The sequence below is a fragment of the Neisseria sp. CP9 genome (genome assembly GCF_047758525.1).
Classification (GTDB): Bacteria; Pseudomonadota; Gammaproteobacteria; order Burkholderiales; family Neisseriaceae; genus Neisseria.
Genome location: NZ_CP180502.1, coordinates 2,470,661 through 2,700,094 on the forward strand (window position 1 = coordinate 2,470,661; position 229,434 = coordinate 2,700,094).

213 protein-coding genes, 6 tRNA genes and 3 pseudogenes (1 of these 222 running past the window's edge) are annotated in these 229,434 nt (G+C 50.8%); 96 read left to right on the forward strand and 126 right to left on the reverse strand.

Translation table 11 applies throughout. The annotated features are described in order from the left end of the window. Positions 1-864, forward strand: partial view of a Z1 domain-containing protein gene (locus tag ACMYUL_RS11935; protein WP_415770756.1) — the end only. 1,026 nt of this gene lie to the left of the window's left edge; the window shows 864 of its 1,890 coding nt (coding positions 1,027-1,890); its start codon lies off the left edge, out of view; it ends in the stop codon at positions 862-864. Between the two features lie 67 nt (positions 865-931). Here ACMYUL_RS11935 and ACMYUL_RS11940 read toward each other — a convergent pair whose 3' ends face one another. The 4 genes from ACMYUL_RS11940 to ACMYUL_RS11955 all read right to left on the reverse strand — a co-directional run bounded on the left by ACMYUL_RS11940 (position 932) and on the right by ACMYUL_RS11955 (position 6,180). Continuing rightward, positions 932-2,434, reverse strand: a complete 1,503-nt coding sequence (locus tag ACMYUL_RS11940) for a S41 family peptidase (protein ID WP_415770758.1) — start codon at positions 2,432-2,434, stop codon at positions 932-934. Between the two features lie 265 nt (positions 2,435-2,699). After that, a complete protein-coding gene (locus tag ACMYUL_RS11945) occupies positions 2,700-4,457 on the reverse strand; it encodes a murein hydrolase activator EnvC family protein (protein ID WP_070514348.1) in 1,758 nt (585 codons plus the stop codon). A gap of 182 nt (positions 4,458-4,639) precedes the next feature. Next, the gene (locus ACMYUL_RS11950) at positions 4,640-5,284 is read right to left on the reverse strand and encodes an alpha/beta hydrolase (protein WP_070514338.1); all 645 of its coding nucleotides are present in this window, start codon (positions 5,282-5,284) and stop codon (positions 4,640-4,642) included. A gap of 104 nt (positions 5,285-5,388) precedes the next feature. Then, positions 5,389-6,180: a polyamine aminopropyltransferase gene (locus ACMYUL_RS11955; protein ID WP_070514339.1), complete on the reverse strand. Its 792-nt coding sequence runs from the start codon at positions 6,178-6,180 to the stop codon at positions 5,389-5,391. Between the two features lie 243 nt (positions 6,181-6,423). On the opposite strand from ACMYUL_RS11955, the gene ACMYUL_RS11960 reads away from it, so the two are divergent. The 4 genes from ACMYUL_RS11960 to panC all read left to right on the forward strand — a co-directional run bounded on the left by ACMYUL_RS11960 (position 6,424) and on the right by panC (position 8,541). Next, positions 6,424-6,499: transfer RNA gene (locus tag ACMYUL_RS11960), tRNA-Thr, on the forward strand. 36 nt (positions 6,500-6,535) lie between these two features. Further along, positions 6,536-6,611 (forward strand) — tRNA-Thr (locus ACMYUL_RS11965). Between the two features lie 133 nt (positions 6,612-6,744). After that, entirely contained in the window at positions 6,745-7,533 is a 789-nt protein-coding gene (panB, locus tag ACMYUL_RS11970; RefSeq protein WP_415770761.1) for a 3-methyl-2-oxobutanoate hydroxymethyltransferase, read from the forward strand. Positions 7,534-7,704: 171 nt separating this feature from the next. Then, positions 7,705-8,541 (forward strand): pantoate--beta-alanine ligase, encoded by an 837-nt coding sequence (panC, locus tag ACMYUL_RS11975; RefSeq protein WP_415770763.1) that lies wholly within the window; start codon positions 7,705-7,707, stop codon positions 8,539-8,541. A 71-nt stretch (positions 8,542-8,612) separates the two neighbouring features. Here panC and ACMYUL_RS11980 read toward each other — a convergent pair whose 3' ends face one another. Further along, positions 8,613-9,344 carry an SIMPL domain-containing protein gene (locus tag ACMYUL_RS11980; protein WP_415770765.1) on the reverse strand — a complete coding sequence of 244 codons (732 nt, stop codon included), beginning with the start codon at positions 9,342-9,344 and terminating at the stop codon, positions 8,613-8,615. A 136-nt stretch (positions 9,345-9,480) separates the two neighbouring features. After that, positions 9,481-10,893 carry a Trk system potassium transporter TrkA gene (gene trkA / locus ACMYUL_RS11985; protein ID WP_342031409.1) on the reverse strand — a complete coding sequence of 471 codons (1,413 nt, stop codon included), beginning with the start codon at positions 10,891-10,893 and terminating at the stop codon, positions 9,481-9,483. A 237-nt stretch (positions 10,894-11,130) separates the two neighbouring features. Here trkA and hisS point away from each other — a divergent pair, with 237 nt between their 5' ends. The 10 genes from hisS (at position 11,131) to xerD (ending at position 19,845) form a co-directional block, all read left to right on the forward strand. Next, positions 11,131-12,426, forward strand: a complete 1,296-nt coding sequence (gene hisS / locus ACMYUL_RS11990; protein ID WP_003762968.1) for a histidine--tRNA ligase — start codon at positions 11,131-11,133, stop codon at positions 12,424-12,426. Next, a complete protein-coding gene (locus tag ACMYUL_RS11995; protein ID WP_415770768.1) occupies positions 12,427-13,056 on the forward strand; it encodes a YfgM family protein in 630 nt (209 codons plus the stop codon). Between the two features lie 687 nt (positions 13,057-13,743). Then, positions 13,744-15,201, forward strand: coding sequence for a ribosome biogenesis GTPase Der (der, locus tag ACMYUL_RS12000; RefSeq protein ID WP_003762980.1), 1,458 nt, complete (start codon positions 13,744-13,746; stop codon positions 15,199-15,201). A 367-nt stretch (positions 15,202-15,568) separates the two neighbouring features. Next, complete coding sequence (hfq, locus tag ACMYUL_RS12005; protein ID WP_003755341.1) at positions 15,569-15,859, forward strand: RNA chaperone Hfq; 291 nt, start codon at positions 15,569-15,571, stop codon at positions 15,857-15,859. Positions 15,860-15,949: 90 nt separating this feature from the next. Then, on the forward strand, positions 15,950-16,519 hold the full coding sequence (locus ACMYUL_RS12010; protein WP_003762869.1) for a class I SAM-dependent methyltransferase: 570 nt from the start codon (positions 15,950-15,952) through the stop codon (positions 16,517-16,519). Between the two features lie 52 nt (positions 16,520-16,571). After that, entirely contained in the window at positions 16,572-16,946 is a 375-nt protein-coding gene (locus tag ACMYUL_RS12015; RefSeq protein ID WP_003762962.1) for a SirB2 family protein, read from the forward strand. Positions 16,947-16,961: 15 nt separating this feature from the next. After that, positions 16,962-17,456 carry a 2-amino-4-hydroxy-6-hydroxymethyldihydropteridine diphosphokinase gene (gene folK, locus ACMYUL_RS12020; protein WP_415770771.1) on the forward strand — a complete coding sequence of 165 codons (495 nt, stop codon included), beginning with the start codon at positions 16,962-16,964 and terminating at the stop codon, positions 17,454-17,456. Between the two features lie 161 nt (positions 17,457-17,617). Next, positions 17,618-18,253 carry a deoxynucleoside kinase gene (locus ACMYUL_RS12025; protein WP_070514483.1) on the forward strand — a complete coding sequence of 212 codons (636 nt, stop codon included), beginning with the start codon at positions 17,618-17,620 and terminating at the stop codon, positions 18,251-18,253. Between the two features lie 109 nt (positions 18,254-18,362). Continuing rightward, positions 18,363-18,800 carry a peroxiredoxin gene (locus ACMYUL_RS12030; RefSeq protein WP_415770773.1) on the forward strand — a complete coding sequence of 146 codons (438 nt, stop codon included), beginning with the start codon at positions 18,363-18,365 and terminating at the stop codon, positions 18,798-18,800. A 169-nt stretch (positions 18,801-18,969) separates the two neighbouring features. Then, on the forward strand, positions 18,970-19,845 hold the full coding sequence (xerD, locus tag ACMYUL_RS12035) for a site-specific tyrosine recombinase XerD (RefSeq protein ID WP_415770775.1): 876 nt from the start codon (positions 18,970-18,972) through the stop codon (positions 19,843-19,845). A 69-nt stretch (positions 19,846-19,914) separates the two neighbouring features. Here the strand turns inward: xerD and clpA are convergent, their stop codons facing one another. Further along, positions 19,915-22,200 (reverse strand): ATP-dependent Clp protease ATP-binding subunit ClpA, encoded by a 2,286-nt coding sequence (clpA, locus tag ACMYUL_RS12040; protein ID WP_415770777.1) that lies wholly within the window; start codon positions 22,198-22,200, stop codon positions 19,915-19,917. Position 22,201: 1 nt separating this feature from the next. Continuing rightward, positions 22,202-22,513: an ATP-dependent Clp protease adapter ClpS gene (clpS, locus tag ACMYUL_RS12045; protein ID WP_003755322.1), complete on the reverse strand. Its 312-nt coding sequence runs from the start codon at positions 22,511-22,513 to the stop codon at positions 22,202-22,204. Positions 22,514-22,825: 312 nt separating this feature from the next. On the opposite strand from clpS, the gene ACMYUL_RS12050 reads away from it, so the two are divergent. Next, positions 22,826-23,029: a cold-shock protein gene (locus tag ACMYUL_RS12050; RefSeq protein ID WP_002217533.1), complete on the forward strand. Its 204-nt coding sequence runs from the start codon at positions 22,826-22,828 to the stop codon at positions 23,027-23,029. Positions 23,030-23,111: 82 nt separating this feature from the next. After that, positions 23,112-23,339 carry a branched-chain amino acid ABC transporter gene (locus ACMYUL_RS12055; protein ID WP_415770781.1) on the forward strand — a complete coding sequence of 76 codons (228 nt, stop codon included), beginning with the start codon at positions 23,112-23,114 and terminating at the stop codon, positions 23,337-23,339. A 212-nt stretch (positions 23,340-23,551) separates the two neighbouring features. Here ACMYUL_RS12055 and ACMYUL_RS12060 read toward each other — a convergent pair whose 3' ends face one another. Together ACMYUL_RS12060 and ACMYUL_RS12065 are read right to left on the reverse strand one after the other, a co-directional pair. After that, positions 23,552-25,777, reverse strand: a complete 2,226-nt coding sequence (locus tag ACMYUL_RS12060; RefSeq protein WP_415770784.1) for a DNA internalization-related competence protein ComEC/Rec2 — start codon at positions 25,775-25,777, stop codon at positions 23,552-23,554. Positions 25,778-25,935: 158 nt separating this feature from the next. Then, positions 25,936-26,844, reverse strand: a complete 909-nt coding sequence (locus ACMYUL_RS12065; RefSeq protein ID WP_415770786.1) for a Dyp-type peroxidase — start codon at positions 26,842-26,844, stop codon at positions 25,936-25,938. Positions 26,845-26,976: 132 nt separating this feature from the next. On the opposite strand from ACMYUL_RS12065, the gene ACMYUL_RS12070 reads away from it, so the two are divergent. From ACMYUL_RS12070 to ACMYUL_RS12080, 3 genes are all read left to right on the forward strand, one after another. Then, the gene (locus tag ACMYUL_RS12070) at positions 26,977-28,062 is read left to right on the forward strand and encodes a metallophosphoesterase (protein ID WP_342031420.1); all 1,086 of its coding nucleotides are present in this window, start codon (positions 26,977-26,979) and stop codon (positions 28,060-28,062) included. A gap of 276 nt (positions 28,063-28,338) precedes the next feature. Beyond that, positions 28,339-28,539: a (2Fe-2S)-binding protein gene (locus ACMYUL_RS12075; RefSeq protein WP_049229952.1), complete on the forward strand. Its 201-nt coding sequence runs from the start codon at positions 28,339-28,341 to the stop codon at positions 28,537-28,539. Between the two features lie 124 nt (positions 28,540-28,663). Further along, positions 28,664-28,918 (forward strand): glutaredoxin family protein, encoded by a 255-nt coding sequence (locus tag ACMYUL_RS12080; protein ID WP_342031421.1) that lies wholly within the window; start codon positions 28,664-28,666, stop codon positions 28,916-28,918. Between the two features lie 107 nt (positions 28,919-29,025). Here the strand turns inward: ACMYUL_RS12080 and ACMYUL_RS12085 are convergent, their stop codons facing one another. Both ACMYUL_RS12085 and ACMYUL_RS12090 read right to left on the reverse strand, forming a co-directional pair. Further along, positions 29,026-29,460: a hypothetical protein gene (locus ACMYUL_RS12085; RefSeq protein WP_415770789.1), complete on the reverse strand. Its 435-nt coding sequence runs from the start codon at positions 29,458-29,460 to the stop codon at positions 29,026-29,028. Then, positions 29,453-30,760 (reverse strand): homoserine dehydrogenase, encoded by a 1,308-nt coding sequence (locus tag ACMYUL_RS12090; RefSeq protein WP_415770791.1) that lies wholly within the window; start codon positions 30,758-30,760, stop codon positions 29,453-29,455. Before ACMYUL_RS12090 ends, ACMYUL_RS12085 begins: the two co-directional genes overlap by 8 nt. A gap of 400 nt (positions 30,761-31,160) precedes the next feature. Between ACMYUL_RS12090 and ACMYUL_RS12095 the strand changes: the two genes are divergently transcribed. Further along, positions 31,161-31,535, forward strand: coding sequence for an Mth938-like domain-containing protein (locus ACMYUL_RS12095; protein ID WP_415770793.1), 375 nt, complete (start codon positions 31,161-31,163; stop codon positions 31,533-31,535). A gap of 230 nt (positions 31,536-31,765) precedes the next feature. On the opposite strand, the gene ACMYUL_RS12100 is transcribed toward ACMYUL_RS12095, so the two are convergent. The 13 genes from ACMYUL_RS12100 to ACMYUL_RS12160 form a co-directional block, all read right to left on the reverse strand. Then, entirely contained in the window at positions 31,766-32,200 is a 435-nt protein-coding gene (locus ACMYUL_RS12100; RefSeq protein ID WP_415770800.1) for a YiiD C-terminal domain-containing protein, read from the reverse strand. A gap of 83 nt (positions 32,201-32,283) precedes the next feature. After that, positions 32,284-32,820, reverse strand: coding sequence for a gamma carbonic anhydrase family protein (locus tag ACMYUL_RS12105; RefSeq protein ID WP_415770801.1), 537 nt, complete (start codon positions 32,818-32,820; stop codon positions 32,284-32,286). A 111-nt stretch (positions 32,821-32,931) separates the two neighbouring features. After that, on the reverse strand, positions 32,932-33,222 hold the full coding sequence (locus ACMYUL_RS12110) for a hypothetical protein (RefSeq protein ID WP_415770803.1): 291 nt from the start codon (positions 33,220-33,222) through the stop codon (positions 32,932-32,934). Positions 33,223-33,297: 75 nt separating this feature from the next. Beyond that, on the reverse strand, positions 33,298-33,813 hold the full coding sequence (locus ACMYUL_RS12115; RefSeq protein ID WP_415770805.1) for a hypothetical protein: 516 nt from the start codon (positions 33,811-33,813) through the stop codon (positions 33,298-33,300). Between the two features lie 147 nt (positions 33,814-33,960). Then, a complete protein-coding gene (locus ACMYUL_RS12120; RefSeq protein ID WP_415770807.1) occupies positions 33,961-34,458 on the reverse strand; it encodes a hypothetical protein in 498 nt (165 codons plus the stop codon). A gap of 148 nt (positions 34,459-34,606) precedes the next feature. Beyond that, a complete protein-coding gene (locus ACMYUL_RS12125; RefSeq protein ID WP_415770809.1) occupies positions 34,607-35,104 on the reverse strand; it encodes a hypothetical protein in 498 nt (165 codons plus the stop codon). Positions 35,105-35,460: 356 nt separating this feature from the next. Next, positions 35,461-36,954, reverse strand: coding sequence for a cardiolipin synthase (gene cls, locus ACMYUL_RS12130; protein ID WP_415770811.1), 1,494 nt, complete (start codon positions 36,952-36,954; stop codon positions 35,461-35,463). Positions 36,955-37,210: 256 nt separating this feature from the next. Beyond that, positions 37,211-37,801, reverse strand: a complete 591-nt coding sequence (locus ACMYUL_RS12135) for a phosphatase PAP2 family protein (RefSeq protein ID WP_415770813.1) — start codon at positions 37,799-37,801, stop codon at positions 37,211-37,213. A gap of 202 nt (positions 37,802-38,003) precedes the next feature. Continuing rightward, positions 38,004-38,799, reverse strand: a protein-coding gene (locus tag ACMYUL_RS12140) for an IS5 family transposase (protein ID WP_415769999.1) whose coding sequence is annotated in 2 segments (ribosomal slippage) — positions 38,004-38,432 and positions 38,434-38,799 — 795 coding nt in all. Because the reading frame shifts where the segments join, the coding sequence is not laid out codon by codon here. A 280-nt stretch (positions 38,800-39,079) separates the two neighbouring features. Beyond that, positions 39,080-40,141 carry a uroporphyrinogen decarboxylase gene (hemE, locus tag ACMYUL_RS12145; protein ID WP_415770815.1) on the reverse strand — a complete coding sequence of 354 codons (1,062 nt, stop codon included), beginning with the start codon at positions 40,139-40,141 and terminating at the stop codon, positions 39,080-39,082. A 119-nt stretch (positions 40,142-40,260) separates the two neighbouring features. Then, a complete protein-coding gene (locus tag ACMYUL_RS12150; protein ID WP_003744308.1) occupies positions 40,261-41,484 on the reverse strand; it encodes a heme biosynthesis protein HemY in 1,224 nt (407 codons plus the stop codon). Continuing rightward, positions 41,481-43,013 (reverse strand): uroporphyrinogen-III C-methyltransferase, encoded by a 1,533-nt coding sequence (locus tag ACMYUL_RS12155; RefSeq protein WP_415770817.1) that lies wholly within the window; start codon positions 43,011-43,013, stop codon positions 41,481-41,483. Before ACMYUL_RS12155 ends, ACMYUL_RS12150 begins: the two co-directional genes overlap by 4 nt. Next, positions 43,000-43,731, reverse strand: coding sequence for a uroporphyrinogen-III synthase (locus tag ACMYUL_RS12160; protein WP_415772962.1), 732 nt, complete (start codon positions 43,729-43,731; stop codon positions 43,000-43,002). The genes ACMYUL_RS12155 and ACMYUL_RS12160 overlap by 14 nt, the downstream gene beginning before the upstream one ends. Before the next feature lie 189 nt (positions 43,732-43,920). On the opposite strand from ACMYUL_RS12160, the gene ACMYUL_RS12165 reads away from it, so the two are divergent. Beyond that, entirely contained in the window at positions 43,921-44,340 is a 420-nt protein-coding gene (locus ACMYUL_RS12165) for a hypothetical protein (RefSeq protein WP_415770819.1), read from the forward strand. Positions 44,341-44,538: 198 nt separating this feature from the next. Here the strand turns inward: ACMYUL_RS12165 and ACMYUL_RS12170 are convergent, their stop codons facing one another. Together ACMYUL_RS12170 and ACMYUL_RS12175 are read right to left on the reverse strand one after the other, a co-directional pair. Continuing rightward, complete coding sequence (locus tag ACMYUL_RS12170) at positions 44,539-45,285, reverse strand: thermonuclease family protein (protein WP_415770821.1); 747 nt, start codon at positions 45,283-45,285, stop codon at positions 44,539-44,541. Between the two features lie 66 nt (positions 45,286-45,351). Further along, on the reverse strand, positions 45,352-46,392 hold the full coding sequence (locus tag ACMYUL_RS12175; protein WP_070513685.1) for a sensor histidine kinase: 1,041 nt from the start codon (positions 46,390-46,392) through the stop codon (positions 45,352-45,354). A 77-nt stretch (positions 46,393-46,469) separates the two neighbouring features. Here ACMYUL_RS12175 and argH point away from each other — a divergent pair, with 77 nt between their 5' ends. Further along, a complete protein-coding gene (argH, locus tag ACMYUL_RS12180) occupies positions 46,470-47,849 on the forward strand; it encodes an argininosuccinate lyase (protein WP_415770823.1) in 1,380 nt (459 codons plus the stop codon). Positions 47,850-47,921: 72 nt separating this feature from the next. Here the strand turns inward: argH and ACMYUL_RS12185 are convergent, their stop codons facing one another. Both ACMYUL_RS12185 and ACMYUL_RS12190 read right to left on the reverse strand, forming a co-directional pair. Further along, complete coding sequence (locus tag ACMYUL_RS12185; protein WP_415770825.1) at positions 47,922-48,818, reverse strand: IS3 family transposase; 897 nt, start codon at positions 48,816-48,818, stop codon at positions 47,922-47,924. Beyond that, complete coding sequence (locus ACMYUL_RS12190; RefSeq protein WP_308862247.1) at positions 48,722-49,072, reverse strand: helix-turn-helix domain-containing protein; 351 nt, start codon at positions 49,070-49,072, stop codon at positions 48,722-48,724. Before ACMYUL_RS12190 ends, ACMYUL_RS12185 begins: the two co-directional genes overlap by 97 nt. Before the next feature lie 105 nt (positions 49,073-49,177). On the opposite strand from ACMYUL_RS12190, the pseudogene ACMYUL_RS12195 reads away from it, so the two are divergent. Further along, positions 49,178-49,775 (forward strand): annotated as a pseudogene (locus ACMYUL_RS12195) (IS30 family transposase); the annotation flags it as partial. On the opposite strand, the gene ACMYUL_RS12200 reads toward ACMYUL_RS12195, so the two are convergent. Together ACMYUL_RS12200 and ACMYUL_RS12205 are read right to left on the reverse strand one after the other, a co-directional pair. Beyond that, entirely contained in the window at positions 49,731-49,997 is a 267-nt protein-coding gene (locus ACMYUL_RS12200) for a hypothetical protein (protein WP_224783336.1), read from the reverse strand. The pseudogene ACMYUL_RS12195 and the gene ACMYUL_RS12200 sit on opposite strands and share 45 nt — an antisense overlap. 64 nt (positions 49,998-50,061) lie before the next feature. Next, positions 50,062-52,215, reverse strand: coding sequence for a TonB-dependent siderophore receptor (locus ACMYUL_RS12205; RefSeq protein ID WP_415770827.1), 2,154 nt, complete (start codon positions 52,213-52,215; stop codon positions 50,062-50,064). A 291-nt stretch (positions 52,216-52,506) separates the two neighbouring features. Between ACMYUL_RS12205 and ACMYUL_RS12210 the strand changes: the two genes are divergently transcribed. Both ACMYUL_RS12210 and ACMYUL_RS12215 read left to right on the forward strand, forming a co-directional pair. Then, complete coding sequence (locus tag ACMYUL_RS12210) at positions 52,507-52,857, forward strand: helix-turn-helix domain-containing protein (RefSeq protein ID WP_415770829.1); 351 nt, start codon at positions 52,507-52,509, stop codon at positions 52,855-52,857. Beyond that, positions 52,761-53,657 carry an IS3 family transposase gene (locus ACMYUL_RS12215; protein ID WP_415770831.1) on the forward strand — a complete coding sequence of 299 codons (897 nt, stop codon included), beginning with the start codon at positions 52,761-52,763 and terminating at the stop codon, positions 53,655-53,657. The genes ACMYUL_RS12210 and ACMYUL_RS12215 overlap by 97 nt, the downstream gene beginning before the upstream one ends. Before the next feature lie 44 nt (positions 53,658-53,701). Here ACMYUL_RS12215 and ACMYUL_RS12220 read toward each other — a convergent pair whose 3' ends face one another. The 6 genes from ACMYUL_RS12220 to ACMYUL_RS12245 all read right to left on the reverse strand — a co-directional run bounded on the left by ACMYUL_RS12220 (position 53,702) and on the right by ACMYUL_RS12245 (position 57,372). Beyond that, positions 53,702-54,001 carry a DUF4336 domain-containing protein gene (locus ACMYUL_RS12220; protein WP_415770833.1) on the reverse strand — a complete coding sequence of 100 codons (300 nt, stop codon included), beginning with the start codon at positions 53,999-54,001 and terminating at the stop codon, positions 53,702-53,704. A 213-nt stretch (positions 54,002-54,214) separates the two neighbouring features. Next, positions 54,215-55,579, reverse strand: coding sequence for a serine hydrolase domain-containing protein (locus ACMYUL_RS12225; RefSeq protein ID WP_415770834.1), 1,365 nt, complete (start codon positions 55,577-55,579; stop codon positions 54,215-54,217). Between the two features lie 43 nt (positions 55,580-55,622). Next, positions 55,623-55,910 (reverse strand): hypothetical protein, encoded by a 288-nt coding sequence (locus ACMYUL_RS12230; protein WP_147611969.1) that lies wholly within the window; start codon positions 55,908-55,910, stop codon positions 55,623-55,625. Beyond that, positions 55,840-56,103: a hypothetical protein gene (locus ACMYUL_RS12235; protein ID WP_415770837.1), complete on the reverse strand. Its 264-nt coding sequence runs from the start codon at positions 56,101-56,103 to the stop codon at positions 55,840-55,842. The genes ACMYUL_RS12230 and ACMYUL_RS12235 overlap by 71 nt, the downstream gene beginning before the upstream one ends. Before the next feature lie 118 nt (positions 56,104-56,221). After that, positions 56,222-57,118: an IS3 family transposase gene (locus ACMYUL_RS12240; RefSeq protein ID WP_415770255.1), complete on the reverse strand. Its 897-nt coding sequence runs from the start codon at positions 57,116-57,118 to the stop codon at positions 56,222-56,224. After that, positions 57,022-57,372, reverse strand: a complete 351-nt coding sequence (locus tag ACMYUL_RS12245; protein WP_415770839.1) for a helix-turn-helix domain-containing protein — start codon at positions 57,370-57,372, stop codon at positions 57,022-57,024. The genes ACMYUL_RS12240 and ACMYUL_RS12245 overlap by 97 nt, the downstream gene beginning before the upstream one ends. 118 nt (positions 57,373-57,490) lie before the next feature. On the opposite strand from ACMYUL_RS12245, the gene ACMYUL_RS12250 reads away from it, so the two are divergent. Next, positions 57,491-57,937: a DUF4375 domain-containing protein gene (locus tag ACMYUL_RS12250; RefSeq protein ID WP_415770841.1), complete on the forward strand. Its 447-nt coding sequence runs from the start codon at positions 57,491-57,493 to the stop codon at positions 57,935-57,937. Between the two features lie 39 nt (positions 57,938-57,976). Here ACMYUL_RS12250 and glnD read toward each other — a convergent pair whose 3' ends face one another. Together glnD and ACMYUL_RS12260 are read right to left on the reverse strand one after the other, a co-directional pair. After that, positions 57,977-60,538, reverse strand: a complete 2,562-nt coding sequence (glnD, locus tag ACMYUL_RS12255) for a [protein-PII] uridylyltransferase (protein WP_415770843.1) — start codon at positions 60,536-60,538, stop codon at positions 57,977-57,979. A gap of 51 nt (positions 60,539-60,589) precedes the next feature. Further along, positions 60,590-60,907, reverse strand: coding sequence for a helix-turn-helix domain-containing protein (locus ACMYUL_RS12260; RefSeq protein WP_415770845.1), 318 nt, complete (start codon positions 60,905-60,907; stop codon positions 60,590-60,592). 407 nt (positions 60,908-61,314) lie between these two features. On the opposite strand from ACMYUL_RS12260, the gene ACMYUL_RS12265 reads away from it, so the two are divergent. The 10 genes from ACMYUL_RS12265 to ACMYUL_RS12310 all read left to right on the forward strand — a co-directional run bounded on the left by ACMYUL_RS12265 (position 61,315) and on the right by ACMYUL_RS12310 (position 68,951). Next, positions 61,315-61,391: transfer RNA gene (locus ACMYUL_RS12265), tRNA-Pro, on the forward strand. 286 nt (positions 61,392-61,677) lie between these two features. Then, the gene (locus ACMYUL_RS12270; protein ID WP_415770847.1) at positions 61,678-63,042 is read left to right on the forward strand and encodes a sodium-dependent transporter; all 1,365 of its coding nucleotides are present in this window, start codon (positions 61,678-61,680) and stop codon (positions 63,040-63,042) included. A gap of 369 nt (positions 63,043-63,411) precedes the next feature. Beyond that, on the forward strand, positions 63,412-65,295 hold the full coding sequence (locus ACMYUL_RS12275) for a tetratricopeptide repeat protein (RefSeq protein WP_415770849.1): 1,884 nt from the start codon (positions 63,412-63,414) through the stop codon (positions 65,293-65,295). Between the two features lie 80 nt (positions 65,296-65,375). After that, positions 65,376-65,966 (forward strand): lipoprotein insertase outer membrane protein LolB, encoded by a 591-nt coding sequence (gene lolB, locus ACMYUL_RS12280; RefSeq protein ID WP_342031224.1) that lies wholly within the window; start codon positions 65,376-65,378, stop codon positions 65,964-65,966. Positions 65,967-65,980: 14 nt separating this feature from the next. Next, on the forward strand, positions 65,981-66,829 hold the full coding sequence (gene ispE / locus ACMYUL_RS12285) for a 4-(cytidine 5'-diphospho)-2-C-methyl-D-erythritol kinase (protein ID WP_415770851.1): 849 nt from the start codon (positions 65,981-65,983) through the stop codon (positions 66,827-66,829). 6 nt (positions 66,830-66,835) lie between these two features. Further along, positions 66,836-66,911, forward strand: a tRNA-Gln gene (locus ACMYUL_RS12290). Between the two features lie 11 nt (positions 66,912-66,922). Next, positions 66,923-66,998: transfer RNA gene (locus ACMYUL_RS12295), tRNA-Gln, on the forward strand. A gap of 11 nt (positions 66,999-67,009) precedes the next feature. Then, positions 67,010-67,085 (forward strand) — tRNA-Gln (locus tag ACMYUL_RS12300). 243 nt (positions 67,086-67,328) lie between these two features. Continuing rightward, positions 67,329-68,312 carry a ribose-phosphate pyrophosphokinase gene (locus tag ACMYUL_RS12305; RefSeq protein WP_045072760.1) on the forward strand — a complete coding sequence of 328 codons (984 nt, stop codon included), beginning with the start codon at positions 67,329-67,331 and terminating at the stop codon, positions 68,310-68,312. 66 nt (positions 68,313-68,378) lie between these two features. Beyond that, complete coding sequence (locus ACMYUL_RS12310; protein ID WP_019270895.1) at positions 68,379-68,951, forward strand: 50S ribosomal protein L25/general stress protein Ctc; 573 nt, start codon at positions 68,379-68,381, stop codon at positions 68,949-68,951. Between the two features lie 131 nt (positions 68,952-69,082). Here ACMYUL_RS12310 and ACMYUL_RS12315 read toward each other — a convergent pair whose 3' ends face one another. Beyond that, a complete protein-coding gene (locus ACMYUL_RS12315) occupies positions 69,083-69,808 on the reverse strand; it encodes a metal ABC transporter ATP-binding protein (RefSeq protein WP_342031221.1) in 726 nt (241 codons plus the stop codon). 454 nt (positions 69,809-70,262) lie between these two features. Beyond that, entirely contained in the window at positions 70,263-70,937 is a 675-nt protein-coding gene (locus ACMYUL_RS12320; RefSeq protein WP_415770854.1) for a phosphoesterase, read from the reverse strand. A gap of 119 nt (positions 70,938-71,056) precedes the next feature. On the opposite strand from ACMYUL_RS12320, the gene ACMYUL_RS12325 reads away from it, so the two are divergent. Next, a complete protein-coding gene (locus tag ACMYUL_RS12325) occupies positions 71,057-71,500 on the forward strand; it encodes an RpiB/LacA/LacB family sugar-phosphate isomerase (protein WP_415770856.1) in 444 nt (147 codons plus the stop codon). A 76-nt stretch (positions 71,501-71,576) separates the two neighbouring features. Here ACMYUL_RS12325 and ACMYUL_RS12330 read toward each other — a convergent pair whose 3' ends face one another. From ACMYUL_RS12330 to ACMYUL_RS12360, 7 genes are all read right to left on the reverse strand, one after another. Beyond that, the gene (locus tag ACMYUL_RS12330) at positions 71,577-71,702 is read right to left on the reverse strand and encodes a hypothetical protein (RefSeq protein WP_415770858.1); all 126 of its coding nucleotides are present in this window, start codon (positions 71,700-71,702) and stop codon (positions 71,577-71,579) included. Between the two features lie 10 nt (positions 71,703-71,712). Then, entirely contained in the window at positions 71,713-72,129 is a 417-nt protein-coding gene (locus ACMYUL_RS12335; protein WP_415770860.1) for a hypothetical protein, read from the reverse strand. A gap of 96 nt (positions 72,130-72,225) precedes the next feature. Continuing rightward, a complete protein-coding gene (locus ACMYUL_RS12340) occupies positions 72,226-73,698 on the reverse strand; it encodes an AAA family ATPase (RefSeq protein WP_415770863.1) in 1,473 nt (490 codons plus the stop codon). Positions 73,699-73,724: 26 nt separating this feature from the next. Further along, positions 73,725-74,303 (reverse strand): hypothetical protein, encoded by a 579-nt coding sequence (locus ACMYUL_RS12345; RefSeq protein ID WP_415772964.1) that lies wholly within the window; start codon positions 74,301-74,303, stop codon positions 73,725-73,727. 72 nt (positions 74,304-74,375) lie between these two features. Next, positions 74,376-75,950, reverse strand: coding sequence for a vWA domain-containing protein (locus ACMYUL_RS12350; protein ID WP_415770865.1), 1,575 nt, complete (start codon positions 75,948-75,950; stop codon positions 74,376-74,378). A 232-nt stretch (positions 75,951-76,182) separates the two neighbouring features. Continuing rightward, entirely contained in the window at positions 76,183-76,596 is a 414-nt protein-coding gene (locus ACMYUL_RS12355; RefSeq protein WP_415770867.1) for a hypothetical protein, read from the reverse strand. Between the two features lie 9 nt (positions 76,597-76,605). Next, complete coding sequence (locus ACMYUL_RS12360; protein ID WP_342031214.1) at positions 76,606-77,076, reverse strand: hypothetical protein; 471 nt, start codon at positions 77,074-77,076, stop codon at positions 76,606-76,608. 895 nt (positions 77,077-77,971) lie between these two features. Between ACMYUL_RS12360 and ACMYUL_RS12365 the strand changes: the two genes are divergently transcribed. The 3 genes from ACMYUL_RS12365 to rtcR all read left to right on the forward strand — a co-directional run bounded on the left by ACMYUL_RS12365 (position 77,972) and on the right by rtcR (position 85,785). Beyond that, on the forward strand, positions 77,972-78,727 hold the full coding sequence (locus ACMYUL_RS12365; RefSeq protein ID WP_415770869.1) for a tRNA(His) guanylyltransferase Thg1 family protein: 756 nt from the start codon (positions 77,972-77,974) through the stop codon (positions 78,725-78,727). Between the two features lie 13 nt (positions 78,728-78,740). Then, on the forward strand, positions 78,741-84,068 hold the full coding sequence (locus ACMYUL_RS12370) for a RecQ family ATP-dependent DNA helicase (protein ID WP_415770871.1): 5,328 nt from the start codon (positions 78,741-78,743) through the stop codon (positions 84,066-84,068). Between the two features lie 88 nt (positions 84,069-84,156). After that, positions 84,157-85,785, forward strand: a complete 1,629-nt coding sequence (gene rtcR / locus ACMYUL_RS12375; protein WP_415770873.1) for an RNA repair transcriptional activator RtcR — start codon at positions 84,157-84,159, stop codon at positions 85,783-85,785. 181 nt (positions 85,786-85,966) lie between these two features. Here the strand turns inward: rtcR and ACMYUL_RS12380 are convergent, their stop codons facing one another. The 5 genes from ACMYUL_RS12380 to ACMYUL_RS12400 all read right to left on the reverse strand — a co-directional run bounded on the left by ACMYUL_RS12380 (position 85,967) and on the right by ACMYUL_RS12400 (position 90,754). Then, positions 85,967-86,422: a hypothetical protein gene (locus ACMYUL_RS12380; RefSeq protein WP_415770875.1), complete on the reverse strand. Its 456-nt coding sequence runs from the start codon at positions 86,420-86,422 to the stop codon at positions 85,967-85,969. Positions 86,423-86,598: 176 nt separating this feature from the next. Further along, a complete protein-coding gene (locus ACMYUL_RS12385) occupies positions 86,599-87,885 on the reverse strand; it encodes a F390 synthetase-related protein (RefSeq protein WP_415770877.1) in 1,287 nt (428 codons plus the stop codon). A gap of 58 nt (positions 87,886-87,943) precedes the next feature. Then, positions 87,944-88,768: an MBL fold metallo-hydrolase gene (locus ACMYUL_RS12390; protein WP_415770879.1), complete on the reverse strand. Its 825-nt coding sequence runs from the start codon at positions 88,766-88,768 to the stop codon at positions 87,944-87,946. Between the two features lie 4 nt (positions 88,769-88,772). After that, entirely contained in the window at positions 88,773-89,753 is a 981-nt protein-coding gene (locus tag ACMYUL_RS12395; RefSeq protein ID WP_415770881.1) for an NAD-dependent epimerase/dehydratase family protein, read from the reverse strand. Next, the gene (locus ACMYUL_RS12400; RefSeq protein ID WP_415770883.1) at positions 89,750-90,754 is read right to left on the reverse strand and encodes a 3-oxoacyl-[acyl-carrier-protein] synthase III C-terminal domain-containing protein; all 1,005 of its coding nucleotides are present in this window, start codon (positions 90,752-90,754) and stop codon (positions 89,750-89,752) included. Before ACMYUL_RS12400 ends, ACMYUL_RS12395 begins: the two co-directional genes overlap by 4 nt. Positions 90,755-90,964: 210 nt before the next feature. Between ACMYUL_RS12400 and ACMYUL_RS12405 the strand changes: the two genes are divergently transcribed. The 7 genes and pseudogenes from ACMYUL_RS12405 to ACMYUL_RS12435 all read left to right on the forward strand — a co-directional run bounded on the left by ACMYUL_RS12405 (position 90,965) and on the right by ACMYUL_RS12435 (position 96,508). Further along, positions 90,965-91,930, forward strand: a complete 966-nt coding sequence (locus ACMYUL_RS12405; RefSeq protein WP_415770885.1) for an IS30 family transposase — start codon at positions 90,965-90,967, stop codon at positions 91,928-91,930. 13 nt (positions 91,931-91,943) lie between these two features. Beyond that, positions 91,944-92,702: pseudogene (locus ACMYUL_RS12410) on the forward strand (RHS repeat domain-containing protein); the annotation flags it as partial. Between the two features lie 450 nt (positions 92,703-93,152). Further along, on the forward strand, positions 93,153-93,515 hold the full coding sequence (locus ACMYUL_RS12415; RefSeq protein WP_415770887.1) for a hypothetical protein: 363 nt from the start codon (positions 93,153-93,155) through the stop codon (positions 93,513-93,515). A 156-nt stretch (positions 93,516-93,671) separates the two neighbouring features. Next, positions 93,672-94,169, forward strand: coding sequence for a hypothetical protein (locus tag ACMYUL_RS12420; RefSeq protein WP_415770889.1), 498 nt, complete (start codon positions 93,672-93,674; stop codon positions 94,167-94,169). Positions 94,170-94,287: 118 nt separating this feature from the next. Beyond that, positions 94,288-95,364 (forward strand): RHS repeat-associated core domain-containing protein, encoded by a 1,077-nt coding sequence (locus ACMYUL_RS12425; RefSeq protein WP_415770891.1) that lies wholly within the window; start codon positions 94,288-94,290, stop codon positions 95,362-95,364. After that, positions 95,358-95,849: a hypothetical protein gene (locus tag ACMYUL_RS12430; RefSeq protein WP_415770893.1), complete on the forward strand. Its 492-nt coding sequence runs from the start codon at positions 95,358-95,360 to the stop codon at positions 95,847-95,849. The genes ACMYUL_RS12425 and ACMYUL_RS12430 overlap by 7 nt, the downstream gene beginning before the upstream one ends. A 155-nt stretch (positions 95,850-96,004) precedes the next feature. Beyond that, positions 96,005-96,508, forward strand: coding sequence for a hypothetical protein (locus ACMYUL_RS12435; RefSeq protein ID WP_415770895.1), 504 nt, complete (start codon positions 96,005-96,007; stop codon positions 96,506-96,508). Here ACMYUL_RS12435 and ACMYUL_RS12440 read toward each other — a convergent pair. The 3 genes from ACMYUL_RS12440 to uvrA all read right to left on the reverse strand — a co-directional run bounded on the left by ACMYUL_RS12440 (position 96,432) and on the right by uvrA (position 102,085). Then, positions 96,432-96,908 (reverse strand): REP-associated tyrosine transposase, encoded by a 477-nt coding sequence (locus ACMYUL_RS12440; RefSeq protein WP_415772966.1) that lies wholly within the window; start codon positions 96,906-96,908, stop codon positions 96,432-96,434. The two genes, ACMYUL_RS12435 and ACMYUL_RS12440, sit on opposite strands and share 77 nt — an antisense overlap. Positions 96,909-97,162: 254 nt before the next feature. Continuing rightward, entirely contained in the window at positions 97,163-99,175 is a 2,013-nt protein-coding gene (locus ACMYUL_RS12445; protein WP_415770897.1) for an AAA-like domain-containing protein, read from the reverse strand. 36 nt (positions 99,176-99,211) lie between these two features. Further along, positions 99,212-102,085: an excinuclease ABC subunit UvrA gene (gene uvrA, locus ACMYUL_RS12450; RefSeq protein ID WP_415770899.1), complete on the reverse strand. Its 2,874-nt coding sequence runs from the start codon at positions 102,083-102,085 to the stop codon at positions 99,212-99,214. Between the two features lie 448 nt (positions 102,086-102,533). On the opposite strand from uvrA, the gene nrdG reads away from it, so the two are divergent. Together nrdG and nrdD are read left to right on the forward strand one after the other, a co-directional pair. Beyond that, a complete protein-coding gene (gene nrdG / locus ACMYUL_RS12455) occupies positions 102,534-103,070 on the forward strand; it encodes an anaerobic ribonucleoside-triphosphate reductase activating protein (protein WP_415770901.1) in 537 nt (178 codons plus the stop codon). Positions 103,071-103,104: 34 nt separating this feature from the next. Further along, positions 103,105-104,886: an anaerobic ribonucleoside-triphosphate reductase gene (gene nrdD, locus ACMYUL_RS12460; protein ID WP_342031198.1), complete on the forward strand. Its 1,782-nt coding sequence runs from the start codon at positions 103,105-103,107 to the stop codon at positions 104,884-104,886. A gap of 161 nt (positions 104,887-105,047) precedes the next feature. On the opposite strand, the gene ACMYUL_RS12465 is transcribed toward nrdD, so the two are convergent. Beyond that, positions 105,048-105,377 carry an NGK_0946 family protein gene (locus ACMYUL_RS12465; protein ID WP_003761187.1) on the reverse strand — a complete coding sequence of 110 codons (330 nt, stop codon included), beginning with the start codon at positions 105,375-105,377 and terminating at the stop codon, positions 105,048-105,050. 58 nt (positions 105,378-105,435) lie between these two features. Continuing rightward, a complete protein-coding gene (locus ACMYUL_RS12470; RefSeq protein ID WP_003761186.1) occupies positions 105,436-105,681 on the reverse strand; it encodes a hypothetical protein in 246 nt (81 codons plus the stop codon). Between the two features lie 515 nt (positions 105,682-106,196). On the opposite strand from ACMYUL_RS12470, the gene glgB reads away from it, so the two are divergent. From glgB to ACMYUL_RS12495, 5 genes are all read left to right on the forward strand, one after another. Continuing rightward, positions 106,197-110,507, forward strand: a complete 4,311-nt coding sequence (glgB, locus tag ACMYUL_RS12475) for a 1,4-alpha-glucan branching protein GlgB (protein ID WP_415770904.1) — start codon at positions 106,197-106,199, stop codon at positions 110,505-110,507. Between the two features lie 709 nt (positions 110,508-111,216). After that, positions 111,217-111,888, forward strand: a complete 672-nt coding sequence (locus tag ACMYUL_RS12480) for a TetR/AcrR family transcriptional regulator (RefSeq protein ID WP_415770906.1) — start codon at positions 111,217-111,219, stop codon at positions 111,886-111,888. Positions 111,889-111,908: 20 nt separating this feature from the next. Next, on the forward strand, positions 111,909-112,964 hold the full coding sequence (locus tag ACMYUL_RS12485) for an HlyD family secretion protein (RefSeq protein WP_204827545.1): 1,056 nt from the start codon (positions 111,909-111,911) through the stop codon (positions 112,962-112,964). A gap of 179 nt (positions 112,965-113,143) precedes the next feature. Then, positions 113,144-115,144 carry a glycogen debranching protein GlgX gene (gene glgX, locus ACMYUL_RS12490; RefSeq protein ID WP_415770908.1) on the forward strand — a complete coding sequence of 667 codons (2,001 nt, stop codon included), beginning with the start codon at positions 113,144-113,146 and terminating at the stop codon, positions 115,142-115,144. A 214-nt stretch (positions 115,145-115,358) separates the two neighbouring features. After that, entirely contained in the window at positions 115,359-117,845 is a 2,487-nt protein-coding gene (locus tag ACMYUL_RS12495) for a glycogen/starch/alpha-glucan phosphorylase (protein WP_415770910.1), read from the forward strand. Positions 117,846-118,098: 253 nt separating this feature from the next. On the opposite strand, the gene greA is transcribed toward ACMYUL_RS12495, so the two are convergent. Beyond that, the gene (gene greA / locus ACMYUL_RS12500) at positions 118,099-118,575 is read right to left on the reverse strand and encodes a transcription elongation factor GreA (RefSeq protein WP_016686342.1); all 477 of its coding nucleotides are present in this window, start codon (positions 118,573-118,575) and stop codon (positions 118,099-118,101) included. Positions 118,576-118,772: 197 nt separating this feature from the next. Beyond that, positions 118,773-121,922 carry a DNA translocase FtsK gene (locus ACMYUL_RS12505; protein WP_415770913.1) on the reverse strand — a complete coding sequence of 1,050 codons (3,150 nt, stop codon included), beginning with the start codon at positions 121,920-121,922 and terminating at the stop codon, positions 118,773-118,775. A 138-nt stretch (positions 121,923-122,060) separates the two neighbouring features. Between ACMYUL_RS12505 and ACMYUL_RS12510 the strand changes: the two genes are divergently transcribed. The 5 genes from ACMYUL_RS12510 (at position 122,061) to ACMYUL_RS12530 (ending at position 126,091) form a co-directional block, all read left to right on the forward strand. Continuing rightward, complete coding sequence (locus ACMYUL_RS12510) at positions 122,061-122,741, forward strand: energy-coupling factor ABC transporter permease (RefSeq protein WP_415770915.1); 681 nt, start codon at positions 122,061-122,063, stop codon at positions 122,739-122,741. Positions 122,742-122,853: 112 nt separating this feature from the next. Next, positions 122,854-123,300, forward strand: a complete 447-nt coding sequence (locus ACMYUL_RS12515; protein ID WP_415770917.1) for a hypothetical protein — start codon at positions 122,854-122,856, stop codon at positions 123,298-123,300. Between the two features lie 58 nt (positions 123,301-123,358). After that, positions 123,359-123,706: a hypothetical protein gene (locus ACMYUL_RS12520; protein ID WP_415770919.1), complete on the forward strand. Its 348-nt coding sequence runs from the start codon at positions 123,359-123,361 to the stop codon at positions 123,704-123,706. Between the two features lie 254 nt (positions 123,707-123,960). Further along, positions 123,961-125,502: an OFA family MFS transporter gene (locus tag ACMYUL_RS12525; RefSeq protein WP_415770921.1), complete on the forward strand. Its 1,542-nt coding sequence runs from the start codon at positions 123,961-123,963 to the stop codon at positions 125,500-125,502. Between the two features lie 388 nt (positions 125,503-125,890). Beyond that, entirely contained in the window at positions 125,891-126,091 is a 201-nt protein-coding gene (locus ACMYUL_RS12530; RefSeq protein WP_003765401.1) for a hypothetical protein, read from the forward strand. A 132-nt stretch (positions 126,092-126,223) separates the two neighbouring features. Here ACMYUL_RS12530 and cah read toward each other — a convergent pair whose 3' ends face one another. From cah to ACMYUL_RS12555, 5 genes are all read right to left on the reverse strand, one after another. Further along, the gene (gene cah / locus ACMYUL_RS12535) at positions 126,224-126,982 is read right to left on the reverse strand and encodes a carbonic anhydrase (protein ID WP_415770924.1); all 759 of its coding nucleotides are present in this window, start codon (positions 126,980-126,982) and stop codon (positions 126,224-126,226) included. A gap of 316 nt (positions 126,983-127,298) precedes the next feature. After that, positions 127,299-128,030, reverse strand: coding sequence for a phosphoadenylyl-sulfate reductase (locus ACMYUL_RS12540; RefSeq protein ID WP_311151769.1), 732 nt, complete (start codon positions 128,028-128,030; stop codon positions 127,299-127,301). Between the two features lie 129 nt (positions 128,031-128,159). After that, the gene (gene dinB / locus ACMYUL_RS12545) at positions 128,160-129,218 is read right to left on the reverse strand and encodes a DNA polymerase IV (protein ID WP_070773734.1); all 1,059 of its coding nucleotides are present in this window, start codon (positions 129,216-129,218) and stop codon (positions 128,160-128,162) included. Positions 129,219-129,361: 143 nt separating this feature from the next. After that, positions 129,362-129,856, reverse strand: coding sequence for a hypothetical protein (locus tag ACMYUL_RS12550; RefSeq protein WP_070514278.1), 495 nt, complete (start codon positions 129,854-129,856; stop codon positions 129,362-129,364). 408 nt (positions 129,857-130,264) lie between these two features. Beyond that, positions 130,265-131,272: an IS5 family transposase gene (locus tag ACMYUL_RS12555; RefSeq protein ID WP_415770927.1), complete on the reverse strand. Its 1,008-nt coding sequence runs from the start codon at positions 131,270-131,272 to the stop codon at positions 130,265-130,267. Between ACMYUL_RS12555 and ACMYUL_RS12560 the strand changes: the two genes are divergently transcribed. From ACMYUL_RS12560 to ubiT, 4 genes are all read left to right on the forward strand, one after another. Next, positions 131,252-131,698, forward strand: coding sequence for a hypothetical protein (locus ACMYUL_RS12560; RefSeq protein WP_415770929.1), 447 nt, complete (start codon positions 131,252-131,254; stop codon positions 131,696-131,698). The two genes, ACMYUL_RS12555 and ACMYUL_RS12560, sit on opposite strands and share 21 nt — an antisense overlap. A 498-nt stretch (positions 131,699-132,196) precedes the next feature. Further along, complete coding sequence (gene ubiU / locus ACMYUL_RS12565; RefSeq protein ID WP_415770931.1) at positions 132,197-133,204, forward strand: ubiquinone anaerobic biosynthesis protein UbiU; 1,008 nt, start codon at positions 132,197-132,199, stop codon at positions 133,202-133,204. A gap of 13 nt (positions 133,205-133,217) precedes the next feature. Then, positions 133,218-134,135 carry a U32 family peptidase gene (locus ACMYUL_RS12570; protein ID WP_070514275.1) on the forward strand — a complete coding sequence of 306 codons (918 nt, stop codon included), beginning with the start codon at positions 133,218-133,220 and terminating at the stop codon, positions 134,133-134,135. Then, entirely contained in the window at positions 134,122-134,562 is a 441-nt protein-coding gene (gene ubiT / locus ACMYUL_RS12575) for a ubiquinone anaerobic biosynthesis accessory factor UbiT (protein ID WP_070514274.1), read from the forward strand. Before ACMYUL_RS12570 ends, ubiT begins: the two co-directional genes overlap by 14 nt. Positions 134,563-134,879: 317 nt before the next feature. Here ubiT and ACMYUL_RS12580 read toward each other — a convergent pair whose 3' ends face one another. The 9 genes from ACMYUL_RS12580 to ACMYUL_RS12620 form a co-directional block, all read right to left on the reverse strand. Continuing rightward, positions 134,880-136,331, reverse strand: a complete 1,452-nt coding sequence (locus tag ACMYUL_RS12580; RefSeq protein ID WP_070514273.1) for an alanine/glycine:cation symporter family protein — start codon at positions 136,329-136,331, stop codon at positions 134,880-134,882. Between the two features lie 24 nt (positions 136,332-136,355). Beyond that, a protein-coding gene (locus tag ACMYUL_RS12585) for an IS630 family transposase (RefSeq protein WP_415769686.1) occupies positions 136,356-137,203 on the reverse strand; the annotation gives its coding sequence in 2 pieces (ribosomal slippage) (positions 136,356-136,888 and positions 136,888-137,203; 849 coding nt in all). A 134-nt stretch (positions 137,204-137,337) separates the two neighbouring features. Further along, the gene (locus ACMYUL_RS12590; RefSeq protein ID WP_415770934.1) at positions 137,338-138,747 is read right to left on the reverse strand and encodes an aldehyde dehydrogenase; all 1,410 of its coding nucleotides are present in this window, start codon (positions 138,745-138,747) and stop codon (positions 137,338-137,340) included. A 72-nt stretch (positions 138,748-138,819) separates the two neighbouring features. Further along, the gene (dapA, locus tag ACMYUL_RS12595; protein WP_016686763.1) at positions 138,820-139,683 is read right to left on the reverse strand and encodes a 4-hydroxy-tetrahydrodipicolinate synthase; all 864 of its coding nucleotides are present in this window, start codon (positions 139,681-139,683) and stop codon (positions 138,820-138,822) included. An 82-nt stretch (positions 139,684-139,765) separates the two neighbouring features. Then, entirely contained in the window at positions 139,766-141,013 is a 1,248-nt protein-coding gene (locus tag ACMYUL_RS12600) for an NAD(P)/FAD-dependent oxidoreductase (RefSeq protein WP_070514271.1), read from the reverse strand. Beyond that, a complete protein-coding gene (locus ACMYUL_RS12605; protein WP_070514270.1) occupies positions 141,010-141,975 on the reverse strand; it encodes a proline racemase family protein in 966 nt (321 codons plus the stop codon). Before ACMYUL_RS12605 ends, ACMYUL_RS12600 begins: the two co-directional genes overlap by 4 nt. A gap of 169 nt (positions 141,976-142,144) precedes the next feature. Next, the gene (locus tag ACMYUL_RS12610; protein ID WP_070514269.1) at positions 142,145-142,897 is read right to left on the reverse strand and encodes an AraC family transcriptional regulator; all 753 of its coding nucleotides are present in this window, start codon (positions 142,895-142,897) and stop codon (positions 142,145-142,147) included. Positions 142,898-143,046: 149 nt separating this feature from the next. Then, complete coding sequence (locus ACMYUL_RS12615) at positions 143,047-143,292, reverse strand: hypothetical protein (RefSeq protein ID WP_246830440.1); 246 nt, start codon at positions 143,290-143,292, stop codon at positions 143,047-143,049. Positions 143,293-143,308: 16 nt separating this feature from the next. Then, positions 143,309-145,021: a proline--tRNA ligase gene (locus ACMYUL_RS12620; protein ID WP_070514268.1), complete on the reverse strand. Its 1,713-nt coding sequence runs from the start codon at positions 145,019-145,021 to the stop codon at positions 143,309-143,311. A 449-nt stretch (positions 145,022-145,470) separates the two neighbouring features. On the opposite strand from ACMYUL_RS12620, the gene fghA reads away from it, so the two are divergent. Continuing rightward, positions 145,471-146,319 carry an S-formylglutathione hydrolase gene (gene fghA, locus ACMYUL_RS12625; protein WP_415770938.1) on the forward strand — a complete coding sequence of 283 codons (849 nt, stop codon included), beginning with the start codon at positions 145,471-145,473 and terminating at the stop codon, positions 146,317-146,319. 224 nt (positions 146,320-146,543) lie between these two features. On the opposite strand, the gene ACMYUL_RS12630 is transcribed toward fghA, so the two are convergent. The 9 genes from ACMYUL_RS12630 to ACMYUL_RS12670 all read right to left on the reverse strand — a co-directional run bounded on the left by ACMYUL_RS12630 (position 146,544) and on the right by ACMYUL_RS12670 (position 152,255). Further along, positions 146,544-147,383 carry a DUF4198 domain-containing protein gene (locus ACMYUL_RS12630; protein WP_415770940.1) on the reverse strand — a complete coding sequence of 280 codons (840 nt, stop codon included), beginning with the start codon at positions 147,381-147,383 and terminating at the stop codon, positions 146,544-146,546. 220 nt (positions 147,384-147,603) lie between these two features. Next, on the reverse strand, positions 147,604-148,155 hold the full coding sequence (locus ACMYUL_RS12635; protein ID WP_342032357.1) for a hypothetical protein: 552 nt from the start codon (positions 148,153-148,155) through the stop codon (positions 147,604-147,606). A 216-nt stretch (positions 148,156-148,371) separates the two neighbouring features. After that, positions 148,372-149,214, reverse strand: a complete 843-nt coding sequence (gene kdsA, locus ACMYUL_RS12640) for a 3-deoxy-8-phosphooctulonate synthase (protein WP_415770943.1) — start codon at positions 149,212-149,214, stop codon at positions 148,372-148,374. 87 nt (positions 149,215-149,301) lie between these two features. Further along, on the reverse strand, positions 149,302-149,685 hold the full coding sequence (gene panD, locus ACMYUL_RS12645) for an aspartate 1-decarboxylase (RefSeq protein ID WP_003767516.1): 384 nt from the start codon (positions 149,683-149,685) through the stop codon (positions 149,302-149,304). Positions 149,686-149,922: 237 nt separating this feature from the next. Beyond that, positions 149,923-150,243 (reverse strand): divalent-cation tolerance protein CutA, encoded by a 321-nt coding sequence (gene cutA / locus ACMYUL_RS12650; RefSeq protein WP_070514264.1) that lies wholly within the window; start codon positions 150,241-150,243, stop codon positions 149,923-149,925. Positions 150,244-150,253: 10 nt separating this feature from the next. Next, a complete protein-coding gene (locus ACMYUL_RS12655; RefSeq protein WP_070514263.1) occupies positions 150,254-150,553 on the reverse strand; it encodes a TonB family protein in 300 nt (99 codons plus the stop codon). 246 nt (positions 150,554-150,799) lie between these two features. After that, complete coding sequence (locus ACMYUL_RS12660) at positions 150,800-151,468, reverse strand: HAD family hydrolase (RefSeq protein WP_070514262.1); 669 nt, start codon at positions 151,466-151,468, stop codon at positions 150,800-150,802. Next, positions 151,465-152,133, reverse strand: coding sequence for a DnaA regulatory inactivator Hda (hda, locus tag ACMYUL_RS12665; protein ID WP_003763115.1), 669 nt, complete (start codon positions 152,131-152,133; stop codon positions 151,465-151,467). The genes ACMYUL_RS12660 and hda overlap by 4 nt, the downstream gene beginning before the upstream one ends. Beyond that, the gene (locus tag ACMYUL_RS12670; RefSeq protein WP_016687171.1) at positions 152,130-152,255 is read right to left on the reverse strand and encodes a hypothetical protein; all 126 of its coding nucleotides are present in this window, start codon (positions 152,253-152,255) and stop codon (positions 152,130-152,132) included. The genes hda and ACMYUL_RS12670 overlap by 4 nt, the downstream gene beginning before the upstream one ends. Positions 152,256-152,311: 56 nt before the next feature. Here ACMYUL_RS12670 and ACMYUL_RS12675 point away from each other — a divergent pair, with 56 nt between their 5' ends. Beyond that, the gene (locus tag ACMYUL_RS12675) at positions 152,312-152,950 is read left to right on the forward strand and encodes a DedA family protein (protein ID WP_070514261.1); all 639 of its coding nucleotides are present in this window, start codon (positions 152,312-152,314) and stop codon (positions 152,948-152,950) included. Positions 152,951-153,176: 226 nt separating this feature from the next. Here ACMYUL_RS12675 and ACMYUL_RS12680 read toward each other — a convergent pair whose 3' ends face one another. Both ACMYUL_RS12680 and ACMYUL_RS12685 read right to left on the reverse strand, forming a co-directional pair. Next, positions 153,177-153,596 carry a YidB family protein gene (locus ACMYUL_RS12680; RefSeq protein ID WP_070514260.1) on the reverse strand — a complete coding sequence of 140 codons (420 nt, stop codon included), beginning with the start codon at positions 153,594-153,596 and terminating at the stop codon, positions 153,177-153,179. 175 nt (positions 153,597-153,771) lie between these two features. Continuing rightward, on the reverse strand, positions 153,772-154,929 hold the full coding sequence (locus ACMYUL_RS12685) for a sugar transporter (protein WP_070514259.1): 1,158 nt from the start codon (positions 154,927-154,929) through the stop codon (positions 153,772-153,774). A gap of 136 nt (positions 154,930-155,065) precedes the next feature. On the opposite strand from ACMYUL_RS12685, the gene ACMYUL_RS12690 reads away from it, so the two are divergent. The 6 genes from ACMYUL_RS12690 (at position 155,066) to ACMYUL_RS12715 (ending at position 160,326) form a co-directional block, all read left to right on the forward strand. Continuing rightward, the gene (locus ACMYUL_RS12690; RefSeq protein WP_070514258.1) at positions 155,066-155,443 is read left to right on the forward strand and encodes a hypothetical protein; all 378 of its coding nucleotides are present in this window, start codon (positions 155,066-155,068) and stop codon (positions 155,441-155,443) included. A 285-nt stretch (positions 155,444-155,728) separates the two neighbouring features. After that, the gene (gene glyA / locus ACMYUL_RS12695; protein WP_415770948.1) at positions 155,729-156,979 is read left to right on the forward strand and encodes a serine hydroxymethyltransferase; all 1,251 of its coding nucleotides are present in this window, start codon (positions 155,729-155,731) and stop codon (positions 156,977-156,979) included. A gap of 109 nt (positions 156,980-157,088) precedes the next feature. Continuing rightward, complete coding sequence (locus ACMYUL_RS12700) at positions 157,089-157,439, forward strand: helix-turn-helix domain-containing protein (RefSeq protein ID WP_415770950.1); 351 nt, start codon at positions 157,089-157,091, stop codon at positions 157,437-157,439. After that, a complete protein-coding gene (locus ACMYUL_RS12705) occupies positions 157,343-158,239 on the forward strand; it encodes an IS3 family transposase (RefSeq protein ID WP_415770952.1) in 897 nt (298 codons plus the stop codon). Before ACMYUL_RS12700 ends, ACMYUL_RS12705 begins: the two co-directional genes overlap by 97 nt. Before the next feature lie 177 nt (positions 158,240-158,416). Next, positions 158,417-159,631: a pyridoxal phosphate-dependent aminotransferase gene (locus tag ACMYUL_RS12710; protein WP_070513525.1), complete on the forward strand. Its 1,215-nt coding sequence runs from the start codon at positions 158,417-158,419 to the stop codon at positions 159,629-159,631. Positions 159,632-159,645: 14 nt separating this feature from the next. Then, positions 159,646-160,326, forward strand: coding sequence for an SIR2 family NAD-dependent protein deacylase (locus tag ACMYUL_RS12715; protein ID WP_070513527.1), 681 nt, complete (start codon positions 159,646-159,648; stop codon positions 160,324-160,326). Positions 160,327-160,680: 354 nt separating this feature from the next. Here ACMYUL_RS12715 and dapC read toward each other — a convergent pair whose 3' ends face one another. The 5 genes from dapC to ACMYUL_RS12740 all read right to left on the reverse strand — a co-directional run bounded on the left by dapC (position 160,681) and on the right by ACMYUL_RS12740 (position 168,055). After that, positions 160,681-161,868 carry a succinyldiaminopimelate transaminase gene (gene dapC, locus ACMYUL_RS12720; protein WP_415770955.1) on the reverse strand — a complete coding sequence of 396 codons (1,188 nt, stop codon included), beginning with the start codon at positions 161,866-161,868 and terminating at the stop codon, positions 160,681-160,683. Between the two features lie 282 nt (positions 161,869-162,150). Beyond that, positions 162,151-163,320, reverse strand: coding sequence for an NAD(P)H-dependent flavin oxidoreductase (locus ACMYUL_RS12725; protein ID WP_003778674.1), 1,170 nt, complete (start codon positions 163,318-163,320; stop codon positions 162,151-162,153). A 621-nt stretch (positions 163,321-163,941) separates the two neighbouring features. After that, a complete protein-coding gene (locus tag ACMYUL_RS12730; RefSeq protein WP_070513532.1) occupies positions 163,942-164,307 on the reverse strand; it encodes a hypothetical protein in 366 nt (121 codons plus the stop codon). Between the two features lie 432 nt (positions 164,308-164,739). Further along, positions 164,740-166,050 carry a DUF2130 domain-containing protein gene (locus tag ACMYUL_RS12735; protein ID WP_415770957.1) on the reverse strand — a complete coding sequence of 437 codons (1,311 nt, stop codon included), beginning with the start codon at positions 166,048-166,050 and terminating at the stop codon, positions 164,740-164,742. 235 nt (positions 166,051-166,285) lie between these two features. After that, positions 166,286-168,055, reverse strand: coding sequence for an ABC transporter ATP-binding protein/permease (locus ACMYUL_RS12740; RefSeq protein ID WP_415770959.1), 1,770 nt, complete (start codon positions 168,053-168,055; stop codon positions 166,286-166,288). A 250-nt stretch (positions 168,056-168,305) separates the two neighbouring features. On the opposite strand from ACMYUL_RS12740, the gene ACMYUL_RS12745 reads away from it, so the two are divergent. Continuing rightward, positions 168,306-170,528 (forward strand): TonB-dependent receptor, encoded by a 2,223-nt coding sequence (locus ACMYUL_RS12745; RefSeq protein ID WP_342031625.1) that lies wholly within the window; start codon positions 168,306-168,308, stop codon positions 170,526-170,528. A 222-nt stretch (positions 170,529-170,750) separates the two neighbouring features. Here the strand turns inward: ACMYUL_RS12745 and ACMYUL_RS12750 are convergent, their stop codons facing one another. From ACMYUL_RS12750 to ACMYUL_RS12790, 9 genes are all read right to left on the reverse strand, one after another. Beyond that, on the reverse strand, positions 170,751-172,163 hold the full coding sequence (locus ACMYUL_RS12750; protein ID WP_415770961.1) for a tetratricopeptide repeat protein: 1,413 nt from the start codon (positions 172,161-172,163) through the stop codon (positions 170,751-170,753). Between the two features lie 180 nt (positions 172,164-172,343). Next, positions 172,344-173,345 carry a porphobilinogen synthase gene (gene hemB / locus ACMYUL_RS12755; protein ID WP_342031623.1) on the reverse strand — a complete coding sequence of 334 codons (1,002 nt, stop codon included), beginning with the start codon at positions 173,343-173,345 and terminating at the stop codon, positions 172,344-172,346. Positions 173,346-173,496: 151 nt separating this feature from the next. Beyond that, positions 173,497-174,225, reverse strand: a complete 729-nt coding sequence (locus ACMYUL_RS12760) for a hypothetical protein (protein ID WP_070513551.1) — start codon at positions 174,223-174,225, stop codon at positions 173,497-173,499. A 195-nt stretch (positions 174,226-174,420) separates the two neighbouring features. Next, positions 174,421-175,260 carry an NAD-dependent epimerase/dehydratase family protein gene (locus tag ACMYUL_RS12765; protein WP_342031622.1) on the reverse strand — a complete coding sequence of 280 codons (840 nt, stop codon included), beginning with the start codon at positions 175,258-175,260 and terminating at the stop codon, positions 174,421-174,423. A gap of 40 nt (positions 175,261-175,300) precedes the next feature. Beyond that, positions 175,301-175,783, reverse strand: a complete 483-nt coding sequence (locus ACMYUL_RS12770; RefSeq protein ID WP_070513557.1) for a DUF2269 family protein — start codon at positions 175,781-175,783, stop codon at positions 175,301-175,303. Further along, a complete protein-coding gene (locus ACMYUL_RS12775; protein ID WP_342031621.1) occupies positions 175,780-176,169 on the reverse strand; it encodes a DoxX-like family protein in 390 nt (129 codons plus the stop codon). The genes ACMYUL_RS12770 and ACMYUL_RS12775 overlap by 4 nt, the downstream gene beginning before the upstream one ends. A gap of 91 nt (positions 176,170-176,260) precedes the next feature. Further along, positions 176,261-176,620 (reverse strand): hypothetical protein, encoded by a 360-nt coding sequence (locus ACMYUL_RS12780; RefSeq protein ID WP_415770965.1) that lies wholly within the window; start codon positions 176,618-176,620, stop codon positions 176,261-176,263. Between the two features lie 168 nt (positions 176,621-176,788). Then, positions 176,789-177,307, reverse strand: coding sequence for a GbsR/MarR family transcriptional regulator (locus ACMYUL_RS12785; protein ID WP_039409892.1), 519 nt, complete (start codon positions 177,305-177,307; stop codon positions 176,789-176,791). Positions 177,308-177,433: 126 nt separating this feature from the next. After that, a complete protein-coding gene (locus ACMYUL_RS12790) occupies positions 177,434-177,694 on the reverse strand; it encodes a hypothetical protein (RefSeq protein WP_070513569.1) in 261 nt (86 codons plus the stop codon). A 362-nt stretch (positions 177,695-178,056) separates the two neighbouring features. Here ACMYUL_RS12790 and hpnC point away from each other — a divergent pair, with 362 nt between their 5' ends. Then, positions 178,057-178,872, forward strand: a complete 816-nt coding sequence (gene hpnC, locus ACMYUL_RS12795) for a squalene synthase HpnC (RefSeq protein WP_070513571.1) — start codon at positions 178,057-178,059, stop codon at positions 178,870-178,872. A gap of 54 nt (positions 178,873-178,926) precedes the next feature. On the opposite strand, the gene ACMYUL_RS12800 is transcribed toward hpnC, so the two are convergent. The 3 genes from ACMYUL_RS12800 to ACMYUL_RS12810 form a co-directional block, all read right to left on the reverse strand. Next, entirely contained in the window at positions 178,927-179,787 is an 861-nt protein-coding gene (locus ACMYUL_RS12800; RefSeq protein WP_415770968.1) for an EamA family transporter, read from the reverse strand. A 180-nt stretch (positions 179,788-179,967) separates the two neighbouring features. Further along, the gene (locus ACMYUL_RS12805) at positions 179,968-180,432 is read right to left on the reverse strand and encodes a carboxymuconolactone decarboxylase family protein (RefSeq protein ID WP_070513578.1); all 465 of its coding nucleotides are present in this window, start codon (positions 180,430-180,432) and stop codon (positions 179,968-179,970) included. A 138-nt stretch (positions 180,433-180,570) separates the two neighbouring features. After that, positions 180,571-181,236 (reverse strand): NAD(P)H-dependent oxidoreductase, encoded by a 666-nt coding sequence (locus ACMYUL_RS12810; protein ID WP_415770970.1) that lies wholly within the window; start codon positions 181,234-181,236, stop codon positions 180,571-180,573. Between the two features lie 103 nt (positions 181,237-181,339). Here ACMYUL_RS12810 and ACMYUL_RS12815 point away from each other — a divergent pair, with 103 nt between their 5' ends. Then, complete coding sequence (locus tag ACMYUL_RS12815; RefSeq protein ID WP_070513585.1) at positions 181,340-181,834, forward strand: MarR family winged helix-turn-helix transcriptional regulator; 495 nt, start codon at positions 181,340-181,342, stop codon at positions 181,832-181,834. A 69-nt stretch (positions 181,835-181,903) separates the two neighbouring features. Here ACMYUL_RS12815 and ACMYUL_RS12820 read toward each other — a convergent pair whose 3' ends face one another. Together ACMYUL_RS12820 and ACMYUL_RS12825 are read right to left on the reverse strand one after the other, a co-directional pair. Next, positions 181,904-182,695 (reverse strand): tetratricopeptide repeat protein, encoded by a 792-nt coding sequence (locus ACMYUL_RS12820; RefSeq protein WP_415770973.1) that lies wholly within the window; start codon positions 182,693-182,695, stop codon positions 181,904-181,906. Between the two features lie 47 nt (positions 182,696-182,742). Continuing rightward, on the reverse strand, positions 182,743-183,000 hold the full coding sequence (locus tag ACMYUL_RS12825; RefSeq protein ID WP_342031613.1) for a hypothetical protein: 258 nt from the start codon (positions 182,998-183,000) through the stop codon (positions 182,743-182,745). 361 nt (positions 183,001-183,361) lie between these two features. Between ACMYUL_RS12825 and ACMYUL_RS12830 the strand changes: the two genes are divergently transcribed. Next, positions 183,362-184,501: an RNA ligase RtcB family protein gene (locus tag ACMYUL_RS12830; RefSeq protein WP_415770975.1), complete on the forward strand. Its 1,140-nt coding sequence runs from the start codon at positions 183,362-183,364 to the stop codon at positions 184,499-184,501. Positions 184,502-184,503: 2 nt separating this feature from the next. After that, positions 184,504-185,148 carry a peptide chain release factor H gene (prfH, locus tag ACMYUL_RS12835; RefSeq protein WP_415770977.1) on the forward strand — a complete coding sequence of 215 codons (645 nt, stop codon included), beginning with the start codon at positions 184,504-184,506 and terminating at the stop codon, positions 185,146-185,148. Positions 185,149-185,267: 119 nt separating this feature from the next. On the opposite strand, the gene ACMYUL_RS12840 is transcribed toward prfH, so the two are convergent. After that, complete coding sequence (locus ACMYUL_RS12840; protein WP_415772968.1) at positions 185,268-185,468, reverse strand: protein MIGRI; 201 nt, start codon at positions 185,466-185,468, stop codon at positions 185,268-185,270. Positions 185,469-185,625: 157 nt separating this feature from the next. Here ACMYUL_RS12840 and metX point away from each other — a divergent pair, with 157 nt between their 5' ends. The 3 genes from metX (at position 185,626) to ACMYUL_RS12855 (ending at position 188,401) form a co-directional block, all read left to right on the forward strand. Further along, positions 185,626-186,765, forward strand: coding sequence for a homoserine O-succinyltransferase MetX (metX, locus tag ACMYUL_RS12845; RefSeq protein ID WP_415770979.1), 1,140 nt, complete (start codon positions 185,626-185,628; stop codon positions 186,763-186,765). After that, positions 186,762-187,343: a methionine biosynthesis protein MetW gene (metW, locus tag ACMYUL_RS12850; RefSeq protein WP_003743445.1), complete on the forward strand. Its 582-nt coding sequence runs from the start codon at positions 186,762-186,764 to the stop codon at positions 187,341-187,343. The genes metX and metW overlap by 4 nt, the downstream gene beginning before the upstream one ends. A 221-nt stretch (positions 187,344-187,564) precedes the next feature. Next, positions 187,565-188,401, forward strand: a complete 837-nt coding sequence (locus tag ACMYUL_RS12855) for an NMB0938 family lipoprotein (RefSeq protein ID WP_415772970.1) — start codon at positions 187,565-187,567, stop codon at positions 188,399-188,401. A gap of 153 nt (positions 188,402-188,554) precedes the next feature. On the opposite strand, the pseudogene ACMYUL_RS12860 reads toward ACMYUL_RS12855, so the two are convergent. The 5 genes and pseudogenes from ACMYUL_RS12860 to ACMYUL_RS12880 form a co-directional block, all read right to left on the reverse strand. Next, positions 188,555-188,662 (reverse strand): annotated as a pseudogene (locus ACMYUL_RS12860) (IS5/IS1182 family transposase); the annotation flags it as partial. Between the two features lie 21 nt (positions 188,663-188,683). Then, positions 188,684-189,979, reverse strand: a complete 1,296-nt coding sequence (locus ACMYUL_RS12865; protein WP_415770981.1) for an NAD(P)/FAD-dependent oxidoreductase — start codon at positions 189,977-189,979, stop codon at positions 188,684-188,686. A 132-nt stretch (positions 189,980-190,111) separates the two neighbouring features. Beyond that, complete coding sequence (locus ACMYUL_RS12870; protein WP_415770982.1) at positions 190,112-190,999, reverse strand: ABC transporter permease subunit; 888 nt, start codon at positions 190,997-190,999, stop codon at positions 190,112-190,114. Then, positions 190,999-191,964, reverse strand: coding sequence for an ABC transporter permease subunit (locus ACMYUL_RS12875; protein WP_003759903.1), 966 nt, complete (start codon positions 191,962-191,964; stop codon positions 190,999-191,001). Before ACMYUL_RS12875 ends, ACMYUL_RS12870 begins: the two co-directional genes overlap by 1 nt. 15 nt (positions 191,965-191,979) lie before the next feature. Then, positions 191,980-193,104 (reverse strand): ABC transporter ATP-binding protein, encoded by a 1,125-nt coding sequence (locus tag ACMYUL_RS12880; RefSeq protein WP_029609631.1) that lies wholly within the window; start codon positions 193,102-193,104, stop codon positions 191,980-191,982. 546 nt (positions 193,105-193,650) lie between these two features. On the opposite strand from ACMYUL_RS12880, the gene radC reads away from it, so the two are divergent. Next, a complete protein-coding gene (radC, locus tag ACMYUL_RS12885) occupies positions 193,651-194,331 on the forward strand; it encodes a RadC family protein (protein ID WP_070513609.1) in 681 nt (226 codons plus the stop codon). A gap of 330 nt (positions 194,332-194,661) precedes the next feature. Further along, a complete protein-coding gene (gene clpB, locus ACMYUL_RS12890; RefSeq protein WP_415770984.1) occupies positions 194,662-197,235 on the forward strand; it encodes an ATP-dependent chaperone ClpB in 2,574 nt (857 codons plus the stop codon). Between the two features lie 113 nt (positions 197,236-197,348). Here clpB and ACMYUL_RS12895 read toward each other — a convergent pair whose 3' ends face one another. Continuing rightward, positions 197,349-197,654 carry a hypothetical protein gene (locus ACMYUL_RS12895; RefSeq protein WP_415770986.1) on the reverse strand — a complete coding sequence of 102 codons (306 nt, stop codon included), beginning with the start codon at positions 197,652-197,654 and terminating at the stop codon, positions 197,349-197,351. 284 nt (positions 197,655-197,938) lie between these two features. Here ACMYUL_RS12895 and ACMYUL_RS12900 point away from each other — a divergent pair, with 284 nt between their 5' ends. Further along, the gene (locus tag ACMYUL_RS12900; protein ID WP_415772972.1) at positions 197,939-198,067 is read left to right on the forward strand and encodes an IS3 family transposase; all 129 of its coding nucleotides are present in this window, start codon (positions 197,939-197,941) and stop codon (positions 198,065-198,067) included. 80 nt (positions 198,068-198,147) lie between these two features. Here the strand turns inward: ACMYUL_RS12900 and ispG are convergent, their stop codons facing one another. The 9 genes from ispG to cmk form a co-directional block, all read right to left on the reverse strand. After that, positions 198,148-199,413, reverse strand: coding sequence for a flavodoxin-dependent (E)-4-hydroxy-3-methylbut-2-enyl-diphosphate synthase (gene ispG / locus ACMYUL_RS12905; RefSeq protein WP_415770991.1), 1,266 nt, complete (start codon positions 199,411-199,413; stop codon positions 198,148-198,150). A 2-nt stretch (positions 199,414-199,415) separates the two neighbouring features. Next, positions 199,416-200,288, reverse strand: a complete 873-nt coding sequence (locus tag ACMYUL_RS12910; RefSeq protein WP_415770993.1) for a helix-turn-helix domain-containing protein — start codon at positions 200,286-200,288, stop codon at positions 199,416-199,418. Between the two features lie 4 nt (positions 200,289-200,292). Continuing rightward, the gene (gene pilW / locus ACMYUL_RS12915) at positions 200,293-201,048 is read right to left on the reverse strand and encodes a type IV pilus biogenesis/stability protein PilW (protein ID WP_080613938.1); all 756 of its coding nucleotides are present in this window, start codon (positions 201,046-201,048) and stop codon (positions 200,293-200,295) included. 2 nt (positions 201,049-201,050) lie between these two features. Beyond that, positions 201,051-202,145, reverse strand: coding sequence for a 23S rRNA (adenine(2503)-C(2))-methyltransferase RlmN (gene rlmN, locus ACMYUL_RS12920; protein WP_070513622.1), 1,095 nt, complete (start codon positions 202,143-202,145; stop codon positions 201,051-201,053). Between the two features lie 260 nt (positions 202,146-202,405). Then, the gene (ndk, locus tag ACMYUL_RS12925; RefSeq protein WP_003759208.1) at positions 202,406-202,831 is read right to left on the reverse strand and encodes a nucleoside-diphosphate kinase; all 426 of its coding nucleotides are present in this window, start codon (positions 202,829-202,831) and stop codon (positions 202,406-202,408) included. A 118-nt stretch (positions 202,832-202,949) separates the two neighbouring features. Further along, positions 202,950-204,086, reverse strand: a complete 1,137-nt coding sequence (zapE, locus tag ACMYUL_RS12930; protein ID WP_415770997.1) for a cell division protein ZapE — start codon at positions 204,084-204,086, stop codon at positions 202,950-202,952. Positions 204,087-204,391: 305 nt separating this feature from the next. Then, a complete protein-coding gene (locus tag ACMYUL_RS12935) occupies positions 204,392-204,706 on the reverse strand; it encodes an integration host factor subunit beta (RefSeq protein WP_003744632.1) in 315 nt (104 codons plus the stop codon). 10 nt (positions 204,707-204,716) lie between these two features. Beyond that, on the reverse strand, positions 204,717-206,402 hold the full coding sequence (gene rpsA, locus ACMYUL_RS12940) for a 30S ribosomal protein S1 (RefSeq protein WP_415770999.1): 1,686 nt from the start codon (positions 206,400-206,402) through the stop codon (positions 204,717-204,719). 155 nt (positions 206,403-206,557) lie between these two features. Continuing rightward, positions 206,558-207,217, reverse strand: coding sequence for a (d)CMP kinase (cmk, locus tag ACMYUL_RS12945; protein WP_003759198.1), 660 nt, complete (start codon positions 207,215-207,217; stop codon positions 206,558-206,560). Between the two features lie 353 nt (positions 207,218-207,570). On the opposite strand from cmk, the gene ACMYUL_RS12950 reads away from it, so the two are divergent. The 7 genes from ACMYUL_RS12950 to ACMYUL_RS12980 all read left to right on the forward strand — a co-directional run bounded on the left by ACMYUL_RS12950 (position 207,571) and on the right by ACMYUL_RS12980 (position 214,924). After that, the gene (locus ACMYUL_RS12950; RefSeq protein WP_415771002.1) at positions 207,571-208,785 is read left to right on the forward strand and encodes a uracil-xanthine permease family protein; all 1,215 of its coding nucleotides are present in this window, start codon (positions 207,571-207,573) and stop codon (positions 208,783-208,785) included. Positions 208,786-208,970: 185 nt separating this feature from the next. Continuing rightward, positions 208,971-209,558, forward strand: coding sequence for a hypothetical protein (locus ACMYUL_RS12955; protein WP_415771004.1), 588 nt, complete (start codon positions 208,971-208,973; stop codon positions 209,556-209,558). Between the two features lie 128 nt (positions 209,559-209,686). After that, positions 209,687-210,274, forward strand: a complete 588-nt coding sequence (locus tag ACMYUL_RS12960) for a hypothetical protein (protein WP_415771006.1) — start codon at positions 209,687-209,689, stop codon at positions 210,272-210,274. A gap of 208 nt (positions 210,275-210,482) precedes the next feature. Continuing rightward, positions 210,483-211,427 carry a DnaJ C-terminal domain-containing protein gene (locus tag ACMYUL_RS12965; RefSeq protein WP_049229749.1) on the forward strand — a complete coding sequence of 315 codons (945 nt, stop codon included), beginning with the start codon at positions 210,483-210,485 and terminating at the stop codon, positions 211,425-211,427. 11 nt (positions 211,428-211,438) lie between these two features. Continuing rightward, positions 211,439-211,732, forward strand: a complete 294-nt coding sequence (locus ACMYUL_RS12970; protein ID WP_009312947.1) for a chaperone modulator CbpM — start codon at positions 211,439-211,441, stop codon at positions 211,730-211,732. A 71-nt stretch (positions 211,733-211,803) separates the two neighbouring features. Next, positions 211,804-213,561 carry an exodeoxyribonuclease V subunit alpha gene (gene recD, locus ACMYUL_RS12975; RefSeq protein ID WP_415771009.1) on the forward strand — a complete coding sequence of 586 codons (1,758 nt, stop codon included), beginning with the start codon at positions 211,804-211,806 and terminating at the stop codon, positions 213,559-213,561. Positions 213,562-213,805: 244 nt separating this feature from the next. Beyond that, entirely contained in the window at positions 213,806-214,924 is a 1,119-nt protein-coding gene (locus ACMYUL_RS12980) for a hypothetical protein (protein WP_415771011.1), read from the forward strand. 126 nt (positions 214,925-215,050) lie between these two features. Here the strand turns inward: ACMYUL_RS12980 and ACMYUL_RS12985 are convergent, their stop codons facing one another. From ACMYUL_RS12985 to cysT, 5 genes are all read right to left on the reverse strand, one after another. Continuing rightward, positions 215,051-215,674: an SMI1/KNR4 family protein gene (locus tag ACMYUL_RS12985; protein ID WP_415771013.1), complete on the reverse strand. Its 624-nt coding sequence runs from the start codon at positions 215,672-215,674 to the stop codon at positions 215,051-215,053. Positions 215,675-215,908: 234 nt separating this feature from the next. Further along, the gene (locus ACMYUL_RS12990; protein ID WP_415771015.1) at positions 215,909-216,982 is read right to left on the reverse strand and encodes a sulfate/molybdate ABC transporter ATP-binding protein; all 1,074 of its coding nucleotides are present in this window, start codon (positions 216,980-216,982) and stop codon (positions 215,909-215,911) included. Then, positions 216,979-217,839: a sulfate ABC transporter permease subunit CysW gene (cysW, locus tag ACMYUL_RS12995; RefSeq protein ID WP_003743550.1), complete on the reverse strand. Its 861-nt coding sequence runs from the start codon at positions 217,837-217,839 to the stop codon at positions 216,979-216,981. Before cysW ends, ACMYUL_RS12990 begins: the two co-directional genes overlap by 4 nt. Positions 217,840-217,869: 30 nt before the next feature. Further along, positions 217,870-218,717, reverse strand: a protein-coding gene (locus tag ACMYUL_RS13000; protein ID WP_156798183.1) for an IS630 family transposase whose coding sequence is annotated in 2 segments (ribosomal slippage) — positions 217,870-218,402 and positions 218,402-218,717 — 849 coding nt in all. Because the reading frame shifts where the segments join, the coding sequence is not laid out codon by codon here. Positions 218,718-219,010: 293 nt separating this feature from the next. Then, positions 219,011-219,847: a sulfate ABC transporter permease subunit CysT gene (cysT, locus tag ACMYUL_RS13005; RefSeq protein ID WP_415771017.1), complete on the reverse strand. Its 837-nt coding sequence runs from the start codon at positions 219,845-219,847 to the stop codon at positions 219,011-219,013. A 173-nt stretch (positions 219,848-220,020) separates the two neighbouring features. Here cysT and rep point away from each other — a divergent pair, with 173 nt between their 5' ends. The 6 genes from rep to ACMYUL_RS13035 all read left to right on the forward strand — a co-directional run bounded on the left by rep (position 220,021) and on the right by ACMYUL_RS13035 (position 227,807). After that, complete coding sequence (rep, locus tag ACMYUL_RS13010; protein WP_342031599.1) at positions 220,021-222,021, forward strand: DNA helicase Rep; 2,001 nt, start codon at positions 220,021-220,023, stop codon at positions 222,019-222,021. A gap of 456 nt (positions 222,022-222,477) precedes the next feature. Beyond that, positions 222,478-222,891: a hypothetical protein gene (locus ACMYUL_RS13015; protein WP_070514185.1), complete on the forward strand. Its 414-nt coding sequence runs from the start codon at positions 222,478-222,480 to the stop codon at positions 222,889-222,891. Between the two features lie 315 nt (positions 222,892-223,206). Then, complete coding sequence (gene trpE / locus ACMYUL_RS13020) at positions 223,207-224,682, forward strand: anthranilate synthase component I (RefSeq protein ID WP_070514184.1); 1,476 nt, start codon at positions 223,207-223,209, stop codon at positions 224,680-224,682. Positions 224,683-224,744: 62 nt separating this feature from the next. Then, positions 224,745-225,314 carry an RNA 2'-phosphotransferase gene (locus ACMYUL_RS13025; protein ID WP_070514183.1) on the forward strand — a complete coding sequence of 190 codons (570 nt, stop codon included), beginning with the start codon at positions 224,745-224,747 and terminating at the stop codon, positions 225,312-225,314. A gap of 52 nt (positions 225,315-225,366) precedes the next feature. Further along, complete coding sequence (locus tag ACMYUL_RS13030; protein ID WP_070514182.1) at positions 225,367-225,669, forward strand: hypothetical protein; 303 nt, start codon at positions 225,367-225,369, stop codon at positions 225,667-225,669. Positions 225,670-225,899: 230 nt separating this feature from the next. Further along, entirely contained in the window at positions 225,900-227,807 is a 1,908-nt protein-coding gene (locus ACMYUL_RS13035; RefSeq protein WP_415771021.1) for an ATP-binding cassette domain-containing protein, read from the forward strand. Between the two features lie 216 nt (positions 227,808-228,023). On the opposite strand, the gene ACMYUL_RS13040 is transcribed toward ACMYUL_RS13035, so the two are convergent. Next, positions 228,024-229,325 (reverse strand): RHS repeat protein, encoded by a 1,302-nt coding sequence (locus ACMYUL_RS13040; RefSeq protein WP_415771023.1) that lies wholly within the window; start codon positions 229,323-229,325, stop codon positions 228,024-228,026. Positions 229,326-229,434: the final 109 nt, after the last annotated feature.

Here is a 229,434-nt window from a genome sequence, read left to right on the forward strand (position 1 = left end):
ATAACAGAACTTTTAGAAAATAAGCAAATTTATACTCTCGTCGTTAACTCGCAGACAGAATCAGATTTTGATTTAGAAAGAGGCTTTAACATTATTATTGGTGGGAATGTGATTGGACGAGGCTTAACTATTCCGAAACTACAAACGGTTTATTATAGTCGCACTGCCAAAAAACCGAATGCAGATACTTTCTGGCAACATTCGCGTATTTTTGGATATGACCGTGATAAATCATTATTACGGCTTTATATTCCGGCTGATGTCTATCATTTCTTTGTTCAACTCAATCAAGCAAACAATCTGATTATTGAGCAGGCAAAAAATTCAGATGGCAATATTCAGGTTATTTACCCGAAAAGCATCAACCCGACACGAAGAAATGTATTAAAATCTGACAGCATCAATCAAATGGTCGGAGGAGTAAATTACTTCCCACTTCATCCGAATGAAAACAACTTGTTGACTATCAATAACCTTCTTCCCTCTGTTTTGACAAATAAGGTGCAATCTGATTTGTATAAAATAGACATAGAAGAGCTATTCTTGATTTTAGATAAACTTGGTAATTATGTATCTGATGATTGGGACAAGGAAAAATTTATTGCCGGCATAGAAGCATTAAAAACGCAACATCCAGCTTTCAAAATCTATGTTTTGGTTAAAACAGAGCGTAATCTTTCTCGAGCGACAGGCACAATGCTTTCGGAAGACGACCGTAAATTAGGAGAAAAATATCCCGATGATTTATTTCTTACACTTTATCAAGTCGTGGGAAGTAAAGATAAAGGTTGGCAGGGTAAAGATTTTTGGTTACCAAATATAAAGTTACCACATAAGGGATTAGTGTATTGGGGTGTGAAGTAAAATACAAAGGTCGTCTGAAAACTGATATCGTTTTCAGACGACCTTTTTTCAAGGATTCGGACTGAGCTTATTTGCTTTCGTCTTTACCGTCTTTCTTGTCTTTTTTCGGAGCCGGTTTTTTCGCCGCCAAACCTAAAGACTTCTGCCATTCGGCTGGATTTTTCACTAAATCCAAGGCTTTGCGGAGTTGGTCGTCTTTGGCAGGATTAGGAATGCGACGGCTGGAGATGTCTTCGTCTTTATCTTTGTCCTTGCCTTTTTTGGACTTGGCGTTTTCGTCGGCTTTGGCAGCTTCGTTTGAATCAGGCGTGCTGATTTCGTTGCTGCTGTTGACGTCTTCGCCGCCGAGCGGGTTGCCGATGTGTCCGGCGAGGTCGGCTTCGCGGCTTTCAAAAGCGCGGTCTTTGTCTTTGACTTCGACGTCGGGAACGATGCCTTGCGCTTGAATCGAGCGGTCGTTCGGCGTGTAGTACAGCGCGGTGGTCAGTTTGACTGCGCTGCCGTTGGACAGCGGAATCAGGGTTTGAACCGAGCCTTTGCCGAAACTTTGCGTACCGACGACGACGGCGCGTTTGTGGTCTTGCAGCGCGCCTGCGACGATTTCGGAGGCGGAAGCGGAACCTGAGTTAATCAACACGGTCATCGGAATGGTTTTCAACTCGGCGGGCAGATCTGCCAGCGGGTCTCTGCCGCTCGTGCGGATGTAGTCTTCAGGACGGGCTTTCAATACCATGCCCTCTTTGCCGTCGCGTCCTTTGGTGCTGACGACTTTTGCGTCTGCGGGCAGGAAGGCGGCAGAGACGCCGACCGCGCCGTCAAGCAGGCCGCCCGGGTCGTCGCGCAGGTCAAGGATGACGCCTTTGAGCGGTGCGCCTTTGTTTGCCTTAATCAGGGCTTTGGCGGCTTCGTTGATGCCCGCTACGGTGCGCTCTTGGAATTGGGACACGCGGATGTAGCCGTAGTTCGGCTCAAGCAGGTGGTGGCGGACGCTTTTGACTTTAATGATAGCACGGGTCAGGTTGACGACGATAGGTTTGTCCACGTTTTTGCGCGAAAGGGTCAGGGTGATTTTGGTACCCGGTTTGCCGCGCATTTTTTTCACGGCTTCGCTGGTGGTCAGGCCGCGTGTGGAGACGTTGTCGATTTTGGCGATGAAGTCGCCGCTTTTCACGCCTGCACGCTCGGCGGGCGTATCTTCAATCGGGGCGATGACTTTGATGAAGCCGTCTTCCTGACCGATTTCCATACCCAAGCCGCCGAATTCGCCGCTGGTGGATTCTTTCATGTCGGCATAGCCTTTTTTATCCATATACTCGGAATGCGGGTCGAGGTCGGATACCATGCCTTTCATCGCGCCTTCAAAGAGGTCGGCGTCGGATTTGTCTTGATAATAATTGGCTTTGATCTGTCCGTAAACTTCCGCCATGTTGCGTATGGATTGTACGGGCAGGGTTTCGTTGTCTTTTTTGTCTTTTTCGGCGGCAAAGCTTTGAACGCTCAAGCTGAGGGCGACACCGCTGAATGCGCCGAGTGTGTAGAGTGCGACTTTTTTCAAAGTGGATGTTGACATTATAAATAGCTTTCTTTTTGTCTTATTTCATTTCAGACCGTAATGACTGTGAAACGGGATAGGGAAACATTGCTTCAGACGACCTGAATTTACGTCCGCAAAACTGTATGCGATTTACGCTTGATAAACAACAGGGTTAGCGTAAAAAATATCTGCGCGGGTGTAAAAGCTTTTGAATATAGGGTCGTTGGGAGCAGTTGTTAAATTTCAGACGACCCTGTGGTGCGGAAAGAGGTCGTCTGAAAATATAAAACTGGTTTGCAGGTCAGCTTATCCAGGAGAGCGGGTTCATTGCCTGCCCGTTGTAGCGGACTTCCAAATACAGACCTTCCATGCCCGAAGGCAGGGTTCCGCTGATGCCTAGGCGGTTGCCTGCGGCTACGGCATAGCCTTTGGCGACTTCGATTTCGCTCAAGCCTGAATAAATGCTGATATAGCCGTCGCCGTGATCGATGACGATGACTTTGCCGAAACCTTCCAATTCATCGGCGTAGGTAACCGTACCGCCGGCGATGCTGCTGACGGTTGACGGAGTCGTTTGGTAGAACACGCCTTTCCACACTTCACCGTCGCCGCGGTCTTGTCCGAAGAGTCCGGCAAGCGTGCCGCTGACCGGTTTTTTCAGACGACCCTGCATACGGCTGAAGCTGTTGGCATTGCTGATTCTGACGTAGGAAGGCGCGCGGATGTTCATGTCTTCGGCGGTCAGGTTGGACATGGCGGCGCGTTCGTCGGCGGCTTTTTGCGCGGCGGCAGCGCGGTCTTTGCGCGCTTTTTCAGCGGCGGCAAGACGGGCTTCGGCGGCTTTTTTACGCGCTTCGGCTTCCTGGCGGCGTTGCTCGGCTTTGTGTTTGTCCAAGTCTTTCAACAAGTTGTTCAGGCGTTGTTCGTTTTCTTTGTGGTTGATTTTTTTCTGCGCATCTTTTGCCATTTGCGCATTTTGGCGGCGGCTTTCCGCTTGTTCGGCAGTGTTGGTTACACCTTGGCGGCGCAGCGAAGACTGGATGTTGACCTGAAGTTTTTTCAAGTATGCCAGTTCGTTGTTGATTTTCTGCTCTTGCGCTGCCAGCTCTTTTTGCTGCTTCTCAAGGTCTTTGATGACTTGATCGTTAGCGGTGTTGATATAGCGGGTGTAACGCAGGAAGCGGGTTTTCTGACCCGGCTCGGCATTTTTCAGGAATAGGGCAACGGCGTTGGGTTGGCTGTTTTTATAGTTGCCTGAAACAAAACGGGAAATTTGCGCGCGCGTGTTGGAAACCTGAGTTTTCAGGTGGTTCAAATCAGCATTGAGCTTTTGAAACTTGTCCCATGCGTCGCGCTGCTGGCGGTTGATGGCGGACAGGTTGATACGGCTTTGCTGCAACTGTTTCAACGTGGTGTTGACGTGGATGATGAAACCTTCGTTGCGGCTGCGCAGCGATTTTTTGCTTTCCAAATCATTGGCGGCAGCAGTCACTGCGGCTTTGAAGTCGTCTGAATCGGCGACAGCGGTTTTCTTATCGGCTTTGTCCGTTTTTTTCTCGACGGTTTTTCTGTCCTGTTTTGCCGCTGCTTCGTCTTTTTTAGGCAACTCGGCAGCTTCTTTTTTTGCCTTTACATTGTTTTTGGCTGCGGGTTTGTCTGCCACTTTGTCCTTGCCTTTTACAGGTTCGGTTTTTGCGGGAACGGCTTTGCCTGTTTTCTCTTCCGCTTTGACTTCGCCTTTTTTGGTTTTATCAGCTTTATCTTGTTTTTTGGCTTCGTTGCCATTTTTGCGTTCTTTGGCACGCTCGTTTTTCGCCGCTTCGGCAGTTTCCTTTTTGCTTTGGGCTACCGGCTTGTCGTCTGCCTTGTCCCTAGCGTTTTTGGCAGCAGGCTTTGCTTTGTCTTTGGCTGCTTCTTTCTTAGCAGGTTCGACAGCGTCCTTTTTGGCTTTGACGTTTTTTTTGACAGGCGCAGCCTTCTCTTTGGGCGCGTCTTTGGCAGCAAAAGAAGGCGAGGCGAAACCGATGAGCAGGGCGAGTAAAAGAGGTTTGTAACGCATGATTGGGTTCTGGATCGTTAAAATAAAGGCAATAGGCGGAATTATATAGTCAGCGGGGTCGTCTGAAAATATTGTTAAACCAATTAAAACGGCGGTCATGCTGTATCGTTTGTCATGTTTGTTGCAATATTGACAAGCTGTGCAGCAATGTTTGGTCATATATTGTTAATGGAATACCCCGTTTATTTTTGTTGTAAAACCGACGGCACAAATCGGGCGATGGTATCGCGCAGGACGATGAGTTTGCCGTGGAAGAAGTGGGATGAGCCGGCGATGGTGATGACGGGCAAACCTTGCGGCTCCGCCCATGTCCAAGCCTTGCTGATTTCAACAACTTCATCTTCCGCGCCATGAATCATCAGGGTTTTGGTAACGTCCGGGACGGCTGAAGGTTCGGGGCGGTCGGTGTAGTGGTGTACTGCCGCGCCGATGAGCAACAGCAAATCCGGTTCGCGCTCTTGGGCGGCAAAAGTGGCGACATAGCCGCCGAAAGAGAAACCTGCCAATGCGAACAGTTCGGTTTCGGGATGTTGCGCGCGGGCATAGTCGATGACGGCGATGCAGTCTTGCGTTTCGCCGCGTCCGTAATCGTGTGTGCCTTCGCTGTTGCCTACGCCGCGCAGGTTGGGTAGGTAGCAGTGAAAACCGATTTGCGATAAGGCTTTGGCGGCAGTTTGGATGACTTTGTTGGTGTTCGTGCCACCTTGCAGCGGGTTGGGATGGTTGATGACTGCCACGCCGCGTGCGGGCGTTTGCGCGGCAGGTAGGAAAATGGTTTCAAGCAGTCCGACAGGACCGGATATTTGGATGATGTCAGGTTTCAACATGGGTTTTCCTTTATTTTTTGTGTGTGCTGTGAGGGGGATTGATTGCTTTATCAGGTGTTGTCATCGTCCAATCTGTATTTGGGTTTTCAGACGACCTATCCGTCTCACAGATAAAAATGTTTGCCGTTGTTCGGGTTGCTTGCTTTCAAATCGGTCAACATCCGTTTGAAATCCAAGCCGTATTGTTCGCTTAATTTTTCCGCGCGTTTTTTCAGTTTGTCGAGGTTTTGCTCTTTCGGGCTGCTTTGAAACGCCATGACCGCCATATTGCCGTGGCTTTCAGCGGGCATTTCCAACACGCGGCCTTCGAAGACGTTGAGCAGGCGTTCGACGAAGCGTTGGTAGCGTTTGTCGCCGCTCCACCAGTTGGTGACGAATACGCCGTCGGGCGAGAGGGCGTTGCGGCAGTCTTGGAAGAAGGGTTCTTCCACCAGTGCGTCGATGATTTGTTCGCCGTCGAAGCCGTCCACCAAAATCACGTCGGTATTGTGGCGGAACACTTTGATGTATTCCGCGCCGTCCGCCTCGACGATTTCGAAGTTTTCCCCTTCAAAAGGCAGCTCGAACAGGCTGCGGGCGACGGCGATGACCTGCGGGTTGATGTCCACGGCGGTTTGCTTGGTGTCGGGCAGGTGGCTGTCTATCCAGCGCGCGAACGAGCCGCCGCCCAAGCCGATTTGGGTGATGTGTTTCGGCGTTTCTTCGGCAAACAGAAGCCAGCCCATCATTGCGCGGCTGTACGACAAAACCAGTTCGGCGGGATGGTCGAGGTTCATCGAGCTTTGGATGGTGTCGCTGCCCAGATGCAACGAGCGGATGTTGCCTTCTTCGGAAATGCCGACTTCGGGCAGGTCAGACTTGGCGCGGCGCAGGCGGCGGTAGGGGTGTCGTGGCATGGTGTAGGACGGATGGAGGGGAAAGGGGTATATTTTATCAGAGTGTCGTCTGAAATGCTTTTTGTGCTTGTGTTTTTCAGACGACCTTGTGCGGATATGCCTAAGCGGCTTGGTTTATATATGGGGTAATCATTACGCCTGAAATAAATTTCTTTTTAAATCAGATATTTTTTATAAAAATTTACTTTGTTGGCAACAAGCTCTTGCCAAGCGGGGCAGTTAACGGCATAATTCGGCTTCTTTGCCGGTATAGCTCAGTTGGTAGAGCACCTGACTTGTAATCAGGGGGTCCCGAGTTCGACTCTTGGTGCCGGCACCAGTTTATAGCTGAAGGTGCCGCAAGGTATTTCAGTAAGCCGGTATAGCTCAGTTGGTAGAGCACCTGACTTGTAATCAGGGGGTCCCGAGTTCGACTCTTGGTGCCGGCACCAATCAAACAGCCCGATTGTGAAAGCAGTCGGGCTGTTTTGCGTCTGCCGTTCGGGTGGCAGGGCGGCGGGCATTTCACTATAATAGCCCGTTTTAATCTAAAAGGTCGTCTGAAAAAAGGCGGAACACATTCCAATGATTACTGTGAACACACTGCAAAAGATGAAGGCAGAAGGCGAAAAAATCGCCATGCTGACCGCCTATGAATCCAGCTTTGCCGCGTTGATGGAGAATGCCGGCGTCGATGTTTTGCTGGTAGGCGATTCCTTGGGCATGACCGTGCAGGGACGCAAATCCACGCTGCCCGTCAGCCTGCGCGATATGTGTTACCACACCGAAAACGTCGCACGCGGTACGGAAAACGCGATGATTGTCAGCGACTTGCCTTTTGGTGCGTATCAACAGAGTAAAGAACAGGCGTTTGCCGCCGCTGCCGAACTGATGGCGGCAGGCGCACATATGGTCAAACTCGAAGGCGGCGTTTGGATGGCGGAAACCACCGAATTCCTGCAAATGCGCGGCATTCCCGTCTGCGCCCATATCGGCTTGACCCCGCAGTCCGTGTTTGCGTTTGGCGGATATAAAGTGCAGGGGCGGGGCGATAAGGCGGAAGCCTTGTTGGCAGATGCGAAAGCACACGACCAAGCGGGTGCCGCCATCGTATTGATGGAATGCGTACCGGCGGAATTGGCGAAAAAAGTAACCGAAACCGTCTCTTGCCCGACCATCGGAATCGGTGCAGGTGTGGATTGCGACGGACAAGTTTTGGTCATGCACGATATGCTCGGCATTTTCCCGGGTAAAACCGCCAAATTCGTCAAAAACTTCATGCAGGGTAAAGACAGCATTCAAGCCGCCGTTGAAGCCTATGTCCATGAAGTCAAAGCCAAAACCTTCCCCGCGGCGGAACATTCGTTTGCCTGATGCTTATAACTAAAAAAGGTCGTCTGAAAAGGTTTTCATCGTGAAAACCGAATTTCAGACGACCTTTGTTTGTCCGTGTTCCCAGCGTATAATCGGCGCATGATTTTCGGGCTGACAAAACATGGCGGCTGTGTACCGTAATCCCGAAAAAGATAAAGGACATTTTCCATCATGCAAATCATTCATACCATTAAAGAATTACGCGAATGGCGCAAAAACGCAGGCAGCGTTGCCTTTGTTCCGACCATGGGCAATCTGCACGAAGGCCATCTCGCCCTCGTTCGCGAAGCCAAAAAACGCGCCGACAACGTTGTTGTCAGCATTTTCGTCAACCGCCTGCAATTCGGACAGGGCGAAGATTTCGACAAATACCCGCGCACCTTGCAGCAAGACGCCGACAAACTCGCCAACGAAGGCGTAGCCGTCGTGTTCGCGCCCGACGAAAAAGAGCTGTATCCCCATGTCGAGCAACGTTTCAACGTCGAACCGCCCAACCTTCAAAACGAATTGTGCGGCAAATTCCGCCCCGGGCATTTCCGCGGCGTGGCTACCGTCGTCAGCAAACTGTTCAACATCGTCCAACCGAATACCGCCTGTTTCGGCAAAAAAGACTACCAGCAGTTGGCGATTATCAAAGGCTTTGTCGAAGACCTGAATTTCAATATCGACATCGTCCCCGTCGATACCGGCCGCGCCGCCGACGGACTCGCGCTTTCCAGCCGCAACCAATACCTCAGCGAAGCCGAACGCGCCGAAGCCCCGCGTCTGTACCGCGAATTGCAGCGCGTCGCCGCCGAACTCAAAAACGGCAATCTCGATTACGTTGGATTGGAAACGCAAACCGTCCGCCGTCTGACCGAGGCAGGCTGGGTGGTCGATTACGTCGAAATCCGCCATGCCGAAAGCCTCGCCGTCGCACGTACCGGCGACAAAGCCCTCGTCGTCCTCGCCGCCGCCCGACTGGGAACGACGCGTCTGATTGACAACTTGGAAGTCAGCTTGGCTTGATTGTTGGAATGGAAAAAGGTCGTCTGAAAACCAAATGTGTTTTCAGACGACCTTTTTGTTGGGGAAGCGTTTTACATCTGCACTGAGCCGATGACGGTGATGCTGATTTCTTCTGAGCCGGGAGAAGGAGCTTGGATGGTGTTGTTTTCGTCGCTTACCGCACTTCTGGCAACAGCGGATTCAGCACTCATCATTTTGGTACGGGCGAAACCTAAACGGTCGTCGATGGAGCGGTTGCCGATGTGGCCTAAATTGAGTTTGACGATTTTGTAGTTGGAAAAGCCGAGTGTTTTCGCCAAATCTTGCGCGCGGTCTTTAAAGCGCAGGATGGCGGCTTTGCTGACTTGATCGACGGCGGCTTCGCGTTTTTCTTTGGATATGCTGAAGCTGATGTGGTTGAGGGTGGCAGATTGCAGCGTTTCGTCAGTCAGGCGGTTGATTGCGTCAAAGTCTTTGCTTTCGACTTTGAACGAGGCAATTTCTTCCCAGCCTGTTTGGATGCGTTTGCCGTTGTTGTTGTATTCATGGCGCGGATTAGCGCTACGGTTGAGGAATTCGGCTTGGAGTTTGTTGTTTTGTACGGCTTTGTTGAAGTCGTTGAATTTTTTTTGAAACGCTTTGTTAACCGTGGCGCGGTCTTTGCCTTCAGCATTGATGCTGAAGTGGGCGGTCATGGTATCACGGGTTATTTCGAGATTGGCGGATTCGGCAAACTCGACCATGTTGTAATGAAGGGCATCGGTTTCGGCTGCGGCGGGCAGGGCGGTTGCGAGCACGAGGGCGGCAAGAATCGGGCGTAACATGGATTTTCCTTTGGGTATCGGGTGTGGAAACGGATGATATTGGATAATTTGTGTCAGGTCGTCTGAAAGCGCGGCTTCAACGAAGTTGAAAAAGTTCTGACTTTGCTGCAACAGGTTTTCAGACGACCTCTGACGGTTAGCCGAAAAAGCCCATTTTGACTTGGATGAGTTTTTCGAGTTCGGGCAGGACGCGGCGGCGGGAGACGAAGAAGATGATGTGGTCGCCGTCTTGGACAATGGTGTCGGTGTGGTGCCCCATGATGACTTCGCCCGTTTCGGCGCGGACGATGGCGGCGATGTAGCAGTCGCCCGGCCATTTGATGCCGCTGATGCGCCTGCCGACGATGGCGGAGGTGTTTTTGTCGCCGTGGACGACAACTTCAATGGCTTCGGCAGTGCCGCGTCGGAGGGGATGGACGGCAACGATGTCGCCTCGGCGGATGTGGGCGAGGATGGAGCCGATGGTGATGAGGTGCGGCGACACGACGATGTCGATTTTGTTGCCTTCGAGCAAATCGACGTAGCTGGAGCGGTTGACGATGGTGACGACGCGCTTGGCACCGAGGTTTTTCGCCAACAGGCTGGACATGATGTTGTTTTCGTCGTCGTTGGTCAGGGCGCAGAATACGTCGATTTCGTCGATGTATTCTTCGTCCAGCAGCGTTTCGTCGGTGGCGCTGCCTTGCAGGACGAGGGTGTTGTCGAGGTTTTCGGCGAGCCACTCGGCGCGGCGGGGGTTGTGTTCGACGATTTTGATGTCGTATTTGGATTCGAGCTGCTTGGCAAGGCGGTAGCCGATGTTGCCGCCGCCGGCAATCATGATGCGGCGGGTGCGCGCTTCTTTGGGGCGCAGTTCGCGCATGATGATGTTGACGCTGCTGATGTCTGCGGCAAAAAGTACCTCGTCGCCTTCGATGATGACGGTTTGCGGCGTGGGGACGATGAGGCGGTTGTTGCGGTATATGGCGCAGATTTGGCAGTCCGCGCCTTCGGGGAGGTGTTGGTTGATGTCGGCGATTTCGCGGTTGACGAGCAGCCCGCCTTTACGCGCCTGTACGATGACCATGCGGACTTTGTCGCCGGCGAACCTCAATACCTGCAATGCACTGGTGTAGCTGAGCAGCCCAACGAGCTGTTCGGTAACGAGCTGTTCGGGGCTGATGGTTTCAGTGATGTCGAAGACGGTAAGGCTGCCGTTTTCCGTATCGCCGTTTTCGGGGTAGGAGTATTCCAGATATTCACTGGAGCGGACGCGGGCGATGCGGCTGGGGATATTGAAGAGGTCGGCGGCGATTTTACAGGCGACGATGTTGGTTTCGTCGCTGCGGGTCAGGGCGAGCAGGAGGTCGGAATCCGCCGCACCCGCCTGTTCGAGGATGAACGGGGATGCGCCGTTGCCGAGTATGGTTTGGACGTCGAGGCGGCTGCCGATGTGTTGCAGGGCTTTTTCGTCAATGTCGATAACGGTAACGTCGTTGCTGGAAACGGAGGCGAGGTTTTGCGCGACGGTCGAGCCGACCTGTCCGCTGCCGAGGATGAGGATTTTCACGGTTTGGGGTGTGGGTTGGTAAGGATGATGGGATTGTATAGTAAAACAAAATAAAAAGGCTACAATGCCATCCTTGCCTTATTGCGGCTGCTTTGAATCTACGGGGTCGTCTGAAAAATCGCCGCTCCGGTTTTCAGACGACCTTTTTGTCCAAATCCTTCATCGCCGAAACCTCACAACTCCTTAAAAATCAGCTATAATTGCCGACTATTTTGATTCCGGTATCCCTAATTTGAAATGGCACAAAAAATCCAATCCGTCAAAGGCATGAACGACCTTTTGCCCGTCGAACAGAAAGATTTCAAACTGACCGCCGCGTTTTGGCAGGCGTTTGAAGATGTGGTCGGCCGCTGGACGCGTGCTTATGGTTATCAGCAAATCCGTACGCCGATTGTCGAGCAGACGGGTTTGTTTGTCCGCTCCATTGGTGAAGAAACCGATGTGGTCGGCAAGGAAATGTACACGTTTTCCGATTCCAACGATTCTTTGAGCCTGAGCCTGCGCCCGGAGGGTACGGCGTCCTGCCTGCGTGCGGTGGTCGAACACAATTTGTTGTACAACAGCCCGCAAAAGCTGTGGTACATGGGTCCGATGTTCCGCCGCGAGCGTCCGCAAAAAGGACGTTACCGCCAGTTTCATCAAGTCGGCATCGAGGCGTTGGGTTTTGAAGGTCCGGACATCGACGCGGAAATCATCGCCATGTCGGCGGATTTGTGGGACAAACTGGGTATCCGCGATTACCTGACTTTGGAAATCAACAGCTTGGGCAACCGCGAAGAACGTGCGGCGCACCGTGCGGCTTTGGTCGAATATCTGACCCGTTATGAAGACAAATTGGACGAAGACAGCAAACGTCGTCTGAAAACCAATCCGTTGCGCGTTTTGGATTCCAAAAATCCCGATTTACAGGAAATCTGCAATGCCGCGCCGCATCTGACCGATTATCTGGGCGAGGAATCGCGCAATCATTACAGCCGTTTCAAAGCCATGCTGGAAGGCTTGGGCATTCAATACGTTGAAAACCCGCGATTGGTGCGCGGTTTGGATTATTACAACCAAACCGTTTTTGAATGGACGACCGACAAACTCGGCGCGCAGGCGACGGTGTGCGGCGGCGGACGTTACGACGGTTTGATTGAAGAGCTTGGCGGCAAGCCTGCGCCGTCCATCGGTTTTGCGATGGGTATCGAGCGGCTGCTGCTGCTGGTTAGCGAATACGGTTCGCTGGAAGTCAATGCCGCGCCTGACGTGTACGCCATGCATCAGGGCGAGGGTGCGGATTTGCAAGTGATGAAATACGCGCAAGCCTTACGCGCACAAGGTTTCAACGTGATGCAGCATTCCGGCTATCAAAGCCTGAAAGCGCAAATGAAAAAAGCCGACAACAGCGGCGCGCGTTTTGCCCTGATTGTCGCGCAAGACGAATTGGCAAACGGTATGGTTACGCTTAAAGACATGAACGGCGCACACGGTCAGCAAACCGTCGCCGCCGACAATTTAATCCACACTTTACAACAATGGAAGAACGCATAAATGGCAGCCCATCTCGAAGAACAACAAGAATTAGACAATTTTAAATACTTTTGGAAAAGTACCGGCCGATGGCTGTTTGCCCTGCTGATTGCGGCGGCGTTGGGCTATTTGGGCTATACCATGTATAAGAGCCATAAAGCCTCGCAAAGTCAGGAAGCTGCCGAAGTATTGGCGAAAATCGTCGATAAAATGCAGGCAAAAGCCTCGCAAGCCGAAGTGAATGCCGATTTGACCAACCTCCAGCAAAATTATCCGGACTCCATTGCCGCCGCGCAAGCGACGCTGATGGCGGCTGCGACCGAGTATGATGCCCGCCGTTACGATGTGGCGGAAGGTCATCTGAACTTGGTGTTGAAAAACCAAAAAGCCCCGCTGGTTCAAGCATTGGCGGCGCAGCGTTTGGGTATCGTCCTGTTGCAGCAGAAAAAATACGATGCCGCGATTGCAGCCTTGAATACGAAAGTTGAAGCCGATTTCGAGCCGCTGCTTTTGGAAGCGAAAGGCGATGTTTATGCCGCGCAAAACAAAACCAAAGAAGCCGCGCAAAGCTATCAGCAGGCTTTGGAAAAGCTGCCTAAAGAAGCTATTGAACGCGAATTGCTGCAAATGAAGCTGGATTCGCAAAAATAAGGTCGTCTGAAAAATTGAAAGACTATGTGGCTTGTCGGAATCTTTCCGGCAAGCCTTGTCTGTTTTAATTGTGTTCCACTTTATATAGTGGATTAAAATAAAAATGAGACAAGGCGGCAACGCACGCCGTACAGATTGTACATAAGGGCGTTGGCAACGCCGTATCATTGCAATTTTCATCCACTATATTTTCAGACGACCTTTTGTTTGAATATGTATTATGCGGGGACAAGATTCGCCGAACAGGTCGTCTGAAAAGGCAGATTATTTGGCTTTGCGTTTGAGTAGAAAATACATAGGTACGATATAAAAGATCGTGCTAATAATTAATGAGACTATGATTTTGAGTGGTCGGTCTGTTTGATAAACGCCGAACAATAAGCCAATACCGAAATTCATAGGGAGAAAAATGCATAGTGATGTTAAGATGATCTTTTTCATTGCGTAAAATCCATTAACTATGGCCGGATGAAACTCGCCATACCATATTTGTAGTTGATAAACGCAGGCAAGTTCCCCAAGTCGAAGATGGCTGTATGGGACGGAAATTCCAGCTCAAGCCATTGTTGCTGTTGAATCTATTTTCAGACGACCCCTCATCCTTTTTAACCTACCGTGTTTTGAAAAACACCTGCTCGTGTTGCAGGTTCGATTCCGAACCGACACTTGACACAGAAAGACCTCATCATGAAACCCACCATCGCCCTTGTCGGCCGCCCGAACGTCGGCAAATCCACTTTGTTCAACCGCCTGACGCGCACCAAAGACGCGCTTGTGCACGACCTGCCCGGCTTGACCCGCGACCGCCACTACGGACACGGCAAAATCGGCAGCAAACCTTATCTCGTCATTGATACCGGCGGCTTTGAGCCGGTTGTGGACAGCGGCATTTTGCACGAAATGGCGAAGCAGACTTTGCAGGCTGTCGATGAGGCCGACGCCGTCGTGTTTTTGGTGGACGGCCGCACCGGGCTGACTCCGCAAGACAAAATTATTGCCGACCGTCTGCGCCAAAGCCCGCGCCCCGTTTATCTGGCGGTAAACAAAGGCGAGGGCGGCAACAGAGCCGTGCTTGCCGCCGAGTTTTATGAATTGGCATTGGGCGAACCGCACGTTATTTCCGGCGCGCACGGAGACGGCGTGTATTACCTGATTGAAGAAATTTTAGAAAACTTCCCTGAGCCTGAAGCCGAAGAAGCCGATGTAAAACATCCTGTTTTTGCCGTCATCGGTCGTCCGAATGTCGGCAAATCCACACTGGTTAACGCCATTCTCGGCGAAGAGCGTGTGATTGCCTTCGATATGGCAGGTACGACGCGCGACAGCATCCACATCGATTTCGAACGCGAAGGCAAACCGTTTACCATCATCGATACCGCAGGCGTGCGCCGTCGCGGCAAAGTTGACGAGGCGGTGGAAAAGTTCTCCGTCATCAAAGCCATGCAGGCGGTTGAGGCGGCAAACGTTGCCGTTTTGGTATTGGACGCGCAGCAGGACATCGCCGACCAAGATGCCACGATTGCCGGTTTTGCCTTGGAAGCAGGGCGCGCGCTGGTGGTTGCCGTCAATAAATGGGACGGCATCAGCGAAGAGCGCCGCGAGCAGATCAAACGCGACATTTCCCGCAAACTGTATTTCCTCGATTTTGCCAAGTTCCACTTCATTTCCGCATTGAAAGAACGCGGCATCGACGGATTGTTCGACAGCATTCAGGCAGCCTACAACGCCGCCATGATTAAGATGCCGACGCCGAAAATTACCCGCGTCCTGCAAAGCGCCATCGAACGCCAACAGCCGCCGCGCGCAGGTTTGGTGCGCCCGAAAATGCGTTATGCCCACCAAGGCGGTATGAACCCGCCCGTGATTGTGGTACACGGCAATTCGCTGCACGCGATTTCCGACAGCTATACGCGCTACCTGACCCAGACGTTCCGCAAAGCCTTCAATTTGCAAGGTACGCCGCTGCGGATTCAATACAATGTTTCCGAAAACCCGTATGAAAATGCGGAAGACAAACCGAAGAAAAAACCGCTGCGCCGCGTCAGCCTGAGCAACCGCATCGAAAAACGCGAGGGTCGCAAGGAAGAGAAAAACCGTTTTAAAAAGAAAACCAAAGTCAGCGTGAAAAAACAGCACAGCAAATAAATCTGACGGAACAAGGGGCGCGCGAGGTGTGCCTCTTTTAGATTGCAGCCGGGCGAGTAGGGCGGTTGGGGATGAAGCCTTCTTGAAATTGATTGGCTAAGGCTCTGTAATAACAGGATTTTATTTGATGTCGAGGTCGTCTGAAAATCCAAATCTGCCAACCTATGCCTAATTGCAAAAATCGTTCGTATTGAAATGATTTGTATAGCACATTTGGGTAAAAAAATCGTTGAAAAGCCCGTTGTTTGATAGAGGTTTGCATATTCTTACGGAAAAATAGTTGGTAATTTTTCTCGTTCGGGTCTACAATCCGACTCATGTTCGTTTTCAAAACGATTTCAAAATCATAATAATGGAGCTTATGAATATGACAGCTAAAGGACAAATGTTACAAGATCCTTTTTTGAATGCGTTGCGTAAAGAGCACGTTCCGGTTTCGATTTATCTGGTCAACGGTATCAAACTGCAAGGCCAAGTCGAGTCGTTTGACCAATACGTCGTTCTGCTGCGTAATACTTCCGTTACCCAAATGGTTTATAAACACGCGATTTCAACTATCGTTCCTGCCCGTGCCGTGAGCCTGCAACACGAGAACAAACCCCAAGCCGCTGCGGCTGCCCCGGTTCAAGTTGAGACCGTGCAACAACCTGCCGAATAATGTATGTAACGCATTAATCGATTCTGATACCTTACCGCTTGGCCGGTAAGGTATTTTTATTTTCAGACGACCTCTGTACGGTTTCATCTTATGCAGCTCGAAAACATCCTCCCTTTTGCACACACGCTTCTCAAACAAGCCTTAAAACCCGATGCCCGCGCTTTGGACGGCACGGCGGGAAACGGCAACGATACGCTGATGCTGGCGCTGTCGGTCAGCAGTGGCGGGAAAGTGTGGGCGTTTGACGTGCAAGAGCAGGCATTGGCAAACACCCGAATGCGCTTGGAAGAAGCGTGCATGGCGGATAGGGTAGAACTGATATGGGACGGACATGAAAACCTTGCCAACCATATCCGCGAACCGCTAGACGCGGCGGTATTCAATTTCGGCTGGCTGCCTGGCGGCGATAAAAGCTGTACGACAGAAGCGGCAACCAGTATCCGCGCGTTGTCATCCGCCTTATCGCTGCTGAAAACGGGCGGTTTGGCGGTTGCCGTCCTATATCCGGGGCATGAGGCGGGGCTGTATGAAGCGCAGGCAATCGAAGACTGGGCGCTGCAGTTGCCACAGGATGAATTTGCCGTTTTGCGTTATGGCTTTATCAACCGCCGCAACCGCCCGCCGTATTTGTTGGCGTTTGAAAAGTTACGTCAAGAATGAATGTTTGCGGTAGAATAGACGCTTCTTTCAAAAACAATAACGTGCGACCGCTATGCAATATCTGTTTGTAAAATACAGCCATCAGATTTTCGTTACCATCACCATTTTGGTGTTCAATATCCGCTTCTTCCTGCTTTGGCGGCATCCCGATAAACCTTTGGCAGGTATCTGGAAAGCCCTTCCCCATCTCAACGACACCATGCTGCTCTTTACCGGCTTGTGGCTGATGAAGATTACCCACTTTTCGCCCTTCAATTCGCCGTGGCTCGGCAGCAAAATCCTGCTGCTCTTGGTTTACATCGGGCTGGGTATGGTCATGATGCGTTCCCGTCCGCGTTCGCCGAAGTTTTACGCTATTTATGTTTTGTCGATGGCTTGCGTCGGTTGTATCGTCTATCTTGCCAAAACCAAAACGCTGCCGTTTTAAAGAGGTCGTCTGAAAATGCCGCACCCCCATTTTGCCGTCATCGCCTTGGGCAGCAACCTTGCCGAACCCGTCCGCCAAGTCCGCGCCGCATTGTCCGCGCTGGAGGCGCATCCGCAGATTCAAATCGAAAAAACTTCCTCGCTGTACGTAACCGCGCCGGTCGGCTACGACGATCAGCCTGATTTTGTCAACGCCGTTTGTTCCGTCCGCACTTCATTAGACGGCGTTTCGCTACTTGCCGTGTTGAACCGTATCGAAGAGGATTTCGGGCGGGAACGCACGTTCCGAAACGCCCCGCGCACGTTAGACTTGGACATCATCGACTTTGACGGCATTTTCAGCAGCGACCCGCATCTGACCCTGCCGCATCCGCGCGCGCACGAACGCAGCTTTGTGATGAAGCCGCTGGCTGAAATCCTGCCCGATTTTGTTTTGGGCGGACACGGACGGGCGGCGGATTTGGCGGTTGCTTTGGGCGATGAAGGCATACGCCTGTTGGAAGCCGTTTGAGGCAAGGCGGTGAAATATAGTGGATTAACTTTAAACCAGTACGGCGTTGCCTCACCTTTCAGACGACCTTTCAAGAAGGACGGCGGCAGGTTTGGGCAAATTCCGTCGGTCTGATAAAATGCCCCTTTCCAAAATATCAAAACAATATCATTAATCAAACCATGAACTACCGTTATATTGTCGTCGAAGGCTCCATCGGCAGCGGGAAAAACGCATTGAGCCGCCGCCTTGCAGAACATTTCAGCGCGATGTCGCTGGCGGAAAACCCCGAACACAACCCCTTTCTCATGAAGTTTTACGCCAACGCCTCCCATCACGGCTTGGCAACCGAGCTTTTTTTCCTGATGCGCCGCGCCGAAAGCGTGGACATCATCAAAAACGAATACGCACAAGGCGGCATGGTCGTCGCCGATTTTCTGTTGGAAAAGGACCGGATTTTCACGCCGGTCGTTTTGAATGAAGACGAGCAGCAGCTCTTCGCCGATTTGAAACAAAAAATCCTGCCGCAGTATCCCGCGCCCGATTTGGTGATTTACCTGCAAACCGCAGTGGACGGCAACCGCAAACGCCTGCAAAAACGCGGCGACGGCATCATCAATCTTTTCCCCGAAGGCTATTTGGGGCGGATACACGAGGGATACAGCCAGTTTTTCCACCTTTATCAAAATTCCCCACTGCTGACCGTCAATGCCGATGAGTTGGACTTGCAGGGCAATGACGAACATTTCCAACTGTTGCTCAATGCGCTGAACGATTTGCAGGGAACGCGCAATTATCTGAATTTGAGCGAACGCTGACGCAGTGTGCAAGATTATGGTGAAACGCTAAAGCGGTTATGTTGGGGATTCATTTTATTTCCTTGCCCGCTTCTACGTTTCTGTCTTAGGTCGTCTGAAAGGAGATATCATGACCCAATACCGATTCACTTTGCCGTCAAGCAGCGGTAACGACTTCAACTCCGCCGAACATCTGCCGCTGATTGTCTATTTCTACCCCAAAGACAGCACGCCCGGCTGCACCACTGAAGGTCTGGATTTCAACGCCCGTTTGCCGCAATTTAAAGAACTCGGCTATACCGTCGTCGGCATCTCGCGCGACGGCGTGAAATCGCATCAGAATTTCTGCGCCAAACAAGGCTTTAATTTTGAATTGTTGAGCGACAAAGACGAAACCGTGTGCAAAATGTTTGATGTGATCAAGCTGAAAAAGCTGTACGGCAAAGAGTCTTTGGGCATTGAACGCAGCACCTTCGTATTGGACGCAAACGGCGAAATCATCCACGAATGGCGCAAAGTCAAAGTCGCCGGACACGCGCAGGAAGTGTTGGAAACGCTGTCCCGATAAACCGATAATGCAGCAAAAGGTCGTCTGAAAACGAGCTTGGCGGGTTCTGTCCAAGCAGGTTTTCATTTTCAGACGACCTTTTATAATGGACGTCAATCAGGGCAGGGTTGCTAGTCCTGATTCATATTCGATCCACGATACACCATCTTCGGACTGCCCGTAAAACCCCATGACCGACGAACTCATAGACAAACTGCTCGAATCCCTGTGGCTGCAAGACCGTCTCAGCCACAACACCTTGCAAGGCTACCGCCGCGATTTGGAAAAAATCGCCGCGCGTTTGGAAGCGGGCGGGCATAACTGGCTGGATGCCGAAGCTGCCGATTTGGCGGATGTCGTCTATGCGGCGGACGAAAAACACAGCTCGCAGGCGCGCGCCTTGTCCGCCTGCAAACGCCTATACGCCTGGCTGGAAGAAACCGAGCGTCGGACGGACAACCCGACCCGTTTCCTCAAAGCCCCGAAACAGACGCAAAAACTGCCTACACTGATTACCGAAGCGCAAATCGAAAACCTGCTTGCCGCGCCCGATACCGATACGCCGCACGGCCTGCGCGACAAAGCCCTGCTCGAAGTCATGTACGCCACAGGTTTGCGCGTAACCGAAGCCGTCAAGCTCCAACTGGGCGACCTCGACCTCAACCGCGGCTGCATCCGCACCATAGGCAAAGGCGACAAACTGCGCATCGTGCCTATGGGCGAAGAAGCCGTTTACTGGGTCGAACGCTATTGCGCCGAATCGCGTCCGCTGCTGCTCAAAAACAAAATCTGCGATGAAGTCTTCGTCAGCCAAAAACGCAGCGGCATCTCCCGCCAACTCGCATGGATGATTGTCAAAAATTATGCGGACTCCGCCGGCATCACCTCCCTCAGCCCGCACGGCCTTCGCCACGCCTTCGCCACCCACCTCGTCAACCACGGCGTCGATTTGCGCGCCGTACAGCTCATGCTCGGACACGCCAACATCAACACAACCCAAATCTACACCCACGTCGCCAACATCCGCCTAAAAAACATCATTGACGAACACCATTCGCGGAATTAAACGATTCCATTGAAAAAGGTCGTCTGAAAACGGAAATTTCGTTTTCAGACGACCTTTTGCCTTTATGCGTCAAACCGCGGCTGCTTCAGGTTTGGCTTTGTTTTTCTTGAATTTCAACACGGCTTCTTCTTTTGCCGCATCCCAGTCTATCCGCACGAAGCCGCCGTCGGTGAGTTTGCCGAACAGGAGTTCGTCGGCGAGCGGTTTGCGGATTTTTTCCTGAATCAGGCGGTGCATCGGGCGCGCGCCCATTTGCGGGTCAAAACCTTTTTCTGCCAGATATTTGCGCAATGCCGGTGTGAATTCGGCTTCAACTTTTTTGTCGAGGAGCTGGTGTTCGAGCTGGAGCAGGAATTTGTCCACGACTTTGGCGATGATGGGTTCGGATAAGGGCGCAAACGGGATAATCGCGTCCAAGCGGTTGCGGAACTCGGGTGTGAAGAGTTTGTTGATCGCCTGCATTTCGTCGCCGCGTTCGCGCTTGGCGGTAAAGCCGAGACTGGGTCGGCTGAGGCTTTCCGCGCCTGCGTTGGTGGTCATAATCAGGATGACGTTGCGGAAATCGGCACTCTTGCCGTTGTTGTCGGTCAGTTTGCCTGCATCCATGACTTGCAGGAGGACGTTGAAAATGTCGGGGTGGGCTTTTTCGATTTCGTCCAAGAGTAATACGCAGTGCGGATGTTTGTTGGCGGCTTCGGTTAAAAGACCGCCCTGGTCAAAGCCGACATAGCCCGGCGGCGCGCCGATGAGGCGCGATACGGCGTGTGGCTCCATGTATTCGGACATGTCGAAACGTTGCAGCGGTACACCCATCGAGTAGGCAAGCTGTTTGGCGACTTCGGTTTTGCCGACGCCGGTCGGGCCGGAGAAGAGGAAGCAGCCTATGGGTTTGTCGGGCAGGGCGAGGCCGGAACGCGACATTTTGACGGCGGCAACCAGCGCGTCGATGGCGTTTTCCTGACCGTAAACCATGTTTTTCAAATCGCGGCCGAGGAATTGCAGCACTTGTTTGTCGTCGTGCGACACGGTTTTTTCGGGAATCCGCGCGACTTTGGCGATGACGGTTTCGATTTGCGCTTTGCCGATGACTTTTTTCTGTTTGGATTTGGGCAGAATCCGTTGCGCCGCGCCTGCTTCATCCATTACGTCGATGGCTTTGTCGGGCAGGAAACGCTCGTTGATGTAACGCGCGGAGAGTTCGGCGGCGGCTTCGAGTGCGCCTTGCGTGTAGCGCACTTGGTGGAAGCCTTCGAACATCGGTTTCAAGCCGCGCAGGATTTGCACGGTTTCGGCGACGGTGGGTTCGACCACGTCGATTTTTTGAAAGCGGCGGCTTAAGGCGTGGTCTTTGTCAAAAATGGTGCGGTATTCGTCGTAGGTGGTCGCGCCGATGCAGCGCAGCGAGCCTTTCGCCAGCGCGGGTTTGAGCAGGTTGGACGCGTCCATCGTGCCGCCGCTCGTGCTGCCCGCGCCGATAATGGTGTGAATTTCGTCGATGAACAAAATGGCGTGCGGGATTTTTTCGAGCTGTTTCAAGACGGATTTGACCCGCGCTTCAAAGTCGCCGCGGTATTTTGTACCCGCCAAAAGCGAACCCATATCCAGCGCGTACACTTCGGCATCTTTGAGCGCGTCGGGAATGTCGCCGTTGACGATTTGATGCGCCAAGCCTTCCGCCAGCGCGGTTTTGCCAACGCCAGCCTCGCCGACCAAAAGCGGATTGTTTTTGCGGCGGCGGCACAGGATTTGCACCAGCCGTTCCATTTCGTGCTTTCTGCCGATTAAGGGGTCGATGCGGCCGGCTTTGACTTCGGCGTTGAGGTTGACTGTGTAGTCCGACAACGAGCCGCTTTTTAACTCGACGGGGTCGTCTGAATCATTGTCGGGGTCGTCTGAAAAGCTTTTGTGTTCATCATCTTCGGTTGCGCCGTGGGCAATGCAGCGCAAAACTTCAAAACGCGTAACCGATTGCAGCTTGAGGAAATAGACGGCGTGGCTGTCGGTTTCGCTCATCAGCGCCACCAAAACGTCCAAAGGCTCGACCAAGCCTTTGCCTGCGGATTGGGTATGCACCATCGCCCGCTGGATGACGCGTTGGAAGCCGAGTGTGGGCTGGGTTTCGACTGTATCCAAAAGGTGGTCGGGAATCAGGGGGGTATTTTCGGCAACGCTGGCGGCGAGTTGTTCGGACACCACTTTCAAATCCGCGCCGCAGAGCTTGAGGACGTTGGGGACGGAGGCATCTTCTTCGATTAACACCAAAAGCAGATGCTCGAGGCTGATAAATTCATAATGAGCCTTACGCGCCTCGCGGTAAAGCTGCTGCAAAATCTGTTCCAATTCGGGTGAAAGCATATTAAATCTCCTCGACAATACATTGCAGCGGATGCCCTTCGGCTTTTGCCCGCTGCATGACTTGTTGTTGTTTGGTTTGGGCGATGTCCCGTGTGTAAGTGCCGCACAAGCCTTTGCCTTCGTGATGAACCAAGAGCATCACCGCCACCGCCTGCTCCTGTCCGAGCATGAAGATTTCGGTCAGGATTTCGACGACAAATTCCATCGTGGTGTAATCGTCGTTCAGCAAAAATACGCCGTAACGTTTCGGCGGGGCGGTTTTTTGGTCGCTTAAAAGTGTATCGGATTCGTGATGTGTGTTTGGGTTGTTCATAAATATTTTGGCTTTGTGGAAGAGGATTTGTTTTCAGACGACCTTGTGGAGGGTTTGATACCAAATGAATCTATAAATAAAGTGATTATAAGGTTTATTTCGATTTCTGTTGTATTTTGGTCGGTTTCTGCCATTTTCGCATTTTTTCCCTTGTATGGCTTGACGTTTTGGCTTAACAAATGTAAAAAGACGGTTAAGCAGAAGCCGGCACTCGACCAAGTATATAAAGCTAGGGAGAAACGCTGAACGTTTAAGTTTGCTGTATGCCTTATTTTGCTGATTTTGTTAATTTTTAAGTATAGGAAGTTTCTAATGGCAACCGGTATCGTAAAATGGTTTAACGACGCTAAAGGTTTTGGTTTCATCACTCCTGATGAAGGTGGCGAAGATCTGTTCGCTCACTTCTCAGCGATCAACATGGAAGGTTTCAAAACCCTGAAAGAAGGCCAACGCGTGTCTTTCGACGTAACCACCGGCCCTAAAGGCAAACAAGCTGCTAACATTCAGGCTGCTTAATTAAACGTGCGGCTTATGCCGTAGAATAATGGCGGGATTGATTCCCCGCCATTTTTTATTGTCTATGAGAAACGGAATCCATATGGCAGAAGACAAACAAAATGCCGCCTACGAAAACGCCCTGCGGCAGTTGGACGAACTCATCACGCATCTGCGCAGCAGCGGAGAAGTCAGCTGCGCGGTGGCGGAACAAGAAGACCTGATGCTGATACGGCTTGCCGATTTGAAAATTGATTTGAGGCCGAATGATGAAAAGGCGATAGCGGATATCGACCGGTTTTACCGCCGCCATTTGGGCGACGGCAAATAAAATCGGATGATCGCAATCGCGCTAATCAGGTCGTCTGAAAACGCTATTTTGCCATTGCCTGTTTTTTGGGCAGTATTATTTTTCCTTTTAGTATCAAAAAGTAATCCGATATATCCACAACTGGATTCACATAAAGCAAGGATAACTATATTTTTGCTGCATCATGCTTCGGGGTCGTCTGAAAATCCATTTCTTCCATACAGCGAACACATTTACTCAAACGGCTTTTTCTGCCAATAAAACTTATCCTTTTTCAGACGACCTTTAAAAATTTCATCGCCGCCCAGCTCAAATACCAATGCACCCGACAAGTCCGTCCGCAACAAAGTCGCGCCGTGTGCGCGGACGCGGGTTTGCACGGCGGGGGTAGGGTGTTTGTAAGCGTTGGCATAGCCGCTGGAAGCGACGGCGTATTTGGGGGCGACTGTGTTGAGGAAGCCGCCGGATGAAGCCGTATTGCTGCCGTGGTGTCCCAATATCAAAACTTGGCTGTACAGCGAGCTGCCGTAGCGTTCTACCAGTTCTGCTTCGCCCTTCACGCCCAAATCACCCGTAACCAGCAAAGCCTGTCCGTCAGAAACGACGCGCAAGACGCAGCTTCGGTCATTGTCTTCGCCGCCCGGGTTTTCAGACGACCTCAATAACTCGAAATCCACACCGTCCCATTGCCATTGCGCTTCGGCACAAAATTTTGCGTTCGGATAAAACTCAGGCTGCCCCGCCAACGTTTCGCCGATTTCAATATCGGAAACGGCATCCAAACCGCCGTCGTGGTCGCTGTCGTGATGCGACAGAATCAGCTTGTCCAAACGGCGCACGCCCATGGCGTTCAGGCTTGGCACGATACCTGTTTGCGCCGCCTGCGCCGTACCTGTGTCAAACAGCAGGTTGCGGTCGCGCGTCTGTACCCATACCGACAAACCCTGTCCCGCGTCCATCACGGTAATCCGCGCCAACCCGTCGTCCAGTCGTTCGGGGCGGTAAAACACAAATCCAGCCAACACCAAACACGCCCAAGACCGCAGCCCCAGTCCGCGCGGCAACAGCCACAGCAAAGCCGCCGCAAAAGCCAAAACCAAGAGCGGCACAGGCGCGGCGGCTACGGCAAATTCAGGCGATACCTCCGCCAGCCAAACCAAGCCGCGCAAAGTGTATTCCGCCAAACCTGCCGCCGCCCATTGCAAAGGCGCGAACGGCAACACCGACCCCAGCAACGCCAAAGGTGTCAAAACCCAAGAAAACCAAGGAATCATCGCCGCATTGACCAAAGGACTGATGATGGGCAAGGACGCAAAAATATAGCCCAACAATACCACTGACAAAACCGTCGCCGCCCATTGTCCGCGTACAGCCAAACGCCAGCTGCGTTCTTTCAGACGACCTGCCGAAGCCCAAATCAAGGCGGCGACCAAGCCGAACGACAGCCAAGTGCCCACGCCCAAAACCGCCAACGGATCGAGCAGCAACACCACCGCCAAAGCCTGCCACCACGCCGTCCAGCCCGAAGACAGACTGCTGCGCCACCAAGCCCAGGCAAACGCCGCTAACATCAAAACGCTGCGCTGCGTCGGCACGGAAAAGCCCGCCAGCAACGCATAAAACAAAGCTCCTGCCGCTCCGCCCGCCAAAATCCACACGCGCGGTTTAGCCGGTATCCAAGGCAGTCGTCTGAAAATCAGTTTGACCAGCCAACCCACCAACACCGCCACCATCGTAACGTGCAGCCCCGAAATGCTGACCAAGTGCGTCAAGCCCAAAGGTCGGAACGCCTGCCACAACTCGGGCCTCAATGCCGATTGTTCGCCTATGCTCAAAGCCCGCATCAATCCGATACCGTCCGAAAAATCCGGGCTGTCCGCCTCGACAGCCTGCCAACGGCGGCTGACCGCATCGCGCCACACCGCCAAGCCGACACCGCCGCCCTCGCGAACCAAGTTCCTGCCTTTGCCCAGCGTACCCGCGCCATCCAAACCGTTTGCCAACGCCCAAGCCTCGCGGTTCAACCCGCGCAGGTTCACTTCGCCGATAACCGGCTTGAGCCGTGCCGACACCTTCCAGCGGCTGCCCACCGCCCAATCGCGTTTCTGATAATCCGACAGTAATAAATCAAACTGCCGCCCATCCTCCGTCCACGCCTTCGCCGCAAACTGCACCCGCCGCCCGTCACCGCGTGGCATATCCGCGACTTCAACCGTCAACACCGACTCCGAAGCCCCGTTCAGTGGCCATTGCGACGACAAAGCCGCTTCCGTCCGAAACACGCCGTAAGCCGCGCCAAGCAGGACACACAGCATCATTCCCGCCGCTGCAAACCGCCGCGAAGCCGCCAGCAAAACCAATGCCGCCGCCAGCCACACGCCCCAATGCGGTACAAACGGCAAAGCGAACGAAGCGATGATGCCGACTACCCAAAACGGCAATCCATAATATTTCAGCAAAACTGTTTCCCTTTTTATTATTAGTTTTGAAATTAGGTGGGGATAATAATTGAATTTCCTACAAACGTCATGAAAAAGGTCGTCTGAAAACCTGAATTTCAAGTTTTCAGACGACCTTTTATTTTAGGATTTCAATATTTCACATCGGCAACGCCGGTTTACAAATCCTGCAAACGCTCGACCGAAGGGGCGTAGTAATATGCGCCGGAAACGGCGGTGGAAAGATGCTTGAGCAGCAGATCAGTTTTGCCGTCGGCATCGCCGAACATGTGCAAAAGCTGTACTTCGATGTTGTGCAAGGTATGGCAGTAGGCAGTGAACATCAGACCGTGTTCGCCGCTGATTTTGCCGAAGGGCAGGCTGCGGCGCACGATTTTCAGACCCACGCCGTTTTCTTTCAGGTTGACGCGACCCAAGTGCGAATCAGGCAGGCGAACGTCTTTGCTGAATTCTTCGTTGGTTTCTTTGCTGCGGCCGACGCTGGCTTCTTGTTCGGCAACGGGGACGGCATCCCATTTTTTCAGGTCGTGCAGGTATTTTTGCAGCAGGACGTAGCTGCCGCCGGCATCGGGTCGGCCTTCGGGAATAATGGCGACATTGCGGACGTTTTCATCACCTTGCGGGTTTTCAGTGCCATCGACAAAGCCGTCCAGTCCGCGGTCTTCATAAAGGCGCAGGCCGTGTTCCTCGGTGGCGATGCTGATGCTGTCGCCGAACGCGGCAAAGACGGATTGGGCGAGTGCGAAGGCGGCTTTTTGGCGGCAGGCTTGGATGTGGATGTAGATATCGTGTTGGGTTGAGGGTGCAAGACCGTTGCCCATCACGGGGAAGGGCTTGATTTCGCTGCCTTCTTCTGCGTGTCCGAACGCTTTCCATGCGTCGCTGCCGAAGGCGATGGTCATGCCTAAAATATCTTCGGGAAAGTGGGTTTTCAGCTTCGCCAAGGCTTCAAGCGAGCTTCGGCAGGCGGTTTTGATGTCGTCGTAACGGTGGTCGCGGATGTCGGCCTCGATGAATATGCCGGCTTGGGCGTGGTCGGGGATGATGGAAGTTTGCGGGCGGGGCATTGTGTTTCCTTTTCAGTTTATTGAGTTTTTCGGACAATATTATAGCACTTAAGGTTTTCAGACGACCTCGTCTGAAAGGGCCGATATGATAGAATCCGCCGTTTGTGTTCTGATTTTCAACAGGTTCGCTTTATGTTTGGTACGATGTTTTTGATTATGATTCTATTGCTCCAGCTTTTCACGTTCGGGTTGGGGCGTTCGTTGCAATGGCTGTTCGCGCCGGTGGTCGGTAAGGTGGGCAGGCGTTGGCTCATGGGGGTGTCGTATTTCGTGACCAACGGCCTGCTGGCAGGGCTTTTGTTGGAGTTAGGTCATTTTATGTTCCGCATCATGGCGTTTTGGATGGTGTTGCTGCTGTTTGTGATGTATGCGGCATTGGCGACGTTTATCCTGTTTCTTCTGCTGCGCAAATTCGTGGCTAGCCGGTCGCTGTCGCGCAGCCTGCGGTTGTTCGCGCCGTTGTTTGTGTTCGGTTTGGTTGGCTTTGGGCTGTACAACGCCTATACGCCCGTCGTCCGTCATCAGACCGTCGTGATCGATAAGAAAATGGACAAACCGCTGCGCATCGGCGTGGCAAGCGACCTGCACTTGGGAATTTTGTTCGGCGCGCGGCAACTGGATAAGCTGGTGGACATCATGAACCGCGAAAAAGTCGATTTAATCCTGTTGCCGGGCGATTTGATGGACGACAACGTTGATGCCTACCGCAAAGAGAATATGCAGCCGCATCTGGGTCGTCTGAAAGCGCCGCTGGGCGTTTACGCGACTTTGGGCAATCACGATATGTTCGGCGACAGCGCGCGCATCCGCCATGACCTTGAAGCGGCGGGCATTACCGTACTTGGCAACCAAGTGTTGCAACAAGATGCTTTCTTGCTCGTCGGCCGCAATGATGACTTGGATCACGACCGTCCGTCTGTCGCGCAGTTGCTGGAAAACCACAATACCGACCAGCCTGTTTTGCTGATGGATCACCGCCCGACCGAAGTCGAGGCGCACGCCACGCTGCCTATTGATGTTCAAGTTTCCGGCCATGTACACAACGGTCAAATCGCGCCGGCGAACCTGATTGTCCGCACGCTCTACCGCCTTGCCTACGGCTACGAGGAAATCGGCGGAAGACACTTTTTTGTTACGTCCGGCTACGGTTTCTGGGGGATTCCGCTGCGCTTGGGTTCTCAGTCGGAAGTTTGGGTGATTGATGTGAAGGGGAAATAGCGGGTATTGCAAAATGAAAAGATAAAAAATACAGGCTTGCCGTTGCGCAGCCTGTATTTTTTTATTCGCTGTGAAATGTTATGAGGTGCGCGACTTTGCTGTTTTCTAGAATACTCTTGCTAATCTATTAAATAAATCAAAATAAGGAAATTAATAGAAAATTACCAAATAAAACCATTCAAAGCAGTCTTGCAATGCAAACTGTTTTTATTTATATTCACGTTTAAGAATAAAACACACTATCAATACTGAGCGAAAGAAAACACGGAGCACATTATGTTTGTCTGCATTTGCAACGCCATTACCGACCACGACATTAAAGAAACCATCGCAGCCGGTGCCAGTACCATGAGCGATTTACAGGCTCAATTGGGCGTTGCTACCTGTTGCGGCTGCTGCGGCGAATTGGCGGCTTCTTTCCTGAATGCCAACAATGCGCAAACGACCGTTACTGCCGGCATTAATGTGCAATCCTAATCTTATCTAAAGCATTCTTAAAGGTCGTCTGAAACCGAAATCCAAGGTTTCAGACGACCTTTGCATTAATCGCCGCCTTTATCTTACAATCCGTTTTCGTTTATCACACCGCAAAGCATCCGCCATGAAGCTGACCCTGATGTTCCGAGAATATTGCAGTCTCTGTCACAAAATGCGTGAACAGCTCAAGCCGTATCAAGAGGCATTCGGTTTTGAGTTGGAAATCTTCGATGTCGATGAAGACCCTGTTTTAGAAGAACAATATAACGAGCTTGTCCCCGTCTTATTAGATGGGAACAAAGAAATCTGCCATTGGTTTTTGGATGAGGAAAAACTGACGGCTTGGTTGGAAGGGAAAAAACCGATCGTCCGAGCATAGTTTGTTGTTCCATCCTGATTTGAAGTCAATCCCTTATCAATAAAAAAGGTCGTCTGAAAATCCCAAACGGAGTTTTTCAGACGACCTTTGTTATGGTTGAAACCGGATTATTCAGCCTTCAAACCTGCCACACACTGCTTGTCGCGATCTTCAAATGCTTGCGCACCGCCGAGCAGGTCGAGCTGTTCTTGCGGGCTAAGTTTGCCTAATGAACGGATTTGCTCTTCGGAAAGTTTGTCCAAAGGCTTGTCCCACATACAGGTGCAGTAATCGGCGGCGAGTTTGCTGTTGTTTGAATCCAAACCCCTTTCTTTCAAATCGTTTTGCCATTTTTCGGCAAAGGGGATGTTTTTCACGCAAGACTCAAAGATGTTCTGCTTTGCCTGCGGTTTAGACATGGCGCATTGGGAGAGCAGGGCGGTCGCGGCGAGCAACGCCAAAATGACCCACGCCCAAATGCGGATGGTGCGGATTTTGGCTTTTGCTTTTTTACGCGCTGCGGCTTGCTCTTCGGCAGACATTTCGTTTTTCGGCTCAATCATGCAGGCTTTCCATGCGGATCATGGTGATCGGTTTTTCCACGCAGCTTAATGCTTCGATGGCGGCAATGGCGCGTTTGATGTGTTTCTCGACTGTGCTGTGGGTCAGAATCACGATTTCGGCGGTGGTTTGATCGATTACGCCTTTTTGGATTAAGGCTTCAATGGACACGTTTTCTTTTGCCAACAGCGCGGCGATTTGTCCCAGCGTACCCGGTTCGTCTTTGGCTTGGACGCGCAGGTAGTAGCTGCTGGTGATTTCGTCCATAGGCAGGATGGTTTGCGCTTGGACTTGTGCGGGTTGGAACGCCAGATGCGGTACGCGGTGGTCGGTGTTGGCTTCAATCAGGCGTGCGATGTCGATGATGTCGGCGACGACGGCGGAAGCGGTCGGCAATGCGCCGGCACCTGCGCCGTAATATAAGGTTTCGCCGACCATATCGGCGTTGACGCGCACGGCGTTCATCACGCCGTTGACGTTTGCCAAGAGGCGGCTTTCGGGAACCAGGGTCGGGTGGACGCGCAATTCGATGCCTTTGTCGGTTTTGCGGGTGATGCCCAGAAGTTTGATGCGGTAGCCGAGTTCTTCGGCGTATTTGATGTCGCGGCTGTCGAGTTTGCTGATGCCTTCGAGGTAGCAGGCGGAGAAGTTCATCGGCGTACCGAATGCCAGCGCGCTCATGATGGTGATTTTATGGCCTGCGTCGTTGCCTTCGATGTCGAAGGTCGGATCGGCTTCGGCATAGCCCAATGCTTGCGCTTCTTTCAATACGTCGGCAAAAGCGCTGCCTTTTTCGCGCATTTCGGAGAGGATGAAGTTGCTGGTGCCGTTGATGATGCCGGCGATGCTGCGGATGCGGTTGGCTGCGAGGCCTTCGCGCAAGGCTTTGATAATCGGGATGCCGCCCGCTACTGCCGCTTCAAATTGCACCATGACGTTTTTTTCTTCCGCCAGCGGGAAGATTTCGTTGCCGTATTCGGCGAGCAGTTTTTTGTTGGCGGTAACGATGTGTTTGCCGTTTTCAATGGCTTTCAACACCGCATCTTTGGCGATGCCGGTACCGCCGAACAATTCGACGACGACATCAACATCTTCACGCGCGACCAGTTCGAACGGGTCTTTGACGAAGGCTGCGGACGGGCAGATTTGGCGGGCTTTTTCTTCGCTCAAGTCACATACGGCACTGATGCGCACTTCGCGTCCCAAACGGCGGCTGATTTCCGCCGCATTGTCCTGCAACACGGCAGCCGTACCGCCGCCGACCGTACCTAAACCTAAAAGACCGATGTTTACTGGCTTCATTGTGCCTCCTTGTGAGCCGATTCTCTTAAATCAAAAAGTAAAAACAGAAATTCAGAAAGCCCGAAACGTGACGCCGCCGCAGGGGATTGATATAGTGGATTAACTTTAAATCAGGACAAAGCGACGAAGCCGCAGACAGTACAAATAGTACGGAACCGATTCACTTGGTGCTTCAGCACCTTAGAGAATCGTTCTCTTTGAGCTAAGGCGAGGCAACGCCGTACTGGTTTAAAGTTAATCCACTATATAATGCTGATTTTGCAAGGACGGAAGACGCAGGCTAAAGTCGCCCATCCTACCTGAAATTGCCTGATTTTGCACCTTTTTTACGGAACGCAGCGAAAGGGTGCAAAGCCTGTTGGAAACGGATGTATCAAGCCGAGAAAGAAACGGAAGAAAAATGCTGATTGAAGAAAACAAAACCGATGAAACCCTAAGCCTGACCGCTTATCGGGCGGGCGCAATCGAAGCGGGCGGCAAAACCTACACCGCGCCCATCATCTGGCGCAACGGCAAAATCGAAGCAATGAAGGCGCAAACGCCGTCCGAACTGACTGCCGCCGACCTGTTTCAGACGACCTCCGAGTCGGACGGTTTGCCCGAAGTCATCATTATCGGCACAGGAGAGAAGCAGCAGTTCCTCCATCCCAAAATCGCCGCCGAACTTGCCGCACACGGCATCGGGTTGGAATGTATGAACACAGCCTCCGCCTGCCGAACGCTGGTGTTGCTGCAAGGCGAAGGACGCAGCGTTTGGGCTTGGCTTTGGGTATGAACGGGCATACGGTGCATATATAGTGGATTAAATTTAAACCAGTACGGCGTTGCCTCGCCTTAGCTCAAAGAGAACGATTCTCTAAGGTGCTGAAGCACCAAGTGAATCGGTTCCGTACTATCTGTACTGTCTGCGGCTTCGTCGCCTTGTCCTGATTTAAATTTAGTCCACTATAAAATAGGTCGTCTGAAATTTTTCAGACGACCTTTGTCTATGAAACAGCCGATACCTTATCCCAATACGACAAACCGTCCTTCAAAGACGGCAGCCAATTCGTTTTCCGAATAGATTTCGGTTTTTAAGACGATTTTTCCTTTTTTATGGCGCTCGAACATGGTTTTGAGGTTTTGCCATTCTTCAGCCGACGGGCTGCGCGTGATGATGGTCAAATCGCCGCGCGCGGGGCGCAGGTAGCGGGTGCTGCCTTCTTGAATGACGATATTGCCATCCGATTCGGGGCAATGGAGATAGACAGTTGCCCAGCCGCCGACGGTTGCCGCCAACGCGATACTGCCGCCGAAGGCGGTATTTTTATGGTTGCGGTTGGGAGAGTGGGGAGCGAAAAGTACGGTCTGCTCCGCCGTGGTTTCCAAGACGCTTAAGCCGAGCAGGGCGGTCGCAGGGATGTGGGTATGCAGAAAATCTTGCAGGGTTTCTGGGTTCATGTTCGGTATCGGGACGGGTCGTCTGAAAATCAGGAGCAGGCAGCTAAGCTCCGTCAATGATAGCGATAGGGCGCTCAGAGAGCTTATTTGGATTGCTTGTGTTGCCCTGCCAGCCGCACATAATGCGCGGACGAATATTTCAAAAACTCTTTTTCCTTGTCCGTCAGCGGGCGGACTTGTTTGACGGGTGAGCCGATATAAAGATAGCCGCTTTCCAAACGCTTGCGCGGCGGTACCAAGCTGCCCGCGCCTATCATCACGTCGTTTTCGATGACGGTATCGTCCAAAATAGTCGTACCCATGCCGATTAACACGCGGTCGCCGATACGGCAGCCGTGCAGCATGACTTTGTGTCCGACGGTAACGTCTTCGCCGATGACAAGGGGCGAGCCTTCAGGCTTTTCCGCGTTTTTGTGTGAAACGTGTAAAACGCTGCCGTCCTGTACATTGCTGCGCGCGCCGATGCTGATGCTGTTCACATCGCCGCGCAAAACGGCATACGGCCAGACGGATACGTCTTCGGCAAGCGATACTTCGCCGATGATGACCGAAGTTTCATCGATAAGACAGGACTCGTGGACTTGCGGAGTATGGTCTAAGAAGGGGCGGATAGGGTTCATGTGGTTATTTCCTTTGTAAGCAGGGTTTGTTTTAAGAGGTCGTCTGAAACGGATTTCAAGCTTTTCAGACGACCTTTTTAAATGTTGGGTTTTGAGCCGATCTATCCTTAACTAAAACCATCTATTAGCAGGACATTTTTCTTCATATTTGGCTAAATCACTCGATTTTATCTTGTTTAAAGACACTAATTTTCTACATAATTTCTGAAATCTACCGAAAGATTCGAAATCTCCGGCGACAGAGGCATAAAACCATAGATACTGATCAATTTCTTCCAAGGAAGATAGTTTGCAAATATTATCTATTTGATTTTCCATGATTCTATCGGCTATGTCGTATTGTTCATTATCATATAGGTTATCTAACTTAGATTCAAACTCTTCAAAATTATTAAAATTCATTTTGATATTTCTAATTAATTAAACGAAATGATGCCGAAGGAACTGCTTTAATCACCCAAGTTCTAAATAATTCTCTCATCCTTTATTCGTTGGATATTCATTAGAAAAAACAATCATTTTCCCTTCCGGATAATCTCCTTTCCAGCCGCAAGGGAGACCGTTATGTTGGTAAACATATAAGATATCTTTCCAAATCTCCGGTATATAGTTATTGGCATAACAATTCAATAAAATCCTCATATTATCAGGCATTGTTTCCTCCAGTAGGTTTACTACACCCTCTATCGTGAGCTTTTTATCTACCCCATGAAAATCCTTATCTAGGGCTCCCAGGCAATTGGTATTAATTAATTTAGCACCAATCAAGTAGTGCCAATCGAAATCCTCCAAATCCGAAAATTGCTGAGTATCTATAATCTCCTCCCACTCATCCCATTCGCGACCTAACAAATATCTGGCCTCCTCAGGAGAGGTGGTAACGATAAATTTTTCACGATCGCCGTCATAAGGACGGGAAAAGAAACTGTCTGATGACAAAAAATCAACTACGGGTTGCGCTGATTCAAGTATTTGGTTCCAATTCTTTTTCATTGTTGTTTATCTCTTACCTAGTTACGAATAATAGATTTTCCAATCTAAAGGTCGTCTGAAACAGGTTTTCAGCTTTTCAGACGACCTTTTCAAACCCACCCATATACATGAATTAAGATTTCAAACAGGGTACAGTTTTCTCATCATTCATTCGTTGGAAAAAACAATCATTTTCCCTTCCGGATAATCTCCTTTCCAGCCGCAAGGGAAACCGTTATGTTGGAAAACATACAAAATATCTTTCCAAATCTCCGGCACATAATTATTGGCGTAACAATCCAATAAAATACTCATATTATCAGGCATTGTTTCCTCTAGTAAGTTTGCACCCCCTTCTATTGTGAGCTTTTTATCTACCCCATGAAAATTCTTATCTAGGGCGCCCAGGCAATTGGTCTCAATTAATTTATTATCAATTAAGTAGTGCCAATCGAAATCCTCCAAACCCGAGAATTGCTGAGTATCTATAATTTCCTCCCACTCATCCCATTTTTTGCCTAACAGATATCTGGCCTCCTCAGGAGAGGTGGTAACGATAAATTTTTCACGATCGCCGTCATAAGGACGGGAAAAGAAACTGTCTGATGACAAAAAATCAACCACGGGTTGCGCTGATTCAAGTATTTGATTCCAAGTTTTTTTCATTGTTGTTTATTTCTCACCTAGTTACGAATAACAGATTTTCCAATCTAAAGGTCGTCTGAAACAGGTTTCAAGTTTTTTCAGACGACCTTTTCAAACCCACCCATACACATGAATTAAAATTTCAAACGGGGTACAGTTTTCTCATCATTTATTCATTAGAAAAAACGATCATTTTTCCTTCCGGATAATCTCCTTTCCAGCCGCAAGGGAAACCGTTATGCTGGAAAACATACAAAATATCTTTCCAAATCTCCGGCATATAATTATTGGCGTAACAATTCAATAAAATTTTCATATAATAAGGCATTGTTTCTTCAAGAAAGTTTACTACACCCTCTATTGTAAGTTTTTTATCTGCCCCATGTAAATTCTTATCTAGAGCCCCCAGACAATTGGTCTCACTTAATTTACTACGAATAATACGATGCCAATCGAAATCTTCCAAATCCGAGAATTGCTGAGCATCTATAATCTCCCCCCACTCATCCCATTCATCGCCTAACAGATATCTAGCTTCCTCCGGAGAGGTGGTAACGATAAATCTTTCACAATCTCCGTCATAAGGACGGGAAAAGAAACTGTCTGATGACAAAAAATCAACCACGGGTTGCGCTGATTCAAGTATTTGATTCCAAGTTTTTTTCATTGTTGATTGCCTTTTAATTCAAATTTTACAAGCACCAAGCCAGGGAATATTTGTTTACAGGGCGTGGGCGAGATGAAAAATATTCGGTTTATATTATCTATCTGTCTTTGGGCTGACAACTGTTATAGTGGATTAACTTTAAACCAGTACGGCGTTGCCTCGCCTTAGCTCAAAGAGAACGATTCTCTAAGGTGCTGAAGCACCAAGTGAATCGGTTCCGTACTATCTGTACTGTCTGCGGCTTCGTCGCCTTGTCCTGATTTTTGTTAATCCACTATATCCAAACAAAAGGGTCGTCTGAAAAGGTTTCTAAGCTTTTCAGACGACCTTTGGTCTTGTACGAACGGTAAGCCTGCCTATAACAGCGGACTCATCAGGCGGACGGTGTTTTCTATCAGCCCGCGGAATTTGGAGCGTTGCTGCCATGCTTTGACGGTGATGTAGCTGCTGTTTTTGAGGTAGTCGCGTTGGAGGTTGCAGATTTGTTTGGTGATGTCGCGGTCGTAGATGGCGAGGCTGATTTCGAGGTTGAGGAAGAAGCTGCGCATGTCCATGTTGACCGTGCCGAAGAGGGCGTAATCTTCGTCTATGGTCATGGTTTTGGCGTGTAGAAGTCCGCCTTCGAACATGGCGATTTTGACGCCTGCGTCGAGCAGCATGGGGTAGTAGGCGCGGGAGGCGTAGCGTACCATGAAGGAATCGACTTTGGCGGGCAGGATCAGGGTAACTTTGACGCCGCGTTTGGCGGCGACGGTCAATGCCATCAGCAGGGGTTCGTCGGGGACGAAATAGGGGGTGGTGATGGTGATTTGTTTGGTGGCGGCGTAAATTGCACTGATGATGGTTTCGTAAATGACGTGGCTGCCTTGTTCTGGCGCGGAGGGGATGACTTGGGCAACGATGTCGCCCTGCTGCATTTTTTCGGGAAGGATTTCGGGAATGCGCTCTTGTGCCTGCGTCAGGTATTGTTGTACGCCTTCGAGGTTTTCGTCGGTTTCGACGGCGAGGTCGGCAAAGAAGACGGCGGAGAGTTCGAGTACCAGCGGGCCGGTGCAGCGCATCATGACGTCCACCCATTCGCCGACGCCTGAATCTTTTTTGAAGAAGCGGGGATCGACGAGGTTAAAGCTGCCGGTGTAGCCGATTTTGCTGTCGATGACGAGGATTTTGCGGTGGTTGCGCAGGTCGGTGCGGGTGAAGAAGGTACGCCAGACGCCGACGGGCAATGAGGCGTGGACTTCTACGCCGGCTTCGCGCAGGGTTTCTACCCAGCCGCTATCGAAAAAGCGGCTGCTGCCGACGGCGTCGGCGAGGATGGCGCAATCCAAACCTCTGTCGGCGGCGGCGAGAAGTTCGTTTAACAGTTCTTCTATCCTGCCTTCAGGTTCGATGATGTAGAAGGCGAGCATGCAGGAATGGCGAGCGGCGCGGATGTCGGCAAGCATGGTGTCGATGATTTCATCGGTGGTGGACAGCAGCGTCATGGCGTTGTTGCGCGTCGCGCCCAGCCCTGTACCTTTGGCGGCGACTCTGCTGATGCCGTGATAACGGGATTTGACGTTGTCGCCAACGCCGAGGTAAATCTCGGAGAGGTAGCTTTCGGCGAAGCTTTGGTAGAAGCGGTTCATCTCACCCGTACGCTTCGCACGCGCCGTGCCAAGCCGCGGTTCGCCGATAAGCAGGTAGGCGATGGTGCCGAAGACGGGGAAAAGGAAAAGGATAATCAGCCAGGCGAAGGTGGAGCCGATGTTTTTTTGTTTGTACAACACACGCAAGACGCAGCCGAGTGCGGCGCAGGTATGGGCGAAAATGAAGATTTCTGTCCAGGTGATGTCTTTTAGAAAAGTCATGTTCGATAGGTGGTGGAGGGATGGCGGGAGCGGATGTATTTTTAAGTCTGACTGGTTTGAGGCGGTAAGGTTCAAATGATGAGTATATACAAAGGTCGTCTGAAAAACGAGTTGACACCGATAAGCGGGTGTTTTTCGTTTTAGCGAAACTCGCTACGCTCTTTTTCAGACGACCTTTTGAGTTTTGTTTTAGCGAAATTCGCTACGCTCTTTTTCAGACGACCTTTAAGTCTTTTTTTTGTCGGAATTTTGGGTGTTAAACCACTAAAAGATACAGCCAGTAGGCAAAGCCGCCCAATGCCGCGCCTGCGGGCAGGTCAATCAGGTAATGCTGTTTGGTAAAGATGCAGGACAGGGCAATCAATACGGGAAAGAGGAACGCGGCAACGCCCAAAGTCGGCAGCGCGTGCAGGGCGGTCAGCATGGCGACGGAAACGTGCATACTGGGGAAGCAGTTGCTGGCTTGGTCGAACTTTTGAACAAATTGTAAAAACCATTCGGACGGTGTTTTGCCGGTATTGATGCTGCGCCAATGCGGCGGAGTGGAAACGGGAAGCAGCCAGAAGAACAGCATTTGCATAAACAGCAGCATCAGGAAGCTGAACGCCATCATGTTGAAATGGCGGTGGTCGGTGGCGATGATGTTGAGGTAGAGGATGGCGGGGTAGTAAAGAAAGCTGTATATCCACGACCAACGTGGGCGGAAAGGGATTTTTTCGTCTATCGGGGAATTCCAAACAATCTCTTTGCGCAAGGGGTGTCGCTGGGTATAAAAGTAAAACTGATAAGCGCCGATAATCATCACGCCGCTCAATATCAGATTGACGAAATAGTCTTGAAAATTCATGTATGTGTTCCTAGAGGGGCTGTTGACAGCCCCTAAAAAAAGTGGGTTTTATTGAAATTGGAATGCTGGTTTTGAAAGAACGTTATCATACCCACCTTTTGAAATATGTGAAATCAATCTGATTTGATTTTGGTAAATATGCAGTCGATTAAATAGAAAATGTCTGATTTTTACTTTTATAGTAGACCTCTTGCGAAAATATTCATCCCATCGCATTAACCAGTCCTGCAATCAGATTTACCCTTAACCCGAACCGTTTCCGCCTGTTGCGGTAAGGCAGCGACAAGATTTTGAATATCTTCAGTTTCCTGTTGATGTGCTCGATGACGGTTCTGAGTTTGCCTAACCGCCTGTTCGCCTCTTTATCCTGTTTGTTCAGCGGATGATGTTTGGATTTCTTTTTCGGGGTCTGTAATCCGGTTTTAGCCAATCCTTGATAACCCTTATCCGCAATGACTATTTTGTAGGGATAAAGCTCTGCAAGGTGCCTCTTGGCTAAACGCATGTCATGCTGAGCACCCATCCCCGTCCGGATGCTGATGATTTTTTCAGTTTCTCTGCCGTATATGACCTGGATTTTAACCGTGTGCCGCTTTTTCTTGCCGCTGTAATACTGCCGCTGTTTTTTTGGGACGTTCAATCGGGCTTTCGGTAACGTCAATGATGACCGTTTGATCGCCCGGATTCTTGTGTTTTGGCAGGGAAAAGCGTTTGCAACGGATGAGGGCGTCCTCGGTTTTACGGATGGTGCGGCAGACATTACTTTCAGAAAGGCCGTAGATGGCGGCCAATTCGAGTTGGGTATGGTAATGACGCAGATAGCTCAGGGTAAGCAGCAGTTGGTCTGCCAAGCTGAGCGTATGCGGCCTGCCTGACTTGACCTTCCGGCTTTCTGCTTCTGTGGTGACTTTCAGCATTTCGTGAAAAAGGACGGGCGTTACACCTGTGAGCCGTTTGAATTCCCTGTCGCTTCTTTGGATGAGGTTTTCGTATTTCATTTGGGAATTGTAAATCTTCAGGATACTTTCGCAAAAGGTCTAGTGGATTAACTTTAAACCAGTACGGCGTTGCCTCGCCTTAGCTCAAAGAGAACGATTCTCTAAGGTGCTGAAGCACCAAGTGAATCGGTTCCGCACTATTTGTACTGTCTGCGGCTTCGTCGCCTTGTCCTGATTTAAAGTTAATCCACTATAACCCAACGCAAAACAAAAGGTCGTCTGAAAACCAAAACTGCCCAAGCAGCTTGGTTTCAGACGACCTTTTACGTTACGCGCTCAATCAGGCGTGATATTGGCGCGACAGTTCGTGTACGGTATCGACTAAGATTTTTGCGTGTTCGGGGTCGGCGTGTTGGTTGATGCCGTGTCCGAGGTTGAAGACATGACCGCTGCCGTGTCCGAAGTCGGCAAGGATGCGCGCGACTTCGGTGCGGATGGATTCGGGCGTGCCGAAGAGGGCAAACGGGTCGAAGTTACCTTGCAGGGCGACTTGGTTGCCGACGCGGTGGCGTGCTTCGCCGATGTTGCACGTCCAGTCCAAGCCTAATGCGTCTGCGCCGATTTCCGCCATGCCCTCCAGCCACAGCCCGCCGCCTTTGGCAAACACGATGACGGGAACGCGTCTGCCTTCGCTTTCGCGTTTCAATCCGGCAACGATTTGGCGGATGTATTTGAGGCTGAACTCTTTAAACGCCGCGTCGCTCAGGACGCCGCCCCAAGTATCGAAAATCTGCACCGCCTGCGCGCCCGCGTCGATTTGGGCGTTGAGGTAGGCGGTAACGGCTTGGGCGTTGGTGTCGAGGATTTTGTGCAGCAAATCGGGGCGCGAGTACATCATGGTTTTGATGGTCCGGAATTCTTTGCTGCTGCCGCCTTCGACCATGTAGCAGGCGAGCGTGAACGGGCTGCCGGAGAAGCCGATAAGCGGCACGCGACCGTCCAATGCTTTACGGATGGAAGTTACCGCGTCGAAAACGTATTGCAGTTTTTCCATGTCGGGAACTTGTAGCTTGGCGATATCGGCTTCGTGTTGCAAGGCGCGTTCGAATTTCGGGCCTTCGCCTTCGGCAAAATACAGTCCCAAGCCCATTGCGTCGGGGACGGTCAGGATGTCGGAGAACAAAATCGCCGCGTCCAAATCGAAGCGTTCTAAAGGCTGGATGGTGACTTCGGTTGCCAATTCGGTGTTTTTACACAAATCGAGGAAGCTGCCCGCTTTCGCGCGTGTGGCTTTGTATTCGGGCAGATAACGCCCCGCCTGACGCATCATCCAAATCGGCGTGTATTCGACGGGCTGTTTGAGCAGGGCGCGGAGGAAAGTGTTGTTTTTCAAAGAGGTCATGTGGGGCTTTCGGTTTGTTTGTAAAACAGGGAAGGAAAACGGTTTTCAGACGACCTTTGCGGCGGTTTCCGCAATGAAAGGTCGTCTGAAAAGGGGATAGATAAAGATGTTTCTCAAACTCAGCTATGCTGTTCCAACGCGGCGTGGCGCTCTTCTTCGGAGACGGCTTCCAAAACTAACTTCCGCTGTTCCTGAGCTTTTTGCGGCTGTCCGGTTTCGTCGAGTACGCGTGCCAGCATGAGGCGGGCGGCGATGCTCGGTTGTAGGGCAATGCTGGCCTCGAGGTAACTTTGTGCCTTGCCCCACAGGCTGCGGCCGTAGGCAAGCTGTCCGAGGTACATCAAGAGCGGCGCGTCGTCAGGTTTGTCTTTCAGCCAAGAATCGGCAAGGTCGATGGCTTTTTGCTGACCGCGTTCGTTGAAGAAGCGGACGCTTTCGACAAAGGCTTCCAAAAGTTCGGGACGGCGGTTTTGCGGATAGTAGTGGCGTACCCATTTGACGGCTTCGGTGTAGAGTCCGAGACGCTCGTATTTTTCGGCAATGGCGACACACAATTCGTCTGCTTTGAGTGCTTCGGGAATACGCTTCAGGCAGGCTTTCAGACGAGCTGCGTCTGACGCTTCCGCCAACAGGCGGCGGTATGCCCAGCTTTGGTATTGCTCCGCTTCAAAATCGTTAATCGCGCCGGCTTTCATCAGTTTTTCAGATTTCGCCAACACATCTTCCGCATCGCCGTGGTCAAAGGCATAACGCAGTTGCAGGCGGGCGAGGCGGGACAGGTTGGGATGGATGCGCGCGGCGGCGTTCAGATTTTCCAGGGCGGTCGGATAATCGCGGCGGCCGAGCGCGGATTCCGCCAACAACAGATAGCGGGAAAGCTGCTGTTTGTTCGGCAGTTTTTCGATGTCTTTCAGGTAGTGGTCGCGCAGCTCGAAGTTTTCCATTTGGTCGGCAGCGTGCGCACCCAACATCAGCGCAAGATTGCGGTTGTCGCCGGCTTCTTTGTTTTCCAATACTTTGGCGGCTTCTTGCTCGGCTTTTTCAAAGCGGCCTTCGAAAAACGCCAAACCTGCGCTGTTCAAAGCGACGGCTGCCTGACGGCCTTTGCGCGCCGTACCGAAACGCTGCATACGGGCGGGGATGTTCATCAGGCCGACGATGAATTTGATCAGGAAATATAGGGCAACGACAAAAAGGACCAAACCTAAGATAAAGGCGTGCAGGTTGACCCGCATCATGACTTGTCCGACAACGATATAGACATTACCCGTGTAAACACCGGAAGTCAGGACGATACCGACTGCGGCTGCGAATAAAACGACAATCCAGACGACAGCTTTCATGCGCGGCCTCCTTTGGTCTCAACATCGGCGGCAGGACGGCTTTGTTTTTCAGGGGCCGCTTTCTTTTCCGGCTCGGAAATGTTTTGCGGTTTGGCCTCGGAAGGCAGCGCCGGAGCTTCTAAAGGTTTCGCGTCTGTTTGAGCGGCAGGGGCGGGTTTCTGCGCAGGAGCGGGTCTTGCTTTGGCAGGATGGGGAGCCTTCGGAGCCGATGCGGTTTTTGGTGCGGAAGCAGTTTCATTTACCGGCGCGGCGGTTTGAGGAGTGGCAGCTTCAGAAGCGGCGGAGGGCAGAGGCGCGGACGCGGCGGTCGTTACGGGTTCGGGCAGTGCGACCGGAGTGCGCGTGCCGTCTTGATAAGCGCGGACTGCGCTGAGACTGGCTTTCAAACTGTCGTCTGAAATCATGCGCACTTCCAGTGCTTTCAATTCTGACAATTCTTTCAACCATGCCTGCGTCGCGGGTGATTTGCCGTCAAAGTATTGTCTGACCGCGGCTTCGACGTAGTTCAAATCGCTTTGATAAACCTCGCCGTTATGCTGCAACAACGCGGTACGCGCGTCCAAAAGGCGCAGGCGGAGGTTCTCGCGGACGAAATACGCCTGTTCGGGCGACAGCAGCATGGCGTCTTTATTGTCGAGTCGGCGGACTTCAACCAGCCCTTTCAGCGCAACCAAAGATTTGTCCCAAGCATTTTGCCACCAAGAGCCTGAAGATGCGCCGTTGCTTGGTGCCTGCTCGCCCGGCTGCAATACGCCGTCCAACACCAGCGGCAGACCGGAAACAGCGGTTTCCAAGCGGTCGAGACGCAACGCCGTGCCGGAAATATCGACATACGGACGGTTTTTCAATGCCGCCAAATCATGGCTGACGGCTTGTTTGATGGGCAGCAGTTCGGACTGGTCGAAGCGGCTCAGGCGGCTGTCGATGTGTTCCAACACCGCCGCCGCGCCTTGTACGTTTCCTGACAACAGCAGTTGCTGCGAGGCGAGGTTCAACATGGTTTCCGCTTCGTCAACCAACCAGTTGACGCGCCCTTTGGTCAGCTCTTGATAAGCTTTTTGCGTCAACAGGATTTGTTCGCTGTTTGCCATTTGCGCTTTGCTCAAGCGGTCGATTTCGGCTTGGATGGCGGTTTGGCGGTTTAAATGGTCTTTCAGGAGTAAAGCGTTTTCAGATTCGCCCAAGGCAGCTTTATCGAGCTTTTGGTTAAACGAAAGCTCTTGGTTTTTCAAAACGTTCTGCCCTTGTACAAACAAAAAGCCGCTTGCGCCCAAACCCAGCAGCGCCAGCACCAGCGCGCCTACTGCCAGCCCTCTGCCGCCGGATTGTTTGATGATGACGGGGGCGGGTTGGTTTTGGGGAAGATTTTTAGATTCAGACATGTGTGTTCCTGCGTATTCGGAGGTTTTAGGCTGCTTGGCCTTTTTCGGAGCCGCTGTTTCAGACGACTCTGCGTTGCCCTGACTGTCGACGATAATCGGCCGACCGGCTTCGTTTGCTTCGGATGGATTGTCTTCAGACCGGCTCATCGGTTTGCTCCTTAGGAAATGATGAAAGTGCCGCTTTCAGAGAAGCGACGACCCGTATGTGGCGCGCACCCGCCTCGCGAAGCGCGTCGGCTATGCGCGGATGATGGGTGAAGTATAACAAGGATTCGAAGAATCGGGAAAATTGCGGCGGAACCTGCGCAAACAGCCCGCGTACCAGTTCGCCCGAAGTAATAAAGGCGGAATCAATGGATTCTGTATCAAAATCCTGCCAATTCAATTCATTAGGTCGTCTGAAATACACTTCCGCGATTTCCACTGCAAAGCCTTTTTTCTTTAACGACTCTGCCAAAAAATCACGTCCGCCGCGTCCGCGCACAATCAATACGCGCGCGCCCTGAGGCAGCGTACCCCAAACCGGCAGCCGCAATACCGCCTCGCTGTCGTTGCCTTCTTGCGGCACAGAAACATTTTTTGCGCTGCAGCGTTCCAAAGCCCGACCGCTTGCCTGACCGACTGCAACCTGAACTTTCAGGTCGTCTGAAAAATCGACATACGGCGCAGAGGTTTCAACCGCCGTCGGACTGACCCAAAACACCGCATCCGCGTGGGAAAACTGCTCTTTCAAGCCGCGCAACGCCGCTTCGTCAGGCTCGATTTCAACCGGACTCAACACCCGCGCGCGCCACCCTGCCTGAGAACAGGTGCGCACATCATCTCCCGCACGCGCGGACGGACGGACAATCAGCATGACAGGCATTTCAGACGACCTCTTAAATAGGATGGGTAATGGGTTGATGACGTTTAAATCGGTTTGAAAAAGCATATCCAATAGATATAATTCTTTTTGTATTTTTACGGCTGATGCCTGCCAAGTCAATACTGAGTATGGTTTCAATAAAGCATTGGATGGTAGGCTAGGCATGATTCGATTTTAGGAAAACATAATATGAACAAAATAGCGACCATACTTTTCGCTGCATTACTGGTGCCGTCTGTCTCTTTTGCAAGCGGAGACAATGCCGCCAAGATCCGTTTGGTGAAGAAAATTTATCAAGAGGCAAGCCGCGATGATGAATCGGGCGTGAAGATTTTGAACCGATATGCCGATGATTCCTTGAAAAAAGCCATCCGTACCGCTTCTCGGTCGGCGGATTTGTGTATTGAGGCCGATCCGATATGGAGCAGTCAGGACCCTGAAACCGAAGTCAAGGTCAGCGTGTCTGCCTTGTCTAACGGCAAAATTCGTGCCAGCTTCAAACAATGGGGCAGTCCCGTCAAGGTGGATTATTCGGTCAACTGCTCCGGAAATGTCTGTAAAGTGACGGATGTCGATCATCTCAAACGGACTTGGCTGCAATGCCGTTAGTTTGTTGGATTCATTAAAAGGTCGTCTGAAAATATTTTTCAGACGACCTTTGTTTATACTGGGAGCTGTCGAGATTCAATAGTTTCCGTTGCGTTGGAAATCCTCGCAAGGTGTCCAACCTTGTTGCGGTTTCCGCCTTGAATCTTCCGCTTTATGAACAAAAATCCACTTGGAAAATTAAATGTCGAGAGCCCTTGGTTACCAAATCCCAAACCATTGTCCGTCTGATGCTTCACGGCGCTCGTTGTGTCCGCCGTTTTGCCCTTCGCGTTCTTCGCGGCGGAAGTCCCACGGGGCTTGGGGATTTTTACCGCTCCACAAGCCTTTGCGTTTTTGTTTCGCTTGTTTTTGGGCGGCGGCGTAATCGGTGTAGGCGGTTTTGCTTTGTTGTTTTTTGGCGTAGCTGTCGTAATGCCATGCCGCTCCGTCGCGCAGTTGCATGAGGTTCAAATCGGTTGTGCCGACGGAAACCTGCGCGACTTCGCGTTGGTAGCGGTCTGTTTCAAATACGCGCACCTTCACCTTTTTGCCGTCGGCGGCGTCCATCAAGTTGTCCCGCGAACGTGTGCCGTATGCTTGATTGATTTCGGGTGCGTCGATATACGCCATGCGGATTTTGTGTTTCGCGCCGTCTTCGTCGATAACGTGGAGCGTGTCGCCGTCGTGGATTTTGGAGATTTTGCCGCGATAGGTATGGGGAGCGGTGGGATTGCGCTTTTGAGTGTGCGGACGGCTTGGGTGTGCATTATTTTCAGACGCCCCTGTCTTGACGGTTTCCGATAATAATGCGCCGAAGGCTTCCATGCCGAAATGGCTGTTGCCGGTGAGCGCAGAAGCGAATTGCACGCCGGAGCGGATGATTTCGGTATCGTGCGAGCTGTAACCCAATGCGCCCAAGACGGACAAAACCACGGGAAGCCATTTTAAGATTGTTTTGGTTTTCATAAGGTTGACGGTGGTTTGTTTGAGGTCGTCTGAAACTTTTCAGACGACCTTTGGGGAATGGTTGTATTAACCGAACAGTCTGTTCACATCAGACGCTTTTTTGCGGTAAGGCAGGCGGATGTCGACGCGGAAAATGCCGTCGAGTTGGCGGCTTTGGATTTTGGCGTCGTTGTCGTACATCAGCGTCAGGCGTTCTTTAAGGTTGCGCAGCGCCATCGAGTTGCCCTTGTGCGGCTTGGCGTTTTCGCTACTTTCAGGCGGGGTGTATGGGTTTTCGATGCGGATGTAGATGGATGATTTGTTGAGCTTGGTAAACACGGTAATCATGCCGGGGCGGTGGGTCGATTCGACGCCGTGGAAAACCGCGTTTTCCAAAAGGGGTTGGAGCAGGAGGTGCGGCGTTTCCGCGTCATCGGGTGCTTGGTGCTGCCACATAACCTGCACGCGCATATGACCCATGCGGATTTGTTCGATGGCGATGTATTCTTGCGCCCACTCGATTTCCTGTCCTAAAGTACTGCTTTGGCTGCCGTCGCGCAGTTGGGCGCGGAAGAGGTTGGCGAGGTTTTCCAACAGGGTTTCCGCGTCATACGGGCGCAGGCGGATCAGGCTGATGGCGGCATTAAGGCTGTTGAACAGGAAATGCGGGCGGATGCGGGCGGTCAGCGCGCTGAGGCGGGCTTCGGAAACCGAAGGCGCAAGGCCGTTCCGGCGCGAGGCTTCGTAATACATCAGCCCGAGCAGGAAAAGGTTGAACAGGAAAAAATGTTGCGAGAGCGTTCTGCCGTGTGTTTTCAGAATGAAAAAATCGACGATTGCAAATATCGATAAATTTAAAAAGTAGGTAATAATGACGCCGTAGGGCGATGTTTTGATGGCAGGGGTGAAGATATTGACGAAATAGGCTTTAACCAAAATCCCCAGCAATACGGGAAACACCCATTGGGAATGATGGTAAATCTCTGCGGAATAGGGGAGCGAGGAATCGCTGATCAAGGGTAGAAAGAACAGACTGCCCAAGACAATAATCAAAAGGCGCACGACTGTTGCCGAATTGCGCAAGTCCGGGACGGCGAATGTATTGTTGATTTGACGTATAATAGACATAAAATTTCCAACCGTTTTCTTTTAATGCGTTTATACGAGCCTTATTGGCTCTGTTATTTTATCTGAAGGACGAAACCATGAGTAAGGACAAAACCTGGTCGGGCCGTTTTAACGAGCCTGTTTCCGAACTGGTGAAAAAATACACCGGTTCGATCGATTTCGATAAACGGCTTGCCGAGTGGGACATTCAGGGTTCGCTGGCTCACGCGCAAATGCTTGTTCAATCAGGTGTTTTGAGTGAAGAAGATTTGGCGGCGATTCGTCAGGGAATGGCGGAGATTATAGCAGAAATCAAGGACGGTACTATTTCTTGGTCGCTGGATTTGGAAGACGTCCACATGAACATCGAACGCCGCCTGACCGAAAAAATCGGCGATGCCGGCAAACGCCTGCATACCGGCCGCAGCCGCAACGACCAAGTTGCCACCGACATCCGCCTGTGGCTGCGCGACCAGATTACCGTTATTCAAGACCTGATTCGGAGCCTTCAGACGGCCTTGGTCGATTTGGCGGAACAAAACGCCGAAACCGTCATGCCCGGTTTCACCCATCTGCAAGTCGCCCAGCCCGTCAGCTTCGGACACCACATGCTCGCCTACGTCGAAATGCTCGGACGCGATTTCGAACGCATGACCGACTGTCGCAAACGCGTCAACCGTATGCCGCTCGGTGCTGCCGCCCTTGCCGGTACGACTTATCCGATTCAGCGCGAAATCACCGCCGAATTGCTAGGTTTCGAACAAATCTGCCAAAACTCGCTCGATGCCGTATCCGACCGCGATTTTGCCGTCGAGTTCACCGCCGCCGCCTCGCTGATTATGGTTCACCTGAGTCGCTTGTCCGAAGAATTGATTTTGTGGATGAGTCCGCGTTTTGGCTTTATCGACATTGCCGACCGTTTCTGCACAGGTTCGTCTATCATGCCGCAGAAGAAAAATCCCGATGTGCCCGAACTCGTGCGCGGCAAATCCGGCCGTGTCATCGGACACCTTATCGGCCTGATTACCCTGATGAAATCTCAGCCTTTGGCATACAACAAAGACAATCAGGAGGACAAAGAACCGCTGTTTGACACCGCCGATACGCTCATCGACACCCTGCGGATTTACGCAGACATGATGCGCGGCGTGACCGTCAAACCCGACAATATGCGCGCCGCCGTGATGCAGGGCTTCGCCACCGCCACCGATTTGGCGGATTACTTGGTGAAAAAAGGCATGCCTTTCCGCGACAGCCACGAAGTCGTTGCCCAAGCCGTGCGCCACGCCGACCAAGCGGGCGTTGACTTGAGCGAACTGCCAATCGAAGTCCTGCAAGGTTTCAGCAAGCTGATTTCAGACGACGTGTATGGCGTACTGACACCCGAAGGCAGCCTGAACGCGCGCAACCACTTGGGCGGAACCGCGCCGGAGCAAGTGCGCTTTCAAGTGAAACGCTGGCGGGAATTGTTGGCTTAAAGAAAATGAAGTAAGGAGGTCGTCTGAAAACTGAACTGGCCCCCAAATCTTGGACACCCGATAAAAGCCTATTCAGGCGCTCTGTATAAGCTGGGTTCTGTATGCGACAGGACTCAGCTTTTTCAATTTCAAACTGCAATGCTCCCGGTTGTAGTAATCCATATAGTCATCTATCTGTTTCATCAATTCGTCCACCGTCAATTCACCTGCGTTATAGAAACACTCCGTCTTCAACACCGCAAAGAAGCTTTCCATCGGCGCATTGTCCCAGCAGTTCGCCTTTCGCGACATGCTTTGAACCATGGAATGTTGGGCAAGCAATTCCCTATATCCCGCCGTACGGTACAGCACACCTTGGTCGGAATGCAGCATCGTTCCTTCGCCGGTCAGCCGGGGCGCGGCTTTTTCAAGCATTTCCTTCACCATTTCGCTGTTAGCATTGCGGCTCATGGCGTAGGCGACGATCTCGCGGTTGAACAAGTCCAAGATTGGCGAGAGGTACAGTTTGCCGTCGCTCCCTTTGAGTTCGGTCACGTCGGTCAGCCATTTTTCGTTGGGCTTTCGGGCTTTGAACCGGCGTTTGAGGAGGTGTTCCGATATTTCGCCCATGGCGGGATGGCGGTAGGCTTTTTTCGCCCGTATTTTGGCTTTCAGCCCCATCTGTTTCATCAACCGCGCCGCTTTTTTGCGGTTCCAATCCAATGCTGCGGCAATGCGCCTTTGTCCGTAGCGTCCTTTATGCCGTTTGTAGGTTTCGACAAGGAGGGCTTTGTCGGCCTCGTCGGGATCGGGTCGATCTTGGTGATGGTAGTAAAAGCTGCTTTTGGGCAGGTGTGCGATGTGCAGCAGGTATTTGAGCGGGTGTTGCGCCCTCAGTGTTTGGACGGTTTGGCTTTGTCCTTTTCGGTCCGCTTTTGGCTGAGGGCTTTTAACTCCTTTAGGTAGGCGACCTCTGCGCGCATATAGCACAACTCTTCGATAAGTTCTGCCTGTGTTTTTTCTTGGTCGGGTTTGTCGGCGATGAAGGGGTTTTTGCGGTGGTCGGTCATGGTTTTGGATTGGGGATGTTCGAGTGCGCCGATACCGCCTTCTTGATAGGCGCGTATCCATCGTCTCAGGTGGGTTCGTGAGATGCCGTAGTGGTCTGCAGTACGCTGTTGGCTGCGTATATGCAGGTAGTGGAGTACGGCTTGGTATTTGAAGTGTAATGTATATTTGCTCATAAAAAAACTGCACCTTGTGAGTTGGAGGGGATGTGTCCAACTTTTGGGGTGCAGTTCAAGGCCAGTATGCGGTAGCATACGGCCTTTCCTGCAAGAAAGATTGCCATGAGCTACATGCAACTGACCCAAGACGAACGATACCACATCCAATACCTGTCCCGCCACTGCACCATCGCCGAAATCGCCAAACAGCTTAATCGCCACAAAAGCACCATCAGCCGCGAAATCAAACGGCACCGTACCCAAGGGCAGCAATACAGCGCCGAAAAATCACAACGGCAAAGCCGGCTGACCAAACAGCGCCGGCGAAAACCTTACAAGCTCGATTCGCAGCTGATTCAGTACATCGACACCCTTATCCGCCGCAAACTCAGTCCCGAACAAGTATGCGCCTACCTGCATAAACACCACCGGATCACACTCCATCACAGCACCGTTTACCGCTACCTTCGGCCAAGACAAAAGCAACGGCGGCACCTTGTGGCAACACCTCAGAATATGCAGCAAAACCTACCGCAAACGCTACGGCAGCACATAGACCAGAGGCAAAGTGCCCAACCGCGTCGGTATAGAAAACCGACCCGCCGTCGTCGACCAAAAAGCCCGCATCGGCGATTGGGAAGCCGACACCATCGTCGGCAAAGGACAGAAAAGTGCATTATTGACCTTGGTTGGACGCGTTACCCGCTACGCCATCATCTGCAATGAGTTCGGAAACTGCGTGCATCGCAGGGCGACATAAATTCTGGTTATGCGCCAGGATACATTGATAATCGACGCAATAGGTGTGGTAATCCTCGACCTCAATGTTGTAGACAGTGGTGCGGCAGCGGCGGTAATGCCGTTGTCCGAGCAGGTTCTCGTTGTTCGGTACGTCTGCCCAATCCAATGTCGGGCGATTCAGTGATTCGTCAGTTAGAACCATCTCATAGCTGTTGCCTAAATTCGACTCTTTCCAGCCGTAAGCCAGGTTGGTTGGCTGTACCCATTTAAAAGCGGTATTTGAAGCCCAACACTGCGCTGCGCGCTTCGCCGTAGGCGAGGAAGGTGGAAAGCGTACGGTAGCGGGTGTTGAAGACGTTGTTGACGTTTAAGGTGGCTTCGGAGTTTTTGCCGATGCGGTAGGCGGCCATCAGGTCAACCAGGGTGTAAGCTTTCTGGGTGGCAGACTTGCGGGCGCGTTCGAGCGAGGGAGCGTCGTTTTCGTCGGCCAGCGCGCTTTTGTTGATGTTGCTGGTTTTACTCTGCCAGCGCAGGCTGCCGCCGAGGGTGAGACGCTCGTTCAAATCATAGGTGGTGGCGAGTTTAATTTGGTGGCGCGGCAGGTCGGCTTCGTAGGAGTCTTCGCCGCCTTTGCGGTTTTGCACGGTGTAGCCTGCGCTGACGAACCAGTTGTCGTTAATGCGGCCGGCGGCTTCGGTTTCAAAGCCGCGTGTGCGGATGTTGTCTTCGGAAACGTAGTAGTCGCCGCTTTCCACGTATTTGGGCATGCCGTTTTTGCGGGTGTCAAAGAGGGCGGCGGAGACGTTGAGGCGTTGGTCGAAAAATTCGCCTTTGAGGCCGATTTCGATGTTGCGGCCGGTGGTGGGTTTGAGGAAGCGTCCGTCTTGGCCTTTGTCGAACACGGGCTCGAACGAGGTGCCGTAGCTGATGTAGGCGGAGAGGTTTTCGCTCAGGTCGAACACGGCGCCGATGTAGGGGGTGGCTTTGCTGCGGGTTACTTTTTCGTTTGTGCCTGCGACGTGTTCGGCTTTTTGCATGGTGATGCGGCTGTAGCGCGCGCCGCCGATCAGGGCGAGGCGTTCGACGGGGCGGAAGCGAGTGGCGAAGTAGCCGCCGAACTGGCGGGCACGGATGTCGTCGTCGGCGGTATATTCCGCGTCGGGTACGGGGTTGGCCGAGCGCAGGCTGCGGTTGTTTAGAAAGTCGTGCAGGCCGAAGGCGTTGTCGTAACGGGCAAAGCGGCTGGGGGCGCGGTTTTTGGTGTTGAAGCCGCTGATGCCGAACAGGATGTCGTGTTTGCGACCGAGAAGGTTGTATTTGCCGTCCACCGAGGCGACGAAGCTATGGGTGGTGCTTTTTTCGCCGGAATCGGTTTCGAGCAGGTCGATTTGGCGGGTGTCGTGGTCGGTTTTCATCGCCGCGTAGCCCTGCCGGTCGTGTATGGTGTTGCGCGTCCAGTTGTATTCGAGCTTGGTTTTCCAGTCGGGCGAAAAGCGGTGGCGTACTTCGGCGAACACGTTGCGGCTGCTGTATTTGTAGGATGTGCCTTTGGGCGAATTGTTGGCGTGGCGGCTGATTTCGTTTTTCAGCGGGTAGCCTTCGCTGTCGTAGGCGGTGGGCAGGAAGACGGGGGTGTCGGTTTCGCGGCGGTTTTGCAGCTGCGTGCCGACGGAGAGGGTGGTGGCGGGGGCGGCATCCCATTCGGCAACGGCATACAGGCTGCTGTTGCGCATTTTCGCGTCTTCAATCATGTAGCCGCTGCGCTCGTGTCCGGACACAATGCGTCCGCGCAGGCTGCCTTCGGTGTTCAGGCTGCCTGAAACGTCGCCGTTTACGCCCCAACGGCTGTGGTTGCCGATTTCGGTGCCGATTTCGGCTTTGAAGTCTTTGGTGGGACGTTTGCGCACGAGGCTCACTTGTGCGGAGGGATCGCCCGTGCCGCCCAAGAGGGCGGACGCGCCGCGCAACACTTCCACGCGGTCGAGCGCGCGGGTATCCACGCCGCCCCAGCCTGTCCACGAGTCTTTGCTGAAACCGGAGCTGCGGTAGGGCACGCCGTCCATCTGGAAGTTTTTCACTTCCATGCCGCGCGAGTGCAGCCCGGCATAGCGGTCGCTGCCGCCGCTGCCGCTTTTCACGGTGACGCCGTTGGTCTGCTCCATCACTTTGCGCAGGCTGTCGAGTTTCCAGTCTTCCATTTGTTTGGAGGTGGTTACGCTCACGCTCTGCGGCGTTTCGCGCAGGGTCATGCCGATGCCCAAGGGCGCGTAAGTGCCGTCGGTGGAATAACCTTGGTTGAGCGTGGCGGGTTTTGTGCCGGTAACGGTGACCGTATCCAAGGTGGCTTCGTCTTCGGCAAAGGCAAACAGCGGCATCAGCGCCAGCGCGAGCAGAGTGGGACGGCTTTTCGGGTATTTCATAAGGATGTCCTTGGTGGTGGTTAAAGTTGAAAACGATAGCGATTATACTTGTTACGCATTGTTTTTATAAGTTTTGTTTGAATTTGTTTTACAGAAGCACGCAGAGGCCGTCTGAAAGCGAAGCGTCAACGGCGTGAAAACGGCCGAACCCGCAGGCATGCGGTTTCATTTCTTTGAAGCCTTGCTTTCAGACGGCCTCATGACGCAGCCCGAGCGCGCAAAGGCCGTCTGAAACTGAACTGCACCCCAAAAGTTGGACATCCCCTCCAACTCACAAGGTGCAGTTTTTTTATGAGCAAATATACATTACACTTCAAATACCAAGCCGTACTCCACTACCTGCACATACGCAGCCAACAGCGTACCGCAGATCATTACGGCATTTCCCGAACCCACCTGCGACGATGGATACGCGCCTATCAGGAAGGCGGCATCGGCGCACTCGAACATCCCCAATCCAAAACCATGACCGACCACCGCAAAACCCCCTTCATCGCCGACAAACCCGACAACGAAAAAACACAGGCAGAGCTTATCGAAGAGTTGTGCTATATGCGCGCAAAGGTTGCCTACCTAAAGGAGTTAAAAGTCCTCAGCCAAAAGCGGACCGAAAAGGACAAAGCCAAACCGTCCAAACACTGAGGGCGCAACATCCGCTCAAATACCTGCTGCACATCGCAAACCTGCCCAAAAGCAGCTTTTACTACCACCACCAAGACCGCCCCGACCCCGACGCAGCCGACAAAGCCCTTATCGCCGAAATCTACGAACGGCATAAAGGGCGATACGGACAAAGGCGCATTGCCGCAGCATTGGATTGGAACCGCAAAAAAGCAGCGCGGTTGATGAAACAGATGGGGCTGAAAGCCAAAATACGGGCGAAAAAAGCCTACCGCCATCCTGCCATGGGCGAAATATCGGAACACCTCCTCAAACGCCGGTTCAAAGCCCAAAAGCCCAACAAAAAATGGCTGACCGACGTGACCGAACTCAAAGGAAAGGACGGCAAACTGTACCTATCGCCGATCTTGGACCTGTTCAACCGCGAGATCGTCGCCTACGCCATGAGCCGCAATGCTAAGAGCGAAATGGTGAAGGAAATGCTCGAAAAAGCCTCACCCCGTCTGACTGATAAGGGAACGATGCTTCATTCGGACCAAGGCGTGCTGTACCGTACGGCGGGGTATAGGGAATTGCTTGCACAACATTCCATGGTTCAAAGCATGTCGCGAAAGGCGAATTGTTGGGACAATGCGCCGATGGAAAGCTTCTTTGCGGTACTGAAGACGGAGTGTTTCTATAACGCAGGAGAATTGACGGTGGACGAATTGATGAAACAGATAGATGACTATATGGATTACTACAACCGGGAGCATTGCAGTTTGAAATTGAAAAAGCTGAGTCCTGTCGCATACAGAACCCAGCTTGCACAGAGTGCCTGAATAGGCTTTTATGAGCGTCCAAGATTTGGGGGCCAGTTCATTTGTCAGCGGAACATCTGCAAGCACATGCCTGCAATATTGGACGAAATCGGGCTATTTATATCGTCGTCAAACGCGATGGCGATGCCCTGCGCCGCCGCCCGTTCGCGCACGCCAGCACTTGCCCACACCAGTGCCTGCGGATAGCGCGCCTGCCATGCGCTAATGTGAGCGTAATGGATTTTGTTGGGCGAGACCAAATGCCTTACTTCGCCCAGCGCGTCGATTTGCGCGAACAACTCGGGCGCGGGGTCGATGGGCGAGTGGCACCACAAACCGCCATCCGCGAGCCGCACCACGGCCATGCGGGTGCTGAACGGGATTTTGACGCCGAGCGGAAACGCCATGCAGATTTCGCCGCCGTCGGTAATCCAGATGTTTTGATCGAAGGGTTTGAGGGTGTTCAGCGGGTGGTAGAGATGGATGGCGGACTTGGGGTGTTCTTTTCAGGCTGTGTAATCTTCAAATTCCCAATCAAAATAACGTATGAGTTGGTAGGTCGTGCATTTATGCCCGACCTACGGTTTCGTCCCCGCATCATCCACCGTTTCTTCCAGCCACAGCCGCACGGTTTTGCCTTTGACAAAATCGGCGTTGCCTTCAAATATGCGTTTTTCGCAGACTACGCGGTAGTCTCGCTCTTGGATGTCGCCGTTGTTTTGGTGGCGGGTGGGCAGAGCTTGGCACTTGCCTGCGTCGGCGAATTTGGCGTGCAGGTCTTTCAGACGACCTTTGGGCACGGCGGGGTGCGGTTTGCCTTGTTTGACGAGCAGCAGGACGCGCTCGAAGTCGCGGGTGAGGGCGGGATGCTGGTCGGCGATGGGGGCGTGGGTTTTTTGGTAGCGCGGGTTGGTGCGCGCGGCGATGCCTTCGATGATGGTTTCGGTATCGACGCCGGCAAGGTTGGTGAGGACGACGATGGCGGTGCCGTCGCCTTCGTAGCGGCGCAGCTCGGTGCTGAAGCCCTGCCATGCGCCGGGGTGGCCGCTCATGGGGTTGCCGTCGGGGGCGGGCACGAGCGACCAGCCGAAGCCGTAGGGGTAGGTGTCGCCGTTGTTGAGGCGGGCGGGGGTGAAGATTTCGCGCCAGGATTCGGGCTTGAGGATTTGGCGGGCTTCTACGGCGGCGAGCCAGCGGCGGTAGTCGTTGAGCGAGAGGTAGAGCGAGCCGTCGGCGGTTTGGTTGTGATAGGGGGCGACCCATTCTTGGTTTTTCAGGCTGCCGTCGGCGTCGTCAAGCTCATAACCTGCGGCGCGGTGGGGGACGATGTCGCGCTCGCTGATGACGCGGGCGGAAGTCATGCCCAGCGGGGCAAACACGCGCTCTTGCAGGATTTCGCCGTAGTGTTTGCCGGAAACGCGGGTGATGACGGCGCCGAGTAGGGCGTAGCCGTTGTTGCTGTATGCCCAGCGGCTGCCGGGTTTGAATTGCAGCGGGGCGGCGTAGATGCGGCGCAGCATGTGTTTTTCGCTGCTGTTTTGCTGCCAGTCGGTTTCGGTGTTGCCGATGCCGCCGGTGTGGTTGAGCAGGTGGCGGATGGTGATGGGTTGCCAGCTTTTGGGGGCTTCGGGCAGGTAGGTGCGCACGGATTGGTCAAGGCGGATTTTGCCGTCTTCCACGAGGAGCATCACGGCGGCGGCGGCGAACATTTTGCCGATGGAGGCCGTCTGAAACACGGTGTCGGCGGAGACGGGGATTTGGTGTTCTACGTTTGCCAGCCCGTAGCCCTGTTGTTTGACAATGCTGCCATTGCGGTAGATGCCGACGGCAAGGCCGGGGATTTTTTGCCGCTCAAGCTCGGCTTGGGCGAAGTCGTCGATGGGGTCGGCGAGGGCGGGGAGGGATAGGGCGAGTAGGAGAGGGAGGATGAGGTTTTTTTTCATGGGATTGCCTTTTGGGTTGGGACAGGGTGGGGTTTCAGGCTGCCTATTTTGCCTGCGCTTCTTGGGCGCGTTTTTGCCAGTATTCGGCTTTGGCTTTGCGCTCGTTTTCGGGTGGGTCGGGTAAGCCGTAGGCGGCAAATTGGTAATATTCGGCAAGGCGCGCGGCGGCTTTGCGGCTGCCTTGTTCGGCTTGTGTGGTTACGGCGGCAAGGTCTTGCGGCAAAATGTCAAAATACTGCGGCGTGGCGGGAGGCGTCGGGTTAGTAGTTTTTTGCCAGCTCGGCCAGATGCGGCGACAGGGTTTCGCCCGCCTGCGCGGCTTGGTAGGCAAGATAAGCGGCTTGGTATTTGTAGTAACCGTCGTATTGCTGTTGAGCTTGTCGCAGCAGGGTTTTGCCGTTGGGCTGTTCGGTTTGGTCGGGGGCTTGGCTGGGGCTGGCGGTCATGGCGGGCAGCTCGTGGATGTTTGGATTGGAATCGGTGCAGGCGGCGAGCAGGATAAGGGCTGTGATTAGGGGTCGCATGGGGTTTTCTTTCGGGCGGGGCTGCTTTGATGCTGGCGGATTCGCATTTGAAGTGCAACTTTCCATAACAGAAAAAGGTGAACTGGCCCCCAAATCTTGGACACTCATAAAAGCCTTTTCAGGCGCTCTGTGCAAGCTGGGTTCTGTATGCGACAGGACTCAGCTTTTTCAATTTCAGACTGCAACGCTCCCGGTTGTAGTAATCCATATAGTCATCTATCTGTTTCATCAATTCGTCCACCGTCAATTCTCCTGCGTTATAGAAACACTCCGTCTTCAACACCGCAAAGAAGCTTTCCATCGGCGCATTGTCCCAGCAGTTCGCCTTTCGCGACATGCTTTGAACCATGGAATGTTGGGCAAGCAATTCCCTATATCCCGCCGTACGGTACAGCACGCCTTGGTCGGAATGCAGCATCGTTCCTTCGCCGGTCAGCCGGGGCGCGGCTTTTTCAAGCATTTCCTTCACCATTTCGCTGTTAGCATTGCGGCTCATGGCGTAGGCGACGATCTCGCGGTTGAACAAGTCCAAGATTGGCGAGAGGTACAGTTTGCCGTCGCTCCCTTTGAGTTCGGTCACGTCGGTCAGCCATTTTTCGTTGGGCTTTTTGGCTGTGAACCGGCGTTTGAGGAGGTGTTCCGATATTTCGCCCATGGCGGGATGGCGGTAGGCTTTTTTCGCCCGTATTTTGGCTTTCAGCCCCATCTGTTTCATCAACCGCGCCGCTTTTTTGCGGTTCCAATCCAATGCTGCGGCAATGCGCCTTTGTCCGTAGCGTCCTTTATGCCGTTTGTAGGTTTCGACAAGGAGGGCTTTGTCGGCCTCGTCGGGATCGGGTCGATCTTGGTGATGGTAGTAAAAGCTGCTTTTGGGCAGGTGTGCGATGTGCAGCAGGTATTTGAGCGGGTGTTGCGCCCTCAGTGTTTGGACGGTTTGGCTTTGTCCTTTTCGGTCCGCTTTTGGCTGAGGGCTTTTAACTCCTTTAGGTAGGCGACCTCTGCGCGCATATAGCACAACTCTTCGATAAGCTCTGCCTGTGTTTTTTCTTGGTCGGGTTTGTCGGCGATGAAGGGGTTTTTGCGGTGTTCGGTCATGGTTTTGGATTGTGGATGTTCGAGTGCGCCGATGCCGCCTTCTTGATAGGCGCGTATCCATCGTCGCAGGTGGGTTCGGGAGATGCCGTAGTGGTCTGCGGTACGCTGTTGGCTGCGTATGTGCAGGTAGTGGAGTACGGCTTGGTATTTGAAGTGTAATGTATATTTGCTCATAAAAAAACTGCACCTTGTGAGTTGGAAGGGATGTGTCCAACTTTTGGGGTACAGTTCAAACTGGAAACAGGGTTTCAGACGACCTTTTGTAATCCGGCTGTATCTATTGGGAAAAATGATGAACGAACAAGATCAAGTAGAAATTTTTGAATCACTGTTGCAACAAACTGTTGACCGTTTGTTCGATAAATACGATGGAAATTTCGACCGTTTGGATAAACAAGAGCAAGAATTGGTTTACATTTGGCGCGTGGAAGCCGATATTTACAACGGCGGCATGCTCCAGTTTTTATGTAATTGGGGCTTTTCTGCCGCCGAAACGACCTGCGATATTTTAGAAAAAATGAAGGCCAATCGTAGTGCAGCCTTGATACGCCAGGCACTCGAGACAGTTACGTCTGAGGTACAGAGAGTGCAAAAAGAAGGAAAAGTTTTAAAGGAAACATGGGATATTCCGAAATATCTCAGTTTGGAAAGTGAAAATCTCCTTGAGGACTTAGACGAGCAATATTGGGAAGACCCTGATAATTTATGTCAAAAAGGCTGGCAACATTATTTGAGCTGATTTTCAGACGACCTCTTGCTTTTCCTTTAAATCCAACCATCACACCGACAATTGTTCCAATAAAGCCTGTTTCAACGATGACTGCGTTTTCGGATTTTTCAAATCGGGGCTGAAGACGATGAAGCTGTCTTCGATGCGTTCGTCCAGCGTGGAAATTTTGGCGTAGCGCAGGCTGACGTTGTGGGCGAAGAAGACTTCCGCCATGTCGGCGAGCAGGAAGGGGCGGTTGACGGCGGTGATTTCGACGGAGTACCAGTCGGGGTAGTCTTCTTCGGGGGTGATGGTGATGCTTGGCGCAATCGGCATGTAGCGGCTGCGGCGGCTGATACGGCGGCTGCGGCTTTGGGTTTCTGCAACGGTGTGTCCGTGGATAAAGCTGTTGAGTTCGGCTTCGAGCGCGCTTTGGATGTCGGGGTAGTCTTCGGGGGCGTGCTGCGAGGGGATTTGCACGATGAAGGTGTCGAGGATGTAGTCGTGTTCGGTAATGAAGGCGCGGGCGGCGAGGATGTCGAAGCCGTGGCGGCTGAAGATGCGGCAGAGGCGGGCGAACAGGCGCGGGCCGTTGGGCATGAAGACCATGACTTGAAAGCTGTCGCTTTTGGGCAGGATGCGGCTGCGGACGATGGGGGTTTCAAAGTCGTGTACGAGGTTGGCGGCGTGCCACAGGATTTCGCGGGACTGATGGCGGGCGAAATAGGCGGAACCGAGCGCGTTCCATAGTTTTTTCTGCTGTTTTTCGGGGACGGCGGCGCGGGTAAGCAATTCGGCGGCTTCTTGCTGGCGGCGGCCGAAGAGGGCGTGCGGATTGCCTCCGTTGCCTGCGAGGTAGCGTCCGGCGGCGTGAAACAGGCTTTCCAGCAGGCTGGCGCGCCATGCGTTCCACAGTTTGGGATTGGTGCCGCGTATGTCGGAAATGGTCAGGAGGTAGAGTGCGCTGAGGCGTTCGTGGGTTTGTACGCGTTTGCAGAAGGCATCGAGTACGTCGGGGTCTTGGATGTCTTCTTTCTGGGCGACGGTGGACATGAGCAGGTGGTTTTCGACCAGCCAGGCGAGCAGGTCGCTTTCTTCTTCGGTCAGGAAGTGGTCGGCGGCAAATTGGCGCGCGTCTGCGATGCCTTGTATGGCATGGTCGCCGCCGCGTCCTTTGGCGATGTCGTGGAAGAAGGCGGCGAGATAAAGGATGTCTTGTTTTTCAAAGGACTGCATCAGTGCAGAGGCGTAAGGCAGCTCGTGGCTGTGCATGTCTAGGGCAAGGCGGCGGACGTTGCGGACGACGGCGAGGATGTGGTCGTCCACAGGATAAATGTGGAACAGGTCATGTTGAAGCAGTCCGACGATTTTTTCCCATGCGGGCAGATAGCGGCCCAACACGCCGTAGAGGTTGAGAAAGCGCAGGGTTTGGGTCAGCCCGTTGCCGCGGCGGAAAAAACCGGCGAAGCGGCGGCGGTTTTCGGGATTTTGGTAGAAGCTGCGGTTGATTTTGCGCGTCGCCCCCCACCATGCGCGCAGGGTTTGCGGTTCGAGCGCGGTAATGTCGTTGCGCTGCTGCATGATTTCGACGATTTTGAAAATGTGTTCGGATCGTCTGAAAAAAATATCGGTGTGCCGCGCGGCGATTTGGTTGTTGACTTGGATGTAGTCGTCGTCAATCCGCAGGGTAACGCGCATCGGGGTGGAGGAAACGCGGCTTTGCAGCATGGGCGTGAGGATGCCGCTCAGTTGTTTGACGGTTTTAATTGCGCGGTAAAACACGCGCATCAGTTCTTCGCTTTGACGGCGGAGGTTCAAGCCTTCATAACCCATGCTTTCGGCGACTTGCGGCTGCAAATCGAACAGCAGGCGGTCTTCGGCGCGCTTCGCGTTTAAATGCAGATGGATGCGGATGTGGGCGAGGCGGCGGTAGCCGTGCGAAAGCATACCGGCTTCGGTGCGCGTCAGAATACCTTGTTGTACCAACGCAGGAAGATTGGTTGCCAAACCTTGCGCTTTCGCTATCCAAAGCAGGGTGTGGATGTCGCGCAGACCGCCCGGACAGCTTTTGATGTTCGGTTCCAACACCGCCCCTGAGCCTTGCGATTTGGCATGGCGGTGTTCCATCTCCACCAGTTTTGCTTCGATAAACGCCGCTACATTGCGTTGCGCGTTCATTTTTTCCGTCAACTCGTCTGCTGTCTGGCGGTTGCCGAACAAAAAACGAGCCTCTAAAAACGCCGTGTCCCCAGTAATATCATCGCGCACGCTTTCGCATAGTTCGTCAACGCTACCGCTTTTGACCGACGGCGCAAGTTTCATGTCCCACAAATCCTGCACAAAAGCCGCGATTTTTTCTTGAAGGTCGTCTGAAACGGTTTCAGACGACACGACCGCCAAATCCAAATCAGAATAAGGATACAACTCGCCGCGCCCGAAGCCACCGGTTGCCATCAGGCATAAACCGCTGTTTTGGAAATGTTTGTCCCAAAGTGCCGCCAGCAAGGTTTCGACTGCCGCCGTGTATTCCTTGAAGAACACCGACACGCGGTTGGCTTTTAAATAATGCGCTTCGGCGGCATCACGTTGCTGTTTGAAGGTTTCCAATGCTGAAGACAGGTTTGCAGACATTTTTTATTCTTTCGAGTTATGGATGGCGTAAGGCTAAAGGTGGTTAGGCAGTCAAATATCGTTTTCAGACGACCTCTGCTGGACAGCCGAGGGATTGGTCATCAGGTTTAGCAGTTCCTGCGGCGGCAGCAGCAACTGATACGCCGCCACGCCCAAAGCCGTCGCCATCTTTTCAATATTCGACAACGCAATGTTCCAGCGTTTGCGCTCCACAGCCGATACATAAGTCCTGTCCAAACCGCATTGCCGCGCCAGCTCTTCCTGAGACCAACCCTTATTCACGCGGAAAAGCCGCATGTTGTACGCCAATACCGCCCGTAAATCCTGTTCATTAGGCAGTTCGGCAGGCGGAGTCAATTTATTGCTCATGATTTTGTTTCCGGATAAATGGTTAAAGTTAAGAATTTGCTGTTACGGATTTTACTTCACATAAAAGCCAAAAAAAGGGGTGGCAACAGCCACACCCAAACACACACACATCAAGAGGAAAGAGATAGAGAGTATTAAATCAAAGCAGATGTATCATCTACTGATCAGAAAATCTTGAGGACTTTGAGAAATGTCGTCTCAGTTCCAATGTCGGCGATTATAAATGAAACTCAATTTGGAGCTTTGATTCAAATCAAGTCTGAGGATTATTTATAAAATAAATTTTAAAGATAGGTTATGTTAATTGAAAACAGGGGCAGATTGAAGGCAATTCATCTATTTTTATTTTAGATTGTGAACAAAATCCGTGCATCCTGCCGAAAATTCCTCTATAATGCCTGCTCATTCGGAATGTAGCGCAGCCCGGTAGCGCACTTCGTTCGGGACGAAGGGGTCGGAGGTTCGAATCCTCTCATTCCGACCAAATATAAAAACCTGCTTTGATTTCATGATCAAAGCAGGTTTTTTCATATCGTAGATTCGAGTATGGACACTGCAATTTTAACAAGGTAGAAAATGACAGTGGATTGCCGGTGTATCCAGCTATATCCCCTGTTTTATTTTCAGACGACCTTCATATTTGTGGTTATCCTCTGAAAAATATAAATTTAATAGATATATTCACTATACTGCTTTTTGATATTCAGTTAAGAACCGTTAATCCGTTCGCGTATAATTTGGAGTTTTCCCAACAAGGCAGCTGGTGTTTTATGTCTTCCAACCAACCCCGTCAAACTTGGTCCAACCGTTTGACTTATATCCTTACTGTTGCCGGCGCGACTGTCGGTTTCGGCGCGACGTGGCGTTTCCCGTATTTGGTCGGTGAAAACGGCGGCGGCGCGTATGTGTTTTTATTCTGTATCGCCATGTTTGTTATCGGTATTCCGATGATTTTGGTGGAAAACGTCATCGGACGGCGCAAAGGTGTGAACGCGCTGGATGCGTTCGGTGGATCGATGAACGGCAAACCTGTCGCCAAAATTTGGAAACTGGTCGGCTGGATGGGTTTGCTCGGTGCGTTCGGCATTATGGCTTATTACATGGTACTCGGCGGCTGGGTGATCAGCTATATCGTTAATATTATTGGTGGAAATCTGAATATTTCTAATCCTGTCAGCGGCGAAATAACGAAAAGCTTTTTCACCGAACACATGGAAAACAGCCCTTGGGAAATTGCGTTTTATACGCTGCTATTTGTGGCGGTGAACCAATGGATTTTGGTCAAAGGCGTCATCGGCGGCATTGAAAAAGCGGCAAAATACCTGATGCCGCTACTGTTTTTGTTCCTGATTGCCATGGTCGTGCGCAACGTTACCCTGCCGGGCGCGATGGAAGGGATTACTTTCTATCTAAAGCCTGATTTCAGCAAGATTACCGCCGAACTGTTCGTCTTCGTTTTGGGGCAGGTATTTTTCGCTTTGAGCTTGGGTTTCGGCGTGATGATTACCTTGTCCAGCTATCTGGATAAAAACGAAAATCTGGTTCAAACGGCAGTCATTACGGCAATTACCAATACCATCATCGCCGTACTGGCGGGTTTTATGATTTTCCCGTCGCTCTTCAGCTTCGGCGTCGCGCCCAATTCCGGCCCGACTTTGGTGTTCCAAAGCCTGCCGATTGTGTTCTCGAATATGTGGGCGGGACCTGTGTTCGCTGTGATTTTCTTCTCGCTTCTCCTGATTGCCGCGCTGACGACTTCGCTGACCATTTATGAAGTGTTGATTACGACCATTCAGGAAAAAACCAAAATCCGCCGTACCGCCGCGATTACGATTGTATTGGCTGCTATCTTTATCTTCGGCAACATCCCGTCCATTTTGAGCTATGGCCCGTGGAAAGACGTTTCCGTGTTCGGCAAAAATATTTTCGATGCCTTTGACTACATCAGCGGCAACATCTTGTTTATGCTGACCGCGCTCGGCTCCGCGCTGTTTGTCGGTTTCGTGATGAAGGACGAAGCGAAGGACGAATTGCTTTATAAAGGCAACCATACGACGGTCAATATTTGGTTTGCCTATGTGAAATACCTTGTACCGTTGGTGATTTTGCTGATTTTTGTCAGCAACCTGTTGTAATGGCATATAAGGTCGTCTGAAAATTTGAAACTGCCGAAATTCTCGGCGTAGTTATAAAAGCCGGGTTCTGTAAATAACAGAGCCCGGCTTTTTTTATTTTAAACTGCATCGAGCGCGATTTTTTTTTGCGTTCAGATATCTGTAAAGGGGTAAGTGTATTATGTATGCATACATGAAAAGTGGTGTTTGCGTGGTTGAAAAGACCAGTCTGTATAGAGAAACTTAGAAGAAGGGGTCGTCTGAAACGGAGGATTATTACATTAGGTTTACGGTTGCTTAAATCTACAAAGTTGGCTGCTTGTGATAAAGTTACGTTTGATTATGGCCGTATGAATTCTGATGCGGCTTTTTTGTACACAAAGGATTGTTATGTTGCTGTCCCCAACCCGCGCCCGCACCATTGTCGCTGCGGTCATGATGTTGTTTGCGGTGCAAGTTTCCGCCGCCAGACAGGATAATGCCGTCGAGGTGAAAACACCGAAAGACGTGAAACAGATTATTCAAAAGAGAAACCGCTTTACGCCTGATGAATTCAAGATCGAGCAGGCTCGCCGTGTGAATATACAAAACCGTGCGAATCAGATATTTACCTTGTTGAGCGGTGAAATACTGCTGCAAAAAGGCGATGCCGGTACGGCGTTGGCAACATATATGATGATGTTGAACAATACCAAATCACCTGAAGTGGCGGAGCGCGCTTTAGAAATGGCGGTTTCGCTCAATGCGTTCCAACAGGCGGAAATGATTTATCAAAAATGGCGTGAAATCGAACCTGTTCCGGGTAATGCGCAAAAACGTATGACTTGGTTGCGCAATATCTTGCTGGGGCAGGGCGATAAGACCTTGAATGGTTTGGATGATATTTTGGCCAATGCCAGCGAAGAACAGAATCAGCGTATTTTCCTGCTGTTGGCTCAGGCGGCAATCCAGCAGCCGGGGCTGGCAGAGAAAGCTTCGTCACAAGTCCATAAGGAAGCTTTGAAATATAAAGATTTGCCGGAAGCTGCGATTGCCGATGTGATTTTCAGCGCGCAAGGCGGCAAAAAGAAACATGCCATTGCGGCATTGCAACGTTTGGCAGGGCTTGATGCAGAGATGCTGCCGCCGACTTTACTGACTTTGCGGCTGATGGCGCAACGCAGTCCCGAGATATTAAATGGTTTCTTCGATCAAACCGATACGCGCAATCTTTCGCCCGTATGGCAGGAGTTGGAAATCGTTAATCTGATTTCCAATAAGCAAAACGACAAAGCCTATGCGCGCCTGCGTACGCTGTTGGAAAACAATCCGAATCCAGACCTGTATATTCAGGCGGCGTTGTTGGCAAACAATCGCAAAGACGATATTTCGACAATCATCAATTATTTAGATAAAGCGTATAACATCGGAACAAGCGAGCAGCAAAGCCGTGCCGCTCTGATTGGTGCGATGGCTTATGCCGATGTTAAGGACTATCCCAAAGCCAAACAATGGCTCGCCAAAGTGGTTGCCCCCAGTTATGTTTTTGATAAAGCAGTTTTTAGTGCCTCATTAGAAGCCGAACAAGGAAACGGTAAGGCAGCCTTAGCGGAAGCGCGTAGGGCGCAAAGCCTGCCCGAGCAGGAGGGGCGTTATTTCGGCAGTAAGGAATTGCAACGGGTTACCCTGTTTGCTTTGTCCAAACACGATAATTTGCAAGAGGCTTTGTCCGAACTGAATAAAATGTTGCCCAAAATCAGCCGACAGCCGGATGCAGCGGAGCAGTTGCCTGATGCTTTGTACCAACGCGCTATGATTTATGACCGTATGGGCGATCAGGGCAAAGCCATTGCCGATTTGCGCCGTGTAGTCGAATTGGCACCGGATAACGCCAACGGTTTGAATGCTTTAGGCTATATTTTGCTTTCTCCGACCAAGGAGCATTTAGACGAAGCCTTCAAATTGATTCAGGCTGCTTATCAAATCGAACCGGAAAACCCTGCCATCAACGACAGTTTGGGCTGGGCGTATTTCCTGAAAGATGATGTGCAAACCGCATTGCCTTATTTGCAATATGCGTTTGAAAAATATCCTGATGCAGAAGTTGCTGCACACTTGGGCGAAGCATTGTGGGCATCTGGAGATCAGGAAAAAGCCAAAAAAATATGGACGGACAGCCTGAAGGGTGAAGGTGATATGAAAATATTGCGGGAAACCATGAAGCGTTTTGGCGTGGAAGCGGCTCCTAAACCAGCGAAAAAAGCCCAATCGGGACGTTCCGTAAAAACGAAATAATGAAAGGGGTCGTCTGAAAACAAGGCTTTGGAAGAAGCTGGGATGATAGACAGTTTTCAGACGACCTTTTGGGAGTATTTATGAAATTACAAACCATTGTATCTATTGCAACACTGACTTTGCTTGCCGCTTGTGTGCATCCTAATTTGTCTCAACAAAATGATTGGAAGCCGGCAGAGAATGTCAATGATTTTACTGCAGACGGAAGATTGGCAGTAAAAGTCGAAGAAAAAGGCTCTTACGCCAATTTTGACTGGTCCTATCAAAATCAAGTCCAAACCATTAGCGTCAATACGCCTTTGGGCAGTACGGTCGGACAGTTATGTCAAGACAATCAAGGCGTATTGGCTGTAGACAGTAAAGGTCGGGTGTATCAGGCGGAAACGGCAGAAGAGCTCAGCAACAAACTTTTGGGCTATGAGTTGCCTGTTCAATATCTGCATATTTGGGCGGATGGCAAACGCGTTGCCAATGCACCATATCGATTGTTGCCTGATGGCCGTTTGGAACAATTTGATTGGACTATTACACGTAGCACCAATAGCGAAGGCAAGCCGAAAATCCTTCAATTGGAAAATGCTAAATTAAATGTCCGCCTGGTATTTGACGAAGTCAACCACGAACCTGCTGCCAGCGATCAGACTCAATGTGCAGCCCGCCTTAAAAAATAAAAAAAGAGCTTGATATGGATATTCCTGCCAACGCTCAAGCCTTTCCCGCGCCTGCTAAGTTGAATCTCGATTTGCGTATTACGGGCAGAAGGGATGACGGATACCATAATTTAGAAAGTATTTTCTGCCTTATCGGGCTGTATGATACCGTCTGCCTGAAACCACGAGACGATAAAAAGATTATTCTGCATAATCCCACCGAAGGTATTCCCTGCGAACAAGATTTGGCTTATCGTGCCGCACTTTCTTTGCAGCAACATACCGGTTCCTGTCGTGGTGTGGAAATCTGGTTGGAGAAAAAGATTCCGACAGGGGGAGGATTGGGCGGAGGTAGCTCCGATGCGGCAACCGTGTTAACCGTATTAAATCAATGGTGGCAATGTCGGCTGACAAGGCAGGAGTTGATTGATTTGGCGGTCGGTTTGGGTGCGGATGTGCCGTTTTTTGTTTTTGGGCAAAGTGCTTTTGCACGAGGAATCGGTGAACAATTAGTCAAAATAGAAATTCCTAAACAATGGTATGTGATAGTCAAACCGTCGGTACATGTTTCTACGGCTAAAATTTTCTCGCATGAGAACTTGACACGAAATTCCAAACCAAGCATAATGCCGACTTTCCAATCTTTGCAGCCATTCAGGAATGATATGCAGGCTGTTGTTTTTCAGGAGTATCCTGAAGTTTGGAAAGCTTATTGTGAATTATCTAAATATGGTCCTACATTAATGACAGGGTCTGGAGCATGTATATACCTCTCTACGGATAGTCAACAAGAAGCAAACAATATATACCAACAAGTTTTACAATCATATGAAGCATATTGTGTTGAAGGTTTAGACTCTCATCCTTTGTTTCAAATGATTTGATAAAGTTGGGGAGTCGTCAAGCGGTTAAGACACTGGATTTTGATTCCAGCATGCGAAGGTTCGAATCCTTCCTCCCCAGCCAAATCCCTTTGTTGGGGAGTCGTCAAGCGGTTAAGACACTGGATTTTGATTCCAGCATGCGAAGGTTCGAATCCTTCCTCCCCAGCCAGCACCCTTTATTGGGGAGTCGTCAAGCGGTTAAGACACTGGATTTTGATTCCAGCATGCGAAGGTTCGAATCCTTCCTCCCCAGCCAAATAAGAGCGTGTAAGTTTCCTTACACGCTCTTTTATGTTGAAAATCAGTGATAACGCTGAAAAGCTTTGTTTGATAGTGATAAATTTGGATTGGGATAGAGCAAAGCAGCGATGTAACGCTACAAATTTAATTCACTATGCCGTTCATTATGCGTATAATACCGCTCGTAATGTCTTGGACATAGGCAGAGGGAAGCATGACGTTTTCTGAGCGGAAGTTAAACATAAAATCAGGTGAAAATATGGCTGCATACGACAGTTTGATGGTATTTACCGGCAACGCAAATCCGGAGTTGGCGCAACGCGTTGTCAAACACTTGGATATTTCGTTAGGCGAAGCCTCCGTATCCAAATTCTCAGACGGCGAAATCGCCATCGAATTAATGGAAAACGTTCGTGGTCGTGATGTTTTCATTCTGCAGCCTACTTGCGCTCCAACCAACGACAACCTGATGGAAATCCTGACGATGGCTGATGCGCTAAAACGCGCTTCTGCCGGTCGTATTACTGCAGCAATCCCTTATTTCGGCTATGCCCGCCAAGATCGCCGCCCGCGTTCTGTGCGCGTTCCGATTTCCGCCAAACTGGTGGCAAATATGTTGTATTCCGCAGGTATCGACCGTGTTTTGACTGTTGATTTGCATGCCGACCAGATTCAGGGTTTCTTTGATATCCCTGTCGACAACATCTATGCCACTCCTATTCTGTTGAATGACATCAAACAGCAGCGGATTGAAAACTTGACCGTAGTCAGCCCGGATATTGGCGGCGTAGTCCGCGCCCGCGCTGTGGCCAAATCATTAAATGCCGATTTGGCGATTATCGACAAACGTCGCCCGAAAGCCAATGTGGCTGAAGTTATGAACATCATCGGTGACATCCAAGGTCGTACCTGTCTGATTGTAGATGACATGATTGATACCGCGAATACTCTGTGTAAAGCCGCCGTCGCTTTGAAAGAGCGCGGAGCGGAGCGTGTCTTGGCATATGCCAGCCACGCCGTATTCTCCGGAGAGGCAGTCAGCCGTATTGCCTCGTCTGAAATCGACCAAGTTGTCGTTACCGACACCATCCCTTTGTCTGAAGCGGCCAAACAATGCGACCGTATCCGTCAAGTGACGATTGCCGGCCTTTTGGCTGAAACGGTCCGCCGCATCAGCAATGAAGAATCCGTCTCATATCTTTTCAATGAAGAAGTGATGACAGGCAGCATGTTGCTGCCATAACCCCGAAGCCGTCTTAAGCTGGTCGCGGCCGATGACGGTAGTTTTATTTAATTTGGAGTATTTAACATGACTTATGAAATTCAAGCCTCTGTTCGTGAAGCACAAGGCACTGGTGCGAGCCGCCGCCTGCGTCGCGAAGGCCAAATCCCCGGCATTTTGTACGGTGAAGGTCAAGAGCCCGTTGCAATTGCTGTGGATCACAAAACCGTATTCTACGCATTGGAAAAAGAATCTTTCCACACTGCACTGATCAAACTGTCTCTGAACGGTGAAACCAAAGACGTTATCGTCCGCGATTTCCAAATGCACCCGTTCCGTCGCGAAGTTCAACATATCGACTTCCAAGCTGTTAAAGCTGACCAACCTGTACGCATCCGCGTTCCTCTGCACATTGTTAACGCTGAAAGCTCTCAAGCCGTTAAACTGCAAGGCGGTCGCGTATCTCTGTTGAACACTACTGTTGAAGTGGTTGCTTTACCTGCCAATATCCCTGCATACTTGGATCTGGATTGCGCTAAAGTTGTCGCCGGCGACATCTTGCACTTGTCTGACATCCAATTGCCTGAAGGTGTAGAAAGCGTTTCTCTGAAACGTAACGAAAACCTGGCTGTTGCTACCGTTACCGGTAAAAAACGCTAATCATCGTTTCAAGGATGATTTGAAAAAACTGCACTAGTGATAGTGCAGTTTTTGTTTTGTTGTCGCAAGGTAGTTTTTGATTGAACTTCAATAAAAAAAGCATTGCAATAGAGAGTTGCAATGCTTTTTTGTTATACCTCGCACCAATCTGCTGATTCTTGCCTTTGCATCAATGCGTTGGCTTGGCTTAAATGCAAGTCGCTCAGTACGGCGTTAGTTGCGCCAGCAGCAACTTTTTCCCGTGCAATCAAAATGGTATGGGGGAAATAGGTTCGGACTTGTTCGTAATCATGCAAAACGGCGATGATGGCTTGACCTTCTTCATGGCATTGTTTTAATACGTCTAGCAATGCGTAAGTTGTCCGGGCATCTACCGCGTTAAAAGGTTCGTCCAAGAGCAAGAAGTTAGCGTTTTGAGCCAGCATCCGCGCAAATAGGACGCGCTGGAATTGCCCGTTGGAAAGGTGGGCGATTTGACGGTCGGCAAGATCCTGAACGCCGACGCGCTCCAATGCAGCCATCACCCGTTGGTGTTGTTGGGCGTTCACGCGGCCAAAAAAGCCTATTTCGTACCATAAACCCATCGCGGCAAGCTCAAAGACAGTCATGGGCTGGCTGCGGTCAATGTCCGACTGCTGGGGCAGATAGGCGATATCTTTACGTTGCAATCCTTCAAGGGACACTTTGCCCGTATCGATGTTTTGAAGTCCCATAATGGCTTTGAGCAGCGTGGATTTTCCCGCACCGTTGGGACCGAAAATTGCCCACATGCTGTGGTCTTCAAAAGTAATATCGATATGGTGGATGGCAGGGCGGCGTTGGTAGCTGACCGTCAGATTTTCTACCTTGATGCTCATGATGCGACTGCCCAAAAATATATTGCCCATAATGCTGCAATTGCAAGAAGGGCAATCAGCAGCCGTTGGAATAGGCCGGTTAAGAGAATGGAATTCATAAGTCGTAAAGCATTCAGACGACCTTAAGGTGATGAGTTGGCGCAAGCAGATAAGAACATCGGCGGCATATAACAAATTTTGATTTTGCTATGAAACTAAAGTAATGCGCTACCGAATTATCGGTCTGCTCTAAGAGAGGGATAGGTCGTCTGAAAGAAAGTAAATGAGTTTTGAGATGATACTGTATAACATTCTGACTGTAAATTTGTTTTTGACAATACAAGATTGAAAAGGAGGCGGCATGGTTTGTTTGACGCTTGGGGTCGTCTGAAAATGTTTTTCAGACGACCTTTTTGATATTGGATGGGGTCACGCTATCCGTGTTTGAACATGGCTACCCGCATCAGTTTGATTTTTATTTTTGCGCCTTCTGATTGACTTTATTGTTGAGTGAACGCAACTGGTGTGCTACGAAATCCTTGGCAGCCTCTACTTGGGACGGAACGGTTGGGTTTTCCCCGAAATATGAGATTTTCGGCAGCGGACTGAGGAAGCTGTCGATGTCTTGCGGGGTAAGGAAGCGGCCGTGCAGGTCGAAGCCGACGTTTAGGGCGCGGCCGGGGATTTTTGCCAGCCTGTCGTGCAAATGACCGTACAGGTGATACCAGCCTCTGTGGCAGCCGTCCCATTCGTTGATAGGGTAGTGGAATAAAATCAACGTGTTGTCTATTTCGTCCAATTTCAGTTTTCGGTAGGTTCGGGCGGATGACAGTAGCGGATGACCGTCGTGTTTGACGGTTTCAAACAGGTATTTGTTGTGGCGGCGGATGATGTCGTCGTGGTTGCCGTAAATCAGGTGGTGCTTGCCGTTGAGGCGCGATAGGACGGCTGCGATTTTTTTGATGTCGTGGGTGAAAGACAAATCGCCCAAGTTGTATACGTCGTCGTCGGGGGAGACAGTGTTGTTCCATGTTTCGATTAGGTATTCGTCCATGTCGGCGATGTTGTCGAACGGGCGGAACTGCGGACAGAATTTGGCAATGTTTTTGTGCGAAAAATGTAGGTCGGATGTGAAAAAGATTTTGCTCATGTTGCGTTTCCTGTGATTTTTCGATGCGGTTTATGGTGCGGTCGTGTGGCTGACTAGCTTGAACCGTATTGCAAGCAGGCGTATGCTGGGTTTGTTTATTATGTGGTTAAGGAGTATGTATGCGTTTGGTTATTTCCGCGCCTGCCAACGGCGCAATATTGAAAGACGCGCTCAAAGCGCATTTGCAAAACGACCCGCGTGTCGGCAGTTTGGTTGATTTGTCTTCACCCGAAGGAACGTATCCGCAGCTTTCGTTTGCGGCGGCGCAGGAAGTGGCGGCGGGGCGTGCCGATCGTGCGCTGCTGATTTGCGGTACGGGCGTGGGTACGGCGATTGCCGCCAATAAGGTGCGCGGCATACGGGCGGCGACGGCGCACGATTTGCTTACCCTTCGCGGTTCGGTGGAAAACTACGACGCGCAGGTGTTGTGCATGGGGCAGAATGTGATTGCCGCGCCTGCCGCTTGGGCGTTGGTGGATATTTGGTTGGATTTACGCCACGACACAAGCAGCGGTTATGCGCCTAAGGTTTGCGAAATCAAGGCATTCGAGTGCGGGGCGTAAGCGCATTATTATTTTGGTTTTAAACAGACGACCTTGTTATCCTTGCCATCAAGGTCATCTGAAAACGTTTAAACGCTTATTTTCCGCTTTCGCTGCAAAGATGTTGTTCGCTGCTGTCGCAAACGGTAAATTTGCGCAGCTGATCCCAAGCGTTGTGTTTTTCTTTCTTGTTCGGCGCGTAGCGGAAGGCATATTGTGTCACATACAGGCTGTCATCGCCTTGTATGGCCTTGAACCAAGTGTATTCGGGTTTGCGGGTTGTATTCGCAGGTAAGCTGCCACACTGCGGCGGAATAGCCGTTTGCTTCGCCTTCAGTTATGGGATTGAAGCTGCTTTTTGGACAGGCATTCTGCCATAAGTTTGCCATATTGTTCCGGAATTCCTCTGCACCTAGGTTTGCGCCTGCCATGGATTGCAGGGTGATCATTTGTGTCCAGTTGTCGACGGTCTGCTTTTTCGGTACGAGCTTGACCATTGCCATGCCGTTTTGTTTGGTTCGATAGCCGATTTTGAAGTCTTTGGGCAGTTCACCAAAGAACGCCATCTCCGCAGCTTGCGCTGCCTGTGCCACCAACGGGAACATCACGGCGGCAAGCATCAATTTTTTGACGATATTGGTTTTTTTCATCGTTCTTCCTTTTGCAATAATGAGGGACGGATGATACAAGCATCCGCCGCCGTCATATTATCACAAGCGTTCGGCGTTTTTCAGACGACCTTACAGTTATCGTAAGAATGCTTGTATAAACGCGATCTTATCTAATTCAGGCATGGTGTTGAACGCTTCGCGATGCTCGTGGATGTGGTCGATTAAGGGGTAAAACTCTTCATCGACGTGGCGTTTGTCGAGCTTGCGTCCGATGTTGCCTTCGTTGCTTCGTCCCAGAAACTTGGAAATCAGGTAATACGGCGATTTGAGTTTGAACAGCATTTCGCCGGTTTGCGCATCAAATACCATAAAGCCTTCGTGTTCCACGTTTTTCAGACGGCCTTTCAGCTCCCCGAACGTGATGTTTTTCAACGTTTCAGGGCGGCGGATGGCGTATTGTTTGCCGATTTCGTCCAATTCGGCTTCGGTAAACTGACGGCCTGTCGCCACGTCGATGCAGCCGATTAAGGTTTCCCCCAATTCTTCTCGGATGATGTGCACGTCTTTTGCGTCTGTGATTTCAAACAAAAAAGTATGGTTTGGATAAGCGCGGAACAGGGTTTCGTATTGCGCGCAGTGTGCGGCGGTCATGTCCGCGAACGCGCTATCAAGCGAACCGGTGGTCGAATACAGCACTTTGCCGTCAAACGCCGCGCCGTGGGACGGGTGGTCGTCTGAAAGCGAGACGAAAGTGCAGCAGCCGAGGAAGCCGTTCACTTTTACCACCGCATCCACCAATCGCTCGTCGCCGACGCGGATCGGGTAACGGCTGCCTTTGGCAATACGTTCCGAATAATTGAATACTTTTTTAAACGGGCGCACGATGATGCGGTTGTGCGCGTCGATAATCAAACCGCGCATTTCCAGCAGCGCATCGTCGAAACGGTTGTCGTAGAACACGCTGCGGGCGTATTTCAACACGCGCAATTCGGGATAACGCTTGGATGCTTTGGCGGTAAAGTTGCGGCTGCCGTGTTGCAGATAATTTTCGGTGACGAAGGTTTGCTGCGCTTCGTCAAACGACAAGGGTTGCTGCTCGAAAGCCTGCATTTGCTTGATTTTTTCCAGCTGTTCCGCGCTGGCGGGCTGTACGGCTTCGACGTGGATTTCGTTTGCCACGCGGTTTTGGTTCAGCTTGATATACGCCGCCAACACGTCATGCTCTTTCACGCCGTGCAGGTTGGGATAGAAATTGTGCATACGGTAGATTTCTGTTTCGAAACCGCTTTTTTTCGCCAAATCCAACAAATGGCGGCAACGCGAAGCCTTTTGGTTGGTGTTGGAATGGATGATTAAAATGTTGCGGTTCGGATTTTGGCGTCCGATTTTTAAGGTTTCGGTTATCAAGGCATTACCGCGTTTTTGCGCCTTATCCACCGCCTCGCCCGACCAGCGGTACACACCGTTTTCATCGGTCATGAACAAGTCGTTTTCAATACGGACGATTTCGGCATCACGGTACTTCGCTTTAAATTCGGCGGCTTTTTGTTCGGCGAAAGTCGATTTTCCCGAACCTTGGTGTCCACGGATTAAGATGAATTTTTGCATGGTGTTTGGTTTCCTTATTTGGATTTTCAGACGAGGTTTGGTGTGTGAGGCCGTCTGAAAACAATACGGGCGATTTCCTTATTGATTTCTTCCGCCAGCAAACGGACGGGATAACTTTGCCAATCGGGATAACGGCGGCTGTGATAACAATGCCAATAGCTGCGGATACGGTCTTTCTGCTTTTGCCAATAAAGCGGGTTGTCAGCGAAAAAACGTGCCAAAGCTGCAGCGTTGTGTTGGAAAAATACGGCAACGTCAAATTGTATCGGCAAAACATATTCGCCGAGTAACTGTGCGGCAAAAGGCAGGACGAACGCAGGCTGTCCGGCGGCGAGCAGCGGTTTGAAATGACGTTCGCGAACATGATCGTCGTGATGGCGGGTATTCAGACAGTGTGCCATCAGTTGCCGAACCTCATCTCCTTTCGCATGGAAAGCTGCATATTGGCGTCTGATGAGGCGGATTGTCTGTCCGTCTGAAACAACGGTTTCTCCTTGGCGGACGGGCAAGCGGCTGCGGTAGGGCTGCCGCAAAATCAGCATTTCCGCTTCATGTCGCAAGGCTGCGGGAAAGGTTTCGCACAGAGCAAGTTCGTCAGCATTCATGTTTGCCACTCAATCTTTTACCGGTAAGGTCGTCTGAAAACGTTGCCACCTTATCTTCAGACGACCCCTTGGCTAATTTACCGCCACCAGCTCGGTTTTCTCAATCTCTTCCACCCAGAAATCCGCGCCCATACCTTGCTCGGCGAACGAGCCGATGAGCGTGAACACTTGGTCGGAGAAGCCCCCGATGTTCAAGATGTCATGGCGGTTTTGCGCTTGCGCGGTGGTGTAGGGCTGGATGTCCAAGCAGACGAGTTTGGCTTCGGGGCAGCGTTGTTTCAGGATGTCCCATTCTTTCATCAGGCCGGTTTTGCCGCTCCAATGTGGTCCGCAATCTGCCCAGCTTTCGTTGTCAGATACGATGACGACCAAGTCCACATCGGCTTTTTCGCGGTTCAACAGGGCGAGCGGTGCGCTACATGCCGTTCCGCCGCCGCCGATATTGGCGAGTTTTTCGGCGTTGGTCATGACGCTGTCGCGCGGGTTGAGCTGCACGTTTACCGTGATTCGTTCAAACGGTATTACGCGGGCTTTCGGGTTGGTGCGCAACATGGCGGCGGATACGAGCGCGGCGATGTCGATGCAGCGGGTTCTGCTGGTCGCGCTGCCGCGATAGCCGGTAGCCGGGCTGTGCATGGAACCGGAGACATCCGGGCAAACCACGACTTTGCCTCGGATGGCCGGTACGTTTTGTACGGCGGTTTCCATCGCGTCTTGCAGCGCTTCGCAGATTTCAAACGGCATCTTTTCGGATGTCGCCTGATACGCGGTCAGCAATTGGTAAGGCAGGACGCGGGCGCGGCGGATGGCGGCTTTGTCGCGCAGTTTTTCTGCCACCATTTTGATGTTTTTGCTTTTCGCAAACACATCGTGGCGCAGGAAAGTGTTCAGGTTTTGGCGAACCTGCTGCCATGAGCCGTTGCGGGCGATTTGCGCCCAGTCGCCGCTGTTCAATTCCAAGGCAGTGAGCATTTGGAAGGGAACGTCGGGCAATGCGCCTTGGCGGCTTTGCTTGTAGTCTTCAAAGGCGCGGGTAATGGGCGGCAATGCTTCGCGGTCGTACGGTTTGCCGATAAGCCACGCAAACCAGGCGGCGCGCCATGCTTCACGCGGTTTGGGGTGCACCATTTTGACCACGTCCGCCAGCGACGGGGCGTTGCCGATGGCTGCGTTCAACAATTGTTTTTCAGTGGTGGTCAAAAGCCAAGTCTGCATCAGTTTTTTCGGACGGTTGCCGAAGGATTTTCTGCCGACTGCGCCGCTGCGGATGATTTGTGCGAAGTTGCGCAACATTTTACCGTTGTCCGCCACTTGGTCGAATACGCGGGCAAGCATGTTCACGTCTTTTTGCGCCAACACGGCAAGCAACAGCGCGGGCATGTCTTTCATGAAGCCTTTTTGACGGGCGTACACGGCGGTTTTGGCGATAAATTCGGCATCCAGGTTTTCCGCCAATTCCAATACTTGTTCAAGCTGGTCTTGCGCATCGGTGTAGTAGGTGCTGTTCAGGCAGCCGGTGGCGGCAAGCTGGGCGAGCTGTTGTTTGGGTGTCAGCGTGTAGGCCATGCCGCCTGCTTCGTTGCGGGTATTGGCGGCAGTCAAACGGGTTTTAACGGATTGGAACAAGGTGGTGTTAGCCATTTTCATTTCCTTTTGTGTTGTTGTTTTTGGGTGGTCTGATGTTTTAGCTTTATAAAAGCAGCGTTTCAGACGGCCTCGAATGGGTGGCGGCGTGGCGGCTAATATTTGAAGGGATACGTTTTTTTAACGTGGAAGGTTAATGTAATCCCTTCAGGCATCCGCCTGCCGCCGTAAAAAGGGTGGGGGACGGCTAGTCTGTGGCAGGATTTCTGCTTCGTATTATTAGTACGACGATTGTTTATCCAATGTAATCCTGCCGGCATCCGCCCGTAAAACTTGTAAATGTTGGTTTTAACTTCATTGAAGCTGTACTTTCAGACGACCTTTCGCTTTCAATCATGCAGCGGATACATGCCTGCCGCACATAGGCTTTGCGGTCGTCTGAAAGACGCAACACAAGCATGCTTCCATAGCCGAACAGAAAATCTGCTTCTTTGCCCTGCGCCGTGCCGAGTATTTCGGCTTGGCGGAAGGTACGGCCGTCTGAAAGCACGATGTCGTAACAGCAGCCTTCCTTTATCAAACTGCATTCCGCTTCGGGAAAAGCCTGTTTCCGCCAAGCCTGCTCGCGTTTACGGCTGCGGCAGGTTTGGAACGACCCGCAAACCAGAGTTGAAAAAACGATGACGCCGATGATTAGCCAAGTGTTCATATCTATTCCTTAAAGTCGGCTCAGTTTTAGGTAGCCTTCTTTCGGAAAAGGATGTTCTACCCATCTTTCCAAATATTCTTTTTCGCCGATATTCAGATAAATATCTTCTAAAATCAGACGGATATTTTCAGCCAATTCATACCGGCCTACTTTGCCGTGCCATAAGGTTTGTTGTGGACTGCGATTGAAGTTGAAACTGAAAAACCAGTCGTCTGAATAAATCAGCCTCACTTCGGCTTCGTTGCTTTGTTCGGCTGCAGATACCAGTAAGGCCAGTTCGCCAGGTTCGTCTAAAAACAGGACTTTCGCCTCAGTGATGCTGCCGCCGCTTTGCAGGGCAATTGCTAAATCACATAAATCTTTCAGCGAATCATGCAGATAGGAAACGGCTTGCTGATGGCTTTCTCCGCCATATTTCACGGTAACGCTTGCCCAGCCTGCATCATGCAGTTGATAAGCGATATGGAATGGTTCGGTCATGGCTATGCCTCCTTCAGGTCGTCTGAAAGTATCGATAAGGTGCAGCACGGCAAACAACGAGTTTTTGGAAACGCCTTATTGCTCTAACCGACTGAGCTACCCGCCGAAAGCGGGGCAGGACTCGAACCTGCGACGGATGTAGTTTCCAAGGCATTTGTCCGCCATACTGCGAAAAAGGTGGGCGGCTAGATTGGCAGGATTTACGCCGTTTCCGACGGAGGGAATCGAACCCGCAATAACCGATCTGTAATCCTGCCGGCATCCGCCCGTAAGGGGTGGTACATCTGGCAACAAGAAGTAGAGAAATTTTTACGCGCTCTATCCTCTGAGCTACTCTGCCATAGTTGGCGGCAGAGGCGGGATTCGAACCCGCGACCTCGAGCGTTGGCAGGCTGTAATTCCTCCGGCATTTGCCGAATGCACCTAAAACGGTTTTCATCGTAGGTCGTCTGAAAAGTTTCAGACGACCTTGAGTGATCAAGCGATACAGCAAGCCATCAACCATTCAGGGGAACAAGGCTGGCATTTGCCTGCTGAATCAGAAAAGGTGGGCGACTAGAAAAACAAGACGTCAACGCCTATTAGGCGAGTCAGGAATCGAACCTGCAGAACCACTGTAGTCTTGTCGGCATTCGCCCTGTAACGACACAACAGCTAAAAATTCACGGAAAATTCTTTCCTATAGAACTGTATTTCCCGCAGCATCTGCTGCATCGTTACATTTACAACATAGCCAACAGCGTGCCAACGATAAAAAAATTTCAAAATTAATTTTTAATTTATTGAATATAAAGAAAATATATTTTAACGTGGTCTTTTACGGCAAAAAGAGTAGAATACTGGAAAATATATTTATAGATAGATTTATAGAAAATAAGATATTTAAGGAGATGCGATGCGATTCGACGATTTGGACAAACGCCTGCGGCAATACGAAACAGCTTATGATTTCTGCGTGCCGCAGGAAAATTTCATTGTAGTGCGCTTGGACGGACGCGGTTTTACGCGGTTGACCAAGGAAATTTGGCAGTTTGAAGCCCCGTTTGACATCCATTTTCGCGATTTGATGGCGCACACCGTCCGTCATTTGATGAAATGTGGTTTCAATGTGGCGTACGGCTATTCCGAAAGCGATGAAATTTCGCTGCTGCTGCGCCGCGACGACGATACGTTCAAACGCAAAACGCGCAAAATCATTTCGGTATTGGCGGGCGAAGCCAGCGCCGCCTTTTCGGTGGCACACGGGCAGCCCGCCGCTTTTGATGCCAGAGTTTGCGTTTTGCCGAACGAAAAACTGGTGGTCGATTACTTCCGCTGGCGGCATGAAGATGCACACCGTAACGCGCTCAATGCTCACTGTTATTGGATGCTGCGCAAGAAAGGCGAAAGCGTATCCCGAGCCACAGAAGCGGTCAGCGGTCTCACGCGCGCGCAGAAACATGATTTACTGTTTGAAAACAATATCAATTTCAACGAACTGTCCGCGTGGCAGAAACGCGGCTTCGGCGTGTATTTTCAGACGGCCTTGAAAGAGGGCTTCAACCCGCAAACCGGTGAAAACGTGCAGGTGGAACGCCAAATCTTACATACTGATTTCGAGCTGCCTTTAGGCGATGATTACGGCGCATTTGTCTTGGAAAGAATCGTTTAGAGGTCGTCTGAAAATGAATACTCCTACAAAAGTACACATCCCTGCTGTTCTCATCATTGATTTGGAAGTTGATCCGAAAACCGACAAACCGTTCAAAATCGGTGCATTCCGCCCCGACTCTGGTTTATTTTTTGAAAAAGCTTTTCGTGGAGAAAAGGGTTTTCATGCTGCCTTGGTTGAAATGGCGCATATGACTGATGGATTGAAGTGGCTGATGGGGCATAACTTTCTCGAACACGATTTGAAATATTTGAAGGCTGCAATGCCTGAAGCTGCATGGCTTAAATTGCCTGTTATCGATACGCTGCGGCTCTCGCCTTTGGCATTTCCGAAAAATCCGTATCATCGCTTGATCAAAAACCATAAAATCATCTCTTCTGAAATTAATTCCCCGCTTGCCGACTGCCACGCATGCTGGCAACTTTTCCAAGACCAATGCACGGCGTTCGGCAAAATCAAGGCAGAAAGTCCCGAAGAGTTTGAGTTGTGGGCGACCTTGTCCGACATGCCTCTGCCATACCAGATTTTAGATTGCATTACCATTCCCGAACGCGTCGTATGCCCTGATGTCAAGCGGCTGATCAGCACCATTTGGCTGATGATGCAGGACAACGATGACCAAGGTCGTCTGAAAGTTTGCCGCACTCGTTTTACGGAGTTGATGAAAACTGATATCCATAATCCTGATATATATCCCTCCCTCGGCTACGCTTTGTCGTGGTTAAAAGTTTCTGGTGGGAATTCTGTACTGGCACCGTGGGTGCGGCATCAATTTCCCGAGACGGCTCGGTTGATTGCCGAGTTGCGTGATTATGATTGTGGCAGTACGGAATGTCGTTATTGTCAGGATACGCTCAATCCAGATGTACAGTTGCAGCGTTATTTCAAACTGCCTACTTTCCGCGATGTAAAGGGATTTGATGGTGGACAACGTGCGGTGGTGCAATCCAGTATGAAGGGATTGCACACGCTGGCGGTGTTGCCTACGGGCGGCGGCAAATCCTTGTGTTACCAATTGCCAGCGCTCAACCGCTACTACCGCAACGGAGGCTTGACAATAGTTGTTTCACCTTTGCAATCGCTGATGAAAGATCAATTGGACGGTTTGGAGAAAAAAGGTGCTACCTGCGCTGCTATGCTTAACGGCTTGGTTGAGGTGGTTGAACGTGCCCAAATTTTAGACAAAACCGCGTTGGGCGATATCGGCATCTTGTTCGTCGCACCTGAGCAATTCCGCAACAGAAGTTTCATTACTGCTATTGCACAGCGTCAAATCAACGGCTGGGTATTTGATGAGGCGCATTGCTTGTCTAAATGGGGGCACGATTTCCGTCCAGATTATCTATATGCAGTCAAATTTATTGCTGAATACAGCAAAAATAGTGGTGCGGTTGCGCCGGTCAGTTGTTTCACTGCTACCGCCAAGCCCGACGTCCTTGCTGATATTACCCACCATTTTCGAGAGGAAATGGGTATTGAGTTTCGCCAATTTATCGGTGACAACGCGCGCGACAATCTGTTTTACGATGTGCAGGAAATTTCAGACGACCTCAAAAAACAAAAAATCAACGAGCTGTTGCATCGTGAGCTTGATCATCAAAGCGGTGGAGCCGTGGTATTTGTCGGACGGCGTAAAAGTGCGGAAACCTATTCGAATTATCTGAAAGAACAAGGCTGGGCATGTGAGCATTTCCACGCCGGTTTAGGCAACAACGAAAAAGCCGATATTCAAAACCAGTTTATTGGCGGTAGTTTGCGCGTTATTGTCGCCACCAACGCCTTTGGTATGGGGGTGGACAAATCTGATGTGCGCCTAGTGATTCATGCCGAGATTACCGGTTCGCTGGAGAATTATTTGCAGGAAGCAGGTAGGGCAGGAAGGGATCAGGAAGATGCAAAATGCGTGTTGCTTTATGACGGAAAAGACGTGGATACGCAGTTTTCCATCAGCAAAATGTCGCAAATCGAATTGCGCGATTTGAAATCCGTGTGGAAGAAAGTCGGTTGGCTGAATCAGGCGGCATACGGCAAAGACCATTGCGGTGAAATCGTGGCAACAGGTGGCGAAATTTTGCGCGACACCGAGGAACACATGAGTTTTGACAGCGATGATAGACAGGCAGATACCAAAGTCAAAACCGTGCTGGCATGGCTGGAACGCGCAGACTTATTGGAGCGTAAGGAAAATCAAACCCGTATTTTCCCCGCACGTTCAGGTCGTCTGAATCTAGATGAGGCGCTGGCGATTATTGAAAAAAACAAGTTCAGCAAGCGTATCTCGGAAATTTACCAAACTATTGTCGAAATCGTGTTTCAAGCGCCAGAAGATGCGCCTTTGAGTACCGACGATTTGATGCAGGCAACAGCATGCAGTTTCACTGAATTGCGCGGTCATCTAAAAAAACTGGAAGAATTGGACATTCTTACCAACGATACACACATGACCGTTATTTTGCGTACTGATAACAAAAAGCCTGCTGATAAACGTCTGGCGCAAGTTATCGCTTGGGAAGAGAAACTTTGGCAGATTTTAAAAAACGAAATTCCGGAAGCAGACCAAGGTATTTGGCAAAATCTCTCGTTGAGCGCTGTCTGCCACCAAATGCATGAAGCGGGTTTAGAAACCAATCCGGCTGAAATCAAACTTTTGATGCAGTCGCTCGCCGATGATAAGGCGGCACAGCAGACAAACAGCAGTGGAAGTTTTCAAATCCGCGATGTTGGCAACAACCTTTTGAAAGTGCGTTTCAAGAATTCTAAGAGCGACAGTTGGGAAAGCGTGCAAAACAACGCAGAGCTGCGCCGTAATATCAACCTGTGCCTCTTACCATTCTTGATGGCAAAAACCAACGGAGTGCGTCAAAAAGACGTAATGGTGGAAACCCGCATGGGTGAATTGGTACAACAGATTGCCGACGATTTGGTATTGTCGGTGCAAATCCCCGCCGACCGTCGTGAGCTTCTGCTCAAGCAGGCTTTGCTGTTTATGCACAAACAAGGTGTGATCAAACTCAACCACGGCATGACCATTCTAAGACATGCCATGACTATTATCCCTAATCCTGAAGCACTCTCAGCTAAACGCCAATATCTTGTGGAGGACTATAAACCACTTTCTGTTTTTTACAGCGAAAAACGTTTTCAAATCCATGTGATGCAGGAATACGCCCTTCGTGCATTGAAAAACCTTGCCGAAGGATTGAATTTGGTGCGTGATTACTTTGGCTTGGAAGAAAAGAATTTTAAAAATAAATGGTTTAAAGGTCGTCTGAAAGAATTGGACGAGCCTGCATCGCCACAAACTCTGCGCGAAATTACAGATGGGCTGAATGAGATGCAGAAAGCCGTTGTTACCGACCAAAGCAGCAGTAACCGTCTTATTCTTGCCGGACCGGGTTCAGGCAAAACGCGAGTTATTGTGCACCGTGTTGCTTATCTTTTACGGGTGCAACATGTTCCCGCATCCGCCATCATTGTATTGACTTTCAACCGTTTGGCGGCGCAGGAGGTCAAGCGCCGCCTGTTCGGACTGGTCGGTCCTCTTGCTGCTGCCGTTACGGTCATGACTTATGACGGTATGGCAATGCGGCTTTTGGGGGTGCGTTTCGATGGCAATAACCGTGAATATGGCAAAAGTCAGTTTAAAGAATGGTGCAGGCAGGCTGCCGCTATGCTTTCAGACGACCTTGAAAACGATGATGGTAGCGACGAGACACGCGAACGTATCATGGCAGGTTTCCGCTATATTCTGGTAGATGAATACCAAGACATCAGCGAAGAACACTACCGGCTCGTTTCTGCGCTTGCGGGTAGGAAGCGGGCTGAAGAAGACAAGCTGACGATTCTGGCGGTCGGTGACGATGACCAAAACATCTACGCCTTCAATGGCACGAGCAACGAGTACATACACCGTTTCCAAAAAGACTACGACGTTGCCCAACCCGACTATTTGACCTACAACTACCGCAGTACACAATACATCATCAGCGCTGCTAACAGCGTAATAAACGGCATGACAGGTCGTCTGAAAACGCTGCATCCGATTGTTATCAACCCTGAACGTCAAACACAGCCCAACGGTGGTGTACGGGCTGCAACAGACAGCGAAAGGCAGGGGCGTGTGCGCCACATCAGCCTGCCGTTCGGTAGCAGCAGCAACATACAGGCACAAGCTGTTATCACCGAAATAGGTCGTCTGAAAACCTTGAGCGAAGTCGCATGGAATGAGATTGCAGTTTTATCCCGTCATAATGCCAGTCTCAAACCTCTGCAGGCATGGTGTGAACAAAACGGCATACCTTATTTTTTGAGTGCCGACAAAAGCAGCAAAATCAAATTGCGCCACACCCGTGAGTTTGTCCGCCTGATTGATGGCGTGGAAAAACAAACCGAAGGCTTTACATCACAAGCTTTTGCAGAACTTATTAGTGAACAAGTGAAAAAAAGCGGTGGCAGTTGGTGCGTTTGGTTTAGGCAATTACAAACTGATTTCTTAAACGAATATCCACTGCAAGATGAGAAGCTACCTGAAAAGTCGGATAACTTTGCAGAGAGTCGTGAGGCAGAAATCCAAGCGTCGCCCATAGAAGACAACGGGTCGTCTGAAAACGGTAGTGGCACTGTTAACCGATATTCGTCTGCCTTTCTGAAAAGCTGGCTCTACGAATATGTAGGTGATGAACATGAAACCCGTTCGGAAGGTATATTTCTAGGCACGGCGCACGCAGTCAAAGGGTTGGAGTTTAAGCACGTCTTCATTTTAGACGGCGGTTGGCAGGGAGTTGACGAAGCCGAACAGAGGCTTTATTACGTCGCTATGACTCGTGCCATAGAAACACTGACCCTACTGCAAACTACTCCAGAGCATCCTTGGATGACAAAGCTACCTGATGATATTGAAAACGTGGCTCAAATCTTTACCGAATTACCTGAGTTGAATACCGAATACAGACGTTTGGCAGCTTATCGAAACACGGCAGTCGAGGGAGAAACCGATAGCAAAAGTGATTTGGATATCGACTTCATTGTCTGTCACAACAATGTCGAAACTGTGAAACAACGTCTGTTTGCTGCTGCGAAGCTGAAAAAAGACGACCCACTGGAAATGAAGCGGACGGAGGATGGCAGATATATTTTCCTTTCTGATGATATTGAAGTTGCCCGTACCGTCAAATTACCACCGTTGCCGACAAAAACTACCGCCTATGCCAACACTTTCAGAGTACGTTATTTAGACGAAGTCGGAGAATCATTTCGCCAACGTATCCCAGAAAAAATCGGCACTAAAAAGCTGGAAAAATGGACGCTTGTTATTCCTATGTTAGTGATACCGCCTGAGTAAAAAGAGTTTTTCAGGCTATCTCAAACATGAAGAAGGCAGCTTGAATACAAGGCTGTCTGAGACTCAAACGGAATAAACGGAATAAAAGATGAGTAACAAAAAACAAGTCGCCGTCAGCTTTCTCGGTACGGTATTGGACAGCGGTTTCGGTCAAGGGCGTTGGCAGAAGTGGCGGCCGAATGTCGCCATGAATCAGCGTCAGGATTTTCATCTTGACCGTATAGAGCTGTTTTATTCGGAGAAATACCGCGATCTGGCGGATCATGTAAAAGCCGATATTCAGCAGGTGTCGCCGCACACCGCCGTCAATCTCGTGCCTATGGAGCTGGAAAACCCGTGGGATTTTTCTGAGGTTTACACCAAACTGCACCATTGGGCGGCGGGCTATACATTTGATACTGAAGAAGAAACTTATCTCACCCACATCACCACGGGTACGCACGTCGCGCAAATCTGCCTGTTTTTATTGGTGGAATCGCGCCAAATCCCCGGCGTGCTGTTGCAGACTGCGCCGCCGAAAAACCAAAGGCGCAGCATGGGGAAAGGCGATATCGGCGGTTATGAAATCATCGATTTGGATTTGGCGCGTTACGATGTGCTTGCCGAACGCCTTGCCGCTGTGCGCGATGATGCGGTGCGCTACCTGAAAAGCGGCATCTCCACCCAAAACGCCGCCTTCAACCGCATGATTGCGGAAATCGAACAAGTCGCTCTCCATTCCCCGTCACCGATTCTGCTCTCCGGCCCTACCGGCGCGGGCAAATCGATGCTGGCGCGCAGGATTTTCGAATTGAAAAAAGCGCGTCACCTGATTAAAGGTGAGTTTGTCGATGTGAACTGCGCCACCTTGCGCGGCGACGGTGCGGCTTCCGCCCTGTTCGGACACAAAAAAGGCGCGTTCACCGGCGCGGCGGAAAAGCGCGAAGGCTACTTGAAAACTGCCGACGGCGGCGTGCTGTTTTTGGACGAGATCGGCGAATTGGGCTTGGACGAACAGGCCATGTTGCTTAAAGCCATTGAAGAAAAACATTTTTATCCCGTCGGCAGCGACAAGGAAGTGCAAAGCAGCTTCCAGCTTATCGCCGGTACCAACCGCGACCTGCGGCGGGAAATCCGCGCCGGACGCTTCCGCGAAGACCTGTTTGCCCGCATCAATATCTGGAACTACCCGCTGCCCGCGCTCGCCGACCGCCGCGAAGACATCGAGCCGAACATCGAACACCAGCTCGCGCTCGCCTCGCAGGAACTCGGCCGCGCCACCCGTTTCAATAAAGAAGCCCTGTCTGCCTACCTTGCCTTCGCCCATTCAAACGAAGCCCGATGGCGCGGCAATTTCCGCGACCTTGCCGCCAGCATCATGCGTCTTGCCACACTTGCCCCGCAGGGCAGGATACAGACGGAACAAGTAGCGGCAGAAATTGAGCGGCTCAAATGGTTGTGGGCTGAGGAGGCGGATTCAGACGACCTTTTACACAAGGGGTCGTCTGAAAAGGCGGATAACTACCCCGACAAAATCGATTGGGAAAATTTGGATTTGTTTGACCGCTTGCAATTGCAGAACGTGATTGACGAATGCCGCAAACACCAAAACATGGCGCAGGCGGGAAGGGCATTGTTTCATGTTTCCCGAAACAGCCGTGCCAAAACCAATGACAGCGACAGGCTGCGCAAATATTTGCAGAAATTTGGTTTGGAGTGGGGCGATATCGGGCAGTAGATGGGGATTGGTTCTAGCGGGTTGGAGCGGGAGAGGTTTCTATTTCGATTGGCTGGTATGGTCAAACGAGGGAAAGGTCGTCTGAAAACCTGTTCTCAAGATTCACTGAGTTCGTTTTAGCTCTGAAGAAACTGACTGCGCCCGTTTTCAGACGACCTTTTGCTTTGTGGCGGGGATGGACTTATGGTTTGGTCAGATAAGGATATAGATCCATACGTGCGTCTTGGCGTACGGCTAAATAGTCCGGTGCATAAAACCTCATCCCAGTGCCGTGATAAAGGCATTTTTGTCGAGGATCAGGATACAGTCCGCCACCTAAATAGCCGATTTCTAGCGGGTGCTGATTGGCAGCATACTGTTTCAACACTGCGGCAGCAGCTTGTGTTTGTTCGGCGGTGGGATGGTCGCCAGCTTGTCTCAGACCAAGCAGATCCCAAAAGGTTTTTCTAGGAGGAGTAATACGGATATTGTATGTCGTACATCCATCGTCATAAATTAGGTGTTCTATTTGGCGGACGGAAATTTGATAGTAACCGTGGCTGCCTACAATACTGAGGACTTGGGCTTTTGAAGAATCACCGCCGGCATAGGTTGCTAACGGAAATGATAGGAAGAAGAGGGGGATAAGGTAGCGCATAAGGTTTAGGTCGTCTGAAAGAGTGTTGGGTGTTACTGCAAGTTTAACATGGCAGGTATTACGGAAAGTAGGAAGGTAAGGTCAGGTATGGCATTTTTCTTTTTACTGGAAGGGTCGTCTGAAATTTTTCAGACGACCCTTTTATCTTTGCTTTGAAAGGTAAGGCTCTAAAACGATTACGGATTTTCGCCATACGGGGAAATTTTCGTCACGCGCCGACGTTTTTGGTGCAGGGGGCGGGTTTGTTCCGTTTGGAAAACGTAATCGAAGGGGCGAAGTTGCAGCGTCTGCCACAGGCGGTCCAGGTTGCGTGTGGCGGCAGCGCGGGTTTGCTCTGTGTCGGGCGTGAGGAAAATGTGCAGGGCTTTGCCGTGTTGCTCGACGCGGTATTCTTGGATGAGGTCGTCTGAAATCATGGCGCGGCGGATGAAGTCGGCGTAGAGGGCGTAAGGTTCGCCGTTTGCTGTGCGTGCGTCGAGGATGTCGTCGCAGCGTCCTTCGATGGCGCTGATGCGGGCGAATGCGCTGCCGCAGGGGCAGGGGGTGTCGTTGGCAATCAAAACGTCGTCGAGGCGGTAGCGGATGACGGGTTGGCTTTTGCGGTTGAAGTCGGTGATGATGGGGGCGAAGCGGCCGCTTTCGCGGTCTATCCAGTCTTTTTCGATATAGACCATGTCTTCGTTCAGATGCAGGTTGCCGTGGGCGCAGGTGTGGGCGAGGAAGCCTTCGGTGCATTGGTAGATTTGGTGAACCGGCGTGCCGAAGCGTTGTTCGATGCGGGTTTTGACTTGCGGCTCTAAAACTTCGGCAACGGAGATGATTTTTTTGGGGTGTATGGCGAGGTCGGGGTGTCGGGCAAGCTGCTGCAATACTTGGGCGGGGGCGATGAGGATGGTGGGCTTTTGCGCGTTGAGCCTTGGGATGTGCGCGTCCAAGGCTTCGAGCAGGTCGTAAAACTCGAAGCGTATCAGCGGGCTTTTAACGGCGGTGTAGAGATTGCTGTTGGCGCGCAGGAAGAAGGCGATGCTGTGGCGGGCGAGGTAGGGGCGGGGCAGCATGCGTTTGAGCATATAGCCTGCCCACAGGGCGGACTCTTCGGGGGAAACGAGGAAAATGCCCCTGTTGCCGCTGGTGCCGGAGGAAAGCCCGACGGTGATTTCTTTGCCCGAGGTCGTCTGAAAAACGGGGCTGAAGTCGCGGCTTTCTTCGGCTTTGAGTGCGACGGAGAGGGCGTCTTTTTCGCTGATGCCGTAGGCGTTGATGTCGGCAAAATGCTGCATGAAGATGCGTTTGTTGATAACGGGGTAGTCTTGCAGCTTGGCGCTGTGGGGGTAGAAGCGGCTGTTGTGGTTTGTCAAAAGGCGGTCGAGCTGTTTTTGCTGGTGTGCTTCAAGGGCGGCGCGTTCCGTGTAGTTTCGTGTGTGGAAAAAGGATTTGAGGATTTGCCATTTTGAAGGTTTCATGGTGTGTTCTTTTGTGCAGTTGAGGGGCTTTGCTCGTCGGGTTTTCAGACGACCTGCTTTAATCCAAACCTTCCATGCCCAATCGCCGCAAGGTGGGTTCGCAATGGCTGGGAACGAGGATGATTTCGCGGTTGCGGCGGTGGAGGTGTTGCAGGCGGTCTATGGTGGCTTGGACGGCGGTGCGGTTTTGTGCGATAAGGCCGGTAAGGGGGTTGGGGCGGCGGTTGTGGCTGATGGTTGCGAACCGCCAAACGGCGTCGGCAATCAGGAAAAATTCTCCGGCTATCAGCCCGTATTGTCCGGCGGCATGGCCGGGCAGGGCGACGGCAATCAAATCGGCACTGATGCGGTAGCCTTGTTCAAACGGGTAAAACGCTTCGTCAAGGCGGACTTCGGGCATATCTTCGATAAAGCGGGCGCGCTGCGGCAGGTCTTGGGGCAACAGCTCGCGCAGGAAGCCTTGTTTGACTTCGATGATGCGGTTGGTCAGGCTTTCGGGTTTGTCGGTACGGTAAACAAAATCGTAGGCGGCGCGGGAAAGGATGATTTCTGCGTCGGGGAAGTCTTTGAGGCCGGCAATATGGTCGGCGTGCAGGTGGGACAGGAAGATTTGGTTGATGTCGTGTGCGGCATCGCCCAAACGCTCGCATATGGTCGGTTGGCTGAGGGTGACGGGCGTGGTCAGCGCGTAAAATTTCTCGGGAAATCGGCGGCAGGCTTGGAAAAAGCGGGGCGCGTAGCCGGTATCGAACAGCAGGTTGCCGCCTTGGTGGGTGATGTGGGCGGTCATGGCGGGAAAGGCGGCTTTACGCAGGCTGCCGCCCCGTTCGACCATACATTCGGGATGGGTGCAGTAGCCGGTGTGGTAGAAACGGATATCCATAGCTTCAGCCTTTCAGGGAGCGGGCGTATTGCCGCAGTCCGTCGGCAATGCTGATTTGGGGTTCGTAGCCGAGCAGCGAACGGGCGCGGCTGATGTCTAGGGTTTGGTCGAAGGAAATCGTGCCTATGCTGTAACGGGTGACGAGGGGTTCGCGAAAGGAACGGGTCAGCCGTGCCTGCGTTTCCAGTAGGCGGGCAACGCTGTCAATCAGGCGGTAGGAGACAGGTTTCAGACGACATCCGAGATGCAGGGTATCGATGATTTGCCGGTAGAGTGCGGCGATGGTCTGCGGCTCGCCGTTGGTGATGTTGAACGGCATGGCGCGGGGCACATCGGCTTCAGCTGCCAACAGAAGGGCATGGACGACATTGCCGACGTAGGTCACGTCCACTAATGCGCCGCCTGCTTCGCGGCTGCTGCGCCGAATCAGCGGCAGAAAGCCTTTTTCGGAGATTTTGAGCAGGCGCGGCAGGACGGCGGTGTCGTATTCACCGAAAATGCCGCGAGGGCGGATGATGACGCTGGAAATGTCGGTGACGGCGATGACTTCTTGTTCGGCAAGGAATTTGGTGTAGGCGTAGTCGTTGACGAAGTGGCGGCTGACGAAGGTTTCGGGGACTTTATGCTGGTCGAGGTAATCGAAATAGATGCTGGGCGTGGAAACGTGTATCAGCTTGCCGATATGGTGGTGCCGCATCGCCGCTAAGACGTTTTGCGTGGCGGTCACGTTGGCGCGGTAAAAATCTTCGTAACGCCCCCACGGCGAAGACAGGGCGGCGCAATGGAACACGATATCGGCTTCGGAAAACGCCTTTAGAGTCTGATTGCGGTCGGACAAATCGAAGGCGTGAAATTCCGTCCCCAGCATTTTGCCGATTTCGGCATTGCGCCCACAGGCGGCTACTTGCCAACCTTGGGCAAGCAGCGTCTGCACAAGGTTGCGCCCCAGTCCGCCGGTAGCGCCGGTGACTATGGCTTTTTTCATGGTTTTTCCCAAACCAGTGCGCCTAAGCCTACACCTGCGGATGTGCCGAACAGCAAAACTTTATCGCCCGAGCGGACGGGGAAGTCGGTCAGCAGGTGGTGCAGCGCGGAGGGGATGGAAGCGGAGATTTGGTTGCCGTGGGTGTTGAAAATATCGACGATTTTGGCAGGGTCGAGTTTCAGACGACTGATGATGTGTTGCAAAGCGCCGCGGCTTGCCTGATGCGGAACGATCCAGTCTATGTCTGCCAACGTCAAATCTGCCTGCGCCAAAGTTCCATCCAAAAAGCCGGGTATGGCTTCGGCGGCAAGTTTGTAGAGCTTTTTGCCGTTCATGTGGAAATAGGCTTGGGAGACATAGCTTTCGGGATGTTTGGATGGATGGTTTTCATAGCCGCCCGCGGGGATGGTGCAGAATTCGTAGCCTTCGGGATGTACCTCGAATTTGCTTGCCAACACGCCGCCGTTTTCAGACGACCTGATGACTGCCGCCGCCGCGCCGTCGCCGAAAATGGTCGAACTGTGAAAATCGTTCCAGTCCAAGCCGACAGAGGCGACATCGCAGCTGATCAATAAAATGGTGGGATATTTGTGTAGCAGCGAATCCGCCAAATCCAAGCTGCGTAAGAACGACAAACAGGTCATATTGACGTCGAATGCGGCAATCGGTCGCGCGGGCTTCAGCAGACGCAAGGTATGCGCGGCGTTGAAGGGAATGCATTGACGGTCGATACCCGAAGCGTTGATGACGCAATCCACATCGTCAATTGTGATGCCTGCCGCCGCCAACGCACTTTGCGCAGCTTGAAGCTGCATCGCATCGGCAGATTCGCCTTCTGCCAGAAAGTAGCGTTGCGCCAAGCCGCTGAGTTTTTCGGTGCGGCCTTCTTTGATACCGAGCAGGGCGTCGATTTCGGTGGAAGGAACCAGCCGCGAAGGCAGTCCTTTGCCTGTGCCGATGATGTTGAGACGGAGGGATGGGTTCGGATGAGTCGTTTGCATAATATATCCGCTAGTGAGTAATACTTCAGCATAGTATTAATATTTTGTCATTGTCAACGTTTATATCCGCGGAGAAATCAAAAAAAGGTCGTCTGAAAACCTGTAAACGGCTTTTCAGACGACGGCGGATTCGCATTTGAAGTGCAACTTTCCATAACAGGAAAGGCCAGTATGCGGTAGCATACGGCCTTTCCTGCAAGAAAGATTGCCATGAGCTACATACAACTGACCCAAGACGAACGATACCATATCCAATACCTGTCCCGCCACTGCACCGTCGCCGAAATCGCCAAACAGCTCAACCGCCACAAAAGCACCATCAACCGCGAAATCAGACGGCACCGCACCCAAGGGCAGCAATACAGCGCCGAAAAAGCCCAGCGGCAAAGCCGGCTGACCAAACAGCGCAAACGAAAACCCTATAAGCTCGATTCGCAGCTGATTCAACACATCGACACCCTTATCCGCCGCAAACTCAGTCCCGAACAGGTATGCGCCTACCTGCGCAAACACCACGGGATCACACTCCATCACAGCACCGTTTACTGCCACCTCCGCCAAGACAAAAGCAACGGCGGCACTTTATGGCAACACCTCAGAATATGCAGCAAACCCTACCGCAAACGCTACGGCAGCACATGGACCAGAGGCAAAGTGCCCAACCGTGTCGGCATAGAAAACCGACCCGCCATCGTCGACCAAAAAGCCCGCATCGGCGATTGGGAAGCCGACACCATCATCGGCAAAGATCAGAAAAGCGCATTACTGACCTTGGTCGAACGCGTTACCCGCTACACCATCATCTGCAAATTGGACAGCCTCAAAGCCGAAGACACTGCCCAGGCAGCCATTAGGGTATTAAGGGCACATAAAGCCAGAGTGCACACCATCACCATGGACAACGGTAAAGAATTTTACCAATACACCAAAATAGCCAAAGCATTGAAGGCGGAAACCTATTTTTGCCGCCCTTACCATTCGTGGGAGAAAGGTCTGAATGAAAACACCAACGGACTCATCCGGCAATACTTCCCCAAACAAACCGATTTCCGAAACATCAGTAATCGGGAGATACGCAGGGTTCAAGATGAGTTGAACCACCGGCCAAGAAAAACACTTGGCTACGAAACGCCAAGTGTTTTATTCTTGAATCTGTTCAAACCACTGATACACTAGTGTTGCACTTGAAATCCGAATCCAAGGTCGTCTGAAATCACCTGCCAACCCTAACCCTGTCAGCGGCAACCGCCTCAAAGAATACAACGGCATCGAATACACCTACGACGCATTGGACAACCTGATCTACCGCCAGCTGCCCGACGGCGAAAACCAATATTACCAATACGATTTAGAAAACCAACTCGTCCGAGTCGAGATCAAAAAAGTCGCCGGTAATACCGAGATCTGGACATACGCCTACGACCCGTTTGGCAGAAGGCTTTCCAAAGAACGCCAAGACAAACTCGCCTGGACGAGCACCGACCCAAAACGCACCCACTTCGCCTGGGACGGAACGCGATTACTTCAGGAGTACACCTACAAAGGCAGCTACACCTATATCTACACCGACCAAGACAGCTACGAACCTTTGGCCCAAGTCTTCCACAACAACCAAGACGAAGCGCAATACCTCGCCTATTTCCACAACGACCAAGTCGGCATTCCGAAAGAGATGACCGACATCCACGGCAATCTCTTATGGTACGGTGAATACACCGCCTGGGGTCGTCTGAAAAAAGATGAGCGGGTTTACAAGAACGCGCACCAGCCGTTCAGATTGCAAAACCAGTATTATGATGAAGAGACCGGACTGCATTATAACCTGATGCGGTATTACGAGCCTGAGGTCGGTCGGTTTGTGAATCAGGATCCGATTGGGTTGTTGGGTGGGGATAATTTTTACCAATTTGGGCCAAATATTACAGTATGGATTGATCCACTTGGTCTTGAAAAATGCGAGAGTTATTGCGATAAATTGCTTAAAAAATTTAATGTGATATTTGGAAAACATAAGGAAATGGCTAATATTGCTAGTGGTACAAGAAAGGATTCACATCATATTTATCAAGATTCTGCTATGAAAGGTTTAGCTGGTTATGATAGGGGTGATGCAATTGCTGTTGTCATGAGAGCAAGAAATACTGACAGAACAACTAGGGGACCCCCGCACTATAAGACTCAGCAGGTGCAACGAACATATCCTTCGGGAGGGAGGTTAAAAAATGAAACAATGGTTGCTTATCGTGCTCTTCGGGCCGTTGGTTACGCTCCACATGTTGCAGGATGTTTGGTCCTTAAAGCAAAAGAATATCTACTTGGAATAGGTGCTAACGATAATTCGAGAACATCTATACCCAGAAGTAGGGTAAAACACATTAGAAAATAGAAAGGAAATATCATGTTTGATATAAAAAACGAAATATACAAAGAAGCTACTGAATTTCTAAATTATTTTAAAGAAGACAATTTGAATATTTTAAATGATAAATATGATATATCTATTGAAGTTTTTAATGAAATGAATGAAATCATACTTGAAGATTTTACATCAAATAAAACTGAATTGAATTTACCTCCGCTATCGGATATTAAGGATCCCGATAAAGATTTGTGCTTTATCCAACTCGTTGATGAGAAAAAATTATATATTGTCGAATTTGATATTTTTCTTAAAGATGAGCCTTCCGATCTAAATTTAATTGCTGAATATCATATTGATGATTATTTTCCTAAGTTTGAATTTAGATATTTTCGAGTATGAATCAGAAAGTGATTAGGAAACTTTAGTGCAAAAAGTTAACATTGTTTATAATTTTGCATTTTCTAATACAGGCCACATTAGTAAGTGTAACAATCAGCAAGCCGCAGCCCGCATCAAACCGTAGGTAAAATGTAAAGGAATAAGGAAAAGCACTATATGATTTTTGAAAAAATTGACACTCTAGTGGACTCGTTTCTTGCAGGAGGCTCCAGTGTGCAAGAAATTCAATATACTATTGATCAATATGTTCACGATAAAGATATTGATATTCCAAAATTTTTTCGTAATTATATAAATGATGGTATCGAGCATAAGAATGGAGATAGAGTTGAATTCTCTCTAATTATTTCGGATATATTCAAGCAAGATAAGATTTTATTGGATATATATGAAAAATTATTATTTGAAACTTGGCATGATAGACATGAAGATATTGTTGATGTTATTAGCCAACATGGGAATGCTTCATCAATACCAAGTTTAATAAAATGTCTTGATATGAATTTGGATTGTATGAAATATAATAATTCGTATTCTTTTCATAAAAAAATTATACATGCAATACAAAATTTAGATGGTAAAAACTATAAAAATTACTTGAAATTAATCTTTCAAAAGTTATCTCCCAAGCTTAGAGCAGAACTTAAGAAGTAAGTAAATCGCAGCATCCATGAAATCATCTAATGTCGATGAAGGATACGTTTGTAACGAAAGCACGCGGTTTCTGTTTTTCAGACGGCCTCACTATTTTCTTTGAGGTCGTCTGAAACATTTGCTCTTTAACAATCTCATTACTGGCAATACCGAGATCTGGACATACGCCTACGACCCGTTCGGGCGAAGACTGAGTAAGGAAAGAAAAGACAAACTCGCCTGGACAAGTACCGAACCGAAACGCACCCATTTCGTCTGGGACGGCAGCCGCTTATTGCAGGAGTACACCTACAAAGGCAGCTACACCTATATCTACACCGACCAAGACAGCTACGAACCGCTGGCGCAAGTCTTTGACAACGCCAAAGACGGCAAACAATACCTCGCCTATTTCCATAACGACCAAGTCGGCATACCGCGCGAGATGACTGACATCTACGGCAATCTCTTATGGTACGGCGAATACACCGCCTGGAGTCATCTGAAAAAGGACGAATGCGTCTATCGGAACGCGCACCAGCCGTTCAGACTGCAAAACCAGTATTATGATGAAGAGACAGGGCTGCATTATAACTTGTTGCGTTATTACGAGCCTGAGGTCGGGCGGTTTGTGAATCAGGACCCGATTGGGTTGCTGGGTGGGGCGAATTCTTATACTTTTAGTAATAATGCTTTAGTCTGGATTGATCCATTAGGACTTGCAGGGGAAGCAGTATTAAGTCCTCCTAAAAATGTAACTTTATCAACTTCTAAAGTTAAACCAATTGGTAGAGCGGGGCTTCTTGATGTTGTTTTATCACTATCAGGAGATACTCCTAATAAAGAACCGTTTTATTATGCTACTTACACTAGAACACATCCTGTTACAGGACAAGTTTATTGCGGAAGAACTCATGGTATAGGAGATTCTAATTATTTAGTACACAGAAGAGGGTTACAACAAAAACATTTAAATGCGGAAGGGTTCTCACCGCCCGTGTTGGATAAATATTCCACTAGTCCACAAGCTATTCGTGGCAGGGAGCAACAGTTGATTGATTTTCATGGAGGTGCGCAAAGTGTTGGAGGTACTGCTAGAAATAAAATTAATGGGGTTTCTGCTTGGAACCCGAATGGACCATATTATAACTGGGCTTCTACAGCAGAATTCGGAGCCTTGCCTGATAATTCCCCTGCGAGAATGAGACTATGGTAGTAAAGATTACTAAACAAAGCATCTATAATCTAATTAAAACTTACAGCTTTATAATCAATAGATTGTATAATATTTATCCTGTTGAACTTAAACCATTAAAATATAGCTTCGACTTTAGCGTTTCTAAATATGAACAAATTATTGAAGATGGAAATACTCCATTGTATAAGTTACAAAATGGATTACTGCAAGGGCTGTGTGAAATACCATTGATACTTAAGAACTTATTGACGAAAAAGGAATTTGAGGTGGCTTTGGCTATATATAATGAAGAAATAAGTAATAATGAAACAAAAGAAATAGTTGAAAATTTTTTTTATAGAAATTTTTTACGTATCATCAAGAAAAACAGAATTAGAAATGAAGAAGATTTTTGGATAGCACAGTTAATGCTTGACTTATCATCTAAGAATTCTAATTTTTTGAATAAATCTGATATACAAAAATTGATATATTTAATAGATGACTTCAGTAGCAAACTGTAGCCTGTATGAGACTTCAAATTCTTACGCAGCGAGTGTTAGCAAGCCGTATCCCGCATGAAGCCTCTAATCTCAACGTAATGTGTGTGCGGTACACACGCACACAGTTCCTGTTTTTCAGACGACCTCACAATCTTCTTTGAGGTCGTCTGAACCATTTGTTCTTTAACAATCTCGTTTCCGAAGACGAACGTTTCTACGTCAACCGCCTCACCTCCGTCATCTTCAACGGCAAAGAACTGGTGCGCTACGACTACAACGGCTACGGCGATTTGACCGCCGTTTACGGACGTGACGGCAAAAAACTGCGCGGTTTCGCCTACCGCAACCACATCATGGTCGAACACAGCCAGCCCGACGGACTGGTGTCCCGCTACGAATACGACCGTTACGACACCGACGGCAAAGTGCTTAAAAGCAGCAACAACCTCGGCGAAGAATGGACGTTCGACTACCGCAAAGACCATCCCGCCGTTACTGACGCATTGGGACAGAAGTGTACGGTTTTGACGAAAACCGGGAACTTAGATGATGTAAATATAGCTCGCGTATCTTGTAATTTAAGTGCTGGTAGCAGTGGATATGTTAAAGAACGTCCCGCACATAACGGTGAAACGATGAAAACGCCCAATCGCGAACATTGCCGCACAATCCATGTTTGACGGGATTGAAATGAATGTAGTCCGCGCAACGCTGCAAATCCGTTTCGTCGCGCACGGTGTGTTCGTAAAAACGCCGTTGCCAAATACCTCGTTCGTGCCGCCGCTGTTTGCTGGCAGACAGATTTTCGGCACGAGGGAAATGTGCGGAGAATTTGGTTTTAATCAGCCGCCAGCGCAGGGAATAATCCGCATCGTCGGGCGGCAGCGTCCAAATGGCATGGATATGGTTCGGCAGTATGCATACGGCGACGGTTTCAAAGGGATATTGTTTTTGCACATCCATATAAGCCGCACGCAATAAGTCGATATGTTCGACAAGCAGGCGCGATTTTGGATCGGCGAGTTTGACGGTGAAAAAGAATGTGCCGCCGGCAATGAAGTTTCTGCGATAACGCGCCATAGGATTTTTGTTTGTGGTTTGGGTGTTGGAGAAGGAGAATAATCTGTTGTTTAAGGTTTTGGCTTTGTTGAAGCTGACGCTTTCAGACGACATTGGAGGCCGTCTGAAATGTTGAAACAACAAAACCGTCAATCAAGCAACCGCGTGCGTGCGTACCGCACACACCCTACACGTTGGTTTTGAAGTTCCGCGTAATTCACAGGTAGGGTGTGTGGCGTAGCCACGCACGCGGTCGGTTGAGTATACACGGCTTACTAATCAAATTTCCCCTTATTTTCTTCAATAATTTTCTCTAAATATTTTGCAATCGAGCGAAACAAATTAAAATCTTCATCTGAAACCTTTGCATTATGTGCATCTGCTCTTCCAATATTAATCCGATTGATTAAATTCATTTTAGATGCGAATTCAGTTTTGTTGCTAAAAATAGTTTTAAAACAATCATCCCAAAGGTCATTATCTATAATTATATTCAGTAAACTTAAAAAATATAGCTTATTATTTTTATTTGAATCAAATAAATCATTATAATCTTTTATAGATGTTTTGAGAATAGCATTCACTTTTTCAAGTGCCTGCGTTCTGCCATATCTATCACGGATACATTTTCTAATAAGCTCTTTCAGATTCTCTTCAATCTTATTTCTTCTATAAGATATTTCTAATCTTTTCTCATCTTGTGATAGATTCATAGATTGATATTTATTTTTCTTAATTAAAAATTGTTTAATTACATCAATATTAAAGTGGTAATTCCCGTCATTTGACTTTCTAATAACCCTATATCCTAAAAGGTGCCTTACATAACTCTCATCATCATTAGCTAACTCATTGAAATTATTAATATCGCCTTGTGCAAGATATTCTAACATGGTATATTCATCTTTGTAAAAATCATGTAAAACGTTAATAACCATTTGACAATAACTGTGAGAATCAAATTCACTATAATATTTATGATAAAAATCTTTATCAATATGTTGAATATCTAATTTTCTTGCCTTCTTTAATAGAAAAGAACAGATTTTACGGATAAGAAATGGATGGCCGCCAAAGTTATCCGTTAAATATGTAAATATTTCATCATCGAATTTGACTCCCATATATCTTGACAAAGTGGAAATCATTTGTTTAGTTTGTTCAACATTAAATCCACTTAGATAGATAGGTTTAAACTGTTCAAATAACGGATTATCTGAATTTTCTATTTTAGATAATTCAATACTATTTGCATTAGTCCCTGCTAATAAAAAGGTAAATTTTCCACCACTGGTTTGAAATGATGCTCTAACAGCATGCCAAAAATATAAGTAGTCATGTCCATTTTTCCAATATTCATTAGCTGATAGTTTATAAGATAGATGCTCTATTTCGTCAAAAATCAGTAATATACTTTTACTCTTTAACTTATTGCATATTCTTTTAATATCATTATCAAAACATTTAGCAGCTAAGGACTCATTTTCATATTCTTCTCTGTCAAATTTCATTTTCAGTGCTAACTTAGCATTGATATTATCAATAACATCATATAATGCGTAGTTCCACCTACCTTGGTATAAGTTCTGACAGTCAATAACAACAGAACATCCACCCTTCTGACTCAGTATCCTATTTACAGCATATAAAATCGATGTTTTACCGATTTTCCTTAGCCCGAATATTCCGGCATTCTCTCCTTGTTCATGCTTATCAATTAGAGAAATAACAACCTCATCCCTACCGAAAAAGTATAAATCCTTTGTCAATGGAGCTTGAACATCAAATAAATCTCTCTCAAAAAAATATTTTCTAATTCTTTCATCAAAAAAATTAGTTTTATATTCATTATTCAATAGTTCATTATAAGTAAATGGAATTACAATCCTACTTTCCTGTCCTTTTTTTATGACTTTACTTAATTCATGCTCAAATGAGTTGCACTTACTAATTATGATGGTACATATTTTATCTAATCTAAATGAACTATTTATATAGTCTTTTTCTATTTTTTCAATAATATCTAATGTTCTCGGTTCAAATTTCTCATAGGGGCTGAACACTAATAAAATTTCAAAATCAATACCAAATAGATTCTTCTTGTCAGAAGGAAGTTTTACCAAACAATATCTATAATTAGCATTATAGTGCTGTACATCTCTTCCCCCGTTGGTTACATAAAAATATCCTGATAATCTATCAATGATATTTTTTTCTTCATTATCAAAATGACTTGTAACTAAATTAGGATTCCTGCCTGGCTTAACTTCATTTTTAATTGTCTTCATAAATTTTCCTTGATTTATTAAATAAACTTATGGTTGTTATTTCAAAACCAACTTCAAATACTTCCCAGTATAACTCCCCTTAACCTTCGCCACTTCCTCAGGGCTACCTGAAGCAATAATCCTTCCCCCACCATCGCCCCCTTCCGGTCCTAAATCCACAATATAATCAGCCGTTTTTATAACGTCAAGATTATGCTCGATAATCACAATCGAGTTGCCTTTGCCTTTCAGACGACCTATGACTTCCAGCAGCAGGGCGATGTCGGCGAAGTGCAGGCCGGTGGTGGGTTCGTCGAGAATGTAGAGCGTTCTGCCAGTGTCGCGTTTAGAGAGTTCCAAAGCGAGTTTGACGCGTTGGGCTTCGCCGCCGGAAAGGGTAGTGGCGGATTGGCCGAGGCGGATGTAGCCTAGGCCTACGTCCATGAGGGTTTGCAGTTTGCGCGATACGGTGGGGACGGCGTCGAAAAATTCGCGGGCTTCTTCGACGGTCATGTCGAGGACTTGGCTGATGTTTTTGCCTTTGTATTGGATTTCGAGGGTTTCGCGGTTGTAGCGTTTGCCGTGGCAGACTTCGCAGGGGACGTACACGTCGGGCAGGAAGTGCATTTCGACTTTAATCACGCCGTCGCCTTGGCAGGCTTCGCAGCGGCCGCCTTTGACGTTGAAGGAGAATCGACCGACGTTGTAGCCGCGTTCGCGCGAGAGGGGTACGCCGGCGAAGAGTTCGCGGATGGGGGTGAACAGGCCGGTGTAGGTGGCGGGGTTGGAGCGCGGGGTGCGGCCGATGGGGGATTGGTCGACGTTGATGACTTTGTCGAGGTGTTCGAGGCCGCGGATGTCGTCGTATGGGGCGGGTTCTTCTTGGGCGCGGTTGAGTTCGCGGGCGGTGATTTTGGCGAGGGTGTCGTTAATCAGGGTGGATTTTCCGCTGCCGGATACGCCGGTGATGCAGGTAATCAGACCGAGCGGCAATTCGAGGGTAACGTTTTTGAGGTTGTTGCCGCGCGCGCCTTTGAGGACGAGCATCCGCTCGGGATTGACGGGCGTGCGTTCAGACGGTACGGCAATGGATTTTTTGCCGCTGAGGTATTGTCCGGTAACGGATTTTTCGCATTTGGCGACGTTTTCGGGCGTGTCGGCAATCAGTACATTGCCGCCGTGTTCGCCTGCGCCGGGGCCCATATCGACGACAAAATCGGCTTCGCGGATGGCGTCTTCGTCGTGTTCGACCACAATCACGCTGTTGCCCAAATCGCGCAGGCGTTTGAGGGTGGCGAGCAGGCGGTCGTTGTCGCGCTGGTGCAGTCCGATGGAAGGTTCGTCCAACACATACATCACGCCGGTCAGGCCGCTGCCGATTTGGCTGGCGAGGCGGATGCGCTGGGCTTCGCCGCCGGAGAGGGTTTCGGCGGAGCGGGAGAGATTCAGGTAATCCAGCCCGACGTTAATCAAAAAGCCGAGCCGTTCGGTAATTTCTTTGAGGATTTTTTCGGCGATTTGTTTTTTGTTGCCGTCCAAATCCAGCGTTTCAAAGAATTGGTGGGTTTTGGTCAGCGGCCAGGCGGAGACTTCGTGTAAAGGTTCGCCACTGACGTAAACGTAGCGCGCTTCTTTGCGCAAACGTGCACCGCCGCAGCTTGGGCAGGCGCGGTGGTTTTGGTATTCGCGCAGTTTTTCGCGCACGGTTTCGCTGTCGGTTTCGCGGTAGCGGCGTTCGAGATTGGGGATGATGCCTTCGAAGGCGTGGCTGCGGTTGAAGGTGGTGCCGCGTTCGGATAGGTAGGTGAAATCAATGACTTCTTTGCCCGAACCGTGCAACACGACTTTTTTGACTTTTTCAGGCAGCGTTTCCCAAGCAGCCTGCACATCGAAACCGTAATGCCGCGCCAATGATTGAATCATTTGGAAATAGAACTGGTTGCGCTTGTCCCAGCCGTCAATCGCGCCCGTTGCCAGCGACAATTCGGGATGGGCGACCACTTTTTCGGGGTCGAAGAAATTGGTGTTGCCCAAGCCGTCGCAAGTCGGGCAGGAACCCATCGGGTTGTTGAACGAAAAGAGGCGCGGCTCCAATTCGGGCAGGCTGTACGAACACACGGGGCAGGCGAAACGCGCGGAAAACCAATGTTCTTCGCCGCTGTCCATCTCCATCGCCAACGCGCGTTCGTTGCCGTGGCGCAGGGCGGTTTCAAAGCTTTCCGCCAGCCGCTGCTTGATGTCCGCCTTCACTTTCACGCGGTCGATGACCACGTCGATATTGTGCTTGATATTTTTTTCCAGCTTCGGCACTTCGTCCAACTGATAGACCTCGCCGTCCACGCGCACGCGCGCAAAACCCTGCGCCTGCAAGTCGGCAAAGAAATCGACAAACTCGCCCTTACGCTCTCGCACCGCCGGCGCCAAAATCATCACGCGCGTGTCTTCCGGCAGTTTTAAGACGGCATCGACCATCTGCGACACGGTCTGGCTCGACAAAGGCAGATTGTGTTCGGGGCAATACGGCGTGCCGACGCGGGCGTACAAAAGGCGTAGGTAATCATGGATTTCCGTAACCGTGCCGACGGTGGAACGCGGGTTGTGGCTGGTGGATTTTTGCTCGATGGAAATCGCGGGCGACAGGCCTTCAATCAAATCAACATCGGGCTTGTCCATCATCTGCAAAAACTGCCGCGCATAGGCGGACAGGCTCTCGACATAACGCCGCTGCCCTTCGGCATACAGCGTGTCAAACGCCAGCGACGACTTGCCGCTGCCCGACAGCCCTGTGACCACCACCAGCTTGTGGCGCGGAATGTCCAAATCGACGTTTTTCAAATTATGCGTGCGCGCGCCGCGGATGCGGATGGTGTCGTTGTCGCGGGCTTCTGAACGGGGAGTTTTGCTGTCGTTTTGATGATGGTGGTTGCACATGGTCGGACTGTCTTAAGCGGCTAAAATGAAACGGCTATTGTAACACTTTTCGCTTCGGTTTCAGATTGCGGGAGGTCGTCTGAAAAGCTTGGGAGCGGATTTTCAGACGACCTTTGGTCATTGGGAGGGAATGGATTGTTAATGGCTTTTGTTATTACGGAGTTTGCTTATCGTTTTGGGTTTTCGCTATCCGGGCAAGGCTGTACTGTAAGAAAAGGAGGTAAATTTTAATAAAAGCGTGATGGCGTAACAGCCGTATTGGGAAATGTGAAGCGTGTTTCCCGAGTACGGCTTTTTTATATTTAAACTGCTTTGTGATTTGAATTTTTAATATAGTGAATTATCAAAAACTATCGTATCGGTTTGTTGCATTGTTAAATAAAAATACCATATCTTGTGTTCTTATGATTTAATTTGCACCATATATTGTATTTATGAGTAGTAAGTCATGACAGCGTTGAAATTCACAGTCGAGCAAATTGTATGGCAGGAAGTGCCGGGCGAAGTGTCGCTGGCGTTTCTGTTTTCAGGCTGCCCGCTGCGCTGCAAGGGCTGCCACAGTGCCGATGCGTGGAAAGAAGGTATCGGCACGGAATTGACTGAGGATTATTTGAGAGGTCGTCTGAAACGCTATCGCGGGCTGATTAGCTGCGTGTTATTTATGGGCGGGGAATGGCAGCCGGAAGCCTTGCAGAAAATGTTGGGCATCGTGACGCAGGCGGGTTTGCAAGCCTGTTTGTACACCGGTCTGGAGCGTGAGGAGCTGGAAGCGGTTTCAGACGGCATCCTGCCTTATCTGACGTATCTGAAAACCGGCCGCTGGCAGATGGAGCTGGGCGGCTTGGACAGCCCGACAACCAATCAGAAATTTATCGATTTGCGCACGGGCGAGGTATTGAACCGCTTGTTTATCAAAGACAAACCCGCGCCCAAAATTATCCCGATTACAACTCAGCCGCAGGCAGCGGCTTTTCAGACGGCCTGAGGCTTTTTATCCAACCCACACAGGAGGACTTAACATGATTCGGCTGCATCCCGAACAGTTAAACGGCAAACTGCAATTCATGCACGACTACATCAGTGCGCAAAACGCGGCGGACGGTTCGAAAATGGACGCCAACGCCAACGTTACCCAGAAAAACATCGCCACGATGGAAGCGGAAATCATGAAAGACTTTTTCGTGCAGATTAACCGCGCCCAAGTGTCGCGCAAAATCGCCGAAATTTTCGACCAATCCGTTGCCGACGAATACATCCGCCAGATTGAGGCGCATGAGATTTATGTGCACGACGAAACCAGCCTCAAGCCTTATTGTGTGTCGGTTACGCTGTATCCCTTCCTGCTCGACGGCTTAAGCAAACTCGGCGGCGAATCCAAGGCGCCGCAGCATCTGGCATCGTTTTGCGGTTCGTTTATCAACCTGGTGTTTGCCATCAGTGCGCAGTTTGCCGGCGCGGTGGCGACGGTGGAATTTCTGACTTATTTCGACTACTTCGCCCGCAAAGACTACGGTGACGATTATTTGGAAACCCACGGCAAAGAAATTGCCAACCATATGCAGCAGGTGGTGTACAGCATCAACCAGCCCGCTGCCGCGCGCGGCTATCAGAGCGTATTTTGGAATATTTCCGTTTACGATCAATATTATTTCGATGCGATGTTCGGCGATTTCGTCTTCCCCGATTTCAGCAAACCGGTGTGGGCGAGAGTGGCGAAGCTGCAAAACTTCTTCCTCAAATGGTTCAATCAGGAACGCACCAAAGCCGTTTTGACTTTCCCCGTCGTGACCGCCGCGATGCTGACCGACGGCGGCAAATGCAAAGACACCGTGTTTGCCGACGAAATGGCGAAAGAGTTGGCGGAAGGCAATTCCTTCTTCGTTTATCTTTCCGATAATCCCGACTCGTTGGCTTCCTGCTGCCGTCTGCGTAACGCCATCGAAGACCGCACTTTTAGCTATACCCTCGGCGCGGGCGGCGTGGCGACCGGTTCCATCAACGTCATCACCATCAACATGAACCGGCTGGAACAAGACGGGCGCGACCTTGCCGCCGAAGTCGCCAAAATCCACAAATACCAATACGCCTACCGCAAACTGATGGAAGAATACCAAGCCGCCGGAATGCTGCCCGTTTATGATGCAGGCTTCATCACGCTGGACAAACAATTCCTCACCATCGGTATCAACGGTATGGCGGAAGCCGCCGAATCGCAAGGCATCAAAGTCGGCTACAACGACGATTACATCAACTTTGTCCAAGGTCGTCTGAAAACCATATTCGAAGCCAACCAAGCCGCCAGCAAACACTACGGCGTGAAGTTCAACACCGAGTTTGTTCCCGCCGAAAACCTCGGCGTGAAAAACGCCAAATGGGACAAAGCCGACGGCTACAAAGTCAGTCGCGAATGCTACAACTCCTATTTCTACGTCGTCGAAGACGAAGAAATCAACGCGCTCGACAAATTCCTGCTGCACGGCAAAGAACTGGTGGACTGGCTCGACGGCGGCTCTGCGCTGCACCTGAACCTTGACGAAGCCCTGCCCGAAACCGGCTACCGCTCGCTGTTGGACATCGCCGCACAAACCGGCTGCAACTACTTCTGCGTGAACGTGCGCATCACCATCTGCAACGAATGCGGTCATATCGACAAACGCACCCTGCATGCCTGCTCCGCCTGTGGCAGCCACGACATCGACTACGGCACCCGCGTTATTGGTTATCTGAAACGCGTATCCGCCTTCAGTAGCGGTCGTCGCAAAGAACATGCGCTGCGGCACTACCACCGTAAAGCGGCTTGATGGTATTCAATAGATAAAGGTCGTCTGAAACTTGGGTTTCAAGTTTCAGACGACCTTTTGGGTTTTGTCTATGACTTTATTCGGGATGAACGAGTTTGAAGCAGAGAATAAGAAAAACGACCGATACGCCGTACCGGTCGTTTTTACGAATACCTGCTAAATTAGAACCAAGCTTTGATCAAAGCGGCAGTACCTGCGATACCGCCAATCAAGCCGACTGCATTGGCTGCGGTACCCATCGCGCCGTTGACTTGGTCACGTTTGTCTTGGCGTTTTTCACGTTCCAATGCCAGCTCTTCTGAAACGTTGGTACGTTGACGGCGGTGTTGTTCCAGCTCGGCACGGGAGAGTTGTGCAGATTCGCGGTTGCGGCCTGCTTTGATGGCTGCAGAGTCGCTACCGATAGCCAAATCGCCTACGGAGCCTCCGGGGGCAGAGCAACCGGTAATAACGAAAGAAGTCAGGAGCAGGGCTGCGATTTTATTTTTCATGATGTTACCTGTTTGAAATATAAGTATTAGGAATCCAATAATCCGTAAGGACCGGTGATCAGTGAAGGATGTAGATGCGGTTGTTGCGGTTGGCGCGGTTGATAGCGTCGGCTTCGTCCATCATTTCTTGACGGCGTTCGCGGCGGCGCTCTGCACGCTCTGCACGTTCGTCAGCTTGAACGCGGCGGGAGTCGGCACGCATGGTGGCTTCTTGTTCATAGGATGGTGAGTAGTGCATATGGCCGTAAGTACAGCCGGTAAGCGCACCAATCAGAGCAGTCAGTAAAATAGCTTGTTTTAACATAGGTAATAATCTCAGATGAAAAGAAGGGCTGGTGAAAAATTTTCTGTATATTATTTTAATCTTATGGAATTTACAAGTTAAAACTTCTGTCGTAATTCAAAAAAGTATGTTAACGAATGTTTTGGAATTTATTTCATATATGAAAGAAACAAATCAAATCGTTTTTTGCAATGAAACTGTATGACAATATTGGGTTTTATAGAAGTTCCTCGATAAATTATTACTTGGAAAACTTATTTAAATCTTACGAAAAACGAATTTCAGAGATTAAATGAGAAATACTTAGGTTTGCTGCTGAAACAACGAAAAAGATGGCTGCTATTTAGAATATTATGATAATAGAAATTTTCCCGCCGTTTTGTCAGCATGTCTTTAGAGTCATCAATCAAAATTTTGGGATAAGTCAAACTAAGCAGGGAAATTCTGGTCTGAACGGTTGTTTTCTCTGAATTATGGGAAACATTCAATCTTATTTATATTAAGATTCGGTTTATTGTAAATAGGCGAATTGTGTCATGAGCGAACATTTGGAAGAGCAGGCTGCGAGCTTGGGTATTGATTTGGGTTTCCACGACATCGGTGGAATTTATCATGCGACCAAGCCCGAGGTTTTGGAAGGGATTGTTAAGGCTTTGCAGCAGGACGGTTTTTCAGACGACCTTTATACGGATACTTTGGTTGCGCATGAAAACGGTCGGGAATCTTTACAACTTCCTGCTGAGTTTTATGGCGCGGCTGAAATTTGCTTGGAAGACGAAGCGGGCGGACGGCAGGTTTTGGCGTTGAACCATGGCGAAGACGGCGTGCTCTGGGTTGCGCTGCCGGCTTTGGCTTGCGGCTATTACACTTTGTCTGCGGAAGTGGAAGGCATTGTTCGCAAGGTACGGCTGGTGGTTGCGCCGCAATCGGTTTATCAGCCGAAAATGCTGGAGCGCGGTTTGCGGATGAACGGGCTGACGACGCATTTGTACAGCCTGCGTTCGCAACGGAACTGGGGTATTGGGGATTTTACCGATTTGCTGGATTTGATGGCGTTTGCGGCAGATAAGCAACTGGATTTCGTCGGCATCAATCCGCTGCATGCGCTTTTCAGCGCCAAGCCTGCTTTTGCCAGCCCGTACAGCCCGTCTTCGCGCGAATGGCTCAATCCGATTTATCTGGATGTGGAGAAGGTCGGCGCGTTTTCCTACAACGAAAAGCTGAAAAACTGGCTCAAGCAGCCGAATATCTGCCAGCGCATTGCGGCGTTGCGGATTACGGAAACCGTCGCTTATACGGCGGTTTGGGCGTTCAAGCGCGATGCTTTGCAGAGGGCATTTGACGCGTTTGAAAACGACGGATGCGAAGCCGCCGAACAAGAGCGGGCGGCATTTGACGCCTTTGTCGAAGAACGTGGCGGGGCTTTGGAAGGCTTCGGTTTGTTTGAGGCGTTGGATCAGTATTACAACCGCTCCGGCGAAGTGGGTTGGCTGTCTTGGCCGTCGGAGTTTCATGATCCGCATGGCGAGGCAGTTCAAAGATTTGCACAGGGTCATCGGCACGAAATCCGTTTTTATATGTGGCTGCAATGGCTTTGCGCGGAGCAGTTGCGCGAAGTGAACGAGGCGGCTGCGGCGCGCGGCGTGAAGCTCGGAATTTACGGCGATTTGGCGGTCGGCGTGGCACGCGGCAGCGCGGACACTTGGCTTAACCGCGCCGATTACTGCATGGATATGGCGGTCGGTGCGCCGCCCGATCCATTCAGCCCGACGGGGCAAAACTGGGATTTGCCGCCGCTCAATCCGATGATGTTGAAGCACACGGGCTATGAGAAGTTCGTCCGCCTTTTGCGTGAAAATATGCGGCTTTACGGCATCTTGCGCATCGATCATGTGATGGCTTTGTGCCGTCTGTGGTGGGTTGCGGGCAAGACGGCGGACTTTGGCGCGTATGTGCATTACGACGCGGATGTGATGTTTGCCATCCTGGCTTTGGAAAGCCGGCGGAACCAATGCGTCGTTATCGGCGAGGATTTGGGAACGGTACCCGACCAAGCGCGGTATTTGCTGAACCGCTATCAGGTGTTTTCTTATAAGGTCGTGTATTTCAGCAAAGGCTGGCACGGCTTTGAGTTGCCCGAAGAATATCCCGAACAGGCGATTACGGTGGTCAGCACGCACGATGTCGCGCCCTTGGCAGGCTATTGGACGGGCAAGGATTTGGATTTGATGTTTCGCTTGGGTACGATTCCCGATGCGGAAACTTTTCAGACGACCTTAGAAGCGCGCGAACACGACAAGTCGGATTTGTTCGATAAGTTGAAACACGCCGGCTGCCTGCCAGCCGACGCCGAGATGTCGTCTGAAATTGACGAAGCGCTGCTAACCGCCTTGCACCGGTATGCCGTCATGAGTCGCAGCAAACTGTATGCGGTGCAACTGGAAAACCTGCTGGGCATGAGCGACAACCTGAATGTGCCGGGCGTTGCCGAGGGTTATCCCAACTGGGCGCGCAAAATGCCCGTTGCGCTTGAAGATTTTCCCCACAACCGCCTGATGGGCGGCCAACTTGCCATGATTGGAGAGGTACGCATGAAGAAAAACAGCCGGATGAAGCCTTATCACGAGCTTGACCAAGTCGAACGCGACACAGTCGAAAGCCTGTTTCTTGCCACCCACAGCGATTTGTTCGCCTATTTGGGACGACACCGCCTTGCCGAAGGCGACGAGGTCGTGCGAACCCTGATTCCGAACGCTTCGGGCGTGGATATTGTCAACCGTGAGAGCGGCGAGGTGATTACGTCGTCTGAAAAAGTCGATGAACGCGGATTCTTCGTTGCCGTGCTGCCCGAAGGCGCGCCCGACTATGCTTTGAACGTCCGTTATACCGAAGATGCCGAGCCTGTGCGCGAAGAAGACCCATACCGCTTCGGCTCTGCCTTAAAAGACATGGATTCTTGGTTGCTGGCGGAAGGCAAACACCTGCGTCCTTATGAAACTTTAGGCGCGCATTTTGCCGAAGTGGACGGCGTGAAAGGCGTGAGCTTTGCCGTATGGGCGCCGAACGCGCAGCGCGTGTCCGTCATCGGCGAATTCAACCACTGGGACGGCCGCCGCCACGTCATGCGTTTCCACCGCGACAACGGCATTTGGGACATCTTCATTCCCGCCGTCAAACTCAACGCCCTCTACAAATTTGAAATCCGCGATGCCAACGGCGATGTGCGGCAAAAAACCGACCCGTATGCCTTCGGCGCAGAGTTGCGTCCGAATACGGCATCTGTCGTGCGCGGTTTGCCGGAAAAAGTGGACACACCCGACTTCCGCGCCCGTGCCAACGCCATTGACGCGCCCATCAGCATTTATGAAGTGCATTTGGGTTCGTGGAAACGCAATCCTGAAAACAACTTCTGGCTGACTTACGAACAGCTCGCCAAAGAATTGGTCGCATACGTCAAAGACATGGGCTTCACCCATATCGAATTCCTGCCCGTGTCCGAATACCCGTTTGACGGCTCGTGGGGCTATCAGGCGACCGGATTGTATGCGCCGACCAGCCGTTTCGGTTCGCCCGACGAATTGCGCGCCCTGATTAAAGCCGCACACGACGAAGGCATCGGCGTCATCCTCGACTGGGTGGTCGGACACTTCCCGACCGACGACCACGGGCTTGCCAAGTTTGACGGTACCGCGCTGTACGAACACGCCGACCCGCGCGAAGGCTACCACCAAGACTGGAACACCTTGATTTACAACTTCGGCAGGAACGAAGTCAAAAACTTCCTGCAAGGCAATGCCTTGTATTGGATAGAGCGTTTCGGTTTTGACGGTATCCGCGTGGACGCCGTCGCATCCATGATTTACCGCAACTACTCGCGCAAAGACGGCGAGTGGATACCCAACCAATACGGCGGTCATGAAAACCTCGAAGCCATCGCCTTCCTGCGCGATACCAACACCATGCTGAAAGAGGTCGTCCCGTCAGCCACCGAAATCGCCGAAGAATCCACCTCGTTCGCCAACGTAACCCGCCAAGAAGGCTTGAATTTCAGCTACAAATGGAACATGGGTTGGATGAACGACACCTTGCGCTACATGATGGAAGACCCCATCAACCGCAAATACCACCACAACAAAATGACCTTCGGCATGATGTACCAATACAGCGAAAACTTCGTCCTGCCGCTCTCGCACGACGAAGTCGTACACGGCAAACGCTCGCTGCTCGGACGGATGCCCGGCGACTGCTGGCAGCAATTCGCCAACCTGCGTGCCTACTACGGCTTCATGTACGGCTTCCCCGGCAAAAAACTTTTGTTTATGGGTAACGAGTTCGCACAAGGCAGAGAGTGGAACTACAACGAAGGATTGGATTGGTTCCTGCTCGACCAAGAAGGTGGCTGGCACAAAGGCGTACAAAACTTCGTACGCGATTTGAACCACGTCTATAAAGACACCGCGCCGCTTTACCAACTCGACCAATGGCCGGAAGGCTTCGAATGGCTGGTCGCCGACGACGGCAACAATTCCGTCTTCGTGTTCGAACGCTGCGACCGTGAAGGTAACCGCGTCATCGTCATCAGCAACTTCACGCCCGTCGTCCACGACAGCTACCGCTTCGGCGTGAATGAAGCCGGCGAATACCGCGAAATCCTCAATTCAGACGACCCCGGCTACAACGGCAGCGGCGTATCCGCCGGACAAGCCCTGCAAACCGAAGAAATCTGGTCGCACGGCAAACCCAACTCGCTCGCCGTCAAAGTACCGCCGCTGGCAACGGTTTACCTCTACAAAGCTGCTGAAGCCAGTGGAACAGAGGACGCCGATAAAGTAGAAGGCGAAGCGTAATCTTGAACTGAACTTGTTTTTTTGAACGCAGAAAGACAGGTTCAAACCAACCGCTTTGCTTTTTCAGACGACCTTTTGAGATGAAGGGGTCGTCTGAAATTTTTTTGGGGGAACGAATAAAGTTTCGTCCTGATATAGTGGATTAACAAAAATCAGGACAAGGCGACGAAGCTGCAGACAGTACAGATAGTACGGAACTGATTCACTTGGTGCTTCAGCACCTTAGAGAATCGTTCTCTTTGAGCCAAGGCGAGGCAACGCCGTATTGGTTTAAATTTAATCCACTATATTTTCATTTATGTTTGCTCAGCCGTTGTTACTCGGGCAAGAATGGCGGCAAACCGTCAGGCTTGCAGTTCAACGATGCAGGGTTTTAAGGGTATTGGTTTATTGTTGATGCTTTCTTCAAATCGTCTGAAACCGTTTTTTCAGACGACCCATATCCTCGTAAAACAAATTTAACTATCGGATTTTAATGATAATTGGAAGATGGCTTGCATTGAAGGCGGGGGCGGTTTGTTATATAGTGAAATAAAAAAACAGACCGGATGACGGAATCGGGGCGTTTTGCGTGCTTGATAAAATAACGGTTGGTTGGCATTTGTATCGGCTCGGCTTGGGATGAGGCGTGGTTTGCGACGGCAGCGTCCGCAGGCGGTCTGATATTTCAGAAGATTTTTGTTTCATTTGGGTCTTGGATATTTGTCCTATGACAACAATACAGGCAGATGAGGTGAAGATAATGAACGGTGTGACCAGTGCGCAATTTATTTCCGCAGGCATTTGTTTTTATCCTAGATGCGGCTACAAGCGGCTGTCGGAGCAGGCGATCGCGGAGCATTTAAATTCGAATTTGGAAACGTTTAACAAGATGTTTGCCGATAAAGACGAATTTGTGAAGGCGATGTTGATCGAATACAGCAATCGGGCTTTAGGGCGGGTGTCGTTCGATTTTGCCCAAAATATCGAAGATACGGAGCGGCTGTATCAGATTGTCTGGCGGCTGGCGGTGACGATACGCGAGCATTTGGCGTGGATACACAGGATGCTGCTGGACAGCGAAGAAGGCGTGGATTTGATTACCAAGGCGTTGAAAAAGCAGCATAAGATGCTTGCCTGCGGGATGATTCAGCATATTAAGGCGTGCGACGGCAGGGAAGATGTGCCGGAATTGGAATTGTTGAATCAGTTTGAGTTTCTCAACGGCGCGGTCATCTCGCCGATGATTATGAACACGCGCTATCGGATGCTGGGGATACTGACCGATGAGATGAACGGGCGGCATGAGGATTTGCTGACCGATTCGTCCATCCACCAAAGGATAGATTGGGCGTTTGCCGCGCTGTTTCCGCAATACCGCTGTAAGGCGCGTCCGTTTTGACGATTAAGGTGTAACGCAACATGAAAAAAGCTGTTATTGCTTCTCTTGCCGTCGCGCTGGCTGCGGGCGGCGCGTGGTATATCCTTCAAAACCAAAAAGAAACCTTGCCTGCATGGATCGCGCAATCCAACGGGCGGCTGGAACTGAACCGCATCGATGTCGCCAGCCTGTATCCGGGGCGGGTGAAGGCGTTACTAGTGGAAGAGGGCGCAGATGTGAAAGAGGGCGATATTCTGGCGGAACTGTCGTCTGAAACCAGCAGCAGCCGTTTGGAAGAGGCTAGGGCGGCGGAATTGCGGCAAGAGGAGGCTGTCGGACGGGCAAAAGCCGCTGAAGCGCAGATGAAACAGACGGTTGCGCGCGCGCAGGCGAATGTGGATGCGAACAGGCAGCAGCTGCGCGTGGCGAAAATGGAGCTGGACAATGCGCGCAAATTGCTTGCCGACCAGCTGGTGTCGCAGTCGGAAGTTACCAAACGTCAGGCGGATTATGAACGCGCTGTTGCGGCGGTCAAAGCGGCAGAAGCGGCGCGGGACGAGGCGCGGGCGACGGTGGCGCAAAGTGCTGCCGCACAAGCGGAAGCGCGCGCCGGTGTGGAACAGGCGAGGGCGGCGGTCAAATCGGCTACATCCGCCAACGATGATATGAATATCCGAGCGCCGATAGCGGGCAGGGTGGAATACACCATCGCGGAAGCGGGCAACGTGGTCGCGGCAGGTTCAAAAGTGGTCAGCCTGCTTGATCCTGCTGATGTTTCGATGAATATTTTTCTGCCGACCGACAGCATAAGTCGTCTGAAAGTCAATGATGAGGCGCGTATCCGTTTGGACGGCATTGATGCGGTGTTCCCCGCCAAAATCAAATTCATCGCGACGGACGCGCAGTTTACGCCCAAGTCGGTGGAAACGGTCGATGAACGCGCGAAGCTGATGTTTAAAGTGAAATTGCAAGTGCCGCGTGAGACGGCGGTGAAATACAACCGTCTGCTGAAAGGTGGGCTGACGGGCAACGGTTTTGTGAAAACCGACGACAAAGGGGTATGGCCCGCCGAGCTGGCGGTGAGGTTGCCGAATTAGCATCTGACGGATTCGGACGGCCTTGATATGAAAACAAAGGTTTATGGCTAAAAGAGGTCGTCTGAAAACGGGATTTCGTTTTTCAGACGACCTCTTTCAACTTGAGTATCACCACTATAAAAAGAACACCTATCCGGAAACGCAGCCAAACGCGTTTCCATCAAATCAGGACAAACAAAATGAAAACCAAAGCATGGCGCATTGAAGAAGGTGCGCCTTATCCGATGGGCGTGTCGCTGACCGAGGAAGGGGCGAATTTTGCGCTGTTTTCCATCCATGCCGAAAAAGTCGAGCTGTGCCTCTTTGACAAGGGAGAGGAAACCCGTTTGGAAATGCCTTCGCGGTGCGGGTCGGTGTTTTACGGCTTTGTGCCGGAGGTCGGGGCAGGGCAGCGGTATGGTTTTCGAGTTTACGGACGCGCTGATGCGCCGGGCGGCTCGTGTTTCAATCCGAACAAACTGTTAATCGACCCGTATTCAAAAAAAATCGACGGCAAACCGAGTTATCGGGATGATGAGGAAATGGCGTGGTTTCGTCCGGAAGACGAGCGGGACAATGCGGCGATGGCGCCCAAAAGCGTGGTAGTGGGCGACGATGATTTTGATTGGGGCGACGACCGCCGTCCGAACCAACCGTGGGGCAGGACGGTAGTGTATGAAGCCCATGTGAAAGGGTTTACCAAGCAGTTTCCCGATTTGGAACACGCAGGAACGTATCAAGCGCTGACCGATCCGCGCGTGATTGATTATTTGAAAAATTTGGGCGTTACCGCCGTCGAGCTGCTGCCGATACACCAGCATTTGGACGAATACCACCTGCAAAAAATAGGCTTGAGCAATTATTGGGGCTACAACACTTATTCCCATTTTGCCGTCGAGCCGTCTTACGCCGCAGATGCCGAACGCGCGGCGGAGGAGTTCAAACAAGCCGTCAAAACCTTGCACCAAGCAGGTTTGGAGGTGATTTTGGATGTCGTATACAACCATACCGCCGAGCAGGATGAAAAAGGCCCAATACTGTGCCAGCGCGGTATAGACAATGCTTTGTGGTATTGGCTGAAGCCCGACGGCAGCTATGAAAATTGGTCGGGCTGCGGCAATACGTTGAACATCGTCCGCCGCGACGTAACCCGTTGGGCGGCGGACAGCCTGCGCTATTGGGCGGAGGAGTTTCATGTGGACGGTTTCCGCTTCGACTTGGGAACGGTATTGGGGCGCGAACCGGATTTTCAGGCTTACGGACGTTTTTTTCAGGTGGTGTACCAAGACCCCGTTTTAGCACGTTGCAAACTGATTGTCGAGGCATGGGACATCGGCGAAGGCGGCTATCACTTGGGCAATTTCCCGCAGCCTTTTGCCGAGTGGAACGGACGTTTCCGCGACGATATGCGCGCGTTTTGGGTGTGGGAAAGCGGCAATTTGGGTGCGTTTGCCGAACGTTTGGCGGGGTCGTCTGATATTTTCAACCACAGCGGCCGCCATCCTTCTGCCAGCATCAATTTCATCACCGCACACGACGGTTTTACGCTGCGTGATTTGGTCAGCTACAACGAAAAACACAACCATGCCAACGGCGAAGACAACCGCGACGGGCATAACGAAAACATCAGCTACAACCACGGCATCGAGGGCGAAACCGAAGATGCGGCGATTTTGGAAGACCGCTCCTACACCGCCAAAGCTTTGCTTGCCTCGCTGTTCCTTGCCAACGGCACGCCGATGTTGCTGGCGGGCGACGAGTTCGGCAACAGCCAACAGGGCAACAACAACAGCTACTGTCAGGATAACCCGATTACTTGGTTGGATTGGCATCAGGCGGACGAAGCATTGCAAGGCTATACGCGGGACTTAATCCGCCTGCGTCAAGAAATTAAATTATTGGGCGATGACGTCTGGTGGGAAAAAGAGCGCGTCGGCTGGCTCAATGCAGAAGGCAAACCGATGAGCGAGCTTTGTTGGCACAATCGCAGCGTAAAAGCCATGCAGATCGTTTTGGACGATGAATGGCTGCTGTTGATCAACGCCAAACGTAGTCAACAAATATTTAACCTGCCTCAAGGAAGTTGGCAGATTTCTTGCGTACCATCTGAGAATTTTAATTACAATCAAGACGGTGAGTTGACAGTCGAACATATGGGTATTTGGATTTTGCATCGTACAAACGTATCGCCGGATAAGTAATGCTTTTTAGTTAGCAAGATGTTTTTAAATGAAAACCCTGTTATTCATACTGCCTCAGTTATAATGCCGAAGATGAGTAATAAATTTACCTGATTGACTTGCTTAACGGAACATAAAGGCATAACGGCTTTTCAGACGACCTCAGACCGTCATAAATACACAAACCGATAAATTCCCCGCTTCATCACCCAATCCTCAACAGAGAAAGGCTATCATGGCTAAGAAAAAACAACCCATTTCAGGTTTTGATTACGTCATGCCGAAACCGGATGCCGAAACCATCCGCAAGTCCATCGTCTATAAATTGATTTTCATTTTGGGCGTCGATCCGAAAGAGGCGACCGAACACCAATGGCTCAACGCCGCCATGCTCGCCGCGCGCGACCTGATTGCCGAAGATTTCCTGCAAACCCGCCGCGCCCACATCGACAACGGCAAACGCATGGTTTACTACCTTTCCATGGAATTCCTGTTGGGACGCGCCTTCGTCAACGCTTTGATTAACGAAGGTGTTTATGCCGAATTTGAAGAGGCGTTCAAACAATTGGGCAAAGAGTTCGCCGATGTCTGCGAACAAGAACAAGATCCCGGCTTGGGCAACGGCGGTTTGGGTCGCTTGGCCGCCTGCTTCCTCGACTCGCTCGCCACCTTGCGTATTCCCGCCATGGGCTACGGCATCCGCTATCAATACGGTATGTTCAAACAAGAAATCGTGGACGGTCAGCAAGTCGAAAAACCCGATTTGTGGCTCGACCAAGATTTGGCATGGCAAATCGGCCGTCCGAACAAACAATACGCCGTCAGCTTCGGCGGACAAGTCATCAATATGGGTGATAAAAAAGAATGGCATCCGAGCGAAGAGATTTCCGCGATGGCATACGATGAAATCATCCCCGGCTACGGCGGCGACGTCGCCAACCCGTTGCGCCTGTGGACGGCACACGCCGGTAACCGCTTCGATTTGGCAGACTTCAACCGCGGCGATTACGCATCCGCCGTCCGCGCTCAAAACAGCGACGAAAACATCTCGCGCGTCCTCTATCCGAACGACTCCACCGACAGCGGACGCGAACTGCGCCTGAAACAGGAATATTTCCTGGTTTCCGCATCCGTACAAGACATCGTGGCGCGCCACAAATGCCGTTTCCCCAGCATCAAAAACCTTGCCGACAAAGTCGCCATCCATTTGAACGATACCCACCCCGTGCTGGCGATTCCCGAGCTGATGCGCATCTTGATTGACGAAGAAGGCATCGCGTGGACCGAAGCATGGAATATGTGCTGCAAGATTTTCTCTTACACCAACCATACCCTGATGAGCGAAGCCTTGGAAACTTGGCCGGTCGATTTGATGGGCCGCCTGCTGCCGCGCCATTTGGACATCATCTTTGAAATCAACGCCTACTTCCTGAACGCCCTGCGCGCCATCGGCAACTTCGACGACGACTTCGTCCGCCGCGTATCCATCATTGATGAGACCCACGGCCGCCGCGTCCGCATGGCATGGCTGGCGGTCATCGGTTCGCACAAAGTCAACGGCGTGGCGAAAATCCACTCCGACCTGATGACTACTTCCATTTTCGTCGACTTTGCCAAAGTGTTCCCCGAACGCTTTACCAACGTAACCAACGGCGTAACCCCGCGCCGCTGGATCAACATTGCCAACCCCGAGTTGACCCGTTTCCTCGACAAACATTTGGGCGAACAAGACTGGCGTCTGCATTTGGACAACCTGACCAAGCTCAATGAAAAAGTAGACGATGCGGAAGTACAGGCAGAATTTGGTGCCGTGAAAAAAGCCGCCAAAGAACGCCTCGCCAAATACATCGAAACCGAATTGGGCATCAAAGTAAACACGGACGCGCTGTTTGACATCCAAATCAAACGCATCCACGAATACAAACGCCAGGCGTTGAATGTGATGCACATCGTCGACCGCTACAACAAAATCTTGGAAAACCCTGATTTCGACTGGCAGCCTCGCGTCTTTATCTTCTCCGGTAAAGCCGCATCCGCTTACTACATGGCGAAAAAAATCATCCGCCTGATTAACGACGTAGCCAAAACCATCAACAACGACGAACGCATCCGCGACCTGATTAAAGTTGTCTATATTCCGAATTACAGCGTCAGCCTCGCCCAAATCATCATCCCCGCCGCCGATTTGCACGAACAAATCTCACTGGCAGGTACGGAAGCATCGGGCACCAGCAACATGAAATTTGCTCTCAACGGCGCGCTCTGTATGGGTACGCTGGACGGCGCGAACGTCGAAATTTTGGAAAAGGTCGGCGCGGACAACTGCTTTATCTTCGGTAACACCGTCGAGCAAGTGGAAGAAATCCGCCGCAACGGTTACGACCCGCTGGGCTACATCGAGCGCGACAACGACCTGCGCCGTGTCGTCAACCAAATCAGCAGCGGCACGTTCTCCCCCGAAGAGCCGAACCGCTACAATGACGTCCTGCAACCTTACGGCGATTTCTATCAACTGATGGCGGATTTCCGCAGCTACATCGACACGCAATACAAAGCGGACGAACACTACCGCGATGTTGCCGCATGGCGAAAATCCGCATTGATCAACATCGCCAATATGGGCTTCTTCTCGTCTGACCGATCCATCGCCGACTACTGCCGCGATATTTGGTACATCCAGCCGCTGACTTTGAAAGAGCTGCCTAAACACCAATTAGTTTGATATGAATGAAGCAGTAAACGAAACAGCCGATACAGGAAAGTATCGGCTGTTTTTGCTTGTATGGCTTAGTTCAAGGAGAATACTGTAAGAAGGGTCGTCTGAAAACCATTTTCCTTGGTTTTCAGACGACCTCGGTTCTCTTTATATAGTGGATTAACTTTAAATCAGGACAAGGCGACGAAGCCGCAGACAGTACAGATAGTACGGCAAGGCGAGGCAACGCCATCCACTATATCAAGGCAATTCGGAGCAATCAGATATATTGAACCGAAATAATGTCGTATTCGCGTACGCCGCCGGGGGCCTGTACTTCGGCGACATCGCCTTCCTCTTTGCCGATTAGGGCGCGGGCAATGGGGGAGCCAACGTAGATTTTACCTTCTTTGATGTCTGCCTCGTCTTCGCCGACGATTTGATAGGTAACGTGTTCTTCGGTTTCCAAATCTTCCAGCGTTACGGTCGTACCGAAGACGATTTTGCCTTCGGCGTGGATTTCTGCGGGATTAATGATGTGCGCCATGGATAATTTGTGTTCCAGCTCGGAAATACGGCCTTCGATGAAGCCTTGTTTTTCTTTGGCGGCTTCATATTCGGCGTTTTCGGACAAGTCGCCGTGCGAACGGGCTTCGGCGATGGCTTCGATGATTTCAGGGCGGGCGACGCTTTTGAGGCGTTGCAATTCTTGTTTGAGCAATTCTGCGCCGCGTGCGGTCAATGGAATTTTTTGCATGGTTTGTCTTCTCCGCAAAAGCGTTTGGGCTGCTTTTGCCTGGTAAATACGCGGTAAATATAATCCGCAAAATGAAAATAAAAATACAAGCCGCCTAAATCTCGGCGGCTTGTCTGTGTAAGAATGAATGGCGGTATTGTACCAAAATCAGGGGAAACTGCAATGGCAATCGGCTTTTCTCCTGCTTTGGTGTGGCTTTAGTCCAAATGTTCGCTGCTTTGTGCCAAAACGGTACGGTTGCCGTTGGTTTCGGCAGGCGAAACGATGCCGTCTGCTTCCATTTGGTCAATCAGGCGGGCGGCGCGGTTGTAGCCGATGCGTAATTGACGCTGGATGCCAGAAATGCTGGCTTTGCGCGTTTTCAGAACGACGGAGACGGCTTCGTCATACATCGGGTCAACTTCGCTGTCGCTGCTACGGTTAATGCCAGGCAGATCGTCGGTTGTGCCGCTCATCAGAATATCGTCGATGTAATCCGGCTCGCCGAATTGTTTCAGATATTCGACTACGCGGTGTACTTCGTCGTCTGAAGCGAATGCGCCGTGGACACGTTGCGGATAACCTGTACCGGGCGGCAGGAACAGCATATCGCCTTGTCCGAGCAGGTTTTCCGCGCCCATTTGATCGATAATTGTGCGGCTGTCGATTTTGCTGGATACTTGGAATGCGATGCGTGTCGGGATGTTGGCTTTAATCAGACCTGTGATGACATCGACGCTCGGGCGTTGTGTGGCAAGAATCAAATGGATGCCGGCAGCACGGGCTTTTTGGGCGAGACGGGCAATCAGTTCTTCAATTTTCTTGCCTGCGGTCATCATCAAATCGGCAAATTCGTCAACCACGACGACGATAAACGGCAGTTTTTCCAAAGGTTCGGGATCATCAGGCGTCAGGCTGAACGGGTTGGCAATTTTCATGCCTTGTGCGGCAGCTTCCATGATTTTTTGGTTGAAGCCAGCCAGGTTGCGCACGCCCACATGACTCATTAGACGATAGCGTTTTTCCATTTCGTTGACGCACCAGTTGAGCGCGTTTGCCGCCAGCTTCATATCGGTAACGACAGGCGCGAATAGGTGCGGAATGCCTTCGTAAATGCTCAATTCCAGCATTTTCGGGTCAATCATAATCATGCGTACGTCTTCAGGCGTCGCTTTGAAGAGCATGGACAGAATCATGGCGTTAACGCCGACCGATTTACCCGAACCGGTCGTACCTGCCACCAGCAAATGCGGCGCTTTGCCCAAGTCGGTAACGACAGGCTGACCGGTAATATCTTGACCAAGCGCGAGCGTCAGCTTGGATTTGGATTCGGCAAACGCGGGCGAATTGAAGATTTCGCTCAGGCGTATCATTTGGCGTTTCGGGTTCGGCAGCTCCAAGCCCATGCAGGTTTTGCCGGGTATGGTTTCGACGACGCGGATAGAGGCAACACCGAGCGAACGGGCAAGGTCTTTTTCAAGGTTTATGACCGAATTGCCGCGCACGCCGACATCAGGTTCGATTTCGTAACGCGTAATCACCGGACCGGAATAGGAATCCACGACTTTGACTTTGACCTTAAATTCCGCCAGTTTTTCCTCGATGGTGATGCTGTTGTTTAACAATTCTTCTTCGGTCTGCGTGGCAGCCGGGTCGAATTGGGGCGGAAGGAGCAAGTCTGTGGTTGGCAGTGGGTACTTCAGGTCGTCTGAAAACTTGTAAAACGCCCCGGTCTCTTCTTCTGAATCCGCATCAGCATCATCGGCAGCATAACCCGTCGCAAGATCGGTATGATGTATCGGCTGATGATGTTCAAAGGCAGAAATTTCCGCATCTTCCGTATGGGCGGATTCGGTTTCAGCATTTCTCTGTACATTTCCGCTTGCGACTTCATCCTCAGTTTCGGATTCACTGATTAAGTAATCATGAATCGAGCGGACAGGATTATCGCTGACATGCGCATTGACTTCAGAATGGAAAGCAGGGATTTCCCAAGCGGGGCGCGCTACCGGAGGATCGACGATTTCCGGCGCAACAGTTGGCGGCGTAAAGCTCGGCGGCGTCGGGATATCGATTGGCGTCGGGGTAACGGTCGGTACTTCGGGCGGCTCGACTACGGTTGCGGTAGGGGCGGGCTGTCTTGAAATATAGACTGCTTTTTCTTTTGGCGGAGCGACAGGTTCGGTGCGAAGCGTTTTAGGCGGGAACAGCGGTTTGCGTGTGACGGAACGCTCAACCGTTTGCTCAGGCCGCAGATCGGCTTCTTCCGACAATTTCACCTGCGCGGCAGCAGATTGCTGCTTGCGCGCCAGTTTTTCCGCCGCCGCTTCAGCATGGCGAACCGTCCGTCGGCGGCTTGCAGGAATCAGGTTTGCCAAAATTTCGTCGTTTTGAATGATTTGCGGCTGGAAATCGCGCACAGGCGCAACAGCGGCGGCAAGGCGCTGGCGTGCTGCCGTACTTCGAGCCAGTGTGTTCCGAATGTCCGTCACATCAATCTCTGCACGGCTATCCAGGTTGTCAACGACAGGCAAAATGGCTTCGCGCTCGGCTGTGCGCAATGCGGTTTGCACGGTTTCGATATGCGGCGCACTGGCTTTGGGGATTTGGATGCCATTGACGCCCGCCATGACGCGCTCGCGGGTCCGGCGCAGTACGGGATCGTTGAAATCGATAATCTGCAAACCTTTCATCGGTGTTACCGATGCGCGGATGGGTTGGATTTCCCCGTCATCGTTATTCCGGTCGCCTGCAGGATGGTTGACGGTCTGTTGCTCTTCCCATTCCTGTAACGCCGCTTCATTGAGCGAACGGGTTGCCTCTTCCAAAGTAATTTCTTCAAAGCCTTCGTCTTTAACGATACGGGGAATATATTCAGGCTCTTCGGTTTCGACAAAAGGAACGATATACGGCGTATCTTTCCTTTCGGCTGCATGTTGTTGAGGCGGCTCGGCTTGGGGGACTTGTTCTGCCGACGGATTTTCAGACGACCTTTCAATATCGGCATCTTGATGATATTCGTGTTTTGCTTCTTGGCTTTCGAAGAAATCCGCTATGTCTTCCATACCGGTTTCAGATGCTTCGTGTTCAGTGTTTGCCGGTTGCTCGGATAATTGCTCCTGCTGCGGAGTGTAACGCGCCGCCATCAGGCGCAGGCGTGCGATGGTTTTTCCGTATGCCGCTTTGGCATCTTCTGAAAATTGATGTGGAGAATCAGCATCCTGACCGTTAGGAATATATTTGCCCTCTTGCATGCCGCGCTCTAAGCACGCCAATTCGTGCTGCCACTCACGTTCTTGTTTTCTGTGCAGCCAAAATACGCCGCAAATGGCACACAATAAAATGATAATCAGCACTGTCCAAAACATTCGCTGTTTCCCTTGAAATAAACGGCAAAGGTCGTTATTTTAGCGTGTTTCAGCACTAAACAAAACAAGTCCGCAGCGAATTTCGTCTGCGGGGTATAATGCAGGTCGTCTGAATATTTACCCTCGGTCTGGTTTCGTATGAATTTTCAAGCCGCATGGTTTTCCAGTTCGATTTTAATCGCCGCTTGGCTGCTGTTGTCCATTCTGCTTCTCGCTTGCGCGCGTCCGGCATGGCAATCCATGCAGAAGCACCATTCCGCCTCCATCCTCTCCGCCCTGATACTGACGACCGCATGGTGCCTGAATGCAATGACTGACGAAGGGCAGCTCGCGCAAATGAGCTACCACCTGCTTGCCATGAATTTGGTTGCCCTGATGATTGGCGCACCCGCTGCATTATGGCTGGGTTCGGCTTTGCTTCTTCCTTATCTTTTATTGTTCAACGGCGGCGACGGATACGCCTATCCCGTCAACGCCCTCGCTTTGCTCTTACCACCGCTCATTGTTAATCAGCTCTCTTGCTGCTTGGTCAACCGTCTTCCCGCGAATATTTTTATCTTCATTTTTGTCAACGGCTTCATTGCGTCCGCCGTAGGCATGATGCTGACCGGACTGGTACTGGTCAGCGTTTTGGATATCAGTCATGCCTTCCCAACCTCCGTACTTTGGACCACCGCCTTTCCTATTTTCATCCTGATCGCCTGGGCGGAGGCCTTCCTCAGCGGCATCACTACCGCCATTTTTATCGCACTCAGACCGCAATGGATTAATACTTTTGACGACAACCGATATTTGAAATCCAGCAATAAAATTTGGTAAACGGTAAAAGGTCGGTAGTACATGGGGAATTGATATTCCAAGTTATTGATAAACCATTAGCTATTTCGGAAACGTATTTGTACACTAAGTTATAGACCGCAATGAGGTAATAATGATGGATATAACATCTTTCTTAAAAACGGGTAGATTTAAAGGTTTATTTGTTGGTATGTCGTATAGTGACTTTCACAAGCATAAACGGTTTAAAAAGCTGACTAAATGGTTATACGATGACAGTAACGTAGAAGGTGGTTTTTCCATTTTTTGGAAAGGATTGGAGGTTGGTTTTAAGGATGATATCGTTTATTCATTGTCAATAGACCCTTGTTTTAAAGGAGTAACCATTGCAAAGCAATATAAAATTAATAGAAAATTAACTATTGAGAAATTTATAAAATATTTGTTTCTTGCTGATATTGGATGGCAGTTTGTGTATAGAGACGATTGGGAACATGAGTGTGAAATAAAAACTGAAGGTGGCGTTTCTACTGTCTTTTCATTTGATTTGAAAAGGGTAAAAATTTCTAAATTTTCTATTTCATGGGAAGAGGGAATATAAGGCTATACTCCAAAATCGCCCTCTACTTGAAATTAAAAAAACACACAGTGAGTAAGTTATGGAAACCTTTTTTAACTATGTTATATCTCTAGCAGTATCATCATCCAGTTTTCCTTATATTTCAAACTATTATTACGACTCGCAATATGAATGGTTAAAAATATCCATATCTAAAAACAATACTACAAAAGTGTGCGGAAATATCGATATAAGCAAAACCAATCTGCAATATAAACTGCTTTGCGGAAAAGAAAATGGAAAGGGGCTGATTCCATTGGATAAAATAAAATTTCATTACGAAAAGAGCATCTTTTCTGCACAAAGTACCACAAGTGGAAAAGTGCTTTTTTCAGTTTCCTGCACTCAAGAACAATGTAGAGATATAGAAAAATATATTGAGAAGTAATAAGGCTTGAATATATTTTCAAATTCTTTAGGTCGTCTGAAAACCAATTTTCAGACGACCTTTTATCTGAGATACGGATATCATCAAACCATCTTCAAACATCGTCGTTTATGAATGATTTTTCTCTTTCTTACTCAAAAAACTCATGTTAAGCGGAGTAAAGCCCATGCGTAAGCGTGGTACAATATTGTCAACAATTTAAGGCGTTTTCCTCGCGGAGAACGCTGTTTTTCATTCAATATCAAGAGGCTTTTATGAAATTTTTAGACCGTGAGGCGACGATTGCCGAACCGGGTTTTAACCGTTGGCTGGTGCCGCCTGCCGCTTTGGCGGTGCATCTTGCCATCGGGCAAATTTATGCGTATTCCGTGTTTAACGCGCCGCTGACCAAGCTTATCGGCATTACCGAATCCGCAGCCGGGGATTGGAAGCTGACGACTGTGGGCTGGATTTTCAGTATCGCGCTGGCTATGTTGGGGGCGTCTGCTGCTTTATTTGGGACTTGGATGGAGCGTGTCGGACCGCGCAAGGCGATGTTTGTCGCGGCGTGCTGTTTCAGCTTGGGATTTTTTGTGTCGGCACTCGGCGTCACTACGCATAATCTGTTTCTTCTGTATTTGGGCAACGGCGTGATCGGCGGCATCGGCTTGGGACTGGGCTATATCGGTCCTGTGTCCACTTTGATGAAGTGGTTTCCGGACAAGCCGGGCATGGCGACGGGTTTGGCGATTATGGGGTTCGGTGGCGGTGCGATGCTTGCCTCGCCGTTGTCCGTATCGTTGATGAATGCGTTTTCAGACGACGTTTCGGTCGGTGTCGCGCCGACTTTTGTTGTGTTGGGACTGTTTTACCTCGTGTTGATGATGTTCGGCGCATTCACCATCCGCGTGCCGACGGAGGGTTGGAAGCCTGAAGGCTATGTCGCGCCTAAAACTAAAAACAAGCTGGTCAGCACTAATCATGTTAATGTTTCCCAAGCGATGAAAACGCCGCAATTTTGGCTGTTGTTTTGGGTGTTGTGCCTGAATGTAACTGCCGGTATCGGCGTTTTGGGGCAGGCTTCGGTCATGATTCAGGAGCTGTTTTCAGAGGCGTCGGTCGGCAAACAAGCGGCAATCGGCGCGGGGGCGGCGGCAGGTTTCGTCAGTCTTTTGAGTTTGTTCAATATGGGCGGGCGGTTTTTATGGTCCAGCGTTTCCGACAAACTCGGACGTAAAAATACCTACACCATCTTTTTCGTACTCGGTTCGCTGCTGTATTTTGCCGTTCCGTCCATTGGCGAGAGTGGAAACAAGGCTTTGTTTATTATTGGATTCTGCATCATCATTTCCATGTATGGCGGCGGTTTTGCCGCGATTCCGGCTTATTTGAAAGACTTGTTCGGCACTTATCAGGTCGGCGCGATTCACGGACGTATTTTGCTGGCGTGGTCAACCGCTGCCGTGATCGGTCCGGTTTTGGTGAACTACATCCGCCAAAGCCAAATCGACAGCGGTGTTCCCGCCGCGCAGGCATACGGCGTTACCATGTACATCATGGCGGGATTGTTGATTGTCGGTTTGCTGTGCAACCTTGCCGTCAGATCGGTTCATGAAAAACACCACGAAACCGACATCAAAACAGCGGCACACAGCGGCAATCCCGATGATGAAACTGCTGTTTCCGATGCCTACTTGTTGCAGGAAAAAGTTGCGGCAGGCGGTTTTTCGGTTTGGTGGCGTTGGACTTTGGTCGGTGTCCCGCTGGCTTACGGCGTGGTGATGGTGTTCGTCAAGGCATTGGATTTGTTCCGTTAGGCTTTCGGATGCCGACGTTGGGTCGTCTGAAATGCAGATATGGGTTTTCAGACGACCTTTGAGCGGAAAGACCGGCTTTTGTTTGTATAGTGGATTAACTTTAAACCAGTACGGCGTTGCCTCGCCTTGCCGTACTATCTGTACTGTCTGCGGCTTCGTCGCCTTGTCCTGATTTAAAGTTAATCCACTATATAACCGTCTGATTGGTAAAAGCATTAGTGTGCAATGCCAATTGAGATAAGGTTTGCACGAAGTATGGCAGGGCAAATCGGTAATTTATACCGGACCGGATTTGTGATACATTTTTGCCTTCACAAACCGCAGCAAGCTGCCGGTCAAACGGGAAATCTGTCTTCTTCCCGTTTGTTGACCCATGATAGGAAAAGAAATGTTTTGGTATATCGTAGGATTTTTTGCTTTCGTAGTTGCCGTCCTTGCGCTTTGGGTGAATGCCAGCGCATTTGGTATGCAGGAGGACGGCACGCCGCAATCGGAATATGAAAAACGCTTGGGCTTGGGGGCAAAATTGAAGGATAAGGAAACTGCTATGAAAGAACGCGAAGCGGCAAGGTTTCATCCTGATGATTGATGCTGCATTGCGATTCTTCCTTCGGATACACGCCGGACTCGGTGTTCTGAAACCTTAGACCATCATGTAAAAAGGTCGTCTGAAACCTAAATTTGGTTTTTCAGACGACCTTTTTGTTTACGGCTTTACCGTTTATTCGATGACAACGCGCGCATTAAGCGGCTGGACGGGGCGGCTGTTGTGCGAACCGATGGCGCGGGTGAATTTTTCTGCCTGCGCCTGGTCGATGTGGTCGTAGGTTTTCAATACCAGCCACGATACGCCTTCGCTGCACGGCGGCGTGGTCAGCGAACCGGCAAAGCGGTAGTAATTCAGCCGTTTCGGCAGCAGGGTGCCGGCGTCGAAGGCTTTGTCGAGGTTTACCTTTCCTTCTTTCATCGGCATCACGTTCCATATAGGCGCGAGGCGGTCGTTGGTTTTGCCGGCTTCGTACAATACTGCCAATACCAAAGGCTGGCGGTTTTCGTCTAGGTGGACGAAGTGGGCTTCCATCGGGAAGGTGCGGCCTTTGATTTGGTTTTCACTGGGGACGTGGAAATGGAATTGTTTCAGGGTGTAGGTGCGGCCGTTCACGGTCAGGGTATTGCCGCCTTCGGGATAATTGACCTGGATGGTATGGCCGTTGTTTTCCACATCAACCGCGCTCGGTTTGTAATTGACTTTGATGGCAGGCAGTCTGCCGGAGACGGTTTCGGTGATGTTGACGGGGGATTGGTTTTTGCCTGTGGAACACAAACGGAACTCTTCAGACAGGTTGCCCCAGCTTTCGGGGGAGTCGTGTCCTGTGTAGCCCCAATGGGTGTGGTTTCCATGTGCGGTAGCGGAGAATGCTGCGAAGGTGGACAGCAGGAAAACAGTCAGGCGAGGCAGAGTGAGGTTCAAGCAGGGCATTGCAATATCCTTTCTGTAAGGAGGAGGGAAAAAAGCATTGCGGTGCGTATGTAGATTATTGTTATTTTTTATTTAACCATAGCCATATTAAATCATTAGGTCAAGCCTTCTTGGGTTAATTCTGTTAAGGCTATGAAGTTAAGGCGAATTCATTTTTTAAAAAACGATATTGTCGTTTTGAAAATTGATAATAATTTGAAATAGAAAATGCCTATTTTTCATCCCTTAAAAATTTAAGGAAAGCCGACTTATGAAAAAGGTCGTCTGAAAACCTGAATTTGGGTTTCAGACGACCTTTTGCCTTGCCTGACAAGGGTTATTTGTGCAGCCCGCATTCTTTGCTGTCTTTGCTTTCCCACCACCAGCGTCCGGCGCGGATGTCTTCGTCTGCTTTGACGGGGCGGGTGCAGGGTTCGCAGCCTATGCTCGGGTAGCCTTGGAAATACAGGGCATTGAGCGGGACGTCGTAGGCTTGCGCGTATGCCCAGACGTCGTTTTCTTCCCAGTCGAAAATGGGGTTGAACTTGGCGATGTTGCGGCTGTGGTCAGTTTCTTCGAAATCCAATTCGCTGCGGGTGGCCGATTGGCTGCGGCGTTGTCCGGTCAGCCAGGCGGGGGCGTTTTTCAGGGCGCGGTTGAGCGGCTCGATTTTGCGGATGTGGCAGCAACGGCGGCGCAGCTCGACGCTGTCGTACATGGCGGTTGCGCCGAATTCCTGCTCAAACTGCCGCGCGCTTTCGGGGTCGGGGTGGAAAACTTCCAGCTCGGTTTGGTAGCGGACGTTGACGGCGGTAATCAGGGCGGCGGTTTCGGGATTGAGTTTGCCGGTGTCGAGGGTGATGATGCGCAGGGGGAGTTTCAGGCGGCAGATGGCGTCGGTAATGATCATGTCTTCGACGGCAAGGCTGGAGGCGAAGACGGCTTGCGGATAGCGGCGGGCGATGTGTTTGAGGCGGGTTTCGAGCGTGGCGGTCAACTCGGGCAGCCGGCGCCGTTCGGCTTCGCCTGTCATCGGGATGCGCCAAAGCTGGGGACGGAAGAGGGACATGGTTGGCTTGTTCCTTGTTTTTTGTTTTCAGACGACCTCTCTTGCGGCAAAGGGGTCGTCTGAAAGTTTGTACGGAACATTATTGTCGGGCGGTCTTGCGCGAAGGGGAAAGAATGCTTTTCTATTTCTTTATAACCAAAGCGATTGCTGCTGGTCTTTCGGCACGAGGTGGTTCACGCCTATGCCGATTAGGCGGAAAGCGTCTTCGCGCTGGGGCGGCACGCGCTGCATCAGGGTCTGCGCGGCGCAAAGCAGGGCGTCGGTGTCGGGCAGGACGGAAGAGTAGGTTAGGGAGCGGGTGATGATGCGGAAATCGTGGGTTTTCAGCTTGAGGGTTACGCCTTTGGCTTCGACGTTTTTGCGCGTGATTTGCCGCCACAGGTCTTCGGCAAGGTGGGGCAGGTGTCCGGCTGCCTGTTCGAGCGACAGGTCTTCGGGCAGGGTGATTTCGGTGGAGATTTGGAGGCGTTCTCGTTCGGCTTTGACGGGGCGTTCGTCCGTACCGCGCGCCAAATCATAGAGGCGGTAGCCGTAGCGACCAAAATGGTTTAAGAGTTCGCCGCGCTCGAAACGACGCAAATCGCCCGCCGTCTGCATACCTAACGACTGCATTTTTTTCAGCGTAACCTTGCCCACGCCGGGGATTTTGCCCAAGGGCAGGGTTTCCAAAAATGCCATGACTTTGTGCGGCGGCAGGACGAATTGCCCGTTCGGCTTGCGCCAGTCCGAAGCGATTTTCGCCAGAAATTTATTCGGCGCGATGCCTGCGGAAGCAGTCAGACCGGTTTCCGCAAAAATGGCGGCGCGGATTTCTTTGGCTACTTCGCTGGCGTAGGGGATATTTTTGAAATTGTGGGTCACATCAAGATAGGCTTCGTCCAGCGACAGGGGTTCGATTAAATCAGTATAGCGCCTGAATACGGCGTGAATCTGCGCGGAAACCTGACGGTACAAATCGAAATGCGGCGGCACATACACCGCTTGCGGACACAGCCTTTTCGCCGTCGCCACCGACATCGCAGAATGCAGCCCGAACTGCCGCGCCTCATACGATGCGGCGCAAATCACCGAACGCGCACCCTCCCACGCAACGACCACGGGCAGCCCTTTCAAATGCGGCTGCTCGCGCAGTTCTACCGATGCGTAGAACGCGTCCATGTCGATATGGATGATTTTGCGCTGGGACATTGAAGATGGTTGTGAAGAAAAAAGAAACGGGTATTTTAGCGGAAAACGATAGGGGAAGGTCGTCTGAAACGGCATTTGGTTTTCAGACGACCTTTGACCAGGGAAGAGAAGCGGGTTTTAAAGATTTGCCCGATGGCTTGAACTTACGCCGTTTCATGCGCCCATTGGGGCAGGGTGGTTTTTTGTTTGCAAAAGGCGAACAAACGCTGCCCATTGCACTTTTCAAACATCAGCTCTACGCCGCTTTGCAAACGCAAAATCAGGGCGGAAGGCGTATCTATTTTGATGAAGTCGATATGGTGTTGCACGAGTTTGGCAATGGCGGAATACAAATCAAGCTTGTCCGCATGCCTGAAAAACCAAGGATTTAAGCTTAACCAACGCCCACCGTTCAACGAGGCGCCGGGTTGGAAATCCGCACGGATTTGAGTCAGGCGGTCGTCTGAAAAATGCAGCTCGATATCGCCATACAGCCAAATATTCCAGCCCCTTTTTACCAAAAGCCCTTTAGGAACGCATTCGGGCGCAGGGAACATTTGCAGAATCATCTCCGCCGTCTGTCCGATTTCCAAATAATCAAATCGGCCTGTGGTCAGAAAGTCGTACATATCGACGGAAATCGGGAAATGGTAGCGCATGGTCGTTTCAGACGAGGTGTGAAATATGGGCTATCTTAGTTCAAAATACAAATGCAATCAATTCTTATTTTTATTTATTTGGCTCATTAAAAGAAATTTGTCGGACAGGCTGATCACTCAAAACAATATTAAGATATTGATAATGAGTTTTCCAATACGCAAATTTGCCATATGATTATCCGCGTTTCATCATCATTTATTCAGTTTATCAGCTATGGCATACATTTTTATATTTTTAGTCGGATGCTTCATTTTCATCCTGAGACCTTTGCAAAAAAGCCCTTTCCACCGGCAACCGAAACCCCAACACAGGTTTTCGGCTGTTTCCGCCCCAATCACTCCTGATTCTACCCAAATACCCCCTTAATCCTCCCCGGACGCCCCATAATCAGGCATCCGGGCCGCCTTTTAGGCGGCAACAGGCACACTTAGCCTGTTAGCCGCTTTCAACAGGTTCAAACACATCGCTTTCAGATGACTTTGCGCACTCACTTTGAGCAGACCAAAATAGGCTGCCCGGGCGTAGCGGAATTTACGGTGCAGCGTACCGAAGCTTTGTTCCACCACATAACGGGTCTTCGACAAATATCGGTTGCGTTTGGTTTGCGCTTCCGTCAGCGGACGGTTGCGGTGGGCTTTGCGCATAATGCCGTCCAGCAACTGATGCTCTTCCAGATGTTGTCGGTTTTCCGCACTGTCGTAGCCTTTATCGGCATAGACGGTTGTGTCTTTGGCTATTCCTTCCAGCAAAGGCAACAGATGGTTGCACTCATGGGTATTGGCGGGGGTAATGTGCAGTTTCTCGATATAGCCTTCCTCATCGGTGCGGGTATGTTGTTTGTAACCGAGTTTGTAGAGGCCGTTTTTCTTTGTCCAGCGGGCATCGCTGTCTTTACTCGGTGTGGTTTGTCCGCTGACTTGTCCTTCTTCATCAACTTCTATGGCCTGACGCTGTTTGCTGCCGGCGGTCTGAATAATGGTGGCATCAATGACGGCGGCGGATGCTTTCTCTACTTTTAGGTTTTTTTCGGTCAGTTGGCGGTTAATCAGTTCCAGCAATTCGGACAGGGTGTCGTCTTGCGCCAGCCAGTTGCGGTAGCGGCATAAGGTGCTGTAATCGGGGATGCTCAGTTCGTCAAAACGGCAAAACAGGTTGAAGTCGATGCGGGTGATGAGGCTGTGTTCGAGTTCGGGATCGGAGAGGCTGTGCCATTGTCCGAGTAGGACGGCTTTGAACATGGACAACAGGGGATAGGCGGGACGGCCGCGGTGGTCTCTAAGGTAACGGGTTCTTTGACGATTCAGGTACTGTTCGATCGGCTGCCAATCAATCACCTGATCCAACTTCAATAGTGGGAAGCGGTCGATGTGTTTGGCGATCATGGCTTGTGCGGTTTGTTGGAAGAAAGTGCTCATGAGAAATCCCCTAAATGTCTTGGTGGGAATTTAGGGGATTTTGGGGAATTTTGCAAAGGTCTCATCCTGATTGCCCGCAGAGTACGGCCAGCGCCTGAAATCATTTGGGAAAACGAACCGCTCACCTGCATCAGTCTCGGTAATTTATTGGATAACGAACGGATTTACTTCGGCAAAAACGAGATTTTTATTTGTGAAGGCAGTGAAATCAAAGCACGTCATCCTCTTCAAGATCTGATTTATTTGAGTAGGACGATGATGGCCCTTTTCGGTACTCATGTTTGGAGGCTGGAGTTTAGGGCGGACGGAAGTCAAGTTGCTTATCATTTTTATCCCAAAGCCGGCGGATTCGCTATTTTTTATAAACAACTGGTTCAAAATCATCCGCGTACCATTATGGACTGTTGGAGTGAATGGAGGAGATAGGCAGTTTGGGGCTGCAAATGAATATAGTGGATTAACTTTAAACCAGTACGGCGTTGCCTCGCCTTAGCTCAAAGAGAACGATTCTCTAAGGTGCTGAAGCACCAAGTGAATCGGTTCCGTACTATCTGTACTGTCTGCGGCTTCGTCGCCTTATCCTGATTTAAATTTAATCCACTATAATTTTAGCCTTAGGTGCGTTTATTTTCTTTGAGTACATAAAAGGTCGTCTGAAACCTGTTTCAGACGACCTTTTATTGTAAAAATCTATAAATTTAATAGATAATAACTAATCTCATATTATCAAGCTAGAAAAGATAACCCGCTGATTAGCTTGATATTTAATATAGTTAAATTATGTTAACTAAAACATACGCTATCCAAACCTGATTTCACAATTGATTTAAATCATAATATATTGTGTCCAAATCTCTAAAATACCCGAAATCATACTAGATATTGATTTTCGAATAACAAACTACAAGAGTCGAGGAACGCAAAATGCCGAAAATCCCTGAGTTGGTTTGTCCCGCCGGTAATCTGCCTGCTTTGAAGACGGCGGTGGACAATGGCGCGGACACGGTTTATATGGGGCTGAAAGATGCGACAAATGCGCGCAATTTTCCGGGGCTGAATTTCGATATGAAATCGGCGCAGGAAGGAGTGGCTTACGCACATGCGCGTGGCCGCAATGTGTTGATGGCAATCAATACTTTTGCCCAGGCGGGGCAAATCGAGCGGTGGCATCGGGCTGTCGATACGGCGGTGCAGCTGGGGGCGGACGCGATAATCGTCGCCGACCCTGCGATTATGGCTTATGCCGCCGAGCGTCATCCTGATTTGAGGCTGCACATGTCGGTGCAGGGTTCGGCGACCAATTATGAAGCCATCAATATAATGAAGGAGCTGTTTGGCATCCGCCGTGCCGTGCTGCCGCGCGTTTTGACGGTCGATCAGGTCAAGCATGTGATTGACAATACAGATGTGGAAATCGAAGTGTTCGGTTTCGGCAGCCTGTGCGTGATGGTGGAAGGCCGCTGCATCTTGTCGAGCTATGCGACGGGCGAATCGCCGAATATGCAAGGCGTGTGTTCGCCGGCGAAGGCGGTGCGCTGGGAGCAGTTGCCCGACCGCATGAACGTGCGGCTGAACCAGGTGTTAATCGACCAGTACAAACCGGACGAACCGGCAGGCTATCCGACCTTGTGCAAAGGCCGTTTTGAAGTCAATGACGAAACCTATTACGCGCTGGAAGAGCCGACCAGCCTGAATGTTTTGGAAATGTTGCCCGAACTCATCAAAATCGGTGTATCCGCCATCAAAATCGAAGGCCGCCAGCGCAGCCCGATGTACACGGCGCAGGTTACCAAATCGCTGCGGCAGGCTTTAGACGCGGCCGTTGCCGATCCGGTGCATTTCAAAGTCAATCCGGTGTGGAACAACGCGCTGAGCAAGATTTCGGAAGGGCATCAGACGACCTTGGGCGCATACAGCCGTCCGTGGAAATAAGGGAGGAGGAAAAATGAATCCGATGAAATTATCGTTGGGGCCGGTTTTGTTTTTCTGGCAGAAGGAAGCCTTGCTGGAATTTTACGCTGGCATACTGGATGCGCCGGTGGACACCATTTATCTGGGCGAAGTGGTGTGTTCGCGCCGCCAGAAAATGCGTTTTGCCGACTGGGTCAGCCTGGCGGAAGATTTGGCGGAAAGCGGCAAAGAGATTATTTTGTCGTCGCAGGTGCTGCTGGAAAGCGAATCCGATTTGAAACGCCTGCGCAAAATAACTGGGCAGGACAAATTCAAAGTCGAAGCCAACGACATGGGCGCGGTCAAATTGGCGCGCGAACACGGCATTCCGTTTGTCGTCGGCGCCAGCCTGAACATTTACAACGAAAGCACGCTGGCACTGTTCCAAAAACTGGGCGCATACCGCTGGATTGCGCCGTCTGAGTTGAGCCGCGACAAAGTTGCTGAAATCATCAAGGCTTCAGACGACATCGAAACGGAATTGTTTGCTTGGGGCAAAATGCCGCTTGCTTATTCGTCGCGCTGCTTTACCGCGCGGCATTACAACCTGAACAAAGACGGCTGCGAATTCCGCTGCTTGGATTACGAGCAAGGCATGGACATGAATACCCGCGAAGGCAAACCGTTTTTAACCATCAACGGCATCCAAACCATGTCTTACGGCTGCCAAAACCTGCTGCCGCACCATGAGGATTTGCGGCAAATCGGCGTGAACATGCTACGCCTGTCGCCGCAAATGTACGGCATGGTGGAAATCGTCCGTATCCACCGCGACGTATTGGACGGCAAAACCGCCCTGGCGGATGCGCTGCCCGAATTGGAAAGACTGACCACCGGCACGCTGGTGGACGGCTATTGGCACGGCCAGCCGGGTATCGAAGCCGTGAAGGAGGAATATTATGGCGTTGCCTGAAATCGTATTGCCCAAATGGGCGGGAAAAATCGGCGGAAAATTACCGGGCAGGCCACCGCGCTTCGCTTTGGTTTTTGCCCTCAACACCATGCTCAAACGCGGATTGCTGCCCGCCGACATGAGCCTGTTTGACGGCCGCACCTTTGAAATCGACGTATTGGACGCGGGCATCAAGGTGCGTTTCACTGCCAATGCCGAAAAATTCATCGACGCGGATTTCTTCGGTACGCCCGATTTGCGCCTTGCCGCCAACGGCATCGACTTTATGCGCATGATGATGCGCGAGGAAGACCCGGATACTTTGTTCTTCAACCGCAAACTGCAAATTGAAGGCGATACCGAGCTTGGGCTGATTACCAAAAACCTGCTCGACAGCGTGGACTGGCCGTTCGGAGATTGGTTTTTGAAGCGGCAGTTGTCCGACTGAACGCAGGGTTTCACATTTGGATTTGAAGTGCAAAGATTTTCCAAGCAGAAAGTCTAGTGCACATTAGTGGGAGCAGGGATCAAATGAAAATACCAATGAGCCGCTTTGACAGTATTTTTTGAAAGGGAAGGATTTCAGGCAAATTTATACATGTCCTGGTACACCATATACAGTAGTGCCGAACAACACACCCACATAAACGTTGTGTTATCCGGCACCAAATGAGGTACTTCTTAAACGGGTTTGCTCAATTAAATTAGATGTTGCACTTAAAATCCAGATCTTCTACTTTGATCATCTATCGTAACGGAGCAAACTTAGTGCCTATCATGTTGTTGCATATGTTCCATCCAGAATTCGGCATTCTCAATCCCTGCTACACGCGGGTCGAACACCGGATCAAGGCCGGCTTGTTTCTGGCAGTCGTAATCATGCAGCGCACGTAAGGCGGGTTTACTGAGAAATACAATGGCAATAAGGTTGAGATAACACATACTGCCGAAGCCTATATCACCCAAGCCCCACATCAGGCTGGCGGACTGTACGCTACCGATAAATACGACCGCTAAAAACACCACCCGCAGAATCATACTGAGTATCGGGTATTTCAGCTTTTGGTCGAGATAAAGCAGCGCAGTTTCGGCGATGTAGTAATAAGCCAGCAGGCAGGTGAAAGCGAAGAAGAAGATACCGACCGCCACAAATGCGCCGCCGAAATCGCCGAACACAGTACCCAATGCAGCCTGCGTGTAAGCAGAGCCGGCTTCCACGCCGGGAATATTTTCCACAAGCGGCGTTTCCATGCCGTTCGGATGCACGTTATACATACCGGTAATCAGAATCATGATAGCAGTCGAGGTACAGACAATCACGGTATCGATATACACCGAAAAGCCTTGCACCAAACCTTGTTTCACGGGATGGCTTACTTCAGCGGCAGCTGAGCTGAACGTCGCTTCTCCCGCACCGGCTACATTAGAGAACACGGCACGTCGTACACCCCAGGAAATCGCGCTGCCTACAATTCCGCCAAATACCGCGTCTGTGCCAAATGCGCTACCTATAATCAGGTTTAAAGTTTCGGGAATTTTCGAGGCGTGGTTTACCAATACAATCAACATCAGACCGACATAACCCACAGCCATCAGAGGGATAATGCGGTCAGCGGCACGGGCGATGCGTTTGGTGCCGCCGAAAATCAGAAACGCCAATATCATGGAAACTGCAGCACCGGTGCTCCATGTAGGCAGTGCGAAGGCGGTTTCAAACGAGGTGGCAATGGTATTGGCTTGAATGCCCGGCACCAACACGCCGTAGCTCAGAAAAATCACTACGGCCACCAGCACGGCAAAGGCTTTCATCTTTAAGCCGCGCTCAATGTAGTAAGGTGAACCGCCGCGGTATTCCGTACCGACTTTGGTTTTATAAATCTGAGCCAAAGTGGATTCTACAAACGCGCTGGCGCCGCCCAACAGCGCCATCACAATCATCCAAAATACAGAACCCGGACCGCCCGCGGCAATGGCGGTCGCTACGCCGGCGATATTTCCGACACCAATACGCCCCGAAAGCGACATACAGAATGCCTGAAACGAAGAAATCCCCGCACCTGATTCCTGCTTTTCTTTCAGCAGGCGGATCATTTCGGGCAAATAGCGAAATTGCACTCCTTTAGTAATAACGGTGAAATACAGACCGACGGCCAAAGCCAGGTAAACCAAGCCGTTGCCCCAGATATAATCCACCAGCGTACTGACAATCTTTTCCATCTCTTCTCCTTTGCGGTTTTATAGTCAATTAAAATTAAAATAGGACAGTAACGCATCGTCAAATCGGGCGTAATCAGACAATACGGTTCGCAGATACCGCTTAATATTCGCCCACACCTTCTCAATCGGGTTGAGCTCAGGTGAATAAGGTGCAAGAGGCAATACCTTATGTCCCCATTTTTCCGCCATTTCCCGTAAGACACCCATACGGTGAAATCGCGCATTATCTAAAATAATCACCGATTTTTGAGTCAATGCGGGCAGTAGGCATTGCTGAAACCACGCTTCAAAAAAGACTCCGGTCATCGTATTTTGATAAACCATCGGAGCAATCAGCCGGTTGCCGACTTGTGCGGACACCAGAGATAAGCGTCGGTATCTTTTTCCACTTATCTGCGCTTTCACTATTTGCCCTTTCGGGCTGCGGGCATAGGGACGGAACAGGTAGCGGTCAAATCCTGTTTCATCCAAATAAACACGTTGGTAGTCGGAAAATTCGGCCAGCTGTGTCAAATAATGCGTTACTTTGGCCGGGTCTTGTTCTTTGTAAGTGGTGGTCTTTTTTTGCGCGTCATCCCCATCTGTTTGAGTGCATAGCAAACGGCGGCTGGCGTACAATCAAAATGTTTGGCGATTTCATGCAGATAGGCATCCGGGTGTTGCCCAACATATTGAGCCAGTTTTTGCCTATCCAATTTGACGGCATTTAGACCGGTAACTTGATGTTTTAGGCTGCCTGTTTGTTTTTTAAGGCGAATCCACAGGTAAAGCGTGTTTCTTGACAAGTTAAACGTCGCTGCGGTTTGGCTGATGTTTTTGCATTGTTCGTAATAGTTTAAAGCTTTGTTTCTTAAGTCCGCAGAGTATGCCATGGTTAGACCTTAAAAGTTGAGTATTGTACTATTTTATTTTTAATTGACTATATGTTGTTATCTAAGGTCGTCTGAAAAAAGGTTTACGCTTGATAAGAGCTGCCAGTTTCAGACGACCTGAGCTTTATTTTGTGTTATTCCATAAACCAAATGGTTTTTGCCTGCGTGTATTGCTCAAACGCTTCCACTCCTTTGTCGCGACCGCCGAAGCCGGATTGTTTGTAGCCGCCGAACGGCGTGGCAATACTGCCTTCCGAAAAACCGTTTACCGATACCGTACCTACCTGAATTTTGCGGGCAACACGGTGGGCGCGGCTTACATTGGATGTGTAGAACGAAGCCGCCAGTCCGTAATCCGATTGGTTCGCCAAACGGACGGCTTCTTCTTCGCTGCTGAATGTGGTTACTGCAAGCACCGGGCCGAAAATTTCTTCTTTAAACACAGTCATATCCGCAGTTACACCGTCAATAATCGCCGGCTCGAAATACCAGCCGTCACCGGTTTTGCCGCCGGTGATCAGTTTGCCGCCCTCTTTCAGGGCAGTATCGAAATAACGGCACACCTTATCAAAATGAGCTTCTTCCACCATCGGGCCGAGGTTGGTTTCAGGCAGGCGTGGATCACCGACTTTCCAGCCCTGCTTGAGGTCGTCTGAAAGTTTGGCCAGCAGGGTATCTTTGATGCTTGCTTCTACAATCAGGCGCGAACCGCAGCTGCAGTTTTCGCCCATATTCCAGAAGGCGGCGGCTAAAATCGACGGCACCGCTTTATCGATATCCGCATCGGCAAACACGATTTGCGGGCTTTTACCGCCACATTCCAAGACGATTTCTTTCAGGTTGCTTTGCGCCGAATATTCCAAGAAATAGCGGCCGACTTCGGTAGAGCCGGTAAAGGCCACCATGTCCACATCCTTATGCATGCCTAAAGCCTTGCCGACTGTTTCACCCAAACCGCAAACCAGCGTCAGCACCGCTTCGGGTATACCAGCTTCATGAGCCAACTGCACCATGCGGTAGGCACTCAGCGAAGTCAGTTCGGCAGGTTTCACAATCACCGAATTGCCCGCCGCCAAAGCAGGTGCCACTTTCCATGCAAACATCTGCGCAGGGAAGTTCCACGGCAACACTACGCCGACCACGCCGACCGGCTCATGTACAATCAAACCCAGTGCGTCGTTGCCGGTGGGGGCGACGCGGCCAAAGGCTTTATCCACATATTCAGCATAGAAATAAAAGGTCTCAATGGTGGCGGGCATATCGGTGTTGATGCACTCGCTGATGGGCTTGCCCGCGTCGATACAGTCCAACGCTGCCAGCTCTTCGGCGTGTTCTTCAATCAACTGCGTCCAACGCAGCAGTACGGCACGTTTTTCAGATGGGCTTTTGCCTGCCCAAAGGTCGTCTGAAAACGCAGAACGCGCGGCACGCACGGCGGCATCTATATCCTGTTCGCTCCCGTCGGCGATGTAGCCGATTAGGGAATTATCGATGGGGGTGCGGTTTTCCAGCTTTCTGCCTGAATCGGCATGGTTAGGAATCAAATGTCCTGCTCACAGGTTGCCTGCTTTGGCGGCATCGAAGATTTGTTCAACGGTTTTCATACGGCAGCTCCTTCATTTCAACAAAGCCGTAAATTCAGCGGCTTCCTGCGCGGTCAGGTTATGCAGCGGCAGGCGCACTTTGCCGGCGGGCTTGGTGCCGTTTAAGCAACCGATTTTGGCTTTTTGGTTGTAGTCGCCCGATTCCATCGAATGCAGGGCGGGATAGAGGTCAGTCAGAATCTGGCGTGCTTTGTCCCAATCTTGGGCTTGGGCTGCGTTAAACAGGGCAACCTGCTCACCGGGGAAAACGTTAGCCGCGCCAGCAATCCAGCTTTTTACGCCCCAGAAGAAGAAATCCAAAGGTTGGTCGTCGCAGCCGCACACCACTTGGAAATTATCGAATTTCGCCTGAATCATACGCAGCGCATTGGAGAAATTGCCGGTGCTTTCTTTGATTCCGACGATGTTGGGATGCTTCGCCAAATGCGCTACGGTATCGAATTCGAGTTCTACACCGATGCGCGCAGGGAAGTTGTAGAGAATAATCGGCAAGTCGGTTTTAGACGCCACATATTCAAAATGTTCGATGATGCCTTGTTGCGATGGCAGGCTGTATGGCGGTGCCGACAGCATCAGGCCGTCGTAGCCTAATTCTTTAGCGCGGATGGCGCGTTGCGCAGCCACTTCGCTCGACATATCGCTGACACCTGCAATCAGCGTACAGCGGCCGGCAGCGGCCTTTACGATGGTGTTCAATACGGTTTCGCGCTCGGCTTCCGACAAGGCGTAATACTCGCCTGTGGTACCGCAGGCTACGATGCCGCGCACGCCTTTAGCAATAAACGCGTCCACCAACTCGGCAAGCAACGCGGTGTCCACTTGATTGTCGGCGGTAAACGGGGTAACGATGGGAACTAAAATACCTTCGATATTCATATGTTTCTCCTCTTGAAATTAATCGTGATTTGGTTTGATTAAAACGTTGTTGCAAAAAAAATGCAGATTTGGTTTGTTCGCTTCAGAAACGGTTAAAACGGTAAGGACTTAAATCGATTGCAGGCTGTTCGCCGAAATACAGGGCTTTCACCAGTTTTGCGGTCAACGGCGCTTGGGTCAGTCCCAAATGCTGGTGCCCGAACGCCAGCAAAATGTTTTCTTTGCGGTCGATTACCGGTAAAGAATCGGCAATCGAAGGGCGGAACCCCATCCACGGCACGGCGTCTTGCCGGTTCAGACGACCTTTGAGCATAGGTTCTGCCAAGCGAAAGAGCTGCTCCGCCCGTTCCATATTCGGCGGTGCATCCAGCCCGGCAAACTCCACCGTACCGGCCAGGCGCAAGCCTGCGTTCATGGGCGTCATGATGAATTTGCGCTCGAAGCTGCTTACAGGCACGTTCAAAATATTTTGGCTCTGAGGCAGCATCAGGTGGTAACCGCGTTCCGTATCAAGCGGAATGTCGCTGCCGCACAGCTTTTTCAGCCACGGCTTGGAAAACGCTCCCGCAGCAATCACTACGCGCTTGGCTTCAAACGCTTTTCCGCCGCTGCTGATGCGGAACAGGTCGTCTGAAAATAATTGGATGTCGGAAACGTCGGTATGTTCACTTATCGTGCCGCCCGCCTGCACGAAAGCGTGCTGCAAATCCGCCGCCATGCCCGCCAAATCAACCACATGGCCGGTATCGGGGTAAAACAGCGCGCCGAGTTGCGTATCGGCAAGAACCGGTTCGCGCTCGTGTAGGCTGGATTGGTCGAGCCATTCGTTGACTACGCCCAATTCATTTAACGCCCTGCCGTGCTTTTGCAACGCCACCTGCCCACTTTTGGTTTCGCAAACCAGCAGCGAGCCGTCGATGCAAATATGCCGCTCCACACCCCATTCCTGTGCAAATGCGCGCCATGCAGGCAAAGCACGACTATTGAGCGCCATCAGTGCGCGGTGGCTACGTTGGAAACGTTCGGGTGTGAGATTGCGCAGCAGGTTGAACAACCACGGTGTGATTTTCGGCAGGTATTTCCAGTCCAGTCTCAACGGGCCGAGCGGGTCGAGCAACATTTTCGGCAGCTGCTTGAGCACCTCGGGTGATGCAATCGGGAATACCTGCTCGGTGGCGATATGTCCGGCATTGCCGTAAGACGCGCCGCCGCAAACAGTATCGCGTTCCAACAACAGTACGCTTTCGCCACAGCGCTGCAATTCCAGTGCGATACTCAAGCCGACGATGCCGCCGCCGATCACGGTCGCAGAAAAAACTTGGCCGCTCATGATGTTTCGATTCCGTAGCGGAACGGATCATCCGCGTTTACAAAAATCTCTGATGCCGCATGAATGTGCGCTTCTCCTTTGATGGTCGGTATGATCAGACGCTCCGAATGCAGGTCGTCTGAAAGTGTTTCATAAGAAGCAGCAAAGCGGCTGCCGATTACGCTTTCCTGCACCCACTCTTTTTCAGGTGACCACACGCCGTCTGCAGCCAAACAGGCCATCTTCGCACTGGTGCCTGTGCCGCAAGGCGAGCGGTCGTAGGCTTTGCCCGGGCAAAGCACAAAGCTGCGGCTGTCTGCAGTATCAGTTTTACCGAAAAGCTCGATGTGGTCGATTTCCTGCCCGTCTTTGCCTGTGATGCCCTGAGCGTTCAGTGCGGTGCGGATGCGCCATGAAACATCGGTCAGTTGCTCCAGATTGTCGGGCGCGATGGTGCAGCCGTGGTTGTTCACCAAGAAAAACCAGTTGCCGCCCCAAGCAATATCGCCGGTGATGCTGCCGATGCCTGCCACGTCAAGCGACACGTCTTTACGGTAACGGTAAGACGGCACGTTTCGCACGCTCACCGAGCCGTCTTCATGCAGCGTGCAGCGTACATTGCCTACCGGCGTTTCAATGGTGTGCGTGCCTACATCAATACGTTTAAGATGTTGAAGTGTTTTAATCAAACCGATGGTGCCGTGGCCGCACATACCTAAATAGCCGCTATTGTTGAAGAAAATCACGCCGGCGGCAGAAGCAGGGTCTTGCGGCTTGCACAACAACGCCCCAACCAAAACTTCCGAACCGCGCGGCTCCAAAATCAACGCGCGGCGCAGATGGTCGAAACGATTGGCAAAATTGGCACACTGCTCTTGCAGGCTGCTGCCGGAAAGCTCGGGGAATCCGCCGTAAACCACACGGGTCGGCTCGCCGCCGGTGTGGGAATCAATCACGGAAAAAGTATATTCGGTATTCGGCATAGCAAAATCCTATCGCTAAAAAACTTTCGTTAACCTTACAAAACCGCCGCGGCCGTCGTCTTGATGAATTTCCCGTTTTTTGTGCAGAAATGTGCATACTCAAGCAAAGCCAAAACAGAAATGCCTGTCTGAAACACTATTTTCAGACAGGCATTTCTACACTTCGCTGTTATCTTGATTTCTTAAATTCAGACGGCGCCAAGCCCACCAAAGCCTTAAACTGCCGAGTGAATGCACTGTGATCGGAATAGCCGCAACGGACGGAAATTTCCGTTACCGACAAGCCCGTTTCCAGCATTGCCATCGCCGCTTCGATGCGCACTTTTTGGATGTATTGCGAAGGTGTGATGTGGAAAATCTTTTTGAAATAACGCTCGATTTGGGCGGTAGAAAGGCGCGAAACGGCTTCCAGGTCTTTCATCTTGATGCTTTGGTCGAAATGGCCGGCAATGTATTTTTCAAGCAACGCGATTTTTTTATTCAACTCGGGACGGTTGCTGTCATTGGTTTCCACATCGACAGACACGCCGAGCATGGCAATAATTTCACCTAAAGGATTGCGCACCGGCATTTTATGCGTGATACACCAGCCCAGTTCGCCGGAAGCATACGTGTGCAGCTCCAGCCTGTTGCTGATGATTTTTCCATTACTCAGCACTTCCTTGTCCTGTTGCGTATAACTCTGTCCCCATTCAGACTGAAACAAGTTTTCAGATGTTTTTCCGATCAAAGCCGCCATATCGGGTAATTGCAAACGATGCAGTAGGGTATCGTTGGCATAGACATACTCTGCTTTCGTGTTTTTTACAAAAAACACTGTACTGGGCAACACTTGCAATACAGGTGCAAACATGTGCAGACTGCGGATAAGGTCATCCACATTTTCCGGACAAACTGAAAGAGGGAGGGGGATGAAAGGCATGGTTGTTGATATCCGTGAAAGTTACAATAATATAGTGGATTAAATTTAAATCAGAACAAGGCGACGAAGCCGCAGACAGTACAGATAGTACGGCAAGGCGAGGCAACGCCGTACTGGTTTAAAGTTAATCCACTATAAAATATCTCGAATCATTGCAGGTATACATCTAAATACACTTTGAACATACGCGAAGCCAAAGCTGCCGTCCAGCTTGAATTTTCAGATTCATTAGTAGCGCCGCCCATCTTTTTCATAAAAATAGCAGAGGTGGTAAAAACATACTTGACTAAATAATCATGTGTTTTCCTGATTTTTACTGCTGATTTTGATTTCAAAATAAAGAAGGTCGTCTGAAACCTGTTTCCAGTTTTCAGACGACCTTCTTTCACCTGCATCCGTTTTAAACCGTCATCAGTCTTTCAATGCAGCCAATACTTTGCCGGCGATTTCATTCAGGCTTACGGTTTCTGCCTGATTGTCGCGGCGTTCGGCGTATTCGACATTGCCTTCTTTCAAGGCGCGGTCGCCGATGACGATGCGGTGCGGGATGCCGAGAAGCTCGGAGTCGTTCAACAATACACCTGCGCGTTCGTCGCGGTCGTCGAGGAGGACGTCCGCGCCTACTGCCAGCAGTTCGGCGTAGATTTTGTCGGCGGCTTCGCGCACGGTGTCTGATTTTTTGTAGTTCATCGGTACGATAACGACTTCAAACGGTGCCATCGCTTTGGTCCAGATGATGCCTTTTTCGTCGTTGTTCTGCTCGATGGCGGCGGCAACGACGCGGGTGATGCCGATGCCGTAGCAGCCCATTTCCATGATTTGCGATTTGCCGTTGTTGTCGAGGAAGCTTACGTTCATGGCTTGGGTGTATTTGTCGCGCAACTGGAAGACGTGTCCGACTTCAATGCCGCGCGCCAGTTTCAGACGACCTTGTCCGTCGGGGCTTTCGTCGCCTTCGACGACGTTGCGCAAATCGACAAACTCAGGCTCGGCAGCGTCGCGGCCGAAGTTGAAGCCGGTATAGTGGTAGTCGTCTTCGTTCGCACCGATAACCCAGTCTGCGCCTTTTTCGGTGGCGAAATCGGCATAGATTTTGCCAGTGAAGCCAACAGGGCCGAGCGAGCCGCCGTTTGCGCCGAACTGCGCACGGATGGCGGCAGGGTCTGCCATGGTCAGCGGCGATTTCACGCCTGCGAGTTTTTCGGCTTTGATGTCGTTAAACTCATGGTCGCCGCGCAACAGCAATAAGACGATTTCGCCTTCGTTTTCGCCTTCGACCACGATGGATTTCAGTGTTTTTTCAATCGGAATGCTGAGGAAATCAACCAATGAATCAATGGTTTTAACGTTCGGCGTGTGTACTTTGGCCAGCTCTACCTGAGCAGCCGCACGTTCGCCTTTGAGCGGCAAGGTCGGTGCCAGCTCGATATTGGCGGCGTAATCGGAAGTGTCGCTGTACGCAATGACATCTTCGCCGCTTTCCGCCAACACTTGAAACTCGTGCGAACCGGTACCGCCAATGCTGCCGGTGTCTGCGGCGACGGGGCGGAATTCCAAGCCCAGACGGGTGAAAATGCGGCAGTAAGCGTCGTACATGGCATCATAGGTCGTCTGAAGCGAGGCGTAGTCGGCATGGAAGGAATAAGCGTCTTTCATGACGAACTCGCGCGCGCGCATCACGCCGAAGCGCGGGCGCACTTCGTCGCGGAATTTGGTTTGGATGTGGTAAAAGTTTTTCGGCAGCTGTTTGTAGCTGTTGATTTCTTTGCGCACGATGTCGGCGATGACTTCCTCGCAGGTCGGGCCCATGCAGAAATCGCGGTCGTGGCGGTCTTTCAGGCGCAGCAGTTCTTTACCGTAAAATTCCCAGCGGCCGGATTCCTGCCACAGTTCGGCAGGCTGCACCACCGGCATCAGCAACTCCACGCTGCCCGCGCGCGCCATTTCTTCGCGCACGACGTTTTCAACTTTGCGCAACACGCGCAGCCCCATCGGCATCCAAGTATAAAGGCCGGACGCGTTGGCTTTAATCAGACCGGCGCGAATCATCAGCTTGTGGCTGGCAAGCGCGGCTTCGGCAGGGGCTTCTTTCAGGGTGGAAATGAAAAATTGGCTGGCTTTCATGGTGTGTTTTTCTGTGTAAAAAAGTAAGCGCATATTGTAACGCGAAAGGCAGGGGGATTGAAGTTTTTCCCCATAGGGAGACAGCCGCTGCCTTGCTTATTCAGTCAACTCATTTGACATTTATCGGGCGTGTCAATCACTTTTTATACACAATCTCGCATTGGCTTGTTTTGCTTATAGATTTTTCCCATAAAGACTTTGAAATTTTTTATTTTTATAACCAATTGATTTTATTGTATTTTATTTGACTATTTTTTAAGCACCGAAAGGCTTGGGTTGTTCCAAAAGCAAAAATTCCGATTACCCAAAGCTTATCAACAAACTTATCCACAGAGTTTGTGTATAGATTAGTGTCGTCTGAAACCATACCGTTCGATAGGTTTTTAAAAGCCCGTAACGCGGTCTTTCTGTTAAGATGATGCCTTCGCTTTTTTCACGCCATACTATCTATGTCCGCACACGAATTACACCTGCTTTCACGCGCCAAAATGTTCAACGGCCATCAAGAACAATACCGCTGCTTTTCCGAAACCTGCCAAACCGATATGACCTTCGGCATCTACCTTCCGCCGCAGGTATTGAAAGGCTATCCCGCGCCGGTTTTGTATTTCTTGTCGGGACTGCACGGCGACGGCTCGGAACTGATACGCCAAACCGGCATCCAGCGTTTCGCCGCGCAATGGAACATCATCGTCGTTTTCCCCGACACCTCGCCGCGCGACAGCCATATTAGCGACAGCGCGAACGAATTTATCGGACAGGGCGCGGGATTTTACGTCGATGCAGCCGAACAGCCGTGGGCGGCGCATTATCAGATGTACAGCCATATCAGCCGCGAACTGCCCGATTGGGTGGAACGGCATTTCCCCGCCACCCAAGAACGCAGCATCGCAGGTTTCAGCATGGGCGGACACGGCGCGCTTTCCATCGCCCTGAAAAACCCCAGCCGCTATGTCGCCGTTTCCGCGTTTGCACCCTTGTGCCATCCGACCGCCAGCCGGGGTGGGAAGCAGGCGTTTGCCGCCTATCTGGGCGCGGAATCGGAGGCTTGGCAGGCTTACGACAGCGCATCGCTCGTTCAGACGACCTCACGCAAGCTGCCGATACTCATCGACCAAGGCAGCATTGATCCGCTGTTCCCCGACGAATTACAACCCGAAGCCTTCGTCAATGCCGCCCGCGCCAACGGCTTTAACGTGCAATATAAAGTCCGCCCCGGCTACGGACACGATTATTTCTTCATCGCCAGCTTTATCGACTCGCATATCGAGTTTCACGCTGAGGCATTGGGCTTGTAAATCCGCCACTTATAGTGGATTAACTTTAAACCAGTACGGCGTTACCTCGCCTTAGCTCAAAGAGAACGATTCTCTAAGGTGCTGAAGCACCAAGTGAATCGGTTCCGTACTATCTGTACTGTCTGCGGCTTCGTCGCCTTGTCCTGATTTAAATTTAATCCACTATATAAAGAAAGGTCGTCTGAAAACCTTTTCAGACGACCTTTTTGATCTTTTACACTCAATTAGTGTTGATGATGATGGTGTTCATGCCGTTCAGCCGCGCGTTTCGTTCCGACGGGCATAATCAGCGTTGCATAGGCATTGTCTTGTTGGCAAACACTTCTATCGGTATAATCCGCCTGATGGGCGGCTTTGATTTTCCACAAACCTTCAATCAAAGGAATCACGTTGACGACGCCGTCTTTATCCGTTTTCCCTGAAAAACCTTGCGGCTCGCGGTGGTCGTGTGTCGCCGCCAAGTCCATTTCCGCCAGCGTATCCGAGCTTGCCGTTACCGTCGCTTTTGCCAACGGTTTGCCTTTATAAAGCACTTTAACCGGCAACAGACCGCCCACCTTGACTTCATTCGGATTTTTCAGCGGCACCAGTTCCAATTCATGACCGACCGGACGGGTCAATACGCTTTCATCCAAGCCTGCGCCACCCACTTGCAAAAACGCTTTGCCGAACATCTGAGCCTGTTCGCAATAAGTCGCGCCGGGCAGGTCTTTCAAGGTTTTCTGTTTCCAGCCTTCACTGTTTTGCGACCAGAACGTCGGTTTGTACACCGCGCCGACCCAATAAGAGCCGTCTTTCAGGCGGGATTTGGAAACATATTGGTAATTTTCGCCTTTATTCGTCAAATCAACGGTTTTTCCGGATTTGTCCGTCAATTGCAGCGGTTTGAAAATGTGCACGCGGTCGTCGGCGATTTTTTCGACATTCGGGAAATCATGGCTGTAACCCAAATCCGCTTTCAACGTACTGCCCGAATCTAAACGCACCGGAGCCGACACCCACAAATCATGCGCCTGCGCCGCCATGCTCAAGCCTAATGCGCCAAGTATCCATAATTTTTTCATGTTTCTTCCTCAAATTTGATTGTTTACGGTTCAAAAGCCAACGGAAAGCCCGAAAAGCAAGGCAACCTTACTCTTTTTATTTCGAAATGTAAATATTATTGATGATTGTTTATAGTTACAAAGAACTATAAATTCTTAAGGAGACAACAGAAAACAGAAAGGTCGTCTGAAAACCTTGAAATTAGGTTTTCAGACGACCTTTCTGTATTGGGAAGATGGATTATTGCGCTTCCAGTTTTTTCAGCAGATCAGGCATGGCTTCTTCGTTGTACCGGTAATAGCGGACGCTGTCCGTACCTTCTTTATTGGTCATTTCCAATACGTTGGGTTTGCCATCAAGCATCAACACAAGCGGGACTTTGAAGCTGACGGTTTTGCCGATTTCGTCAGGTTTTTGTTCGGGCGCGCCATTGTTGCGGCTGACGGTGTAGTTGGTGACGGTTTGGCGGAATTCTTGTCTCCAGCGGCTGAATTTCCATTTGAAGTCTTGGGTGATGGTAGTCGTATCGCCGGAATTTGCTTGGAAATGAATCAGGTCGCGGCCGGTACCGTCGGGGCGCATCAGGCTGGCGTTGAGCAGGGAACCGTCAGCGTTTTTACTGGTGTTGCCCCACATGCCGAACAAGTCTTTGCGTTTGACTTTTTTGGCGGCAACGAGCTGGTTGGGTTCGGTAACATGCAGACCCGGCACATAAGCCGTTTCTGCTACGGCGGCAGAAGTCAGGGTTAAGGTGAACGCGGCGGCGCCAAGTAGGGTTTTCCATGTTTTCATATTGTTTTCCTTATATGTAATGAGCAGTTGAAGAATCGGGCGTATGCGGCAAATCCGGTTTCAGGGTTTTCGCGTTTTACCCACAATGTTGATGGTTTGCATATTGACTATTTTATATCGAAAAATCGATTGAAATACAAAATGGCCTGACCGTCAGTTTACACAAGGTAAACCGACGATTCAATTTTCAGACGACCTTTCGTTTGCCACGCCGCGTTAACGGATGTCCATAGGCGCGAAGGATTTGACGGTTTCGTCCACGGCTTTGACGCGGGTCAGGAAGTCTTCCAGTTGGGCAAGCGGCAGGGCGCTGGGGCCGTCGCATTTGGCTTGGTCGGGGTTGGGGTGTGATTCGAGGAAGAGGCCTGCGAGGCGGGTTGCCATGCCGGCGAGTGCCAGATCCAACACCTGCGCGCGCCGTCCGCCGGATGCGGCTGCACCAGATTCGCGGGTTTGCAGGGAGTGGGTGACGTCGAAGATGACGGGCAGGCCGCCGCAGGTTTTTTTCATGACGCCGAAGCCGAGCATATCGACGACGAGGTTATCGTAGCCGAAGTTGGCGCCGCGTTCGCACAGTATGATTTGTTCGTTGCCTGCTTCTTGGAATTTTTCGACGATGTTTTTCATCTGCGAGGGGCTGAGGAACTGGGGTTTTTTGATGTTGATGACGTTGCCGGTTTTTGCCATGGCGACGACGAGGTCGGTTTGGCGGGCGAGGAAGGCGGGCAGTTGGATGACGTCGCAGACTTCGGCGACGGGGGCGCATTGGTAGGGTTCGTGGACGTCGGTGATGACGGGTACGTCAAATTCGCGTTTGACGGCTTGGAAGATTTTCATGCCTTCGTCCAAGCCGACGCCGCGGAAGGAGTGGATGGAGGAGCGGTTGGCTTTGTCGAAGGAGGCTTTGAAGACGTAGGGGATGCCGAGTTTGTCGGTCACTTTGACGTATTGTTCGCAGGCTTTGAGGGTGGAGTCGAGGTCTTCTAAAACGTTGATGCCGCCGAACAGGGTAAAGGGGAGGTCGTTGCCGACGGTGAGGTTGTTGATGCGGATGTTCATGATGATGGGGCTTTCTCGAAGGTCGTCTGAAAATGGCTGAAAGGTCGTCTGAAAGCGGATTTTACGGTTTCAGACGACCTTTGTGTTTTATAGGACAGTGTGCGGCGGCTCGTAGGAGAGGATGTCGCGGATTTTGTTGTGTTCGTCCACAAGGACGACTTTGGGTTCGTGCGCGGCGATTTCGGGTTCGGACAGCATGACGTAGGACATGATGATGACGATGTCGCCTTTTTGGACGAGCCGTGCGGCGGCGCCGTTGAGGCAGACGACGCCGCTGCCGCGTTCGCCGGGAATGGTGTAGGTTTCGAAGCGTTCGCCGTTGTTGTTGTTGACGATGGCGACTTTTTCGTTGACGAGGATGCCTGCGGCGTCGAGCAGGTCTTGGTCTATGGTGATGCTGCCGACGTAGTTAAGGTCGGCTTCGGTAACGGTGGCGCGGTGTATCTTGCCGCCGAGCATGGTGCGGAACATGGGTTTCCTTTTGGTTTGGGATTGCGGATGCAGACGTATAGTGGATTAAATTTAAATCAGGACAAGGCGACGAAGCCGCAGACAGTACAGATAGTACGGCAAGGCGAGGCAACGCCGTACTGGTTGAAAGTTAATCCACTATAAGGTCGTCTGAAAATCAAAAGCCGTCATTATAGTGGACTTCCCTGTAAATTCATAATGATGCTTGAGCGTTTTTCAGACGGCGCGGCTGTTTTATCAACCTAAACTCCGCTTCAGCCAGCGCAAATAGGGGGCGTATCCGCGCGATACGTTTTGCATCAGGATTTGCGGGCATTCGTAGCTGTGGTTGGCGATGATGGTTTTTTGGATTTCGCGGTAGCAGTGGCGCGAGGTTTTGATGGTGATGCGGATTTCGTCGTCGCGGCAGATTTCGCCGTTCCAAAGATATTGGCTGGTGATGGCTTCGTATTGCACGCAGGCGGCAAGTTGCTTTTCCAGCAACAGGCCGCCGATTTTTTCGGCTTCTTCGCGGGTCGGGGCGGTGGTGGTAACAATGACGGGTTTGAATGCGGACATTTCAGACGACCTATTGGTTTTTAAACTCGATGGTTCCTTTATATTTCACCCAGTATCCGGCGGCTTTGTATTTGTCTTTTTTGGCGGTTGCCACGGCTGTTTCGTCGAGCCCTTCATATCCGCTGGATTCGAGGATGCTGACTTCTACGGCTTTGCCTTCGGGGGAAACCAAGATGGACAGTTTGACGGGTTTGATGGGTTGCGCGGGATCTTCGGATGCGGGGGCGTATTCTGCCGGGTTGACGGTTTGCGCGGTTGCGGGTAGGACGAAGGCAAGCAGCAGGGTGGGGATGATGGCGCGGATGGACATATTGTTTTCCTTATTTGTAGATTTGTAGCGGGTTTAGGGGGTTGTTTTTGATTTGTTTTCAGACGACCTTTTGTTTTTCGCGGGCGAAGCCCACGCTACGGGGTTGTGCTATTTTCAGACGACCTTTGTTTTTCGTGGGCGAGGCCCACGCTACGGGATTGCGCTATTTTCAGACGACCTTTGTTTTTCGTGGGCACAGCCCACGCTACGATATTGCGCCCGTTTGGGCGGCGGGTGCGGTTTTGCTTATTTGAAGTTCAATATCGGCCAACCTTTTGCTTTGGCTTCTTGTTCCAGCTCGGCATCGGGATTGACGGCGACGGGTTCGTTGACGAGGCGCAGCAGCGGCAGGTCGTTTTTGGAGTCGCTGTAAAAATAGGTTTTGCCGTAGCTTTCGAGCGTTTCGCCGCGTTCGGCAAGCCATTGGTTCAGGCGGGTGATTTTGCCTTCTTTGAGACTGGGCGTGCCGATGTAGTTGCCGGTGTAGCGGCCGTCGGCACCGGTTTCGAGTTGGGTGCCGATGATGTTGGTGATGCCGAAAAGGTGGCAGATGGGGGTGATGATGAACTCGTTGGTCGAGGAGATGACGAGGGTTTCGTCGCCGGCCATTTGGTGGCTCTGCACCAGCATACGCTGCATGGGCGAGATGTGGGGCGTGATGAACTCCGCCATAAATTCGCGGTGAAATTCCGCCAGCTCTTCTTTGCTGTAACGGGCGAGCGGGGCGAGGTGGAATTTGAGGAAGGCGTCGATGTCGAGGGAGCCGTTTTGGTAGTCGCGGTAGAATTTTTCGTTTTGCGCTTCGGTTTCGGCAGCATCAACCAGCCCTTTTTTGATGAGGTATTGCGGCCAAGAGTGGTCGGAATCGGTGTTGATGAGGGTGTTGTCGAGGTCGAAGATGGCGAGGTTTTTCATTGGGTTTCCTGTTGTTTCAAAAGCTGGCGCAAAAGCGGCAGGGTGATGCGTTTGCCCATAGTAACGGCGTAGTTGTCCAGCGTGTCGAGCATCTGCATCAGGCTGTCCATGTCGCGCCGCCAGTGGTTGAGCAGGTATTCGAAGATTTCGGGGTCTATGGTAACTTGACGAGCCGCCGCCATGCTGACGAGCGCGTCGATTTTTTCTTGATCGGTCAGGGGTTTGACTTCGTAAACGAGGCAGTACGCCATGCGGGTGCGCAAGTCTTCGCGAATGACGAGCTGTTGGGGCGTGTGTTCGGAGCTTAACAGCAGAAAGCCTTTGCCGCTGTTGCGGAAGCGGTTGAATACGGCAAAAAGGAGGGCTTGTTCTTCGTTGCCCAGTTTTTCGATTTGGTCGATGGCGAGGTATTCGGCCTCAAAGGCAGCTTCGGTCAGTGGTGTGGCGGCGGCGTCGATATAGACGGCTTTTTTCCCCGCGTCGAGCGCTTGGGCGACCCACGCGCGCAGCAGGTGGCTTTTGCCCGCGCCTTCTTCGCCCCAGACATAGATAAACGGGTCGTGTTTATGCTGTAACACATAGACCAGTTCGGCATTTTCCGTTCCGAGGAATTTGTCGAAACCGGGATAGCCGCGTTCGGCGAAGTCGAAAATAAGCTGGTTCACAAAGGCATACCGGATGGGTTGGAATCGGGTTTATTGTACGTTGTTTTGTCAGGGCGCATCAAGGCGCAGGGTCGTCTGAAAAAGGGGCGCGCGACATGGGTTTCATATACAATGGCGGACATTTGGCGACGCGTCTGTTTTCAGACGACCCCTGTCTTTTTTATTTCAGGAAGATTTCGTGATTTCGACCCTTATTGATTTTATCCTCCACATCGACCAGCATTTGGTCGAGATTTCCGCGCAATACGGCGTATGGATTTACGCGGTGTTGTTTTTGATTATTTTCTGCGAAACCGGTTTGGTGGTTACGCCGTTTCTGCCGGGAGATTCGCTACTGTTTGCAGCGGGCGGGATTGCCGCGGTCGGTAGCATGAATATTCATGTCATGGTTGCGCTGCTTTTGGCCGCCGCGATTTTGGGCGATGCCGCCAACTTCATGATCGGCAAGTTTTTCGGGCGCAAACTCTTTGCCAACCCCGATTCCAAAATCTTCCGCCAGTCGTATTTGGAGAAAACCCACGCGTTCTACCAAAAACACGGCGGTAAAACCATCATCATCGCCCGCTTCGTCCCGATTGTGCGGACATTCGCCCCGTTTGTCGCGGGTATGGGCAGCATGCACTACGGCACTTTCATCCGCTACAACATCATCGGCGCGGTATTGTGGGTCTTGTCGTTTTCCTATGCCGGCTATTTCTTCGCTAATATTCCGGTTGTCAAAAACAATCTGGCTTTAGTGATGGTGGCGATTATCGTGATTTCCATCCTGCCGGGCGTGGTCGAAGTCATCCGCGCGAAAAGGGCGGCGAAGAAATAAAAATTGTTTGAACCATAAGAAAAGGTCGTCTGAAAACGTTTTTCAGACGACCTTTTTGTATAGTGGATTAACTTTAAACCAGTACGGCGTTGCCTCGCCTTAGCTCAAAGAGAACGATTCTCTAAGGTGCTGAAGCACCAAGTGAATCGGTTCCGTACTATCTGTACTGTCTGCGACTTCGTCGCTTGTCCTGATTTTTGTTAATCCACTATATCTTTCGTGCTGCTTATTTGGTGAAGTTCTTCAATATCGCCGAAGCAATATCGTCCAAACCGAATCCGTCCGCATCCTGCGCAGAACCGTTCGGCGTGGCTTTATCCACCAGATTGGGCAGAATCTGCGCCAACATATCGCCGGCTTGCTGGCTGTCGAGACCGAACTTTTGCGCCACTTGGCTGATGGCATCGCTGCCCAAAGCATTTTGCAAATCGTTGCCGGATACAGGCAGATTGCTTTGTTGGTTGGAAACCCAGCTGTTCAATACGTCGCCCAGCCCGCCTTGTTGCAATTGATTAATCAGATTGCCCACACCGCCTTGTTGTTGTACCAAATTCATCGCCATTTCGGTCAACGAGTTTTGTCCGTTTTCGTCTTTGCCGCCCAAAGCTTGCGCTGCCACGTTCAACAAACTGTCCATTAATGCCATAAAGCCTCCTTGTGTGATGTGTGAGTGTGAAGTGTAAAGAACTTAGAGTGTAACAAAATTTCGGCGAATGTATGCCAATTTAACCCAATTAAACAACGAACTGACGGGCTGCAACAAAAGTAAAGGTCGTCTGAAACGCTGCTATCGATTTCAGACGACCTTTTTTACAACATTCTTATTGTTGCATGCCGACCAACATCCGACACACGACCAATCCTGCCGCTGCTAAGATTGCGGCGGCAAAGCCGATGTTGGAAATGCCTGCCCACACGGTAACGTAATGTCCCAAAAGCGCGCCGCCGCCGATGCCGACGTTGTAGAGGCCGGAGTAAATCGAGTTGGCTACATCCGTCGCATCCGAGGCAAAGTCCAATACTTTGGATACCATGCCGAGGCTCAAGACGACGATGGCGATACCCCAGACAAACACCAGCGCGTAAACGGCTATCGGGTAAGCGGCAAGGGGCAGCAGGCAGAGCGTCGAAACCAGAATGACGGATACCGAAGTCAGCAGGAATGCGCGCTGGTGTTTGGCAAACCATTTGCCGAACAAATACGACGCGGCAAATCCCGCCAGTCCGTACAGGCTCAAGACGATGGTCACTTGTTCGGGCGCGAAGCCGCCGGCTTGCAGGACGAAGGGTTCGATATAGCTGTATGCCGTAAAGTGGGCGGTAATCAGGAGGACGGTCAGCGCGTAGAGCAGCATGAGGTTTTTGCGCTTGAGCAATCCGGGCAGGCTTTTGAGCGAACCTGTGTTTACGCTGGGCAGCAGCGGCAGGTTTTTCGCCAATATGCCCATGACCGCCGCCGCGCAAAGTCCGATAAGTAAAAAGCTGAATTGCCAGCTTGAGTGTTGCCCGATAACGCGCCCCAGCGGGATGCCCGCCACCATCGCCATAACCGTCCCCGTACTGAGCAGCCCCAAAGCCTGATTGCCTTTGCCTTGCGGCGCAACGCGCACTGCCAGCGAGGCGGTAATCGACCAAAACACGGCGTGCGTCAGGGCGATGCCGATGCGGCTGACGAGCAGGATTTCGAAACTTCGGGCGAAATAGGAAACGATGTGGCTAATGGTAAAAAACGCGAAGAGGACGAGCAGCAGCTTTCGGCGTTCGATATTTTTCGTTGCCAGCATCAGCGGCAACGACAGCAGCGCGACGATCCACGCATACACGGTAATCATGATACCGACTTCGGTCGGCGACATATTGAAGGTCGCGCCGATGTCGCTCAATAGGGCAATCGGGATATATTCGGTGGTGTTGAAAATGAATGCGCCGACTGCCAGAGCGATGACGCTTAGCCATTGTTTGTTTGTGTTTGCTGACATTGAGGTTTCCCTTTTTATATTTGTCTTCAAAATTTTATCGAATTTGTAATTATACTACTTTCAGACGACCTTCCTACTGCGCCGACACAAAATTCCGCCCCTAGACGCTCCCGCATCATCGGCATACAATCTTTGCATGAACACCAAACGCCCCAAGCTATCCCGTTTTGCCCATATTTACGGCATGAACGGGCAATTCGTCCTGTTAGAACAGCATTCCGAGTGGATGCCGGTCAACGATGCCGACTACGACAATGCGCCCGCATTGCCGGAGGGATTTGTGTTTTCAGACGAAGCGTTCTATACGACTGACGGCAGCGTGCCGCCGCTCGTCCTGCCCGACAACATCAAAATCTTCAACGAAGAAGCGCGCAAACTCGAACGCCGCAGGCTCGATGCGCTGGCTTTGGAAGAGTTGGGCAAAAACCTTGCCGCCGCCCAAGCGGAGACCGACCTCGAAGCCCTGCTCGAAAAAATCGACTTTCATTTAAAACAGGACAATCTGTTCAAATAAAACTTTTCAGACGACCCTCCAAGCAGCAAAGGGGTCGTCTGAAAGATATAGTGGATTAACTTTAAATCAGTACGGCGTTGCCTCGCCTTAGCTCAAAGAGAACGATTCTCTAAGGTGCTGAAGCACCAAGTGAATCGGTTCCGTACTATCTGTACTGTCTGCGGCTTCGTCGCCTTGTCCTGATTTAGTTAATCCACTACAAAATCGTTGACAATCCGACCCGATTTGGTACATTGTTCAACGCTTATCAATCCCCGTTTCCCAACCGACAAAGGAGTCGAGAAGATGTTTTCAAAAAGCGTCAACCTAGCCCAATATGATCCGGAGCTGGCAGCCGCCATTGCCCAAGAAGACCAACGCCAGCAAGACCACGTCGAACTGATTGCTTCCGAAAACTACGTCAGTTGCGCCGTGATGGAGGCACAAGGTTCGCAATTGACCAACAAATACGCCGAAGGCTACCCCGGCAAACGCTACTACGGCGGTTGCGAATACGTCGATATCGTCGAACAGTTGGCAATCGACCGCGTCAAAGAACTCTTCGGTGCTGAATACGCCAACGTCCAACCCCATTCCGGCTCCCAAGCCAATCAAGCCGTGTACGCCTCCGTCCTCAAACCCGGCGACACCATCCTCGGCATGAGCCTCGCCCACGGCGGACACCTGACCCACGGCGCCAGCGTCAACATTTCCGGCAAACTCTACAATGCCATTACCTACGGCTTGGATAAAAACGAAGTCCTCGATTACGCCGAAGTCGAACGCCTCGCGCTCGAACACAAACCCAAAATGATCGTTGCCGGCGCATCTGCCTACGCCCTGCAAATCGACTGGGCGAAATTCCGTGAAATCGCCGACAAAGTCGGTGCCTACCTTTTCGTCGATATGGCGCACTACGCAGGCCTGATTGCCGGCGGCGAGTATCCCAACCCCGTCCCATTCTGCGACTTCGTGACCACCACCACCCACAAAACCCTGCGCGGTCCGCGCGGCGGCGTGATTTTGTGCCGCGACAACACGCATGAAAAAGCGTTGAACTCTTCCATCTTCCCAAGCCTGCAAGGCGGCCCGCTGATGCACGTCATCGCCGCCAAAGCCGTTGCCTTCAAAGAAGCCTTGCAACCCGAATTCAAAGAATACGCCAAACAGGTGAAAATCAACGCCGCAGCCATGGCGGAAGAATTGGTCAAACGCGGCTTGCGCATCGTTTCGGGTCGTACCGAAAGCCACGTTTTCCTCGTTGACCTGCAACCGATGAAAATCACCGGCAAAGCCGCCGAAGCCGCATTGGGCAAAGCAAACATCACCGTCAACAAAAACGCCATTCCGAACGACCCGGAAAAACCGTTCGTTACCTCCGGCATCCGCATCGGCTCCGCCGCCATGACCACGCGCGGCTTCAACGAAGCCGACGCCCGTGTCCTCGCCAACCTCGTTGCCGACGTTTTGGCAAATCCTGAAGACGAAGCAAATCTGGCAAACGTCCGCAAGCAAATCACCGCGCTTTGCGACAAATACCCCGTTTACGGCGCGTAACCGGCTTGCCCGTTTAAGCATCTTGTAACACGGAAAGGTCGTCTGAAAACCTGAACTGCACCCCAAAAGTTGGACACATCCCCTCCAACTCACAAGGTGCAGTTTTTTTATGAGCAAATATACATTACACTTCAAATACCAAGCCGTACTCTACTACCTGCATATACGCAGCCAACAGCGTACCGCAGACCACTACGGCATCTCCCGAACCCACCTGCGACGATGGATACGCGCCTATCAGGAAGGCGGCATCGGCGCACTCGAACATCCCCAATCCAAAACCATGACCGACCACCGCAAAACCCCCTTCATCGCCGACAAACCCGACCACGAAAAAACACAGGCAGAGCTTATCGAAGAGTTGTGCTATATGCGCGCAAAGGTTGCCTACCTAAAGGAGTTAAAAGCCCTCAGCAAAAAGCGGACCGAAAAGAACAAAGCCAAACCGTCCAAGCACTGAGGGCGCAACACCCGCTCAAATACCTGCTGCATATCGCAAACCTGCCCAAAAGCAGCTTTTACTACCACCACCAAGACCGACCCGACCCCGACGCAGCCGACAAAGCCCTCCTCGTCGAAACCTACCGGCGGCATAAAGGACGCTACGGGCAAAGGCGCATTGCCGCAGCATTGGATTGGAACCGCAAAAAAGTGGCGTGGCTGATGAAACAGATGGAGCTGAAAGCCCTCATACGCGCGAAAAAAGCCTACCGCCATCCCGCCATGGGCGAAATATCGGAACACCTCCTCAAACGTCGGTTCACAGCCAAAAAACCCAACGAAAAATGGCTGACAGACGTGACCGAACTCAAAGGAAAGGACGGCAAACTGTACCTATCGCCGATCTTGGACTTGTTCAACCGCGAGATCGTCGCCTACGCCATGAGCCGCAGAGCCGACAGTGAAATGGTGAAGGAAATGCTCGAAAAAGCTGCCCCCCGTCTGACCGGCGAAGGAACGATGCTTCATTCTGACCAAGGCGTGCTGTACCGTACGGCGGGGTATAGGGAATTGCTTGCCCAACATTCCATGGTTCAAAGCATGTCGCGAAAGGCGAATTGTTGGGACAATGCACCGATGGAAAGCTTCTTTGCGGTGTTGAAGACAGAGTGTTTCTATAACGCAGGTGAATTGACGGTGGACGAATTGATGAAACAGATAGATGACTATATGGATTACTACAACCGGGAGCGTTGCAGTTTGAAATTGAAAAAGCTGAGTCCTGTCGCATACAGAACCCAGCTTACACAGAGCGCCTGAATAGGTTTTTATGAGTGTCCAAGATTTGGGGGCCAGTTCAGTTTTCAGACGACCTTATTTGTTTTTGACACTTGATTCTTGAAGCGGCGGGCAAAAATCCCGCATTTGCCCCTTTCTTTCCGCCTGCAAACGGAGTACATTTACCCCCATTGTTAACAATTTTACGGAACACACATCATGGAGAAATTTCCCAAATCGTCCAAGCTGGACCATGTTTGCTACGACATCCGCGGCCCCGTACACAAAAAAGCCCTGCAACTCGAAGAAGAAGGCCATAAAATCCTCAAGCTCAATATCGGCAATCCGGCGCCATTCGGCTTTGAAGCGCCCGATGAAATCTTGGTGGACGTGATCCGCAACCTGCCTACCGCGCAAGGCTATTGCGATTCCAAAGGGCTGTATTCCGCCCGCAAGGCTATCGTTCATTACTATCAAACCAAAGGTCTGCGCGATATTTCGGTCAACGACGTTTATATCGGCAACGGCGTGTCCGAGCTGATTACCATGTCCATGCAGGCGCTTTTGAACGACGGCGACGAAATTCTGATTCCCGCACCCGATTATCCACTATGGACGGCTGCCGCCACTTTGGCGGGCGGTACGGTGCGCCATTATTTGTGTGACGAAGAAAACGACTGGTTTCCCAACCTTGCCGACATGGAAGCCAAAATCACGCCCAAAACCAAAGCCATCGTCGTCATCAACCCCAACAACCCCACCGGCGCGGTATACAGCAAAGAAATCCTGCTTGAAATCGCCGAGTTGGCGCGCAAACACGGTCTGATTATCTTCGCCGACGAAATTTACGACAAAATCCTCTACGACGGCGCGGTACACCACCACATCGCCGCGCTCGCGCCCGACCTGCTGACCATCACCTTCAACGGTCTCTCCAAAGCCTACCGCGTTGCCGGATTCCGCCAAGGCTGGATGGTGCTCAACGGCCCGAAAGAACATGCCAAAGGCTATATAGAAGGTCTCGATATGCTTGCCTCCATGCGCCTGTGTGCCAACACGCCGATGCAACACGCCATCCAAACCGCTTTGGGCGGCTATCAAAGCATCAACGAATTTATCCTGCCCGGCGGCCGCCTGTTGGAGCAACGCAATAAGGCGTGGGAACTTGTCAACCAAATTCCCGGCATATCCTGCGTCAAGCCGATGGGGGCGCTTTATATGTTCCCCAAAATCGATACCGAAATGTACGGCATTCATGACGACATGAAATTTATCTACGACCTGCTCGTACGCGAAAAAGTTTTGTTCGTCCAAGGAACAGGGTTCAACTGGATACGCCCTGACCACTTCCGCATCGTTACCCTGCCGTACACCCACCAAATCGAAGAAGCCATGGGCAAACTTGAGCGCTTCTTGCAGACTTACCGGCAATAAGGCAGGGCAACGGTATGAAAAAATGCGTTGTCCTGACCGGCGCGGGGATTAGCGCCGACAGCGGGTTGCTGACTTTCCGCGACGCGGGCGGTTTGTGGGAAGGGCATAAGGTGACGGATGTCTGTACGCCCGAAGCCTTGGCGCGTAATCCCAAGCTTGTAATTGATTTTTACAACCAGCGCAGGCTTCAGGCAAACGCCGCCGAGCCGAACGCCGCGCATCTGGCGTTGGTCAAGCTGGCGCAATATTACGATGTGCACATCATCACGCAGAATGTGGACGCGCTGCACGAGAAGGCGGGCAGCAGCAAAGTATTGCACCTGCACGGCGAGCTGAACAAACTGCGCAGCACTGTCGATGAAGACGAAATCATCGAATTTACCGGCGAGCAGACTGACGACGTGCGCGACAGCCAAGGCAATCCGATGCGCCCGCATATCGTGTTTTTCGGCGAACAAGTACCGATGTTTGATGCGGCGGTCGAGGAAATGCGCGATGCGGATGTGGTCATGATTGTCGGCACGTCGATGCAGGTTTATCCGGCGGCTTCGCTGATTCATTACGCACCGCCCGATGCGGAACGCTATTTGGTCGATCCGAACCCGCAAGGCGTGGGCGCGGATGTCGAAGTGATTCCGAAACGCGCGGCGGAAGGCGTGCCGGCATTGGTCGAACATTTGATTAGTCAGGCTTGAGACGGTTTGAAAATGTCGAAACGTCGTTTGAAAACGGGCAATCCTTGTTTTCAGACGACGTTTTGTTTTGAAATTTTTATTTTGTATCAAGACGGATGATGCGGGAGTTGTCGAGAGCGGACTTCGTGCTGTATTTGGGCAATTTGGCAGGGCGTTGGGCAGAACGTCTGGTTTTATAGTGGATTAACTTTAAACCAGTACGGCGTTGCCTCTCCTTGCTGTACTATTTGTACTGTCTGCGGCTTCGTCGCCTTGTCCTGATTTTTGTTAATCCACTATACAAAATCTGCCACATTCCTACATGATAAAAAGGTCGTCTGAAAACCATGTTTCAGGTTTGAACTGCACCCTTGTTCAGTGATATAGAGAAACGATGGTTTCGGCGGCTTTGACGCAGCTGTCGACATCGGCGACCAAGGCGATGCGGACGTAGCCTTCACCGGGGTTGCCCCATTTGGTATCGCGGGCAAGGAAGCGGCCGGGGAGGACTTGGATGGCGGCTTTTTGCCAGAGGTTTTTGGCAAAAGCCAAATCGTCGCCATCGGGGACTTTCAGCCAGATGTAGAATGATGCGTCGGGCAGTTTGACATCGAATGCCTGCTGCAAAATGGGGATGACGCGGTCGAATTTTTCTTGATACAGGCGGCGGTTGGCGATGACGTGTTCTTCGTCGTTCCATGCGGCGATGCTGGCGCGTTGGACGGGAATGCTCATCGCGCTGCCGTGGTAGGTGCGGTAGACCAGGAAGTTTTTAAGCAATTCGGCATCGCCTGCGACAAAGCCGGAGCGCAGTCCGGGGACGTTGGAGCGTTTGGAGAGGCTGGTGAACATGACGATATTGCGGTTGCTGCGCCCTAATTGTGCTGCTGCCTGTAAGCCGCCTATGGGTTTTTTTCCGTCGAAATAGATTTCGGAATAGCATTCGTCGGAAGCGATGATGAAATCATATTTGTCTTGCAGATCAAAGATTTCTTGCCAGTCTTCTAGTTGCAGGACGCTGCCGCTGGGGTTGTTAGGCGAGCAGACGAACATGACTTTGGTGCGTTGCCATACGTCTTCGGCGATGCTTTTCCAATCGGGCTTGAAGGATGGGGCGGGACAGTTGGCGAAACGGATTTCGCCTCCGCCGAGAATGGCTGCACCTTCGTAGATTTGGTAGAACGGGTTGGGACTGAGGACGACGGGTTTGAGGTCGTCTGAAACGGGATTTAAGACAGCTTGAACGAAGGAAAACAAGGCTTCGCGGCTGCCGAGCACGGGCAGGACTTCGGTGTCGGGATTGACGGTCAACCCGTCGTAACGGCGCTGCAGCCAGTCGGTGCAGGCTTGGCGCAGTTCGGGCAGGCCTGCGGTCAGAGGGTATTTTTCCAGTTCGTGCAGCGAGGCGGTCAGCGCATTGGTGATGACTTTGGGGGTAGGGTGTTTCGGCTCGCCGATGTGCAGGTGGACGGGGGCGACGCCTTCGGGAGGATTAATGCCCTGCATGGCTTCGCGCAGGCGGGCGAATGGATAGGGTTGGAGTTGGTCGAGTAGTGGGTTCATGGGTGTTCCAAATGTCTATCGAGACGGTCATCTTAGCATTTTTTATGCGGATTTTGTTGACAATGTGTGCAGGAAAAGGGAGGCAGCGTTGGGAAAAGGTCGTCTGAAAATCGGTTTCAGACGACCTTTTTTGAGCATCACGCGATTTGCAGGCAGGATATAGTGGATTAACTTTAAACCACCAGTACGGCGTTGCCTCGCCTTGTCCTGATTTAAATTTAACCCACTAAAAAAGGGCACATTGAAATATGCCCTTTTTTAGCGTTCATCTGCGGGTATGAATTATTTGGCTGCTGCGGGAAGAGCGCCGTTAAGCAGATATTGGATGGTTTCTTGCACCGTGCGGATGGCGTTGCCAAATGGCAGCGGGTCTTTACCGCGGAAAAACAGACCTTTATCGACTTCGCCACGGAAGGCGGCGGAGAGTTGGATGTCGATGCAGAATTGTCCGGCTTTTGCCAAACCGTCACGCAGTCCGCAGCTGGTCAGACAGTTCAAGCCTTGCGTACAGCGGCGCGGGTCGGCTTTGGCATTGGCTTGAAGCTTGGATTCGCGTTTGATGTAGCTGTCTAGGAATTTGGTGCGCACCCCGCGTGCGGGCAGTCCGGCGACGGACATAAATTCGACAACATGCTCGGTTTCCGCGCCTGCCAGCGTTTTTTTGAAGTTGATGTGGGCATCGCCTTCTTCGGTAACCGCAAACGCCGTGCCGATTTGGACGGCGGACGCACCCCAGTTTTTCAGGGCCGTTTTGACTTTTTCAAAGTTTGCCATGCCGCCAGCAAGGATGAGTGGGATTTTTTCGCTTTCAAGGCCTAAGTTCTTGAATACTTCAAAAGTTTCTTCGATGACGCGTTTGAATTCAAACTTGGCATCGTTCACACCTGCCACGCTCGCTGCACCCAAGTGTCCGGCAGCGTGTGCGGGATGTTCGATAACGATGGCGTCGGGCAAAACACCTTTTTTCATCCAGCGTTTCAATACGATGCCGATACCGCGCGATTCGGACAAAATTGGGAACAGAGCGACATCTTTGTGATAACCCTCAGTCATTTCAGGCAAATCCAGCGGCAACCCCGCACCCATCACAATCGCGTCCGCACCCGATTCGCAGGCTTGGCGGACGTAGGCGGCGTGGTCTTTGACGGCTTTCATGACGTTGACGGCAATCATGCCTTTGCCGTTTGCGTCGGCTTTGGCTTTTTGGATTTCGCGGTCAAGCGCGGTACAGTTGAGTCGGGTGTATTTTTCTTCGCTCGGGTTGATTTTGGATTCGGCGAGCAGGTCGTCATGCAAGTGGCGCAAATCAACGCTGGCAATTGTGCCGACACCGTTTTCGCGGGCGACCGCGCTGGAGAGTTTCGATGCGGAAACGCCCACGCCCATCCCGCCTTGGACGACGGGAATCAATGATTTGCCTCGGATGTGCAATGGGTCGAAGTTGTTTTGCATGTATGGGTTCCTTGATGGTTGCGGGAGCGGGCTGATATTGGCAGACCGGCTTTGCTGGATGTTTGAAAATTTATTTTTAATCAATGGATAAGGTTTGTTTTTTTACTGAACCTGATGATATCAGGCTGCTTATATCTCAAGTTTTAGTAATTATACTCTAAATGTGGACAAAAATTAGAGTATCAATACAGTTTTTGCAAATTAAATTTGAAAAGTATTGTTAACTAAGAAATATTTTTTCGGGTTAGGTCGTCTGAAAGATTGATTTATTGAAGGTTGGTTTGGGATGAAGGCTGACTGCTTTGCCTATTTCTATTCCACTTAAACTGTAAAAAGATGCATTCCAAATCATCTTAATGGGTGAAATAATGAGGATAACTGGTTTATTGCGATGAGATGTTGGGGATATAAGAAGACACCGTGTTGTTTACACAACGGGTTGAGAAAAATAATTCTGTAAGACCTCAAAAGGCGTATTACCTTTCAAGTTCTTATGTGTCCTTGACTGCTGCCCGTATACCGTTGAATGCGCCTGCTCGGATAAAGACACGGACTATCGGGGCAAGCAGTTTCAGATGCCCGCACTTTGTCAGGTTTCGGCTTGACCGTTTGCCGACATGTTTATCTTGTCAAATTCTGTTTTTCAGTTTGTATTTCAGTTAGTAAGCCAGTAATAGGCATTCCATTTTTTTGAGCAAGCAGAGCCCATTTTTCTGCTTCATATAATTTGTTTTTATCTTTACTGTCTTGGTAATGATCAAAGAATATATAGGCAAGATCATGTTGTGCTTGAGTATTGCCCGACTCAGCGGCCCGAACTAACCAAAATATAAATTTATCTTGGTTAAACTCATAAAAAGCAAAATAATGAGCTAATTTTGATGCTGCTTGACCATTGCCGGAAGAGGCATCGATTTTTAACTTTTCCAGCTCGGCTTTAGAAATATACACGCTGTCATTTAATGACATATTGGCATCAGATTGCATACGTCTCTCCTTGCCGTAGGAGTGGTTGCAAGATAACAAAAATATACCTAGCAAAATGATTTTAAGGGTCATATGGCTTGAATGTAACTTGTTTCCCTTCATTTCTTGCTCCTCCTGATGTAGAACCGTGCTTGCACCGAGTATCTGGATAGTCTTTTATTTGTCTAAGATTTGTGGTGGTTCATTTTTCAGACGACCTTTTTGTATAGTGGATTAAATTTAAATCAGGACAAGGCGACGAAGCCGCAGACAGTACAGATAGTACGGCAAGGCGAGGTAACGCCGTACTGGTTTAAAGTTAATCCACTATAGATGTGGATAAATGAGTTTGTTCACGGACTGATAGAAAACGAGACACCTGTTCTCCGTTACTCCTGCTTGCGCGGGCGTAACGGTCAGCTGGTATTTCTATTTGCATTCTCGAAGCAAATCTCAATCCTCTTTTTTCTCCAACGCGGCAAAGGCGGCCCTCATGGTCGGGTTTTTGCGTACTAATTTTTTGACGGTCAAATCGGTTGCTTTGTTGTTGGCGATGCGCAGGTTGTTTTCTGAAGAGAGCAGGGCTTCTTTGGTTTTTTGCAGGTGGCTGATGGTTTTGTCGATTTCGTCGATGGCGGTTTGGAACTTGCGGCTGGCGAGTTCGTAATTGCGGGCGAAGTCGGTTTTGAACTTGTCCAAGTCTTCTTCAAAATGCGTGATGTCGATGTTTTGCGCGCGCATTTGTGCCAATTCTTGTTTGTATTTCAATGAATTGAGCGCAGCGTTGCGCAGCAGGGAGACGATGGGGATGAAGAATTGCGGGCGCACGACGTACATTTTCGGGTAGGCGTAGGACACATCGACGATGCCGTTGTTGTAGAGGTCGCTGTCGGCTTCCAAGAGTGAGACGAGGACGGCGTATTCGCAGTTTTTCTCTCTGCGGTCTTTGTCCAACTCTTTGAAAAATTGTTCGTTTTTCTTTTTGGTGGCGGTTTCGTCGTTTTCGTTTTTCATCTCGAACATGATGGAGATGATTTCGTTGCCTTCTTCGTCGGTTTCGCGGTAGATGTAGTCGCCTTTGCTGCCGGTTTTGGCATCGTTGTCCTTGCCGAAGACGGCTTGGGGAAAGGCGGTGGTGCGGATGCGGTTGAATTCGGTTTCGCAGTGCTGCTCGAGGCTTTCGCCTATCATTTTGGTGGACTGTCTGGCTTTGAAGTCTTTGTAGAAGGCGATGGTTTCGTCTTTTTGTTTGAGTTCGGCTTCGTATTTTTCGCGCAGGCTTTGTTTTTCCAACTGGTTTTCTTTGGATTGCAGCATGAACTGCGTGTTCAGATTGCCCAATTCGCGCTCTTTTTCGGCAACGGCTTTGGTGATTTCCAGCTCTTTTTCCATGTTTTTCGCCGTTTCCAGCGATTTTGCCTGCGCTTTCAGTTCTGCAATCAATTTATCTTGTTCGGCGATTTGCGCTTTCAGACGACCTTCGATTTCGGCGGCGGCGAGTTTGCTGTCTTTTTCGTAGGCGTTGATTTGGTTGGATAGGGCGGCGATTTCGTGGTTTTTGTCGGCTAGGATTTTGTCGAACTGATTTTGCGCCTGCGCTTGGGCAAGCTGCATATCGCTTTGAAACTGCATCTGCGCCTGTTGCAGGCGCTCGTGGATTTCGGTTTGAAATTCTTGGGTGCGGACTTGGTTCAGGATGTCGGCGTAACTGGCTTCGTTGACGGTAAACGCGGTGTGGCAGTGCGGGCATTTGATTTCGTGCATGGCGGGTTTCCCTTGTATTTGAAGCGTGTCATTTTAGCAGAAAGGTCGTCTGAAAAAGTTTTAGCGAAACTCGCTGCGCTCGTTTTGGCGAAACCCTTACGGGTTTTCAGACGACCCTGTTGCTTTATAGTGGATTAAATTTAAATCAGGACAAGGCGACGAAGCCGCAGACAGTACAGATAGTACGGCAAGGCGAGGCAACGCCGTACTGGTTTAAAGTAAATCCACTATAAATTCAATCGCAAGCTACGTTGCCGACATCAAGACTGAAATCGTGAAACTCGTTGAGCGTGCTGCGGTGGCCGATGCTGATGATGATGCTCTGCGGCAGTTTGTGCTTCAAGGCGCGGTAGAGCAGGGCTTCAGTCGGTTCGTCCAAGGCGGCGGTGGCTTCGTCGAGCAGGATGACTTTGGGCTGCGAGAGCAGGGCGCGGACGAAGGCGACGCGTTGCAGTTCGCCGGGGGAGAGCTTGTGTTGCCAGTCGTCGGTTTTGTCCAATTTATCAATCAGATAACCTAAGCGGCAGGTATTCATGGCGTCGGCTAGTTCGGGATGCTGTTTGTCGATGTCGGGGTAACAAATCGCGTCGCGCAGGCTGCCTTGTGCCGTGTACGGGCGTTGCGGCAGGAAGAGGATGTCTTGATGCGGCGGACGGCTGACTTTGCCGCTGCTGCCGAACGGCCAAAGCCCTGCCAGCGCGCGCAGCAGCGAGGTTTTGCCGCAACCGCTCGGGCCGCGTATCAGCAGGGAATCGCCGCTTTTGAGGTTGACGTTGATGCCGCTCAACAGGATTTCGCCGTTGTGGCGGAACAGGGCGACGTTTTCCAGTGAGAGGTCGTCTGAAACTTCGGTAATGTCGGGTTGTTGTGCGCTGTGTTGTTCTTCCGTACTCAGCAAGAATCCGTACAGACGCTCCAGTCGGGCGCGGTAGGCGGTGAATTTGTTGTAGAACATCCGAAAGAAGGAGAGGGCGTTTTGCAGTCGGGCGAAGGCTTGGACGGTCTGCTGGATGTCGCCGATTTTGATTTGTCCGGCAAACAGGCGCGGGGCTTGCAAAATAATGGGGAAGAGCTTGATTCCGTTGGTAAACATATCGTTAAAGCCGCTCAAGCAGACGCTTTGGCGGGCGATGCGCCAACGGTTGCGGATGATGGCTTTGAAGCGGTCGGCAAGCTGGTCGTGTTCGTGTTGTTCGCCGCTGTAAAACGCCACGCTTTCGGCGTGGTCGCGCACGCGGATGAGGGAATAACGATAGTCGCCGTTGAGTTTTTCGTTTTCATAGTTGTAACGAATCAACGGGTTGCCTATCCACATGGCGATAAAGGTCGCCAAAATCACAAACATATAGACAAACCAAACGATGCCGTGCGGAATGTCGAAGCCGAACACGGTCAGGATGCCCGCCAAGCCCCACAAAACAACGGCAAATTCCAGCGAGGTAACGACCGAATTGACCATGCCGCGCACAAATTCTATGGTCGAGGCGATGAAATCCTGCGCGTCCTGCTGGATACGCTGGTCGATGTTGTCCGGTGTATGGCGGCGCATTTGCAGGCGGTAGTAGTTTTTGTCGGCAAGCCAGCGCGTTGTCAGCACTTCATTGAGCCGCTCCGACCATTTAATCGCCAAGCCTTGATCGAGAAAGTCGTTGACGACGTTGTTAAACGCCCTCACCAGCACCACGCCCGCGTTCATCGCTGCAAACATCCAAAACGCGGAGGCGTTTAAATCCTGCATCGAGTCGTAAAGCCCTTTGGACATGAAGGTACTCAATACATTCAGCCGCACTTCGGTCAGCAGCAGCGCAATCATCGCCGTAATCAGCAGCAAGACTTTGACCGCGCTTTTCGGCGTCAGACACAGCCGCAGGATATAGGCGAACTCGCGCCCGAAGCGCGTTTCGCGTGCCAAAAACAGAATCACCGCCGAGGCGGAGGCGACCATCAACAAGGTCTGTAACAGCCAAGACGGCGTGGAATAAAGCTCGGTTTGCCATTTTTGCATGTGCATTGTCTCTTGAGGCAGGCAGCGGGCAGGGGTCGTCTGAAACCCTGATTCTCCGCTTAATAAAATAATTTACAATTACTATGGATAAAGTTTTGATTGATGTTGTATTTTTGTTTTTACAAATAGTTATCATCACTTTTTATAGAAAAGCAGAATGTTATCAAATATAATTCCGCAGCAAAATTACTTTGTGATTTTTAACGCTTATTGCAATAAAAATAACCCACCTCAGAGACAGAAGGAATCTATGAACAGCAAATTAGCCCTGATGCCGCTTTTGATTATGAGCGCGTTTTCTTATGCCGCCGATGAAGCGACACCCGAAGCCCCTATGCAACAGCAGTTGCAGGAAGTCCATGTCCGCGCCGACGCCAAACGCGTCAAAGCCGCACGTTCCTACTCCATCGCCAGCGACGGCGACTTGCGCGACCGCGTGAACTTGGGCGTATTGGGCAAAGCCAACGCCTTTACCGCGCCGATTACCGTCGTCAACTACGACGAACAAGCCCTCAACAACACCGAAGCGCGTACTTTGGTGGATGCCGTAGCGAAAAAAGACGCTTCCGTTTGGCAGTTCGGCGGCGAAAGCAACACATTGACCGGCCTGTATTTCCGCGGTTATCAGCTTGATGCGCGCCAATTCAGCGTCAACGGTTTGGCGGGCATGTACGGCACGCAAGGCACAGCCAGCGTGCAAGTCGGCTCCGCGCAATTGATTAAAGGCGCGTCCACCGCCGTAAACGGCATGGACCCTGAAGGAGCGGTATCCGGTTCCGTCAATATCGAAACCAAAAAAGCCGCCGATGAAGGCAACCGCAAAATCGGCTTGGGCTGGTTCAGCAACAACCGCGCCCAAGGCACATTCGACTTGGGTCAACGTTTCGGCGAAAACAAAGAATTCGGCGTGCGTGCCAACGGCAAACTGCGCCACGGCGACACCCCGCGCCACGGTTACAGCGAAGACAATAAAGAATTTGCCTTAAATGCCGACTACCGCGGCGAAACACTGCGCGTGGCGTTCGACTCCATCTACGCCAAACGCAAAACCAACGGCGGCCGTGCACGTATGCAGGACATTCAAAACGCCAACGGACGCTTGTTTGCCGCACCTGAAGGCAAAGTGAATTTGGCGCCGAGCTGGCAGGCTCAAAACACGCGCGGTCAAACGAATATGCTGACCTTCGAATGGGATGCGTTTGAAAATGCCCAAATTACAGGCGGTATCGGCTACAACAATGCACGCTATTACGGTAGTTTCGCCTCTCCTACCGTTACGAGCAGCGGTTTGACCTACAATTCGGGTCGCGCGCGTTTGACCGACCAGCGTTTCAAAACGCTCAGTATGAATCTGACTGCACGCGGCGAATTTGAAACCGGTCCGGTAAGTCACAACTGGAGTACCGCATTTGACCGCATCGACCGTAAACGCACTACTTATCAAGGAGCACGTCAAACAAGAAGCAGCGTTATCGATCCGAGCCTTGATATTCCAACCCAATTGGCAAAATTGGATTCCAACTTAGGAACGGCTTGGAGTGCAAAGCCTTCAGTGGATACCGTGATCAAAGTGAACAGTTTGGCGGTATCTGACACGCTTGGTTTTGCCGACAACAAATACCGACTCACTTTGGGCGGGCGTTTCCAAGCCGTCGAGCAGAAAAACAAATTAAACGGCCGCAAAGCGGATGCGAACCGTTTCAGCCCGATGTTGATGGCAGCATGGGTTCCGCAGCCCGATTTGGTGGTTTACGGAAACTATATGGAAGATTTGGAGCCGTCCGACATCCGTACTGATGACGACGGTCATGTAACGATGGCAGATCCGCGCGTCAGCCGCCAATTTGAAGTCGGCGTACGCAAAAACTGGGGCGACTTTGTCACCACTTTAAACGCGTTCCAAATCAAACGCCCGGGCTACTGGCGCGGCAACACGACTTCAGGAACTGATTTCGCAGCGCGCAAAAATGCAGGCTTGGCTTATAGCGGTTCGGAGCAAGGCATAGAACGCAGCCGCGGTATCGAGTTCAATACCTATGCCAACTTGTTGAACAAAACCCTGCGTCCGACTTTCGGTCTGATGTATCTGCAATCAACCGTAAAAGATTATCCGAATTTCGCCGACAATTTGGTTAACGGCGTACAAGTCGCCAACCCGCGCGTGATTGCCAAAGCAGGCGTGGAATGGGATACACCGTTTGCCAAAGGCTTGACCTTGAACGGCAACGTTTCGTACTTCGGCAAGTCTTACCAAGATACGCAAAAACAATACGCCTTCCCATCCTATACCTTGGTTGACGTAGGCGCACGCTACAAAACCAAGCTGGGCAAAAACACCTTGACCGTCAGCAGCTCGGTAGAAAACCTGTTCAACAAAAACTACTGGCAGGTACAGCGCGGGCAATACGACCGCAGCTTCGCCGTCGTCGGCATGCCGCGTACTTACTGGCTGAAAGCGGAATTGGATTTCTAATATCCGAACAGACCAACCGGCAAAGACAAAGGTCGTCTGAAAATCCCCAATCAGGGTTTTCAGACGACCTTTTCTATTGTTTTCCAATATTTTTTGAAATGGGCAAGTGATATGACTTATCGTAGAACGATACCCCATTAATCACAACGCGGAGGCAATGGTTTGTATGGATATCACAAGTGTTGGCGGCTTCTTTGGAAAAATGTTGCCGAGCGTAGGATGTTATGGGAGTTGCTGTTTCCAATGCGCCAGCAGTTGCTTGAGGATTTCAGACTGCTCGTGACCATCATTGATGGCAGTTTCAAGCCAACGGCAGGCTAAGGCTGTGTTGCGGCGGACGCCTGTTCCGTGGAAATAGAGGCAGGCGAGGTTGTATTGCGCCATCGTGTCTTTTTGCTGTGCCGCCTGCGCGAACCATTTGGCGGCTTCGGTATAGTCGGTCTCCGTTCCATGACCGTTGTAGTACATCATGCCGAGATTGGTTTGCGCTTTGCTGTGCCCCAAATCTGCGGCCTGTTGATAGAGCGTTAACGCTTCGGTATGGTCGGGCGAGCGGTTCAGACCGTAATGGGCGGCAAAAGCCAACTGATAGAATTGCTCTGCCTGTTGGCGTTTCAACGCGTGTTCTTTGGCTTGGGGGTAGTTTTGCTTATTGTTCAGGGCAATGTCGGCGAGCAGTTTTTGGTGTGCGGCAAGATTGCCCAAATCAGCAGCAAGCTGATAGTAATGGCGCGCTTTGGAGGGTTCGGGAAGGATGCCCAGTCCGTAGCGATAGATATCGCCGAGCAACCGCAGCGCTTCGGGATGGTTGCGGCGGGCGGCTGCTTTGGCGTAGCGGCGTGCTTTATCCGTGTCTTTCGGAACATCTTTGCCCAACAGATGAATTTCTGCGAGCTTGGCGTAAGCATCGCTGCTGTTTTGTCTGGCGGCGGTTTCCAGCCAACGGATGGCTTTGTCGGGATGGGTCGGAAGCAGGATTTCCGCAAGGGCGACCTGTGCAGGCGCAATGTTGTCGCTTGCCGCGATGTAGAGGTGTTGGGCGGCTTGTTCAAGGTCAGGTGCTACGCCTTGTCCGAGCTTGTATTGCAACCCAAGCTGCCAATTCGCCGGCGTAAATCCTTGTTTGGCGGCGAGTTGGTAGAGCTGGTGTGATTGGGGATAGTCGGGTGGCGAAGTATATTGGCAATGCTGCCCCAAAAAATATAAGGCTTGAGGGTTTTGCTGGCGGGCGGCAAGTACGGCCCAATCGACGGCTTCTTCGTGCTGACCTGCGTCATGATAAGCGCGCATCAGTTTAAGCTGCGCTTCGATAATGCCTGCTTCTGCCAATTCTCGATAGGAGGGGAGCAGGGTATTGAGCGGCATACCTTGTGCTTCTTGGATTTGCAGGAGGTTGTAGCTGGCGTAGGGATGACCGTCACGCGCTGCTTGTTGCATCAGGCGTATGCCGGCTTCACGGTTGGCAGGTATGCCTTGCCCTTGTAACAGGCAGCCTGCAAGATGGAATTCTGCTTCCGTATGACCTTCGTTTGCTGCTTTTTGCAACAGTGGAACTGCGGCGGCAAAATCGGGCGGAATTTGGGTCATGAATGAGTGAGCTTCCCGAAATAGTGTATCTGCGGTTGTTGTATTCATTTTATTGTATATATTTTGAATTTTATAAAACGGACGCTGTAAGTGTTTGTTTGAAAGTCGCGGTATTTTACCAGAAATTACCTGATTATTCATTCCGTTGTAATAAATTTTGTCGGGCAAATGCCTTAATATGAATGCCGCCGGGCATTCTGTGCAAACCGGCGGCATTTTGTTGTCGTTTTATTTTTTCAACATCCTTGCTGCTTCGACGGCGTAATAGGTCAGGATGCCGTCGGCGCCGGCGCGTTTGAAGGCGAGCAGGCTTTCGAGTATGACTTTTTCGCCGTCCAGCCAGCCGTTTTGAATGGCGGCTTGAAGCATGGCGTATTCGCCGGAAACCTGGTAGGCGTAGGTCGGTACGCCGAACTCGTCTTTGACGCGGCGGACAACGTCAAGATAGGGCAGGCCTGGTTTGACCATCACCATATCCGCGCCTTCCTGAATGTCGAGGGCGACTTCATGCAAGGCTTCGTCGGTATTGGCAGGATCCATTTGGTAGGTTTTCTTGTCGGCTTTGCCTAAGTTGCCGGAACTGCCGACCGCATCGCGGAACGGGCCGTAAAATGCGGAAGCGTATTTGGCGGAATACGCCATGATGCGGGTGTGGATGTGTCCCGCGTCTTCTAGGGCTTCGCGGATGGCGAGGATGCGGCCGTCCATCATGTCGGACGGGGCGACGACTTGTGCACCAGCGTCGGCATGGCACAAGGCTTGTTTCACCAAAACTTCTATGGTTTCGTCATTGAGGACGTAGCCGTTTGCATCGGTCAGCCCGTCTTGCCCGTGGATGGTGTAGGGGTCGAGTGCGACGTCGGTCATGATGCCCAGTTCGGGGAATTTTTCGCGCAGGGTGCGTACGACGGTAGGAACGAGTCCTTCGGGGTTGTAGGCTTCTTCTGCCAATTCGGTTTTATTTTGGGTAACAACGGGGAAGAGTGCCAACATGGGTATGCCGAGCTTGAGGGCTTCTTCGGCGGTGAACAATAATTTGTCCAGACTTTGCCGTTTCACGCCGGGCATGGAAGGGACGGCTTCTTCTTGGTTGCTGCCTTCGAGTACGAAGACGGGGTAAATCAAATCGTCTGCGGTCAGGGTATGCTCGCGCATCAGGCGGCGGGAGAAGTCGTCTTTGCGCATTCGGCGCATACGGGTGGCGGAAACGTAACGCGGTGGGAAGTTCATAATCGTCCTTTGTCCTTCTGGAAACAGCTAAATCGGCAGGAGAAATGTTTTCAGACGACCTCTTTGCAAGCAGGGGTCGTCTGAAAATGGGTTTGCGACAGTTTACGCCGTTTTGGGGGATTACTCAAAATTTGCTCAGAGTGCCGAAAAATCAGTCTTTTACTTTTCTGATGGCTTTGACCGTTTTGGAAATCGAGTCGATTTTGTCGGGTTTGGGCATATTGCGCTCTTCTTCACGCAAGCCTTGGGCATCCAGCGGCTCGATATTTTTCATGGCTTCGCGGTAGGCGGCAGGGCTGAGTTTTTCTTGGGTGATGCGCCATACTTTGCGTCCGCCGGTGCGCGTTTCCGATGCGGTCCACAAGCCGATTTTGTGGTAATAGAGCAAAACACTTTCGGCAAGGGTTTTCATGTCGGTATTGGGTCTGCCGCTGCCGATGCTGCGGCCGATACGGTTGTTGCGTTGGTCAACTGCCTGATCCGCGAGATAACGGCTGAAATAGTTGATTTTCCCTTCGCGGATTTTGATGTCGGCAAGGTAGGCATTACCTGCTTCTTCGGCGATTACGTTGTCGAATTGGGAGGTAATGGCAGCTTGCCACAATGTTTGGCGCACTGCATTGACCTGCGTGCCTTTGCCATCTCCGTTGGCTGTGTCGTCTAAGCCGCTGCGGTAGGCAAAACGCGTGGCATTGCTGCTGATATTGAATGAGCCTGTGTCTTCCATACCGATGGCTTGCGCCGCTACGGGGTGATTGAGGGCGAATTGGGTGATTTTGCTGCGCCGGGTTTGATCTTCTTCAAAGGTTGTCTGACAGCCGGAGAGCAAGACGGAAGCAAGTAGGATGTATTTAATATGTGTTTTAAGTTTCTGAGCCATAATATGAGTCGTGATAAAAATATTATTTTATTGATAATATACTGATTATATAACATATAATTACATATTGTAGCAAAATATTCTTCAGGCGGGCGCTTTATTGTATCAGCGGTCTCTTGCGTTAGGGCAAAAGGTCGTCTGAAACCGGCTTATGACGAGGCGGTTTCAGACGACCTTTTCGTGTGTATTTCTGATTCAACTTTGATGGGAAAAGTTTTCTGCGGCTAATGGTTCTCTCCCCAGTAAAGCTGCAAAATCAGAATAATCGGCGCACGAACCTTGCTCGAGTAGGGCAAAACTGTTGCGGCTGATGATGCCGTTGCTGAGGATGTTTACCAACGGCAGCGCAGGGTCAAGCAGGCGTAGGGGAATAGGCAGGATATGTTGCGGCGGTTTGTGGTGCAGGGTTTGGCGGAGGGTGGTCAGGTATTCCGCCAAAGTCAGTGTTTGGCTGCCGGTCATATTGATGATGCTATGGTCGGTGCCGGTTTGGACGGCAAGTTTTGCCAAACCTTCGGCAACATCGGCTAGATGGACGGGCTGCAAATGAAAGCGGCCGCCTTCCGGCAGGGGAAGTAAAGGGAGGCGGGCTAATTTGATGAACAGTTCGCAGCTGGTTCCCCCTCGCCCGTAAACGACGGATGGTCTGGCTATGGCAATCGGGATGCCGCTTTGGACGACGGCATCATCCCCACGTCCTTTACTGCCGACAAAGTTGATGGATTGAGATGGGTCGGCACCCAGTGCGGATAGTTGCACCCAGCGTGTTACGCCTGCTGCTTTTGCCCATGCAGCGAGCTGTCTGGGTGTGTGGTGGTGTACGGTTTCGAGTATTTCGGCATGACGGCTCATGATGCCTATGCAGTTGATGAGGACGTCTTGCCCCTCTAATAAACGGCGTGCGGCGGTTTCGTCGGGATGAAGAAAATCGAAGGCGCGGCGGTCGGGCGTACAAACTTGGTGACCTTGTTCTTTGAGGATTTGAGCGGTACGGCTGCCGATGAAGCCGCTGCCTCCGAAAATGATGATGTTCATGGTTTTTCTTTATGGTGTTGCTGAGGTCGTCTGAAAATCTTTAAATCGGTTTCATCACCATCAGGAAGTAAATCACGATAGTGGCGCAAAAGGCGGGATAGCCCAGTAATTCCCAGCGTCTGGCGTAACGCCAATAGGGTTCCGGAATGGTGTCTGCGTTTTCTTTATGCGCTTTTTCGGCAATCTTTGCCATGCGGATTTGCAGCCAGACAACGGGCAGCCAGCAAATACCCGAAAGAACGTATAAGCCAAGCGTCATCCATATCCAATCTTGTTCTAACATCGTCGACACGGTATAGCCGCGTTCGTACAGCATCCATAAGCCGGACAAAGGTTGGAAAATGACGGCAGGGGTTGTAAACCACCAGTCTGCTTTGATGACCCAATGCGATACGACCGACTGCGCGGCAACCGAACCGCTGCGGTTTGCCCAAAAGAGGTAAAACGCCGTACCAAAGCCGGTGCCGACCATTAAGGTAGCCGAGATGATGTGCAGGGTTTTAACGATTAAATAAGTGTTCATTTTTTATCTCCTACGGATTGATACAGGAAAAATAAAGTAGCCATAATCGGCAGGTTTTTTACCAAAGGCGCAAACGGATGCGCCCACATTTCGGGTAGTCTGAAGGCAATGATCAGGCTGTATGCCGCGACGGTTATCAATTGCAGCAGCCATATTGCTGAACGGGAGCGAAAGCGGCTGAAGCATAAATAGGCAAAACCGATGTCCAGTAGCGAAGCGGCGATCAATGTCGGCCATTGCAACGGATTGGGGAGACCGACCGAATGCAGCAAATCCAATGACATTTCAGGCATGAAAAACAGAGGTTGGGTACCGCTCCATAGCCATAGCAGCCCCATCGAGTAAGGCAGGTAGGCAGGGGGAGAGTGCGTAGCATTGTCAGACATATTGCTTTCCTAATTTCATTTCAGGTTGTTTATATAATTAGTCTGTAATTTCTAAAATTTCTGTCAAAAGAGAAATATAAGGGTAAAAAAATTAGGCAGGTTTTTGAATATCATCTTCCCCCGGAGGATTGGGCAAGCTCAAAACGCCAACAATCAAAGAATAAGTACGGCCTATTACCATGCCGGCTAGGAGGCTGGTGACAAAATCTGCACCAAACAGTAAAAGATACAGGCAACCGCATAATGATCCGGTTATGATGGCCCGTATAAGGCCGCGTAAGTCTCTATATGTAGACGTCAAACTTAAGATCAAACCGCAAATTAGGGCTGGTACGGTAAAGAATAAAGCATAGTAACCGATACTAAACGCAAAAAATATCGTAGATGCAGTATAAGCGATGATGACTCTGCCTCTCGGATAGTTGAAATAATCTTCTGTTGAATGCGACATAACACACCTATGATTGCGTAAGAGAAACCGGGTTGGGTATATTATAGTGGATTAACTTTAAACCAGTACGGCGTTGCCTCGCCTTGCCGTACTATCTGTACTGTCTGCGGCTTCGTCGCCTTGTCCTGATTTAAAGTTAATCCACTATAAAAACCCATTTAATTGGCATCATCGGAAAAATTTTTGTATTCCGGCGCCTATTTTTAAAATTTTCACCATGGTTGAAGTAGAAAGCTTCAACATTTCATTTGCCCACGTGGTAAGCGTACTGATGAAATCATGGGTTTGTCGGATTCGCTGCTTGGCGGTTTCGTTTTCCTGACTAAATTCAGGGCTGTCGATCAGGCTTTGCAAAAATTGCCGCGTCGGTTCGATTTCACGCTGCATACGCATTTCTGCGATGGTGCGGAACAAAGTCCAGACGTCGTCTGAAGTTTCAAAATGATCGCGTCTGTCGCCCAAAATATGCACGGTATGCACCAGTCTCAGGTTTTGCAGCTCTTTGATGCTGTTGCTGACATTGGAGCGCGCTACGCCGAGCGTTTCGGTGATTTCTTCGGCATTCATCGGTCTGCCTAAAATGTAGAGCAGGGCGTGGATTTGCGCAACGGTACGGTTGACGCCCCATTTGGTGCCCATTTCGCCCCAGTGGAGGATGAATTTTTCAGTGGTCGGATTCAGTTTCATAGTGAGGGTATTTTATTTTTGTCTTTTATTTCTGTCAATACAGAAATAAAAGATTTTTTGAAAATAGCAAAAAACAGGCGGACCGAATATTGCCCGCTATTCAGTCCGCCTGTTTGGAAAGGCAGATTATTTTTTTGACTGTTGTTTGTAGTATTCCAGCAGTTGCTTCGCTTGCAATAAAGGCAGTTCGAAATGCTCGGTGATGTTTTTGAGGTCTGTTGTTTCTTTTCCGGTCAGATTGTGTTCAAGCCATTTCAGATTGTCCGGATTGTTTTTGATTTTTTCGAAATACGCCTGTTTGCGCTTCCAATTTCGCGACCACACCAGCAGCATGGTAAAAATACATAGAACGATTAAGAAAATATTCGTGAAAGCCATCATGTCCATCGTCGTCTCCGCTTGCTTGGCAGTATGGGGATTATAAGCGAATCAATCGGTTGCGGATATATTGGGGAATGAGGGAGGCTTGGTGTTGAATCAAGGTTTGATGACTTCGCGTCTTTTTCGTATCTAATAATCCGTTTTGTGAAAAAGGTCGTCTGAATTTGGAGAACAAGATGATTGGGTGTTTGGCGTTCGGATTTCTATGCGCGCCGTACAGTTAAATCATTAATAAAATAATGTGTTGTGTTAAAATCATGCTGAGTTGCTAATACAGGTTTGGAAGTACAGCCCGCCATAAGCCAATCATGTGAGCAATGCGGCTCCGTACTTTCAGACGACCCCAAGATACCGAATTTAAAATAGCTATGTCCGTCAACCATTATGAAAATTTCCCCGTCGGCTCGCTCGTTATGCCACGCCGTCTGCGCAAGCCTACCTATGCCGTTTACGCTTTTGCGCGCACTGCCGACGACCTCGCCGATGAAGGCAATGCCGAAGCTGCTGAACGCTTGCGCGCTTTGGACGAACTCAAAGCCGAACTTGACCGCATACAGCGCGGCGAAGTGCCGTTGACTCCGTTAATTCAACGTCTGCAACGCGAAGCCATTGCGCCTTTCAAGCTGCCGCTGCAGCCGTTTTACGATCTTTTGTCCGCATTCAGTCAGGATGTTGTCAAAACCCGCTATCAGGATTTTGGCGACCTGATCGACTACTGCCGCCGTTCCGCCAATCCAATCGGGCGCATTATGCTGCACCTTTACGGACAAACCGACGAAGTCAGCATCGCCCAAAGCGACGGCATCTGCACCGCGTTACAACTCATCAACTTTTGGCAGGATGTTGCCGTCGATTGGCAGAAGGGCCGCGTCTATATCCCGCAGGACGACTTGGAAAAATTCAAAGTAAGCGAAGCGCAAATCGCCGAAGGCAAAGCGGATTTTGCGTTCCAAAGACTGATGGCGTATGAATGCAACCGCGCGTTCCAAATGCTCAAGGGCGGCTCGCCCTTGGGTAAAACGCTGAAAGGCCGCTTGGGATTTGAATTGCGGATGATTATTGTAGGCGGACAACTGATTTTGCAGAAACTGGACGGCAGCAAATACGATGTATTCACGCAACGCCCTGTTTTGGATAAAAAAGATTGGCTGATTATTCTGAAACGGGCATTCTTGAAGAAATAAACTGGCCGGCGCAAGAGGTCGTCTGAAAAGCAGCTTGAAGGCTCAAGGCTGTTTTCAGACGACCTTTTTCATGACTGCACGTTGCACCCCGAATATCGATACCAATACCAACGCAAATCCTGCCAGCGATTTCGCGTCCATGCTTTGTCCTAAAAACAGCCAGCCCAAGACAAATGCCGAGACGGGGCTGAGCAATCCCAGCGATGAAACCGCAGCAGGCGAAAGTTTAGCAATCCCTTTGAAAAACAACACATAAGCCAACACAGCACCAAACAGGCACAAATACAGATAGCCGCCGATATTGGCGGGGCTTAAAGATTCGAGCGGCAGTTCGGCAAGCAGGGCGACGGGCAGTAAAAACAAGCCGCCGATAAAAAGCTGCCAGCCGGTAAACGCCAACACGGGCAACGAAGTACGGCGGTGTTTCGACAAATAAACGCCCAGCGCCATCGCCGCCGCGCCCGCCAATGCCGCCAAAATCCCCGTCCCGTCATAGCGCGCCTGCGGCGACAAAACCAAGAGCGCAATCCCCACAACGCCTGCCGCCGACCAAGCCCAAGCTGCTTTCGGCGGCATGGTTTTGCCGATTAACCAAGTGAACACCAGCACCATCAGCGTCTGCGTCGAACTCAATACCGCCGCCAGTCCGCCCGGTAAGCGATACGCCGCCACAAACAACATTGCCTGAAAAAAGCCGATGTTCAAAAAACCGAGCAAGACAACGGTTGCCCATTCATCGCGTTTGGGTATGCGCCGCGTCCACACCAACAGCAAAAGCCCGGCGGGCAACACGCGTATCAGTGCAGCGGTAAATGGGCGATCAGGCGGCAAGAATTCGGTGGTCACGAGATAGGTGCTGCCCCAAATCAGCGGGGCGAGCGCGGTGGTCAGGATGGTGGCGGTACGGCTGGGCATTTTGATTCTCGTAGGAATGCAGCTTTTCAGATTGACTATGCAGTAGGTCGTCTGAAAAAAAGGGAATGGGGTGTGATGGGGCAATAGCAGCCTGCACTTTGGTTTTGAATGTGCAGACTGCTTTTTATATTTTAGGTAGCCCCTGTTGTTGTTTGATCGATTTCAGATTGTCTTGCCAGACTAAACCAGCCCTGCCTTCTCCAATCCCATCAGGCCGTCCATGCTGCCTGCTGGGGTGGCAAAAGCCACGTTCAGGCGGTTCCAGACGTTGATAGTGTTGATGACGTGGGTCAATGCCACCAGTTCTTCTTCATCAAAATGGGCGCGTACCGCTGCGTAGTCTGCATCGCGGATACCCTGTTTGGAGATGCGGGTCAGGTTTTCCGCCCATTGCAGCGCAGCCCGTTCTTTTTCAGTAAACAGGGTTGATTCGTGCCAAACGGCCAAATGATGCAGGCGCAGTTCGCGCTCGCCGTGCAGCTTGGCTTCTTTAACGTGCATATCGACACAAAAAATGCAGCCGTTGATTTGCGAAACACGCAGTTTCACTAAATCTTTCAGGGTACTATCCAGTGTGAGGCTGGCTTCCAAGGCCAGCAGTGCCTTATAGGTATTAAGAGCATATTGGGAATAGTGCAAGCGCATAAGTCCTCCAAATAAATGAATAAGCGGGTGGGAAATTTGGCCTATCGGAAACCTTCTTCATTCAAGTGCAGGCTACCATCGGTCAAAACTCTTGATTTTACCAACTGGTGAATGTCTGTGTTGCTGATTTTCAGGCGTTTATTCAATCCAATCAACCACATCATCTACCGCCTGCCGCGTTTTGGCACGCTTGGGTTCGCCTGCGCGATAGCCGAACGCCGCCATGACGCTGACGCGGTATTCGTCAAGATTAATGAAGCCTTTGCCGGACAGCAACTTTTCCACATTTTCCTTTTGAAAGCCCTCAATCGGCGTGGAATCCACACCAATCAAAGCGGCGGCAGTCATCATGTTTGCCAACGCGATATAGGTTTGCTTGGCTGCCCAATCGTTAAACGAGCGCGGATTATCGGCAATGGCAAAATCGGTTTCGGCAAACTGCTTGAAAAATTTTTGCATCATTCCAACGGTTTCAGGCGGCATTCCATGCACACCGCCCCAGATTTTTTCTTGATAATCCGCCTGCATGGCAGCCTGCGTCCGCGCCAGTAGAATCACAAAATGGCTGCAATCCATGATTTTTTCCGCCGCGCCCCATGCGATGCCGCGCAACTCTTCGCGCAGAGTACGGTTTTGTATCACCAAAAACCGCCAAGGTTCCAGCCCGAACGAACTGGGCGACAGGCGTGCGGTTTCCAGAATATAGGCAAAATCATCGGCAGGGATTTTCTTCGCTGCGTCATAGCTTTTGCAGGCGTGGCGGAAACGGAAGGCGTTTAAAACGGCTTGTTTATCGGCAAACATGAGTTTCTCCGGTTTGTTTATCTTGAAGTCAAGCTAAATATAAATAGAGATTAACTTGAAGTCAAGATAAAATAAAGGGGTTCTGAACAATAAAGGTAACAAAATGACCGACCATGTCGATGCCCCTGCCCGCGCCGTTGCCCAATGGAAACAGGAACTGCCTGAATTGGCAGCCGAAAATATGCTTTTGATAGGTCGTCTGAAACGCGCTACTGCACTAATCGTGCGCGAACTGGAGAAAGTTTACGGAGAATACGGTTTGACTGAAGGCTCGTTCGACGTGCTTGCCACCCTGCGTCGCAGCGGCGCGCCTTATACGCTGACACCGACCGAGCTGTTTTCAGCGCTGATGGTAACGTCCGGCACCATGACCACGCGCCTGAAAAATCTGGAAAACCAAGGCTTAATTGACCGCCTGCCCAATCCGGACGACGCGCGAAGTATGCTGGTACGCCTGACCGACAAAGGCAAAGAATTGATTGAGAAAGCTTTGTTTCCGCATGTGGAGAACGAAAAGCGGCTGATGAAAAAATTAGATTTAAAAACCAAAACATCGCTTGAACACGGTCTGGAGAAATGGTTGGAGGTTTTGGAATGAAGTAAGTGAAAGGTCGTCTGAAAACGCTACACGCCGTTTTCAGACGACCTTGGTTTATTGTTCAGGCTTCTACTTTTCTAGCCTCTTTAATTGCTTGGCGGCATATTTGTTGCCTGCCTCGGCGGCACGGCGGTAATAGCGGGCGGCTTTTTTCAGACGACCTGTATCTTCATAGAGGATACCGAGGTTGGATAATGCCATGATGCAGCCCGCGCGGGCGGCGAGTTTGTACCATTTTTTCGCCTGGCTGTTGCTGCGGCGCACGCCGTTGCCCTTGTAGTAGAGGAAGCCTATGTTGTTGCAGGCGGCTTCATCCGCTTGTAAGGCGGCGCGGGCGTACCATTTGTAGGCTTTGGTGTAGTTTCGGGGCAGACCGAGGCCTTCATCGTATAGGTAGCCGAAGGCGCGTTGGGCTTCGGCGCAACCCGCTTTGGCTGCTTTGCGGTAAAGCAGGCAGGCTGTCTTAATGTCTTTTTTGCCGCCGAGGCCGCGCTCGTTCAGCCAGCCGAGGCGGTAGGCTGCATAGGCTATATCGGGGTTTGTAATACTGTGTTGCTTAAAGGCACGTGTATACCATTTGCGGGCTCGGCGGTAGTCGGGCTTTTCTGCAAATTCGTACAGGCGGCCGAGGGATTCCTTTGCTTTGGGATGACCGAGTTTGGCGGCACGGCGGTAATATTTTTCGGCTTTGGTGAGGTTTGGCTTGGCACCTTCGCCGTATTGGTGGGCATTGCCGAGACCGAACCAGCCGTCGGGACAGCCTTTTTTGGCGAGTTTGCGGTAGGCGGCGTAGGCTTCGTCAGAACAGACATAATTGAGGCATTCGAGCAGGGCGGCGCGGTAGAGAGATTTAGGATTCATGGTTTCTGCCTTTCTGGTGGTTTCAGATGACCCCTGTGTGGAACCGTTTACAAAATGAATTTGGCGTGCAGTCCGCTTTTTGAATGGCTTTTCGGAAGTTTCACCGCCAGCGGTTGGGCGTGCTGCGGTTGATGCGTATGGGTGGTCGGTAAGGTTTTGATTTTTGTGTTTTTGATTTTCAGACGACCTTTGGGGTCGTCTGAAAACTTGTTGGAACAGGTTTGAACAGATGATAAACCAAGCGGCGGTCTGACAACGTGGAACGATGGTGCGGGTAGTGTAACAGGCTGCTTTTTTGTTTTCATTACATTATGGCAGTTATACAACATTTCTTCATAAAAAACACAGTTTGATTGTAACGTTTCAAACATTTCCCCTATAATCCGCCTGTTTTCAATTTTCACATGCAAAGAAAGGAGCAGCCATGACACGCAACACTTCAATCCGCTCAATCACATTCTTTGCAGCCCAAGCGTCGGCCTGATTTTCGGACAACGCGTTCCCGCATTTCCCATATCGCCCGCTTCGGGCTGCTTTCCCATCAATCGGACAGAGGTCGTCTGAAAATGTCAGACGGCAGTCGGTATATTTTCAAACCGGACATCTTTTTCGTTTTGTCGGTTTGGACTCGTTTTGCCATCTGTCCGTGTTAAAGAAAGCATACACATGGGCAATTATCAATATCCCCATCATATTCACATCATCGCTGATTCAGAAACCTGGATTGAAGGCAACGCCGTCGCTCAACTCGAAACCACCGCCAAGCTGCCGCACATGTTGCGCGTAGCCGGTATGTCTGATTTGCACGCGGGGCGCGGTTATCCCGTCGGTGCAGCTTTTTTCAGCGACCGTCATTTTTACCCCGCGCTCATCGGCAACGACATCGGTTGCGGCATGGCGTTTTGGCAAACGGATTTGTCCGCCGCCAAACTCAAACCCGTCAAACTTGCCAAGCAGCTCGGCAACATTGATACGCCTTTGAGCCAAGACGAACAAGAAGTCTTACTTGGAGAAGCTGCATCCGATTTTCCGTTTTCAGACGACCTTGCTGTCGGCACCATCGGTGGTGGCAATCATTTTGCCGAATTGCAAAGTGTCGAAACGGTTTACCGCGCTGATTTGCTTCCCGCTGACTTTGATTCAGACCGTTTGCAATTGTTGGTACACAGCGGTTCGCGCGGCTTGGGTCAGCAAATTTTGCGACGCCACGTCGAAGCCTACGGACATCGAGGTTTGGCAGAAGGCAGCGAGGCTGCGGCGGACTATCTTGCCGAACATCAGGCAGCCCTTGAGTTCGCCGGTCTAAACCGCCGCCTGATTGCCGCCAGAATGCTAGACCGCTGGCGCACGGAAGGAGATTGCCTGCTCGACGTGCATCACAATTTCCTCGAGCAAACCGAAATCTCAGGACAAACCGGCTGGCTGCACCGCAAAGGCGCAACACCTGCTGATAAAGGTCTGGTCATGATACCCGGCTCGCGCGGCGATTACAGCTATCTGGTTCTGCCGACCCAAGATTGTCAAATTTCGCTGAACACATTGGCACACGGCGCAGGACGGAAATGGCAGCGCGGCGAATGCAAAGGAAGGCTGTCGCACAAATATTCCGCCGACAGCCTGCGCCAAACCGCATTCGGCAGCGTGGTCGTTTGTCAAGATAAGGCTCTGATTTTTGAAGAAGCTCCGCAGGCTTATAAAAGCATAGACAGCGTCATTTCAGCCATGAAAAACGCAGGTCTGATTGAATTGGTCGCCCGGTTCAAGCCCGTTTTGACTTACAAAACCAGCGGCGGATGCGGAGAATAAATATGAAGCAAAATTTACAAACGATTTATCTGCAAATTTCCACCGCCCAAGGACCCGCCGAATGCCGCATCTTTGCCCGTTTCGTATTGGGCAGGCTGCTCGCTGAGGCGCAGGCGGAAGGTGTCGAAGTGGAAATCATCTCCGAAACTGCCGATAAACACGGCATTATGTCGGCGGTGCTTAAATTGGACGGCAAACCTGCTGAAACTCTGGCGCAGCGTTGGCAAGGTTCGCTCCAATGGATATGCGCCAGCCCCGTCCGCCCAAAGCATCCGCGTAAAAACTGGTATATCGGCGTTTTCCGCATGCCTGATATGCCTGAAATGCCGTCTGAAAGCGAGATTGAGTTTCAAACCTGCCGTTCGGGCGGCAAAGGCGGGCAGCACGTCAATAAAACTGAAAGTGCTGTGCGTGCTACTCATAAAGCAAGCGGTATTTCCGTGCGCGTTGAGAGCGAACGCAGTCAACATGCCAACAAAAAATTGGCTTTGACCCTGCTGGCACAAAAGTTGGCGGAACATCATGCCGGACAGACCGACGATTACGCCCGCGCGCAACACAGCCAGCTTTATCAGGTGGAGCGCGGCAATCCAAAACGGACGTTCGTCGGAATAGAGTTTAAGCAGAAGTCGGATTCTAAACGTTGAGTTGAGACAGCCGCTTTGGTAATGTAGCAATCTTCCGTATTTTTAATATGCGGGAAAAGGTCGTCTGAAAATGCAGATTTGCGTTTTCAGGCGACCTTTTGTTGTCTATGAATATCCGGTCAATAAGAATCCGGGATGTGTTTGAAATACAGCATGACCAGATACCAAAATAGCGTCGCTGCGGCTGCGCCAAGCAGCACCCATGCGCTGATTTTTGCGACATCACGCAGGGCGCGTTTTTGCTTGTGGCTGAAGAGGCGGTTGATAATCAGCGCGGCAAGTGCGAAAAAGAAAAAAATACGGAAAAGTCTGCCTATCATGTCGGGGAGCGGGGGAGGTCGTCTGAAAAAGTATGGTTCGGGCACGGCGGCATGGGGACGGATGTTTGAGCGCGTCAGGCTGCTTGTCCGACCGTGTCAAAAAGTCATGCCGTTTGCTATATAATAACGCTTTTCGCCGCATTTGTTGGAACAGGATATGAGTCAAAATGCCTCGGTGGGCATTGTAACGCCCCAAAAAATTCCGTTTGAGATGCCGCTGGTTTTGGAAAACGGTAAAACTTTGCCTCGTTTCGATCTGATGATTGAAACCTACGGCGAGCTGAATGCCGAAAAAAACAATGCGGTTTTAATCTGCCATGCGCTGTCGGGCAACCATCATGTTGCGGGCAGGCATTCGGCGGAGGATAAATACACAGGCTGGTGGGACAATATGGTCGGACCCGGCAAACCGATTGATACGGAACGTTTTTTCGTGGTCGGTTTGAACAATCTGGGCGGCTGCGACGGCAGCAGCGGGCCTTTGTCGATCAATCCTGAAACGGGCAGGGAATACGGCGCGGATTTTCCGGTAGTTACGGTGAAGGACTGGGTAAAATCCCAAGCCGCGCTTGCCGACTATCTCGGCATCGAACAATGGGCGGCGGTTGTCGGCGGCAGCTTGGGCGGCATGCAGGCTTTGCAGTGGACGATTTCCTATCCGGAGCGCGTGCGCCATGCCTTAGTGATTGCGTCTGCGCCGAAACTCTCGACGCAAAATATCGCGTTTAATGATGTAGCGCGTCAGGCGATTTTGACCGATCCCGATTTCAACGAAGGACATTACCGCAGCCACAATACCGTTCCCGCACGGGGCTTGCGGATTGCCCGCATGATGGGACACATTACTTATCTTGCCGAAGACGGTTTGGGTAAAAAATTCGGGCGCGATTTGCGTTCAAACGGCTATCAATACGGCTTTGGCGTTGAATTCGAAGTGGAATCCTATCTGCGCTATCAGGGCGACAAATTCGTCGGACGGTTTGATGCCAACACTTACCTGCTTATGACCAAGGCTTTGGACTATTTCGATCCGGCGGCGGATTTTGGAGACAGCCTGACCCGCGCCCTGCAAAATGTGAAAGCGAAATTCTTTGTCGCCAGCTTCAGCACTGACTGGCGTTTCTCGCCCGCGCGTTCCAAAGAGCTGGTCAAAGCGCTTATTGCCGCGCACAAGCCGGTGCAGTATATCGAAGTCAAATCCAACCACGGCCATGACGCCTTTTTGATGGAAGACGAAGCCTATATGCGCGCCGTAGCGGTTTATATGAACAATGTTGACAAGGATTGCCGATCATGAATTTGCGCGACGATTTACAGTTGATTTACGACTGGATTCCTGAAGGCAGCCGCGTCTTAGACTTGGGCTGCGGCGACGGCGAATTGCTGGCGGCCTTGGTGGAACACAAAAAATGCAGCGGCTACGGCATCGAAATCGATACCGACAGCGTCATCGCCGCCATGTCGCGCGGCGTGAACGTCATTCAAGCCGATTTGGAGCAGGGTTTGGCAGAATTTGGCGATCAGACGTTTGACGTTATCGTCTTGAGCCAAACCATCCAAGCCATGCAAAACACCGAAAAAATCCTGCGCTGCCTCATGCGCGTGGCGAAACAGGCGATTGTCAGCTTCCCAAATTTCGGCTACTGGCGCAACCGCTTCCAAATCGCTATCGGCGGGCATATGCCGGTTTCCGAACGCATGCCCTACCATTGGTACGACACGCCGAATATCCATTGGTGTACGCTCAAAGACTTTGATTTATTGTGTGCCAAAAACAAAATCCGCGTCCTCGAGCGCGCGGTCATGACGGGCAACAAACAGGTCAAACACTTCCCCAACCTTTTGGGCAGCTTGGCGTTTTACCGCGTCGGGTAAGATAGCTTGAGAACCTTGTTGGCAATAACGAGGTTCTTTGGTTCTATTAATAATAGGTCGTCTGAAAAATGAAATGGCAGATTTTCAGACGACCTTTTTATAGTGGATTAAATTTAAATCAGGACAAGGCGACGAAGCCGCAGACAGTACAGATAGTACGGCAAGGAGAGGCAACGCCGTACTGGTTTAAAGTTAATCCACTATATGTTGAAAACAATACAATGAAAAACGAAACGTCATCACTTCTCTTATTACTTACCGCAATCATGCTGACCGCGTGTTCTCCGAACAAAGAAGATAAAACCAAAGAAGTCGGCGCATCCGCTGTTCCATCCTCCACGTCATCTGCTTCTTCCCAAACTGATTTGACTCCAATGGTGTCCACCTCCAATAGCGTCAAGCAAGTAGAAAGCGCACCTTCTTCAAATTGTGCCAATCTGCATCAGATTGACGGCATTGATGATTTTGTCCGTCAGGTTGCCGAGAATATCGATTCCAGTTGTTTGTTTGAACGCAGCCCTAAAGAATTGGCGGCGATTTGGGGCATTCCCGGCGGAGATGATCCTCTGGCTCAGGCAATGTTTCCTGATATCGATGCGAATGACCCTGAAAACGTTAATAAAGTGATAGAAGCTATTGATCAGATGACAAAAGGGGAGCGAAGCTATAATGAGCAGGTGATAGAACCGTTAGTTCAAGAGATGAAGGCACTCAGGCAGCAGAATACTTTGGTTTTATCAATAGGCAGTCATACGAGCCAAGGTTCAAATCAGCCGCTGAGAATAACGCGCAATTTCGGCATAGAAGCAACGCCGGAATATCTCAAGAAACACGGCGGCGGGTTTGGTGGGAGTTTTCAAAACATCAGCCAGCTGCCCGAATATTTGAAAGCGCGCGGGAAGATTTTTGAGGCGCAAAGGGCATTCCGCCTGTTCAACCGCGACCGCAGCCCTGATAAGCCTTATCTGGAAATTGTGTTTGACGAAAGCGGGAAAATTTTTTCGATTACCGTATATGAAAATGTTTCCAATCCGGCAAGCGAGATTCATTTGATGTGATGGGTTTGGGACGCAAATGGAGAGGGTGGGAATCTGGATTTATTGAGTGTTCGTTGTGAGTTTGATGCGATAGCAGTTCGATTGAAAGCCTTCTATTCAATATCAAAAAGATCGTCTGAAACCTGAATCGGGTTTTCAGACGACCTTTTGTTTGTATAGTGGATTAAATTTAAACCAGTACGGCGTTGCCTCGCCTTGTCGTACTATTTGTAATGTCTGTGGCTTCGTCGCCTTGTCCTGATTTAAATTTAATCCACTATATGTTCGAGCTTAACCAAATACTTAACGGCTGTCTTTCCATTGGTAATATTTCGAGCCGAGGAAGGAGCCGAGTTTGCGCAGGAAAGGTTGGGTAATGATGTTCGGGTGTTTGAGTTTTTCAAACGGTTTCAGACGACCATCGTCGCCCATGATGGCTTCGGCGATGGCAAGGCCTGCTATGCCGGTAATCGCCATGCCGTGTCCCGAGTAGCCTTGGGCATAGTAAACAGTAGGCGCGAGTCTGCCGAAGTGGGGGGTAAGGTTGGCGGTGATGTCGCATTCGCCACCCCATGAATGTTCGATTTTGACATCGGCAAGCTGGGGGAAGACTTTGAGCATGTCTTGGCGGACAAGCTCGGTCATGCGGTCGGGGTCGTCGATGAACTCGTTGTCTTTGCCGCCGAAGAGCAGGCGGCCGTCGGAACTGAGGCGGTAGTAGTCGAGGACGTGGCGGTTGTCGCAGACGGCCATGTTGTTGCGGATGAGTTCTTTGGCGCGTTCGCCCAGCGGTTCGGTGGCGATGATGAAGGTGCTGACGGCGATGGCTTTTTTTTCCAACGGCTTGAATTTTTGATGCAAACCGGCGTAGGTGTTGACGGCGTACACGAGGTTTTGGCATTCGATGCTGCCGTCCGGGGTATGGACGAGCCAGCCGCCTTGATAGGGTTCGATACGGGTCATCGGGGACTGTTCGAAAATCTGCGCGCCTGCTTCGGCAGCGGCGCGGGCGACGCCCAGGGTATAGTTGAGCGGATGGAGATGGCCGGAATGGGGGTCGAATTGCGCGCCTAAGTACATATCACTGTTAAGCTGTTGTTTGAGCGTGTCTTTATCCCAAAGTTCGTAATGGGTGGCGTTGTAATGTTTTTGGGCGTGTTCATGCCATTGTTGCAATTCTTCCCAATGCTGCGGGCGGATGGCGACGGTAGCATAGCCACGCTGCCAATCGCAGGCGATTTGGTGTTTTTTAACCCGTTCGTCAACGAGTTCGACGGCTTGCAGGGATTGCTGCCAAAACCAGCGGGCTTGTTCCAAACAGACTTGTTTTTCGATTTCTTCCATACCGCAGGCGTAATCGCTGATGACTTGCCCGCCGCTGCGTCCAGATGCGCCGAAGCCGACGCGTGCGGCTTCGAGTACGATCACTTCGTGTCCGTTTTCGGCAAGGGGGAGGGCGGTGCAAACTCCTGTCAATCCTCCGCCGATGACGCAGGTTTCGGTTTTCAGACGACCTTCAAGTTTGGGATAAGCGGCGTGGGGATTGATGGTGCTGAAATAATAGGAGGGAAGGTATTCTTTAAAATTGGGATGAATCATAGGGTAATGCTTTACGGTGGTTTCAGACGACCTTTGGAGGGTAGTTGAGGGTCGTCTGAAAAGTGGGTTAAACGGGTTGTGTGAAGAAAACAGGCTGACCTTGCATTGATGCGGTCAGCCTGTCTGATTGGGTCAATTTGTTTTTTCTGCGGCAAGCTTTTCCTGACGGTAGGCTTCGGCGGCTTCTCGGTCACGTTTGGTTGCTTGACGCATCATCCAGTAATTGATGACGATGACCAGCGTACCGATGATGCCGATAAGGATGGTTGCCAACACATTCATCTGCGGGTCGAGACCCAGCTTGATTTTGGAGAAAATCACCTGCGGCAATGTGGAAGAACCGGGGCCGGATAGGAAGGAGGTAATCACCAAATCATCCAGCGACAGGGTAATGCCGAGCAGGAAGCCTGAAGCGATGGCAGGGGCAATCAAGGGTAGGGTGATGACGAAAAAGATTTTCAGCGGGCGAGCACCCAAGTCCATTGCGGCTTCTTCGAGCGATTGGTCGAGCTCCACAAGACGCGAACGGATGACGACGGTAATGTATGCCATACAAAGCGTCGTATGTCCGAGGAAAATGGTGAAGAAACCGCGGTCGAAGTACAGTCTTTGTAGCAATTCGCTGCCTTGCAGGAACATCTGCACCTGAATAATCAGGAGCAGCATGGACAGACCGGTAATCACGTCAGGCATAACCATAGGCGCGGAAATCATACCGGCGAACAAGGTGCTGCCGCGGAAGCGTTTGATACGCGCCATCGCGTAGCCTGCCAACGTACCTAAAACAACGGCAGCAAGCGAGGAAACAGCGGCAATGCGCAGCGACAGCCAAGCCGCTTCCAAGATGGTGTCGTTTTCCAGCAATGCGCCGTACCACTTGGTCGAAAAGCCACCCCAAACGGTAACCAGTTTGGATTCGTTAAACGAATAGATGACCAAGACGACCAGCGGAATGTACAGGAATGCCAGCGACAGCATCAGCATCAGTTTCAGGAACCAAGATAATCGGGATTTTTGCATTATTTGGCTCCTTCTTCCAATTCGCGGTTTTCATAATGCTGGAACAGCGCAATCGGCACGACCAGCAGTGCGACCATGACGACGGCGACGGCAGAAGCCAACGGCCAGTTGTTTTGATCGAAGAATGCTTGCCACAAGACTTTACCGATCATCAGGTTTTCCGAACCGCCGACCAACTCGGGAATCACGAATTCACCGACTGCGGGAACGAAAACCAGCATGGAGCCTGCGATGATGCCGGTTTTGGACAGGGGCAGGGTAATGGTGAAGAACGATTTGACTGGTCCTGCACCCAAATCAGAAGCAGCTTCGAGCAGGCGGTTGTCGAGTTTCACCAGTTGCGTGTAAAGCGGCAGGATCATAAACGGCAGATAAGCATAAACCATAACCAAGTTCAGCGAGAACGCGTTGTAAAACAGGTCTAAAGGTTCTTCAATAATCTGCATTTTGAGCAGGAAATTGTTGATGATGCCGTTGTGTCCCAGCAGGCCCATCCATGCGTAGACGCGCAGCAGGAAGGAAGTCCAGAAGGGCAGCATGATCGCAAGCAGCAGACCGTTGCGCATGGCGGGATTAGCGCGCGAAATCGCATAGGCGGTCGGATAACCGATCAGCAGACAAATGATGGTCGTTGTCAGCGCAGTCTTAATCGAAGACCAATAGGTCATCAGATAGATATTGCTGTTTTCGCTGTCGCCGAACGGATTCAGGGTATTCCAAAAATTCTGGAAAATATCGGCATAGTTTTGATAACTGATGGCGATGTTCAGACGACCTAAATCTTCATCGACGCTGGTTAGCGGCGTAAACGGCGGAATGGCGATTTCTTGTTCGGCAAAGCTGATTTTCAGCACGATGGCGAACGGAATCAGAAACAGCACCAAAAGCCAAATATACGGCACGGCGATGACCGCACGCTGACCCGGGCGGCGGAATAGTTTGTTTTTCAGTTTTTTAAGGTTCATCTCATTCCCCTTAAATTAACGGAACAACGGAGTCGGTTGATTTTCCGGCCAGCTGATATAGACGGTTTCGTCCCAAGTCGGCGGCGTGATGTTGCGCACATACCAATAAGGTGCAGGAACTTGGCTTTTAACGACGCGACCATTGGCGAGTTTGATGTGGTAAATCGCGAAACTGCCCAAGTAGGCGATTTCTTCCACTGTGCCTTTTGCCCAGTTGAAGCTGCCCAAGTGGTCGGGTTTTTCTTTGTACAAATCAATGTCTTCAGGACGGATGCTGACCCAAATGTCTTGCTCGCTCGGGCCGCCCAGACCGTGGTCGATGCGGACGTGGTTTTCCAAGCCTTCGCATTCGATGACGGCATAATCGGCATGGTCTTCAATCACGACGCCGCTGAAAATATTGGTTTCGCCGATAAATTCGGCAGTAAAGCGGCTGTTTGGATAGTCGTACACATCGCTAGGCGTACCGACTTGTTGCAACTGACCGTCGGACATAATGGCGATGCGGGTCGCCATCGTCATCGCTTCTTCTTGGTCGTGGGTAACCATGATGCAGGTTACGCCGACTTGCTCCAGCGTATTGACCAATTCGAGCTGGGTTTGTTGGCGCAATTTTTTGTCCAACGCGCCCAAAGGTTCGTCAAGCAGCAGGATTTTCGGACGTTTTGCCAAGCTGCGTGCCAAAGCGATACGTTGTTGCTGACCGCCGGACAATTGATGCGGTTTGCGCTTGGCGTATTTGGTCATCTGCACCAGACGCAGCATTTCTTCCACGCGCGCAGCGATTTCATCTTTGGGCATTTTGTCTTGTTTCAGACCGAAGGCAATGTTCTGCTCCACAGTCATGTGCGGGAACAGGGCATAGCTTTGAAACATCATATTGATGGGGCGCTCGTAGGGGGCAAGTTTGGTAATGTCCTGACCGTCCAGAATGATTTTGCCCTGATTAGGGCTTTCCATGCCCGCCAGCATACGCAGCAGCGTGGATTTACCGCTGCCGGAGCTGCCCAAAAGGGCAAAGATTTCATGTTGATAAATATCCAAGTCGATGTTATCGACAGCGTAATTGTCACCAAACTTTTTCACCAAGCCTTGGATTTTGAGATAAGGTTTGGCTGAAGACGCAGTGGTTGCGGTCATAATGGCAATACTCCAATAAAAATGACGAGTACCGGCAAAACGGATTTTCGAAAGGGTGATAAAAAGCTGTTTGATTGCTGGCGGGAGTCGCAACGTCGAAACGTCGTCTGAAACTCTTGTGAAGCGCACGGGCAGCATGGATGGGAAACGGCTGGAAATACAAGGGTAAACCGTCTCCGCAGAACTCGCTATTATATTAGCCTATGGCACGCAGGGGCAATACGAAATTGCCCGAAGGGGCTGATTTTTCGCGGATTCGATTTAAACAGTGCGGCTTGTTATCGGTCGGATTGAATCTACTATCAAACCCATATGGGCAAATAGGAAGGAGCAGTTGCCTTCATATGGGAAATTTAAGCGCGTTGTTTTTATGCAATTAATTTATATAGATATTATGCTTTTATCTTAAATATTTATTCAAAATATAATAAAATTTGAAATATTAACAATAAAAGTAGTTTCTTGGCGTGGGGTTTTACCCAAGCACAATGAGAAACAGATTTTCAAATAAATTTTTTCCGTGAATTTTTACGCAAGGGGTAAAACATGAGTATCAAACAGTGGCCTGAAGGCGAGCGACCGCGTGAAAAATTATTGGCACGCGGTGCAGGCGCATTGAGCGATGCGGAGCTGCTGGCGATTTTGCTGCGGGTCGGTACGCGCGGGATGAGTGCGGTGGATTTGGCACGTTATCTGCTGAACGAGTTTGGCAGCTTGGGCAAACTGATGAGCGCCGACGCTAAAACACTTTCCGCATACAAGGGCATGGGTTTGGCGAGTTTTACCCAATTTGCCGTCGTCAAAGAAATCGGCAGGCGAATTTTGGGCGAGGATTTGCAGGAAAACATCACGCTTTCCAGTCCGAAAGCTGTTGCCGACTATTTGCGCCTGCATTTGGGGCATGAAAAGATAGAAGTCAGCACCGCGCTTTTGCTCAACCGCCAAAACAGGCTGATTGCCATGCGTGAACTCTCGCGTGGAACGGTGGCAGAGAATACCGTCTATATCAGGGAAATCGTCAAGCTCGCATTGGACGAATACGCCGACAGCCTGATTATCGCGCACAATCATCCCGGCGGTTCGGCAACGCCTTCGCAATCAGACATTGCATTCACAGGTCGTCTGAAACAGGCTTTGGCATTGGTTGATGTCTCGCTTTTGGATCATTTCATTGTTACGGCGAAAGAAGTCTGCTCGATGCGGGAACAGGGGTATATGGAGGGGTAAGGAAGATGTCTTGCTGGAATTGAGCGGATTGTCTTAGTTCTGATTCTGTGGGAACTGATTGATTTTATTAGTATTCGACTGTCAAAAAGGTCGTCTGAAAAATGTTTTCAGACGACCTTTTTTGCGAATGTGGAAGTCTTTATTTTTGTATCGGTAATCTCTTTTGAACTCAAACAATAAAAGTTATACACATATATTTTAAAATTAAAATCTATATAAAACAGTAGTATAAACATATTTTTCTATTTTAATGAAATTTTTGGTGTTGAGTTATCCACATTTGGGCCTATATTGGGTGTAACGAAATTCTAACCAAAGGAAACCAAAAAGATGAGATTCGACAAATTAACCGCCAAATTCCAACAAGCCCTTGCAGAAGCTCAGAGTTTGGCGTTGGCTGCGGACAGCAGCTATCTGGAAGCGGGCTTTGTGCTGAAAGCCCTGCTTGACGACCAAAACAGCGGAGCCGCCGCGCTCTTGGCTCATGCGGGCGTGAACGTGCCGCAGGTGAAACAGCGTTTGCAGCAGCATTTGAACAGCCTGCCGAAAGTGTCCGGTCAGGGCGGCGATATTCTGCCCAGCCGCGAATTGCAGGCGGTGTTGAACCTGATGGACAAAGCGGCAACCAAACGTGGCGATGCCTATATCGCCAGCGAACTTTTCCTGCTTGCCTTGGTGCAGCAGAACGATGCGACCGGCAAAATCCTGAAAGAAGCCGGTGCGACCGAACAAAACATCAATGCCGCGATTGACGCGGTACGAGGAGGACAAAACGTGAATGATGCCAATGCCGAAGACCAACGCGATGCGTTGAAAAAATACACGCTCGATCTGACCCAGCGCGCCCGCGACGGCAAACTTGACCCTGTTATTGGCCGCGACGACGAAATCCGCCGCGCAATTCAGGTGCTGCAACGCCGAACCAAAAACAACCCAGTGTTGATCGGCGAGCCGGGTGTGGGTAAAACCGCCATCGTCGAAGGCTTGGCGCAACGCATCGTCAATGGCGAAGTGCCTGAATCCCTACGCAACAAACGCCTGCTGGTTTTGGATTTGGCGGCATTGATTGCCGGCGCGAAATACCGCGGCGAATTTGAGGAACGCTTGAAAGGCGTGTTGAACGACTTGGCAAAAGACGATGGCAACACTCTGATTTTCATTGATGAAATCCATACTTTGGTCGGCGCAGGCAAAACCGACGGCGCAATGGATGCGGGCAATATGTTGAAACCGGCTTTGGCGCGCGGCGAACTGCACTGTATCGGCGCGACCACTTTGGACGAATACCGCCAATACATCGAAAAAGATGCGGCACTCGAACGCCGCTTCCAAAAAGTATTGGTCGGCGAACCCAGCGTGGAAGACACCATTGCCATCCTGCGCGGTTTGCAGGAACGCTACGAAATCCACCACGGCATCGACATTACCGACCCCGCCATCGTTGCCGCCGCAGAGTTGAGCGACCGCTACATCACCGACCGCTTCCTGCCCGACAAAGCGATTGATTTGATTGACGAAGCCGCCAGCCGCATCAAAATGGAGCTGGACAGCAAACCCGAGCAGATGGACAAACTCGACCGTCGCATCATTCAGCTCAAAATGGAAAAAATGCACGTTGCCAAAGAGAGCGATGACGCCAGCAAAAAACGTTTGGAGCTGATAGACGAGGAAATCGACGGCCTGCAAAAAGAATACGCCGATTTGGACGAAATCTGGAAAGCCGAAAAAGCTGCGTCTTCGAGTACCGCCGACATTAAGAAACAGATGGACGACATCAAAGTCAAAATCGAGCAGGCCAAACGCCAAGGCGACTTCGCCCGTGCGTCCGAACTCGAATACGGCGAGTTGCCGAAATTAGGCGCGCAGTTGCAGGCGGCGGAAAGTAACCCCGATGGCAAAAAACAAAACAAACTCTTCCGTACCGAAGTCGGAGCGGATGAAGTGGCCGAAATCGTATCGCGCATGACCGGCATCCCCGTGTCCAAAATGATGGAAGGCGAACGAGACAAGCTGCTGAAAATGGAAGAAGTATTGCACCGCCGCGTGGTCGGTCAAGACGAAGCCGTGCGCGCCGTGTCCGACGCCATCCGTCGCAGCCGCTCCGGCCTTGCCGACCCGAATAAACCTTACGGCAGCTTCCTGTTCCTAGGCCCGACCGGCGTGGGTAAAACCGAGTTGTGCAAAGCTTTGGCAGGCTTCCTGTTTGACAGCGAAGACCACCTCATCCGCATCGATATGTCTGAATACATGGAAAAACACGCCGTTGCCCGCCTGATCGGCGCGCCTCCGGGCTATGTCGGCTACGAAGAAGGCGGCTACCTGACCGAACAAGTCCGCCGCAAACCGTACAGCGTGATTCTTTTGGACGAAGTGGAAAAAGCCCATCCCGACGTGTTCAACATCCTGCTGCAAGTATTGGATGACGGTCGCCTGACCGACGGACAAGGCCGCACAGTAGACTTTAAAAACACTGTTATCGTCATGACTTCCAACATCGGCAGCCAGCACATTCAACAAATGGGCACGCAGGATTACGAAGCCGTGAAAGAAGCGGTGATGGACGAGGTGAAAGCCTACTTCCGTCCCGAAATGATCAACCGTATCGACGAAGTGGTCGTGTTCCACGGACTGGATCAGGAGAATATCCGCAACATTGCGAAAATTCAGCTCAAAGGCTTGGAAAAACGCCTAGAAGCGCAGCACCTGCACCTGAAAGTGGACGATGCCGCCTTGGATTTGATTGCCAAAGCCGGTTTCGACCCCGTGTACGGCGCCCGCCCGCTCAAACGCGCCATCCAGTCGGAAATCGAAAACCCGCTGGCAAAAGCCCTGCTCGAAGGCAAATACGCGCCCGACAGCACGATTCATGTGAAAGAAGAGGGCGGCAAGCTGGTGTTTGCCTGATTTGAGTGTAGATTGAGATAAAGTGATGAAAAGGTCGTCTGAAAACTGTTGGCGCGAAGTCCACTGATTTCAGACGACCTTATTAGGTTATTGTCCAATTTATACGTTTTGTATCATAAGGTTTTCATATTAAAAGATATTACTTGTGATACCAAATCGTTGTTATCAAAAAATACAATTATCCGATTGTTATCATAATCTCCATCAGTATCCGGCAACCAGCATACGGAAATATGTGAATTCTGATAATTTGAGTCGTAATAATCAGAATCAAAAAAATATTTAATTTCAACCCATTTTCCGCTAGGAAATTCAAATAATCTTTTTAAATAATCGTTCTTTTTTTCTAAAACAAAATCATCTAATAACAAATCTAATTCGACTGCTGATTTAAGCTTTTCATCTGAGGAAGGTTTCATGATGTCTCCTTATTGAACAAATGATTTAATATGAACAATCGCTTCTAAATTTGCCTGACCAATCTTACCTGTATTGATAGCTTCCGGTAAGTTTTACAGTGTGGTTACGTCATTAAGGTCGTCTGAAAAACGTTTTCAGACGACCTTAATGCTTGATTGGGATTCGTACTTAAGCCTCTATCCAAGAGATGCTGCTCAAAGGGAACTTTGGGAATAATGCGCCGATGCAGGGGCTTCTTTGCGGTAATGAAGACGGGGTTCTTTGCCGTGCAGGGGAATTGACGATGGATGAATTGATGAAACAGATAGAGGATTATATGGATTCCTATAATCAGGAACGTTGCAGTTCGAAATTGAAAAGCCGGGTCCTGTCACATATAGAACCCGGCTCATATAGAGTGTCTGATGAATAGGCTTTTATGAATGTCCCAGACCTTAGGAGCAGTTCAGTTTTTGCCCGAACGTTTTTCAGACGACCTTTTATCTATGTTTATCAAGCAGACTGTATCGGGATGATACGGTTTTGATTGCGTTTTGCACCGCCTTCGCAATAATTGACTTTGACGTATTCTTCGACAATCTCTAAGAATTCGGCTGCGATGTTGTCGCCTTTTAAAGTCACTTTGCGTTCTCCGTCAACATAAACCGGGGCAACAGGGGTTTCGCCAGTTCCGGGCAGGCTGATGCCGATGTCTGCCAGTTTGCTTTCGCCCGGTCCGTTAACGACGCAGCCCATGACGGCAACGTTTAAAGATTCTACACCAGGGTAAAGGGTGCGCCATACGGTCATTTTTTGGCGAAGGTAATTTTGTACGTCTTGGGCAAGCTCTTGGAAGACTGTACTGGTGGTGCGTCCGCAGCCCGGGCAGGCGGTAACCATAGGGGTAAACGAGCGCAGCCCCATGGTTTGTAGAATTTCCTGACCAACGATGACTTCCTGCGTGCGCGAACTGCCGGGTTCGGGAGTCAGAGAAATGCGGATAGTGTCGCCGATGCCTTCTTGAAGCAGTACGGCCAAGGCGGCAGTCGAAGCGACAATGCCTTTGCTGCCCATGCCTGCTTCCGTCAAGCCTAAGTGGAGCGGATATCGGCAGCGGCTGCCCAGCTCGCGGTAAACCTGAATCAAATCTTGAACGGAGCTGACCTTGCACGACAAGATGATTTTGTTTTCAGGCAAACCTAATCGGACGGCTTTTTCAGCAGATTCCAGCGCCGAAATAATCAAGGCTTCTTTCATGATTTCTTCAGGCGGTTTGGGCGATGAGGACGCCAGATTGGCATCCATCATGCGCTTGGCGAGACTTTGGTCAAGCGAACCCCAATTAACGCCGATGCGGACAGCTTTATTGTTTTCGGCGGCAGTCCGAATCATATAAGCAAATTTTTCATCGCCTTTTGCGCCTTTGCCGACATTGCCGGGGTTAATACGGTATTTGGACAAGGCTTTGCCGCACTCGGGAAATTCTGCCAACAGACGTTCGCCATTGAAATGGAAGTCGCCAATCAGCGGGGTGGTGTAACCCATGTCGTCCAAACGCTGGCGGATTTCGGCAACTTTGGAGGCGGCTTCCGGGCTGTTGACGGTAATGCGCACCATTTCTGAGCCTGCATCGCTCAGTTCTTTGACTTGCAGGGCGGTTGCTTCCGCATCTGCAGTGTCAGTATTGGTCATCGATTGAACGACAACGGGTGCGTCTGAACCGACGATGAGATGATCGATTTGTACTTGATGGGTTCGGCGGCGTTTGGGTGTGTTCATCTTTATTTTTTTCCTGCTACAAATGAAGCGGATTTTTCACCGGCGGCGCGGTATTCTGCCAGATTGATGGTTGTCCCGCCATAATTGGCTTGTGCACCTGTGGCAATACCGATCCAGACATTGTAGGGCGCACCGCCTTTAAAACGCCTTTCGCTTCCTGCGGGAATGATCCGGCTGAAAATCATGGTACCTTTCTTGTCGGTGATAATCAGATTGCTTCGGTATTGGACTTTAATCCAAAGCTCGTCTGAATCGACTTTGACTTCAGGTGCGGATGCCGCTGCTTCGGATGCGGCGACACTTGAAGCTGCTTTTTCGGCATTGGATATTTCTTGTTTGCCGTTTTCTGCCATATTGGAAACGGCAACATTTTCTTTTTTCAAATCTGGCGTCTGCATACTGTTGCGCACGGCATCGCTGTTTTGCGCGATTTGTTGTTCGTTTTCATGATTGGACTTGCTTTGCCAAACATAAATACCGCCGCCAAGTAGGATGAGTGCCGCCATGCCCAAAACCCATTTGGGAAAACCGACTTTTTCACCATCTTGGTAGTTCAAACCGGTATTTTGTTTGCGATCAACCAGATAGACATGGTCTTCTTCCGGCGCGGAAATGGCTTTCAGACGACCTGTAATGGTTGCTTCATCGATTTTCAACAGACGGGCATAAGAACGCAGATAGCCCATAACGAAGACCAATCCTGAAAAGAAAGAATAGTTTCCTTTTTCAAGTGCTTCAATTTGTTCGGCAGACAGTTTCAACCGTCGTGCTACTTCGTCAATATCCCAACCTGATTTGTGTCTGAGTTGTCCCAGCTCATCACCCAATGATTTGGCAGCTTGAATGTCGTATTCGTTTTTCTTTTGATTTTCCATGTAGTTACTTACCTGTGGTTACTGCCTGTAATTGTTCCGAATAGGGGAAGTTTGCCCTTAACTGGGCTTCGTATTCGTAGGCTGCCTGGCTATTGCCCATAGCGGTCGCCAATTTCCAGCCCAGCAGCAAATCATCTGCCTGCAAGACATCAACTTTGCTTTGGTATTGGCGGAAATAATAATCCGCTTCGTTTAAATTACCTGCCAGCATTTTGGTTCTTGCCAATTCTTTAAACGCAGGCGGGAATTGAGGTTGCGCAGCCAAAGAGCGTTCGAGATAAGCTTCTGCCAGCGAATATTGTCCCATCTTTGCACTGCAAATACCCTTGTTGAGGTTGGCGATAAACGGAGAAGGATAAGTCGGATCGGCCAGGGCTTTGTCAAAATAACTGATGGACTGGGCGGGATTATTCATCTCGCTGCACAAGAACCAGCCGTAGTTATTATTAATTTCCGCATTGTCAGGTTTCAAAGATAGGGCTTTTTGGAAGCTTTCTTGCGCCTTTTCGCGCACTTTGAGATATTGATAGATTTGCGCGCGAACCAGCCATGCATCTTCATTGCTGCTGTCTGCTTTCAACGCCTCTTCAATGCTTACCGTTGCTTGACGGTAATCGCCCCCGCGCATGTATTCGATAGCCAGCTGGGTTTTGATATTGGCGACCTGTGTCGCACGTTCCGCTCTGCTTGGACCTTTCGGGCCGGCGCATGCACCCAAAACTAAAGTTAAAATAATGGGTTGCCAAATGTTCAGTTTCATAATCAGCTCTGTTGTTCAACCAAAATCTGCTGCCATTTTTGTTGGCGGCGTGTTTTATCTTGTACTTGTCCTGCCAATTGACCGCAAGCCGCGTCAATATCATCGCCACGCGTTTTGCGGACGGTTACCACGAATCCTGCCTGCTGCAAAATATCGCGGAAAACGCGGATATTTTCATTGGTAGAGCGTTCGTAGCCGGAATTTGGGAAGGGATTGAACGGAATCAGATTGAATTTGCACGGTACGTCTTTTACCAGTTCAATCAGTTCGCGCGCATGCTGCGCCTTGTCATTGACTCCATCCAACATAACGTATTCAAAAGTAATGAAATCTCTTGGTGCTTTGACCAAATAGCGTTGACATGCCGCCATCAACTCTTTCAACGGATATTTTTTATTCAGCGGAACAATTTGATCTCGTACTTCGTCGTTGGAAGCATGAAGGGACACTGCCAGCGCAACAGGCATCGCATCACGCAGCCTGTCCATTTGCGGCACCATACCTGATGTGGAAACGGTAACGCGGCGGCGGCTTAGACCGTAGGCATGATCGTCCAACATGATGCTTAATGCGGTAACAACATTATCAAAGTTCGCCATCGGCTCACCCATGCCCATCATGACTACATTGGAAATCACGCGTTCATTTTTCGGCGTAACGCCCATTGCTTTATTCGCCCACCACAACTGCCCGATGATTTCGGCAGCGGTCAGATTACGGTTGAAACCTTGGCGGCCGGTAGAGCAGAAGGTGCATTCCAATGCGCAGCCGACTTGCGAGGAAATACACAACGTACCGCGTTCTGCTTCGGGGATAAACACTGTTTCCACGCCGTTGCCCGTTCCTACATCCAGCAGCCATTTGCGCGTACCGTCGGTGGATTCTTGCGCCATCATCAGTTTGGGCACATCCACGCTTGCCTGTTCGTTGAGTTTCAGGCGCAGAGATTTTGCCAAATCGGTCATTTCATCGAAACTTTGCGCACCGGCTTGGTGGATCCAGCGCATGACTTGTTTGGCGCGAAACGGTTTTTCGCCCATCTCGGCAAAATGATGGGTCAGTCCGTTTAAATCGTAATTCAGCAGATTGGTTTTCATGTGGTTTATTTCTTGGTAAAGCTTTTAATAAAGGCTGTCGCGATAAATCTTGCGAATCCGGCGGATTAGGACGTTACATAGTGGGTTTGAACATGTCCTGAATCTTGTTGAGCAAACAGCTTTTGTTTCACAGCTCCTTCTATCATATTTTCAGACGACCCCCATTTGAGAAAGGTCGTCTGAAAACAGATTTAGACAAACAATATCGACAAAACCGTCCAAACGCCCGAACTGGTCGGACGCCCGAACGGCATCTATCGTTAACGCGGGCAGATTTCGCTTTGGCTGAAGAAGTAGGCAATCTCGATTGCCGCATTTTCCAGACTGTCTGAGCCATGTACGGCGTTTACGCTGAGAGATTCGGCAAAATCGGCACGTATCGTACCGGGAGCGGCTTCGGCAGGATTGGTTGCGCCCATCAGCTCACGGTTTTTTGCAACAGCATTTTCACCTTCCAGCACCTGAATCATGACGGGACCGCTGGTCATAAAGGCAACCAAGCTGTCGTAAAAAGGACGCTCTTTATGCACAGCATAAAACTCTTGGGCTTCGCGTACGCTGAGGTGCTTCATTTTGGCGGCGACAATACGCAGTCCGTTTTCTTCAAAACGGCTGTAAATTTTGCCGATTACATTTTTACCTACAGCATCGGGTTTAACGATGGAAATCGTGCGCTCAATAGCCATATTATGTCCTTGTTTTTATTGCGTTGTGCAATAGTCTGAGATTGGGGAAAATGAACTGCTATTTTATCAAATTTCAGTATACTTTGGGGAAAGCCACTCTTTTTTCTTCGCCTGAATTTTATTTTTTCAACGTCAGATGCGGCTGTTCCAAATAAACTTCCGATTGCATTTCCACCATACGGCTGGCAGTGCGGGTAAATTCTTCGGCAAAATCGCCTTCGACATAAATATCGTTTACGCCTACCGTACTGGTAGCACAGAGCTTCACTCTGAAATCATACAATACGTCAATCAGCCAAGTAAGGCGGCGCGCTTCGGCTTTTTCCTGCGGCGTCAGGCGTTCCAATCCTGATACGAACACCATTTCATAATGTTCGGCCAAATAGAGGTAATCCGCTTGCGAACGCGGTCCAAAACATAAAGCGCGGAAATCGAACCAAATGGCGCGGTCGGATTGGGCTTTGTGCGGAATTTCACGCCCGTGTATCACGCTGACACCGGAATTCAGTTCGGAAATTCCCGCCATTTCTTTAAACAAATCAGCCAATTTCTGCTCGTTTTCTTCATTATTGGGAACGAAGAAAATTTCGGCAGGACGTAAAGTGCGCAGACGGTAGTCTTCTCCGCCGTCAACATTTAAGACGGTCAGGCTGGATTCAATCAGCGCAATGGTCGGCAGAAAACTGCTTCTGTTTTGACCTTGGGGATAAAGCTCGGATGGGGCATAGTTGGAAGTTGCTACCAAAACTACGCCTTCACTCAACAAATTTTCCAATAGGCGCCCAAGAATCATCGCATCTGCAATGTCGCTGACGTGGAATTCGTCAAAACACAATACGCGGGTCTCTTTGGCAATTTCTGCAGCAACTGCTTTTAAAGGATTGGCTTCACTTTTCAAGTCTTTCAAACGCTTATGGATTTCCGCCATAAAAGCATGAAAGTGGACACGGCGTTTGCGGCGGTATGGCAAGCAGCCGAAAAAAGCGTCCATCAAGAAACTTTTGCCGCGACCCACGCCGCCATAAAAATACAGACCTTTCGGTACTTGGGGGGAACGCAGGCTGCGTCCTAAGAAACGGTTGCGTTTACGTTTGAACATCATCAGTTCCGTCCACAAACGATCCAAATATTCAATCGCACGCGCTTGCGCTTCGTCGCGGATGAAATTCGGTTGTTCAGCTGCCGCCTGATACCAAGTCAGCGGGCTGTGGTTTTCAAACGGAGGGGCGACAAACAGTTGACCTCTATCACTCATATCTGACCTTTATTATGTTTTTGGATTTGACAATTATAGTGGATTAACTTTAAACCAGTACGGCGTTGCCTCGCCTTGCCGTACTATCTGTACTGTCTGCGGTTTCGTCGCCTTGTCCTGATTTAAAGTTAATCCACTATACGTTTTATCAACGGGCAATCATTAAAAGAAACGTATTATAGATGATTTCAGACGACCCTATGAATTTTCCATTACAAATTCCGCCCAAATTCCGAAAACAATAGAGAACCATATTTTTAGACGACAAAAAACGCCGCATTTCTGCGGCGTTCGTTTACTCAGGTTTAGTTGGCATTTTCTTGTAAAGCCAAGTCCACACGTTCGCGCAATTCCTTGCCGGGCTTGAAGTGAGGGACGTGTTTTTCAGGCACTTCCACACGTTCGCCGGTTTTGGGGTTGCGACCAATACGGGCCGGGCGATGGTTCAAATCGAAGCTACCGAAACCACGGATTTCAATGCGCTGACCGCGAGCCAGCGAGCGGGTCATGGTATCAACCAAAACCTTTACACTGTATTCGACGTCTTTTGCCAGCAATTGGTTACCGTTTTTCTCGGCAAAAACTTCTGCCAAACGAACCATTAATTCAGACTTCGTCATGTCTGCAACCTTATTCTTGGTCGCCGGACAGTTTGGCTTTCAGCAAGTCGCCGAGGCTGGTAGTACCGGCGCTGGCGGTTGCAGCAGCGTTGACTGAATTCAGGGCTTCGCGATTTTCTTTAGCGTCTTTAGCTTTAACAGACAGGCGGATGCTGCGGTTTTTGCGGTCGACGGTTACGATAACGGCTTCAACCTCATCACCTTCTTTCAGTTTGGTAGTCAGGTCTTCAACGCGGTCAGCTGCGAATTCGGAAGCAGGCAGGTAGCCTTCTACTTCGTCAGACAGGGCAACAACGGCACCTTTGGCGTCAACAGATTTCACAGAACCTTTAACCAAAGAACCTTTGTCGTTTACGCTGATGAAGTTACCGAAAGGATCGCCTTCCAGTTGTTTGATGCCCAATGAGATGCGCTCTTTGTCAACGTCGATTGCCAATACAACGGCTTCAACTTCTTCGCCTTTTTTGTATTTGCGTACAGCTTCTTCGCCAGCTTCAGTCCAAGACAGGTCGGACAAGTGAACCAGACCGTCGATACCGCCGGGCAGGCCTACGAATACGCCGAAGTCAGTGATGGATTTAACCGCACCGGAGATTTTGTCGCCTTTGTTGTGGTTGGCGGCAAATTCTTCCCAAGGATTGGCTTGGCATTGTTTCATACCCAAAGAGATACGGCGGCGGTCTTCGTCGATTTCCAGGATCATTACTTCAACTTCGTCACCCAGTTGAACAACTTTGCTTGGGTGTACGTTTTTGTTGGTCCAATCCATTTCGGAAACGTGTACCAAACCTTCGATGCCTTGTTCGATTTCAACGAACGCACCGTAATCAGTCAGGTTGGATACTTTACCGAACAGGCGGGTACCTTGTGGGTAACGACGGGTCAGGCCGCTCCAAGGATCTTCGCCCAATTGTTTCATACCCAGAGAAACACGTTGTTTGTCTTGGTCGAATTTCAGGACTTTGGCTTCAACTTCTTGACCGACTTCCAGAACTTCGCTCGGGTGTTTCACACGGCGCCATGCCAAGTCGGTGATGTGCAACAGGCCGTCGATACCGCCCAAGTCAACGAATGCACCGTAGTCGGTGATGTTTTTAACGATACCTTTGATGATAGAGCCTTCTTGCAGGTTTTCCAGCAGGGCTTTACGCTCTTCACCCAAAGTAGCTTCCAGAACGGCGCGGCGGGAAACCACGACGTTGTTGCGTTTTTTGTCCAGTTTGATGACTTTGAATTCGATTTCTTTGCCTTCAAAGTGGGAAGTGTCTTTAACGGGACGTACGTCAACCAAAGAACCCGGCAAGAATGCGCGGATGCTGTTGATCATAACGGTCAGGCCGCCTTTGACTTTGCCATTGATAACGCCGGACAGGATGTCGCCGTTTTCCTTCGCTTCTTCCAAAGCAATCCAGTCGGCAGCACGTTTGGCTTTTTCGCGGGACAGTTTGGTTTCGCCGAAGCCGTTTTCAACGGATTCGATGGTAACGGTAACGAAATCGCCAACTTTAACTTCAATCTCGCCCTGAGCGTTTTTGAATTCAGCAACGTCAATCAGAGATTCTGATTTCAGACCTGCATTAACGGTAACGAAGTTTTGATCGATTGCCACGACTTCGGCAGTAATCACCTCACCCGGGTTCATTTCTTGCAGGGTAAAGCTTTCTTCAAGCAACTGGGCAAAATTTTCCATAGTCATATATACTCTTTTCGGTACACCGCCAAGGGGTGCGGGGTAGGTTGGAGAATGCCTGCCGCCCTTGGCACGGCAGGCTTTGAAAATAAATATTTCAGACGACCTTCGGATGCTCTAAAGGTCGTCTGAAACAAAACGCAGGGATTATACCCTAAATTTCAAACTTTATGATACCAATCAAGCACTTTTTTTACAGCTTCTTCGATACTCAGCCCGCCCGTATCCAAAAGCTCCGCATCGGGAAGCTGCTTTAAGGGCGCGACACTGCGGCGGCGGTCCGCTTCGTCACGTGCTTCAATGTCCGACAAAATCCGTTCAAATTCCAAGCCTTCGCACGGAATGCCGATTTGTTTGGCGCGGCGTTCCGCCCGTATTTTCGCACCTGCGGTCAGGAAAACCTTTAACGCCGCATCGGGGAAAACAACCGAACCCATATCGCGCCCGTCGGCGACCAAACCTTTTCCCGTCAGAAAATCACGCTGCCGCTGCAAAAGCGCGGCACGCACTTTCGGCAACTGCGCCACTGCAGAAGCGCCCATGCCGATGGCTTCGCTGCGGATTTGTCCCGAAACGTCTTCGTCATCCAAAAAGACCTGAGTGCCTTCAAAGCGGGCGGGCAAATTTTCCGCCAACGCGGCAACCGCCTCTTCATCGTTCCATTCCACATCCCGTTTCTTCGCATACAGCGCGGTCAGGCGGTATAACGCGCCGGAGTCCAGATAATCGAACCCCAAAGCCTGAGCGACGCGGGAAGCGACCGTCCCTTTTCCCGAGGCACTGGGTCCGTCTATGGCGATGACTTTTTGTTTGGTATTCATATTTTGGCTTTCTGAAATAATGTAGGAGGTCGTCTGAAAGAACGCATCAGGCAGGCATTATATAGATAATTGTTTAATGATGAGAACCGAGGTCGTCTGAAAAAGCATTTCAGACGACCTTAGATGTTAATTGGAGTGTGGGCTAACGTCGTCTTTAAATTGTTTCGTCGTCGTATTGGTTATTTCATTATGAAGAAAAACAGTTATCCGTTTGAGCTGATTAGGGTAGGGCGGTTCATATTTTACTTTTTAGAAGCTTGGTATATTTAATGGTTTATTTGTAAATTAATGTTCATTTATGGGGTGAAACTGTATAATTCCCGCCGTTTGAATTGATTTGACGAGGCTTTCTGATGAACCAGCTTAAATTGGCGGTTTCCGGCGCGCAAATTCTGTTTGTGGCGTTCGGGGCGATGGTGCTTGTTCCGCTTTTGACCGGACTGAATCCTTCTTTAGCACTTTTAGGTGCGGGCATCGGTACGCTGCTCTTTCAAATAGTCACCAAGCGTAAAGTGCCGATTTTCTTAGGCTCTTCTTTTGCCTTTATTGCGCCGATTATCTACTCGATTAAAACATGGGGTCTGCCTTCGACCATGTTTGGGCTGTTTGCTGCAGGCTTTATGTATTTCGTGTTTGCCGGATTGATCAGATGGCGCGGGCTGGCTACGGTCAACCGACTGCTGCCGCCCGTGGTTATCGGACCCGTGATTATGGTCATCGGCTTGTCTGTCGCTGCAGCCGCAAGTGAAATGGCAATGGGCAAATCCGGCGGAAACCAAGTGGTCGGCTATGTGGATGCGCTGATTTTGTCGGGCTTTACATTTGCCGTTACGGTGGTTGTATCGGTTTTCGGCAGCCGTATGATGAAACTGGTCCCGATTTTAATCGGCGTGGCTGCGGGCTATATTTTGGCTTTGGTGATGGGCTTGGTGGATACCGCCGCCATCGCCGCTGCGCCGTGGTTTGCCGTGCCGCATTTTGAAACACCGCAAGTCAACTGGCAGGCTGCGCTGTTTATGCTGCCCGTCGCCATCGCGCCCGCCATCGAACACATCGGCGGCATCATGGCCATCGGCAACGTAACGGGCCACAACTACACCAAAGACCCGGGTTTGGATAAAACGCTGGCGGGCGACGGCTTGGGCGTATGCGTGGCAGGTTTGATCGGCGGTCCGCCGGTAACGACTTACGGCGAGGTAACGGGCGCGGTGATGATTACGAAAAACAGCAATCCGGTTATTATGACTTGGGCGGCGATTTTCGCTATCGCCATGGCGTTTTTCGGCAAATTCAATGCTTTCCTCACTTCCATCCCTCTGCCCGTAATGGGCGGTATCATGCTGCTTTTGTTCGGCACGATTGCTTCTTTGGGCATTAAAACGTTGGTGGATGCGAAAGTGGATTTGATGCAGCCGAAAAATCTGGTGATTGTCAGCTCGGTTCTGACGGTTGGCGTCGGCGGCATGGCGGTTCATGTCGGTACGTTGAGCTTTGCCGGCGTCGGTTTGTGCGCCATTTTGGCGATTGTATTGAATTTCTTGCTGCCGAATCCGAAGACGGAAAGTTGATTTGGCATTGCCGCCGATAAGGTAAAAAGGTCGTCTGAAACGGGGAATGCCTTGATTTCAGACGACCTTTTTAGCGAAAAGATTTGATATTGGCAAAATAATAATAGGTCATCTGAAACGATATCCTTGCCATATAGATAAGTTGATATGTTAATATCCTATTTTTATTAAATAGGAAAGTAACCATGTTGCACAAAATCGGGATCATGGGTGCGTTAATTTTGGGTCTTGCCATGCCGGCCGCTGCCGAATGTTTGATTCAAAAAGACAGCATCGCAGGAATTAAATTAGGGCAGAGCTTGAAACAGGTAAAACAGAAATTCCCGAAGGCGAAAATGGAGAGAACAAGCGATGCCGATGGTGTGGCGTTTGTTGCCATTACACTGTCTAAAGACGTTATGGTTATCACCCATCAAGATGGAGACGGCGATCCTGATGCGCCTATAAAACTCCATAAAAAAATTGATTTTTTGATCACCAATTCTCCTGCCTGTCACACGGCTTCGGGGGTTCATCCGGGCATGAAGATTAAAGATGCAGAAGCCAAGTTGGGTAAAGTCAAAAAAATCATAATGTCGGAAATCGAATCTCGTGAATACGCAATATTTACCCGCCACCCGAAACATTTCGAATTTAGAATGGAAATGGGAACAGGAATTTATCCAGGTAAAGGTGAAACTCCGAATCGAACTCGGCGTTACCGTAAAACGGGACTTATCGAGGAGATTTCTGTATTTGAAAAAGGAGGTTTTGATGGCAGTTATGGGATTTAAGCAACTGCCGCCTTGCCATTCTTAGCTATCGATTCCGTTACTTAATACAGGTCGTCTGAAACGATATCCTTGCCATATAGATAAGTTGATATGTTAATATCCTATTTTTATTAAATAGGATATTAACCATGTTGCACAAAATCGGGATCATGGGCGCGTTAGTTTTGGGTCTTGCCATGCCGGCCGCTGCCGAATGTTTGATTCAAAAAGACAGTATCGGAGGAATTAAACTAGGGCAGAGCTTAAAGCAGGTAAAACAGAAATTCCCGAAGGCGAAAATGGAGAGAACAAGTGATGCCGAAGGTGTGGCGTATGTTGCCATTACGCTGTCTAAAGATGTTATGGTTATCGCTTTGCAAGATGGAGACGACAATCCTGATTCTCCTATAAAACTCCATAAAAAAATTGATTCTTTGGAGACCTACTCTTCCGCCTGTCACACGGTTTCGGGGGTACATCCGGGCATGAAGATCAAAGATGCAGAAGCCAAACTGGGTAAAGTCAAAAAAATCATAATGTCGGAAATCGAATCTCGTGAATACGCAATATTTACCCGCCACCCGAAACATTTCGACTTTAGAATGGAAATAGGAACAGGAATTTATCCGGGTAAAGGTAGAGCACCGAATCAAACTCGGCGTTACCGTAAAACGGGACTTATCGAAGGAATTTCTGTATTTGAAAGAGGAGGTTTTGATGGCAGTTATGGGATTTAAGCAACTGCCGCCTTGCCATTCTTAGCTATCGATTTCGTTACTTAATACAGGTCGTCTGAAAACCGGATTTCCGTTTTCAGACGACCTTTTTGATGCTTACCTGCCTTAACCGTTTATTTGTGCAACTAGAGTATTGAATCTATGCCTTCCGCCCTTATAAATAGCAAATACGGCATAATGATTAACATGATAAAGACGGAAGAACGATATGGCAGAAAAAACCTATTACGAAATTCTCGGCGTGGACAAAACCGCCGACGCCGACACCATTAAAAAGGCCTACCGCAAACTGGTACGCAAATACCATCCCGACGTCAGCAAAGAACCTGACGCCGCCGAGCGCACCGCCGAAATTAACACCGCCTACGAAACCTTATCCGACCGTGAAAAGCGTGCCGAATACGACGAATTGCTGGCCAATCCCTACGGCCGCAGCGCAGGCGGCAATCCGTTCGGCGGCGCGCAATCCGGCGGCTTTCACTACGAATACCGCGGCGGCGAACCTTTCGGCGCGGGCGATTTCAATTTTGAAGATTTGTTTGCCGGCTTCGGCCGCAATCAGAGACAGGCGCACGCAAGGCCGGCCGGCCCGATTAAAGGCGAAGACCAGCATGCCGAACTGAGTATCGATATTTACGCCGCTTATGTCGGCGCGGAGCGTTCGCTGAATCTGAACGTGCCGACTGTGGACGAATACGGTCGCGTCGGTTATCAGACCAAAACCCTCAACGTCAAAATCCCCAAAGGCATTACCGAAGGCCAGCAAATCCGTTTGGCGGGACAGGGTCTGCCCGGCTACAACGGCGGCGCAAACGGCGATTTGTATCTGAAAATCAAGTTCCACGACAAACCCGATTTATACGTTAAAAACAAAAAAGACGTATACCAGGCCATAGACGTCAAGCCTTGGGAAGCCGTATTGGGCGGCAAAATCATCGTTCCCACCGCAGCGGGACGTTTGCAGGTCAACCTGCCCGCCAACAGCCAAAACGGTAAAAGCATACGCCTGAAAGGCAAAGGTATTCCTGCCAAAGAAGCGGGTGATTTGTACCTCAACATTCGCATCAGCGTTCCCAAGGCCGAAAGTGAAGCCGACCGCGCTGCATGGGCGCAGCTTGCCGCCCACTTTGACGGCAAAAGCGCATCAAATTGAAAGGACAAACCATGACGCAACACACCGACATTACCCTGACTTTCGAAGAAATCCTCGCTGCCAGCCGCTGCCGCCGCGATTGGCTGCTGGAGCTGATAGAGGAAGAAATCATCAGCGTAAACGGCAGGCCAGAACAAACTTTGTACAGCGGCTTCCAACTCGCCCGCATCCGTCGCGCCCAGCGCCTGAGCCGCGACTTCGATGCCGGCATTCCTGCGCTCGGCCTGATTATGCGCCTGCTGGACGAAGTGGAGGAGTTGCGCAAGGCACAGCAGCCCCTATCCCTGCTGGATGAAGGCAAATAGCGGTCAACAAAAGAAAGGCCGTCTGAAAAACAGTTTTCAGACGACCTTTTTTCACTACACGGGAAACGATGATGACTGAGAATACTGCCGATGATTTGAACCTTGCCGCCGCTCAAGCAGCGGGGCGTTTGCTGGAGCGTTGCGTACCGGAGGATGCTGCGGTGCTGGCGCCGTATGTGTTGCGGCTGTTTACGGCTTTGCAGAACGGGCATTCGTTTGTTTGGCTGGATGAGGGCGAGGCGGAGGAATTGGCGGAATTAGCGCCGACGGTCGGGCAGGGCGCGTCGCCGTTGGTGTTGCGGGGCAAAAAGTTGTTTTTGGGACGGATGTGGCAGCTCGAGCATGATTTGGCGGCTGAAATTCAACGTTTGGCGGCAGTGGAAGTCGAGCCTGTGGATTGGATGAGTGCGTCGCAAAACTTGTCCGGCTGGTTTGCCGACAAAGGCAGCGCAGGGCAGCGGGATGCGGCGGGGCTTGCCCTGCTTCAGGCGTTTATGCTGATTACGGGCGGGCCGGGTACGGGCAAGACGACGACGGTGGCGAAACTTTTGGGGCTGATTTGCACCAACTCTGCCACGCGCCTGCCGCGTATCGCGCTTGCCGCGCCGACGGGCAAGGCGGCGGCGCATATGGCGCGCGCACTGCATCGGGCGGTGGACGGTTTCGAGATGTCGGATGCGGTGCGCAATCATTTGTCCGCGCTGGAAGGGCAGACTGTTCACCGCCTTTTGAAATTGCGCCCGCCGCAAATGCTGCCTGCGTTTGACGGCAACCGTCCGCTGCCTTTGGATGTGTTAGTGGTAGATGAGGCTTCGATGTTGGATGTTTCCTTGCTGCTTCACTTGCTGCGTGCGATTCCATCGGGCTGCCGCGTGATTTTTTTGGGCGACGAGTTCCAACTGCCTTCGGTCGGCGTCGGCGCGGTATTGGCGGCATTGTCGAGACGGACGGTTTTGGATAAGGAGACGGCGGAGCAACTGAGTATCTATCTGCCGGAACACGGTTTCCCTGTGGAGGAAAATCCGCCGGCTTTGTCGCAAAACGTCGCGCAACTGACGGTCAGCCATCGTTTCGGCGCAGACAGCGGCATCGGTTGTTTAGCAAGGGCGGTCGTGTCGGGAAAAAGTGGGGAAGGTTGGGCGCAGTTTGCCTTGTTCCCTGACGAGCTGGAAATCCGCGAAGGTCGTCTGAAACAGCAGGCGGAGCTGCTGTACCGCAAACACGAAAAATACTGGCAGGCAGTCGATAAAAACGATGTGGCGCTGGCATTCGGACACGCGGCGGATGTGGTCGTTTTGGCGGCATGGCGGCAGGACGCGGAAGCATTCAACGAGGAGTATTGCCGTTATCTGCAACGCAAACATCGGGCGGGCGCGGATACACCGTGGTTTGCAGGGCAAATCATCATGATTGCGCGCAACGACTATACGCTGGAAGTGTTCAACGGCGACATCGGGCTGATTATGCCCGACGCGGAATCGGCAAATGGTTTGGCGGCGTATTTCCCGAATGCGGACGGCTTCAAAAAAATCGCCATCAGCCGCCTGCCACAGTTTGAGTCCGCGTTCGCCATGACCGTGCATAAAAGCCAAGGGTCGGAATATCGGGAAGTCTGGCTGCTGCCGCCGTCGGGAAAGATAGAGCAGGGTGGAGATGACGCGCTGTCGGGCTTAAACAATGCGCTGCTCTACACCGCCATCACCCGTGCGCGGGAACGCTTCGTCTTTTGGGGAAATGAAGAACAATGGCGGCTGGCGGTGGAAACCCGCAAAACCCGCCGCACGGCATTGGGCGACATCTTAGATGCCATGTTCGTACCGAAAGCTTGAATCAAACCCTAAAGGTCGTCTGAAAACGGAACGGATGCTGCCGGGAGTTTTCAGACGACCTTTCTCTATTGATGTGCGTCAAAATCAGTTTGGAAATAAGCATAATACTCTAAATCTTCTTGACGGTTTGTGCCGTCTTTCATAGGATTACAGCCGTTCGATTACAAAAATTAGTAAATTTCTAACAAATATTGATTAGGAATTTTTGTTAAAAATACCTTTTACCCTTCAATCGGAGAGTGGCATGAACATCCAAAAAAACTTTGCCGTTGTATGCGCTGCCTTGGCGGCATTACCCACCGCATTTGCAGAAACCGCTAGCGTAGAGCGCGATGCCGCCGCATTGGCAACGACGAGCGATTACGTCAATTCGGGCAGCGTCATCCGCAAAGACGAAGAAAAAATCAGCATTTTCAACGATTTGCTGACCGTAAACGGCACATTCCGCGTCCGTGCCGACACCAAAGACATCAATGCCAACAACAGCAGCACCAATCCCACGCCCGACGCCTCCAATACCAATTTCAACGCCGAATTCTGGTTGCGCGCCAAGCTTTATAAAGACTGGAAACTGGTGACCCAAATCGAACCCAACATCGACTTGAAAACCGGCAAATTCAACGGCGACCACGATGTTCCCGTGAACAAACTCTATGCCGAAGGCTCGATTACCGAAGGCATCAAAGCCCGCGTCGGTAAATTCGGCGCATTTTCCTCCTACGGACGTGTCTGGGATACGGAAGTAACCGGCGGTGAAATCTTCTTTGACAACAAAACCCTACCCACCAAAATCTATGCTGGCCGCCGTACCGGCAGCCTCAACGACAACGTATGGGGCATAGGCGGCCGCCGCAAACACTTCGCCGCCATTCAAAGCAGCCTGCCGATTAACGAAAACATCAACGTCGGCGCAACCGTCAGCTACATGAAAGACATAGATGTGCGCGGCGCGAAGAAAAACGCCGTCTTTGGCGAAATCGGCGCAGATGTCAAATTCAACGACGATTGGCGTTGGATGGCGGCGGTCAGCAAGTCCAACATCAAAGCCTATAACGACGCAGGACAAAAAATCAAAAACGACGGCGTGTTCACCGAAGTCCGCTACAAACTCGCCGATTGGAAAGTCCGTAATTCCTACGACGTCTTCCTGAACTACCGCCGCGTCGGCGCGCTTTCGGGCGTATCTTCCGTACAAGACTACAGCAAAAACGTACAAGGCGTACAAGTCGGCGCAACTTATATTCCTTGGAAAAACTGGAAAGTATCAGGCTTTTACTTGGCGGGCAAACAAGTTACCCCGACTGCCGGCACCAGCAAACAAGACGTAAACGTCTTGCGCGGTCAGGTGGAATATAAATTCTAAGTTGGCGGGACAAAAGTTTTCTGCAATCAAAGGTCGTCTGAAAACCTGTTTTCAGACGACCTTGATGTTTGTTTTTGCCTCAATCTAAGCTACAGCTACTACACAACCTAGGTTTTGTATTTATTATTAAAAATCTCTTTCTACGATAGGTATTTCATCTAGGATTTCAGTAAGCCAAATATCATACCATTCTAAAAAACCAACTCTTTCTTTTTCCTTGTATGAATATGGAAAAATTCCACCATAATTACCCCGTCCGTCATACCAAACATTACCAGCTTCCGGACCTGTCACGACAAGTAAAAATAGTTCACCACATCCTAGGTTGCAGAAATAAATTGAACCGCTAATATGTTCTGTTGAAAAATAATTTCCTCTTAAGACATCTAAATTATCAGCATTAGTTTCTAGTGCATCATGAAAGGATTCATCATTCCAAGCATTGCAGTAAGGGAAATTTTCAGACAATAAAATTTTGTCTTTTCCTTCTTCTGATAAGATTCTTGGGTCTAGAATACTTTCATTATCATCCAATGGTAATATTCCTAAACCAGGACCGGCTCCTCCATTTCCAATGATTTGTATAAATTCTTTATAATCTTCAGGGAGGACAATATTATTAACATATTCAAATTGTTGAATAGCCTCCTTGTCCATGATTGGATTGAAAGTTAGTTTTTCAAATCTTTTAGTAATGACATAATTGCCACTCTGAATTTTTTTGATTTTTGATTTAATTTTATCTAACATTTTTTCCTCAACAATAATATTTCTCCACCTGGATCCCATGTTTTTTCATAAGATTACCCGCTTTATCTGTTCATGAGCATTCGATAGCCATCTTTTGTTGTAGTTGAAGTGGATAAGAGTTTATAACTTCAACCTATATTTGACTATAAAAAACTGCACCTTGATGGATTAGAGAAAATATCCAACTTTTCGGGTGCAATTCAAAATTTCAGACGACCTTTCGTTATCTCCCCATTAAATCGAATACTCAATCAACTCGTTTTGCGAGAACACATAAACCTGTTTCGGCACCAATGCCAACTCCCGCCCTGCGGACAAGTCCAGCCTTGACGCGTCGCTGCCTGCCAGCGTGATATGTACGTCCTGTTTGCCGTGTTTCACCAAAACGTGCGTCAGTGCGCCGACGGCGTGGATTTTTTCGATTTCGGCGCGAATCATCGGGGTTTCGTGTTCGGCAGCGATTTGCCATTCGTGCGGGCGGATGTAGCCGGTGGCGGTTTGTTCCTGCCATTTGTAGTGCGCGTCCAATTTCCACGCGAAGCCGTTGTAGTGCCAGATGCCTTTTTCGATGCGTCCTTCAAATGCGTCGGTTTCGCCGAGAAATTCGGTAACGAAGGCGTTTTCGGGTTTGCGGTAAATGGCTTCAGCGCTGCCGGTTTGTTCTATTTTACCGTGGTTCATGACGACGATTTCGTCGGAAACTTCGAGGGCTTCTTCTTGGTCGTGCGTCACCAGAATGCTGGTTACGCCCAAGTTGTGATGGATGTCGCGCAGCCAGGTGCGCAATTCTTTGCGCACTTTGGCATCCAGCGCGCCGAAGGGTTCGTCCAGAAGCAGGAGTTTGGGTTCGACGGCGAGGGCGCGGGCGAGGGCGATGCGCTGGCGTTGGCCGCCGGAGAGCTGGTGCGGATAGGATTTGGCGAGGTGGGAGAGCTGCACGAGTTTGAGCAATTCTTCGACTTTGGTGCGGATTTGTTCTTTGGGCGGGCGTTCGGACTTGGGCAATACGGTCAAACCGAAGGCGACGTTGTCAAACACGTTCATGTGGCGGAAGAGGGCGTAGTGTTGGAACACGAAGCCGACTTTGCGCTCGCGCACATGCTTGGCGGTTACGTCTTGCCCGTCAAACAGGATATTGCCGCCGTCGGCGTTTTCCAATCCGGCGATGATACGCAGGAGCGTGGTTTTGCCGCAGCCGGAAGGGCCGAGCAGGGAAACGAGTTTGCCGGTGGGGACGTTGAGGTTGATGTTTTTCAGCGCGTGGAAACTGCCGAAGTGTTTGTTTAGGTTTTGGATGGTGATGCTCATGCTGCGTTCCTTTCGGCGGCGGCGAGTTTTTTATCTTGTAATTTTGTGATGATGTTTTGCACCGCCAGCGTCGCCAGTGCTAAAAGTGCCAATACGCCGGAGAGGGCGAATGCGCCGGTGAAGTTGTATTCGTTGTAGAAGATTTCGACCAAAAGCGGGATGGTGTTGGTCTCGCCGCGTATGTGTCCCGATACCACGCTGACCGCGCCGAACTCGCCCATTGCGCGGGCGTTGGTAAGGATAATGCCGTAGAGCAGCGCCCATTTGATGTTGGGCAGGGTAACGCGCCAAAACATCTGCCAGCCGCTTGCACCGAGTATCAGCGCGGCCTGTTCTTCGCTGTCGCCCTGCGCCTGCATCAGCGGGATGATTTCGCGCGCGACAAAGGGGAAGGTAACGAACAGTGTCGCCAGAATAATGCCGGGGATGGCGAAGATAATCTGTATGCCTTGCGCTTCCAGCCAGCCGCCCAATGCCGTGTGCGCGCCGAACAATAAGACGAACATTAAACCGGCCACCACGGGTGATACGGAAAACGGCAAATCGAGCAGGGTGGTCAGCAACTGCTTGCCGCGGAAGTCGAAACGGGTCAGCAGCCACGCCATCGCCACGCCCAATACGGCATTGACGGGAACGACCACCGCGGCGGTAATCAGGGTGAGCTTGATCGCCGCCCACGCTTCGGGATCGGTAAGGGATTGCAGGTACAAATCCCAACCGCCTTTCAGCGCTTCGTAAAACACGGCGACAAGCGGTACGACCAGCATCAGCAGCAGGAACCCCAGCGCAACGGCGGTCAGCAGCACGCGCAGCCAGCGCGGTTCGGTCAGGTTCGGGTTGGCGGAATAGGGTTTCATGGCGGTGGTGTTCTCTGGTTGGTTTTATAGTCAATTAAAATCAAAATAGGACAGTAACGCATCGTCAAATCGGGCGTAATCAGACAATACGGTTCGCAGATACCGCTTAATATTCGCCCACACCTTCTCAATCGGGTTGAGCTCAGGTGAATAAGGTGCAAGAGGCAATACCTTATGTCCCCATTTTTCCGCCATTTCCCGTAAGACACCCATACGGTGAAATCGCGCATTATCTAAAATAATCACCGATTTTTGAGTCAATGCGGGCAGTAGGCATTGCTGAAACCACGCTTCAAAAAAGACTCCGGTCATCGTATTTTGATAAACCATCGGAGCAATCAGCCGGTTGCCGACTTGTGCGGACACCAGAGATAAGCGTCGGTATCTTTTCCCACTTATCTGCGCTTTCACTATTTGCCCTTTCAGGCTGCGGGCATAGGGGCGGAACAGGTAGCGGTCAAATCCTGTTTCATCCAAATAAACACGTTGGTAGTCGGAAAATTCGGCCAGCTGTGTCAAATAATGCGTTACTTTGGCCGGGTCTTGTTCTTTGTAAGTGGTGGTCTTTTTTTGCGCGTCATCCCCATCTGTTTGAGTGCATAGCAAACGGCGGCTGCCGTACAATCAAAATGTTTGGCGATTTCATGCAGATAGGCATCCGGGTGTTGCCCAACATATTGAGCCAGTTTTTGCCTATCCAATTTGACGGCATTTAGACCGGTAACTTGATGTTTTAGGCTGCCTGTTTGTTTTTTAAGGCGAATCCACAGGTAAAGCGTGTTTCTTGACAAGTTAAACGTCGCTGCGGTTTGGCTGATGTTTTTGCATTGTTCGTAATAGTTTAAAGCTTTGTTTCTTAAGTCCGCAGAGTATGCCATGGTTAGACCTTAAAAGTTGAGTATTGTACTATTTTATTTTTAATTGACTATAAGATGTTTGGAGGTCGTCTGAAAAACTGTTTTCGTGGGTCGGATTCGTTTTCAGACGACCTTTTATTGATTAAGGGAATAAAAAACGTCTAGCTGCCGTCATTCCCGCGCAGGCGGGAATCCATCGGTAAAGTTCAGCTGCCTTATTTATTTTTGGTTTTTCTGTTGCCGTGCGGTGGATTCCCGCCTGCGCGGGAATCCACCGCACGGCAACAGCGTAGTTCAGGTTTTCAGACGACCCCTCAACCCTTCGCTCCCGAACGCCTGCTCAACGCCCACTGCATCACGTTCAGCGCAAACAGAATCACAAACGAAACCAGCAGCATAAACAACGCCACCGCCGATGCGCCCTGTACGTCGAACTGTTCCAGCTTGCCCGTAATAATCAGCGGCAGGATTTCGGAAACCATCGGAATGTTGCCCGCGATGAAAATCACCGAGCCGTATTCCCCCGTTGCCCGCGCGAACATCATGCCCGCGCCGGTTAAGAGCGCCGGCGTGATTTCCGGCAGCAGCACGCGGCGGAACATCGTGAAGCGGTTTGCCCCCAATGTTGCCGCCGCTTCCTCATATTCGCCCGACAATTCCTCCAATACCGGCTGCACGGCGCGGACGATAAAAGGCAGGCTGACGACGACCAGCGCAATCCAAATGCCGACGGGCGTAAACGCAATTTTGATGCCCAAAGGCTCAAAAAAACGGCCTATCCAACCATTGGGCGCATACAAGGTCGCCAACGCGATGCCCGTAACCGCCGTCGGCAGCGCAAACGGCAAATCGACCAGCGCGTTCACCAGTCCCTTGCCCGGAAATTCATAGCGCACCAACACCCACGCCACCAGCGTGCCGAACACGACATTGGTCAGCATCGCATAAAACGACATCCGCAAACTCAGCCATACCGCCGCCAACACGTTCGGCTCGGCAATCGTATTCCAAAAGCCGCCCCAGCCGATTTCCGCCGCCTTCGCCGCCATCATCGCAAACGGCAAAACCACCAGAAGCGACAGGCACAATACGGTCAGACCGAGGCTGATTTTGAAGCCGGGCAGTACGCTGGGCGTTTTGAGTAATAACATGGTCGCTCGGAAGGGAAAAAGAAGATGCTGCCACTTTAACGGGGTCGTCTGAAAAACGGAAAGAATGGTTTGTTTGTTGCAAAGATGATTTTGTTATATATGCTGGATTGCCGTTTGGAGCTTTCAGACGACCTGTTATAATCTGCGCCTCTTTTTGGTTCGTCTGCATTCCCATGAAACTCAACCCCCAACAGCAAGCCGCCGTCAAATACCTCGGCGGGCCTCTGCTCGTGCTTGCCGGCGCCGGCAGCGGTAAAACCGGCGTGATTACGCAAAAAATCAAACATTTGATTGTCAATGTCGGCTATCTGCCGCATACCGTCGCCGCGATTACCTTCACCAATAAAGCCGCCACGGAAATGCAGGAGCGCGTCGCCAAAATGCTGCCCAAGTCGCAAACGCGCGGGCTGACGATTTGCACGTTCCACTCTTTGGGCATGAAGATTTTGCGTGAAGAGGCGAACCATATCGGTTACAAAAAAAACTTCTCCATCCTCGATTCCACCGACAGCGCGAAAATCATCGGCGAACTCTTGGGCGGCACGGGAAAAGAAGCCTTATTCAAAGCTCAGCACCAGATTTCCCTGTGGAAAAATGATTTGAAAACGCCCGAAGACGTGCTTCAGACGACTTCCAACGCATGGGAAGAACAAATCGCGCGCGTGTATGCAAGCTATCAGGAAACCCTACAAAGCTATCAGGCGGTGGACTTCGACGACTTAATCCGCCTGCCCGCCGTACTGTTGCAGCAAAACAGCGAAGTGCGCAACAAATGGCAGCGGCGGCTGCGTTATCTGTTGGTTGACGAATGTCAGGACACCAACACCTGTCAATTTACGCTGATGAAACTCTTGACCGGCGCGGAAGGCATGTTTACCGCTGTCGGCGACGACGACCAGTCCATCTACGCATGGCGCGGCGCGAACATGGAAAACCTGCGCAAAATGCAGGAAGACTATCCGCAGATGAAGGTCATCAAATTGGAGCAAAACTACCGCTCCACCGCGCGGATTCTCAAAATCGCCAACAAAGTGATTGAAAACAACCCCAAGCTGTTCACCAAAAAACTTTGGTCGCAGTTCGGCGAAGGCGAAATCGTCAAAGTCGTCGCCTGCCAAAACGAGCAACACGAAGCCGACTGGGTCGTCAGCCAAATTGTCAAACAGAAGCTGGTCGGCGGCGACAAAACCCAATACGCCGATTTCGCCGTGTTATACCGCGGCAACCATCAGGCGCGGATTTTTGAAGAAGCTTTGCGCAGCGCGCGCGTTCCTTACCAACTCTCCGGTGGGCAGAGTTTTTTCGACAAAGCCGAAATCAAAGACGTTTTGTCCTATTTGCGCCTGCTTGCCAACCCCAACGACGATCCCGCCTTCCTGCGCGCCGTTACCACACCCAAACGCGGCATCGGCGATGTAACGCTGGGCAAGCTCAACACCTACGCGCACGAACACGAATGCAGCCTGTATGAAGCCGCGCAAACCGAAGAAGCCCTTACCCTGTTGAACAATACCAACCGCCAACACCTGCAAGCCTTTATGGATATGTTCGGCAGCTACCGCGCCAAAGCCGAAACCAGCGAAGCGGGCGAACTCATCAACAGCCTGCTCAAAGAAATCGACTACGAAAACCACCTGCTTGCCAGCGAAGAGGGCAAAGCCGGCGAAATCAAATGGCGCAACGTCAGCGACTTGACCGGCTGGTTGGAGCGCAAAGGCGAGCAAGATGGCAAAAACATCATCGAACTTGCCCAAACCGTTGCCTTAATGACGCTTTTGGAGGGCAAAAGCGAAGAAGAAGTCGATGCCGTCAAACTATCGACCCTGCACGCCTCCAAAGGCTTGGAATACCCCTACGTTTTCCTCGTCGGCTGCGAAGAGGGCATCCTGCCGCACAACGACAGCATCGAAGAAGACAACGTCGAAGAAGAACGCCGACTGATGTACGTCGGCATCACCCGCGCCAAACGCCAGCTTACGCTGACCCACTGCGTCAAACGCAAAAAACAAGGCACATGGCAGTTCCCCGAACCCAGCCGCTTCATAGACGAAATGCCGCAGGAAGACATCAAGATTTTAGGGCGCAAAGGCGGCGAGCCGATTGTGAGCAAGGAAGAAGGCAGAAGTCATCTTGCGGGAATGCTGGATATGTTGGCGGCGAAAGGGAAGGGCTGATATAGTGGATTAACTTTAAACCAGTACGGCGTTGCCTCGCCTTGGCTCAAAGAGAACGATTCTCTAAGGTGCTGAAGCACCAAGTGAATCGGTTCCGTACTATCTGTACTGTCTGCGGCTTCGTCGCCTTGTCCTGATTTAAAGTTAATCCACTATACATCGGAAAGACAGGGCGCAAAGTGGTCGTCTGAAAACGGCTTTAAGGGCATCTTGGGGAATCAGTTTTCAGACGACCTTTTTCAGCGATTTGAGGGTCGTCTGAAACGCCCGTCCTACCAATAAGTAGCATATTCAAACTATTTCGTTTCGGGTATAGTATCGCCTGAACAGACTTTCAGGCAGGCTGAACCGGCGCGGAAGCGATGTTTTATATGTTATCCCTAAAGATTCCCGCGCCGCCTATCGTCAGCCCGCCCTAAACCGTATGATGCGACATTGCTTTGGAGAAGCGCTGAAATGTTCAAACGTCCTGAAGAAATCATTGTCCTTGTCCTTGCCGTCATTTGGGTGGTGCTGACTTATTTCATCGCCGCCTTTCTCGGCGCAGATACTTACACCATCTTCCTGATTACCGGTTTGACGCTGTTATGGGCAGTTGTGTGTTTCCGCCTGTGGCAGATCAACCTGAGCCGCAATATCTGGCCGCTGTTTTTAGGCAGCTTGGTGATGTGTTGGTGGCCATATTTGGATTGGTATGCCATCAAAGACATCGTCGTTCCGGCATCCGGAGGGGAGGCTATTATCGTAACCAAACCTTGGTATGCAAGCTGGACTTTCAAATTCATCCTGTCTCTCATTCCGGTAGCGTTCGGCTATTCGTTCAAATGGAAGCAGGCTAAAAAACGCCATTCCGCCGCTCCGCGCGCCTGAAATCCAAACCTAAAACGCCGTTAACCCCAAACGGCGTTTTGCTTTTTCAGACGACCCGCGTACTGTCAACGCTATCGATAAACTGCTATACTTTTCGGATATAGTGGCTTAACTTTAAACCAGTACGGCGTTGCCTCGCCTTAGCTCAAAGAGAACGATTCTCTAAGGTGCTGAAGCACCAAGTGAATCGGTTCCGTACTATTTGTACTGTCTGCGGCTTCGTCGCCTTGTCCTGATTTTTGTTAATCCACTATAATTCGACCGGTTTTTACTCGGATAAGGTCGTCTGAAAAGTACCCGACAAACGGAATAGAAATGATCAGCAAACAAGAATACCAAGCCCAAGCCGCCCAAGGCTACAACCGCATCCCGCTCGTGCAAGAACTCCTTGCCGACTTGGATACGCCGCTTTCCCTCTATCTCAAACTCGCCAACCGCCCCTATACCTATCTGCTCGAATCCGTTGTCGGCGGCGAACGTTTCGGCCGCTATTCCTTTATCGGACTGCCTTGCAGCCACTATCTCAAAGCCAGCGGCAAACATGTCGATGTTTATCAAAACGGCGAAATCGTCGAGCAACACGACGGCAATCCGCTGCCCTTTATCGAAGCCTTCCACAACCGCTTCAAAACGCCCGAAATCCCAAGCCTGCCGCGCTTTACCGGCGGATTGGTCGGCTACTTCGGTTACGAAACCATCTACAATTTCGAACACTTCGCCCACCGCCTGAAAAACACCGCCAAAGCCGACCCGCTCGGTACGCCCGACATCTTGCTGATGCTGTCGCAAGAGTTGGCGGTTATCGACAATTTGAGCGGCAAAATCCACCTCATCGTTTACGCTGATCCCTCACAGCCCGACGGTTACGAACGCGCCCGCGAACGCCTCGAAGACATCCGCACCCAGTTGCGCCAAAGCTGCGCCATCCCGCTTTCGCTCGGCAGCAAACACACTGAAGCCGTCAGCGAGTTCGGCGAAGAACCGTTCAAAGCCTGCGTCAACAAAATCAAAGACTACATCTTCGCAGGCGACTGCATGCAGGTCGTCCCCAGCCAGCGCATGAGTATGGAATTCACCGACAGCCCGCTCGCCCTCTACCGCGCCCTGCGCACGCTCAACCCTTCGCCTTACCTCTTTTACTACGATTTCGGCGATTTCCACATCGTCGGTTCCTCGCCCGAAATCCTCGTCCGCCGCGAACGCGACGACGTCATCGTCCGCCCCATCGCCGGCACGCGCCTGCGCGGCAAAACCCCCGCAGAAGACCTTGCCAACGAGCAGGACTTATTAAGTGACGCCAAAGAAATCGCCGAACACGTCATGCTTATCGATTTAGGGCGCAACGACGTCGGCCGCATCAGCAAAACGGGCGAAGTCAAAGTAACCGACAAAATGGTGATTGAAAAATACTCCCATGTGATGCACATCGTTTCCAACGTCGAAGGTCGTCTGAAAGAGGGCATTACCAACATGGACATCCTCGCCGCTACGTTTCCCGCCGGCACACTCTCCGGCGCACCCAAAGTCCGCGCCATGGAAATTATCGAAGAAGTCGAACCGAGCAAACGCGGCATATACGGCGGCGCCGTCGGTGTCTGGGGGTTCAACAACGACATGGATTTGGCGATTGCCATCCGCACCGCCGTAGTGAAAAACAACACGCTATACGTCCAAAGTGGCGCAGGCATCGTCGCCGACTCCGACCCGACCTCCGAATGGCAGGAAACGCAAAACAAAGCCCGCGCCGTGGTTAGAGCAGCGCAGATGGTACAGGAAGGGTTGGATAAATAAATTTCAGACGACCTTTAAAGAGGGAAGGTCGTCTGAAAATATTTAAAAGAAAGAAAAGACCAATGAAATTAAACGAAAAACAACAAAAATCCGTCAGCAAATTCCTTAGCCTGATCTTACGTCACAGACCCGAACAAATCGGAATCACTCTGGACAAAAACGGCTGGGTGGATATTGATATCCTGTTGGCACAAGCCAATCATCCCAAGCACAACTTTACCGGAGTTTCGCTGACGTACGATACTTTAATGGAAATTGTTGAAACCAATGATAAAAAACGGTTTACCGTATCAGAAGACGGTAAGCGTATTCGTGCCGCGCAAGGGCACTCCACAAAACAGGTTGAAATCCAGTATTGTGCAACGACACCGCCTGATATCCTATATCACGGCACAGCGGAAAAATCGGTTCAATCAATATTTGGTCAGGGATTGCATGCAGGTTCACGCCATTTCGTCCATCTTTCCGCAGATATCGAAACCGCAATAAAAGTCGGCTCCCGACATGGCAAACCCGTCGTGTTGACCATCAACACCGCCGCCATGCTTGCCGAGGGTCATCAGTTTTACCTCGCAGACAACGGCGTTTGGTTGACTGAAAAGGTTCCGTCGAAGTTTATTGCCAAGTTGTGAATTTAGTTTGAGTTTTTCTTTAAATACAGATAATTGAGTGGAGTAAATAGATATGAAGAAATCATTGATTTTAATTTTTACGGCTTTGACTGTACTGATTGCTGGTTGTGACAAAATGAAGTCTGATACAAATATCGATCAAAGTGATGTTTGTGTCGTGAGCAAAATCAATAAAGACGAAATCCAAAAATGTACATCGGGCAAACTTATATTCATTTCACCACAAACATGGGGCAGTGAGAAAGTTCCTATTGAATTGTCAGCATTTTTCTGTGATACCAATCATCAAATCATCTACAACAATAGCGGTGTATTGTGTGTTTATACCGACAAACGTATGCATAAAATCAAATAGTTTACGATTAGAAAAATCCGCCCGTAAAAATAAAGGGCGGATTTTGTTTGTGAGCACCTGATTACCCGTCACATGGATTCGTATAATGTATATTATGTTAAATTATATAGATTGATTCGAGCTTTCCAATATTCTTTCTACAGTTCTACCCATCTCTCTTCATACCTATCACAGAGCTTTTTAAAATCAGTTAAAATACACGACTTGATTTTATTTTTCCCTATTTCCTTATGAACATCTTATCCGTAGAAAACGCTTCCTTTGCCGTCGGCCATGTCGCCCTGCTCGACAAAACTTCCTTCCAACTCGACAGTGGCGAAAAAATCGGCTTAATCGGCCGCAACGGCGCGGGTAAGTCTTCATTTCTGAAAATCCTCGCCGGCGTGCAGAAACTCGACGACGGGCAGATTATCGTTCAAAACAACCTCAAAATCGTTTATGTGCCGCAGGAATCGTTTTTCGACAAAGAAGCCACCGTATTCGACACCGTTGCTGAAGGCTTGGGCGAAATCCGCGACCTGCTGCGCTGTTACCACCGCGTCAGCCATGATTTGGAACACAATTCAGACGACGTTTTATTAAAAGAACTCAACGAATTGCAGCTTGAAATCGAAGCGAAGGACGGCTGGAAGCTGGATGCGGCGGTGAAGCAGACTTTGGGCGAACTCGGTTTGCCGGAAAACGAAAAAATCGGCAACCTCTCCGGCGGGCAGAAAAAGCGCGTCGCCTTGGCGCAGGCTTGGGTGCAGAAGCCCGACGTATTGCTGCTGGACGAACCGACCAACCATTTGGACATCAACGCGATTATCTGGCTGGAAAACCTGCTCAAGGCGTTTGAAGGCAGCCTGGTCGTGATTACCCACGACCGCCGTTTTCTGGACAACATTGCCACGCGCATTGTCGAACTCGACCGCGGCATTCTGCGCTCCTATCCCGGCTCGTTCTCCAAATACAGCGAGAAAAAAGCGCAAGAGTTGGCGGTTGAAGCGGAACACAACCGCCTCTTCGACAAATTCCATGCGCAGGAAGAAGCGTGGATACGCAAAGGCATCGAAGCGCGCCGCACCCGCAACGAAGGCCGCGTGCGCCGTTTGGAAGAACTGCGCCGCCAGCGCGCCGAACGCCGCAACGTGCAGGGACAGGTCAATTTCAAACTCGACAGCGGCGAGAAAAGCGGCAAAATCATCGCCGAACTGGAACACGCCTCGTTTGCCTACGGCGACAAAGTCATCATGGACAAATTCTCCGCCATCCTGCAGCGCGGCGACAAAATCGGCTTAATCGGCCCCAACGGCATCGGCAAAACCACCTTCCTCAAGCTGATTCTGGGCGAATTGCAGCCGACCTACGGCAGAATCCGCATCGGCAGCAAGCAGGAAGTCGCCTATTTCGACCAGTTCCGCAGCGCGCTGAACGAAAACGACACCGTGTTTTACACGCTCGGTCAAGGCAACGACTACGTCGAAGTCGGCGGCAAGAAAAAACACGTCATGAGCTATCTGGAAGATTTCCTGTTCCACCCTGCCCGCGCGCAAAGCCCCGTCTCATCGCTCTCCGGCGGCGAACGCAACCGCCTCCTGCTGGCAAAACTCTTCACCCGCCCCGCCAATATCCTGGTCTTGGACGAACCGACCAACGATTTGGACATCGACACCCAAGAGCTGCTCGAAGACCTGCTGCGCGATTACCAAGGCACGGTATTCCTCGTCTCGCACGACCGTATGTTCCTTGATAACGTAATTACCCAAAGCATTGTTTTCGAAGGACAAGGCCGTCTGAAAGAATACATCGGCGGCTATCAGGACTATATCGACGCAAAATCGCGCGAAGAGAAAATTCAGACGACCTCCGCGCCGAAAACAACCGCAGAACCGGAAAAAGTCAAACCCAAAGCCAACCGCACAGTCAAACTTTCCTACAAAGAACAACGCGAACTCGACGCCCTGCCCGACGAAATCGCCGCCTTGGAAACCGAACAGGCGGAAATCAATGCGCAACTTTCTGATCCCGAAATTTTCAAAGATTACGAAAAAGCCGGCGCATTACAAAAACGCGCCGAAAAAATCGAAACGCTGCTTTTGGAAAAATTGGAACGCTGGGAGCTTTTGGAGGCAAAGCAGAACGGTGAAGCAGTTTGATTTGTCGATAGTAGATTCCTGTTTGCTTTAAATATCAGCAATGAGATAACAAAAAGCCTTGAAATTATTATATTTCAAGGCTTTTATACGTTATAAAATAAAACTGAAAATTAGGCTTGGTGGAGGCGGGGGGAATCGAACCCACCTAGCCCGTAACCAGTAGTATGTGTATAGACAAACGCCCTTGACTTAGGGCGTTTTTTATCTGTTCATATACTACTGGCTGCGGTCATTTGTGCCACAATTTGTGCCACAATTTGTGCCACAATTTGTGCCAAACCCAACGAGGGTATTCCCATTAATACTCAAACCAACCAATACAAAAAAACAAACCGCTCGGTGCCAAGTCTCGGGACGGTCTTTCAGACGACCTTTATCGGTGCTTTGACCGTATTCGGTCTGCTGAACCAGTTGTCCGACGGCATCGTAGCCGTAGGCGGTGATTTTGCCGTCCCAGCCGGTTTCTTGGATCAGGTTGTCGGTCGGGTCGTAATCGAGACGGTAGGTTTCGCCGTTCTCGTTGGTGAGGACGGTCAGACGGCGGGCTTTGTCGTAGGCGTAGGCGAAGGTATGGCCCAGCGCGTTGGTGCGTTTGAGCGGCAGTCCGTCCACCGCGAGTTCGTAGGCGGTTTTGGCACCGAGTCCGTCGATGTGGGCGGTCAGACGGTTGAGGCGGTCGTATTCGAAGGTTTCGTGACTGCCGTCGGGATAGTCGGTACGGACGGGGTTGCCCGCTGCGTCGTAGTGGTGGCGGGTGGTATGGCCCAGCGCATCGGTAACGGTTTCGAGATCGCCGTATTCGGTGTAACCGAAACGGGTGGTTTCGCCGGTACAGTCGGTAAAGCAGACGAGCTGGTCGAGGGTGTCGTAGTGTAGGTGTCGGGTTTTGCCTAAGGCGTCGGTAATGGTTTCGGGCAGCCATTGGGCGTTGTAGCCGTAGCGGGTAATGTAACCGGCGGGGTCGGTGATGCTGATGAGGTTGCCGCGTTCGTCGTAATCGTAGGCGGTAATCCTGCCTGCGGGATCGTTGACGGCAACCGGCAGGTTGAGGGTTTCGTGGTAGTCGATTTGGGTGCTGCTGCCGTCCGGCGCGGTGATGGCGATGACGTTGCCTTCGGTATCGTAGAGATAGCGGGTTTCGCGTCCGAGGGGGTCGCGTTCTACGGTAATGCGGCCGTAGCTGTCACGTTCGCTGTCGCTGCGCTGTCCGTCGGCGTCGATGCGGTAGATAAGTTCGCGGTTTTCGTCGAAACCGTACACTTCCGTCCGCCCCAATGCGTCGGTAACGACGGTATGGTCTTTGCGGTAGTCGAACGTCCATTCTTCGCCGAGGTTGTTGCTGCTTTTAAGCACTTTGCCGTCGGTGTCGTAACGGTCGTATTCGTAGCGGGACACCAGTCCGTCGGGCTGGCTGTGTTCGACCATGATGTGGTTACGGTAGGCGAAACCGCGCAGTTTTTTGCCGTCGCGTCCGTAAACGGCGGTCAAATCGCCGTAGCCGTCGTAGTCGTAGCGCAAAAAGGGTATTGAGACCGTCTAATAACCCGAAAAAACCGCGTGCGTACTTGAGGCACGCACCCTACCTGTGAATTTGGAAATTTATGCAGGCTACGACTTGCTTTATTTT

Excerpts from the sequence above, each read along its gene's own strand:
- ACMYUL_RS12985 (WP_415771013.1), bottom strand. The coding sequence starts at position 215,674 with ATGTTAGATAAAATTAAATCAAAAATCAAAAAAATTCAGAGTGGCAAT.
- glnD (WP_415770843.1), bottom strand. The coding sequence starts at position 60,538 with ATGTCTGCAAACCTGTCTTCAGCATTGGAAACCTTCAAACAGCAACGT.
- ACMYUL_RS12420 (WP_415770889.1), top strand. The coding sequence starts at position 93,672 with ATGATTTTTGAAAAAATTGACACTCTAGTGGACTCGTTTCTTGCAGGA.
- hisS (WP_003762968.1), top strand. The coding sequence starts at position 11,131 with ATGGCACAAAAAATCCAATCCGTCAAAGGCATGAACGACCTTTTGCCC.
- ubiT (WP_070514274.1), top strand. The coding sequence starts at position 134,122 with ATGGCGTTGCCTGAAATCGTATTGCCCAAATGGGCGGGAAAAATCGGC.
- ACMYUL_RS12305 (WP_045072760.1), top strand. The coding sequence starts at position 67,329 with ATGGCTGCATACGACAGTTTGATGGTATTTACCGGCAACGCAAATCCG.
- ACMYUL_RS12030 (WP_415770773.1), top strand. The coding sequence starts at position 18,363 with ATGACCCAATACCGATTCACTTTGCCGTCAAGCAGCGGTAACGACTTC.
- ACMYUL_RS12025 (WP_070514483.1), top strand. The coding sequence starts at position 17,618 with ATGAACTACCGTTATATTGTCGTCGAAGGCTCCATCGGCAGCGGGAAA.
- ACMYUL_RS12220 (WP_415770833.1), bottom strand. The coding sequence starts at position 54,001 with ATGGCCGTGGTGCGGCTCGCGGATGGCGGTTTGTGGTGCCACTCGCCC.
- der (WP_003762980.1), top strand. The coding sequence starts at position 13,744 with ATGAAACCCACCATCGCCCTTGTCGGCCGCCCGAACGTCGGCAAATCC.
- ACMYUL_RS12115 (WP_415770805.1), bottom strand. The coding sequence starts at position 33,813 with ATGAAAAAGAATTGGAACCAAATACTTGAATCAGCGCAACCCGTAGTT.
- ACMYUL_RS12770 (WP_070513557.1), bottom strand. The coding sequence starts at position 175,783 with ATGAACACTTATTTAATCGTTAAAACCCTGCACATCATCTCGGCTACC.
- cysW (WP_003743550.1), bottom strand. The coding sequence starts at position 217,839 with ATGAAACCCTATTCCGCCAACCCGAACCTGACCGAACCGCGCTGGCTG.
- trpE (WP_070514184.1), top strand. The coding sequence starts at position 223,207 with ATGATCAGCAAACAAGAATACCAAGCCCAAGCCGCCCAAGGCTACAAC.
- ACMYUL_RS11940 (WP_415770758.1), bottom strand. The coding sequence starts at position 2,434 with ATGTCAACATCCACTTTGAAAAAAGTCGCACTCTACACACTCGGCGCA.
- ACMYUL_RS12990 (WP_415771015.1), bottom strand. The coding sequence starts at position 216,982 with ATGAGCATCACCATCCAAAACCTAAACAAACACTTCGGCAGTTTCCAC.
- cysT (WP_415771017.1), bottom strand. The coding sequence starts at position 219,847 with ATGTTATTACTCAAAACGCCCAGCGTACTGCCCGGCTTCAAAATCAGC.
- ACMYUL_RS12865 (WP_415770981.1), bottom strand. The coding sequence starts at position 189,979 with ATGATTCATCCCAATTTTAAAGAATACCTTCCCTCCTATTATTTCAGC.
- ACMYUL_RS13035 (WP_415771021.1), top strand. The coding sequence starts at position 225,900 with ATGAACATCTTATCCGTAGAAAACGCTTCCTTTGCCGTCGGCCATGTC.
- ACMYUL_RS12225 (WP_415770834.1), bottom strand. The coding sequence starts at position 55,579 with ATGAAAAAAAACCTCATCCTCCCTCTCCTACTCGCCCTATCCCTCCCC.
- panB (WP_415770761.1), top strand. The coding sequence starts at position 6,745 with ATGATTACTGTGAACACACTGCAAAAGATGAAGGCAGAAGGCGAAAAA.
- ACMYUL_RS12775 (WP_342031621.1), bottom strand. The coding sequence starts at position 176,169 with ATGTCTGACAATGCTACGCACTCTCCCCCTGCCTACCTGCCTTACTCG.
- ACMYUL_RS12880 (WP_029609631.1), bottom strand. The coding sequence starts at position 193,104 with ATGACCGCAACCACTGCGTCTTCAGCCAAACCTTATCTCAAAATCCAA.
- ispG (WP_415770991.1), bottom strand. The coding sequence starts at position 199,413 with ATGAACACACCCAAACGCCGCCGAACCCATCAAGTACAAATCGATCAT.
- ACMYUL_RS12075 (WP_049229952.1), top strand. The coding sequence starts at position 28,339 with ATGTTTGTCTGCATTTGCAACGCCATTACCGACCACGACATTAAAGAA.
- ACMYUL_RS12875 (WP_003759903.1), bottom strand. The coding sequence starts at position 191,964 with ATGAACCTTAAAAAACTGAAAAACAAACTATTCCGCCGCCCGGGTCAG.
- ACMYUL_RS12095 (WP_415770793.1), top strand. The coding sequence starts at position 31,161 with ATGCTGATTGAAGAAAACAAAACCGATGAAACCCTAAGCCTGACCGCT.
- ACMYUL_RS12760 (WP_070513551.1), bottom strand. The coding sequence starts at position 174,225 with ATGGCTCAGAAACTTAAAACACATATTAAATACATCCTACTTGCTTCC.
- ACMYUL_RS12380 (WP_415770875.1), bottom strand. The coding sequence starts at position 86,422 with ATGCGCTACCTTATCCCCCTCTTCTTCCTATCATTTCCGTTAGCAACC.
- ACMYUL_RS12340 (WP_415770863.1), bottom strand. The coding sequence starts at position 73,698 with ATGCAAAAATTCATCTTAATCCGTGGACACCAAGGTTCGGGAAAATCG.
- glgX (WP_415770908.1), top strand. The coding sequence starts at position 113,144 with ATGAAAACCAAAGCATGGCGCATTGAAGAAGGTGCGCCTTATCCGATG.
- ACMYUL_RS12385 (WP_415770877.1), bottom strand. The coding sequence starts at position 87,885 with ATGAAACCTTCAAAATGGCAAATCCTCAAATCCTTTTTCCACACACGA.
- ACMYUL_RS12710 (WP_070513525.1), top strand. The coding sequence starts at position 158,417 with ATGGAGAAATTTCCCAAATCGTCCAAGCTGGACCATGTTTGCTACGAC.
- ACMYUL_RS12790 (WP_070513569.1), bottom strand. The coding sequence starts at position 177,694 with ATGGACATGATGGCTTTCACGAATATTTTCTTAATCGTTCTATGTATT.
- argH (WP_415770823.1), top strand. The coding sequence starts at position 46,470 with ATGAGTAAGGACAAAACCTGGTCGGGCCGTTTTAACGAGCCTGTTTCC.
- ACMYUL_RS13025 (WP_070514183.1), top strand. The coding sequence starts at position 224,745 with ATGAAATTAAACGAAAAACAACAAAAATCCGTCAGCAAATTCCTTAGC.
- ACMYUL_RS12745 (WP_342031625.1), top strand. The coding sequence starts at position 168,306 with ATGAACAGCAAATTAGCCCTGATGCCGCTTTTGATTATGAGCGCGTTT.
- pilW (WP_080613938.1), bottom strand. The coding sequence starts at position 201,048 with ATGAAACTGAACATTTGGCAACCCATTATTTTAACTTTAGTTTTGGGT.
- clpS (WP_003755322.1), bottom strand. The coding sequence starts at position 22,513 with ATGAACAACCCAAACACACATCACGAATCCGATACACTTTTAAGCGAC.
- ACMYUL_RS12105 (WP_415770801.1), bottom strand. The coding sequence starts at position 32,820 with ATGAACCCTATCCGCCCCTTCTTAGACCATACTCCGCAAGTCCACGAG.
- nrdD (WP_342031198.1), top strand. The coding sequence starts at position 103,105 with ATGATTCGGCTGCATCCCGAACAGTTAAACGGCAAACTGCAATTCATG.
- ACMYUL_RS12960 (WP_415771006.1), top strand. The coding sequence starts at position 209,687 with ATGTTGCACAAAATCGGGATCATGGGCGCGTTAGTTTTGGGTCTTGCC.
- hemE (WP_415770815.1), bottom strand. The coding sequence starts at position 40,141 with ATGACCTCTTTGAAAAACAACACTTTCCTCCGCGCCCTGCTCAAACAG.
- clpA (WP_415770777.1), bottom strand. The coding sequence starts at position 22,200 with ATGCTTTCACCCGAATTGGAACAGATTTTGCAGCAGCTTTACCGCGAG.
- ACMYUL_RS12895 (WP_415770986.1), bottom strand. The coding sequence starts at position 197,654 with ATGAAACCTTCCTCAGATGAAAAGCTTAAATCAGCAGTCGAATTAGAT.
- fghA (WP_415770938.1), top strand. The coding sequence starts at position 145,471 with ATGTCCGCACACGAATTACACCTGCTTTCACGCGCCAAAATGTTCAAC.
- cutA (WP_070514264.1), bottom strand. The coding sequence starts at position 150,243 with ATGTCCGCATTCAAACCCGTCATTGTTACCACCACCGCCCCGACCCGC.
- ACMYUL_RS12205 (WP_415770827.1), bottom strand. The coding sequence starts at position 52,215 with ATGAAATACCCGAAAAGCCGTCCCACTCTGCTCGCGCTGGCGCTGATG.
- ACMYUL_RS12160 (WP_415772962.1), bottom strand. The coding sequence starts at position 43,731 with ATGCCTGTCATGCTGATTGTCCGTCCGTCCGCGCGTGCGGGAGATGAT.
- panC (WP_415770763.1), top strand. The coding sequence starts at position 7,705 with ATGCAAATCATTCATACCATTAAAGAATTACGCGAATGGCGCAAAAAC.
- ACMYUL_RS12245 (WP_415770839.1), bottom strand. The coding sequence starts at position 57,372 with ATGAGCAAATATACATTACACTTCAAATACCAAGCCGTACTCCACTAC.
- ACMYUL_RS12825 (WP_342031613.1), bottom strand. The coding sequence starts at position 183,000 with ATGAAAACAAAAAAGCAGCCTGTTACACTACCCGCACCATCGTTCCAC.
- ACMYUL_RS12630 (WP_415770940.1), bottom strand. The coding sequence starts at position 147,383 with ATGAAAAAATTATGGATACTTGGCGCATTAGGCTTGAGCATGGCGGCG.
- zapE (WP_415770997.1), bottom strand. The coding sequence starts at position 204,086 with ATGAGTGATAGAGGTCAACTGTTTGTCGCCCCTCCGTTTGAAAACCAC.
- hfq (WP_003755341.1), top strand. The coding sequence starts at position 15,569 with ATGACAGCTAAAGGACAAATGTTACAAGATCCTTTTTTGAATGCGTTG.
- ACMYUL_RS12135 (WP_415770813.1), bottom strand. The coding sequence starts at position 37,801 with ATGAATTTTCAAGACTATTTCGTCAATCTGATATTGAGCGGCGTGATG.
- ACMYUL_RS12980 (WP_415771011.1), top strand. The coding sequence starts at position 213,806 with ATGAACATCCAAAAAAACTTTGCCGTTGTATGCGCTGCCTTGGCGGCA.
- ACMYUL_RS12950 (WP_415771002.1), top strand. The coding sequence starts at position 207,571 with ATGAACCAGCTTAAATTGGCGGTTTCCGGCGCGCAAATTCTGTTTGTG.
- clpB (WP_415770984.1), top strand. The coding sequence starts at position 194,662 with ATGAGATTCGACAAATTAACCGCCAAATTCCAACAAGCCCTTGCAGAA.
- ACMYUL_RS12600 (WP_070514271.1), bottom strand. The coding sequence starts at position 141,013 with ATGAGCGGCCAAGTTTTTTCTGCGACCGTGATCGGCGGCGGCATCGTC.
- ACMYUL_RS11995 (WP_415770768.1), top strand. The coding sequence starts at position 12,427 with ATGGCAGCCCATCTCGAAGAACAACAAGAATTAGACAATTTTAAATAC.
- ACMYUL_RS12355 (WP_415770867.1), bottom strand. The coding sequence starts at position 76,596 with ATGAACACTTGGCTAATCATCGGCGTCATCGTTTTTTCAACTCTGGTT.
- ACMYUL_RS12870 (WP_415770982.1), bottom strand. The coding sequence starts at position 190,999 with ATGCAAAAATCCCGATTATCTTGGTTCCTGAAACTGATGCTGATGCTG.
- ACMYUL_RS12505 (WP_415770913.1), bottom strand. The coding sequence starts at position 121,922 with ATGTTTTGGACAGTGCTGATTATCATTTTATTGTGTGCCATTTGCGGC.
- ACMYUL_RS12525 (WP_415770921.1), top strand. The coding sequence starts at position 123,961 with ATGAAATTTTTAGACCGTGAGGCGACGATTGCCGAACCGGGTTTTAAC.
- ACMYUL_RS12655 (WP_070514263.1), bottom strand. The coding sequence starts at position 150,553 with ATGTCCATCCGCGCCATCATCCCCACCCTGCTGCTTGCCTTCGTCCTA.
- ACMYUL_RS12670 (WP_016687171.1), bottom strand. The coding sequence starts at position 152,255 with ATGTCCGCCATTGTATATGAAACCCATGTCGCGCGCCCCTTTTTCAGA.
- ACMYUL_RS13030 (WP_070514182.1), top strand. The coding sequence starts at position 225,367 with ATGAAGAAATCATTGATTTTAATTTTTACGGCTTTGACTGTACTGATT.
- ACMYUL_RS12680 (WP_070514260.1), bottom strand. The coding sequence starts at position 153,596 with ATGGCATTAATGGACAGTTTGTTGAACGTGGCAGCGCAAGCTTTGGGC.
- ACMYUL_RS13015 (WP_070514185.1), top strand. The coding sequence starts at position 222,478 with ATGTTCAAACGTCCTGAAGAAATCATTGTCCTTGTCCTTGCCGTCATT.
- ACMYUL_RS12840 (WP_415772968.1), bottom strand. The coding sequence starts at position 185,468 with ATGATAGGCAGACTTTTCCGTATTTTTTTCTTTTTCGCACTTGCCGCG.
- ACMYUL_RS12110 (WP_415770803.1), bottom strand. The coding sequence starts at position 33,222 with ATGAATTTTAATAATTTTGAAGAGTTTGAATCTAAGTTAGATAACCTA.
- ACMYUL_RS12510 (WP_415770915.1), top strand. The coding sequence starts at position 122,061 with ATGAATTTTCAAGCCGCATGGTTTTCCAGTTCGATTTTAATCGCCGCT.
- hpnC (WP_070513571.1), top strand. The coding sequence starts at position 178,057 with ATGTCCGTCAACCATTATGAAAATTTCCCCGTCGGCTCGCTCGTTATG.
- ACMYUL_RS12555 (WP_415770927.1), bottom strand. The coding sequence starts at position 131,272 with ATGAGCACTTTCTTCCAACAAACCGCACAAGCCATGATCGCCAAACAC.
- ACMYUL_RS11980 (WP_415770765.1), bottom strand. The coding sequence starts at position 9,344 with ATGTTACGCCCGATTCTTGCCGCCCTCGTGCTCGCAACCGCCCTGCCC.
- ACMYUL_RS12390 (WP_415770879.1), bottom strand. The coding sequence starts at position 88,768 with ATGGATATCCGTTTCTACCACACCGGCTACTGCACCCATCCCGAATGT.
- ACMYUL_RS12785 (WP_039409892.1), bottom strand. The coding sequence starts at position 177,307 with ATGAAACTGAATCCGACCACTGAAAAATTCATCCTCCACTGGGGCGAA.
- nrdG (WP_415770901.1), top strand. The coding sequence starts at position 102,534 with ATGACAGCGTTGAAATTCACAGTCGAGCAAATTGTATGGCAGGAAGTG.
- ACMYUL_RS12810 (WP_415770970.1), bottom strand. The coding sequence starts at position 181,236 with ATGTTTGCCGATAAACAAGCCGTTTTAAACGCCTTCCGTTTCCGCCAC.
- ACMYUL_RS12725 (WP_003778674.1), bottom strand. The coding sequence starts at position 163,320 with ATGCAAAACAACTTCGACCCATTGCACATCCGAGGCAAATCATTGATT.
- ACMYUL_RS12350 (WP_415770865.1), bottom strand. The coding sequence starts at position 75,950 with ATGAAAATGGCTAACACCACCTTGTTCCAATCCGTTAAAACCCGTTTG.
- dinB (WP_070773734.1), bottom strand. The coding sequence starts at position 129,218 with ATGTCCCAGCGCAAAATCATCCATATCGACATGGACGCGTTCTACGCA.
- ACMYUL_RS12660 (WP_070514262.1), bottom strand. The coding sequence starts at position 151,468 with ATGAAAAACCTCGCCATCTTCGACCTCGACAACACCCTCATCAACACC.
- ACMYUL_RS12100 (WP_415770800.1), bottom strand. The coding sequence starts at position 32,200 with ATGAACCCAGAAACCCTGCAAGATTTTCTGCATACCCACATCCCTGCG.
- ACMYUL_RS12735 (WP_415770957.1), bottom strand. The coding sequence starts at position 166,050 with ATGCACGAAATCAAATGCCCGCACTGCCACACCGCGTTTACCGTCAAC.
- ACMYUL_RS12820 (WP_415770973.1), bottom strand. The coding sequence starts at position 182,695 with ATGAATCCTAAATCTCTCTACCGCGCCGCCCTGCTCGAATGCCTCAAT.
- ACMYUL_RS12480 (WP_415770906.1), top strand. The coding sequence starts at position 111,217 with ATGACAACAATACAGGCAGATGAGGTGAAGATAATGAACGGTGTGACC.
- lolB (WP_342031224.1), top strand. The coding sequence starts at position 65,376 with ATGAAATTACAAACCATTGTATCTATTGCAACACTGACTTTGCTTGCC.
- ACMYUL_RS12540 (WP_311151769.1), bottom strand. The coding sequence starts at position 128,030 with ATGTCCCTCTTCCGTCCCCAGCTTTGGCGCATCCCGATGACAGGCGAA.
- folK (WP_415770771.1), top strand. The coding sequence starts at position 16,962 with ATGCCGCACCCCCATTTTGCCGTCATCGCCTTGGGCAGCAACCTTGCC.
- radC (WP_070513609.1), top strand. The coding sequence starts at position 193,651 with ATGAGTATCAAACAGTGGCCTGAAGGCGAGCGACCGCGTGAAAAATTA.
- ACMYUL_RS12325 (WP_415770856.1), top strand. The coding sequence starts at position 71,057 with ATGCGTTTGGTTATTTCCGCGCCTGCCAACGGCGCAATATTGAAAGAC.
- ACMYUL_RS12085 (WP_415770789.1), bottom strand. The coding sequence starts at position 29,460 with ATGATTGAGCCGAAAAACGAAATGTCTGCCGAAGAGCAAGCCGCAGCG.
- prfH (WP_415770977.1), top strand. The coding sequence starts at position 184,504 with ATGAAGCAAAATTTACAAACGATTTATCTGCAAATTTCCACCGCCCAA.
- ACMYUL_RS12580 (WP_070514273.1), bottom strand. The coding sequence starts at position 136,331 with ATGGAAAAGATTGTCAGTACGCTGGTGGATTATATCTGGGGCAACGGC.
- ACMYUL_RS12260 (WP_415770845.1), bottom strand. The coding sequence starts at position 60,907 with ATGAGCAATAAATTGACTCCGCCTGCCGAACTGCCTAATGAACAGGAT.
- ACMYUL_RS12570 (WP_070514275.1), top strand. The coding sequence starts at position 133,218 with ATGAATCCGATGAAATTATCGTTGGGGCCGGTTTTGTTTTTCTGGCAG.
- ACMYUL_RS12315 (WP_342031221.1), bottom strand. The coding sequence starts at position 69,808 with ATGAGCATCAAGGTAGAAAATCTGACGGTCAGCTACCAACGCCGCCCT.
- ACMYUL_RS12750 (WP_415770961.1), bottom strand. The coding sequence starts at position 172,163 with ATGAATACAACAACCGCAGATACACTATTTCGGGAAGCTCACTCATTC.
- xerD (WP_415770775.1), top strand. The coding sequence starts at position 18,970 with ATGACCGACGAACTCATAGACAAACTGCTCGAATCCCTGTGGCTGCAA.
- ACMYUL_RS12515 (WP_415770917.1), top strand. The coding sequence starts at position 122,854 with ATGATGGATATAACATCTTTCTTAAAAACGGGTAGATTTAAAGGTTTA.
- hemB (WP_342031623.1), bottom strand. The coding sequence starts at position 173,345 with ATGAACTTCCCACCGCGTTACGTTTCCGCCACCCGTATGCGCCGAATG.
- glyA (WP_415770948.1), top strand. The coding sequence starts at position 155,729 with ATGTTTTCAAAAAGCGTCAACCTAGCCCAATATGATCCGGAGCTGGCA.
- ACMYUL_RS12910 (WP_415770993.1), bottom strand. The coding sequence starts at position 200,288 with ATGGAAAATCAAAAGAAAAACGAATACGACATTCAAGCTGCCAAATCA.
- ACMYUL_RS12690 (WP_070514258.1), top strand. The coding sequence starts at position 155,066 with ATGAACACCAAACGCCCCAAGCTATCCCGTTTTGCCCATATTTACGGC.
- ACMYUL_RS12495 (WP_415770910.1), top strand. The coding sequence starts at position 115,359 with ATGGCTAAGAAAAAACAACCCATTTCAGGTTTTGATTACGTCATGCCG.
- ispE (WP_415770851.1), top strand. The coding sequence starts at position 65,981 with ATGGATATTCCTGCCAACGCTCAAGCCTTTCCCGCGCCTGCTAAGTTG.
- ACMYUL_RS12730 (WP_070513532.1), bottom strand. The coding sequence starts at position 164,307 with ATGCAATCTGATGCCAATATGTCATTAAATGACAGCGTGTATATTTCT.
- cls (WP_415770811.1), bottom strand. The coding sequence starts at position 36,954 with ATGACTTTTCTAAAAGACATCACCTGGACAGAAATCTTCATTTTCGCC.
- ACMYUL_RS12800 (WP_415770968.1), bottom strand. The coding sequence starts at position 179,787 with ATGCCCAGCCGTACCGCCACCATCCTGACCACCGCGCTCGCCCCGCTG.
- ACMYUL_RS12610 (WP_070514269.1), bottom strand. The coding sequence starts at position 142,897 with ATGCCTTTCATCCCCCTCCCTCTTTCAGTTTGTCCGGAAAATGTGGAT.
- ACMYUL_RS12275 (WP_415770849.1), top strand. The coding sequence starts at position 63,412 with ATGTTGCTGTCCCCAACCCGCGCCCGCACCATTGTCGCTGCGGTCATG.
- ACMYUL_RS12635 (WP_342032357.1), bottom strand. The coding sequence starts at position 148,155 with ATGAAAACATGGAAAACCCTACTTGGCGCCGCCGCGTTCACCTTAACC.
- kdsA (WP_415770943.1), bottom strand. The coding sequence starts at position 149,214 with ATGAACATCCGCATCAACAACCTCACCGTCGGCAACGACCTCCCCTTT.
- ACMYUL_RS12365 (WP_415770869.1), top strand. The coding sequence starts at position 77,972 with ATGCGATTCGACGATTTGGACAAACGCCTGCGGCAATACGAAACAGCT.
- cah (WP_415770924.1), bottom strand. The coding sequence starts at position 126,982 with ATGCCCTGCTTGAACCTCACTCTGCCTCGCCTGACTGTTTTCCTGCTG.
- ACMYUL_RS12080 (WP_342031421.1), top strand. The coding sequence starts at position 28,664 with ATGAAGCTGACCCTGATGTTCCGAGAATATTGCAGTCTCTGTCACAAA.
- ACMYUL_RS12470 (WP_003761186.1), bottom strand. The coding sequence starts at position 105,681 with ATGTTAAAACAAGCTATTTTACTGACTGCTCTGATTGGTGCGCTTACC.
- ACMYUL_RS12210 (WP_415770829.1), top strand. The coding sequence starts at position 52,507 with ATGAGCAAATATACATTACACTTCAAATACCAAGCCGTACTCCACTAC.
- ACMYUL_RS12250 (WP_415770841.1), top strand. The coding sequence starts at position 57,491 with ATGAACGAACAAGATCAAGTAGAAATTTTTGAATCACTGTTGCAACAA.
- uvrA (WP_415770899.1), bottom strand. The coding sequence starts at position 102,085 with ATGTGCAACCACCATCATCAAAACGACAGCAAAACTCCCCGTTCAGAA.
- ACMYUL_RS12520 (WP_415770919.1), top strand. The coding sequence starts at position 123,359 with ATGGAAACCTTTTTTAACTATGTTATATCTCTAGCAGTATCATCATCC.
- metX (WP_415770979.1), top strand. The coding sequence starts at position 185,626 with ATGAGTCAAAATGCCTCGGTGGGCATTGTAACGCCCCAAAAAATTCCG.
- rpsA (WP_415770999.1), bottom strand. The coding sequence starts at position 206,402 with ATGACTATGGAAAATTTTGCCCAGTTGCTTGAAGAAAGCTTTACCCTG.
- glgB (WP_415770904.1), top strand. The coding sequence starts at position 106,197 with ATGAGCGAACATTTGGAAGAGCAGGCTGCGAGCTTGGGTATTGATTTG.
- ACMYUL_RS12335 (WP_415770860.1), bottom strand. The coding sequence starts at position 72,129 with ATGAAAAAAACCAATATCGTCAAAAAATTGATGCTTGCCGCCGTGATG.
- ACMYUL_RS12065 (WP_415770786.1), bottom strand. The coding sequence starts at position 26,844 with ATGCCCCGCCCGCAAACTTCCATCATCCCCGACCACGCCCAAGCCGGC.
- ACMYUL_RS12120 (WP_415770807.1), bottom strand. The coding sequence starts at position 34,458 with ATGAAAAAAACTTGGAATCAAATACTTGAATCAGCGCAACCCGTGGTT.
- ACMYUL_RS12830 (WP_415770975.1), top strand. The coding sequence starts at position 183,362 with ATGGGCAATTATCAATATCCCCATCATATTCACATCATCGCTGATTCA.
- greA (WP_016686342.1), bottom strand. The coding sequence starts at position 118,575 with ATGCAAAAAATTCCATTGACCGCACGCGGCGCAGAATTGCTCAAACAA.
- ACMYUL_RS12765 (WP_342031622.1), bottom strand. The coding sequence starts at position 175,260 with ATGAACATCATCATTTTCGGAGGCAGCGGCTTCATCGGCAGCCGTACC.
- ACMYUL_RS12440 (WP_415772966.1), bottom strand. The coding sequence starts at position 96,908 with ATGGCGCGTTATCGCAGAAACTTCATTGCCGGCGGCACATTCTTTTTC.
- ACMYUL_RS12620 (WP_070514268.1), bottom strand. The coding sequence starts at position 145,021 with ATGAAAGCCAGCCAATTTTTCATTTCCACCCTGAAAGAAGCCCCTGCC.
- ACMYUL_RS12370 (WP_415770871.1), top strand. The coding sequence starts at position 78,741 with ATGAATACTCCTACAAAAGTACACATCCCTGCTGTTCTCATCATTGAT.
- ACMYUL_RS12855 (WP_415772970.1), top strand. The coding sequence starts at position 187,565 with ATGAAAAACGAAACGTCATCACTTCTCTTATTACTTACCGCAATCATG.
- recD (WP_415771009.1), top strand. The coding sequence starts at position 211,804 with ATGACTGAGAATACTGCCGATGATTTGAACCTTGCCGCCGCTCAAGCA.
- rep (WP_342031599.1), top strand. The coding sequence starts at position 220,021 with ATGAAACTCAACCCCCAACAGCAAGCCGCCGTCAAATACCTCGGCGGG.
- ACMYUL_RS12175 (WP_070513685.1), bottom strand. The coding sequence starts at position 46,392 with ATGTCTATTATACGTCAAATCAACAATACATTCGCCGTCCCGGACTTG.
- ACMYUL_RS12780 (WP_415770965.1), bottom strand. The coding sequence starts at position 176,620 with ATGTCGCATTCAACAGAAGATTATTTCAACTATCCGAGAGGCAGAGTC.
- ACMYUL_RS12270 (WP_415770847.1), top strand. The coding sequence starts at position 61,678 with ATGTCTTCCAACCAACCCCGTCAAACTTGGTCCAACCGTTTGACTTAT.
- ACMYUL_RS12405 (WP_415770885.1), top strand. The coding sequence starts at position 90,965 with ATGAGCTACATACAACTGACCCAAGACGAACGATACCATATCCAATAC.
- ACMYUL_RS12900 (WP_415772972.1), top strand. The coding sequence starts at position 197,939 with ATGGATGAATTGATGAAACAGATAGAGGATTATATGGATTCCTATAAT.
- ACMYUL_RS12400 (WP_415770883.1), bottom strand. The coding sequence starts at position 90,754 with ATGCAAACGACTCATCCGAACCCATCCCTCCGTCTCAACATCATCGGC.
- ACMYUL_RS12530 (WP_003765401.1), top strand. The coding sequence starts at position 125,891 with ATGTTTTGGTATATCGTAGGATTTTTTGCTTTCGTAGTTGCCGTCCTT.
- ubiU (WP_415770931.1), top strand. The coding sequence starts at position 132,197 with ATGCCGAAAATCCCTGAGTTGGTTTGTCCCGCCGGTAATCTGCCTGCT.
- ACMYUL_RS12310 (WP_019270895.1), top strand. The coding sequence starts at position 68,379 with ATGACTTATGAAATTCAAGCCTCTGTTCGTGAAGCACAAGGCACTGGT.
- ACMYUL_RS12165 (WP_415770819.1), top strand. The coding sequence starts at position 43,921 with ATGAACAAAATAGCGACCATACTTTTCGCTGCATTACTGGTGCCGTCT.
- ACMYUL_RS12395 (WP_415770881.1), bottom strand. The coding sequence starts at position 89,753 with ATGAAAAAAGCCATAGTCACCGGCGCTACCGGCGGACTGGGGCGCAAC.
- ACMYUL_RS12125 (WP_415770809.1), bottom strand. The coding sequence starts at position 35,104 with ATGAAAAAAACTTGGAATCAAATACTTGAATCAGCGCAACCCGTGGTT.
- ACMYUL_RS12345 (WP_415772964.1), bottom strand. The coding sequence starts at position 74,303 with ATGAATGCTGACGAACTTGCTCTGTGCGAAACCTTTCCCGCAGCCTTG.
- ACMYUL_RS12445 (WP_415770897.1), bottom strand. The coding sequence starts at position 99,175 with ATGAAGACAATTAAAAATGAAGTTAAGCCAGGCAGGAATCCTAATTTA.
- rlmN (WP_070513622.1), bottom strand. The coding sequence starts at position 202,145 with ATGAAAACCAATCTGCTGAATTACGATTTAAACGGACTGACCCATCAT.
- ACMYUL_RS12320 (WP_415770854.1), bottom strand. The coding sequence starts at position 70,937 with ATGAGCAAAATCTTTTTCACATCCGACCTACATTTTTCGCACAAAAAC.
- ACMYUL_RS11945 (WP_070514348.1), bottom strand. The coding sequence starts at position 4,457 with ATGCGTTACAAACCTCTTTTACTCGCCCTGCTCATCGGTTTCGCCTCG.
- cmk (WP_003759198.1), bottom strand. The coding sequence starts at position 207,217 with ATGAATACCAAACAAAAAGTCATCGCCATAGACGGACCCAGTGCCTCG.
- ndk (WP_003759208.1), bottom strand. The coding sequence starts at position 202,831 with ATGGCTATTGAGCGCACGATTTCCATCGTTAAACCCGATGCTGTAGGT.
- dapC (WP_415770955.1), bottom strand. The coding sequence starts at position 161,868 with ATGAACCCACTACTCGACCAACTCCAACCCTATCCATTCGCCCGCCTG.
- panD (WP_003767516.1), bottom strand. The coding sequence starts at position 149,685 with ATGTTCCGCACCATGCTCGGCGGCAAGATACACCGCGCCACCGTTACC.
- ACMYUL_RS12070 (WP_342031420.1), top strand. The coding sequence starts at position 26,977 with ATGTTTGGTACGATGTTTTTGATTATGATTCTATTGCTCCAGCTTTTC.
- ACMYUL_RS12430 (WP_415770893.1), top strand. The coding sequence starts at position 95,358 with ATGGTAGTAAAGATTACTAAACAAAGCATCTATAATCTAATTAAAACT.
- ACMYUL_RS12740 (WP_415770959.1), bottom strand. The coding sequence starts at position 168,055 with ATGCAAAAATGGCAAACCGAGCTTTATTCCACGCCGTCTTGGCTGTTA.
- rtcR (WP_415770873.1), top strand. The coding sequence starts at position 84,157 with ATGAGTAACAAAAAACAAGTCGCCGTCAGCTTTCTCGGTACGGTATTG.
- ACMYUL_RS12090 (WP_415770791.1), bottom strand. The coding sequence starts at position 30,760 with ATGAAGCCAGTAAACATCGGTCTTTTAGGTTTAGGTACGGTCGGCGGC.
- ACMYUL_RS12550 (WP_070514278.1), bottom strand. The coding sequence starts at position 129,856 with ATGCGCTACCATTTCCCGATTTCCGTCGATATGTACGACTTTCTGACC.
- ACMYUL_RS11950 (WP_070514338.1), bottom strand. The coding sequence starts at position 5,284 with ATGTTGAAACCTGACATCATCCAAATATCCGGTCCTGTCGGACTGCTT.
- ACMYUL_RS12970 (WP_009312947.1), top strand. The coding sequence starts at position 211,439 with ATGACGCAACACACCGACATTACCCTGACTTTCGAAGAAATCCTCGCT.
- ACMYUL_RS12715 (WP_070513527.1), top strand. The coding sequence starts at position 159,646 with ATGAAAAAATGCGTTGTCCTGACCGGCGCGGGGATTAGCGCCGACAGC.
- ACMYUL_RS12465 (WP_003761187.1), bottom strand. The coding sequence starts at position 105,377 with ATGAAAAATAAAATCGCAGCCCTGCTCCTGACTTCTTTCGTTATTACC.
- ACMYUL_RS12360 (WP_342031214.1), bottom strand. The coding sequence starts at position 77,076 with ATGACCGAACCATTCCATATCGCTTATCAACTGCATGATGCAGGCTGG.
- ACMYUL_RS12155 (WP_415770817.1), bottom strand. The coding sequence starts at position 43,013 with ATGAGCCGGTCTGAAGACAATCCATCCGAAGCAAACGAAGCCGGTCGG.
- ACMYUL_RS12815 (WP_070513585.1), top strand. The coding sequence starts at position 181,340 with ATGACCGACCATGTCGATGCCCCTGCCCGCGCCGTTGCCCAATGGAAA.
- ACMYUL_RS12150 (WP_003744308.1), bottom strand. The coding sequence starts at position 41,484 with ATGAAAGCTGTCGTCTGGATTGTCGTTTTATTCGCAGCCGCAGTCGGT.
- ACMYUL_RS12050 (WP_002217533.1), top strand. The coding sequence starts at position 22,826 with ATGGCAACCGGTATCGTAAAATGGTTTAACGACGCTAAAGGTTTTGGT.
- ACMYUL_RS12415 (WP_415770887.1), top strand. The coding sequence starts at position 93,153 with ATGTTTGATATAAAAAACGAAATATACAAAGAAGCTACTGAATTTCTA.
- ACMYUL_RS12235 (WP_415770837.1), bottom strand. The coding sequence starts at position 56,103 with ATGCGACCCCTAATCACAGCCCTTATCCTGCTCGCCGCCTGCACCGAT.
- ACMYUL_RS12605 (WP_070514270.1), bottom strand. The coding sequence starts at position 141,975 with ATGCCGAATACCGAATATACTTTTTCCGTGATTGATTCCCACACCGGC.
- ACMYUL_RS12190 (WP_308862247.1), bottom strand. The coding sequence starts at position 49,072 with ATGAGCAAATATACATTACACTTCAAATACCAAGCCGTACTCCACTAC.
- ACMYUL_RS12485 (WP_204827545.1), top strand. The coding sequence starts at position 111,909 with ATGAAAAAAGCTGTTATTGCTTCTCTTGCCGTCGCGCTGGCTGCGGGC.
- ACMYUL_RS12805 (WP_070513578.1), bottom strand. The coding sequence starts at position 180,432 with ATGCGCTTGCACTATTCCCAATATGCTCTTAATACCTATAAGGCACTG.
- ACMYUL_RS12615 (WP_246830440.1), bottom strand. The coding sequence starts at position 143,292 with ATGCAGGTGAAAGAAGGTCGTCTGAAAACTGGAAACAGGTTTCAGACG.
- ACMYUL_RS12935 (WP_003744632.1), bottom strand. The coding sequence starts at position 204,706 with ATGACGAAGTCTGAATTAATGGTTCGTTTGGCAGAAGTTTTTGCCGAG.
- ACMYUL_RS12700 (WP_415770950.1), top strand. The coding sequence starts at position 157,089 with ATGAGCAAATATACATTACACTTCAAATACCAAGCCGTACTCTACTAC.
- ACMYUL_RS12965 (WP_049229749.1), top strand. The coding sequence starts at position 210,483 with ATGGCAGAAAAAACCTATTACGAAATTCTCGGCGTGGACAAAACCGCC.
- metW (WP_003743445.1), top strand. The coding sequence starts at position 186,762 with ATGAATTTGCGCGACGATTTACAGTTGATTTACGACTGGATTCCTGAA.
- ACMYUL_RS12955 (WP_415771004.1), top strand. The coding sequence starts at position 208,971 with ATGTTGCACAAAATCGGGATCATGGGTGCGTTAATTTTGGGTCTTGCC.
- ACMYUL_RS12685 (WP_070514259.1), bottom strand. The coding sequence starts at position 154,929 with ATGTCAGCAAACACAAACAAACAATGGCTAAGCGTCATCGCTCTGGCA.
- ACMYUL_RS11955 (WP_070514339.1), bottom strand. The coding sequence starts at position 6,180 with ATGCCACGACACCCCTACCGCCGCCTGCGCCGCGCCAAGTCTGACCTG.
- ACMYUL_RS12015 (WP_003762962.1), top strand. The coding sequence starts at position 16,572 with ATGCAATATCTGTTTGTAAAATACAGCCATCAGATTTTCGTTACCATC.
- ACMYUL_RS12055 (WP_415770781.1), top strand. The coding sequence starts at position 23,112 with ATGGCAGAAGACAAACAAAATGCCGCCTACGAAAACGCCCTGCGGCAG.
- ACMYUL_RS12170 (WP_415770821.1), bottom strand. The coding sequence starts at position 45,285 with ATGAAAACCAAAACAATCTTAAAATGGCTTCCCGTGGTTTTGTCCGTC.
- ACMYUL_RS12200 (WP_224783336.1), bottom strand. The coding sequence starts at position 49,997 with ATGGTTCTAACTGACGAATCACTGAATCGCCCGACATTGGATTGGGCA.
- ACMYUL_RS12010 (WP_003762869.1), top strand. The coding sequence starts at position 15,950 with ATGCAGCTCGAAAACATCCTCCCTTTTGCACACACGCTTCTCAAACAA.
- dapA (WP_016686763.1), bottom strand. The coding sequence starts at position 139,683 with ATGAATATCGAAGGTATTTTAGTTCCCATCGTTACCCCGTTTACCGCC.